223 protein-coding genes, 5 tRNA genes and 1 other RNA gene (1 of these 229 cut by a window edge) are annotated in these 224,299 nt (G+C 56.8%); 123 read left to right on the top strand and 106 right to left on the bottom strand.

The window, feature by feature from the left end; translation table 11 throughout:
- From groL to AC2TCY_RS15400, 4 genes are all read left to right on the top strand, one after another.
- Positions 1–429, top strand: partial view of a chaperonin GroEL gene (gene groL / locus AC2TCY_RS15415; RefSeq protein WP_480848657.1) — the 3' portion only. It extends 1,215 nt beyond the left edge of the window; the window shows 429 of its 1,644 coding nt (coding positions 1,216–1,644); its start codon lies beyond the left edge, outside the window; the stop codon is at positions 427–429.
- Between the two features lie 120 nt (positions 430–549).
- Positions 550–1,392 (top strand): DMT family transporter, encoded by an 843-nt coding sequence (locus AC2TCY_RS15410; protein WP_480848656.1) that lies wholly within the window; start codon positions 550–552, stop codon positions 1,390–1,392.
- Between the two features lie 38 nt (positions 1,393–1,430).
- Positions 1,431–2,204: an alpha/beta fold hydrolase gene (locus tag AC2TCY_RS15405; protein ID WP_480848655.1), complete on the top strand. Its 774-nt coding sequence runs from the start codon at positions 1,431–1,433 to the stop codon at positions 2,202–2,204.
- Positions 2,201–3,352 (top strand): alpha-D-ribose 1-methylphosphonate 5-triphosphate diphosphatase, encoded by a 1,152-nt coding sequence (locus AC2TCY_RS15400; protein ID WP_480848653.1) that lies wholly within the window; start codon positions 2,201–2,203, stop codon positions 3,350–3,352. Before AC2TCY_RS15405 ends, AC2TCY_RS15400 begins: the two co-directional genes overlap by 4 nt.
- Positions 3,353–3,378: 26 nt before the next feature.
- Here the strand turns inward: AC2TCY_RS15400 and AC2TCY_RS15395 are convergent, their stop codons facing one another.
- The 4 genes from AC2TCY_RS15395 to AC2TCY_RS15380 form a co-directional block, all read right to left on the bottom strand.
- A complete protein-coding gene (locus AC2TCY_RS15395; RefSeq protein ID WP_480848652.1) occupies positions 3,379–4,446 on the bottom strand; it encodes a 5-(carboxyamino)imidazole ribonucleotide synthase in 1,068 nt (355 codons plus the stop codon).
- Positions 4,446–5,204: an NAD(P)-binding domain-containing protein gene (locus AC2TCY_RS15390; RefSeq protein ID WP_480848651.1), complete on the bottom strand. Its 759-nt coding sequence runs from the start codon at positions 5,202–5,204 to the stop codon at positions 4,446–4,448. Before AC2TCY_RS15390 ends, AC2TCY_RS15395 begins: the two co-directional genes overlap by 1 nt.
- Positions 5,201–5,686, bottom strand: a complete 486-nt coding sequence (gene purE / locus AC2TCY_RS15385) for a 5-(carboxyamino)imidazole ribonucleotide mutase (protein ID WP_480848649.1) — start codon at positions 5,684–5,686, stop codon at positions 5,201–5,203. The genes AC2TCY_RS15390 and purE overlap by 4 nt, the downstream gene beginning before the upstream one ends.
- A gap of 77 nt (positions 5,687–5,763) precedes the next feature.
- Entirely contained in the window at positions 5,764–5,988 is a 225-nt protein-coding gene (locus AC2TCY_RS15380; protein ID WP_176861378.1) for a YdcH family protein, read from the bottom strand.
- 163 nt (positions 5,989–6,151) lie between these two features.
- On the opposite strand from AC2TCY_RS15380, the gene AC2TCY_RS15375 reads away from it, so the two are divergent.
- The 3 genes from AC2TCY_RS15375 to AC2TCY_RS15365 all read left to right on the top strand — a co-directional run bounded on the left by AC2TCY_RS15375 (position 6,152) and on the right by AC2TCY_RS15365 (position 7,786).
- The gene (locus tag AC2TCY_RS15375; protein WP_480848647.1) at positions 6,152–6,565 is read left to right on the top strand and encodes an Hsp20 family protein; all 414 of its coding nucleotides are present in this window, start codon (positions 6,152–6,154) and stop codon (positions 6,563–6,565) included.
- 5 nt (positions 6,566–6,570) lie between these two features.
- Positions 6,571–6,795 (top strand): DUF1150 family protein, encoded by a 225-nt coding sequence (locus tag AC2TCY_RS15370; RefSeq protein ID WP_480848646.1) that lies wholly within the window; start codon positions 6,571–6,573, stop codon positions 6,793–6,795.
- A gap of 112 nt (positions 6,796–6,907) precedes the next feature.
- Positions 6,908–7,786: a PhzF family phenazine biosynthesis protein gene (locus tag AC2TCY_RS15365; protein ID WP_480848644.1), complete on the top strand. Its 879-nt coding sequence runs from the start codon at positions 6,908–6,910 to the stop codon at positions 7,784–7,786.
- 73 nt (positions 7,787–7,859) lie between these two features.
- Here AC2TCY_RS15365 and AC2TCY_RS15360 read toward each other — a convergent pair whose 3' ends face one another.
- From AC2TCY_RS15360 to trxB, 4 genes are all read right to left on the bottom strand, one after another.
- On the bottom strand, positions 7,860–9,578 hold the full coding sequence (locus AC2TCY_RS15360) for a bifunctional sulfate adenylyltransferase/adenylylsulfate kinase (RefSeq protein ID WP_480848642.1): 1,719 nt from the start codon (positions 9,576–9,578) through the stop codon (positions 7,860–7,862).
- A gap of 192 nt (positions 9,579–9,770) precedes the next feature.
- Positions 9,771–11,465 (bottom strand): adenylate/guanylate cyclase domain-containing protein, encoded by a 1,695-nt coding sequence (locus tag AC2TCY_RS15355; protein ID WP_480848723.1) that lies wholly within the window; start codon positions 11,463–11,465, stop codon positions 9,771–9,773.
- 58 nt (positions 11,466–11,523) lie between these two features.
- Entirely contained in the window at positions 11,524–11,994 is a 471-nt protein-coding gene (locus AC2TCY_RS15350; protein ID WP_480848641.1) for an RES family NAD+ phosphorylase, read from the bottom strand.
- A 4-nt stretch (positions 11,995–11,998) separates the two neighbouring features.
- Positions 11,999–12,940: a thioredoxin-disulfide reductase gene (gene trxB, locus AC2TCY_RS15345; protein ID WP_480848639.1), complete on the bottom strand. Its 942-nt coding sequence runs from the start codon at positions 12,938–12,940 to the stop codon at positions 11,999–12,001.
- A gap of 226 nt (positions 12,941–13,166) precedes the next feature.
- Between trxB and AC2TCY_RS15340 the strand changes: the two genes are divergently transcribed.
- Entirely contained in the window at positions 13,167–13,667 is a 501-nt protein-coding gene (locus tag AC2TCY_RS15340) for an Lrp/AsnC family transcriptional regulator (RefSeq protein ID WP_480848637.1), read from the top strand.
- A 119-nt stretch (positions 13,668–13,786) separates the two neighbouring features.
- On the opposite strand, the gene AC2TCY_RS15335 is transcribed toward AC2TCY_RS15340, so the two are convergent.
- From AC2TCY_RS15335 to lgt, 4 genes are all read right to left on the bottom strand, one after another.
- Positions 13,787–14,569: a Hint domain-containing protein gene (locus AC2TCY_RS15335; protein ID WP_480848635.1), complete on the bottom strand. Its 783-nt coding sequence runs from the start codon at positions 14,567–14,569 to the stop codon at positions 13,787–13,789.
- A gap of 733 nt (positions 14,570–15,302) precedes the next feature.
- Complete coding sequence (pgeF, locus tag AC2TCY_RS15330) at positions 15,303–16,061, bottom strand: peptidoglycan editing factor PgeF (RefSeq protein WP_480848633.1); 759 nt, start codon at positions 16,059–16,061, stop codon at positions 15,303–15,305.
- On the bottom strand, positions 16,058–17,125 hold the full coding sequence (locus AC2TCY_RS15325; RefSeq protein ID WP_480848632.1) for a class I SAM-dependent methyltransferase: 1,068 nt from the start codon (positions 17,123–17,125) through the stop codon (positions 16,058–16,060). Before AC2TCY_RS15325 ends, pgeF begins: the two co-directional genes overlap by 4 nt.
- Complete coding sequence (lgt, locus tag AC2TCY_RS15320) at positions 17,122–18,009, bottom strand: prolipoprotein diacylglyceryl transferase (protein ID WP_480848631.1); 888 nt, start codon at positions 18,007–18,009, stop codon at positions 17,122–17,124. The genes AC2TCY_RS15325 and lgt overlap by 4 nt, the downstream gene beginning before the upstream one ends.
- A gap of 97 nt (positions 18,010–18,106) precedes the next feature.
- On the opposite strand from lgt, the gene AC2TCY_RS15315 reads away from it, so the two are divergent.
- The 5 genes from AC2TCY_RS15315 to AC2TCY_RS15295 all read left to right on the top strand — a co-directional run bounded on the left by AC2TCY_RS15315 (position 18,107) and on the right by AC2TCY_RS15295 (position 21,315).
- Positions 18,107–18,355: an accessory factor UbiK family protein gene (locus AC2TCY_RS15315; RefSeq protein WP_480848629.1), complete on the top strand. Its 249-nt coding sequence runs from the start codon at positions 18,107–18,109 to the stop codon at positions 18,353–18,355.
- A 323-nt stretch (positions 18,356–18,678) separates the two neighbouring features.
- Positions 18,679–19,179, top strand: a complete 501-nt coding sequence (locus AC2TCY_RS15310; protein WP_480848628.1) for a type III secretion system chaperone family protein — start codon at positions 18,679–18,681, stop codon at positions 19,177–19,179.
- 39 nt (positions 19,180–19,218) lie between these two features.
- The gene (gene proC, locus AC2TCY_RS15305) at positions 19,219–20,034 is read left to right on the top strand and encodes a pyrroline-5-carboxylate reductase (protein WP_480848626.1); all 816 of its coding nucleotides are present in this window, start codon (positions 19,219–19,221) and stop codon (positions 20,032–20,034) included.
- Positions 20,027–20,365, top strand: coding sequence for a tRNA-binding protein (locus tag AC2TCY_RS15300; RefSeq protein ID WP_480848624.1), 339 nt, complete (start codon positions 20,027–20,029; stop codon positions 20,363–20,365). The genes proC and AC2TCY_RS15300 overlap by 8 nt, the downstream gene beginning before the upstream one ends.
- Positions 20,365–21,315: a 2-hydroxyacid dehydrogenase gene (locus AC2TCY_RS15295; protein ID WP_480848622.1), complete on the top strand. Its 951-nt coding sequence runs from the start codon at positions 20,365–20,367 to the stop codon at positions 21,313–21,315. The genes AC2TCY_RS15300 and AC2TCY_RS15295 overlap by 1 nt, the downstream gene beginning before the upstream one ends.
- Here AC2TCY_RS15295 and AC2TCY_RS15290 read toward each other — a convergent pair.
- Positions 21,312–21,890: a thymidine kinase gene (locus AC2TCY_RS15290; RefSeq protein ID WP_480848621.1), complete on the bottom strand. Its 579-nt coding sequence runs from the start codon at positions 21,888–21,890 to the stop codon at positions 21,312–21,314. The genes AC2TCY_RS15295 and AC2TCY_RS15290 overlap by 4 nt on opposite strands.
- 355 nt (positions 21,891–22,245) lie before the next feature.
- On the opposite strand from AC2TCY_RS15290, the gene AC2TCY_RS15285 reads away from it, so the two are divergent.
- Complete coding sequence (locus AC2TCY_RS15285; protein WP_480848619.1) at positions 22,246–22,707, top strand: hypothetical protein; 462 nt, start codon at positions 22,246–22,248, stop codon at positions 22,705–22,707.
- Positions 22,708–22,748: 41 nt separating this feature from the next.
- On the opposite strand, the gene AC2TCY_RS15280 is transcribed toward AC2TCY_RS15285, so the two are convergent.
- Together AC2TCY_RS15280 and carB are read right to left on the bottom strand one after the other, a co-directional pair.
- The gene (locus AC2TCY_RS15280) at positions 22,749–23,873 is read right to left on the bottom strand and encodes a beta-ketoacyl-ACP synthase III (RefSeq protein ID WP_480848617.1); all 1,125 of its coding nucleotides are present in this window, start codon (positions 23,871–23,873) and stop codon (positions 22,749–22,751) included.
- Between the two features lie 226 nt (positions 23,874–24,099).
- Positions 24,100–27,516, bottom strand: coding sequence for a carbamoyl-phosphate synthase large subunit (gene carB, locus AC2TCY_RS15275; RefSeq protein ID WP_480848615.1), 3,417 nt, complete (start codon positions 27,514–27,516; stop codon positions 24,100–24,102).
- 177 nt (positions 27,517–27,693) lie between these two features.
- Here carB and AC2TCY_RS15270 point away from each other — a divergent pair, with 177 nt between their 5' ends.
- From AC2TCY_RS15270 to aspS, 4 genes are all read left to right on the top strand, one after another.
- Positions 27,694–28,821, top strand: a complete 1,128-nt coding sequence (locus AC2TCY_RS15270; RefSeq protein ID WP_480848613.1) for an aminodeoxychorismate synthase component I — start codon at positions 27,694–27,696, stop codon at positions 28,819–28,821.
- Positions 28,776–29,423 carry an aminotransferase class IV family protein gene (locus tag AC2TCY_RS15265; RefSeq protein WP_480848612.1) on the top strand — a complete coding sequence of 216 codons (648 nt, stop codon included), beginning with the start codon at positions 28,776–28,778 and terminating at the stop codon, positions 29,421–29,423. Before AC2TCY_RS15270 ends, AC2TCY_RS15265 begins: the two co-directional genes overlap by 46 nt.
- Positions 29,420–30,091, top strand: coding sequence for a CPBP family intramembrane glutamic endopeptidase (locus tag AC2TCY_RS15260; RefSeq protein WP_480848611.1), 672 nt, complete (start codon positions 29,420–29,422; stop codon positions 30,089–30,091). Before AC2TCY_RS15265 ends, AC2TCY_RS15260 begins: the two co-directional genes overlap by 4 nt.
- A 77-nt stretch (positions 30,092–30,168) precedes the next feature.
- Complete coding sequence (aspS, locus tag AC2TCY_RS15255; protein ID WP_480848610.1) at positions 30,169–31,944, top strand: aspartate--tRNA ligase; 1,776 nt, start codon at positions 30,169–30,171, stop codon at positions 31,942–31,944.
- A gap of 252 nt (positions 31,945–32,196) precedes the next feature.
- Here aspS and AC2TCY_RS15250 read toward each other — a convergent pair whose 3' ends face one another.
- Positions 32,197–32,910, bottom strand: coding sequence for a response regulator (locus AC2TCY_RS15250; RefSeq protein ID WP_480848609.1), 714 nt, complete (start codon positions 32,908–32,910; stop codon positions 32,197–32,199).
- Between the two features lie 135 nt (positions 32,911–33,045).
- Between AC2TCY_RS15250 and mce the strand changes: the two genes are divergently transcribed.
- A complete protein-coding gene (mce, locus tag AC2TCY_RS15245; RefSeq protein WP_480848607.1) occupies positions 33,046–33,450 on the top strand; it encodes a methylmalonyl-CoA epimerase in 405 nt (134 codons plus the stop codon).
- Positions 33,451–33,459: 9 nt separating this feature from the next.
- On the top strand, positions 33,460–33,735 hold the full coding sequence (locus tag AC2TCY_RS15240) for a DUF1467 family protein (RefSeq protein ID WP_480848606.1): 276 nt from the start codon (positions 33,460–33,462) through the stop codon (positions 33,733–33,735).
- A gap of 3 nt (positions 33,736–33,738) precedes the next feature.
- Here AC2TCY_RS15240 and AC2TCY_RS15235 read toward each other — a convergent pair whose 3' ends face one another.
- The 3 genes from AC2TCY_RS15235 to AC2TCY_RS15225 all read right to left on the bottom strand — a co-directional run bounded on the left by AC2TCY_RS15235 (position 33,739) and on the right by AC2TCY_RS15225 (position 35,475).
- Positions 33,739–34,437, bottom strand: coding sequence for an EI24 domain-containing protein (locus AC2TCY_RS15235; RefSeq protein WP_480848604.1), 699 nt, complete (start codon positions 34,435–34,437; stop codon positions 33,739–33,741).
- Positions 34,434–35,012, bottom strand: a complete 579-nt coding sequence (locus AC2TCY_RS15230; RefSeq protein WP_480848603.1) for a nitroreductase family protein — start codon at positions 35,010–35,012, stop codon at positions 34,434–34,436. Before AC2TCY_RS15230 ends, AC2TCY_RS15235 begins: the two co-directional genes overlap by 4 nt.
- 220 nt (positions 35,013–35,232) lie before the next feature.
- Positions 35,233–35,475, bottom strand: a complete 243-nt coding sequence (locus tag AC2TCY_RS15225) for a hypothetical protein (protein WP_480848602.1) — start codon at positions 35,473–35,475, stop codon at positions 35,233–35,235.
- Between the two features lie 121 nt (positions 35,476–35,596).
- Between AC2TCY_RS15225 and AC2TCY_RS15220 the strand changes: the two genes are divergently transcribed.
- The 5 genes from AC2TCY_RS15220 to AC2TCY_RS15200 all read left to right on the top strand — a co-directional run bounded on the left by AC2TCY_RS15220 (position 35,597) and on the right by AC2TCY_RS15200 (position 37,529).
- Entirely contained in the window at positions 35,597–36,301 is a 705-nt protein-coding gene (locus tag AC2TCY_RS15220; RefSeq protein WP_480848600.1) for a M48 family metalloprotease, read from the top strand.
- Positions 36,298–36,666, top strand: a complete 369-nt coding sequence (locus AC2TCY_RS15215; protein WP_480848598.1) for a YigZ family protein — start codon at positions 36,298–36,300, stop codon at positions 36,664–36,666. Before AC2TCY_RS15220 ends, AC2TCY_RS15215 begins: the two co-directional genes overlap by 4 nt.
- Positions 36,667–36,735: 69 nt before the next feature.
- Entirely contained in the window at positions 36,736–36,987 is a 252-nt protein-coding gene (locus tag AC2TCY_RS15210; RefSeq protein WP_480848597.1) for a DUF6455 family protein, read from the top strand.
- 15 nt (positions 36,988–37,002) lie between these two features.
- Entirely contained in the window at positions 37,003–37,272 is a 270-nt protein-coding gene (locus tag AC2TCY_RS15205) for a DUF6455 family protein (protein WP_480848595.1), read from the top strand.
- Positions 37,272–37,529, top strand: a complete 258-nt coding sequence (locus tag AC2TCY_RS15200) for a DUF6455 family protein (RefSeq protein ID WP_480848594.1) — start codon at positions 37,272–37,274, stop codon at positions 37,527–37,529. The genes AC2TCY_RS15205 and AC2TCY_RS15200 overlap by 1 nt, the downstream gene beginning before the upstream one ends.
- 6 nt (positions 37,530–37,535) lie before the next feature.
- On the opposite strand, the gene AC2TCY_RS15195 is transcribed toward AC2TCY_RS15200, so the two are convergent.
- A complete protein-coding gene (locus AC2TCY_RS15195; protein WP_480848592.1) occupies positions 37,536–37,778 on the bottom strand; it encodes a CDGSH iron-sulfur domain-containing protein in 243 nt (80 codons plus the stop codon).
- A gap of 214 nt (positions 37,779–37,992) precedes the next feature.
- Here AC2TCY_RS15195 and AC2TCY_RS15190 point away from each other — a divergent pair, with 214 nt between their 5' ends.
- Together AC2TCY_RS15190 and AC2TCY_RS15185 are read left to right on the top strand one after the other, a co-directional pair.
- The gene (locus tag AC2TCY_RS15190) at positions 37,993–38,181 is read left to right on the top strand and encodes a hypothetical protein (RefSeq protein ID WP_480848591.1); all 189 of its coding nucleotides are present in this window, start codon (positions 37,993–37,995) and stop codon (positions 38,179–38,181) included.
- Positions 38,182–38,292: 111 nt separating this feature from the next.
- A complete protein-coding gene (locus AC2TCY_RS15185) occupies positions 38,293–38,649 on the top strand; it encodes a diacylglycerol kinase (protein WP_480848590.1) in 357 nt (118 codons plus the stop codon).
- Between the two features lie 17 nt (positions 38,650–38,666).
- On the opposite strand, the gene rimO is transcribed toward AC2TCY_RS15185, so the two are convergent.
- Positions 38,667–40,064: a 30S ribosomal protein S12 methylthiotransferase RimO gene (rimO, locus tag AC2TCY_RS15180; RefSeq protein ID WP_480848589.1), complete on the bottom strand. Its 1,398-nt coding sequence runs from the start codon at positions 40,062–40,064 to the stop codon at positions 38,667–38,669.
- Positions 40,065–40,163: 99 nt separating this feature from the next.
- On the opposite strand from rimO, the gene AC2TCY_RS15175 reads away from it, so the two are divergent.
- Positions 40,164–42,107: an AsmA family protein gene (locus AC2TCY_RS15175; protein ID WP_480848588.1), complete on the top strand. Its 1,944-nt coding sequence runs from the start codon at positions 40,164–40,166 to the stop codon at positions 42,105–42,107.
- A 40-nt stretch (positions 42,108–42,147) separates the two neighbouring features.
- On the opposite strand, the gene AC2TCY_RS15170 is transcribed toward AC2TCY_RS15175, so the two are convergent.
- The 4 genes from AC2TCY_RS15170 to AC2TCY_RS15155 are packed head-to-tail and all read right to left on the bottom strand — an operon-like array spanning position 42,148 to position 46,713.
- Positions 42,148–43,644, bottom strand: a complete 1,497-nt coding sequence (locus AC2TCY_RS15170) for a phosphomannomutase/phosphoglucomutase (protein ID WP_480848586.1) — start codon at positions 43,642–43,644, stop codon at positions 42,148–42,150.
- Positions 43,645–43,659: 15 nt separating this feature from the next.
- Complete coding sequence (gene kdsA / locus AC2TCY_RS15165) at positions 43,660–44,493, bottom strand: 3-deoxy-8-phosphooctulonate synthase (RefSeq protein ID WP_480848585.1); 834 nt, start codon at positions 44,491–44,493, stop codon at positions 43,660–43,662.
- 5 nt (positions 44,494–44,498) lie between these two features.
- A complete protein-coding gene (locus AC2TCY_RS15160) occupies positions 44,499–46,076 on the bottom strand; it encodes a KpsE/RkpR family capsule polysaccharide export protein (protein WP_480848583.1) in 1,578 nt (525 codons plus the stop codon).
- Positions 46,054–46,713, bottom strand: a complete 660-nt coding sequence (locus AC2TCY_RS15155) for an ABC transporter ATP-binding protein (RefSeq protein ID WP_480848581.1) — start codon at positions 46,711–46,713, stop codon at positions 46,054–46,056. Before AC2TCY_RS15155 ends, AC2TCY_RS15160 begins: the two co-directional genes overlap by 23 nt.
- A 216-nt stretch (positions 46,714–46,929) precedes the next feature.
- Here AC2TCY_RS15155 and AC2TCY_RS15150 point away from each other — a divergent pair, with 216 nt between their 5' ends.
- Positions 46,930–47,517 carry a uracil-DNA glycosylase family protein gene (locus AC2TCY_RS15150; RefSeq protein WP_480848579.1) on the top strand — a complete coding sequence of 196 codons (588 nt, stop codon included), beginning with the start codon at positions 46,930–46,932 and terminating at the stop codon, positions 47,515–47,517.
- A complete protein-coding gene (locus tag AC2TCY_RS15145) occupies positions 47,510–48,298 on the top strand; it encodes an SseB family protein (RefSeq protein WP_480848577.1) in 789 nt (262 codons plus the stop codon). Before AC2TCY_RS15150 ends, AC2TCY_RS15145 begins: the two co-directional genes overlap by 8 nt.
- Positions 48,299–48,311: 13 nt before the next feature.
- On the opposite strand, the gene yghU is transcribed toward AC2TCY_RS15145, so the two are convergent.
- The gene (gene yghU / locus AC2TCY_RS15140) at positions 48,312–49,187 is read right to left on the bottom strand and encodes a glutathione-dependent disulfide-bond oxidoreductase (RefSeq protein ID WP_480848575.1); all 876 of its coding nucleotides are present in this window, start codon (positions 49,185–49,187) and stop codon (positions 48,312–48,314) included.
- Between the two features lie 246 nt (positions 49,188–49,433).
- Between yghU and AC2TCY_RS15135 the strand changes: the two genes are divergently transcribed.
- A complete protein-coding gene (locus tag AC2TCY_RS15135) occupies positions 49,434–49,952 on the top strand; it encodes a YHS domain-containing (seleno)protein (RefSeq protein ID WP_480848573.1) in 519 nt (172 codons plus the stop codon).
- A 68-nt stretch (positions 49,953–50,020) separates the two neighbouring features.
- On the opposite strand, the gene AC2TCY_RS15130 is transcribed toward AC2TCY_RS15135, so the two are convergent.
- The gene (locus tag AC2TCY_RS15130; RefSeq protein ID WP_480848571.1) at positions 50,021–50,692 is read right to left on the bottom strand and encodes a J domain-containing protein; all 672 of its coding nucleotides are present in this window, start codon (positions 50,690–50,692) and stop codon (positions 50,021–50,023) included.
- A gap of 234 nt (positions 50,693–50,926) precedes the next feature.
- Positions 50,927–51,793 carry a methylenetetrahydrofolate reductase [NAD(P)H] gene (gene metF / locus AC2TCY_RS15125; protein ID WP_480848569.1) on the bottom strand — a complete coding sequence of 289 codons (867 nt, stop codon included), beginning with the start codon at positions 51,791–51,793 and terminating at the stop codon, positions 50,927–50,929.
- Positions 51,794–51,889: 96 nt separating this feature from the next.
- Between metF and AC2TCY_RS15120 the strand changes: the two genes are divergently transcribed.
- Positions 51,890–52,795 (top strand): LysR family transcriptional regulator, encoded by a 906-nt coding sequence (locus AC2TCY_RS15120; protein WP_480848567.1) that lies wholly within the window; start codon positions 51,890–51,892, stop codon positions 52,793–52,795.
- 108 nt (positions 52,796–52,903) lie between these two features.
- A complete protein-coding gene (locus AC2TCY_RS15115; RefSeq protein WP_480848566.1) occupies positions 52,904–53,689 on the top strand; it encodes an inositol monophosphatase family protein in 786 nt (261 codons plus the stop codon).
- Between the two features lie 54 nt (positions 53,690–53,743).
- On the opposite strand, the gene bhcD is transcribed toward AC2TCY_RS15115, so the two are convergent.
- The 4 genes from bhcD to bhcA are packed head-to-tail and all read right to left on the bottom strand — an operon-like array spanning position 53,744 to position 58,091.
- Positions 53,744–54,727 (bottom strand): iminosuccinate reductase BhcD, encoded by a 984-nt coding sequence (gene bhcD, locus AC2TCY_RS15110; protein ID WP_480848564.1) that lies wholly within the window; start codon positions 54,725–54,727, stop codon positions 53,744–53,746.
- 15 nt (positions 54,728–54,742) lie between these two features.
- The gene (gene bhcC, locus AC2TCY_RS15105) at positions 54,743–55,906 is read right to left on the bottom strand and encodes a 3-hydroxy-D-aspartate aldolase BhcC (RefSeq protein ID WP_480848562.1); all 1,164 of its coding nucleotides are present in this window, start codon (positions 55,904–55,906) and stop codon (positions 54,743–54,745) included.
- A gap of 11 nt (positions 55,907–55,917) precedes the next feature.
- The gene (gene bhcB, locus AC2TCY_RS15100; RefSeq protein WP_480848560.1) at positions 55,918–56,889 is read right to left on the bottom strand and encodes a beta-hydroxyaspartate dehydratase BhcB; all 972 of its coding nucleotides are present in this window, start codon (positions 56,887–56,889) and stop codon (positions 55,918–55,920) included.
- Positions 56,890–56,900: 11 nt separating this feature from the next.
- The gene (gene bhcA / locus AC2TCY_RS15095; protein ID WP_480848558.1) at positions 56,901–58,091 is read right to left on the bottom strand and encodes an L-aspartate--glyoxylate aminotransferase BhcA; all 1,191 of its coding nucleotides are present in this window, start codon (positions 58,089–58,091) and stop codon (positions 56,901–56,903) included.
- 200 nt (positions 58,092–58,291) lie between these two features.
- On the opposite strand from bhcA, the gene AC2TCY_RS15090 reads away from it, so the two are divergent.
- Positions 58,292–59,110: an IclR family transcriptional regulator gene (locus tag AC2TCY_RS15090; RefSeq protein WP_480848557.1), complete on the top strand. Its 819-nt coding sequence runs from the start codon at positions 58,292–58,294 to the stop codon at positions 59,108–59,110.
- A 5-nt stretch (positions 59,111–59,115) separates the two neighbouring features.
- On the opposite strand, the gene AC2TCY_RS15085 is transcribed toward AC2TCY_RS15090, so the two are convergent.
- A complete protein-coding gene (locus AC2TCY_RS15085) occupies positions 59,116–59,859 on the bottom strand; it encodes a rhomboid family intramembrane serine protease (RefSeq protein WP_480848555.1) in 744 nt (247 codons plus the stop codon).
- Positions 59,860–59,901: 42 nt separating this feature from the next.
- Positions 59,902–63,303 carry a bifunctional proline dehydrogenase/L-glutamate gamma-semialdehyde dehydrogenase PutA gene (gene putA / locus AC2TCY_RS15080; protein ID WP_480848553.1) on the bottom strand — a complete coding sequence of 1,134 codons (3,402 nt, stop codon included), beginning with the start codon at positions 63,301–63,303 and terminating at the stop codon, positions 59,902–59,904.
- A gap of 102 nt (positions 63,304–63,405) precedes the next feature.
- On the opposite strand from putA, the gene AC2TCY_RS15075 reads away from it, so the two are divergent.
- Positions 63,406–63,894, top strand: a complete 489-nt coding sequence (locus AC2TCY_RS15075; RefSeq protein ID WP_480848551.1) for an Lrp/AsnC family transcriptional regulator — start codon at positions 63,406–63,408, stop codon at positions 63,892–63,894.
- 30 nt (positions 63,895–63,924) lie between these two features.
- Positions 63,925–64,491 (top strand): tetratricopeptide repeat protein, encoded by a 567-nt coding sequence (locus AC2TCY_RS15070; RefSeq protein ID WP_480848549.1) that lies wholly within the window; start codon positions 63,925–63,927, stop codon positions 64,489–64,491.
- A 60-nt stretch (positions 64,492–64,551) separates the two neighbouring features.
- Here AC2TCY_RS15070 and AC2TCY_RS15065 read toward each other — a convergent pair whose 3' ends face one another.
- Entirely contained in the window at positions 64,552–66,441 is a 1,890-nt protein-coding gene (locus tag AC2TCY_RS15065) for a PhoX family protein (protein WP_480848547.1), read from the bottom strand.
- Between the two features lie 201 nt (positions 66,442–66,642).
- Positions 66,643–68,286 (bottom strand): hypothetical protein, encoded by a 1,644-nt coding sequence (locus tag AC2TCY_RS15060; protein WP_480848545.1) that lies wholly within the window; start codon positions 68,284–68,286, stop codon positions 66,643–66,645.
- A gap of 195 nt (positions 68,287–68,481) precedes the next feature.
- On the opposite strand from AC2TCY_RS15060, the gene AC2TCY_RS15055 reads away from it, so the two are divergent.
- The 4 genes from AC2TCY_RS15055 (at position 68,482) to AC2TCY_RS15040 (ending at position 73,486) form a co-directional block, all read left to right on the top strand.
- A tRNA-Gly gene (locus AC2TCY_RS15055) sits at positions 68,482–68,555 on the top strand.
- Between the two features lie 128 nt (positions 68,556–68,683).
- Positions 68,684–70,504, top strand: coding sequence for an ABC transporter transmembrane domain-containing protein (locus AC2TCY_RS15050; RefSeq protein ID WP_480848543.1), 1,821 nt, complete (start codon positions 68,684–68,686; stop codon positions 70,502–70,504).
- Positions 70,505–70,660: 156 nt separating this feature from the next.
- Entirely contained in the window at positions 70,661–72,550 is a 1,890-nt protein-coding gene (locus AC2TCY_RS15045; RefSeq protein WP_480848541.1) for an acyl-CoA synthetase, read from the top strand.
- Between the two features lie 12 nt (positions 72,551–72,562).
- Positions 72,563–73,486: an alpha/beta hydrolase gene (locus AC2TCY_RS15040; RefSeq protein ID WP_480848540.1), complete on the top strand. Its 924-nt coding sequence runs from the start codon at positions 72,563–72,565 to the stop codon at positions 73,484–73,486.
- A 9-nt stretch (positions 73,487–73,495) separates the two neighbouring features.
- Here the strand turns inward: AC2TCY_RS15040 and AC2TCY_RS15035 are convergent, their stop codons facing one another.
- The 15 genes from AC2TCY_RS15035 to AC2TCY_RS14965 form a co-directional block, all read right to left on the bottom strand.
- Complete coding sequence (locus tag AC2TCY_RS15035; RefSeq protein ID WP_480848538.1) at positions 73,496–74,332, bottom strand: alkaline phosphatase family protein; 837 nt, start codon at positions 74,330–74,332, stop codon at positions 73,496–73,498.
- A gap of 159 nt (positions 74,333–74,491) precedes the next feature.
- Entirely contained in the window at positions 74,492–76,129 is a 1,638-nt protein-coding gene (locus tag AC2TCY_RS15030; protein ID WP_480848536.1) for an ABC transporter ATP-binding protein, read from the bottom strand.
- Positions 76,126–76,941, bottom strand: a complete 816-nt coding sequence (locus AC2TCY_RS15025; protein ID WP_480848534.1) for an ABC transporter permease — start codon at positions 76,939–76,941, stop codon at positions 76,126–76,128. Before AC2TCY_RS15025 ends, AC2TCY_RS15030 begins: the two co-directional genes overlap by 4 nt.
- On the bottom strand, positions 76,938–77,894 hold the full coding sequence (locus AC2TCY_RS15020; RefSeq protein ID WP_480848533.1) for an ABC transporter permease: 957 nt from the start codon (positions 77,892–77,894) through the stop codon (positions 76,938–76,940). Before AC2TCY_RS15020 ends, AC2TCY_RS15025 begins: the two co-directional genes overlap by 4 nt.
- 16 nt (positions 77,895–77,910) lie before the next feature.
- A complete protein-coding gene (locus tag AC2TCY_RS15015) occupies positions 77,911–79,494 on the bottom strand; it encodes an ABC transporter substrate-binding protein (protein WP_480848531.1) in 1,584 nt (527 codons plus the stop codon).
- A 121-nt stretch (positions 79,495–79,615) separates the two neighbouring features.
- Complete coding sequence (locus tag AC2TCY_RS15010) at positions 79,616–81,610, bottom strand: CocE/NonD family hydrolase (protein WP_480848530.1); 1,995 nt, start codon at positions 81,608–81,610, stop codon at positions 79,616–79,618.
- 51 nt (positions 81,611–81,661) lie between these two features.
- Positions 81,662–82,765: a glycerate kinase type-2 family protein gene (locus tag AC2TCY_RS15005; RefSeq protein ID WP_480848529.1), complete on the bottom strand. Its 1,104-nt coding sequence runs from the start codon at positions 82,763–82,765 to the stop codon at positions 81,662–81,664.
- Positions 82,762–83,202, bottom strand: coding sequence for a D-aminoacyl-tRNA deacylase (gene dtd / locus AC2TCY_RS15000; protein ID WP_480848527.1), 441 nt, complete (start codon positions 83,200–83,202; stop codon positions 82,762–82,764). Before dtd ends, AC2TCY_RS15005 begins: the two co-directional genes overlap by 4 nt.
- 30 nt (positions 83,203–83,232) lie before the next feature.
- Positions 83,233–83,901, bottom strand: coding sequence for a nitroreductase (locus tag AC2TCY_RS14995; RefSeq protein ID WP_480848525.1), 669 nt, complete (start codon positions 83,899–83,901; stop codon positions 83,233–83,235).
- 99 nt (positions 83,902–84,000) lie between these two features.
- The gene (locus tag AC2TCY_RS14990; RefSeq protein WP_480848523.1) at positions 84,001–85,092 is read right to left on the bottom strand and encodes a TFIIB-type zinc finger domain-containing protein; all 1,092 of its coding nucleotides are present in this window, start codon (positions 85,090–85,092) and stop codon (positions 84,001–84,003) included.
- A gap of 41 nt (positions 85,093–85,133) precedes the next feature.
- Positions 85,134–86,282, bottom strand: coding sequence for an SPFH domain-containing protein (locus tag AC2TCY_RS14985; RefSeq protein WP_480848522.1), 1,149 nt, complete (start codon positions 86,280–86,282; stop codon positions 85,134–85,136).
- A gap of 22 nt (positions 86,283–86,304) precedes the next feature.
- Positions 86,305–87,300 carry a DUF2927 domain-containing protein gene (locus AC2TCY_RS14980; RefSeq protein ID WP_480848521.1) on the bottom strand — a complete coding sequence of 332 codons (996 nt, stop codon included), beginning with the start codon at positions 87,298–87,300 and terminating at the stop codon, positions 86,305–86,307.
- On the bottom strand, positions 87,275–88,465 hold the full coding sequence (locus AC2TCY_RS14975; RefSeq protein WP_480848519.1) for a toxic anion resistance protein: 1,191 nt from the start codon (positions 88,463–88,465) through the stop codon (positions 87,275–87,277). The genes AC2TCY_RS14980 and AC2TCY_RS14975 overlap by 26 nt, the downstream gene beginning before the upstream one ends.
- Before the next feature lie 29 nt (positions 88,466–88,494).
- On the bottom strand, positions 88,495–89,409 hold the full coding sequence (locus tag AC2TCY_RS14970) for a 5-bromo-4-chloroindolyl phosphate hydrolysis family protein (protein ID WP_480848517.1): 915 nt from the start codon (positions 89,407–89,409) through the stop codon (positions 88,495–88,497).
- A gap of 176 nt (positions 89,410–89,585) precedes the next feature.
- Entirely contained in the window at positions 89,586–90,464 is an 879-nt protein-coding gene (locus AC2TCY_RS14965) for a pseudouridine synthase (RefSeq protein ID WP_480848515.1), read from the bottom strand.
- Here AC2TCY_RS14965 and AC2TCY_RS14960 point away from each other — a divergent pair.
- Positions 90,463–90,912 (top strand): nucleoside deaminase, encoded by a 450-nt coding sequence (locus tag AC2TCY_RS14960; protein WP_480848513.1) that lies wholly within the window; start codon positions 90,463–90,465, stop codon positions 90,910–90,912. The genes AC2TCY_RS14965 and AC2TCY_RS14960 overlap by 2 nt on opposite strands.
- A 24-nt stretch (positions 90,913–90,936) precedes the next feature.
- Here the strand turns inward: AC2TCY_RS14960 and AC2TCY_RS14955 are convergent, their stop codons facing one another.
- Positions 90,937–91,629 carry a metal-dependent hydrolase gene (locus AC2TCY_RS14955; protein ID WP_480848512.1) on the bottom strand — a complete coding sequence of 231 codons (693 nt, stop codon included), beginning with the start codon at positions 91,627–91,629 and terminating at the stop codon, positions 90,937–90,939.
- A 57-nt stretch (positions 91,630–91,686) separates the two neighbouring features.
- Between AC2TCY_RS14955 and AC2TCY_RS14950 the strand changes: the two genes are divergently transcribed.
- Positions 91,687–92,364 (top strand): ceramidase domain-containing protein, encoded by a 678-nt coding sequence (locus tag AC2TCY_RS14950; protein WP_480848510.1) that lies wholly within the window; start codon positions 91,687–91,689, stop codon positions 92,362–92,364.
- Here AC2TCY_RS14950 and AC2TCY_RS14945 read toward each other — a convergent pair.
- The 3 genes from AC2TCY_RS14945 to AC2TCY_RS14935 all read right to left on the bottom strand — a co-directional run bounded on the left by AC2TCY_RS14945 (position 92,337) and on the right by AC2TCY_RS14935 (position 93,980).
- The gene (locus AC2TCY_RS14945; protein ID WP_480848508.1) at positions 92,337–93,092 is read right to left on the bottom strand and encodes a class I SAM-dependent methyltransferase; all 756 of its coding nucleotides are present in this window, start codon (positions 93,090–93,092) and stop codon (positions 92,337–92,339) included. The genes AC2TCY_RS14950 and AC2TCY_RS14945 overlap by 28 nt on opposite strands.
- A gap of 32 nt (positions 93,093–93,124) precedes the next feature.
- Entirely contained in the window at positions 93,125–93,688 is a 564-nt protein-coding gene (locus AC2TCY_RS14940; RefSeq protein WP_480848506.1) for a DUF4202 domain-containing protein, read from the bottom strand.
- Between the two features lie 136 nt (positions 93,689–93,824).
- Positions 93,825–93,980 carry a hypothetical protein gene (locus tag AC2TCY_RS14935; protein ID WP_480848505.1) on the bottom strand — a complete coding sequence of 52 codons (156 nt, stop codon included), beginning with the start codon at positions 93,978–93,980 and terminating at the stop codon, positions 93,825–93,827.
- Positions 93,981–94,199: 219 nt separating this feature from the next.
- Between AC2TCY_RS14935 and gatC the strand changes: the two genes are divergently transcribed.
- From gatC to rnpB, 5 genes are all read left to right on the top strand, one after another.
- Complete coding sequence (gene gatC, locus AC2TCY_RS14930) at positions 94,200–94,487, top strand: Asp-tRNA(Asn)/Glu-tRNA(Gln) amidotransferase subunit GatC (RefSeq protein WP_170325838.1); 288 nt, start codon at positions 94,200–94,202, stop codon at positions 94,485–94,487.
- Between the two features lie 3 nt (positions 94,488–94,490).
- Complete coding sequence (gatA, locus tag AC2TCY_RS14925; RefSeq protein WP_480848503.1) at positions 94,491–95,978, top strand: Asp-tRNA(Asn)/Glu-tRNA(Gln) amidotransferase subunit GatA; 1,488 nt, start codon at positions 94,491–94,493, stop codon at positions 95,976–95,978.
- A gap of 41 nt (positions 95,979–96,019) precedes the next feature.
- Positions 96,020–96,733 carry a hypothetical protein gene (locus tag AC2TCY_RS14920; protein ID WP_480848501.1) on the top strand — a complete coding sequence of 238 codons (714 nt, stop codon included), beginning with the start codon at positions 96,020–96,022 and terminating at the stop codon, positions 96,731–96,733.
- Positions 96,684–97,403, top strand: a complete 720-nt coding sequence (locus AC2TCY_RS14915; protein WP_480848721.1) for an N-acetylmuramoyl-L-alanine amidase — start codon at positions 96,684–96,686, stop codon at positions 97,401–97,403. Before AC2TCY_RS14920 ends, AC2TCY_RS14915 begins: the two co-directional genes overlap by 50 nt.
- A 45-nt stretch (positions 97,404–97,448) precedes the next feature.
- Positions 97,449–97,846: RNase P RNA component class A (rnpB, locus tag AC2TCY_RS14910), an RNA gene on the top strand.
- A 6-nt stretch (positions 97,847–97,852) separates the two neighbouring features.
- Here rnpB and AC2TCY_RS14905 read toward each other — a convergent pair.
- From AC2TCY_RS14905 to AC2TCY_RS14895, 3 genes are all read right to left on the bottom strand, one after another.
- Positions 97,853–98,185, bottom strand: a complete 333-nt coding sequence (locus AC2TCY_RS14905; RefSeq protein ID WP_480848499.1) for a GYD domain-containing protein — start codon at positions 98,183–98,185, stop codon at positions 97,853–97,855.
- A 70-nt stretch (positions 98,186–98,255) separates the two neighbouring features.
- Complete coding sequence (locus tag AC2TCY_RS14900; RefSeq protein ID WP_480848497.1) at positions 98,256–99,098, bottom strand: DUF2182 domain-containing protein; 843 nt, start codon at positions 99,096–99,098, stop codon at positions 98,256–98,258.
- A 13-nt stretch (positions 99,099–99,111) separates the two neighbouring features.
- Entirely contained in the window at positions 99,112–99,747 is a 636-nt protein-coding gene (locus AC2TCY_RS14895; protein WP_480848496.1) for a DUF1326 domain-containing protein, read from the bottom strand.
- 293 nt (positions 99,748–100,040) lie between these two features.
- Between AC2TCY_RS14895 and rpmG the strand changes: the two genes are divergently transcribed.
- Both rpmG and AC2TCY_RS14885 read left to right on the top strand, forming a co-directional pair.
- Positions 100,041–100,208, top strand: a complete 168-nt coding sequence (gene rpmG, locus AC2TCY_RS14890; RefSeq protein WP_037309480.1) for a 50S ribosomal protein L33 — start codon at positions 100,041–100,043, stop codon at positions 100,206–100,208.
- 103 nt (positions 100,209–100,311) lie between these two features.
- Positions 100,312–100,935: a hypothetical protein gene (locus AC2TCY_RS14885; protein WP_480848494.1), complete on the top strand. Its 624-nt coding sequence runs from the start codon at positions 100,312–100,314 to the stop codon at positions 100,933–100,935.
- A 198-nt stretch (positions 100,936–101,133) separates the two neighbouring features.
- On the opposite strand, the gene AC2TCY_RS14880 is transcribed toward AC2TCY_RS14885, so the two are convergent.
- Both AC2TCY_RS14880 and AC2TCY_RS14875 read right to left on the bottom strand, forming a co-directional pair.
- Positions 101,134–101,871, bottom strand: coding sequence for a Bax inhibitor-1/YccA family protein (locus AC2TCY_RS14880; protein WP_480848492.1), 738 nt, complete (start codon positions 101,869–101,871; stop codon positions 101,134–101,136).
- A 174-nt stretch (positions 101,872–102,045) separates the two neighbouring features.
- Positions 102,046–102,264: a DUF1127 domain-containing protein gene (locus AC2TCY_RS14875; protein WP_480848490.1), complete on the bottom strand. Its 219-nt coding sequence runs from the start codon at positions 102,262–102,264 to the stop codon at positions 102,046–102,048.
- Between the two features lie 127 nt (positions 102,265–102,391).
- On the opposite strand from AC2TCY_RS14875, the gene AC2TCY_RS14870 reads away from it, so the two are divergent.
- On the top strand, positions 102,392–103,273 hold the full coding sequence (locus tag AC2TCY_RS14870; RefSeq protein WP_480848488.1) for a LysR family transcriptional regulator: 882 nt from the start codon (positions 102,392–102,394) through the stop codon (positions 103,271–103,273).
- Between the two features lie 5 nt (positions 103,274–103,278).
- Here AC2TCY_RS14870 and AC2TCY_RS14865 read toward each other — a convergent pair whose 3' ends face one another.
- Entirely contained in the window at positions 103,279–104,235 is a 957-nt protein-coding gene (locus AC2TCY_RS14865) for an NADPH:quinone oxidoreductase family protein (protein ID WP_480848486.1), read from the bottom strand.
- 340 nt (positions 104,236–104,575) lie between these two features.
- Between AC2TCY_RS14865 and AC2TCY_RS14860 the strand changes: the two genes are divergently transcribed.
- From AC2TCY_RS14860 to AC2TCY_RS14850, 3 genes are all read left to right on the top strand, one after another.
- Entirely contained in the window at positions 104,576–104,947 is a 372-nt protein-coding gene (locus tag AC2TCY_RS14860) for a helix-turn-helix domain-containing protein (RefSeq protein WP_480848484.1), read from the top strand.
- A gap of 46 nt (positions 104,948–104,993) precedes the next feature.
- Entirely contained in the window at positions 104,994–105,785 is a 792-nt protein-coding gene (gene hisN / locus AC2TCY_RS14855; protein WP_480848483.1) for a histidinol-phosphatase, read from the top strand.
- 115 nt (positions 105,786–105,900) lie between these two features.
- A complete protein-coding gene (locus AC2TCY_RS14850) occupies positions 105,901–107,235 on the top strand; it encodes an 8-oxoguanine deaminase (protein ID WP_480848481.1) in 1,335 nt (444 codons plus the stop codon).
- A gap of 7 nt (positions 107,236–107,242) precedes the next feature.
- Here the strand turns inward: AC2TCY_RS14850 and guaD are convergent, their stop codons facing one another.
- Complete coding sequence (guaD, locus tag AC2TCY_RS14845; protein ID WP_480848479.1) at positions 107,243–108,532, bottom strand: guanine deaminase; 1,290 nt, start codon at positions 108,530–108,532, stop codon at positions 107,243–107,245.
- A gap of 139 nt (positions 108,533–108,671) precedes the next feature.
- Between guaD and mgtE the strand changes: the two genes are divergently transcribed.
- A complete protein-coding gene (gene mgtE / locus AC2TCY_RS14840) occupies positions 108,672–110,066 on the top strand; it encodes a magnesium transporter (protein WP_480848477.1) in 1,395 nt (464 codons plus the stop codon).
- A complete protein-coding gene (locus AC2TCY_RS14835; RefSeq protein ID WP_480848475.1) occupies positions 110,063–110,635 on the top strand; it encodes a 5-formyltetrahydrofolate cyclo-ligase in 573 nt (190 codons plus the stop codon). Before mgtE ends, AC2TCY_RS14835 begins: the two co-directional genes overlap by 4 nt.
- 13 nt (positions 110,636–110,648) lie before the next feature.
- Here AC2TCY_RS14835 and AC2TCY_RS14830 read toward each other — a convergent pair whose 3' ends face one another.
- Entirely contained in the window at positions 110,649–110,882 is a 234-nt protein-coding gene (locus AC2TCY_RS14830) for a putative hemolysin (protein WP_480848473.1), read from the bottom strand.
- A gap of 89 nt (positions 110,883–110,971) precedes the next feature.
- On the opposite strand from AC2TCY_RS14830, the gene AC2TCY_RS14825 reads away from it, so the two are divergent.
- The 3 genes from AC2TCY_RS14825 (at position 110,972) to AC2TCY_RS14815 (ending at position 114,497) form a co-directional block, all read left to right on the top strand.
- Positions 110,972–111,784: a TIGR00282 family metallophosphoesterase gene (locus tag AC2TCY_RS14825; protein ID WP_480848471.1), complete on the top strand. Its 813-nt coding sequence runs from the start codon at positions 110,972–110,974 to the stop codon at positions 111,782–111,784.
- Between the two features lie 90 nt (positions 111,785–111,874).
- Entirely contained in the window at positions 111,875–113,653 is a 1,779-nt protein-coding gene (locus AC2TCY_RS14820; RefSeq protein WP_480848469.1) for an SLC13 family permease, read from the top strand.
- A 97-nt stretch (positions 113,654–113,750) separates the two neighbouring features.
- Positions 113,751–114,497, top strand: coding sequence for a YbaY family lipoprotein (locus AC2TCY_RS14815; protein WP_480848468.1), 747 nt, complete (start codon positions 113,751–113,753; stop codon positions 114,495–114,497).
- A gap of 10 nt (positions 114,498–114,507) precedes the next feature.
- Here the strand turns inward: AC2TCY_RS14815 and AC2TCY_RS14810 are convergent, their stop codons facing one another.
- The 4 genes from AC2TCY_RS14810 to AC2TCY_RS14795 all read right to left on the bottom strand — a co-directional run bounded on the left by AC2TCY_RS14810 (position 114,508) and on the right by AC2TCY_RS14795 (position 119,634).
- Positions 114,508–116,169, bottom strand: coding sequence for an FAD-binding dehydrogenase (locus tag AC2TCY_RS14810; protein ID WP_480848466.1), 1,662 nt, complete (start codon positions 116,167–116,169; stop codon positions 114,508–114,510).
- A gap of 11 nt (positions 116,170–116,180) precedes the next feature.
- Positions 116,181–117,038, bottom strand: a complete 858-nt coding sequence (locus AC2TCY_RS14805; protein WP_480848464.1) for a bile acid:sodium symporter family protein — start codon at positions 117,036–117,038, stop codon at positions 116,181–116,183.
- Between the two features lie 72 nt (positions 117,039–117,110).
- The gene (locus AC2TCY_RS14800; protein WP_480848462.1) at positions 117,111–117,845 is read right to left on the bottom strand and encodes a glutamine amidotransferase; all 735 of its coding nucleotides are present in this window, start codon (positions 117,843–117,845) and stop codon (positions 117,111–117,113) included.
- Positions 117,846–117,861: 16 nt separating this feature from the next.
- Positions 117,862–119,634 (bottom strand): SLC13 family permease, encoded by a 1,773-nt coding sequence (locus AC2TCY_RS14795; protein ID WP_480848461.1) that lies wholly within the window; start codon positions 119,632–119,634, stop codon positions 117,862–117,864.
- A 110-nt stretch (positions 119,635–119,744) separates the two neighbouring features.
- Between AC2TCY_RS14795 and AC2TCY_RS14790 the strand changes: the two genes are divergently transcribed.
- The gene (locus AC2TCY_RS14790) at positions 119,745–120,485 is read left to right on the top strand and encodes a YebC/PmpR family DNA-binding transcriptional regulator (RefSeq protein ID WP_480848460.1); all 741 of its coding nucleotides are present in this window, start codon (positions 119,745–119,747) and stop codon (positions 120,483–120,485) included.
- Between the two features lie 188 nt (positions 120,486–120,673).
- Positions 120,674–121,948, top strand: a complete 1,275-nt coding sequence (locus tag AC2TCY_RS14785) for a permease (protein WP_480848458.1) — start codon at positions 120,674–120,676, stop codon at positions 121,946–121,948.
- 9 nt (positions 121,949–121,957) lie between these two features.
- On the opposite strand, the gene AC2TCY_RS14780 is transcribed toward AC2TCY_RS14785, so the two are convergent.
- Complete coding sequence (locus tag AC2TCY_RS14780; protein ID WP_480848456.1) at positions 121,958–122,845, bottom strand: LysR family transcriptional regulator ArgP; 888 nt, start codon at positions 122,843–122,845, stop codon at positions 121,958–121,960.
- Positions 122,846–122,930: 85 nt separating this feature from the next.
- Between AC2TCY_RS14780 and AC2TCY_RS14775 the strand changes: the two genes are divergently transcribed.
- The 6 genes from AC2TCY_RS14775 (at position 122,931) to AC2TCY_RS14750 (ending at position 128,755) form a co-directional block, all read left to right on the top strand.
- Positions 122,931–123,530, top strand: a complete 600-nt coding sequence (locus AC2TCY_RS14775) for a LysE/ArgO family amino acid transporter (protein ID WP_480848455.1) — start codon at positions 122,931–122,933, stop codon at positions 123,528–123,530.
- A 40-nt stretch (positions 123,531–123,570) separates the two neighbouring features.
- Positions 123,571–124,479, top strand: coding sequence for a DMT family transporter (locus AC2TCY_RS14770; RefSeq protein ID WP_480848454.1), 909 nt, complete (start codon positions 123,571–123,573; stop codon positions 124,477–124,479).
- A 90-nt stretch (positions 124,480–124,569) separates the two neighbouring features.
- Positions 124,570–125,142, top strand: coding sequence for a choline-binding transcriptional repressor BetI (betI, locus tag AC2TCY_RS14765; RefSeq protein WP_480848452.1), 573 nt, complete (start codon positions 124,570–124,572; stop codon positions 125,140–125,142).
- Positions 125,139–126,647, top strand: a complete 1,509-nt coding sequence (gene betC, locus AC2TCY_RS14760) for a choline-sulfatase (protein WP_480848450.1) — start codon at positions 125,139–125,141, stop codon at positions 126,645–126,647. Before betI ends, betC begins: the two co-directional genes overlap by 4 nt.
- Positions 126,648–126,720: 73 nt before the next feature.
- On the top strand, positions 126,721–128,379 hold the full coding sequence (gene betA / locus AC2TCY_RS14755; protein WP_480848448.1) for a choline dehydrogenase: 1,659 nt from the start codon (positions 126,721–126,723) through the stop codon (positions 128,377–128,379).
- Positions 128,380–128,515: 136 nt separating this feature from the next.
- On the top strand, positions 128,516–128,755 hold the full coding sequence (locus tag AC2TCY_RS14750) for an HP1242/YdcH family protein (protein WP_480848446.1): 240 nt from the start codon (positions 128,516–128,518) through the stop codon (positions 128,753–128,755).
- Between the two features lie 64 nt (positions 128,756–128,819).
- Here AC2TCY_RS14750 and AC2TCY_RS14745 read toward each other — a convergent pair whose 3' ends face one another.
- Complete coding sequence (locus tag AC2TCY_RS14745; RefSeq protein WP_480848444.1) at positions 128,820–130,220, bottom strand: helix-turn-helix domain-containing protein; 1,401 nt, start codon at positions 130,218–130,220, stop codon at positions 128,820–128,822.
- A gap of 63 nt (positions 130,221–130,283) precedes the next feature.
- Positions 130,284–131,489: a multidrug effflux MFS transporter gene (locus tag AC2TCY_RS14740; protein WP_480848442.1), complete on the bottom strand. Its 1,206-nt coding sequence runs from the start codon at positions 131,487–131,489 to the stop codon at positions 130,284–130,286.
- Between the two features lie 182 nt (positions 131,490–131,671).
- Between AC2TCY_RS14740 and AC2TCY_RS14735 the strand changes: the two genes are divergently transcribed.
- From AC2TCY_RS14735 to AC2TCY_RS14725, 3 genes are all read left to right on the top strand, one after another.
- A complete protein-coding gene (locus AC2TCY_RS14735) occupies positions 131,672–133,204 on the top strand; it encodes an acyl-CoA carboxylase subunit beta (RefSeq protein ID WP_480848440.1) in 1,533 nt (510 codons plus the stop codon).
- Positions 133,205–133,278: 74 nt separating this feature from the next.
- Positions 133,279–133,764, top strand: a complete 486-nt coding sequence (locus AC2TCY_RS14730) for a DUF6497 family protein (RefSeq protein WP_480848438.1) — start codon at positions 133,279–133,281, stop codon at positions 133,762–133,764.
- 136 nt (positions 133,765–133,900) lie between these two features.
- Positions 133,901–134,254, top strand: coding sequence for a hypothetical protein (locus AC2TCY_RS14725; RefSeq protein ID WP_480848436.1), 354 nt, complete (start codon positions 133,901–133,903; stop codon positions 134,252–134,254).
- An 86-nt stretch (positions 134,255–134,340) separates the two neighbouring features.
- Here AC2TCY_RS14725 and AC2TCY_RS14720 read toward each other — a convergent pair whose 3' ends face one another.
- Positions 134,341–135,492 (bottom strand): DcaP family trimeric outer membrane transporter, encoded by a 1,152-nt coding sequence (locus AC2TCY_RS14720; RefSeq protein WP_480848435.1) that lies wholly within the window; start codon positions 135,490–135,492, stop codon positions 134,341–134,343.
- A 650-nt stretch (positions 135,493–136,142) separates the two neighbouring features.
- Here AC2TCY_RS14720 and AC2TCY_RS14715 point away from each other — a divergent pair.
- Both AC2TCY_RS14715 and AC2TCY_RS14710 read left to right on the top strand, forming a co-directional pair.
- Positions 136,143–136,346 (top strand): hypothetical protein, encoded by a 204-nt coding sequence (locus tag AC2TCY_RS14715; protein WP_480848433.1) that lies wholly within the window; start codon positions 136,143–136,145, stop codon positions 136,344–136,346.
- 117 nt (positions 136,347–136,463) lie between these two features.
- A complete protein-coding gene (locus tag AC2TCY_RS14710; RefSeq protein ID WP_480848431.1) occupies positions 136,464–138,509 on the top strand; it encodes an acetyl-CoA carboxylase biotin carboxylase subunit in 2,046 nt (681 codons plus the stop codon).
- A 90-nt stretch (positions 138,510–138,599) separates the two neighbouring features.
- On the opposite strand, the gene AC2TCY_RS14705 is transcribed toward AC2TCY_RS14710, so the two are convergent.
- Positions 138,600–139,046: a DUF4174 domain-containing protein gene (locus tag AC2TCY_RS14705; protein ID WP_480848429.1), complete on the bottom strand. Its 447-nt coding sequence runs from the start codon at positions 139,044–139,046 to the stop codon at positions 138,600–138,602.
- 131 nt (positions 139,047–139,177) lie between these two features.
- On the opposite strand from AC2TCY_RS14705, the gene AC2TCY_RS14700 reads away from it, so the two are divergent.
- The 7 genes from AC2TCY_RS14700 to AC2TCY_RS14670 all read left to right on the top strand — a co-directional run bounded on the left by AC2TCY_RS14700 (position 139,178) and on the right by AC2TCY_RS14670 (position 145,486).
- Positions 139,178–139,993 carry a hypothetical protein gene (locus tag AC2TCY_RS14700; RefSeq protein ID WP_480848428.1) on the top strand — a complete coding sequence of 272 codons (816 nt, stop codon included), beginning with the start codon at positions 139,178–139,180 and terminating at the stop codon, positions 139,991–139,993.
- Positions 139,990–142,116: a methylmalonyl-CoA mutase gene (scpA, locus tag AC2TCY_RS14695; RefSeq protein ID WP_480848426.1), complete on the top strand. Its 2,127-nt coding sequence runs from the start codon at positions 139,990–139,992 to the stop codon at positions 142,114–142,116. The genes AC2TCY_RS14700 and scpA overlap by 4 nt, the downstream gene beginning before the upstream one ends.
- Positions 142,117–142,248: 132 nt before the next feature.
- Positions 142,249–142,845, top strand: coding sequence for a VOC family protein (locus AC2TCY_RS14690; RefSeq protein WP_480848424.1), 597 nt, complete (start codon positions 142,249–142,251; stop codon positions 142,843–142,845).
- Complete coding sequence (locus AC2TCY_RS14685) at positions 142,842–143,330, top strand: N-acetyltransferase family protein (protein WP_480848422.1); 489 nt, start codon at positions 142,842–142,844, stop codon at positions 143,328–143,330. The genes AC2TCY_RS14690 and AC2TCY_RS14685 overlap by 4 nt, the downstream gene beginning before the upstream one ends.
- Positions 143,331–143,375: 45 nt before the next feature.
- A complete protein-coding gene (locus tag AC2TCY_RS14680) occupies positions 143,376–144,056 on the top strand; it encodes a TerB family tellurite resistance protein (RefSeq protein ID WP_480848420.1) in 681 nt (226 codons plus the stop codon).
- A 4-nt stretch (positions 144,057–144,060) separates the two neighbouring features.
- Positions 144,061–145,074: an endonuclease/exonuclease/phosphatase family protein gene (locus tag AC2TCY_RS14675; RefSeq protein ID WP_480848418.1), complete on the top strand. Its 1,014-nt coding sequence runs from the start codon at positions 144,061–144,063 to the stop codon at positions 145,072–145,074.
- 37 nt (positions 145,075–145,111) lie between these two features.
- On the top strand, positions 145,112–145,486 hold the full coding sequence (locus AC2TCY_RS14670) for a hypothetical protein (protein WP_480848416.1): 375 nt from the start codon (positions 145,112–145,114) through the stop codon (positions 145,484–145,486).
- 10 nt (positions 145,487–145,496) lie between these two features.
- Here the strand turns inward: AC2TCY_RS14670 and AC2TCY_RS14665 are convergent, their stop codons facing one another.
- The 5 genes from AC2TCY_RS14665 to AC2TCY_RS14645 form a co-directional block, all read right to left on the bottom strand.
- On the bottom strand, positions 145,497–147,041 hold the full coding sequence (locus AC2TCY_RS14665; protein WP_480848414.1) for a Ppx/GppA family phosphatase: 1,545 nt from the start codon (positions 147,039–147,041) through the stop codon (positions 145,497–145,499).
- A gap of 49 nt (positions 147,042–147,090) precedes the next feature.
- Complete coding sequence (locus AC2TCY_RS14660) at positions 147,091–147,780, bottom strand: HdaA/DnaA family protein (protein ID WP_480848412.1); 690 nt, start codon at positions 147,778–147,780, stop codon at positions 147,091–147,093.
- Positions 147,781–147,782: 2 nt separating this feature from the next.
- Complete coding sequence (locus AC2TCY_RS14655) at positions 147,783–148,853, bottom strand: AI-2E family transporter (RefSeq protein ID WP_480848410.1); 1,071 nt, start codon at positions 148,851–148,853, stop codon at positions 147,783–147,785.
- 89 nt (positions 148,854–148,942) lie between these two features.
- Positions 148,943–149,917, bottom strand: a complete 975-nt coding sequence (locus AC2TCY_RS14650; protein WP_480848408.1) for an isopenicillin N synthase family dioxygenase — start codon at positions 149,915–149,917, stop codon at positions 148,943–148,945.
- Positions 149,917–151,281 carry an FAD-dependent oxidoreductase gene (locus tag AC2TCY_RS14645; RefSeq protein WP_480848406.1) on the bottom strand — a complete coding sequence of 455 codons (1,365 nt, stop codon included), beginning with the start codon at positions 151,279–151,281 and terminating at the stop codon, positions 149,917–149,919. Before AC2TCY_RS14645 ends, AC2TCY_RS14650 begins: the two co-directional genes overlap by 1 nt.
- Positions 151,282–151,449: 168 nt before the next feature.
- On the opposite strand from AC2TCY_RS14645, the gene proS reads away from it, so the two are divergent.
- A complete protein-coding gene (proS, locus tag AC2TCY_RS14640; protein ID WP_480848404.1) occupies positions 151,450–152,790 on the top strand; it encodes a proline--tRNA ligase in 1,341 nt (446 codons plus the stop codon).
- A 30-nt stretch (positions 152,791–152,820) separates the two neighbouring features.
- Here proS and AC2TCY_RS14635 read toward each other — a convergent pair whose 3' ends face one another.
- Positions 152,821–153,180 (bottom strand): hypothetical protein, encoded by a 360-nt coding sequence (locus AC2TCY_RS14635; protein WP_480848402.1) that lies wholly within the window; start codon positions 153,178–153,180, stop codon positions 152,821–152,823.
- A 409-nt stretch (positions 153,181–153,589) separates the two neighbouring features.
- Between AC2TCY_RS14635 and AC2TCY_RS14630 the strand changes: the two genes are divergently transcribed.
- The 3 genes from AC2TCY_RS14630 (at position 153,590) to AC2TCY_RS14620 (ending at position 156,556) form a co-directional block, all read left to right on the top strand.
- Positions 153,590–154,510, top strand: a complete 921-nt coding sequence (locus AC2TCY_RS14630) for a DUF6492 family protein (RefSeq protein ID WP_480848400.1) — start codon at positions 153,590–153,592, stop codon at positions 154,508–154,510.
- A gap of 80 nt (positions 154,511–154,590) precedes the next feature.
- Entirely contained in the window at positions 154,591–155,877 is a 1,287-nt protein-coding gene (locus AC2TCY_RS14625) for a lipoprotein-releasing ABC transporter permease subunit (RefSeq protein WP_480848399.1), read from the top strand.
- A complete protein-coding gene (locus AC2TCY_RS14620) occupies positions 155,870–156,556 on the top strand; it encodes an ABC transporter ATP-binding protein (RefSeq protein ID WP_480848397.1) in 687 nt (228 codons plus the stop codon). Before AC2TCY_RS14625 ends, AC2TCY_RS14620 begins: the two co-directional genes overlap by 8 nt.
- On the opposite strand, the gene AC2TCY_RS14615 is transcribed toward AC2TCY_RS14620, so the two are convergent.
- Entirely contained in the window at positions 156,540–156,977 is a 438-nt protein-coding gene (locus AC2TCY_RS14615; protein ID WP_480848395.1) for a DMT family transporter, read from the bottom strand. The genes AC2TCY_RS14620 and AC2TCY_RS14615 overlap by 17 nt on opposite strands.
- A gap of 96 nt (positions 156,978–157,073) precedes the next feature.
- Between AC2TCY_RS14615 and AC2TCY_RS14610 the strand changes: the two genes are divergently transcribed.
- Positions 157,074–157,481, top strand: a complete 408-nt coding sequence (locus AC2TCY_RS14610) for a c-type cytochrome (protein WP_480848393.1) — start codon at positions 157,074–157,076, stop codon at positions 157,479–157,481.
- A 4-nt stretch (positions 157,482–157,485) separates the two neighbouring features.
- Here the strand turns inward: AC2TCY_RS14610 and AC2TCY_RS14605 are convergent, their stop codons facing one another.
- Positions 157,486–158,172 carry a hypothetical protein gene (locus AC2TCY_RS14605; protein WP_480848391.1) on the bottom strand — a complete coding sequence of 229 codons (687 nt, stop codon included), beginning with the start codon at positions 158,170–158,172 and terminating at the stop codon, positions 157,486–157,488.
- 42 nt (positions 158,173–158,214) lie between these two features.
- Positions 158,215–158,877 (bottom strand): DNA-3-methyladenine glycosylase I, encoded by a 663-nt coding sequence (locus tag AC2TCY_RS14600; protein WP_480848389.1) that lies wholly within the window; start codon positions 158,875–158,877, stop codon positions 158,215–158,217.
- A 375-nt stretch (positions 158,878–159,252) separates the two neighbouring features.
- On the opposite strand from AC2TCY_RS14600, the gene AC2TCY_RS14595 reads away from it, so the two are divergent.
- The 5 genes from AC2TCY_RS14595 to AC2TCY_RS14575 all read left to right on the top strand — a co-directional run bounded on the left by AC2TCY_RS14595 (position 159,253) and on the right by AC2TCY_RS14575 (position 164,695).
- Positions 159,253–160,203 carry an ABC transporter substrate-binding protein gene (locus tag AC2TCY_RS14595; protein WP_480848387.1) on the top strand — a complete coding sequence of 317 codons (951 nt, stop codon included), beginning with the start codon at positions 159,253–159,255 and terminating at the stop codon, positions 160,201–160,203.
- Positions 160,204–160,213: 10 nt separating this feature from the next.
- On the top strand, positions 160,214–161,266 hold the full coding sequence (locus tag AC2TCY_RS14590; protein ID WP_480848386.1) for a quaternary amine ABC transporter ATP-binding protein: 1,053 nt from the start codon (positions 160,214–160,216) through the stop codon (positions 161,264–161,266).
- Positions 161,263–163,329: an ABC transporter permease gene (locus AC2TCY_RS14585; RefSeq protein WP_480848384.1), complete on the top strand. Its 2,067-nt coding sequence runs from the start codon at positions 161,263–161,265 to the stop codon at positions 163,327–163,329. The genes AC2TCY_RS14590 and AC2TCY_RS14585 overlap by 4 nt, the downstream gene beginning before the upstream one ends.
- 105 nt (positions 163,330–163,434) lie before the next feature.
- The gene (locus tag AC2TCY_RS14580) at positions 163,435–164,100 is read left to right on the top strand and encodes an NnrU family protein (protein WP_480848382.1); all 666 of its coding nucleotides are present in this window, start codon (positions 163,435–163,437) and stop codon (positions 164,098–164,100) included.
- 73 nt (positions 164,101–164,173) lie between these two features.
- Positions 164,174–164,695, top strand: coding sequence for a DUF2478 domain-containing protein (locus tag AC2TCY_RS14575; RefSeq protein ID WP_480848380.1), 522 nt, complete (start codon positions 164,174–164,176; stop codon positions 164,693–164,695).
- Positions 164,696–164,874: 179 nt separating this feature from the next.
- Here the strand turns inward: AC2TCY_RS14575 and AC2TCY_RS14570 are convergent.
- Positions 164,875–164,958: transfer RNA gene (locus AC2TCY_RS14570), tRNA-Tyr, on the bottom strand.
- A 116-nt stretch (positions 164,959–165,074) separates the two neighbouring features.
- On the opposite strand from AC2TCY_RS14570, the gene rlmB reads away from it, so the two are divergent.
- The 4 genes from rlmB (at position 165,075) to AC2TCY_RS14550 (ending at position 167,354) form a co-directional block, all read left to right on the top strand.
- The gene (gene rlmB, locus AC2TCY_RS14565) at positions 165,075–165,848 is read left to right on the top strand and encodes a 23S rRNA (guanosine(2251)-2'-O)-methyltransferase RlmB (protein WP_480848379.1); all 774 of its coding nucleotides are present in this window, start codon (positions 165,075–165,077) and stop codon (positions 165,846–165,848) included.
- Positions 165,849–165,860: 12 nt separating this feature from the next.
- Positions 165,861–166,127 (top strand): hypothetical protein, encoded by a 267-nt coding sequence (locus AC2TCY_RS14560; protein ID WP_480848720.1) that lies wholly within the window; start codon positions 165,861–165,863, stop codon positions 166,125–166,127.
- A 178-nt stretch (positions 166,128–166,305) separates the two neighbouring features.
- Entirely contained in the window at positions 166,306–166,683 is a 378-nt protein-coding gene (locus AC2TCY_RS14555; protein ID WP_480848377.1) for a YHS domain-containing (seleno)protein, read from the top strand.
- Positions 166,684–166,883: 200 nt separating this feature from the next.
- The gene (locus tag AC2TCY_RS14550; protein WP_480848376.1) at positions 166,884–167,354 is read left to right on the top strand and encodes a CoA-binding protein; all 471 of its coding nucleotides are present in this window, start codon (positions 166,884–166,886) and stop codon (positions 167,352–167,354) included.
- Positions 167,355–167,358: 4 nt separating this feature from the next.
- On the opposite strand, the gene AC2TCY_RS14545 is transcribed toward AC2TCY_RS14550, so the two are convergent.
- The 3 genes from AC2TCY_RS14545 to hisF form a co-directional block, all read right to left on the bottom strand.
- On the bottom strand, positions 167,359–167,934 hold the full coding sequence (locus AC2TCY_RS14545) for a hypothetical protein (protein ID WP_480848374.1): 576 nt from the start codon (positions 167,932–167,934) through the stop codon (positions 167,359–167,361).
- A gap of 79 nt (positions 167,935–168,013) precedes the next feature.
- The gene (locus tag AC2TCY_RS14540) at positions 168,014–168,331 is read right to left on the bottom strand and encodes a phosphoribosyl-ATP diphosphatase (RefSeq protein ID WP_480848372.1); all 318 of its coding nucleotides are present in this window, start codon (positions 168,329–168,331) and stop codon (positions 168,014–168,016) included.
- The gene (gene hisF / locus AC2TCY_RS14535) at positions 168,328–169,089 is read right to left on the bottom strand and encodes an imidazole glycerol phosphate synthase subunit HisF (protein ID WP_480848370.1); all 762 of its coding nucleotides are present in this window, start codon (positions 169,087–169,089) and stop codon (positions 168,328–168,330) included. The genes AC2TCY_RS14540 and hisF overlap by 4 nt, the downstream gene beginning before the upstream one ends.
- Positions 169,090–169,206: 117 nt before the next feature.
- Here hisF and AC2TCY_RS14530 point away from each other — a divergent pair, with 117 nt between their 5' ends.
- Positions 169,207–169,653, top strand: coding sequence for a DUF302 domain-containing protein (locus AC2TCY_RS14530; RefSeq protein WP_480848368.1), 447 nt, complete (start codon positions 169,207–169,209; stop codon positions 169,651–169,653).
- Between the two features lies 1 nt (position 169,654).
- On the opposite strand, the gene hisA is transcribed toward AC2TCY_RS14530, so the two are convergent.
- Complete coding sequence (gene hisA, locus AC2TCY_RS14525) at positions 169,655–170,374, bottom strand: 1-(5-phosphoribosyl)-5-[(5-phosphoribosylamino)methylideneamino]imidazole-4-carboxamide isomerase (RefSeq protein WP_480848366.1); 720 nt, start codon at positions 170,372–170,374, stop codon at positions 169,655–169,657.
- A gap of 134 nt (positions 170,375–170,508) precedes the next feature.
- Between hisA and AC2TCY_RS14520 the strand changes: the two genes are divergently transcribed.
- Positions 170,509–170,910 (top strand): DUF2147 domain-containing protein, encoded by a 402-nt coding sequence (locus AC2TCY_RS14520; protein WP_480848364.1) that lies wholly within the window; start codon positions 170,509–170,511, stop codon positions 170,908–170,910.
- A 4-nt stretch (positions 170,911–170,914) separates the two neighbouring features.
- Here AC2TCY_RS14520 and hisH read toward each other — a convergent pair whose 3' ends face one another.
- Positions 170,915–171,553, bottom strand: coding sequence for an imidazole glycerol phosphate synthase subunit HisH (gene hisH / locus AC2TCY_RS14515; protein ID WP_480848363.1), 639 nt, complete (start codon positions 171,551–171,553; stop codon positions 170,915–170,917).
- Positions 171,554–172,141, bottom strand: a complete 588-nt coding sequence (gene hisB / locus AC2TCY_RS14510) for an imidazoleglycerol-phosphate dehydratase HisB (protein WP_480848361.1) — start codon at positions 172,139–172,141, stop codon at positions 171,554–171,556.
- 153 nt (positions 172,142–172,294) lie between these two features.
- On the opposite strand from hisB, the gene AC2TCY_RS14505 reads away from it, so the two are divergent.
- Complete coding sequence (locus tag AC2TCY_RS14505; RefSeq protein WP_480848360.1) at positions 172,295–172,534, top strand: Lrp/AsnC ligand binding domain-containing protein; 240 nt, start codon at positions 172,295–172,297, stop codon at positions 172,532–172,534.
- Here AC2TCY_RS14505 and AC2TCY_RS14500 read toward each other — a convergent pair.
- From AC2TCY_RS14500 to AC2TCY_RS14490, 3 genes are all read right to left on the bottom strand, one after another.
- The gene (locus tag AC2TCY_RS14500) at positions 172,531–173,391 is read right to left on the bottom strand and encodes a GNAT family N-acetyltransferase (RefSeq protein WP_480848359.1); all 861 of its coding nucleotides are present in this window, start codon (positions 173,389–173,391) and stop codon (positions 172,531–172,533) included. The two genes, AC2TCY_RS14505 and AC2TCY_RS14500, sit on opposite strands and share 4 nt — an antisense overlap.
- Before the next feature lie 81 nt (positions 173,392–173,472).
- Positions 173,473–173,547, bottom strand: a tRNA-Gly gene (locus AC2TCY_RS14495).
- Positions 173,548–173,581: 34 nt separating this feature from the next.
- Positions 173,582–173,656 (bottom strand) — tRNA-Gly (locus AC2TCY_RS14490).
- Between the two features lie 150 nt (positions 173,657–173,806).
- Here AC2TCY_RS14490 and AC2TCY_RS14485 point away from each other — a divergent pair.
- Positions 173,807–173,959 carry a hypothetical protein gene (locus tag AC2TCY_RS14485; RefSeq protein ID WP_480848357.1) on the top strand — a complete coding sequence of 51 codons (153 nt, stop codon included), beginning with the start codon at positions 173,807–173,809 and terminating at the stop codon, positions 173,957–173,959.
- Positions 173,960–173,986: 27 nt separating this feature from the next.
- On the opposite strand, the gene AC2TCY_RS14480 is transcribed toward AC2TCY_RS14485, so the two are convergent.
- Both AC2TCY_RS14480 and AC2TCY_RS14475 read right to left on the bottom strand, forming a co-directional pair.
- Complete coding sequence (locus AC2TCY_RS14480; protein ID WP_480848355.1) at positions 173,987–174,370, bottom strand: MAPEG family protein; 384 nt, start codon at positions 174,368–174,370, stop codon at positions 173,987–173,989.
- Positions 174,371–174,448: 78 nt separating this feature from the next.
- On the bottom strand, positions 174,449–177,886 hold the full coding sequence (locus AC2TCY_RS14475) for a pyruvate carboxylase (RefSeq protein WP_480848354.1): 3,438 nt from the start codon (positions 177,884–177,886) through the stop codon (positions 174,449–174,451).
- A gap of 588 nt (positions 177,887–178,474) precedes the next feature.
- On the opposite strand from AC2TCY_RS14475, the gene AC2TCY_RS14470 reads away from it, so the two are divergent.
- The gene (locus tag AC2TCY_RS14470) at positions 178,475–180,871 is read left to right on the top strand and encodes an ATP-dependent helicase (protein ID WP_480848353.1); all 2,397 of its coding nucleotides are present in this window, start codon (positions 178,475–178,477) and stop codon (positions 180,869–180,871) included.
- 4 nt (positions 180,872–180,875) lie between these two features.
- Here AC2TCY_RS14470 and AC2TCY_RS14465 read toward each other — a convergent pair whose 3' ends face one another.
- Both AC2TCY_RS14465 and AC2TCY_RS14460 read right to left on the bottom strand, forming a co-directional pair.
- Positions 180,876–181,166: a DUF1330 domain-containing protein gene (locus tag AC2TCY_RS14465; protein ID WP_480848351.1), complete on the bottom strand. Its 291-nt coding sequence runs from the start codon at positions 181,164–181,166 to the stop codon at positions 180,876–180,878.
- 371 nt (positions 181,167–181,537) lie between these two features.
- Positions 181,538–181,762: a DUF1127 domain-containing protein gene (locus tag AC2TCY_RS14460; RefSeq protein ID WP_480848350.1), complete on the bottom strand. Its 225-nt coding sequence runs from the start codon at positions 181,760–181,762 to the stop codon at positions 181,538–181,540.
- 912 nt (positions 181,763–182,674) lie between these two features.
- Here AC2TCY_RS14460 and mraZ point away from each other — a divergent pair.
- From mraZ to AC2TCY_RS14415, 9 genes are all read left to right on the top strand, one after another.
- Entirely contained in the window at positions 182,675–183,178 is a 504-nt protein-coding gene (mraZ, locus tag AC2TCY_RS14455; RefSeq protein ID WP_480848348.1) for a division/cell wall cluster transcriptional repressor MraZ, read from the top strand.
- 4 nt (positions 183,179–183,182) lie between these two features.
- Positions 183,183–184,175 carry a 16S rRNA (cytosine(1402)-N(4))-methyltransferase RsmH gene (gene rsmH, locus AC2TCY_RS14450; protein ID WP_480848718.1) on the top strand — a complete coding sequence of 331 codons (993 nt, stop codon included), beginning with the start codon at positions 183,183–183,185 and terminating at the stop codon, positions 184,173–184,175.
- Complete coding sequence (gene ftsL, locus AC2TCY_RS14445; protein ID WP_480848347.1) at positions 184,172–184,540, top strand: cell division protein FtsL; 369 nt, start codon at positions 184,172–184,174, stop codon at positions 184,538–184,540. The genes rsmH and ftsL overlap by 4 nt, the downstream gene beginning before the upstream one ends.
- Positions 184,537–186,324, top strand: coding sequence for a peptidoglycan D,D-transpeptidase FtsI family protein (locus AC2TCY_RS14440; protein ID WP_480848345.1), 1,788 nt, complete (start codon positions 184,537–184,539; stop codon positions 186,322–186,324). The genes ftsL and AC2TCY_RS14440 overlap by 4 nt, the downstream gene beginning before the upstream one ends.
- Before the next feature lie 22 nt (positions 186,325–186,346).
- Positions 186,347–187,828, top strand: coding sequence for a UDP-N-acetylmuramoyl-L-alanyl-D-glutamate--2,6-diaminopimelate ligase (locus tag AC2TCY_RS14435; RefSeq protein ID WP_480848343.1), 1,482 nt, complete (start codon positions 186,347–186,349; stop codon positions 187,826–187,828).
- A complete protein-coding gene (locus AC2TCY_RS14430) occupies positions 187,825–189,219 on the top strand; it encodes a UDP-N-acetylmuramoyl-tripeptide--D-alanyl-D-alanine ligase (RefSeq protein ID WP_480848341.1) in 1,395 nt (464 codons plus the stop codon). The genes AC2TCY_RS14435 and AC2TCY_RS14430 overlap by 4 nt, the downstream gene beginning before the upstream one ends.
- 24 nt (positions 189,220–189,243) lie before the next feature.
- A complete protein-coding gene (mraY, locus tag AC2TCY_RS14425; protein ID WP_480848340.1) occupies positions 189,244–190,326 on the top strand; it encodes a phospho-N-acetylmuramoyl-pentapeptide-transferase in 1,083 nt (360 codons plus the stop codon).
- A gap of 150 nt (positions 190,327–190,476) precedes the next feature.
- A complete protein-coding gene (murD, locus tag AC2TCY_RS14420) occupies positions 190,477–191,892 on the top strand; it encodes a UDP-N-acetylmuramoyl-L-alanine--D-glutamate ligase (protein ID WP_480848338.1) in 1,416 nt (471 codons plus the stop codon).
- A gap of 90 nt (positions 191,893–191,982) precedes the next feature.
- Positions 191,983–192,357, top strand: a complete 375-nt coding sequence (locus AC2TCY_RS14415; protein ID WP_480848336.1) for a glycine zipper family protein — start codon at positions 191,983–191,985, stop codon at positions 192,355–192,357.
- Here the strand turns inward: AC2TCY_RS14415 and AC2TCY_RS14410 are convergent.
- Entirely contained in the window at positions 192,354–193,535 is a 1,182-nt protein-coding gene (locus AC2TCY_RS14410) for a BaiN/RdsA family NAD(P)/FAD-dependent oxidoreductase (RefSeq protein ID WP_480848335.1), read from the bottom strand. The two genes, AC2TCY_RS14415 and AC2TCY_RS14410, sit on opposite strands and share 4 nt — an antisense overlap.
- A 173-nt stretch (positions 193,536–193,708) precedes the next feature.
- Between AC2TCY_RS14410 and AC2TCY_RS14405 the strand changes: the two genes are divergently transcribed.
- Positions 193,709–193,794, top strand: a tRNA-Leu gene (locus tag AC2TCY_RS14405).
- Positions 193,795–194,118: 324 nt separating this feature from the next.
- Here the strand turns inward: AC2TCY_RS14405 and AC2TCY_RS14400 are convergent.
- A complete protein-coding gene (locus AC2TCY_RS14400) occupies positions 194,119–194,997 on the bottom strand; it encodes a LysR substrate-binding domain-containing protein (protein ID WP_480848333.1) in 879 nt (292 codons plus the stop codon).
- Positions 194,998–195,115: 118 nt separating this feature from the next.
- Between AC2TCY_RS14400 and AC2TCY_RS14395 the strand changes: the two genes are divergently transcribed.
- Both AC2TCY_RS14395 and AC2TCY_RS14390 read left to right on the top strand, forming a co-directional pair.
- Positions 195,116–195,865: an SDR family oxidoreductase gene (locus tag AC2TCY_RS14395; RefSeq protein ID WP_480848332.1), complete on the top strand. Its 750-nt coding sequence runs from the start codon at positions 195,116–195,118 to the stop codon at positions 195,863–195,865.
- A gap of 17 nt (positions 195,866–195,882) precedes the next feature.
- Positions 195,883–196,272 carry an ectoine synthase gene (locus AC2TCY_RS14390; protein ID WP_480848330.1) on the top strand — a complete coding sequence of 130 codons (390 nt, stop codon included), beginning with the start codon at positions 195,883–195,885 and terminating at the stop codon, positions 196,270–196,272.
- A gap of 428 nt (positions 196,273–196,700) precedes the next feature.
- On the opposite strand, the gene AC2TCY_RS14385 is transcribed toward AC2TCY_RS14390, so the two are convergent.
- Positions 196,701–198,071 carry an MmgE/PrpD family protein gene (locus AC2TCY_RS14385; RefSeq protein WP_480848329.1) on the bottom strand — a complete coding sequence of 457 codons (1,371 nt, stop codon included), beginning with the start codon at positions 198,069–198,071 and terminating at the stop codon, positions 196,701–196,703.
- Positions 198,072–198,520: 449 nt separating this feature from the next.
- Between AC2TCY_RS14385 and AC2TCY_RS14380 the strand changes: the two genes are divergently transcribed.
- The 4 genes from AC2TCY_RS14380 to AC2TCY_RS14365 all read left to right on the top strand — a co-directional run bounded on the left by AC2TCY_RS14380 (position 198,521) and on the right by AC2TCY_RS14365 (position 202,746).
- Positions 198,521–199,342 carry an MBL fold metallo-hydrolase gene (locus AC2TCY_RS14380; protein WP_480848327.1) on the top strand — a complete coding sequence of 274 codons (822 nt, stop codon included), beginning with the start codon at positions 198,521–198,523 and terminating at the stop codon, positions 199,340–199,342.
- 119 nt (positions 199,343–199,461) lie between these two features.
- The gene (locus AC2TCY_RS14375; protein ID WP_480848325.1) at positions 199,462–199,950 is read left to right on the top strand and encodes a twin-arginine translocation pathway signal; all 489 of its coding nucleotides are present in this window, start codon (positions 199,462–199,464) and stop codon (positions 199,948–199,950) included.
- 19 nt (positions 199,951–199,969) lie between these two features.
- Complete coding sequence (locus AC2TCY_RS14370; RefSeq protein ID WP_480848324.1) at positions 199,970–200,578, top strand: ferric reductase-like transmembrane domain-containing protein; 609 nt, start codon at positions 199,970–199,972, stop codon at positions 200,576–200,578.
- Positions 200,579–201,471: 893 nt separating this feature from the next.
- Positions 201,472–202,746, top strand: a complete 1,275-nt coding sequence (locus tag AC2TCY_RS14365; protein WP_480848322.1) for a phophatidylserine decarboxylase associated domain-containing protein — start codon at positions 201,472–201,474, stop codon at positions 202,744–202,746.
- A 30-nt stretch (positions 202,747–202,776) separates the two neighbouring features.
- Here AC2TCY_RS14365 and AC2TCY_RS14360 read toward each other — a convergent pair whose 3' ends face one another.
- From AC2TCY_RS14360 to AC2TCY_RS14345, 4 genes are all read right to left on the bottom strand, one after another.
- Entirely contained in the window at positions 202,777–204,294 is a 1,518-nt protein-coding gene (locus tag AC2TCY_RS14360; RefSeq protein WP_480848321.1) for a basic amino acid/polyamine antiporter, read from the bottom strand.
- A 370-nt stretch (positions 204,295–204,664) separates the two neighbouring features.
- Positions 204,665–204,967 carry an SH3 domain-containing protein gene (locus AC2TCY_RS14355; protein WP_480848320.1) on the bottom strand — a complete coding sequence of 101 codons (303 nt, stop codon included), beginning with the start codon at positions 204,965–204,967 and terminating at the stop codon, positions 204,665–204,667.
- A 373-nt stretch (positions 204,968–205,340) separates the two neighbouring features.
- Positions 205,341–206,015 carry an ankyrin repeat domain-containing protein gene (locus tag AC2TCY_RS14350; protein ID WP_480848318.1) on the bottom strand — a complete coding sequence of 225 codons (675 nt, stop codon included), beginning with the start codon at positions 206,013–206,015 and terminating at the stop codon, positions 205,341–205,343.
- A gap of 139 nt (positions 206,016–206,154) precedes the next feature.
- Entirely contained in the window at positions 206,155–206,625 is a 471-nt protein-coding gene (locus tag AC2TCY_RS14345) for an aminoacyl-tRNA deacylase (RefSeq protein WP_480848316.1), read from the bottom strand.
- A gap of 714 nt (positions 206,626–207,339) precedes the next feature.
- Here AC2TCY_RS14345 and AC2TCY_RS14340 point away from each other — a divergent pair.
- The gene (locus AC2TCY_RS14340; RefSeq protein WP_480848315.1) at positions 207,340–208,389 is read left to right on the top strand and encodes a GFA family protein; all 1,050 of its coding nucleotides are present in this window, start codon (positions 207,340–207,342) and stop codon (positions 208,387–208,389) included.
- Positions 208,390–208,640: 251 nt separating this feature from the next.
- Here the strand turns inward: AC2TCY_RS14340 and AC2TCY_RS14335 are convergent, their stop codons facing one another.
- Positions 208,641–210,236 carry a winged helix-turn-helix domain-containing tetratricopeptide repeat protein gene (locus AC2TCY_RS14335; protein WP_480848313.1) on the bottom strand — a complete coding sequence of 532 codons (1,596 nt, stop codon included), beginning with the start codon at positions 210,234–210,236 and terminating at the stop codon, positions 208,641–208,643.
- Between the two features lie 134 nt (positions 210,237–210,370).
- On the opposite strand from AC2TCY_RS14335, the gene AC2TCY_RS14330 reads away from it, so the two are divergent.
- Positions 210,371–211,348, top strand: a complete 978-nt coding sequence (locus AC2TCY_RS14330; protein WP_480848312.1) for a homocysteine S-methyltransferase family protein — start codon at positions 210,371–210,373, stop codon at positions 211,346–211,348.
- A 69-nt stretch (positions 211,349–211,417) separates the two neighbouring features.
- On the top strand, positions 211,418–211,960 hold the full coding sequence (locus tag AC2TCY_RS14325; protein ID WP_480848310.1) for a GNAT family N-acetyltransferase: 543 nt from the start codon (positions 211,418–211,420) through the stop codon (positions 211,958–211,960).
- A 506-nt stretch (positions 211,961–212,466) separates the two neighbouring features.
- Here AC2TCY_RS14325 and AC2TCY_RS14320 read toward each other — a convergent pair.
- Positions 212,467–212,964, bottom strand: a complete 498-nt coding sequence (locus AC2TCY_RS14320; RefSeq protein WP_480848309.1) for a hypothetical protein — start codon at positions 212,962–212,964, stop codon at positions 212,467–212,469.
- A complete protein-coding gene (locus AC2TCY_RS14315) occupies positions 212,957–213,697 on the bottom strand; it encodes a helix-turn-helix transcriptional regulator (RefSeq protein ID WP_480848308.1) in 741 nt (246 codons plus the stop codon). Before AC2TCY_RS14315 ends, AC2TCY_RS14320 begins: the two co-directional genes overlap by 8 nt.
- Before the next feature lie 598 nt (positions 213,698–214,295).
- Between AC2TCY_RS14315 and AC2TCY_RS14310 the strand changes: the two genes are divergently transcribed.
- The 6 genes from AC2TCY_RS14310 (at position 214,296) to AC2TCY_RS14285 (ending at position 222,928) form a co-directional block, all read left to right on the top strand.
- Positions 214,296–216,410, top strand: coding sequence for a hypothetical protein (locus AC2TCY_RS14310; RefSeq protein WP_480848306.1), 2,115 nt, complete (start codon positions 214,296–214,298; stop codon positions 216,408–216,410).
- 128 nt (positions 216,411–216,538) lie between these two features.
- The gene (locus AC2TCY_RS14305) at positions 216,539–218,494 is read left to right on the top strand and encodes a type I secretion protein (protein ID WP_480848304.1); all 1,956 of its coding nucleotides are present in this window, start codon (positions 216,539–216,541) and stop codon (positions 218,492–218,494) included.
- 37 nt (positions 218,495–218,531) lie between these two features.
- A complete protein-coding gene (locus tag AC2TCY_RS14300; protein ID WP_480848303.1) occupies positions 218,532–220,829 on the top strand; it encodes a type I secretion system permease/ATPase in 2,298 nt (765 codons plus the stop codon).
- Between the two features lie 9 nt (positions 220,830–220,838).
- Positions 220,839–222,179 (top strand): HlyD family type I secretion periplasmic adaptor subunit, encoded by a 1,341-nt coding sequence (locus AC2TCY_RS14295; protein ID WP_480848301.1) that lies wholly within the window; start codon positions 220,839–220,841, stop codon positions 222,177–222,179.
- A gap of 84 nt (positions 222,180–222,263) precedes the next feature.
- Positions 222,264–222,656, top strand: a complete 393-nt coding sequence (locus AC2TCY_RS14290; RefSeq protein ID WP_480848300.1) for a rhodanese-like domain-containing protein — start codon at positions 222,264–222,266, stop codon at positions 222,654–222,656.
- A gap of 83 nt (positions 222,657–222,739) precedes the next feature.
- Positions 222,740–222,928 (top strand): hypothetical protein, encoded by a 189-nt coding sequence (locus tag AC2TCY_RS14285; RefSeq protein WP_480848298.1) that lies wholly within the window; start codon positions 222,740–222,742, stop codon positions 222,926–222,928.
- On the opposite strand, the gene AC2TCY_RS14280 is transcribed toward AC2TCY_RS14285, so the two are convergent.
- Complete coding sequence (locus tag AC2TCY_RS14280; RefSeq protein WP_480848296.1) at positions 222,929–223,729, bottom strand: alpha/beta fold hydrolase; 801 nt, start codon at positions 223,727–223,729, stop codon at positions 222,929–222,931.
- Between the two features lie 46 nt (positions 223,730–223,775).
- Between AC2TCY_RS14280 and AC2TCY_RS14275 the strand changes: the two genes are divergently transcribed.
- Entirely contained in the window at positions 223,776–224,150 is a 375-nt protein-coding gene (locus tag AC2TCY_RS14275) for a hypothetical protein (protein ID WP_480848294.1), read from the top strand.
- Positions 224,151–224,299 lie beyond the last annotated feature (149 nt).

Raw genomic sequence — 224,299 nt, 5'->3', positions numbered from 1 at the left:
GCCGTTCAGGAAGGCGTTGTTGTTGGCGGTGGTGTTGCTCTGGTTCAGGCCGGCAAAGCACTGGAAACTCTGGAAGGCGCAAACGCTGACCAGAACGCAGGCATCAACATCGTTCGTAAGGCAATCGAAGCGCCGCTGCGCCAGATCGCCGAGAACGCAGGTGTTGACGGTGCGGTTGTCGCGGGCAAAGTCCGTGAATCCGCTGACGCAGCATTCGGCTTCAACGCTCAGACCGAAGAATATGGCGACATGTTCTCGTTCGGCGTGATCGACCCGGCCAAGGTTGTCCGTACCGCTCTGGAAGATGCGGCATCGGTTGCTGGCCTGCTGGTCACCACCGAAGCGATGGTTGCTGACAAGCCCGCCAAAGAAGGTGCACCTGCCGGCGGCGGCATGCCCGACATGGGCGGCATGGGCGGCATGATGTAAGCTGCTTAGGCCTTAGTGCTTGGGAACGGGGTCGCCTTGGGGCGGCCCCGTTTCGTTTGGGTGACCCAGACCGAAGTAAAGTGAGTGTCAAAACCCAAGCCAACGCGCTATGCGGATAATATGAGATTATTCCTGCTGACTGCGCTAACGATGTGCGCCTTTGCGTCAAATTCGATTCTCAATCGCCTTGCGATTGACAGTGGTGCTAGTGACCCCGCCGGGTTTGCCATCTTTCGGGTGTTTTCCGGGGCACTGGTTCTGGCTGCGTTGGTCTATGCGCGTGGAGGCGGCCTGCCGCTCGGCAACAGGAGGCGCGTTATGGGGGCAGGGGCTCTGTCGCTATATATGATCGGCTTCTCGGTGGCTTACTTGACTCTGGATGCGGGGCTGGGAGCCTTGATCTTGTTTGGTGTCGTGCAGATCACAATGTTCGCCACCAGCGCGGTAATCGGGGCGACGCCAACAACCCGACAAATATTGGGCGCAGTCATTGCGCTGTGCGGTCTGGCATATGTTCTTTGGCCTTCAGACGCTGTGCATGTCGATCTCACCGGAGCTGCATTGATGACGGCTGCAGGGATAGGCTGGGCAGCGTATTCTCTGGTTGGCCGGTCCGAACCGGACGCCCTATCAGGCACAGCCGCAAATTTTGTGGTGGCGTTGCCGGTAACCGCTTTGGCTTTGCTGCTAGCCGGAGGAACGTGGCAGATGACCACGTTCGGCTATGTTCTGGCGGCTTTATCCGGCGGCGTCACATCTGGTCTGGGCTACGCGCTTTGGTATCGCGTATTGCCGCAGCTTACTCCAGCGATCGCGGCCGTGGTCCAGCTGAGTGTCCCTGTGATTGCGATTGCGGGTGGAGTTGTCCTGTTGGGCGAAGTGGCGACACTACAGCTTTTGTTGGGTGCAGCTCTGGTTTTGGGCGGTATCGCGCTGGCGGTGGTGCGCATTGGACGTAGCTAGGGGTTCCCTCATTTGGTCATAGCACCTATCTGGCTGGCATGAGATTTTTTGTCGCCCTTCTGTTCCTTCTCACGCCGGTTGCAGCGTCCGCGAAATGCGTTGTGCTATTGCATGGTCTCGCGCGGACCGAAGCGTCGTTTTCAGTCATGGAACAGTTGTTTCGAGCGCATGGTTACATTGTGGTTCGGCCCGGCTACCCGTCCACCGATCTTCCGATCCCCGAGCTGGCCAACCAGACATTACCCAACGCCCTGGCAGAATGTGGAGGGGAGACAACCAATGTGGTTACGCATTCGATGGGGGGTATTCTGTTGCGGTATTGGCTACAGGACAACTCGCCCGAGAATCTGGGCCGTGTTGTCATGTTAGGACCGCCAAACCAGGGCAGCCAGCTAGTAGATGAGCTCGGCGATTGGGAAGTATTTGGTCTGTTGCACGGGCCAGCTGGCCTGGCCTTGGGAACCGGCCCGGAAGGGCTGCCGCGTCGTCTGCCGCCTGTGGATTTTGAACTTGGTGTCATTGCCGGTGAAAACTCGCTGAACCCGGTGTTTTCATCGCTGATTGACGGCCCGGATGACGGCAAGGTCTCGGTTGAAACCACTAAGGTTGAAGGAATGGCGGATCATATCGTTTTGCCGGTGACCCACACATTCATGATGAACAACCCGCGCGTCATGGCGCAGGCGTTACACTTCATCGAGTTCGGCAAGTTCGATCCGCAAATTACTTGGCTTGATGGGGTCACCGACATAATAAACGAGATCTGCATCGGGCAAGATTGCTCGGAACCAGAGTCGGAACCCACGCAATGACATCTCTTGAACTGACATTTACGGGCGCGGATGTCCTGCAGCCCGCAGACGGCGTTGTGCAAGCAGACCTCAGCATCGGCGATGGGCTAGTGCAAGAGGGTCGCATTGCACGGGAAATCGACCTGACGGGGTATATCGTCCTGCCCGGAATCATTGATTTGCACGGCGATGGGTTCGAACGGCATATCGCACCGCGGCGCGGAGCGATGAAACAAATGGCCGAGGGCATTCTCTCGGTCGAGGCAGAACTAGCCGCAAATGGCATTACCACTGCAGTGCTGGCACAATTTCACAGTTGGGAAGGTGGGGTGCGTGGGCCGGAATTCGCAGATCAGGTCTTTGAAGCCATCGCATCGGTAAAAGCCAGCGTTGTTACTGACCTGATCCCCCAGTTGCGGTTTGAAACCCATATGCTGGATGATTACGTCGACCTTCCAAAGCGCATTGCCAATTGGCAGGTGCCCTACGTGGTTTTCAATGACCACCTGCCGCATGACCGCTTGGCCGAGGGCCGCAAACCACCGCGCCTGACCGGGCAGGCGCTAAAAGCCGGTCGCAACCCGGATGCCCATTTTGACTTGCTGATGAATATGCATGCGCGGAGGGCCGAAGTTCCTGCAGCACTCGATGTGCTATGCACAGAATTGCGTCAGCAGGGTGTTCGACTGGGCAGCCATGACGATGCCACTGCAGAAACGCGGGCATGGTGGCGCGAAAAGGGCGTCTCAATCGCAGAGTTCCCTGAAACGCTTATAGCCGCCGAGGCCGCCCGCGCAGCGGGTGACCACATCATTCTAGGGTCGCCCAATGTCGTGCGCGGGGGGTCTCACAAGGGCAATGCCAGTGCGCTGGATCTGATTACGATGGGGCTGTGCGATGCGTTGGCCTCGGATTACCACTATCCCAGCCCGCGCCGAGCTGCACTGATGGTTACAAAAACCGGTTTGCTCGATCTGGCAAGTGCGTGGGCCCTGATTTCGTCAGGGCCCGCCCGTGTATTGGGACTGACCGACCGTGGCACCCTCGCACCCGGCAAGCGCGCTGATCTGGTGGTACTGGATGCCGAGACACAACGCGTTGCGGCAACAATTGCCGCGGGCCGCGTCAGTTACATGTCCGGCGACATCGCTACGCGATTTATCGGCTGACAATGCATAGGAGTACCGGATCAGGTTCAGCGAGCGATCCGGTTGAAATGTCCCATTTTTCGACCAGGTTTGACCTCGGCTTTGCCGTACAGATGCATGGCGACGTCCCGCTCGCGCGCCAAATCGGGCACGCGGTCCATGTCATGCCCAATAAGGTTCTCCATCACCACATCTGAATGACGTTGACCGTCGCCTAAAGGCCAGCCGGTCACGGCGCGGATGTGCTGCTCAAATTGATCAACCGCACATCCGTTCTGTGTCCAGTGCCCCGAATTATGTACACGCGGTGCGATTTCGTTCACGACTAGCCCATCGGATGTCACGAACAACTCAACACCCATGACGCCGACATAATCGAGCGCGTTCAGAATATTGGCAGCCAGCAGAATCGCATCCGTGCGCTGGGCCGGTGACAGGCGGGCAGGGACCGTCGTGGTGTGCAGGATGCCGTCACGGTGCACATTCTCGCCCGGATCGAAACAGGCAACTTGACCGTCCAGCCCGCGGACGGCGATGACGGATACTTCGTGCGAAAAGTTCACGAAGCCTTCCAGAATGGACGGCGCCCCGGCCATTTCCTCCAGCGCCACTTCGGCGTCCTCAGGTGTTCGCAGCCGGGCCTGCCCTTTGCCGTCATAACCAAAGCGACGGGTTTTCAGGATGGCGGGTGCTTGGATCCAATCGATGGCAGTCTTCAAGTCGTTCAGGTCCGAAACATCCGCAAAAGGCGCGGTATTCAAACCAAGATCTTGCAAAAAGGTCTTTTCCGTCAACCGATCCTGACTGACCCGCAATGCTTCACGTCCCGGCCGGATCGGGCGATGAGCTTCTAGTAGGTCCAGTGCCTCGGTGGGGATGTTTTCAAACTCATAGGTGATCACATCCACCGCCTCGGCAAAAGCACGCAGAGCCTCAGCGTTGTCATACGATGCGGTTGTGACACGGTCGGCGACTTGACCCGCCGGCGGGTTGGCTCCGGGCTCAAAAATGTGCGTCTTAAACCCCAGCCGCGCCGCCGCGACCGAGAGCATTCGTCCCAATTGGCCGCCGCCAAGGATCCCGATCGTTGCGCCGGGGTGCAGCATATCCGTCATCATTTGGTCTCCAACCGTTTGCCGATCGCCGTCAGGGCGGCGCGCAATGCTTCATGTGCCCCGTCTGTCTGCAAGGCTTGCGTCATTTGCAGGCTGAGCGTTCCATCTGTCGCCAGTGCATCACGTTCTTCCGCAAGGCGCCCCGCTTGCCCCTTTTCCATCGCGGACAGAAATCCGGAAACGAGCTGAGAGGTGTAATACTCGGCCGCGGTCGCGTCGCCGGTTTCCTTTCCCAGCCAGTCCGCACCTGTTGCCAACATGTCCAGAAGACCCGGCACCATGGCGCAGACTGCAAAATGCGCGTTAAGCGCGGTCTCGGTGGAGACTTTAACGACGGGATTCTCTGGCTCAAGCAATTCAGCCAGCAGATCGTCGTCGCCAAAGGCCGCCATTGGGCACCCACCTTGTTGCAAAAAGCCCAGTGGGATCGTCTGCACGAAGCGCATCGCAGGCGCGCACAGGGTTTTCAGCTGCCTTTCGGACACCGCCGCCATCACAGAAATGATCCGGTGATCGGCACGAAAAGCCAGCGGCTCCAATACTTCGGCAGCCAATTGCGGGCGCAAGCAAAGAAACACAATCTCGGAATTGTCGATTACGGTTTGCGGCTCAGCAACCGTGGCGTTGATATCCGCCTTAAGCGCCGACGAGACCGGCGCGCTGCGTTCCGTCACAAAGATTTGGTGGCCTTTGCTCGCCAGAAAACGCGCGATGGGGTTTGCAATGTGACCGGTGCCGATAAACCCGATCCGGCTCATCCTTCGGGTTCCTCGGGGATTGAGGCGGACAGCGCCGCGCGCCAATCGTCAAGACGTTTGGCCAGGACCTCATCTTGCAGGGCGAGGATACCCGCCGCCATTAGTCCGGCATTTGCGCCGCCTGCAGATCCGATGGCCATCGTCGCCACGGGAAAACCCTTGGGCATCTGAACAATGGAATAGAGGGAATCTACACCCGACAAAGCCCGCGTTTGCACAGGCACGCCGATCACGGGAACTCGCGTTTTCGAAGCCATCATACCCGGCAGGTGGGCAGCGCCACCAGCGCCCGCGATAATAACCTGCAAACCACGGCCAACGGCGGTCTTGCCGTAGTCCCACAGTCGGTCCGGCGTGCGGTGGGCCGACACGATGCGTTTCTCATAAGCCACGCCCAATTCATCCAGAATATCTGCGGCTTCCTTCATCGTTGGCCAATCCGACTGGCTGCCCATGATGATCCCGACTTTGATCTCACCCATCCGCTCGTGTCCCTGCGATCCAGAAAGAGCGCGCACTATAGCCAAATCCGCTTTGGAGGCAATGCGACGCAGGTACTTCAGGCGATGATATCAGGTGTCAGACGGTCTTCGATCAGGCGAATAATATCCTTGAGGCGTAATTTCTGCTTTTTCAACCGCTTCAGCGTAAGTTGATCGGCAGTACCCTTGGCTTGCAGCGCCTCGATCGCTTCGTCCAGGTCGCGATGCTGGCGCCGGAAGACCTCCAGTTCAACCCGCAGAACTTCATCGGTTTTCATGGACAGATCAGTGGGCGCGTTCATTGGCGACTCGATATTGTTGTGGTGCTTTCCACACAAGATAGTGTGTCGGGGTTTATCCGGCCAGACCTTGTGGACATCCTGTTTTCTTCCCATATTCTATATCACGCGGTTGCCGGAACGGGGCCGCATAATGCGTCGCTTTGACAAAAAAGGACGAAAATACGTGTCGAAACTTACTCTTGGCTCATACCCGCATCTTTTGGGGTTTGAGCAGTTGGAACGCCTTCTGGAGCGGTCTGCAAAGGCCGGTAATGAAGGTTACCCGCCTTATAACATCGAACAGACCTCGGATTTTTCCTATCGCATCACCCTAGCCGTGGCCGGGTTTGCCGAAGAAGACCTGTCGATTACCATCGAGGATCGTCAATTGGTGATCCGAGGCCGTCAACGCGACGACAGCGACGGGCGCATCTACCTGCACCGTGGTATCGCGGCGCGTCAGTTTCAGCGCATGTTCGTGCTGGCCGATGGTGTCGAGGTGGGCGAAGCGATCATGGAAAATGGTCTGCTGCACGTGGATCTGACCCGCGCCGTACCCGAAACGGTGGTGCAAACGATAAACATAAGAAAGGGGTAAGAGCTATGAATACACCGGTAGAAATCAACACCGAAGGCGATCGTATCGTCTATGTGAAAACTGTGGATGTGGCAGACCTGCCTCGGGATGTTCGCGATCAGGCAGGCGATCTGGATCATCTATATGCGGTTCACGACTCGGACGGGCAGCAATTGGCGCTTGTGGCTGACCGCAAGCTGGCTTTTGTACTGGCCCGTGAGCACGATCTATCCCCGGTGGCCGTTCACTGAACGGCTCCTGAACTTCCCAAATTGGCGTGACAATTACCGCGATTGTGGCGAAACATACGAACCGACAGGGGCCGCCCTGACGTGATGACTTGACGCGGATAGGAGAATGCGGATGAGCTGGTTCGATTTCGATTGGGTGGACGCATTCAGCGACCGCGCCTTTGGCGGCAACGGATGCGCAGTAGTACACGGCGGAGCCGGGCTCTCGGATGAGGTCTGCAAAGCCTTTGTCCAAGAAACGTCGTTAGTGGAATGCACATTTACGGGCTCATCAGACATTGCGGATATTCGTGTGCGCTATTTCCTGGCCAGCCGGGAAATTCCATTTGCAGGCCACCCAACCGTCGCGACTGTTGCCGCCGCGCGGTCTCGCGACCTTTTCTCGGGAGACGCCCTGACATTGGAGACCGGCGCCGGTGTTGTTTCCGTTCGTCTGAATGGTGATGAGATCGAGATGACACAAGTTGCGCCCGAATTTGGGGTGCATGTCCCTGCCGACCTTGTGGCCGACGCGATAGGCTTGTCGACGGATTCGATTATTTCGCCGCCGCAACTGGTTTCGACGGGGCTGCCATTTTGTATCACAGTATTGCGCGATCACGACGCGCTACGGGCCGCTCGGCTGGCCGAAGGGCCGCTCCGCAAGGTTGCCGAAGCCTCAGGCTACTCTGGCTCGGACATGGCTGAACCATTTCTGGTCACTTTGAAGGGGGCAACCAACGCTGGAGACACATTCTCGCGACTACTGCTGGCGCCGCCCAGCCCACCTGAAGATCCATTTACCGGGTCGGCCACGGGCGCAATGGCGGCCTATCTTTGGAAATATGGCCTGATGGACAAGGACACGTTCATTGCTGAACAGGGGCATGACATGGGCCGTCCCGGTCAGGCGAGAGTATCCCGGGTTGGTGCGGTCGACGCTATGTCCGGTGTTAAGGTTGCGGGCAGAGGGCACGTCCTGATGCGCGGACAGGTCGACTTGCCGCAATAGTTATTGTTGATCAAACGCATTGAAAAAGGCCTCCGGATCTCCGGAGGCCTTTGCTTTTTCGAAAGAAGCCGGATCAGGACCCTGCGATCAAACCCATGCTTTCCAGTTTCAACAGGACTTGGTGGGCGCAGTTGTCCACCTCGACATTCTCGGTCTCTACACTCAGTTCTGGGTTCTGAGGCACATCATAAGGGTCGGAAATCCCAGTGAATTCCTTGATCTTTCCCTCGCGCGCCAACTTGTAGAGGCCCTTGCGGTCACGGCGCTCGCATTCTTCGATGCTGGTGGACACGTGGACCTCGCAAAATGCGCCGAACTGTTCGATCTCTTCCCGCACAGCACGGCGCGTAGAGGCGTAGGGCGCAATCGGAGCGCAGATGGCGATACCGCCATTCTTTGTGATCTCGCTGGCCACGTAGCCGATGCGGCGGATGTTCAGGTCGCGGTGCTCTTTCGAGAAACCCAGCTCTGACGACAGGTTTTTCCGCACAATGTCACCATCCAGCAGCGTCACTGGGCGGTCGCCGGTTTCCATCAGCTTGACCATAAGCGCGTTGGCGATGGTCGACTTGCCGGAACCGGAGAAGCCGGTGAAGAACACGGTGAATCCCTGCTGCGAGCGCGGCGGGAAACGGTTGCGCAGCTCCTGTACTACTTCGGGGAACGAGAACCACTCAGGAATCTCTAACCCTTCGCGCAGGCGGCGGCGCAGTTCGGTGCCCGAGATATTCAGGATAGTGACGTTGTCCTTGTCTTTGATCTCGTCATTGGGCTCATACTGGGCACGTTCCTGTACGTAGACCATGTGTTTGAAGTCGACCATCTCGATGCCGATTTCGTCCTGGAATTTGCGGAACAGGTCCTGCGCGTCGTAGGGGCCGTAAAAATCTTCACCCTGGCTGTTTTTGCCCGGGCCAGCATGGTCGCGGCCAACGATGAAGTGGGTACAGCCGTGGTTGGCGCGGATCAAACCGTGCCAGACTGCCTCACGCGGTCCTGCCATGCGCATCGCGAGGTTCAGCAGCGACATCGACGTGGTCGAGGCCGGGTATTTGTCCAACACCGCCTCATAGCAGCGTACGCGCGTAAAGTGATCTACGTCGCCAGGCTTGGTCAAGCCGACAACGGGGTGGATCAGCAGGTTGGCCTGCGCCTCTTTCGCGGCGCGGAAGGTCAGTTCCTGGTGCGCACGGTGCAACGGGTTTCGGGTCTGGAACGCAACGATCCGGCGCCATCCCAGCTTGCGGAAATAGGCGCGCAGCTCGTTCGGAGTGTCGCGGCGCGCGCGGAAGTCATAGTGAATAGGCTGCTGGATGCCGACTACCGGGCCGCCCAGGTAAACCTTGCCTGCCGCATTATGCAGGTAGTTCACTGCGGGATGCGCGTCGTCGTCCGCGCCAAAGACCTTCTCGGCCTCACGTGACTTGTCCGGCGTCCAGCGGTCGGTCACGGTCATGGTTGCCAGAATGACGCCTTCCTGATCGCGTAGTGCGATGTCCTGACCCAGCTTGATCTTGTCGGCGAATTCTTCACCAACATCCAGGGTGATCGGCATTGGCCAAAGCGTACCGTCAGCCAAACGCATGTTTTCGACCACGTTGTCGTAGTCGGCTTCGCTCAGGAAACCCTTCAGTGGGTTGAACCCGCCATTCATCAGCAGTTCCAAGTCGCAGATCTGGCGCGGGCTCAGATCCCAGCTGGTCAGGTCTGCCGCCTCAACCTTCAGTTTTTGGGCCGATTCATAAGAAACGTAAAGTTCGGGGATCGGAGCCAGATTGCTTAACATCGTCATCAGAATACTCTTGTCGCAGTGTTGATTTGTCAGTGATTCTCGGGCGTTTGCGAGGCGTTTGCCCCGACTCTTGGTCGAAGTCCACTGGGGTCAATGAAACAAAGGACGATATGCGCTGTTTTTTTCCTGATTGGAAGGAATTTCCAGTCGAGTATTCAAAAATGCACTTTGGTTCTGTCAATTGGCAACATTTCACTCAGTCGTGGCATGTGTGTTCTTGTTCCCGGCTTGTTGGTCAATTTCCGATGCACGGCCGACCGGTAGGGCAGGAACAGGATTCGTGACACCGCGAAGTTGAAACAGGCGGATGCAATTGGGGTCGATTTCGATGTCAGCGGCTTGCAACAACTTTTCGGAGACCAGCAGTTCAACGCCCTGCGCCTTGGTCTCGCTTTCCAGGCGGCTGGCGACATTGACGGCATCTCCGATTATTGTGCGAGAGGCGTGTCCGGCCGCACCGATCTCGCCGAGTACAAGATCACCCAGATGAAGCCCCATACCGATGCGAATGCGCGGACTGCCTTCGGCTTCCAACTGTTGATTGAATCCGTCCAACGCATAGCTGATAGCGATTGCTGCGTTTAGGCCTGCGCGGGCCGATCGGGCGGCATCGGGTTTTTCGAACACGGCCAACAGGCCGTCGCCCATGTATTTGTCCACGACCCCACCTTCGTCGGTGATGGACGGAACAATCGCATCGAAAAAGCGGTTTAGCAGAAACACAATATCATAGGGCAATTGCCCCGTGGTACGCGCCGTAAACCCGCGCATGTCCAGAAACAGCACAGCCAGTTGTCGTTCCTGTCCTTGGCTGGCATGCCCCCGGCTGCGCCCGCCATCCGGTCGAAAAACACGAAACACGGTGACCGGTTCGGTCGGGCGTATCTGACAGGCCAGTCGCGTTTGCCCTGTTGCGCCAACTGCGTTCAGGCTACGGGCCTCGACATCGCTGGGCTGGGGCAGGCTGTCGGCTCCGTTTTCGACGATAACCCGACAGGTGGTACACCGCCCTTTGCCGCCGCAAAGAGCAGTGTGCGGAACACCGTTTGCTTGAGAAATTTCCAGCAAGGTCATGCCTTTTTCTGCCACGACTTCTGGGCCGCGGGCATATTTTACGCGCACGGAGTGCCTGCGTCGCCAAAACTTGCGCCCGAGATAGACAAATGCTGTCACACCCAGTGACAGCCAAAACGCCATCAATGCATTGTCCTTGATGTCAAACATTGCTTGAAACGCCTGAGGAGAAGGCCAGTTGTAATGCTCGATATATTGCTCGCGCAGGAACTCATCCGCAAAGTCGCTCCAGATGCGTCTGCCTTCGGTCAGAAGTCCGGCAAATGCAAACGACGGTATAAACACCGCAATTCCGATCAGATAGGGAACTGCCTTGTGCCACCAGCGGGTTAGTCGGAGCCACATATGGAGACCGATACACCCGTGTATCCATACAATCAGCAGCAGGAGGCTTTGCATCCATATGGCCGAGTTGGGCCACATCAGGACGATGATATAGCCCATCTCGTCGTTGACATCGTAGAACTCGTGGGCAACGCGTGTGTGAATGATATGCGTGATAAGCTGAAGCGGTATCAGCAAACCAAGAACAACCTGCAAGGCAGAGCTGAATGGCATGCGCAGGGTTCTGCGCTGGGCAATGGACACCAGGGCTAAACCAGCATGTACGAACAGTGCTACGTAAAGGAGCACACTCATTACGTCGTGTCGCGTGACCGCCTTTCGCCCGTCCTGCATGCCATGCAAATAGTCGGTGTGAAACAGGCCCAGGCCAATATTCAGGAAATGGAAAAATGCGAAGGTGAACAGAACAAGACCACTGCTGATCCTGAGCCGGGTTGCCCACCCACCGCGCCAAAGAGCGTTTTCCAATGATGTCACCCGCGTTCACCTTGCCGTGCCTCGAGTCTGGAGCGACATCGGGCAGCGGTCAAGCTGAAGGAGCAGAGCCCGTTGGCGGCCAAGCAGCAGCTGGGCCGTCCGGAGTGATGAGGGAAGGTTCGTTTCTGAACAGGACCAGGTGGCTCAGATCCGGTCGGGATCGCGAGCTGTACAACATCCCGTCAGCGCCTCGATTGCGTGCGTCGTCGGAAAACGACCAGGTCGGGGCTGCGGCGCCTGTCGCCCGGACGTCCTGCCAGACTACGGAAGCAGGGGTTGTTCCGCGCAAATCCAACAGGCGTGCACGTGATACCCTAAACCGTTGAATGATCCGTGCCGGGTCATCCGTCGAGACATAGCGGCGAATTGCGACTCCGGCCCCACTCATGCTGAGTGACGTATAAAGAGCCATTTGCCCCGCACGATGAAACCGGCCTTCCGGCGCACGGGCGGGGGCCAGTGGTGCATCCGCCTGAGACAGAAACAGAATTCTCCAGACCGGGCCGGAGAACTCTATCAACTGCTTACTCCTGCTCCGCCAGGAACCGCTCAGCGTCCAGTGCAGCCATGCACCCCATGCCGGCGCTGGTGACTGCCTGACGGTAAACATGGTCCGTCAGGTCGCCTGCCGCGAAAACGCCAGGAACGGAGGTTTCAGTTGTTCCGGGCTTGGTCACGACGTATCCGCCCATATGGGTGTCCAATGAGTCCTTGACCAGTTCGTTGGCCGGCGCGTGCCCGATGGCGACAAAAACGCCTTTGCAGGGGATTTCAGTAATCTCACCGGTCTTTACGTTCTTGACGCGGACACCTTCGACGCCCAACGGCGCGTCGGTCCCGATTACTTCGTCCAATTCATGGAACCAGAGCGGCTCGATCTTTTCGTTCTTCAGTAGGCGATCCTGCAAAATCTTTTCCGCGCGCAACTCGTCGCGGCGGTGGATCAGGGTAACCTTGCTGGCGAAGTTTGTCAGGAAAAGAGCCTCTTCGACTGCGGTGTTTCCGCCCCCGATGACTACGATTTCCTGCCCGCGATAGAAGAAACCGTCGCATGTCGCGCAAGCTGAGACACCGAAGCCTTTGAACTTCTCTTCAGAGGGCAGACCCAGCCATTTGGCCCGAGCTCCGGTCGCCAAAATGACCGCATCGGCAGTGTAATTGGTGCCATTGTCGCCTTTGGCTGTGAAGGGGCGCTTGTTCAGATCCAGATCGCTGATGATGTCCCCGATAACCTCGCAGCCCATGGCCTTGACGTGATCTTGCATTCGAACCATCAGATCAGGGCCCTGAACCTCGGTGTCGCCGGGCCAGTTCTCGACCTCGGTCGTAGTGGTCAGTTGGCCGCCGGGTTCGATTCCCTGCACCAGAATAGGCTCCAGCATTGCTCGGCTTGCATAAACGCCTGCGGTATATCCTGCGGGTCCCGATCCGATGATCAGAACTTTGGTGTGTCGTGTTTCAGCCATTGTACCCCCACTCAATCTGCCTCGGCGGACTTTCTGTCCTGCGCGGTTCGATATAGCGTCCAGTGGGCGAGGCTTAAAGCCCCTTCCTTTTGCTGGTCGGATATGCGTTCTTGGCATGGTAATTCTGACTGAAATCCTTTGAGAATAAACGATATTGCGTATCTGCGAAATATTATTGCGCATTTCCGGCCTGCTGTTATAACAACCGAAAAATCAGGAGCATTTTATGGTCACGACTCGGCTGGATGAAATCGACCGCAAAATTCTGGCAGAATTGCAGGCGGACGGTCGCATGACCAATGTGGAACTAGCCAAACGAGTGGGAATTTCAGCTCCGCCCTGCCTAAGACGGGTACGCACGCTGGAAGAGTCGGGCTATATTCGTGGCTACCACGCCGAAGTGAACACCCGCGAACTGGGGTTCGAAGTGCAGGTATTTGCCATGGTGGGTCTGGAAAGCCAGGCCGAATCCGAGCTGAGCGCATTTGAAGACCGGTGCCGTGATTGGCCGCTGGTCCGCGAATGCCACATGCTGAACGGTGAAGTGGATTTTATCCTGAAATGTGTCGCACCGGATCTTAGCAGTTTTCAGCAGTTTCTGACTGGCGAACTACTGACCACGCCAAACGTGGCCAGCGTTAAGACATCTCTGGTTATCCGAGGCGCAAAAGACGAGCCAGGCGTACCATTTGACGTGCTGGAAGACCGGATGAACCGTATGGCCTGAGGCCCGTCGCAGCATTGCTTGCGCAACAAGGTTGAAGAAAAGCGGCAACCGTCAAGGATACCCCCCACCATAAAATTATCTGCATGATGCCCCCACACTTGCAGCAATCGTCAAAGTACTCACGCGGTAATCGCGTCAACCTCGCCATCTCCGGCGCGCGGCAAAAACAACGGGCCGAAATCGTTTAGCGATTCTATATGAGAGAATAGGTTCAGGTAAATAGAACGCAAGGACTGACTGATCATCCGAGCGGCGTTGATGCCGGGATGATAGGTTTCGAATTGCAAACCATCGACTCTGATCACGGAATGGCGCGACAGACAGATGTGAAACAATTCTACCGGTGTGGGTGGAAGTGTTTCGATAACGCTCATGCCATCCTGGAACTCGTACACGGGTGTCAGCACGGGCTGGCCACCATTGAGGTGGCGCAAATGTGCTGGCGTGCCCAGCAGTCGCGCAGCAGGACCGGTGATCACACCTGACATCGGTTTTTGCATCCCGAATGTGTCGGCCATGATCCGCGTAAGGGGACGCGTGCGACCGCGCGAATCTTCTCGCCCTGGAATCAGTGTGACCGAGCCTTTCCAAAGGACAGTCTGCGAGGAACCGTCCTGGGTCAGTACAGTGTCGCCCGGCATCAAATCCTCGATCGCCGTTGGTCCCAGTTCGGTTTCGACAAGCGAGCCACGCGTAAACGCGCAGAACGCATCTTCGAACATCGGTAGGGCTGGCGCGACATGTCGTGTTTGCGAAACATCGCCGTTTTTCAACAGTGTACAGACTTCATAGCGCCGCAGCTGCGCCTTTTGTTGTGTTGCGGGTCTTGGCGCGTCCCGTAACAGGGCCGATGTCTCGACCGCGTTTCTGGCCGCGCGCGCCAGCGAATTTGGAATAGTCATCTATATTCCGTCCCCTCTAAATCTCCGTTTCGGCAGGTTGAACCCCCGTGCATGCCTGCCAAACGGTCTTGTTCTTTGTCTAATTTGAGGGGCAGACGCAGGACGGTCGCCACAAAGGCGCCGAGCCGCGAAAGAAAATCGCAATGTTTTGGTCAATACTCTGACCCCCCAGACAAACTCGTAACCCGCGGGCGAAAATTACCCACGTACACACGCCCCGAATTAAAAACCGCCGCAGAACTCTTCCGCAGCACCACGCACCAGCTCGGAGCAAATGTCCGGTGTGTAGTTTGTCCGTCAGGGGCCGGCAGCTTGGCCCCGCGGGATTGATGCATCAGCGACGTGCGGCCAATCGGCGCGCGACTCTGACGGAATGGCTGGAAACCTGCTTCCAGGGCATTTCAGGTTCCTGTTCCCTGATGGCCGCAACAACGGCGCTGAGAAAGCGCGATTTCGACTTCATTTTAGATCCTGCTCTGTTAGGGGCTTGAGCCCCGATTTCCGGTTATGAACCTAACGTGCCGCCGATTTGAGGCGCAGATAAGGCTGATCCGGGATGAATTCAGGACAAAATGAAGGTTATAGGTACTCCTTTGTTAACCAGATCAGGCAGGCCAAGGTGAAGTACCGGATAACTGCCTGAGGACTAGTAAAAACTTGAAACGATTCTGATCAAAATAAACACAAAGATTGTGGCATAATCTGGGCAAAGCCGCCATATTTCGGTCTAAAATTACAGCTTGATAGCGGAAATCAGACGACCGTAATCGACTTCCTGAGCGTGGGTTGTGCGGCGATAAGAGAAAAATCTGTCCGGGTCTGAATACGTACAATGCCGGGTCCACTCGGCCTGACCAACGCCAGCTTCGCGCAGTCGGTGCAGGCCAAACGCAGGCAGGTCGAATTGCAACCGATCCCCCTGACCATTCGCAAAAAAACGGGCATTCTCGGATGATTCCGACAGGAAATCCTCCAGGAATTCCTGACCGACCTCATAGGCGCGCTGCGAAATTGTTGGCCCGATCACTGCAACAGTGTTTTCCCGCTTTGCCCCCAGCGCCTCCATGGCATCCAGCGTGGCTTCCAGCACGCCGTCTAGCGCGCCGCGCCATCCGGCATGAGCAGCTCCGATCACATTTGCGTCACCATCGGCGAAGAGGACCGGCTGGCAATCAGCGGTCAGAATGGTTAGGGCCAGCCCTGGAGTGGCTGTGACGACAGCATCTGCCTTGGGTTTGTCGCCGTTGATTGGAGCCTCAACCGTCAGAACAGTCGGCGAATGTACCTGATGCACTCCGATCAGAGCCTCGGGCGTCACCTCCATGGCATGCGCCACGCGCCGGCGGTTCAAGGCAACGGCCTCAGTCAGGTCCGAAGACCCATACCCACAGTTTAGACCTGCAAAAATCCCTGAGGAAGCGCCTCCGCGTCGAGTGAAGAACCCGTGGCGAATGGGAGACAACAAATCCGAGGTCAGAATTTCCAGTGTCATCGCTCAAGTCCCGGTGGCGTCGCTGCGGTTGCAGGGAAGAGACCCAGCACCTTGAACAGGTTTCCCATTTCATCGGGATGCGTCAACCGTCGATGTGCTGCAATCAGGGCGTCGAGCGCCGATCCGCTTTGTTGAGCGGCCAGCGCCTGAGCCCGAGCCGTGATACCTAGCCGTTCAAGAAACACACCCTGCGGCGTAAGCCGCGTATGCTTACACCCGACGGCACGGGCAGTAATGGCCAGTGGTTGAAAGTCCACATGAGCCGTAAGGTCCGCATGACCTGGTGCCTCCAGCGGATCGGTGTGTTCATGGGCGCGCAGTGCCTGAAATGTGTCGCCCAACGAGCGCCAGTCGCCATAGTCAATGATCAGAGCTGTTCCACCTGCAGACGCAATATGACTGGCGATTACGGTGAGAACCGGGATTGCCGCAGCGCAGATTTCAACAAGATCTCCATCCTTGGTGTCTTCCAACCGATCCGTCAGCGCGATCTGAGCGGATTGCGGCCCGAGACCAAACGCTAGTTTTTCGCCGTCGGTGCCGATAAGTCTTTCACGCCACCCATCTCCTTCGCGTAGGAACTGTCGGATCGGAAGGGCGTCGAAAAACTCGTTTGCGACCAGAAACAAGGGCAGGTCAGGTAACTCGGTCAGGGTGTCGATCCACCGAGGAGAGTGCCCCTCCAGTGTTTTTGTCTGAATTTCACGCAGGGTTGGTGAAGCTTCGAACAGGACGATCTGTGCCGCATCGTGAAATCCCGGCACAGTCCGGGTGGCGCGCAGGATATCGGCCATCAGCGTACCGCGCCCCGGTCCAAGTTCCGCCAGAACGATCCGTTCTGGCTGGCCTTGATTGATCCAGGACTGCGCCAGACACAGCCCGATCAGTTCGCCGAACATCTGACTGACTTCGGGGGCGGTAACAAAATCACCGCGCGCACCCAATGGATCGCGCGTCATATAGTACCCAAATTCCGGATTCAGCAGACATTCAGACATGTAGTCTGCAACGGTCATGGGGCCATCCAGCCGGATGCGTGTGATCAGGTGATCCTTCAGGGTCATGTCGCGCGCCGCGCTCGCAGGACAAACCAGAGGCCGAGGGCAATCATCGGAAGTGAAAGCAACTGTCCCATGGTCAGGCCATATCCACCTATGTGCCATGCCAGCCCAAGTGGATTGCCCGGAGACACAAATTGGGCATCCGGCTGGCGAAAGAACTCGACAACAAAGCGCGATGCTCCGTAGCCCGCCAAAAAGATTCCCATGATCAGGCCTGGCCTGCGCAATGCTCCGCGCCAGTAGGCCAACCAAATCAACAATGCCCCCAGCAGCAAGCCCTCCAACGCGGCTTCGTACAGTTGCGACGGATGCCTTGCGCAAAGTCCCGCAACAACGCCAGGGCAGTCCTGTGCCGCCATGCCGGGAAAGACAAACGCCCAAGGCAACTCAGTCGGTCGGCCCCACAGCTCGGCATTCACGAAATTCGCCAGCCGTCCCAACAACAGGCCCGGCGGCACCGTATACGCCACCAAATCACCGAGGGATAGAATGGGTACATTGTGGCGCCGCGCATATAAGTAAGAAGCAATCACCACTCCGAGCAGGCCGCCGTGAAAAGCCATGCCGCCCTGCCAGACTTTTACGATTTCCAAAGGGTGCGACAGGTAATAAGCGGGCTGATAGAACAGCACAAAGCCCAGTCGACCGCCCAGAATCACGCCGATAATGATCCAAGTGACCAGATCCTCAAGTTGTTCGGGCTTCATCGGCGGAGAATCGTCCCGCCAAAGGACAGGGCGTCGCAACGCCATCATGGCCATGCGCCACGCAATCAGGATACCCGCAATATAGGCCAGCGCGTACCATCTCAGAGCGAACTCCATCCCGAACAGTGAGATCGAGAATAGTTCGGGCGACAGATCGGGGAATTTCAGAACAGCCTGCATGTGCGTCTCATTGCCCGGGGATTGCGGGGCAAGTCAACCTTGAGCCCGAGCCATTCTTTACCCATATAGAGACCAACCGCGATATCGGAGTAAAGCCATGCAAACCCGCAACAAGATTCTTGACGACGTTTCTCAACTGATGACCAACGCAATGGGCGTGGCCCAGGGTGCGAGGGAAGAGGCAGAGAACGCGATGAAGTCGATGATGGACCGTTGGCTGGCCGACCGCGATTTTGTCACCCGCGAAGAATTCGATGCCGTCCGCGCAATGGCTCAGAAAGCACGTGAAGAAAACGCAGCCCTCGAAGAACGCATTGCCGCGCTCGAGGCCAAGCTGGGCAAATAACGCCAGAGCGTTTCGCTGAAATCAGATTTCCGGGCAAACCCAAATACCGCGCAATCCAGCTTTGGGTTGTGCGGTGCGGTGTATGTTGACGCATCGCAGAATTTAATCAAGACAAAGCTGCATCTCGTGCCAATATTTTGATTGCCGTTGCCGGCTATCCACAACTTATTGCCGTTATCCCCAAGAAATGGGGTTGCCAGAGTCTCTGCCACATCGCACCATATTTAGTACAGGCCAATGGGGGAAGCCCGGCTTGTAGAGCAGTCAACTAGCGCTGGGGCGCTGCCAGCCCCCGAAATGCTAGAGATGAGTGAGGTGGCATTATGGCCCTTTCCGAGCAGTTTCTCGAAGAAGACCTTCATCCAATCGACATTGTTGAGCACCTGGCCGAACACCACGACTGGGATTTTGACCGCATCGGGGATGATCAGATTGCCATGGCCGTTGAAGGCCAGTGGCGTACTTATTCGATCACACTGGCGTGGTCCAACTATGACGAAACGCTGCGGATGGTTTGCTCGTTCGAAATGGAGCCTCCAGCCGATCGTGACCCAGAGCTTTATGAATTGCTCAACAAGATGAACGATCAGTGCTGGGCCGGTGCGTTCACTTATTGGGCCAACCAGAAGCTGATGGTTTATCGGTACGGTCTCGTGCTTGCGGGTGGCCAGATGGCCAGCCCCGAGCAGATTGATACGATGATCAACGCTGCCGTTCTGAGCGCCGAACGTTATTATCCAGCTATCCAGTTGGTAACGTGGGGGAACCGTACCCCCGAGCAAGCGATGCAAGTCGCCATTGCAGAGGCCTACGGCCGCGCGTAAAGCTTTGCCCTGAACCTGAAAGTTAGGGGAGGGGCAATCATGGACATGACACGTGTCGCCGAGCAGGGGCTTGTGCTTCTGGGTTGCGGTAAGATGGGGTCCGCAATGCTGGCGGGTTGGCTGGATCATGGCCTGCCCGCCGCTTCCGTCTGGGTGATCGACCCTTTCCCGTCTGACTGGCTGAAGGCGCAAGGCGTCAACATCAACACTCCGTTGCCAGAGTCGCCGGCCGTCGTTCTCGTCGCGGTCAAACCGCAGATGATGGGTAAGGCTCTGCCTGCCATTCAGGCACTTGGTGGCGGTGGCAGTCTGTTTGTGTCCATCGCTGCAGGTACTTCGCTAGCGACCTTTGAAAATGCATTGGGCGAGGGCACACCGATCATTCGGGCGATGCCCAATACGCCAGCAGCAATTCGCCAGGGAATCACCGCTTTGATCGGGAACGGCAACGCGTCTGACGACGACCTGACTCTGGCGGAAAACCTCCTGTCCGCCATTGGAGATACGGTACGTCTTTCAGACGAAGGGCAGATGGATGCGGTAACCGGGCTCAGCGGATCTGGCCCGGCTTATGTGTTTCACTTGATCGAAACGCTGGCCAAGGCAGGCGAGGCGCACGGTTTGCCGCATGACCTCGCGATGAAGCTCGCGAAGTCTACTGTTGCAGGGGCAGGGGCGCTGGCTATGGCCGCAGAAGAGGACCCATCCGAGCTGCGCGTCAATGTCACGTCGCCCAACGGAACTACCCAAGCCGCATTGGAAGTGTTGATGCACGAAGAGACCGGGTTCCCAGATTTGCTGCACCGGGCTGTCAGAGCAGCAACGACCCGATCCAAGGAGTTGTCGCGTGAGTGAGATAACTTTTGATGAATTCCTCAAAGTTGATATCCGCGTGGGCGAAGTAATCCGCGCCGAGCCGTATCCTGAGGCACGAAATCCCTCGATCAAAATGTGGATCGACTTTGGCGATGAAATTGGTGAACGCAAAACCTCGGCCCAGATCACCGCGCATTACGATCCTTCGACTCTGGTAGGAAAACAGGTGATGGCGGTGGTCAACTTCCCCCCGCGCCAGATCGGCAAGTTTATGTCCGAGGTCTTGGTGCTGGGTCTGCCCGATGACAACGGTGAGATCGTTCTGATCGGACCGGATGGCGAAGTCCCAATCGGTGGAAGGATGCACTGATGAAGGTGTTGATCACCCGCCCGATGCCCTCGGTTGTCGAGGCCCGTGCCCGCGCTGATTTCGATGTCGAGATACGCAGCGACACCCTGCCATTGACGCGTGAGGAAATGCAGCGAGCCCTGACCGAATTTGACATCGTGGTGCCAACTCTGGGCGATCAGTTCTCGGCGCAGGTCTTTGCGGAAGCGCCAAAGCCCCGATGCAGTTTGCTGGCAAATTTCGGCGTGGGCTACAATCATATAGATGTCGCCGCCGCTCGATCCGCGGGCATTGAGGTCACAAACACGCCCGGTGCGGTCACCGATGCAACGGCAGATATTGCGATGACCCTGCTGCTAACAACCGCGCGCAGAGCGGGCGAGGGTGAGCGGATGGTGCGCGCAGGGCGCTGGCAGGGGTGGCACCCGACACAAATGCTGGGTCACCACGTTACAGGCAAGCATGTTGGCATCGTTGGAATGGGGCGTATCGGTCAGGCTATCGCCCGGCGCTGCCATTTCGGATTCGGGATGCAGGTTTCTTACACTGCGCGCAGCACGAAACAGCTCGATTTTCCAGCGACCTACACACAGGACCTTGAGGTTCTGGCCTCCGCGGTCGACTTCCTTGTGCTTGCGGTTCCTGGCGGCGCAGAGACCCGCCACCTGATAAACACCCAGGTGTTGGCAGCGATGAAGCCGACGGCTCTGTTGATCAACATCGCGCGTGGGGAAGTTGTCGATGAATCCGCTCTGATCGCTGCACTGAAAGCTCACCAGATCGCAGGTGCCGGACTAGACGTTTATGAGTTTGAGCCTGCTGTCCCGCAGGCTTTGCGCGATATGGAAAACGTGACACTGCTGCCGCACCTTGGCACTGCCACCGAGGAAGTACGCACTGATATGGGCAATATGGCTTTGGATAATGTCGCCGCCTTCGTGGCCGGACGCGAGCTACCTAACCTGGTCTAAGTTCCAACGGCCTCACGCCAGTGCTTTCGGCAGAGCGAGACGTAGGTCTCGTTTCCGCCGATCTGAACCTGAGCACCTTCAGTGACGGCGCGACCGTTTTCATCCTGACGAATCACCATCGTCGCCTTTCGGCCGCATTTACAGATGGTCCTGACTTCCCGCATCTCATCTGCCAAAGCCAGCAAAGCCGCCGATCCGGGAAACAGCTTGCCTTGAAAATCTACCCGCAAACCGTAGGCAAGTACGGGAATGTTCAGATCATCCACCGCTTGGGCAAGCTGCCAGACCTGATCCTCGGATAGGAACTGAGCTTCATCAATGAACACGCAGGCCGCTGGACCGCGCTTCAGCCGTGTTTCAATCATGGAATACACGTTGTCCTCAGGGCGGAATGTATCCGCCTCTTCCGAGATGCCGATGCGTGATGCGATACGCCCCGCTCCTGCGCGCCCATCAACAGCCGCAGTCATCAGATAGGTATCCATGCCACGCTCGCGGTAGTTGTGCGACGCTTGCAATAGTACGGTCGACTTGCCCGCATTCATTGTGGAGTAGTTGAAGTATAATTTGGCCATATCGCGGGTCTAATTCGCGCCAGCGCTAGGGGCAAGTCAACTGTGCGGTTGACAAAAAGCGCCGCCGCCGTTGCGGTCTTCGGGATTGAGCAGATGCTCTTGGGGATGGATATCCCGAATTCACAACAGCGGCGCACTCGGCCAACATGAGGCCATTAACGGCAGGGCCAGAATCGTGCCCTGTTACCACTCTTTACCGGCTCGAACGGCCGCCACTCACTCACAAAATCCCTGCATATCTGAGGGATAGTCAATTTATGGCATTTCAATTATGTATCGAATATGGGAAATTTCCCCACCCATTCCCCCGTATGGACAAGCGGCGGGCGGGTGCGCAGGTAACAAAGGTAAGAAAATGGCGGATATCGGGGCCTATCTGAAGAAGCATACCGAAGCATTGGTGAAAGACGTCGGAATCGAAGCCGCGTGCGAGATCACGGGGAAATCCAAGGCTACTTTGGGTCGATACTATTCCGACAACGCTGAGCATACCGATCGTTTCATGCCAGTGGACGCGGTCGCGCGGCTGGAGAACGCATCCTCTTTCCCGCACGTGACGTCGGCGCTGGCTGATCTTCGGAATATCACACTGTCCTATGACGGGCGGAATGCAGAAAGTCCTCGCACCGGGGGTGTCAATTCGGACGTCATCGCGCTGAGCCAACGGTTTGCAATGCTGATGACCGAATATCAGGCCGCGATCGAAGACGGAATTATCACCGTGAACGAAGCCAAACGCCTGCTGAAAGAGACCAGCCTCCTTCAACACGTGCTGATCGAAATGAAGCTGCACCTGGAAGAAGAAAGCGTAAGCTGAGCCTGAAACTGCAGCTTGTCACTCGGCTTGATGCGGCCTAGTTAGGTGTGCTTTTTCACGACAACTGACCCAACTGAATAGCCCGCGCCAAACGAACAGATCAGCCCGACATCTCCGTCCTGTAGATCATCAGAGTATTTCGAAAACGCGATGATCGAACCAGCTGAGGATGTGTTTGCGTAGTCCTGCAGGATGTTGGGTTGCTCGCCCTCTTCAGGTTCGCGTCCCAGAACTTTTTTGCCAATGAAGTCATTCATTGTCTTGTTGGCCTGGTGCAACCAAAGACGTTTCAGGTCGCCGCTGCTCAGATCCTCTGCCGCCATATGGTCGGCAATATGCCGGCTGACCATAGGTAGGACTTCTTTGAACACCTTACGGCCGTTCTGCATGAACTGCATATCACGGCGATCAGTTACGCCGTCCGGGCGCGACCGACGTAGAAAACCGTTATTGTTCCTGATGTTGTTGGAAAATTCTGTTGCGCAGCGGGTCGAAACGATTTCGAAATGCGGGCCTGTTGCATCTTCGATGCGTTCGATCAGCGTTGCAGTGGCGACATCTCCAAAGATGAAATGACAATCACGGTCACGCCACTCCAGATGCCCCGAGCAGATTTCCGGGTTCACGACAAGCGCCGCCCGAACTGAGCCCGACCTAACCATGTCTGCTGCCGCCTGAATGCCAAACGTGGCTGATGAACATGCCACGTTCATATCAAACCCAAAGCCTTTGATTCCCAACGCTTGTTGAATCTCTATCGCAATTGCGGGATAGGCGCGTTCGTGGTTTGAGGCCGCGCAGATGACCAGGTCCACGTCTTCCGCAACACGCCCTGCTTGAGCCAGTGCTTTGCGGCAAGCATCTGTCGCCATCTCGGTCATGATCCCCGGCTCATCATCGGTGCGCTGGCGCAGCGATGGGTGCATGATTTTGGGGTCCAGCACACCGGTTTTGTTCATAACATACCGGTTCTCGATACCCGAAGCCTTGAAGATAAAATCCTCCGAGGAATGCTGTATCGGATCCATCTGCCCGGCAGCGATGGCCTCGGCATTTTCGGAGTTCTTGCGGTCCGCATAGGCATTGAACGCCTTAACAAGCTCAGCATTCGTGATGACGTTCTGCGGCGTGAAAACTCCGGTACCTGTGATGGCGGGCGTATACATGAAGGGTCCTGAATGTTTTGATCTGCTCAAAATGCAGTCACTTCAGCGTTTGATCAAGGTATGTTGACCCTAGGGAATTGGCCCGATCGGGTCACATTCAGTGACACATCCTGTAGTAATGCGTGCTTTTCGCGTCGTGGGAACCGGATCAGATAGTTCGGCGCGAATAAAAGCCCCGGTCGTTTGCCGGGGCTTTGCAGTGTGAATTCTCGGTTTGGCTTTGGTCTCAACCCTGCAGCGACTTCACTTCAACGTCTTCTTCGGCCTGCGCCTTGATCGCAAGCGCGGCGGCGTTGGATCCGGCCGCGGTCGTGAAATAGGGAATCTTGTCGTACAAAGCGATGGACCGGATTGCCTTGCTGTCTTCGACAGCCTGCGCGCCTTCGGTGGTATTCATCACCAGTTGCACCTGACCATCTTTCAGCATGTCGACCACATCCGGGCGGCCTTCGTAAACTTTGTTAACCACGTCACAGGTAACGCCCTGTTCTTCAAGCCAGCTTTGAGTGCCGCGAGTGGCGACCAGTGAAAAACCCTGCGCGGTCAGAACCTGTGCCGCCTCGAGCATCGCCTTGCCCTTGTCGGCATCCTTGATTGAGATGAAGGCCCGTCCCGATGGCGGCAATACCATTCCCGCACCCATTTGCGCCTTGAGGAAAGCGCGCGGGAAGTCGCGGTCCCAACCCATGACCTCACCGGTCGAACGCATTTCGGGCCCGAGGATCGTGTCGACACCGGGGAAGCGGGCAAAGGGCATGACCGCCTCTTTGACCGAGAACCACGGCATGTCCGGGTCGGCCAAAGTCATTTGATCGGCGATTTTGGTGTCTTTTCCTTCCTGATAGGGCGGACGCATTGGGAAGTTCGAGAGTTTCTCACCCGCCATCACGCGTGCTGCGATGGATGCAATCGCACTGTCGGTGGCTTTAGCAACGAAAGGCACGGTGCGTGAGGCGCGCGGGTTTACTTCGATCAGGTAGATTTCATCATCCTTGATCGCGAACTGCACATTCATCAAGCCGACGACGTTCAGCGCCTTGGCCAGTTTGAAAGTTTGATCCTTGATCCGACCGATGATCTCTTTCGACAGCGAATAGGGTGGCAGAGAACAAGCCGAGTCGCCCGAGTGGACGCCCGCCTCTTCGATGTGCTGCATGATGCCCGCGACATGCACATCGGTGCCATCGCACAGCGCATCCACGTCCAGTTCGACCGCACCTGCCAGATAGCTGTCCAGCAAAACCGGGCTGTCACCCGAGACCACCACAGCTTCGTTGATGTACCGCTTCAGCTGATCCATATCGCGCACGATTTCCATCGCGCGGCCGCCCAGTACGTAAGAGGGGCGAATTACCAGCGGAAAGCCGATTTCTTCTGCGATTTCCAATGCTTGTTCGTCAGTTGAGGCGATACCGTTCTTCGGTTGCTTCAGGTCCAGCTCGTTGACCAGCGCCTGGAAGCGTTCACGGTCTTCTGCTAGGTCAATTGCGTCAGGAGTGGTGCCGAGGATCGGAATACCTTCGGCCTCCAGCGCGTTGGCCAGTTTCAGCGGCGTCTGACCGCCGAACTGAACGATCACACCGTGCAGAGTGCCATTTTCCTGTTCCTTCGTCAGGATCTCCATCACGTGTTCGAAGGTCAGCGGCTCGAAATACAGACGATCCGAGGTGTCATAGTCCGTCGAGACTGTCTCGGGGTTGCAGTTGACCATGATGGTCTCAAAGCCCGCCTCGGTCAGCGCGAAACAGGCGTGACAGCAGCAATAGTCGAACTCGATACCCTGACCGATCCGGTTCGGGCCACCGCCGAGGATAACCACTTTCTTGCGGTCGGATGGACGCGCTTCGCATTCGACGTCGCCCATCATTGGGGCCTCGTAGGTCGAGTACATGTAAGGCGTTTGCGCTTCGAACTCGGCGGCGCAAGTGTCGATGCGTTTGAACACAGCATTGACGCCGAGATTGCGACGGGCGCGGCGGACATTGTCTTCGTCACGACCGGTCAGGTTGCCCAGACGTGCGTCGGTGAAGCCCAGCATTTTGAGCTTGCGGAGACCTTCTTCGGTGACCGGCAGGCCATCTTCGCGGACTTGACGCTCGGCATCGATAATCTCGCGGATGCGGGCCAAGAACCACGGATCAAACTTGGTGACGCCAAAGATCTCGTCATCGGTCAGACCATGACGCATCGCTTGCGCGATAGTGCGCAGACGGTCGGGAGTTTGTTGGCTGATCGCGCGAATAACAGCAGCTTTGCCAGACGCGTCGAGCAGTGGTCTACCAGACGCGAAAACGTCTTTGCCAGCACTGACGTTTTCGCCTAAGCCAAGGCTTTCGGGAATTACTGCGTCAATATCCACGCCTTCAATTTGGACTTCATCAAAGCCGGTCAGGCCCGATTCCATCGACGCAAGTGCCTTTTGCATCGATTCGTGGATGGTGCGGCCGATAGACATGGCCTCACCCACCGATTTCATCGCGGTGGTCAGGTAGGGTTCAGAGCCCGGGAACTTCTCGAATGCGAATTTCGGGATCTTGGTGACGACATAGTCGATAGTGGGCTCGAACGATGCGGGTGTGACCTTGGTGATGTCATTGTCCAACTCGTCCAGCGTGTAGCCAATGGCCAGTTTGGCCGCGATTTTGGCAATCGGGAAACCCGTTGCTTTCGACGCCAGCGCGGATGAGCGTGACACGCGGGGGTTCATCTCGATCACAACCATCCGGCCATCGTCGGGATTGATCGCCCACTGCACATTTGATCCGCCGGTCTCAACACCGATCTCACGCAGAACAGCGATCGAGCCGTTGCGCATGATCTGGTACTCTTTGTCGGTCAGGGTCAGGGCAGGGGCCACGGTGATCGAGTCACCGGTGTGCACGCCCATCGGATCGACGTTCTCAATCGAACATACGATGATGGCGTTGTCGGCAGTGTCGCGCACAACCTCCATCTCGTATTCTTTCCAGCCCAGCAGGCTTTCATCGACAAGGATCTGGTTCACCGGCGAGGCATCCATGCCCGAACGGCAAAAATGGATATAATCCTCACGGTTATAGGCCACTCCACCGCCCGTACCGCCGAGGGTAAAGGCGGGGCGGATAATAGCGGGCAGGCCGATTTCGTCCAACTCATCCAGGGCCATCTGCACACCAGCATCCAGATCGGTGGAACCGTCTTCACGCTTGGGTGCGGTTACGATGGTCGCCTTGGGGTTCTCCAGACCCAACCGGTCCATCGCCTCGCGGAACAGGGCGCGGTCTTCGGCCATTTCAATTGCGTCGCGCTTGGCGCCGATCATCTCGACGCCGAATTTTTCCAGCACGCCCATCTCTTCCAGCGCCAGCGAGGTATTCAGACCGGTCTGTCCGCCCATGGTGGGCAGCAGCGCGTCAGGGCGTTCTTTCTCGATGATCTTGGCGACAACTTCGGGCGTGATCGGTTCGATATATGTAGCGTCGGCCAGACCGGGGTCAGTCATGATCGTGGCGGGGTTCGAGTTCACCAGAATAACCCGGTAGCCTTCCTCACGCAGCGCTTTGCAAGCCTGAGCGCCGGAATAGTCAAACTCGCAGGCCTGCCCGATGACAATGGGGCCCGCCCCGATGATCATGATCGACTGGATGTCGGTTCTTCTCGGCATGGCCATATTCCTTTGATTGTCCGCGAGTCAGGGCACCGCCCAAGCGCCCAAATTGTCCTGCGTTATAGGGACCGCGCGAAAAGGTGCAAGAGGGATCGGAAACAGGGGCGAAATTGCCGCTTTCCCCCCTTTCCCTTACTGCCGTATTCTCTATATCGCGACGCACAGCAAAAGAGGATGCACTTGCGTATTCGTTTCGATCAGGGGCCGGCCGGGCGAGGAACCCAGTTTGAGCACCCGTCTCATGTGATCCGCGCGGACAAGGCGGAGGATGTGCCCCAAGCTTTGGCGGCGCTGGATGAGGCGCGCGCGAAAGGTGCGTGGTTGGCCGGGTACGCAACCTACGAGCTGGGATATGTTTTGGAGCCGCGACTGGCGGAACGACTTCCCGAAGGGCGTCGATTGCCGTTGTTGTGTTTCGGAGTTTTCGACTCGCCGGATCGAGTGGGGCTGCCCAAGCCGACGGGTGAAATTACTGAATTCACACCACGATGGGACGAAGCCCGATACACACCGGCATTTCGATCCGTTCACGATGCCATCGGGGCAGGGGACATCTATCAGGCCAACCTGACTTTTCCGATCGACCTAAAAGTTACGGGTGACAGCGCAGCGCTCTATGCCTCGCTGACAGCGGGGCAACCTGTAGGTTACGGTGCCATTGTGCAGCAGGAGGGCCTGCCTGATCTGCTCAGCCGCTCGCCGGAGTTATTTTTCCGTACCGATGCCGAGGGACGGATCGAAACACGTCCCATGAAAGGTACGCAGCCCCGCAGCGAAGATCCGGCCGAAGATGCGCGGCGTCGGGCTTTTCTGTCCTCGGACGAAAAGAACCGGGCCGAAAACCTGATGATCGTCGACCTGCTGCGCAACGACATCAGCCGTGTTGCGCTGGCGGGTTCTGTCCGGGTGCCTGAACTGTTCAAGGTCGAAACCTACGCGACGGTGCACCAGATGGTTTCACTTGTTCAGGCCCAGTTGCATCTGGGGGTAGGGCTGTCGGATATCCTGAATGCTTTGTTCCCGTGCGGTTCGATCACAGGTGCACCCAAGATTCGCGCAATGGAAATCTTGTCGGATCTGGAACCCTGGCCCCGGGATATCTATTGTGGCACAATCGGCTGGGCCGCGCCAGACGGGCGATCCGAGTTCAACGTGGCTATTCGGACCTTGATGGTCGACGAAGGAACCGCGATCCTGAATGTAGGCGGCGGTCTTGTCTGGGATAGCACCGCCCCATCGGAATATGAGGAGGCGTTATGGAAATCCCGCTTCGCCCGCCAGTTGAACCTGATTTCCGCCTGATCGAGACTATGGCCTTCAGGCCGAAGCAGGGATTTGTTCGACGGGACCGTCATTTGGAGCGCATGGCCCGCTCGGCTGCGGCATTCTGTATTCCGTTTGACACCAATGCAGCGGTTGAAACACTGGATGCGGTGGCTGGGGTTGCTCCATTACGCTGTCGCCTGACTTTGGATGCGGCAGGCGGATTTGAGATCACGGTCGGGGATCTATTGGCCAACCCAGCGAGATGGAAGCTGACCGTTTCAAACGAACGTCTTGCTGCGTCGGATATCTGGTTGCGTCACAAAACAACGCGCCGCGCGGTGTATGACACAGCGCGCGCATCTCTGACCCAAGGCGTGGACGAATTGCTGTTTCTCAACGAGCGCGGCGAACTTTGCGAAGGCACCATCACTAACCTGTTCCTGACCATGTCCGATGGTCGCTGCCTGACACCTGCACTGTCCAGCGGCTTGCTGCCCGGCATTCTGCGTGAAGAACTGCTGGATAATAAGCGGGTTACCGAGGCTGTGCTGACCTTGGCCGATTTAGAGAATGCGCAAACTATCCACCTCGGCAATTCCCTGAGGGGGCTGATCCAGGCGGAGCTTGTGACACGGTGAGTAAACAAAGCGAATGGGTGGAATCGCCTGCAAATCATCCACGGCTCCGGTTGGAATTCGGGCTGTTCTATATCGCGGTCCCGGTCCTGATCGCCGTGCTCTTCCCACCAGACTGGATGTTCCCGTCGCTGTTTGCCTTTACCGGGTTGGGCATACTCTTACTGCAAGACACGCCGGGATTTTCGTGGCCCGAGTTGCGCTATGGCTGGCGCAACTGGTCCTGGCCCGAGGTTCTGGTGTTCACAACCGCGATGGCGGTACTGTGCTTGGCACTGGTTCTGATCGCGCGGCCGAATGCGGCCTTTGCCCTGCTGTTGCACCGCCCGGAATTGCTGGCCTTTATCTGGATCGGATACCCTTTGCTATCCGCCCTGCCGCAAGAACTGCTGTTCCGCTCACTTTTCTTCCGCCGATATCACGCGATCCTGCCAGATGGTTGGGCCGCTTACCCGTTGAATGCAGCGCTGTTTTCGCTGGCGCATCTGATGTATTGGAGCTGGATTGTCACCATCATGACATTTGCAGGCGGGCTGCTGTTCACCTGGGCCTACCGGGCGCGCGGGTCGTTTTTTTACGCGGTCCTGCTGCACGCAATTGCAGGCAATATCATCTTCGCGGCCGGTCTGGGCATCTATTTCTATTCAGGCAATGTGCAAAGGCCGTTTTGACGGCGCGACCTGCCTTGACTTTCCGGGCCTGACGGGGTGTATCGGCGCGACGAATTCTGCGCCCGAAGGGATATTCCATGCACGCCTATCGCAGCCACACCTGCGCCGCTCTGACCGCCGCCAACGTTGGCGAAACCGTTCGCCTGTCCGGCTGGGTCCATCGGGTACGAGATCACGGCGGCGTGCTGTTCATTGACCTGCGCGACCATTTCGGAGTCACTCAGGTTCTGTGTGACGGCGACAGTGCCGCATTTGCTGAGCTGGAGAAGGTGCGTTCCGAATGGTGCATCCGCATCGACGGCACCGTCAAAGCGCGCGACGCTGAGCTGGTGAACCCGAAACTGCCCACCGGCGAGATCGAAGTTTACGTGCGCGGGCTGGAAGTTCTAGGCGCTGCCGACGAGTTGCCGTTAATGGTGTTCGGCGATCAGGAGTACCCCGAAGAAACTCGCCTGCGCTATCGCTATCTAGACCTGCGTCGCGAAGCGATGCAGCAGAACATGACCCTGCGCTCCGACGTCGTCGCCTCGATGCGTCGCCGCATGTGGGATCAGGGCTTCCGCGAATATCAGACGCCGATCATCACTGCATCCTCGCCCGAAGGCGCACGGGACTTCCTCGTGCCGTCGCGTCTGCATCCCGGCAAATTTTACGCGCTGCCGCAGGCCCCACAGCTGTTCAAACAGCTGATCATGGTGTCGGGCTTCGATAAGTATTTCCAGATCGCGCCCTGCTTCCGTGACGAAGACCCGCGTGCAGACCGTTCGCCAACTGATTTCTATCAGCTAGACCTCGAGATGTCGTTCGTTGAGCAGCAGGATGTTTTCGACACGATCCAGCCTGTTCTGACCGGCGTATTTGAGGAATTCGGCGGTGGCCGCAAGGTCGATCAGGAATGGCCGCAGATCTCGTACAAAGACGCAGCGCTTTGGTACGGCAGCGACAAGCCGGACCTTCGTAACCCGATCAAGATGCAAGTTGTGTCCGAGCATTTCCGTGGCTCGGGTTTTGCGATCTTCGCCAAGCTGTTGGAGCAGGAAGGCACCGAAATCCGCGCCATTCCGGCACCAACTGGCGGTAGCCGCAAGTTCTGCGACCGCATGAATGCCTTTGCTCAGAAAGAAGGTCTGCCGGGTATGGGCTATATCTTCTGGCGCGATCAGGGCGAAGGGATGGAGGCCGCGGGTCCGCTGGCCAAAAACATCGGTCCTGAGCGCACTGAGGCGATCCGCCAGCAGCTGGGCCTGGGTGTCGGCGATGCGGCGTTTTTCCTGGGTGGCAAGCCAAAAGCCTTCGAAAAGGTCGCTGGAAAAGCCCGCGACGTGATCGGGGACGAACTGGGCCTGACAGAAAAAGACCGTTTTGCCTTTGCCTGGATCGTGGACTTCCCGATCTACGAACAGGATGAAGAATCCGGTGCGATCGACTTTGAACACAACCCGTTTTCGATGCCGCAAGGTGGTATGGAAGCTCTGCAGGGTAACCCCTTGGACGTGCGCGGCTATCAGTACGATCTGGCTTGTAACGGCTATGAACTGGTCTCGGGAGCGATCCGGAACCACAAGCCCGAGATCATGCTCAAGGCCTTTGAGCTGGCCGGCTACGGCGCGGATGAGGTCAAGAGCCGTTTTGGTGCGTTGTTCAACGCTTTCCACTATGGCGCCCCGCCACACGGCGGTTGTGCCGCCGGGATCGACCGGATCGTGATGCTGTTGGCCGACGAAGCCAACATTCGTGAAGTCATGATGTTCCCAATGAACCAGCGTGCCGAAGATCTGATGATGGACGCTCCGTCCGATCCGACGTCGGATCAGCTAATGGAACTCGGTCTCCGCATCATTCCGCAGGATTAACCCCAACCGCTCGCCTCAGGCGGGCGGTTTTCGTTTTAGGGTATCGCTTTTGGATCACCCTTCTTGCACCCTTTATATGGCACCAAACATCTGTTTGCGCGGCTGTTTTCACAGTTGGGCTTGTCTGGAAAGCTACCTAAACGGACTGATTAGCCGTTGACGCTTGGTGCGAATTCTCTGTGCTGTCCGTCTGGTATGACGATATGCCCAATAACACAGGAGAGAGGCAGTCACGAAATAGGCCGTCACCACTTATATTGCCTCCTGCCGTTGCAGCCGGTTTTGAACCAGCCCGGCAACCCGTGCCGCCTGAGCGGTGACCGGAGCACCCTGTGCCCGTGATGCAGCTAGTTTTTGAGCCGCTTCCGCTAGTACGGTGTCGTCAGCGTCCCGCGCGACACTGCTCAGAAACTGTACCGCGTAATCCAGCGTGCGATGATCAGTCGGACCGGTCAGAACATCCGCGATATGGGCCATGTCGTCCTGATAAGCCAGCGGATCAGGGCTGATGGTGTCATCCCTAACAGCGCTCATCCCGCCCGGGCGCCGATCCGCAGGCAACAGTTCAAGAATTGCTGTCTGGAAATAAGCCAAAGAGGTCAGCGGTTTGGCCAAGAACCCATCCGCCCCTGCGCGCATCGCCAGTTCTTCGGCCTCATCGTCGCCTGACAAACCCAGAATAACGCTGATCCGAGGGGCGGCGTGCGTCAGTTCGGAGATCAGATCCGCGCCAGAGCCATCAGGCAGGCCCATATCCACGATGATGATCGACGGACGGTAAATCTGCAGATGCCGCCGTGCCGATTTCAGACAATCCGCCCGCCGAATACGCGCGCCGCTGTGCAGGCACATCAAGCGGATGGCGTCACAGGCATACCGGCTGTCCTCGACCACAAGGATGGTCTGTCCCAGCAACGGCCGCAACGCTGTGGCAGAGGGGGCTTCGAATGGTCCCGAATCGTCCATGGCAGAACTCCTAAATAGCAGATGTCTCACGCTAGGAACTTCTGGCTAATACGGGGTTAACGCGCGTTTTGGCGCACTTGCCCTTTAGCTGGGCAACCCCCATAACCGCTGCAACGCAGAAACGAGGAGAGTTCCATGATCGGCCGCCTGAACCACGTCGCCATTGCAGTTCCAGACCTCGAGGCCGCGACGGCGCAATACCGAAACGCGCTGGGCGCCAAGGTCGGTGCACCACAGGACGAACCCGATCACGGTGTTACGGTCGTGTTCATCGAATTGCCGAATACCAAGATCGAACTGCTGTACCCGTTGGGCGAGGACAGTCCGATCAATGGCTTTCTCGAAAAGAACCCTTCGGGCGGAATCCATCATGTCTGTTACGAGGTCGAAGATATCATCGCCGCGCGCGACCACCTGAAAGAAACTGGCGCACGGGTTCTGGGTTCGGGTGAGCCTAAGATCGGCGCGCATGGCAAGCCCGTTCTTTTCTTGCACCCCAAGGATTTCAATGGCTGTCTGGTCGAACTGGAACAGGTCTGAGGCTACCCCATGACAATCACGGCCGCGCTGGTACTGTTCGCCGTCATCTGGTTCCTGACCTTGCTGGTTGTCCTGCCGGTGCGGATCAAGACACAAGGGGATCTGGGCGACATCGTACCAGGCACCCATGCGGGTGCGCCCGAAGTCCATCATTTGAAGAAAAAGATGTGGATCACTACTGGTATTTCTGTGGTCCTGTGGGCGATCATCGCAGGTATTATCCTGTCTGGCGTAATCTCCGTGCGGGATTTCGATTGGCTCAACCAGTTGGAGCCACGTGAATAGGCGTCAGGGTTTGGCTTCCGACAACCCGTGGTAAATATGCGTGAAGGTTGCCGCTCCGATGATCGGGATCACGAGGTTGACCAATGGTACTGACAGCGGGATGGCCATCAAGGTTCCGGCCAGCCAGATTGTTGCCGAGTGTTTGGCCCGCAATTTGCGTGCGCCTTCACGTCCTATCCTCCGCATCGCGGCAAGGGTGAAGTACTCTCGCCCCAACAAAAAACCGTTCATGGCCCAAAAAATGAAGGGCGCAAGCGGCGTGAATATCGCGTAGAGGATCAGCGCCAGCAAGTTTGCCCCGATCAACACACCGAGAAAAGTCATGGTATCCCAAAGAGCATCGCCAAACGGAATACCGGGAACCTTCGGAAGACTTGGAAAGTGCTTGTCTTCGACGGCTTGCGCGACTTCTTCCAAAAACATGGATGTGATGGCCGATGCAACCGGAACCATCAGGAACATCGGCAGGACCAAGACCAAAATGATGCCCGAGTAATTCAGCACATCGTTCAGCCAGGGCACCGCACCGATAATGGGCAATGAAATCTCATTTCCGGACAGCGTGTTTATCAGCCAGATTGCGCCGGCGCAGGCAACAATCAACAGAAGGATCGTGAGGCCGATGCCGCGCCAAAGGACGCCCCTGAATTTGGGGTCACCAATCTGTCCCAGTGCGGCAAAGAAGGCATTCAGGATGATCATTCCGAAAGCCAACTGGTCATAGCCGCGACATCAGGCCGAGGGCGTTCGGGTGGAGAGACGCCTTCCGTGGCGATGTGGATCAGCCCGGCGACTCGCTCATTCTCGGCCAGCCCAAACGCCTGTTCACAGAACCCTCTGTCGTGCGACTGCCAGCCGGACAACCAGTTCGCGCCCCACCCGGCAGCCAGCGCAGCGTTGAGCAGTCCCAGGCAAACGGCGCCTGCAGAATATGTCTGTTCGATCGCCGGAACTTTGTCCGAAGGTTTCTGAACTTCGATCACCGCCACTGCCAATTGACCCATGTCGAATTGGTTGCGTGCCTTGGCAATATCCTCTGGACTTTTTCCCAAGATAGCACCGCGCGTTTCCGTCAGCTCGGCCAAGCGCGGCATCGCGTCCTTTTCGAGAACAATAAACCTCCAAGGCTCCAACTTGCCGTGATCGGGGTTGCGTGCAGCCGCTGTCAGCAACGGCAAAAGCTCGTCCCGTGTCGGGGCTGGGGCCACCAGCGTCTTAGCCGGGCGGGATCGGCGAGTCTGCAGAAATTCAAGCGCGGCGGGGGACTTCAGCGACATATGTTAACTTTCTTTACATGACCCGCTTGTATCTCGGTCGTACGGGGCTCCATTTCAAGGGCAAACTGATGGGATCGCGGTGAGATTTTCAATCGGAAAACGTAAGGAAGCGCGTGTATGACCTAATAAATGACCGACATTTGGCCTGTGCACCAAATCTCCGCTCGCCCTATCGGTCACATGCTAATGCGGTCGTATAATGGGTTCTGGCATGGGCTTTCTAGCCACGACCAGTTTCGCGAACCTGATAAACACCTTCGGGCAAATCCAGTGCCGCGGCCAGGTCGCGTACCTGTTCTGGTGATAGCGTGATCTTTTGGATCTTATCTGTGCGTGGGTCCAGCTGTTCCAGCGTTACACATTCTGCAAAGCTGTTGATGACGACGTCCTCTTGCAAAGGCTTGGGGCCTTCGTCAACCAGAGTTATAACTGTCGAGTCGAATTCATGCTCAATCGAAAACATGATCGCACAGTGCAAGGCCATACCGGCTATTGCAACCCGTGTTGAACCAATTCGATGGTGGCCGAGCTGGAATTGCCGCGTTATGCTTGCCTGCCGGCAGGAGTGACTGGAAGGAAATCGAATGCACCGCCTTGCCCTGATGCTGGTTCTGTCCTTGGCGGCGTGTGGGTTTCCCTCGATCAAGGCCGTGCCGGCCAAAGACTGGCAGCCCAGCTCACCCGACTTACAGATCACTGCTCGAAATTTCGCCGAAGTCAGCCACAAGGTTGCGGACGCTGCCCGGACCGAATGTCGGCGCTACACCCGCGCGGTCAATTGTGATATCGGGATATTGGTCGATCTTAATCCGCGTGCACCTGCCAACGCCTTTCAGACGCTGGATGCGGACGGGCGCCCCGTCATCATCTTTTCGCAGTCCATGATCCGCTCAGCGCACAACTCGGATGAGTTGGCTTTTGTTATGGGACATGAAGCCGCGCATCATATCCTGGGTCATATTGACCGCCAGGCTGAAAATGCCAAGGAAGGCGCGCGCATCTTTGGGGACCTCGCCCGGACCTATGGCGAAGATGACGCTGGTATAGAACGGGCGCAAGAATTGGGTGCCGAAGTTGGGGTGCAGAGCTATTCCAAGGATTTTGAACTCGAAGCCGACCAGCTAGGAACGGTTATCACCTTTTCGTCCGGATATAATCCGCTGATTGGTATGAACTTCTTTCGTAGAATTCCGGACCCGGGTGATCGATTTCTGGCCACACACCCCCCTAATGCCCAACGGGTAGAAGTGGTTCTGGAATCGGCGAAACAGCTGGGACTAATCCAATGACCCGCATGACCTGTTTGGGTGTGATCCTAAGTGATCGAGGGTCAAAATACGCGGTGACGGGTGCACCCGTTTTCTGCCGCCAGGATGTGGACGCGGTACTGGCGCAGCTGAAATCCGACAAGGCTTATGCCAAAGCCACGCACAACACCTGGGCGGCCATATTACCGACGGGTGCGCTCAAGGCGGATGATGGCGAATCCGGTGCCGGGATGGTCATACTACGGATGATGCAGCGTGCCGGGCTTGAGGATCACGTCATTGTGGTGACCCGTTGGTATGGCGGAAAGAAATTGGGCGGAGATCGCTTTCGGCGTGTGCAGGACGCCACTCGAACCTACCTGGATCACCTCGAATCAGAGCATTGACCTGAGTCAAAGGCACGAGTCACTTGATGCAGTACCGTTTACGCAGACGCGAAACGGAAAGGAAACCGCATGCCCCGCCGCGAAACTTTGCGACACCACGCTGGTCTGGTGGATCAGATGGCCACAAAACTGGGCGTGGATCTGGAAGAAGCCGCCATTGGTGGCGCGCTGCGAGTGGATGACATCTCGGAAGCTGTTCTGCGGTGTACCGATTGTCCGAATCCAGGTCATTGCGAGGCTTTTCTGGCGCAGATGCACGCCAATCCCGAAGCGCCGGAGTACTGCCGTAACCGGGATTTGTTGGACCGGCTTGCGCCATAACGGAAAGGGGCCACCATGCCGCAACTCGGAGAAATCATGACCCATCTTCGTCTGGTGCTGCGAATGGGACAGGCCACCGGAACTGACATCGTAGCCGCACACCGCAACGGCCACTTAAGTCAGAAGGAGTGGGCCGAGATGGTTCAGCATTGTCGAGGGTGTGAGTGGGCCAGCGCCTGCCCGGACTGGCTGGATGAAAACGACACCGTCCAGGATGTGCCGTGCAGCTGCCTTAATCAATCCCGGTTTGCTGCGCTGAAAACCAGAACGCCGCAGGTAAGCTGATGCCACAGAATTCGCTGGGTGATATCGAAAAACACTTTTGGCTGACTCGCTCGGTCGCTCGCTGTATGGGTATTTCGCTAAGCGAGGCCATGGCAGAAGGAAAGCTGTCATCCCACGATTATGCCGAGATGATTACCCGATGCCGCGCTGCGGACTGCAGTGAAAACTGTCAGTTTTGGCTGGCGGCACAACAGGCCCGCGCCCGGATCGCGCCTGAATTTTGCGTAAATGCGGAAACTCTGAACGATTTGATCTGAAATCTGTCAGGGGCGCGTATGACTACCGCCACACAGCGGTTGGGTCGCGGTTTGCTTGCAACCGCAGAAGAAAGCTTTCTTGCTTTCCTCTGCCTTGAATTTCACGGGCTCCAAGCCCGTGTCTTTATGTGATCCATCGCAAAACGGCTGTTTTTGTGATTTTCCGCAAGCGCACCAGAAATAGCTTTTGCCCTCAATCACCTCGACGGGAAACGGGGATTTCTGGGCGATGATCGGGGCGTCTGACATGTGGCTGCTCCGTCATTGGCTGGTATCAGCCCCTAGGATTAGGATAATTTCTCAAAATGAACAGCGTGCATCCGAAGACCCCCTGCAGGCGTGGTTTTGCCTTTAATCACAAGGTTGTGATTAACTTAGTTGCCAGAGTGCTGTCTTGGCCGTATTCTGATCTCGGCCCCGAAAAGTTGGGCAATATCAGAAAAGTAATAGAGGATTGAAGGACATGAAGCTGAAATTCGCTGCTATTTGCGCCACGGCCGTTGTATTGGCCGCCTGCTCGCAGCAGGAAGAACCGACCCCTGTTTACGTTCAGCCCGACTATGACAAATACGGCACGCCAAGCTGCTCGGCCGGCTATCAACTGGCCACGACGGAAGCTGGCCAGACCGTATGTAACCCGGTCACACAATAATCGTTTCGCAGGCGGCCCAATTGCGGGCCGTCTGCAAACATACTTTGACAGACCGCCCCCGGGGCGGTTTTTTGTTGTCTTATGTCCGCTATTGGTATTCGGGGGATTCCGTTGAAAAACTTCTTTGTTCGGCTGATTGACCGTACCAAGTGGAGCTGGCAGGGGCTGGTTGCAACGTTTCGCGAAGAATACTCGTTTCGTGTCTGGGTCTGGGCGAACTTGATTTCGGCAGTATTAGCCCTGTTGCTGCCAATTTCAGGCAGTATGCGTGCACTGATTCTGGTGTTGGGACTTCTGGTACTTGTGGCCGAGCTGTTCAATACAGCCATTGAACGCGCGGTGGACCACACCTCGACGGATCACCATAAGTTGGCCGGCCAAGCCAAGGACGCCGCCAGCGCCGCGGTTGCCTTGACGGCGGTTGCTGCCGGGGTCGCCTGGGTTGTAGCGTTGCTTGCGCTTACATGAACACTCGCCGCTAACTCTTAGACCTTCTCAGACAATTTTCCCCACAGGTCATATTCGCCGGCCTCGTCAACCTCGACCGTCACGATGTCACCGCGTTTCAACCTCTCAAACCCTTCATCTATGAACAGGTTGCCATCAATCTCGGGCGCGTCCGCTTTGGTTCGGCAAATTGCGGCCTCTTCATCGACGTCGTCAACGATGACTTCCAAAGTCTTGCCGACCTTTGCCGCCAACTTGGCCTCAGAGATAGACTGCGCCTTTTCCATAAAGCGGTTCCACCGGTCTTGTTTGACCTCGGCAGGGACATGATCGGGCAGATCGTTCGATCTCGCTCCGTCGACATTTTCGTACTGAAAGCAACCGACGCGATCCAGTTTCGCTTCGTCCATCCAATCGAGTAGTGTCTGAAACTCAGCCTCGGTTTCACCGGGATAACCAACGATGAAGGTCGACCTCAGCGTGATGTCCGGGCACACGGACCGCCATGCTGTGATCTCGTCCAGGGTTTTGGCTGCCGCCGCAGGGCGCGCCATGCGTTTCAGTACGTCTGGATGGGCGTGCTGGAAGGGAATATCAAGATAGGGAAGCACATTGCATCCAGCATCGGCCATTAGCGGGATCAGCTCACGCACATGCGGGTAGGGGTAGACGTAATGCAATCGTACCCAGGCTTCGAACTGCCCCAACTCGCGGGCAAGATCGGTGATGTGGCTGCGGACCTCCCGATCCTTCCATGGGTTCGAATCGTATTTCCGATCCAACCCATAGGCCGAGGTATCCTGAGAAATCACGAGCAACTCTCGCACGCCATTGTCGACCAGTTTTTCTGCCTCGCGCAGCACAGCGTGGGCTGGGCGACTGGCTAGCTTGCCGCGCATATCGGGGATGATGCAGAACTTGCACTTGTGGTTACAGCCTTCTGATATCTTTAGATAGCTGTAGTGGCGCGGTGTCAGCTTTACACCCGAAGCGGGCAGCAGGTCCACATATGGATTCGGGTCTGGGGGCACGGCAGAGTGCACGGCATCCAGCACCTGTTCATACTGATGTGGGCCAGTAACAGCGAGAATACGGGGGTGATGCTCGCGGATATAGTCAGGCTCTGCCCCCAGGCACCCGGTCACGATGACTTTGCCATTCTCGACGAGTGCCTCGCCAATGGCGTCCAACGATTCGGCTTTGGCGCTGTCCAAAAATCCGCAGGTATTCACGATCACGGCATCGGCCCCCGCATAATCGGGCGAGATACCGTACCCTTCGGCACGCAGGCGCGTTAGAATGCGCTCGCTGTCTACCAGGGCCTTGGGGCAGCCAAGCGACACCATTCCAAGGGTCGGTTGGCCTTGTCTGGGCGCATCTGAGATCCGGGCGGCAGGCGCCAGGTCGGGGCGGAGGTTTGGCGGGTTCGAACTCATGTCGCGGCATATAGTGGGGAACGCTTCCCCTTGCAAATGTTGCCCGCGCAGGGCTGACTTGCACCAGAGCAGATAAGCCGAAAAGGCAGGTGGCGAAATATGAAGTGGCTGATACGAATCCTATTCATTCTGGTTGCAGTCTTTGGACTGGTTGTGGGGGCCTTGCTTTTGATGCCCGGCGACAAGCTGGGTGCCATCCTGGCCGAGCAGGTCAAAGCGCAGACAGGTCGAGATCTGACCTTGTCCGGTGACGTCAGCCTGTCATTCTGGCCAGTTCTGGGCATGGAAACCGGGCCAGTGACTTTTGGAAATGCGCATTGGGCCGGACCCGAACCGATGCTGAGCGCAGAGAGCCTTGCGGTTGGCGTCGACGCTTCGGCCTTGCTGGCCGGAGACCTGAAGATCAAGCGCGTTGTGGCCGACAACCCGGTTCTGCGCCTGGAACTAAGCGACGGTCGCGGCAATTGGGAACTGAGCGCCCCCGCCACGAACACCGGCTCGGCAACCGGCCGCGGTGCACCAGAGGCATCCAGCGCAGTCACCTTGGATCGTTTGGAGTTGACAGGTGCGCGCCTGATCTATGTCGAAAATGGCCAAACAAGTATGGACTTCGCGAATGTTGATCTGGCCGCGCGCTGGCCAGATGTCTCTGCCCCGATGGAAATGGAGGCCAGTATGCCTGTGCCGGGCGGCACTGTACAGGTGGATCTGAAAATACCGGATCTCCCAACTTTTGCGAGTGGCAGCGTCACTCCGCTGGAGTTAAGCATGACAGCACCGGGGGGCGAATTCGGCTTTTCCGGGCGCGTGAATCTGACCGGTGAAATGGACGGAACGACGACGGTTAAATCCACGAATACACATGCGATGTTGGCGGCTTTCGGTCAGAGTGGTGTCACCGTTCCAATGGGATTGGGCCGGGTCGCCGAAGTGAATGCTCAGATGACATACACCAGTGACGGCCAAATTTCGTTGCGGAACATGACGGCGAAACTGGACAATAACAGGTTGACCGGCGAGGCGGATATTGTAATCGCCGATCCGCCCCAGATCACGGCGCGGCTGAACGCCGGTGATCTGGACCTGACAAAGTCGCTCGCGGGTGGCACTGGGGGCGGTGGATCAGAAAGCTCTGCTGCGGCGCAAGGGTGGTCAAAAACGCCAATAGACGCTTCCGCACTTGCTTTGGCAAACGGCACAATCAGGCTGCAGGCCAGTTCGATCGCCTTGCCTGACCTGACGATTGGTCAGAGCGACCTGACCCTCAGCCTCGACCGTTCGCGTGCAGTTTTGAAAATGCATCCGGCGACGCTGTTTTCCGGGAAATTGAACGGGCAGGTTGTCGCGAACAACAGGCGCGGGTTGTCAGTTGGCGGAAATCTGAAGGCTGATGGCATCGACATTCAGCAGGCGCTGAGTGCCTTGGGTGGAATCGAGCGACTGTCGGGAACTGGGTCAGGCGCACTGGAGTTTCTTGGGGTCGGCCAGACCGAAGATCAGATCATGCGCTCGCTCAGCGGTAAGGGAAACGTCAATGTCGGCAGCGGCGTCATCTCGGGCTTTGATCTCGACCGGCTGATGGGGCGTGGCAAGGGGAAAGGCGGAACGACAGTGTTCAACAGTCTTACTGCCAGTTTCAAGATGGAGGGTGGCAACCTGACCAATAACGACTTGCTGATGCAGTTGGATAACTTCCGCGCTGACGGGGCAGGGCGTGTCGGGTTGGGTGCGCGCGATATCGACTATTTGTTCACACCGGTCGCTTTGCGGGCTAATTCCGGACAGGGGATTTCCGTTCCCGTTCGCATTCAGGGACCGTGGAGCAACCCTTCGATCAAGCCCGACCTTTCCAAGGTCATAGAAGCTGCCGCTGAGGGTAAGATCAAAGGGCTTGAGGATGACGCCAAACAAAAGGTCTTGGACAAAGTGGGTGATGAGTTGAACACCAGCATCACCGACAGCGAACAGATTGAAGACGCCATCAAAAACAAGCTTGAAGACGAAGCTAAGAAAAGCCTGCTAAAGCTGCTGGGCGGCGACTGAGCGGGGCGTCAGCTATTCTGCCCCGCCCCTTGATCTGCGTTCAGATGGTTTGATCGTAGTCGCCCACACCGGGTTCGGTGCGGATAACGGCGTCGATTTCGCCGAAGATCGCACGCATCTCGTCTTCGCTGTCACTGCTTTCGCAGACTACAACAAGATTTGGCGTGTTCGAAGATGCCCGCACCAGACCCCAGCTACCATTATCCAGAATGACGCGTGCACCATTTACCGTGACGACCTCTTTGATCGCACGACCTGCAAAACTGTCACCGGCCTCGCCCTTGGCAACCAGCTTGTCTACCAAACGTTGCAGAATGTCGTATTTCTCGGTGTCGGCAGCGTAAGGAGACATGGTCGGCGTCGACCACGTTTTGGGCAGCGCTTTGCGCAGGTCTGACATGCTTTGATCAGGGTTGCGATCCATCAGCTTGCAGATTTCGACGGCCACGCGCATTCCACAGTCGTAGCCACGCCCGATAGGTTCGGCCAGAAAGTAGTGCCCAGACTTTTCGAACCCGGCCAGCGCGCCGATTTCCTTGACGCGGCGCTTCATGTGGCTGTGACCCGTCTTCCAGTAATCCGCTTTCACACCTAACGCTTGCAACTCGGGATCGCTGGCGAAAAGGCCAGTGGATTTCACATCCGCGACAAAGGTTGAACCGGGATACAGCTTGGCAAGATCGCGGGCCATGATGACACCCACCTTGTCGGCAAAGATCTCTTCGCCTTCGTCATCTACGACGCCGCAGCGGTCGCCATCCCCGTCAAACCCAAGCGCCAGATCGGCGCCGCTGGATTTCACTGAGCCCGCCATGTCATGCAGCATTTCCATGGCTTCGGGGTTGGGGTTGTAGTTGGGGAACGTGTAATCCAGCTCATTATGGCTGGGCACGACTTCGACGCCCATACGTTCAAATAATTCGGGGGCGAAAGCCGATGCGGTGCCGTTACCGGTGGCACAAACCACCTTCAGCGGGCGGGACATTTTGAAGTCACCCACCAGATCGTCAAGATATGCTTCTTTAACGCCGTCAACGAATTCATAAGAGCCGCCATCGCGCGCGACGCCTGCGCCACTGAGCACTATGTCCCGCAATTCGGCCATTTCGTTCGGTCCGTGCGTGAGTGGGCGGTCAAAACCCATCTTTACACCAGTCCAGCCATTGGGGTTGTGGCTGGCGGTCACCATGGCCACAGCGGGCACGTCCAGATGGAACTGCGCAAAATACGCCATCGGGCTGAGCGCTGGCCCAATGTCCTTTACTTGAATTCCCGCCTGCATCAGCCCCACGATGAGGGCGTTCTTGATCGACACGGAATAGTCACGATAATCGTTGCCCACTGCGATCACCGGCGCGATGCCACGTTTGTGCATCTGGGTACCCAGACCTAGACCAAGGGCTGTCATGCCGGGTAGATTGATCTCATCCGGGTATTTCCAGCGCGCGTCATATTCGCGAAAGCCAGTGGGCTTGATCATCGGGTCGCGCAGAAAGCTCCAGGTGTTTGGGGTCACCTCGGGAAGGGGTTTGATCATAACTATTCTCAATCGTTAAATCTTAATCGGATTTTCTTTGGCTAACGCATCTAAGCGCATCAATGTGTCAACAAGTTTTGGCATTTGATCCAGGTAGATCATATTCGGGCCGTCACACGGTGCATTGTCCGGGTCCTGATGGGTTTCCATGAAAACTGCGCCTGCGCCAACAGCTACAGCCGCCCGCGCCATGACTGGGGCGAATTCACGCTGACCGCCCGATGAGCCGCCCTGACCACCTGGCTGCTGCACGGAATGGGTTGCATCCATCACCACCGGGTAGCCGGTTTGGGCCATCTGCGGCAGTGACCGCATGTCGGCAACCAATGTGTTATACCCAAAGGATGTTCCGCGTTCGGTCAGCAGAATATTCTGATTGCCGGTACTTTCGATCTTGGAGACGATGTTGGGCATCTCCCAAGGGGCTAGAAACTGACCTTTTTTTACGTTGATGACCGCGCCGGTGTTGCCCGCCGCCAGCAGCATATCGGTCTGACGGCAAAGAAACGCGGGGATTTGCAATACATCTACGGCCTCGGCCGCGATAGCGCATTGCGCCTCTGTGTGGACATCTGTCAGCACCGGGATTCCCATCGTTTTCCGAATGTCGTCCAGCACTTTGAGGCCCGCATCAATCCCCATGCCACGTTTGCCGGACAAAGAGGTCCGGTTGGCTTTGTCATAAGAAGCTTTGAATACGTATTGCGCGCCAGCAGCCTCGCACGCCTCTTTCATAGTGCCCGCAATCATCTGGGCATGGTCGGCTGTCTCAAGCTGGCAGGGGCCGGCGATGATAGTCAGCGGAAGATCGTTGCCGACGGTCACGTCGGAGATTTTTACATGTTTCATGAGTCTTACGAGGATACCTGTTCACGAAGGACCGACGCAGTAAGCGAGATCATGAGGTAGATACCAGCAAATAACAGGAATGCCAAAATCGTATTTTCGAACTTCCGCGGATAGCTGGGTTCTTCACTGGGAACAGGGTTCACAGACACGGTCAGATAGCGCACCTTGCGGTTGGCCTCGGTGCGGGTCGCTTCCATTTGCTGCATAGCGGTTTGCAGCATCATGTCGCGCGCGGCCAAGTCGGCCTGCGCCATCTGAATTCCTACACTTAACCGCGCAAGCGAGTTTTCGCCGGCAGAGGCGTCCAGCATCTCGGCGTTCAACTCTTCCAAGACCGCCTCAAGCCGGGCAATGTCGCGGCTGACGCCGTCGACTTTGGCCTGGTTTGGGCGAAGGTTGTCCAGAAGTGCTGCCATTTGCAGTTCTTTGTCCTGCAATTCGAATTCAAACTGGTCAATGCGGGCACGCAGGCTGGCAATGACGCTCTGCGGGTCCAGGATTGCGCCCTGCAATTGCAACTCGATCAGGTCTTCTTGTGCCTGCCTGCGGGCTTTTTGCGCGGACTCGAAACTTTCTAATGCGTCACGCATCTGATCTTCACGCTTTTTCTCGGACAGGGCATTCACCCGATCCTCGGCGTAAGAAATCAGTTTTTCAGAGAATACTGTTGCTGTGGCGGCGTCCGGCGCGGCCACTTCCATCCGGATTACGCCTTCGGTTGGGTCATAACCGATGGTGACCTTCCGCTTGTAGAGTTTGTAGGCATCTTCCAGCGTTGCATCCGTAGCAAGCCGCTGTACCGGGTCGATCCAGTCCTGCTTGAACACATCCGAAAACCCTGCATCACGATCCAGAGACAGAAGCGCCTCCTTTGATTCAAGGAAAGACTGGACCGAGATCGAATCCTGCGTCGTTGCAAACTGCGTGCCTGCCAATAGCCCGCCGATCGACCCCGGGCCACCATCCGCCTGAAGGATCAGAAACTCTGAATCACTGGCATACATCGGGGTCGCCACACGGTAGAAATAGAAACCGACAATCAGCGTCGGCAGCATTACAAATGCCGCCAGCCTTGCAAAAAGGCCAAAAAGCTTGCGCCGCCTGCGCCGGGCGATGTCTTTCTGAATCTGTCCGATTTCGTACTCGCGGCGCTGTGCCGGGCTAAGCTCCGGACCGGGCAGGTTTTCAGGTTTACTGGGGATCGTTTGTGGCAGCTGAACTTTTACTTTGTCCTGTGCCTCGGACGCGGGCTGGTCATTGGCCGCAAGGTTCAAAAGGTTCATACGCTGAAACGGATCGATCCCATTTTCGCGTAGCAGGCGCACCGCGTCATAGTCCGACGTGGCGGCCAGTCCGTTTTTCTGCGCCAATCGCCGCGCTACCCGCAATTGGCGACCGGTCAACCCTTCGCGCTTGATGGCGTCCAGATCTGTCGAAGGTTTCGCATTTTCAGCCGCCTCTTGCGCCTGTCCCTGAGTCGCGCGCCGAATCCGAGAGATGGCGTCAGAGCGCGCGTCTGCGGTTCCTTTGCCTTGCGGCTTAGGGTTTGGGTTGTATTTCCTAGCCTTGGGTTTGGTAGTCATATAACTGTTTTGCCTCTTCCAAGGTTTCAAACATGTAAAGCTGTCCGTCCACCAGAACGGCAGCCTGCCGGGCGAACTTCTCCAGAACCGCAGGGTTGTGGGATACAATCACCAGCGTCGTCGTGCGCAGCCGGTCACGCAGAATGTCGCCTGCCTTCTTGTTGAACTCGACATCCGTGGTCGCGGGCATCCCTTCGTCGATCAGGTACATGTCGAAATCCAACGCCAACATCAGCGCAAAGGTGAACCGGGCCTTCATACCAGCGGAATAAGTGCCCAGAGGTTGATTGAAGTATTCCCCTAGATTGCACAGCCAGTTGCAATATGCTTCGACATAGTCGGGGTCCATACCGTAGATTTTCGCAATGTACCGGGCGTTTTCCAATGCGGACAGGCGTTTGGATACCCCGCCGGTGAACCCCATCGGGAACGATACACGGCAGTCGCGGCGGATTACGCCTTCGTCGGGTTTTTCCAGCCCGGCCATCATGTTGATAAGCGTGGTTTTACCCGTCCCGTTCGGGGCCAGAATACCAATGGATTTGCCCAGCTCGACACGAAAAGACACCTGATCCAGGATCACCTTGCGGCGCGTCCCGGTCCAGAAGGATTTGCTGACATTTTCGAATTCCAGCATTTGTGACCTGCTCAGTCTTTCGTCTTGCGTCGGCTGAAATGCATGAGTGCTACCGATCCATATTGGCGACATTATGTCGAATTATGAAACAAATGATCAATGCATCCGCTGACGTTATCACGCAATGTGTGATGTTGAAGGCAAATAGCAGGTGTTGGACACATTGCCGAACATGCCTATCTTTTCTGGAAATTCAATAAAACGTCGAAGGATCGGATGAATTCACTGCACCGGGAAATTGAGGCCTGCCAACTGTGCGCCGACAGGTTTGCGAAAACTGCGACCGCGCATCAGCCGCGACCCGTTGTCTGGTTCCGCTCAGGGGCACGCATCCTGATCGCGGGTCAGGCGCCCGGTGCGCGGGTGCACGAGTCCGGACGACCTTTTACCGACCCCTCGGGCGACCGATTACGGGCGTGGCTTGGGCTGGACGAGGCCGGGTTCTATGACCGGTCGGTGGTCTCGATCGTGCCAATGGCGTTTTGCTTCCCTGGCTACAATGAACGCAATGCGGATCTGCCACCCCCGTCTTTGTGCCGTCGCACCTGGCACAACCGAGTGATGGAGGAATTGGGGGATGTGCCGCTGACCGTGCTGGTCGGCGGGCACGCGCACAAATACCATCTTTGTGTGAAAACACCGGTTACGGAAACGGTTCGGAATTGGCGGGACCATGCGCCGCGGGTCTTTGCCTTGCCTCATCCGTCTTGGAGGAATACGGCTTGGCTAAAGAAAAACCCATGGTTCGAGGCCGAATTGGTGCCGGTTCTGCGTGCCCGGGTGCAAGAGGTGCTGAATGACTGATGCCACGGCCCTGGATGCCGCACACGCCGCAATGCAGGCGGATCCACAAGATGATGCGGCCCGATTGCGTTTTTTTGAGCGTCTGGCCGACAGTGAATTGTTCCTGATGCTCGCCGAAGAGGCGCAGGATGAAAACATCACGCCCGAGTTGTTCGATGTCGCCGATGGCCGTTTTGTTCTGGCCTTCGACCTTGAGGAACGACTGGCTCAATTCGCCGGTCGTCCGGTTCCTTACGTGGCCCTCTCCGGGCGGGTTCTGTCGTCAATGCTATCCGGGCAGGGCGTCGGCTTAGGCTTGAATCTGGATGCGGCGCCGTCGTCGATGTTGATCCCTGCCGAGGCTTTGGGCTGGCTGTCGGATACATTGCAGCATGGGCCCGAGGAAATACGACAGCGCGTTGCAGAATTCCTGTCACCGGCGGGCTTGCCCGACAATCTGCTGTCGGCATTGGACGTCAAACTCGCAACGGCCGCAGGTCTGGCGACCGCTGCCTTTCTTGTCGGTACAAAATCCGAAGACGGCGGCCACGGCCATTTGCTTGGGTTTGTTTCAGCCGTGGAAGGCGCAAAACCGGCACTAGCCCAGGCGGTGTCCGAGGCCGTGACATTTTCGGGAATCGAGGCCGGAGCGCTGGATGTCGGTTTCTTCGAGCCCGAAGATCTGACGACTGCAGCGTTGGCAAAAGTGGGCCTGCGGTTTGACTTGCCGCAGCCCCAGGCGCCAAATGTAGAAAGGGCCGCCCCAGGCAGTGATCCGGAACGGCCCCCAGTTCTCAGGTAGTCAACTCTGCTGTTCAGTCAGCCGGTTCAAGCTTGTCCTGAGTGCGGGTTTCAAAATCGCTGGCGTCATGGCGTTCATGCAATTGCGTGTGGGGTTCGCCAAAGGAACGGTTGACCATACGACCGCGCTGAACGGCGGGACGGGCGTCGACCTCTTTGGCCCAGCGCACAACATTCTTGTAGGAATCGACATCCAGGAACTCTGCCGCGTCGTAAAGACGGCCAAGTGCCAGCTGCCCATACCAAGGCCAGATCGCCATATCGGCAATGGAGTAATCTTCGCCCGCGATAAAGGTCTTTTCGGCCAGCTCTCGATCCAGCACGTCCAGCTGACGCTTTGCTTCCATCGCGAAACGGTCAATTGGATACTGCCATTTTTCGGGCGCATAGGCGTAGAAATGACCAAATCCACCGCCCAGATAGGGCGCGCTGCCCATCTGCCAGAAAACCCAGTTCATCACCTCTGTGCGCTTGGGGCCATCCTTAGGCAGGAACGCATCGAACTTTTCGGCAAGATGAAACAGGATCGAAGCGCTTTCGAACACGCGAACCGGTTTCTCACCCGACCGGTCCCAAAGGGCCGGGATTTTGGAGTTGGGATTGGCGCCCACAAAACCCGATCCGAACTGATCGCCGTCGCCGATATTGATTAGCCAGGCGTTGTACTCGGCGTCCTTATGCCCAAGGGCCAGCAGCTCTTCCAGCATGACCGTCACCTTGACGCCGTTGGGTGTCGCGAGCGAGTACAATTGCAGAGGGTGCTGACCGACAGGCAAGTCCTTGTCATGAGTGGCGCCTGCAATGGGCCGGTTGATATTGGCAAAGCGCCCGCCGCTTTCGCTGTCCCAAGTCCAGACCTTCGGGGGAGTATAGGTGGATTGTTCGCTCATCTTCTGCCTTTCGTATCAGTGCCGAACCATGCGGCGGCTGCATGCACAGCTAATATTGCAAAAGATAAAGTCCAACCCCGGATGGGGAACTGATTTTGTAACAATACCGGGCACAGGCCTCACGTTTCTTCGTGGGATGTCACACCACCGCGAGCGGTACTACGAAGTGATCCAAAATCGCATATTGTCTTGCCAGTCCCGCCACAACGGCGCCCCAGACACAGTTGAGACAAAAGGATCGACCACATGAAACGATTTGCCCTGACCTTTGCGGCGGCTCTGGCCCTAGCCGTTCCTGCCTTTGCCGGAGATCAATACATCGACGGCACGGGCTTTGCCGTATCAGGCTATGATGTTGTCGCTTATCGCGGCCTTGATCAGGTGGCAGTCGGCCAGACGCAGCCTGCTCCAGTCCGTGGTCATTCCAATATCACCGCAGATTACAATGGTGCCACCTGGGCTTTTGCGACTGAAGAAAACCGAGACAAATTCTTGGAAAATCCTGCGTACTACGCTCCGCAATATGACGGCCATTGCGCCTATGGCGTTTCGCGCGGCGGTAAAGTCCCAGCCAACCCGAACCTGTGGCGGATCGTTGATGACAAGTTGTACCTGAACATTACCGACGTGGTGGTGGGGTTCTGGGAGGAAGACGTCCCAGGCAACATCAATCTGGCTGAAGGAAACTGGCCGGGGATCGAACCTGATGCTGCTTCGACCAGCGTAATCCCGAAATTCACCTCGGAAGGCCCAATCGCCAACTAACGCGATGCCAGACAAAAAAGCCCGGCTGAATTCAGCCGGGCCTTAGCGGCAGATGGGCACAACCCCCTTCAACTGGCAAGCCAGTAGTCATCTCGCATCTGCTGGTTCGCTTTGAATTTGATTTTAACGCTGCGAGCACCGGGAAATTTCCGTTCCCGGATCGTATCCGGAACAACAACTTCGCCTTGCCCCGAGTTCTTTGATTCAAACGTCAGAATTTCTGCCCCTGTCTTTCGCGAATCTGCCAGAACCGAGGTCGGCAACGCCACGCGATTGGGACCCGTGCAGACAGGTGTCTTTACAAAATAAGTCAGATCCCGGCCGAAACAGCCAACTGCGTCAGGCACGTGATCCGCGACCGGATCAGTGTCTGAGCTGTTAGAATCATCTGTCGCACCGCCCAGCGTTGAATGATCCAACAGCGCGTGATCCGGGTTCAATAGATCCCGGCACGCCTCGAGAACGTCGTCCGTCAACTCGACCACTCGTTTTCGCAATTTCGGACGGCGCGGCTTTGCGGTCCCGGAACGGTTTTTGCCCGCCAGGCCCTCTTGTCGCAGAAAATCATATGCAGATTTCGCGCGCGAAAATCCGGAATAGTCGCCTCCGGTGTGATCAGGGTGGGCATGAAAGGCCACATTTCGCCATGCCTCACGAATATCGTCGGCACTGGCGCTTTGGTTGAGGCCCAGCTCTTGCAACGCTTCGGCCCGAGCCCTGATCCTGTTTACTGGCTCCATACTCACAAAACTCGTTAAAAACTACACTCACTCCACTTTGCGAACAGTCACTTTTTTGTCAAATTTTTCTGGGTATTAGCGTGTTTTGAGTTAACAGTCCGGCAAGGCGATCCGAAATTGTTGCCCAGTATCCTTGCACCGATGAGGATTCAGTTCCGCCACATTCCGCACTGAAAACGCCCCGATCAAAACAAGATTGAGCGGGGCGTCGAGTATTGGAGGCCGGAATTCGGGTCAGGCCACGTTCTGCAAATCAGCCCGCGGAGTGATCCCCAGCGCAAAACACACATCGCGCGTCAGTTCGGGGCGATTGAGCGTGTAGAAATGCAGCTTGTCGACGCCGCCTTCAATCAGATCCGAACACAGCTCGGTGCATATCGCAGTGGCCAATAGGTCTTCACGGTCATCTCGCACGGCTTTTTCGAATGCCTGGTCCACCCAAGTCGGAATACGCGTGCCGCAGCGTTCTGCAAACTTGCGCGCGCCCTTCCAGTTTTCGATCGGCAGAATGCCCGGCACGATGGGTTTGTCGATTCCGGCTTTGGCACAGGCATCACGGAACCGAAAAAACGTCTCGGCCTCGAAGAAGAACTGCGTCAATGCCTCGTCTGCACCTGCATCCAGCTTAGCCTTCAGCCAATCAATGTCGGTGCGCGAGTTTTGGGCCTCGGGGTGAATATCGGGATAGGCGCCGACCCGAATGCTGAACATTTCGGTTTCAGCCAACGCGGAAATCAGTTCGACCGAGTTTGAAAATCCTTCAGGATGCGGCTCAAAGCGATCCTGCCCTGATGGCGGATCACCTCGCAGAGCGACGATATCCTGAACGCCAGCTCGAGCGAACGTATCGGCGATTTCCAGCGTTTCCTGACGCGAGGCGTCGACGCAGGTCAGATGGGCCGCGACTGGCAATCCCGAGGATTTATGGAGCGTGGCGACTGCGTCTCGTGTCAGTTCGCGCGTTGTACCACCTGCGCCGTAGGTCACGGAAACAAACCGGGGCTCTAACGGGGCAAGCGTTTGAACCGTATCCCAAAGGCGGAATGACGCCTCCAGCGACTTGGGCGGGAAGAACTCGAAGGAAATTTCGGGCTTAGTCATCGGTGCCTCTTCAACAACAGAACTATTCCCTTGTGACACTCTATGCATTGTGAGACAAACTCATATTATTCAAGAACAACATGAGCTACGTGAGAAATGCATATCGAATTCCGCCACCTTCGTACCATCAAAGCTATCCACGAATGTGGCGGTTTGGCCCGTGCAGCGGACCAGCTGAACATAACGCAATCGGCATTGAGCCATCAGATCAAAGGCTTGGAAGATCAGGCCGGAGTCGAGCTGTTCCTGCGCAGGTCCAAGCCGATGAAACTGTCCGCTGCCGGTTTGCGCCTTTTGCGACTGGCCGAACAGATTCTACCTCAGGTCGAAGCGATGCAGGATGAGTTTTCGTCACTTCGTGATGGGCGGACAGGGCGGATGCATATCGCCATTGAATGTCATGCCTGTTTCGAGTGGCTGTTCCCGGTGCTGGAATCGTTCCGCAAATCCTGGTCCGACGTGGATGTCGACATTCGCCCCGGCTTGGCGTTTGACGCCTTGCCCGCGCTTCAGAAGGAAGAAGTGGATCTGGTCGTCTCATCGGACCCTGAGGATTTACCCGGTGTCGAGTTTGTCGAGCTTTTTGACTATAACGCCGTGTTCGTGGCCGCTTCGACTCATCCGCTGGCCGATAAATCCTTTATCGAGGCCGAGGACTTCCGAGGTCAAACACTGATCACCTATCCGGTTGAGCGGACACGTCTGGATGTGTTCAGCCAGTTGTTGATCCCCGCTCGCGTCGAGCCCGCGTCAATCCGGCAGGTTGAGTTGACCGCAGTGATCTTGCTGCTTGTTGCTTCGAACAGGGGGATCTCGGTCCTCCCGGATTGGGTCGTGCGAGAAGTCAAATACAGCTCGGACTATGTCACCCGCCCGCTTACAAAAGAGGGAATTACCCGCAGGTTGTACGCCGCCGTCCGGACCGAAGACCTTGAAAAACCCTTTGTGCAAGAGCTGGTAAAACTGGCCCGATCCGAGGCGCGCAAGCTGCAGGCGCAATAGGATCAGGGCAGGGCGCTATACGCGGGGCTGTTATGCACATCATTCCTCTTGGCAAGGGCGCAATGCACCAGTATACGCGCGGTTTGACCGGACAGGAGCCTTTTGACAATGGTTGGCAGTGCAAATCTCAACATCATGATGAAAGCCGCGCGTAAAGCGGGGCGGTCTTTGGTCAAGGACTTCCGTGAAGTCGAGAACCTGCAGGTGTCGATGAAAGGTGCCGGTGACTTTGTTTCCAAGGCCGATATTGCAGCCGAGAATATCCTGAAAGAGGAACTGCTGGGTGCCCGTCCGACCTATGGTTGGCTTGGCGAAGAAGGTGGTGGTCAGGACGGCGAAGACCCGACCCGCCGCTGGATCGTAGACCCGCTGGACGGAACCACGAACTTCCTGCACGGCCTTCCGCATTGGGCGGTTTCAATTGCGCTGGAGCACAAGGGCAAGATCGTCGCCGGTGTGATTTATGACCCGGCCAAGGACGAGATGTTCTTTGCTGAAAAGGGCGAGGGCGCGTGGATGAACGACATGCGTATCCGGGTTTCTGGCCGTCACCGCATGATCGAGTCCATTTTCTCGACGGGTTTGCCGTTTGGCGGCCGGGCCGACCTGCCAGCTACGCTGCAGGATCTGGCGCGCCTGATGCCTGCATGTGCAGGGGTGCGCCGGTGGGGTGCTGCTGCTTTGGACATGGCTTATGTCGCTGCGGGTCGTTACGAAGGCTTCTGGGAACGCCGTTTGAATGCCTGGGACTTGGCCGCCGGTATCATAATTGTCAAAGAGGCGGGTGGTTTCGTGCAACCGCTCAACCCCGAAGGCAGCGTGTTGGAAGACGGCGAGGTGATCTGCGCCAACGAGCCGATTTTTGACACCTTTGCCAAAGTCATCCGGGGCTGACATCCAGATACACGTAATGAACAAGCGCGCCCCAACGAGGCGCGCTTTTTAGTTTCAGAGGGTCGCGCGTTGCGCCAGCCCCGCCTCATCCGCCAGTTGGGCGGCCACGGACGCAACGGCAAGGTCTTGAAGGCCCACACCGGTCCCATCAAACAATGTGACCTCTGTTTCACTGGTGCGCCCAGCATGATCTCCATTGATGACAGCGCCAATTGAAGTGATCTCGTCCGCAGAAAGATCGCCTGAGCCCACCGCGTGTTGCGCCTCACCAATGGTGACGGATTGCGCTACCTCGTCGGTGAACACAGTGGCCGCGGCGACAAGGGCTGGGTCGACCTCCATCTTGCCTTTGGTGTCTGTGCCCATGCAGGCCAGATGCGTGCCGGGTTTGATCCAATCTTTCATCAAAAGCGGCTCAAACGCCGATGTGATTGTGATGATCACATCGGCCTGCGCGCCCAGTTCCTGCTGGCTCACGGCTTCGAATTCTAGACCGATCTCTTCGGCGACCGCCGCCAGTCGGGGAAGCATGTCAGGATGCGGGTTCCAGGCCACGACTTTCTCGAACGTGCGCTGCTCGGCAGCGGCCCGCAGTTGGAACGTAGATTGGTGCCCGGCTCCGACCATGCCCAGCACCTTGGCGTCTTTGCGAGCCAGATGCGCAATCGAAACCGCCGAAGAAGCCGCCGTGCGTAAAGCGGTCAGGTAGTTTCCGCCGACCAGAGCGGACAATTGGCCCGTGTCCGGATCAAACAGAAACACCGTGGATTGATGGTTTGTCAGCCCCTTGTCGGCATTTCCGGGCCAGTACCCGCCGGATTTCACACCCAGAATCTGACCGTCGCGGTCAAACCCGGACTTGAAGCCGTAAAGGGCATCTGCATAACCTAGTGCCTCGCGGACGACCGGAAAGTTGCGCGCCCCGCCGCTGGCCATAGCGCCAAAGACGGATTGCACGGCATCAAAAGCTTGTTCCCGACCGACCAGCTGTTGGCAGAGGTCTTCGCCCACAATCAGCAGGCCATCTTGGGTGTTCATGGCATCCCTCATCTCTCAATATGCCTTTCCGCGTGCCGAGACAGGCCACAGGGCTTCGACCTTCCCGTTCCGGACGCCCACATACCAGTCGTGGACATTGCAGGTGGGATCACAGTGCCCCGGCACCAGCCGCAGCTTGTCATTCACCTTGAGCACACCGTCAGGATCGCCGATCACGCCGTGCTCATCGGAACATTTGAGGTATTCCACATCATCGCGCCCGTAGATGAACGGCAGCCCGCTATCGACCGATTGCGCCTTGAGGCCTGCATCGCAGATGGCCTTATCGGCCTTGGCATGGCTCATGACGCTGGTCAGGATAAACAGCGCATTTTCCCATTCGCCCTGATCGATGCGATTGCCGTCTTTATCCAGAATGCGACCATAGTCAGCGTCCATGAAGGCGTAGGATCCGCATTGCAATTCATTGTAAACGCCCGAGTTGCTTTCGAAATAATACGACCCGGTGCCGCCGCCGGATACCAGCTCGCAATCGATGCCTTCGGCTTTCAGGCCATCAACGGCGTCTTTAACCATCGCAATGGCGGTATCCAGTTTTTCCTTGCGCGCCTCGTAGGTGTCGAGATGCTGCATCGCGCCCTGATAGGCTTGGATTCCGGTGAATTTCAGATTTGGCGCAGCCTCTACCGCTTTGGCGATCGCGACTACATCGGGGGTCGTCGTGACGCCGCACCGACCCGCACCGCAATCAATCTCGATGAATACCTCCAACTCGGTCCCGTGGTTTTGCGCTGCCGCTGACAGGTCCTCTACATTCTCTATGTCGTCGACACAGACAATCGTGCGGGCGCCCAGCTTGGGCAGGCGTGCAAGGCGGTCGATCTTGGCCGGGTCGCGCACCTGGTTCGACACGAGGATGTCCTTGATGCCACCGCGAGCAAATACCTCGGCTTCGGACACTTTCTGACAGCAAACGCCGACAGAGCCGCCCAGTTCTTCCTGAAGTTTGGCCACATCCACGGATTTGTGCATCTTGCCATGAACGCGATGACGCATTCCGTGCGCTTTGGCGTAGTCGCCCATCTTCTTAATGTTGCGCTCCAGCGCGTCCAGATCGAGGATCAGGCAGGGCGTCTGAATTTCGGACTCATCCATGCCGATTGCAGCAGGGATATCAAAGCCGACTTCCAATTGATCAATGTTCACAGGTTTGTTCATCCTAATCCTCCTTACCCTTTCAGCCAGGGTAGTTTGTCCAGATCCACATTGCCGCCGGTGACGATTACGCCGACGCGCTTTCCCCGAAACACGTCGGGGTTTTTGAGAATTGTTGCCAACGGTACCGCCGAAGATGGCTCCATCACCACCCGCAGGTACTTCCAGGTCAGTTTCATCGCTTCGATGATCTCGGCGTCGGACGCCGTGAAGATATCGGTCACATGGTTCGAAACGAAATGCCAGGTGTTTTCCTTGAGCGGAACCAACAGCCCGTCTGCAATCGTCTTGGGCGCATCATCTGCGATGATATGGCCTGCTTTGAACGAGCGATAGGCATCGTCAGCCTGTTCCGGTTCAGCCGCATATATCGCAGTTTGCGGTGCCAGATTGGAGACCGTCAGGCAGGTGCCTGACGCCATGCCGCCGCCGCCAATCGGCGCGATTACTGCGTCGATACCGTCGGTTTGTTCCAGCAGCTCTGCCGAACAGGTGGCCTGACCGGCTATCACGCGGAGATCATTGTAGGGGTGCACGAACTCGCCGCCGGTGCGCGCCTGTACTTCGGCAAAGGTCGCTTCACGGGACGATGTTGAGGGTTCACATTCGGTTATCGTTCCGCCATAGCGGCGCACGGCGTCTTTCTTTGCCTGTGGTGCCGTGCGTGGCATGACCACGTTGCACGGAATGCCGCGACGGCCTGCGGCGTAAGACAGAGATAGAGCGTGGTTGCCGCTGGAGTGCGTGCAGACGCCTTTTTCCATCATGTCTTCGGGCAAACCGAACACCGCATTACAGGCTCCGCGTACTTTGAACGCGCCTGCCTCCTGAAAGTTCTCACATTTGAAGAACAACTGAGCGCCGGTCAGATCGTTGAGATAATCCGACGTCATAACCGGCGTTCGACGGATATAGGGTTTGATCCGCTCATGCGCCGTGCGCATGTCGTCAATTGTCAGGTCGGCGGCTGTGATTTGATCCAACATCCATGCCCTCCTTATGCGGCTGCCTGAGCGCGACCGGACGACCCGGTGCGGAAATAGTCCTGCGCCGCCGCGACGCCGCTGCCCAGTTTGATGGGATAGTCATGGTCAGCCATCGCCATCTCGATGGTTGCCAGCCCGGAAAGAACCATCACGTCCGTCAGGCTGCCTAAATGGCCAATGCGGAAGGCCTTGCCATTCAGCTGTCCCAACCCGATGCCGAAAGAAACACCATATGCATTGAATACGTGTTCCGTCAGGGCGTTGCTATCGAACCCTTCGGGCACATAGATTGCGCTGACGGTGTCCGAATAGAGGTCGGGTGACTGTGCGACCAGTTGCAGACCCCAAGCGTCAACCGCCCGGCGCACACCTTCGGCGAGGCGGAAGTGGCGGGCATAAACGTTGTCGAGGCCTTCCTCGAACAGCATCTTCAGGCTCTCGCGCATGCCATAAATCAGTTGCAGCGGCGGGGTGTAGGGGAACCCTCCGGAGGCATTGGCTGCCATCATGTCCTTGAAATCAAAGAATGTGCGGGACAGTTTGGCTGTCTTTGTTGCCTCCAGCGCCTTAGGGCTGACGCACAGGATCGCCATACCAGTCGCCAACATGAACCCTTTTTGCGAACCCGATACGGCTATGTCGACGCCCCAGCGATCAAACTCAAACGGCATTGATGCCAGAGAGCTGACGCAGTCCACATACATCATCGCGGGGTGATCTGCGGCATCCATGGCTTGCCGAACAGCACCGATATCTGACCGCACGCCCGTTGCCGTTTCGTTATGAGTCACCAGAACGGCGCGGATCGTGTGGGCCGTATCGGCGGCCAGAATTTCCTGAAACTTGTCGGCTGGTGCACCGCTGCCCCACGGGCAATCAATGATCTGCACGTCCAGACCATGCCGCTGGCAAAGATCGATCCAGCGATGGCTGAAAACGCCATAGCGGCCGACAAGAACCTTGTCGCCAGGGCTGAGCGTATTGGTTACGGCTGCTTCCCATCCACCGGTCCCGCTAGCGGGGAAGGTCACGATCTGGCCTTTGGTTGTGCCAAACACCTTCTTGGTGTCTTCAAGCACCGGCGCAAAGGTTTCTACAAAGTCCGGCGCACGGTGATCCTGCGTTTGGACCTGCATGGCAAGGCGCAGTCGGTCGGGAATGTTAGTAGGGCCTGGAATAAAGACCGGGTTCTGGTTTGACATCATCATGTCCTCCGCTTTGGACATAAGTGTCGCTCGTCTTCACCTTTAGTGCAATTTTCTTGAAAAATATTTTCATTTATGAGATTAAATAAGTAAGGCACTGAAAAATAACCGAATTCAGTTTCTCAGTTTAGCATGTGAAAAACACTGGTCTAATGAGCCTGAAGCAGGGCGGGCCGAATACGTCAGGAAGTATCATTATGGAGACTCAGAAAAGACCGCGCGGCAGACCCAAGTCTTTGTTCAAGGAAAGTTCGGCCGGGACGATGCAATCGCTGGACAGGGCATTAGGCGTGCTCACGTCGATTGCCCGGCTTGAAAGGGCGACACTCAGCGATCTGGCGCGCGAAATAGGCGTGCCAACAGCCACCACGCATCGCATCCTCGTGACGCTGCAAAAGCACGGGTTTGTAACCTTTGACGAAGAACGGCAGGAGTGGCTGATTGGGATCGAGGCGTACCGAACCGGCGCAACATTTCTGCGCCGCAGTAGCGTTTTGGAGATCGGCCGGCCAATTCTGCGCAGGTTAATGCAGGACAGCGGAGAGACGGCCAATCTGGCCGTACCGGACGGGGCCGAGGTCGTCTTTGTCGGGCAGGTCGAAACCCTCAACCCGATCCGGGCATTCTTTCCGCCTGGTGCAAGGACGCCAATGTACGCCTCGGGTACGGGCAAAGCGATTCTGGCCGCAATGAGCGAGGCTGCTTTGGCCAAGGTTCTGAAAGCAATGGATCCGATTGCCTTTACCGAACACACACGATTGCCAGATTCAGGTTTATTGGATGATCTTTCGTCAACCCGAAAACGTGGTTGGTCTCATGACCGGGAAGAGCGGTATGAGGGTATGTCATGCATTGGTGCCGCGATCTACAACAGTCGGTCGGAACCGTGCGCGGGTGTATCTGTGTCCGGCCCGACCGTTCGGTTCAATGAAGCGCGGGCGCCAGAACTGGCCGCTCTGGTCATGCAGGCCGCGCAGGAAATCACCCACCTCAGTGGTGGGCAAAGCCCGGATTAAACACCTTACCGACGCGGCACTTTAGGGATACGCGACGCCGAGAGTTTGTACTTATGCTCTGGATGCGGCGGGTGGCCGTGGGTGCGGTTCCAGAACCTTATCCCTCCGCGTTTCAGCCAAAGCGGAATGCACAGGATCAGGCCGACCACGAAACCGCCTGTGTGCGCCCAATAAGCCACACCACCTTCGTCCGGGTTGCTGGCCAGGCTGCCCAGAAACTGAAATCCCAGCCAGACGCCCAACATGACAAAGGCCGGTATCGTGAAGACACGGAAATACACGATCAAAATCAGCAGAATGTCCACACGGGCGCGCGGGAACAGCAGCAAGTACCCTCCCATGATACCAGCGATTGCACCGGAGGCGCCGATTGTGGGCACACCCGAGCCCGGAGCGGTCACTACATGGATCAAACCTGCGCCGACACCGGCAACTAGATAAAACAATAAAAAGGGCAGGTGGCCCATCTCGTCTTCCAGATTGTCGCCGAAAATCCACAAAAACAGCATGTTCCCGGCAAGGTGCATCCAGCCGCCGTGAAGGAACATCGATGTGACCAGCGTCTCGAGTGCGAACCCGTCGGAAATCCGCGCAGGAATGATCGCGTAGTCGAAATAGAGGCGATTGATCAGTTGCGCGTCGTCCATGATCCCCACGTAGCTGAGGAAGATCAGGATATTCGCCGCCATCAACGCGTAGACGACAAAAGGTGTACGCCCCGAAGGGTTATGATCGCGGATTGGAAACATGGCGCGACGCTGGGCTTTTCATGGCCCAGCGTCAAGGTCAGGTTATGCCGCACCTCCCAAAAGTGCAGCATTGCCGCCCGCAGCCGTAGTGTCGACACAGACGTGGCGCTCTCCCAATACACGTGCACGGTCCGGTTTGCCGGGGATTAGCGGAAGAATGGGACCGTCCCGGCGAGCCAGATGCTGTTCAATTTCACGCGCGGTGTCTTCGTCACCCCACCACAGGACGCCGGATATTCCATCCAGGTTCTCTAACCGATGCAGGTCAAGATTTCCGGTTGCGAGAAGGGTTGTTCCACCCAAAGCTTTCACTGCATCCGCCTGCGCTCGAGCGGCGTCTTCCCCCGGCCCCATACATAGAAGGGGCAGTCGAGGAAACTCACTCAGGCGATTTGACTCACCGGTCGGGCCGGGCAGGGATTGGGTCCGGACAGCAGCTGCTTGACCTTCGGGCACGGGAAGCGCAGCCATCGTACCGCTCCACTGGTCCTTGGCCGCCTGCCGGTCAGGAGCACAGAAGCGATTCATGTAGTTCGGTCCGCCAGCTTTAGGGCCTGTTCCAGAAAGCCCTTCACCTCCAAAGGGTTGCGATCCGACGATTGCGCCGATCTGGTTGCGGTTCACATAAATATTGCCCGCGTGAATCGCCTCGGTCACATGCTGAACACGATCGTCGATCCGAGTGTGCAGGCCAAAGGTTAGCCCATAGCCAGTGGCATTGATATCGGCGATAACCTGATCGATATGCTGTGCCTTGAATCGGGCGACATGCAGGACTGGGCCGAATATCTCACGCTCGAGGGCTGCAATGCCGGGAACCTCGATCAGTGTCGGGGCGACAAAGGTGCCTTCGGGTGGTAGAGGTTGCTCTTTGAGCACCCGGCCCTCGGCCCGCGCCCGGGCAACGTGGTCCGAAATGCCCTGACGAGCCTGTTCGTCGATAACCGGTCCGCAATCGGTCGAAATCAGCCACGGGTTCCCAACCTGAAACGCGTCCATCGCGCCCTTCAGCATGGTCAGGACGTCATCGGCAATGTCTTCCTGCAGGTAGAGGCACCGCAAGGCAGAACAGCGTTGCCCTGCAGATTGAAACGCACTTTCCATGACCGCTTGAACGGCTTGTTCTGGCAGGGCTGTGCTGTCCACGATCATTGCGTTCAGGCCGCCGGTTTCCGCGATCAGCGGCGTGCCTGGGCGGAGGTTTTCGGCCATGGTCGCGCGGATTTTCAATGCTGTCGCGGTCGAGCCGGTAAAGGCGACACCGGACACGCGGGGATCCGAAGTCAGAGCGGCGCCCACCGATGGGCCGCCGGGTAGCAATTGTAGCACGTCACGTGGCACGCCAGCCTCGTGAAGCAATTGCACGGCTCGATGCGCGATCAGCGGGGTCTGAGGCGCTGGCTTGGCCAACACCGCATTTCCAGTTGCCAGAGCCGCCGAAATCTGACCCGTGAAGATAGCCAGTGGGAAGTTCCACGGACTGATACAGGTAAAAACCCCTGCTGGCTTGGCATCAGGAATGTTGGCAGCGTAATAGCGCAGGAAATCGACGGCCTCGCGCAGTTCGGCAACCGCATCGGGTAACGACTTGCCGGCCTCACGGGCCAAAAGGGCGAACAACTCGCCAAAATGCGCCTCGTAAAGGTCGGCCGCAACGTTCAGAGCATGCGCGCGATCTTGCGCCGAAGCCTGCCATGGGTTCGCAGTTGCCAAAGCCAGTTCGACATCTTCAGCACTGGCCGGCGCGACAGAGCCGGGGTGGTCTTGCGGTTGCGCCGGATTGATCACCTGCTGGTCTTTTTCCGGCCTGGCGGTCTCGGACAGCAGTGGTTGAGCGTACCAGTGATGCGCCCTGAACGCGTCCCGAGCCGCTTCGATGCGGTCCAGGGTCGGCGTGTGCTGCAGGTCGAACCCTTTTGAGTTCGGACGCACAGGAGCGAACAGTTCGGGACCGGTGGGCAGTGGTGCCGCGGGGTTTTGAATTGCCAGGAACGGGTCTGCTGCGACTTCTTCCGGGGGAACGTCCTCATCGACGATTTGGTTGACGAAAGACGAATTAGCGCCGTTTTCCAACAGGCGCCGAACCAGATAGGCCAGCAGATCGCGATGTGCACCGACGGGCGCGTAGATGCGGCAGCGGGTGTTTTGTTGATCCTTGACGATCTGGTGCAGCGTCTCACCCATCCCGTGCAGGCGCTGAAACTCGAAAGGCTGATCGTCGGCCATGTGCAGAATGGCGCTAACCGTGTGTGCATTGTGGGTGGCGAATTGCGGATAGATTCGGTCCGTCATACCCAGCAGTTTGCGCGCGTTGGCGATATACGAGACGTCTGTCGCGGCTTTTTGCGTGAAGACCGGAAAGCCATCAACGCCCTCGACCTGAGCCCGCTTGATCTCGGTATCCCAATATGCGCCCTTGACCAGACGGACCATCAGCTTGCGGTCGTGACGCTGGGCCATGTCGTAAAGCGTATCCAGCACCAAACTGGCGCGAGGGCCGTAAGCTTGTACCACGATACCGAGCCCATCCCATCCCCCCAGAGCGGGTTCGGCCATAACGGCCTCTATGACTTGCAGAGACAACGACAGACGGTCGGCTTCTTCCGCGTCGATGTTCAGCCCCATCCCGGCGGATTTGGCAAGCAGGGCCAGAGAGCGTAGACGCGGAACCAGTTCCTCCATAACGCGCTGTTCCTGCGCCAATTCATAGCGCGGGTGCAGTGCGGACAGTTTGACCGAAATGCCAGGGTTTGCGCGAATGTCATTATGCGTGCAGGCCTCGGCAATGGCGGCGATGGCTCGGGAATAAGACAGGTGATAGCGCGCGGCGTCGGCATCGGTTCGGGCGGCCTCGCCCAGCATATCGTAGGAATAGGTGTAGCCTTTGGCCTCCATCCCGCTGGCGCGCGATATGGCGGCCTGAATGGTTTCGCCCAGAACGAATTGGCGGCCCATCTCTTTCATCGCACGGCCCACCGCTGTGCGGATCACAGGTTCGCCCAACCGTTTGATCGCTCCGCGTAGCGCGCCAACCGGTGAAGACTTGTCTTCGTCCAGAACACGCCCTGTTAGCATCAGAGCCCATGTCGAAGCGTTGACCAGGGAGGATGAAGACTGCCCCAAGTGTTTGCCCCAGTCCGAAGGGGCGATCTTGTCCTCGATCAGAGCGTCGATCGTGTCGGCATCCGGGACGCGTAGCAGCGCCTCGGCCAAGCACATCAGGGCCACACCTTCATCAGTGGACAGGCCGTATTCCGCTAAAAACACTTCCATCAAGCCAGGAGAGGTGCTGGATCGGATGTCGCGCACCAGCTTGGCCGCCACTGTGCAGATAGACTGGCGATCGCTGGGCTCCAGCGCAGCCTGAGTAATGAGATCCTCCAGTGCGGCAGGCTGATCGGCATAGGTCTGGTTGTCGATAAGGGTGCGCAAAGAATGAGACATGTATCCTCCAGATTTTTGAAGAGTATACATGTGAATTTTCAGGACAATCGTTCATAATCTTATGTTACACAGTTCAATGAACCGAATTTTGCAGGAATCGAAATGCGAAAAGACTTTCCCGGGCTCGATCGGTTTGATCAAGCCCTGCTGACGATTCTAGCCGAGGATGGCCGGATATCCGTGGCCGATCTGGCCCGACGGATCGGGTTGTCGAAATCACCGACTCAGGCGCGATTGAAGCGGCTCGAGTCTGACGGCGTCATCACCGGTTATCGTGCCATGCTGGACCCGATCCGGCTGGGGTTGGATCACGTCGCCTTTGTTGAAGTGCGTCTGTCAGACACTCGCGAAAAGGCATTGGGAGAGTTCAATGCTGCGGTGCGCCGAATAGCCGAGATCGAGCAAGCCCATATGATTGCGTCGAATTTCGACTATCTGCTCAAGGTGCGAACAGGGTCGATGTCGGAATACCGGGCAGTGTTGGCCGAAAAGATCTCGGGTCTTCCGCATGTTGCGAACACATCGACGTTCGTCGCGATGGAAGCGGTAAAGGAAACAGGTCTGCTGAGTGCGATTGAGCCCGAGGGTTGACGGTTTCGAATTCCGCTCCATCATTGGCGCATGAAGTGGATTGCTTTTGCCTCAGTGGTGTTCTTGGTCTTGCCCGTTATCGCGAATTCCGAAGGATGCCCGGCGTCCCCGGACCATCGGGCGGATATTGATGCGCTTATCGCCCAGACACAGGCGGCGACGTCGCAGGCCGACGCTCAGGTGATTTCAAGCAGGATGTGGGAGCTGTGGACTGATGCACCGGATGCGCGGGCTCAGATGCTGTTGGATCGTGGAATGGGGATGCGCGAAGGGTGGAACCTGACCGGCGCGTTGAACGAGCTGAATGCCTTGGTTGAATACTGTCCGAACTATGCCGAGGGTTACAATCAGCGTGCCTTCGTCAATTATCTCAGACAGGATTACGCATCGGCGTTGCAAGACCTTGACGTGGCGATTGAGCTGTCTCCGAACCACGTTGGTGCGCTAAGCGGGCGGGCGTTGTCGTTGCTGGGCCTGAAACGTCTGGATGAGGCCCGGTCTGCATTGAGCTATGCACTTCGGTTGAACCCATGGTTGTCAGAGCGCGCTTTACTGGAAGCGGGCGGGTTGCTGGACCCTCCGGGTGAAGATATCTGACATTCGCCCTGGGAACGCCCCCGAGACCGGGTCTCAGGGGCATCATCTTTGCTACAATATTTAGCCGACCAAACCGTTGTCTTCCCGTTTGATGGCAATCACGGATGACCGCGGGGTGCCGCCATCCGGCCAGTTGCTGCCGGGATGCTGGATGCCGACAAACATGGTGCGGCGGTCAGTGGACCAGGCCAGACCGGTGACTTCGCTGCCGTTCGGGCCCGTCATGAAGCGCACGATGTCACCGGTTACCGGATCGCCAACCAGCATTTGGTTGTTGCCGTTGCCTGCAAAGTCTTCTTCGTTGTCGTCATTGCCGTCTGTCTGAATCCAGACCAGCCCGGTCGAGTCGATAGCCATGCCGTCTGGCGAGTTGAACAGGTTGCCCTCATTCACATTGGGCGAACCGGCGCGGTCATCGGAATGCACGGTCGGGTTGCCTGCCATGACGTAGAGATCCCAGTCGAACCTATCTGCGGCGTGATCCTCGTTTACCGGACGCCAGCGCACGATTTGGCCGTACTTGTTGGCATCGCGCGGGTTGGGGCCATTGGCCGAAGTGTCATCGCCGCCTGCATTCGGCTTGACGCCACGGTTCTTGTTGTTGGTCAGGCAGCAATAAGCCTCGACCGCAACGGGGCTCGACGCCACCCATTCCGGGCGGTCCATGGTGGTGCCGCCTGCAGCCGATGCGGCCATACGCGTGAAGATCAGGATTTCGACCGACTCCATGCCAGTGGTTTCAGGCGTCAGAGGCAGCCACTGACCGGTCATGTCGTCGTTGAATTTGGCGACATAAAGCGTGCCATCATTCAACAGGCCCTCTGTCTCAACGCCCGGTTGGTAGCTGCCGTTCGAGACGAACTTGTACAGGTATTCGCCCCGCTCATCGTCGCCCATGTAAACAACCACGCGACCATCTGTTGCCAGAGCCACTTCGGCGTTTTCGTGCTTGAAGCGACCCAGACCAGTGTGCTTGACAGGAGTGCTGTCCGGTTTGGTCGGGTCGATTTCAACGATCCAGCCTGCCCGGTGCGGCTCGTTCGGGTTTTTTGAGGTGTCAAAGCGGGGGTCGAACAGTTCGTAACCGTTCCAGCTTTCGGCTTTGATGCCGTAACGTTTCATGCCATCCGCGACTTTCTGATCGTAGCTGGCACTCTCGTCAGTAGAACCGAAGTACCCATTGAAGTTCTCTTCGCAGGTCAGATAGGTGCCCCAAGGTGTTTTACCGGCGCCACAATTATTCATTGTGCCCAAGGACGAAGCACCAGTCGGATCTGCATTGGTTTTCAGCAGGTCGTGACCGGCTGCAGGGCCAACAATCTTCATTGGTGTGTTGTGATGAATACGGCGGTTGAAAGGGCTGTCTTTGACAACCGACCAGCCTTCAGCGCCTTCCTTGATCTCCATCACAGTCACGCCCTGAATGTTCTGCAGCTTGAGGACATCGTCAGCGCTGGCAGGGACACCTTCCTGTGCGGCAGGCAGGTTGATTTTGCGGTTCGGGTATTCGTGGTTGATCGCGATCAGTTCGTGACCTTGGAACGGAAAGGTCTCCATCCCGTCGGTGTTTTCACCAAATACTTTGTCAGAATTCTCGATCTGACCGCCGTCAGTAATGTCATAGCCCGCGGCGTCCGAGAACAGCGGATCGCCCCAGCGCATCAGCATCTTCCACTCGTATCCTTCTGGCACGTGCACGGTGCCGTCGGTCTGAGCAGCAATCGGAGTGAAGGCAAAACGAGAATTCGTCACGGCTTGCGCCGCTGTCGATCCCATCAGACCCGCACCCATTGCCGCAGCGCCGGATCCAAAGGCCAGAACACCGCCAAGGAAACCACGGCGGGAAATCGCACTTTCCACGACGTGGTCAAAGTCATTTTCTTCGGGGCGGGGAAAGTGCAGCTCGTCCCAATCGTCTGCGGACAGGGAGGTAGGATCTACGTCTTGCATGGATGGCTCCTGATAGTCTGAACAAAGATTCGTCCCGCGGGTGTAGGGCGCAGATATGACAGGAAAATAACATCCGAAGTAAAGTTCAACTTCGGCGTTCCCGCGTGCAGAGTTTTGCCGATCAGCAGGAACAACTGACCATACACAGGGCATAGGTTCGCTTGCGCTTTTGTATCTTCAGCCTGATCAATGCGTGCGAATTCAAGCCGCCTTGGCTTTACGTCGGCAGTAACAGGACGCATGGATTGGCACAGTCGCACGTGCTGCGGCTTTGTCGAGTTGCAGCTTGATATGTCGCGCCTCGGTTTCTTCGCCGCGTCGTACCAGGCATTCGTGCAGGCCGTGAAGGCTCCAGATGTTTCCTGGGTGTTGGCAGGCCCGGGCAAGGGTGTTGTCCAGACCAAGATCGGCACGATAGACCGCTTCGGCTTCGTCAAGCCGCTGATCTTCCATCAAAAGAGCACCGAGTGCGTGTCTGGTTGGCTGCATCCAGCCCCAAGGTTCATCATAAACAAGGTTGTCGTCCAGTTCGACCGAGCGGCGCAGATGAGCCAGCCCGCCCTCGCGGTCACCGGATTTGAAGGCAATTTCGCCATCCATCATTGCCTCGCCGATCATCAGAACATCCTCGGCGGTGTTATTGAAAACCAGACGACTTTCCGGCACGTCCGTGCGGGCTTGGACGGCCAACTCACGCGCCTTTTGTGCGGCGTCCATCTGTCCCAGATTAGCCAGAGCCACGGCACGAGCCTGATGAATTGCGGCTGTGGTGTAGCTATAAAGCTCGGCATCCTGCGGCATAGGCTCGTCCAGAATCTCCTGCCACATGCCAAAGCGGACCATGACGTGGATTTTCTTGCCGTAGAAAGATTCGAACAGGTCAGGGAAGTACCGGATCACGTTGTCGGGTAGCATCCGCATTAGTTCTTCCGAGGCGGCCAGAGCCTTTTCGGGTTGCCCAAGAAACATAGCGCCGTAAGCCTCGAAATGTACATTGTGGACGCGGTAAACGGTGTAAAAGTTTTCGCCACCTGCCATGGCCTCGTATTTCTTGTCCACTTGGGCTGCGCGGTGATTGCGCCAGACTACATTCTGATAGTCGCCGCACAAAACGTCGATATGCGTGGCCATGTGCACCAGATGGCCGCTTTCTGGCACCAGATCGACCAGCCTGTCGCCGTGCCGCAGCGCCTTTTCCGGTGTAGGCGACATCTCCATGAGGTGAATATACATATGCAGTAAACCTGGATGGTCCCAGGCGCCGGGCAGGGTATCAAACGCCGTCTCAAGAACTGTTAGCGCCTCAACGGTTGAGGCACCTTCGGCAGGGACGCCCTGTTTTAGATCCCAGAGTTGCCACGGAGTGCGATTCATCAACGACTCGGCAAAAATCGCTGCCACGTCCAGATCATCCGAGAATTCAGCGTAAACATTGCGCATCGAATCCGAAAACGCGTCGTTCCACGGGCCGTAATCTTCGATTTCAGGATCGGTTGGAAAACGGTGTGACAAAGCCTCGATCAGCGCGGCCTCCAATGGAGTAACTGCTTCGCGCAGAGCCATTGCATCCTGAATGGCCCGATGTGCCCGTTTCAGTGTTTCCACTTTTTCGTCGGGTTCAAAGAACTCCCAAGGTTTGTTGTAATTAGGGCCAATTGCATGAGCGACGCCCCAATACGCAAGGCCGCATTGCGGGTCTCGTGTAATCGCCTGATCGAAACAGGCCGCCGCGGCTTCGTGGTTGTAACCATAGAGCCAGATAAGCCCCTGATCGAATATCTCCTGTGCTTTGGGCGAAGATGTCGTGATTTTTCGGCTATATACACCCAGATCGAAGTCAGTCATTTTTGAAATCCCCCGTGAGAATACTGCCCGCATCCAAATCAGGCCCAGACTGGGCGGATCGCGAACCGCCTCAAGATAACACAAATTCGTGATCTCTGCTTCGGGGTGCGGGTCAGTTGGTTTGGAAAAGCGGGTTGAGCGGTGATTTCGCTTCTTGACGACCGCAAGCGCATGGACTACTCAGCCCAGACCTGAGCGGGTATAGCTTAATGGTAAAGCCCCTGCCTTCCAAGCAGGCTATGTCGGTTCGATTCCGTCTACCCGCTCCAGTTCAGCTCTGAATTCTCTGCGTCAAATGGCCCTTTAAACCTGCCAAATTGTGTGTGCAGCTTGACCCCGGATGCCTCTGCGGCCAAGAAGCGTTCACTTAGGACCGTTCAGGAAACAAGGGCCCGACATGGCTAGAAAAACAGCTGCCAGTCCAGCAACCGCACCCGCACCGGGGGCCAGCGAAGAAAGAGCGGGCTCTAAGAAAGTGGGCGTATTGGCCTCGCTTTGGCCATTCATGAAGCCCTACAGGTTGTTGATGATGGGCGCGACTTTTGCGCTGATTCTGACTGCCAGCATGACTTTGACCCTGCCTTTGGCCGTGCGTCGCGTGGTCGATAATTTCCGAATTCAGGATGGTGAGCTGCTGGATTGGTATTTTCTGGCAGCGCTTGTGATTGCGGGTATCCTGGCTGTGGGTACAGGTATCCGTTATGCGCTGGTGACCCGGTTGGGCGAACGCGTGGTTGCCGATATCCGCAAGGCTGTTTTCGACCGCGTGATCGGCATGAGCCCGGAATTCTACGAACGTATCATGACAGGTGAGGTGCTGAGCCGGATTACCACGGATACAACCTTGATTCAGTCGGTGCTGGGTTCATCCGTATCCATCGCACTTCGCAACATGCTTCTGTTCGTCGGTGGTCTGGTTCTGATGCTTCTGACATCGGCCAAGTTGACCGGTCTTGTCTTGTTGCTGATTCCGGTGGTGATTGTACCGATTCTGGTCCTGGGGCGCCGTTTGCGTGGAATCAGTCGCGAGAATCAGGATTGGATTGCGGCATCTTCAGGAAATGCAGGCGAGGCGCTGGGCGCAGTGCAGACCGTACAGGCCTTTACACATGAGGAAGCCAGCCGAAAGCAGTTTGGCGAAATGACCGAGACATCCTATGTGGTGTCGCTGCGGCGTATCCAGACACGGGCTGTGTTGACGGTAATCGTGATCTTTTTGGTCTTCTCCGGTATCGTCGGGGTGCTGTGGATGGGGGCCAATGACGTTCGCAACGGCGTCATGACAGAAGGCGTTCTGATCCAGTTCGTGATCTATTCGATTATCATGGCTGGTTCCGTGGCCGCTCTGTCCGAGATCTGGAGCGAGCTTCAGCGCGCGGCTGGCGCGACGGAACGGTTGATCGAATTGCTGAACGCTGAAGACACAGTGTCCGACCCGGCAGGGGCGCAAGCACTGCCGCAACCTGTTCGCGGTGAAATCCGGTTCGATGATGTCACGTTCCGATATCCGGCACGTCCTGATGTGGTTGCGTTGGACCAACTCTCGCTGACAGTCGAACCGGGTGAAACCGTAGCGTTTGTAGGCCCGTCAGGCGCAGGTAAAACGACGGTCATCCAGATGATCCAACGTTTCTATGACCCGGATGCGGGGTACGTCAGCCTGGATGGGATCAATCTGCGTGACCTCGACCGATCGGACTTCCGGCAGCATATGGCGCTGGTTCCACAGGACCCGGTGATCTTTGCGTCCTCGGCCCGTGAAAACATCCGTTTTGGCCGTTTGGACGCGACCGATGCCGAGGTCGAAGCCGCAGCGCGCGCTGCAGCGGCCCATGACTTTATCGCCGCTTTACCAGAAGGGTACGACAGTTTCGTGGGCGAGCGCGGCGTGATGTTATCCGGTGGCCAGAAGCAGCGAATTGCTATTGCGCGTGCAATTCTGCGCGACGCGCCGGTTCTGTTGCTGGACGAGGCGACCTCGGCACTGGATGCTGAAAGCGAACGCGCGGTGCAGGGTGCGGTTGACAAGATGCGCGCTGGGCGCACGACGCTGATTGTGGCACACAGGTTGGCGACTGTGAAAAAGGCGGACCGCATCGTGGTGATGGAGAACGGGAGCGTTGTCGCTCAGGGAACGCATGATGACCTGGTGTCTCAGGACGGTCTTTATGCGCGTCTGGCACGCCTGCAGTTCACCGACGGTGTTGCTGCGGAATAAAGTGACGCTCCGGCACATCACTTTCCGCCGCAGCGTCATTCTACATTTTCTCTGACCCGAGAGCTAAGCCGTTGCTTGCACGAGCTTGCTTTTGCTTCCATCTTGGGGGCAAGCAACAGCCCGTGCGCGACACGGGAGAAAAAGGGGAGGAGCCGTATGGCCTTTGCGGGATTCGAAGACAGGGCGCGTATCGAACAGGAGATGCCGTGGGAGGATCGAGACGTCGCCGTCACCTTCCATCAATTGCTGTCGCGCACGGCGGGCAAATTCCCGAACCACAAGGCCATGAGTTTTCAGCTGCTGTCCGGTCCGACGGATAAAGCCGAGACGCTGACCTGGTCTGAACTGCTGGGCAAAGTTAACCAGGCTGCCAATCTGTTTCGGTCGTTAGGGATAGGGGAAAAGGACGTGGTGGCCTATGTCCTGCCCAACTGTAACGAGACACTGATCACGATGATGGGTGGTGCGGTGGCCGGGATCGTTAACCCGATCAACCCGCTGCTGGAGCCGGAACAGATCGCAGCCATTTTGCGGGAAACCAACGCCAAGGTGGTGGTGACCCTGAAGTCATTCCCCAAAGCAGATGTGGCCCAAAAAGTCGAGGAAGCAGTGCGCCACGCGCCCAAGGTTAACACCATCTTGGAAATTGACCTGAACCGGTACCTGACACCGCCCAAGTCGTGGCTTGTGCCGCTACTGCGCCCCAAAATGGGCGACAAGGAACACCTGGCTCATGCGGACTACAAGAACTTCAACAAAGAACTGGCCAAGCAGCCCACGACACTGACCTTCGAGGACAGTCAGGAAGACCGTGTTGCCTGTTACTTCCATACCGGAGGTACCACCGGTATGCCGAAGGTGGCGCAACACAGGTATTCCGGACTGATTTACAATGGCTGGCTGGGCAACACCCTGCTGTTTGACGAAAACGATGTCATCATGTGCCCGCTGCCAATGTTTCATGTTTTTGCGGTACATGTGATCGTGATGGCTGCGGTATCCTCAGGTGCGCATGTGATCTTCCCGACACCGGCCGGCTATCGCGGCGACGGCGTGTTTGACAACTTCTGGAAGCTGATCGAACGCTGGAAGGTCTCGTTTATCATTACAGTTCCGACCGCTATTTCCGCCAAGATGCAGCGCCCGGTGGATGCGGATATTTCATCCGTGAAAACCGCGTTTTCGGGCTCGGCCCCGTTGCCGGTTGAATTGTTCCGCCGGTTCGAAGAGGCCACTGGAGTGACCATCGTCGAGGGCTATGGCCTGACCGAGGCAACATGTTTAGTCTCGTGTAACCCGGTGGACGGTGAAAAGAAAATCGGCTCGATTGGCATTCCGTTTCCTTATACGGACGTCAAAATCCTGCAAGATAGCCCTGATGGTCCGAAAGAATGCGAGAAGGACGAGATCGGTGAGATATGCATCTCGAACCCGGGCGTCTATGCGGGCAACACGTATACCGAAGCGGACAAGAACGTGAACCTTTATCATTTCGATAAATACTTGCGGACCGGTGACCTGGGTCGCTTTGACGAGGATGGCTATCTCTGGATCACGGGCCGCGCCAAGGACCTGATCATCCGCGGTGGGCACAATATCGACCCGGCCGAAATTGAAGAAGCGCTGTTGGGGCATGACGCAGTCGCCTTTGCGGGTGCAATTGGTCAACCGGATGCGCATTCGGGCGAGGTGCCTTGTGCCTTTGTTGAATTGGTAGACGGTGCATCAGCTACCGAAAAAGAATTGATGGAATACTGCAAAGTCCACGTTCACGAGCGCGCTGCACAGCCCAAGCATATGACGATCTTGCCCGAGCTGCCGAAAACTGCCGTTGGAAAAGTGTTCAAGCCGGAGCTGCGCAAACAGGCGATCACACGCATCTATAATGGCGCGCTGGAAACCGCAGGGGTGGCCGCACGGGTTGTGTCTGTGATCGACGATAAGAAACGTGGACTCGTTGCGCAGCTTGACGCGAACGGTTCCTCCGACGACGATGTTTCCAAGGTGCTGGGTGCGTTTACCCGGCCTTGGGAGTGGTCTGAATAATTCGGAGGGACAATGGACTATGAACGTCTGATCGACGAGGAAACCTGGGCGTTCATAAGGCGCACGGCTGAAAGCTATCCTGACGATGCAGTTGACCTGACGATCGCAGATCAACGTCGGGTTTATGACGAAATGAGCGAAGATTTTCGTCAACCCCGTCCACCGGGAGTGGAAGCAACGGACAGGTCCGCTGATGGAGTGCCTGTCCGCGTCTACTCTGCCGGAGATCCCACACGGACTGTTGTCTATTACCATGGCGGCGGTTTTGTCGTCGGTGGCCTGAACAGCCACGACGACGTTTGTGCCGAGATCTGTGTCCAGACAGGATACCGGGTTGTGGCCGTTGATTACCGTCTGTGTCCGGAACATACACACCCGGCTCAATTCAACGACAGTTGGACCGCAACTAACTGGTCTGTTCAACAGTTCGGTGAGCCCGTCGTTTTGGCTGGCGACAGTGCAGGCGGCAATCTGGCGGCTGCCGTCGCGCAGTACTCTCGGGGCCGGTTGGACAACGTTTTGGGCCAAGTCCTGATATATCCAGGCCTTGGAGGTGATGCATCAAAGGGATCGTATATCGAGCATGCGCACGCTCCGCTGCTGACCCTTGATGAAATCCAGTTCTACGAAAAAGTCCGGTGCGGCAATGTCGTGCCCCAGGATGATCCTACCTTTGCGCCGCTTCACGACTCTGATTTTTCGGGTCTGCCGCCAACAGTGGTTTTTACAGCCGATTGCGATCCGCTGCGCGACGACGGACCGGCCTATTGCGAGAAAATCGCCGCCGCAGGGGGGCGGTCGCATTGGATAAACGAGCCAGGGTTGATTCACGGATATCTGCGGGCCCGTACTTCGGTCAAACGGGCCGCAGACAGTTTTGAGAGGATCTCGGTTGCAATCGAGGCATTAGGGCAAGGCATCTGGCCTTATGACTGACGCTTGACGTCAGCTCAGGAACGAAGCGGCCTTCATTGTATCCGCTACCGGTGCTCCTGTGCGTTTCAGGATCGTGGGGGCCAGTTGCAACTGGTCAATCACGGTGTCGGCGTCAGGACCTTGCGCATCACCAAAATAATACAGTGCAGTTTCCTGTTGCAGTGGGCCACGCCCGCCATGGTGTCCGCGCTCGTCCTGTCCGTGATCGGCGGTTACGATCACCTCGTACCCCAACTCCTGCCACCGTGGGATGAAGGGGGCCAGCATTTCGTCCATGACGAAACAGGCGTGGTCCATCTCTTGGCAATCGTGGTAAAAACGGTGCCCCATGCTGTCTAGCGTGCAGGTGTGCAGGATGCCGTAATCAAGTCCAAACCGCAGGCACATGTTAGTCAGCGTGGCAAACAGGTCCACGTCGCTGGGTGTCATCTGATTGTCTTTGCCGTAGCCGGTCATGCTGTGGAACCGGCCATGGTTGATGGTTTTGCTGTCCGGCTCGTCGTATTCGATGTCACGCACGTAATCGAATGGATGGCGGTTGAAGAACTGCGACCAATAGCTGTGTGTGACAGCACCCGTCACACCACCCGCTTCGCGAACTTGGCTGAACACGTCCTTGTGGCTCAGACGAAATACATTGCCGTTTCCTGTACAACCGTGTTCCTGCGGCGTGACCCCGGTATGAATCGAGGCATAACAACTGGCAGAGGTAGATGGCATCACAGCCCGTAGTTTCCAGACCTGCGCTTCTCCGCTGTCGACCCAGCCTTCGAGATTGCCGAACAGGCGTCGAAAGTTGCGCCAGGGGACACCGTCCAGAATGATGAGAAGTAGTTTACGGTCCATGTGATGACCCTTTTGACAGTATTTGCTTTCAGCCGATCCTAGGGGATTCGCATTCTCAAGGCCGCCAGTTCGCGCCCTGAATAGTAGAATCCCGACGCGTGTCTGCAGACAATGCGCCGGGATTTCAGTGTTCTATCAGCTTTTCGCGAAAAGACCGGATTAGTTCCCGGCACTCTCCATTTTGCGATGTGCCACAACTTCTTCCAGCCAGCCCAGATGCATTTCCGGAACCGAGCTGAGCAGCAGGTCGGTATAGTCGTCAAACGGCGGACTCAGCACCTGCGACTTGGAACCATAGCGAACCACGCGGCCCTGATACATTACGGCAATCGAGTCAGAGATCGCCCTGACCGTTGCCAGATCGTGGGTAATGAACAGGTACGCCACATCCTCGATCTTCTGCAGGTCCAACAGCAGTTTGAGAATTCCGTCTGCCACCAGCGGGTCGAGCGCTGAGGTGACCTCGTCACAGATGATCATCTTGGGCTTGGCTGCCAGTGACCGCGCAATACAGACACGCTGCTTTTGACCGCCAGACAGTTCCGCCGGATATCGATCCATGAACTTTTCGCCCAGTTCGATCTCGTCCAGAAGTTCGATGATCCGCTTGCGCTTTTCGCCACCGCGCATGTTGAAGTAGAACTCCAACGGGCGGCCGATGATCGTTCCAACTGTCTGGCGCGGATTCATCGCCACGTCAGCCATCTGATAGATCATCTGCAACTCGCGCAGGTCTTCGCGGGATCGGCCCTTCAGGTCGCCACTGAGCTTGCGCCCGGCAAAGGTGATCTCACCATCACGCGGTGGCAGCAGGCCGGTGATGACCCGTGCCAGCGTCGACTTGCCCGAGCCGGATTCGCCCACAACCGCCAGCGTCTGCCCCGGGTGAAGCTCGACATTGACGTTGTGCAGCACGTCGAAGTTCAACCCCTTGTAGCGTGCCGTGATGCCGTCGACGCTCAGCACCGGTTCCGGCGTCGGCTGTTTCTCTTCGTGTTCGATCGAACGGACTGAGACCAGCGCTTGCGTGTACTCTTCTTGCGGGTTGTTGATGATCTGATCGGTGCTGCCGTATTCGACCGTGTTCCCCATCCGCAGAACCATGATGTCGTCGCTCACCTGCGCTACAACCGCAAGGTCGTGCGTAATGTAAAGCGCGGCAACTCCGGTATCGGCAATGGCCTCCTTGATCGCCATCAGAACATCGATCTGAGTGGTCACGTCCAGGGCTGTAGTCGGTTCGTCAAATACCACCAGATCAGGCTCAGGGCACAGCGCCAGCGCGGTCATGCAGCGTTGTAGCTGACCACCTGAGACCTGGTGTGGATAGCGATCACCGATATTATCCGGATCGGGCAAACCTAATTTGGCGAAAAGCTGTCGCGCGCGGCCCTCGGCCTCTTTACGGCTGAACTTTTTCTGCTCGACGGCCGCTTCGACAACCTGATCCATGATCTTCTTGGCCGGGTTGAACGACGCCGCGGCGGATTGCGAGACGTAAGTCACCTCACCGCCGCGCAGTTTGCGGATATCGCCGTGGGACGTTTTCAGAATGTCCCGTCCATTGACCCAGACCTCACCACCGGTGATTTCCACGCCACCGCGGCCATAGGCCATCGAGGCCAGACCGATGGTGGATTTACCGGCACCGGATTCTCCGATCAGCCCCAGCACCTTGCCGCGCTCAAGGTCAAAGCTGACCCCGTGCACGATTTCGATGTCATGGGGTTTCTCACCCGGCGGATAGACGGTCGCGCCGATTTTGAGGTCGCGGACCTTGAGAAGGGTATCACTCATCCCCGGCCTCCTTTCAGCGATGTGGTACGGTTCAGGACCCAGTCAGCCACAAGGTTGACCGAGATGGCGAGTGTCGCAATGGCGACAGCAGGGTACAGGGCCGCGCCGATGCCATAGACGATGCCATCCTTGTTTTCCTTCACAATGCCACCCCAATCAGCCAGTGGCGGCTGAACGCCCAGGCCCAGGAACGACAGGGTCGAGACAAACAAAACCATGAAGATGAACCGAAGGCCCAGTTCAGCGACAAGTGGCGACAGGGCATTAGGCAGGATCTCACGGAAGATGATCCAGACTTGGCCTTCACCCCGCAGCTTTGCGGCTTCGACATAGTCCATTACGGCGATATCCACTGCGACGGCGCGGGCCAGGCGATAAACGCGCGTGGCGTCCAGCAGGCCCATGACGATGATCAGTACAGGAATGGTAACCGGTACCATAGCAAGCACGACAAGAGCAGTGATCAGAGACGGGATCGACATGATCAGATCGACGGTTCGCGACATGACCTGATCAGCCCAGCCACCCAGAACGGCGGCCAGAAAGCCAAGGATCGAACCGGTCACAAAACTGAGAATCGTGGCAGCCGTCGCGATGAAGATCGTAGTGCGCCCGCCATAGATCATTCGGCTCAGCAGGTCACGGCCGATATTGTCTGTACCCAGCCAGAATTGCGAACTGGAGGGTTCCCACACATCGCCTACGACTTCGGCCATTCCATAGGGGGCCAGCAGAGGTGCGAAGATCGCGATGAAGAAGTACAGGGCTGTGAAGGCCAGCCCGATCATTGCAGAGATTGGGATGTTCTTCATTTCGGATGCCTCAGCCTTGGGTTGGCCAGAATGGCAACGATGTCTGCAACCATGTTCAATCCGATATAGATAGCGGCGAAGATCACACCACAGGCCAGAACGACGGGAACGTCACGTTTGGTCACATGGTCCACAAGATACTGCCCCATGCCTGGATAGACGAAGACCACCTCGACCACGACGACGCCGACGACCAGATATGCCAGGTTCAGCATCACCACATTTACGATGGGTGCGATTGCGTTCGGAAAAGCATGGCGATAAATGACCTTGAAGTTTGTCAGACCCTTCAGTTCGGCTGTTTCCACATAGGCAGACTGCATCACGTTCAAAATCGCCGCACGTGTCATTCGCATCATATGCGCCAGAACAACCATGGTCAGAACGATGACGGGCAGGGCAATCGCATTCAGTTTTTGACCAAGCGACATGCTGTCATTGATCATGGCCAGCGGAGAAAACATTCCCAACTTCACCGCGATGAAATAGACTAGGACGTAGCCGATCAGGAATTCCGGGATTGAGATTGTTGTCAGAGTTATTGCCGAGATCAACTTGTCCGGCCAGCGATTGCGGTAACGCACGGCCAGCAGGCCCAGAAAGATAGCCAGTGGAACCGACACGATAGCGGCCCAGAATGCCAAAAACAGAGTATTGCCCAGACGGCTGCCGACGGAGTCTGCAATGTCCAGTTTGTTGGTCAGAGATTGGCCGAGATCACCCTGAACGATACCTGCCAGCCATTCGAAGTAGCGGGTCAGAGCCGGGCGATTCAGTCCCATTTCCTCTCGAAGGTTTGCCAGGGCCTCTGGGGTGGCGGACTGGCCCAGGACGGCTTGCGCGGCGTCTCCGGGCAGGGCTTCGGTGAGGCCGAATATCAGGGCCGAAGCGCCAAACAGCAACAGGAATCCCAGCGCAAGGCGCTGGGAAACCAATTTGATAATAGGGTGCATAAATCCGTGATCCGTATCAGACGAACCACAGTTTGCGCGAAACCTGACCGTTCATCAGTTCGCCATTCGGATCGGTCTCCCAACCGTCCAGCGTATTGCTGGATGCATCGACGAAGTTGTTGAACATCGGGCAGATCAGGCCGCCTTGATCGCGGACCATTTGACCCATCTGGCTGTAGATACCTTTGCGTTTCTCGGGATCCAGCTCGGCACGAGCCGAGAACAGCAGATCGTCAAACGCCTGAATCTTGAACCGGGTGTCGTTCCAGTCCGCGGTCGACAGATAGGCAGTCGCGTACATCTGATCCTGTACCGGACGGCCACCCCAGTAGGACGCGCAGAAGGGCTGCACATTCCAGACTTCGGACCAGTAGCCATCATTGGGTTCACGCTTGATTTCCAGCGGGATTCCAGCCTGAGCTGCGGTTTGCTGGAACAGAGCCGCCGCATCCACGGCACCGGGGAAGGCACCATCTGATACGCGCAGAATGATCGGTGAACCATCGTGGCCAGACTTCTTGTAGTGCTCTGCTGCTTTCTCGAGGCTGAATTCACGTTGCGCGATGGTTTCATCAAACAACGGATAAGCTGCGTTGACCGGCATATCGTTTCCGACCGAGCCATAGCCGCGAAGGACTTTGTCCACCAGTTCCTGGCGGTTGACCGCGTATTTCAGTGCGGTCCGCAGTTCGTTGCTGTCGAACGGCGCTGTGTCGCAATGCATGATGAAAACATAGTGGCCCCGGCCAGGAGTCGACTGAACCGTAATGTTTGGCGCACGACCCAGCAGATCAGCGACCTTGGGTTCGATACGGTTTGCCAGCTGAACTTGCCCACCCTGCAGTGCTGCCGTACGGGCAGTTGCATCGTTGATCACAACGTTCTCGACTGTGTCGAAATGGGCGTCGTCATTCCAGTAATTCGCGAATTTGGTGAACAGGTGGCGTACGCCGGGCTCATCGACTTCGACCTGGTAGGGTCCGGTACTGATACCGGCTGCCGGGTTGTCCATGCCGCCGTCCGGCTGGATCACCAGGTGATAATCTGACATCAGATAGGGCAAGTCGGCGTTTGCTTCGCTCAGGGTCACCTGGAAGGTGTCACCGTCTGCCTTCATCGACTCGATTCCCTTCATGATGCCAAGGGCACCTGACTTGGAATCTTCGTTCGAGTGGCGCTCCATGGTTTTCAGAACGTCTTCACTGGTCAAGGATTTACCGTTGTGGAATTCGACGCCCTGACGCAGTTTGAATGTCCAGACCTTGGCATCCGCGCTGCCTTCAACACTTTCTGCCAGGCGGGGTTCGATTGTTCCATCGGGCGCAACCTCAACCAGCGTATCGCCAAAATGGCGGCCATTCATATAGGGTACCGAGCTGGCATAAGTCGCCGGGTCCAACGAGTTGGTGGATTCACCGCCATAGAGGCCCAGTTTCAGATCACCACCCTTTTTCGGACCAGCCGCGCGCGCCGCGTCGGCAAACATGGTGCTGGCCATGGCGGCTGAGACACCCAAGGCCGCTGCCTTGCCCATGAACTCGCGACGAGTCAGCTTGCCGGCTGTCACCTGTTTGGTCATGTGAGTGAGTTGTTCGTTCATCCAAAATCTCCCAGTTGATTGGATCAGCCCTTCGCGGACTTTTTGTTGACGCATGAGTCAACGTTGGCGCATTTCAGTCCACCGGGCAATACCTATTGTCCGGATTTGGAACGTGCGATTTTCACATTTGATTGCGCGAAACAGTGTCATCGAAATCCTTGGTAAAGACCAAGATATCGTTTTCAAACGCTTTTATGCTGGCCATCAGAAAAAAACTCTTATCATCCGAGAACATTTCACAGCGCGTTTCCGTACGTAATTCGCAGCCCGGACGTTCCAGTTCCTGTGTCCATTCGCAGACGCCGCGGGCAGACAGGGGGTCATCATGGTGAATCGACCACGTCTCGCACGCCGTACCGCCACTGATCAGACCGTGCTGATCGTCTTGAGTTTTCCCGAAGTCATCCTCGACAATCAGATGTACGGTGCCAGTGTTCATGTCAGTCTCAAGCCGACGGGCATTGGAAGCCTCGCGGAGGATGGTGGCCTGGTGCGGCTCTTCCGCGTCTGGCAGGGCAAAGTTGCATTCATCGTCGGTTCCTGAAGTTCGAGATGGTATGGAAATCTGCCCTGAAGTCAGATGCAGTTCGGCCGTTTCGGGCGAGGGCCAGATCAAGGGCCAATAGGCGCTGGAAATCGCCACACGCAGGCAGTGCCCCTTGGGAACCCGGTAGGCGATGTGGTCCAGATCCAGCTCAACCTCATACGGTTCGCCTGGGCGCAGATCTGAAGGCTCGGCATGGCAGTCGCGATGGCTGAGGTTCAATACACCATAAGTGATTCTGGTCGAGGCGCCGTCGGGATGGACGTGATTCAGGCGAACGGCCATCTGCGCCTGCGGTTTGTCGGAGCTGACAGTCAGTCGAATGCGCGGGGCGCCCACGATGTCCAGATCGGCCTCTAGCGGGTCTCCATCGAAACATGCTGACAAGGCGTCATCCGCGCGCTGATCCCCTGGCATATCGGGGCCCAGCCAGATGGCGCAGTACTCACCGCCTTCCAAACCGCAGTGGTGGGGTGATCGAATGCGGGCGTCCAACGGCCCTGAGCGCCCCAAACCGGCATCACTCAATTCAAGGTCCAGTTTGTTCAGGTGTGAGGTTGCCCCTATGGCTTCCGTAATCCAGCGCCCGGGCCTTTCACTGTACCACCGCGCCGGGCGAACGCCGTCCATAAGGTAGGCGCGGAAATCGGGGTCATCTACTACGCCAGTATCCTGCCCTTTGAGCCAGCGATCCCACCAGCGAAGTGCCTCCTGCAGGAATCCGATCCGGGGTTCCGGCACGGCGAAATGAGGATACTTGTGGACCCATGGCCCAACGATGCCTTTGACTGGTGCGTCCAGATTCTCAACCAGCCTAGGTACAGTGTTTTTGTAAGCATCGCCCCACCCACCAACCGCGAGAGTTGCGGCTTGTATTGCGCCAAAATCTTCACAGATGGACCCGTGTCGCCAATACGCATCACGAGTTTGGTGCCGCAGCCAGGTCGACGGCAGGAAAGGTTCGTTCTCTAACCGTTCGATCCATAACTCGCGCCAGTTAGAACGCAACTGTGGATCGGGTGCACGCGATGAATAGGACAGCATCGTTGCGCCCCATCCGAGGTTTTCATTCAACAAACATCCGCCCTTGTAGTGAATGTCGTCCGCGTAACGATCCGCGGTTGAACACAGGGTGATAATCGCCTTGAGCGGATCGGGACGCAGGGCAGCGACTTGAAGCGCATTAAAGCCACCCCAACTGATCCCCATCATACCGACCGAACCGCTGCACCAAGGCTGATCGGCCAGCCAATGGATCACCTCGACGGCATCGTCCAGCTCTTGCTGAGTATATTCATCCTCCATCACCCCTTCGCTGTCACCGTTCCCACGCATATCGACGCGAATGCAGGCATAGCCGCGCTTGGCGAACCAAGGATGAGTTAACGCGTCCCGTGCAGTAGTGCCGTCGCGCTTGCGATAGGGCAGGTATTCCAGAATGGCCGGGACAGGATTCTGGACGGCATCCGTTGGTCGCCAAACCCGCGCCGACAAACGGCAGCCATCCGACAGCCGTATGCCCAGGTCCGGGATATCTTCGATGTCGCAGAGAGAATTGAGAATGCGCGTCATTTGTTCACTCTCAGTCTCTTCGCGGCATTAGAGAAGGGCAAAAGCGCCAATCTAACTCCTTATTGCGACAATGAGATCCATGACGTTTGTGCCAGTTGGGCCTGTGATCAGCAGCGCACCCGCGTTATTCAGAAATGTGCCGCTGTCCGCACTGGCCAGATACTGTTCAGCGTCGTCTCGCCAAGTATCACCGTTCACAACGGCACCCGCCGCCAGTGTCGGGCCATCGGTTCCGTCTGTTCCACCGACAACGACAGTAAGCCCTTCGCATCCAGCGATCTCACGCGCCAGCGCCAGGGCCAGGGCCTGATTGCGTCCACCGCGGCCGGGGCTTTCGGGCAGCACTACGGTGGGTTCTCCACCAAAAACCATGGTACCGCTTTCCATCTGTCTCAGGCGCGGGCCAAGCTGTGACGCGACACGAAGGTAGTCATCATGGAGGCATTCCTGATTGCTCAGAACCTTTTGCCCTGCCGCCAACGCCGCCGCCTCGGCGGCAGTGCGCGCATGCGCGTTTGATGCAATTATCCTGGTTGTCGCCTGAAAGTCATGGTGTTCGGGCAGGGCGCCAATGCCCGACCCGATGATGCCCAAAGCGTCGCCCGGAACATCCGAGATCGCCAGAACTGTCGCCAGTTGACCTTTAAAATGGGACAGCAATCCGCCCCCTTTGATGCGCGACAGTTTGCGCCGCTCGGCATTCATCGCACCAATATCCAATCCCCTGGACAGCAGCTGGCGGTTTAGCCGCTCCAAATCTGCCAGAGTCTTGCCGGGCATCAAATCCTCGGCCAGTGAAGACGCCCCACCGGAGACCAGCAAAAGCAGATGAGAGCCTTGTGCCATCTCCTTAACCACATTGCGCAAGGCAGCGCCGCCTTTCAGGCTGCGATCATCGGGGACAGGGTGAGAGGCCTCGATCACTTCTACATGGTCAGGCAAGTCACGACCGTGATCATCTTTTGTGACGACAAGAGTTGGAACCGCTCCGAATTGATCCAAAGCTGCGCGGGCCATGGACGCCGCAGGTTTACCCACCGCTAGAATGTGATCGGGCCTAGGGACATCGGATAGCGCCTTCTGCGTTGCCGTATAGCCGCCCACTGCGTCGACCCCGGCTTGCCAGATGTTGATAGCCAATTCTGTTTGTTTCACTGGTTTTCCACCCAAATTGTAACCGGCCCGTCATTGACCAATTCAACGGCCATATCGGCGCCGAAGCGGCCTGTTTCGACTGCGATGCCCTGTTCCTTTAACTGCTGCGCAAAAAACTCGTACAGGTATTCGCCTTGTTCCGGGGCGGCTGCATTCGAAAACCCTGGCCGGTTCCCGCGAGATGTGTCCGCCGCAAGCGTGAACTGACTTACGACAAGGGCCGATCCTCCGATGTCCAGAATTGATCGGTTCATTTTGCCTGCGTCGTCCTTGAATATCCGCAGCTTGGCGATTTTTGCCGCCAAATTGCTTGCCTGTTTCTCACCGTCGTCCTGCATGGCGCAGACAAGGACCATCAGCCCCGGTCCCGTTTGCCCGATGATAGCACCGTCGACCGACACCTGTGCACGTGAAACTCTTTGTAATAGGGCGCGCAATTCTTTCTCCCATCATGCAATTCGGCAGATTTAGCCGTGCCAGTGAACAATTTCGTCCAGCCCGGCGCGATCTGTTCGAAACGCGTTCGCGGGGTGTTGCTTGTCCGGATAGCCGAACGATATTGCACATAAGATCAACCGATCTTCGGGGATCTCAAAATAGCGCCGCAGGAATGGGCTGTACGATGCCACGGCTGCTTGCGGAATGCTCGCGATACCCGACGCCTGTGCCGCCAGCGTAAAGGCTGTGACAAACCCGCCGCAATCCATCGCTCCATAGGATCCCAGCTCGGCCGGGCTGGAGACGATTGCGCAATGCGGCGCACCAAAGAGTGAGAAGTTTTCCATCATCTGCTGGGCCGAGCCCGCGCGATCGCCTTTTTGGACACCCACGGCTTCATACAGTGCCCAGCCACAGGCGCGGCGGCGAGCTTGATAGACACCGCTGTACGAGCTTGGGAATGGCAGGTCAGGGGCCGGTGCGCCTGATTGCGCTTCTTGTTGCAGCGCCTGACGAAATTTATCCGTTTCTGCGCCACTGGTGACATGGACAAACCACGGCTGCGCATTGCACCAGCTGGGAACTTGCGTCGCGCTGGTCAGAATTTGTGCAATTTGTTTTTTTGGAACGGAATCGGGCAGGAATGCGCGGCACGAGTACCGGTTGTCGAGCAAGTTGTTCAGCACATCCAATGTCAACTCGGCCTCTCCCCACCCGGACGACGCGCAGGATGGCCTCAGACTACCCGAGTTTCAAGGCCCGGCGTAGTGGATTTACTACAGATATTTAGTGCTCGCCTATTGTTGGCCTGTCGCAATCAGATAGCCGACTGCTGCCGCGACTAGCAGGCCCAATACGACGGCGATAGTGATCTTGATAGCCGACCACGGCCGTTCCCCCTGTACACGCCCTGTCCGCCCGTTCACCACAAACCGATAAGTATCACCACGGTATTTGTAGGCCGCCAACCAGACAGGCAGAAGGATGTGTTTGAACGTCACATCCCTTACTTCAGTGTCGACATCATGGATGCGCTGGCGGTCACCGCCAATATCAAAGCGTACGTCGCGCTCGATCACCCGCGACATGTACTCGCGCGCCTCGGTAAACCCTTCCTTCAGCTCAATCGTATAGGCTTCGGCTCTGAACCCTGCCAGATATTCAGGTTGGTAGGGTTCCAGCGCGGGCAGGTCCCAGGGCTCTAGTGCATCGGTGTAAGATTTCGGCAGCGAGCGAGAGGCCAGAACAAGCACATCGTCGAAAAAACGCGCAACGCGTCCCGATTTCGGTGTCCAGCGCACTTTGGCGACCTGTTGCTGAACACGTTTGCCATCGCGCATAACGGTGCGCGTTTCATAATAAACCACGCCGCGTTCGCCGCGATAACTGGATTTGGTGTCGGCGTCAAAAGTCCAATAGGGTACGTAGATCCCCTGCATCTTGCGCCCTTTGCGCGCGTAGTCCTTCAACCCGTTCGGCGCGAACCACAGCCGCCCCAGCCAGTCGCCCATCGCTTTATGTGCAGCCCTTTCATCCAAGGCAAAGGGCAACACTCCGCGTGGCTTGATATGGCGGCTGACGCCCGTGTCTGTCACGACGGGAGTGGCGCAGAACGGACATTCGGCGGCATGTGTATTCGGATCGAACTCGACCTGAGCAGCACAGTTTGGGCAGGACAGAACGCGGGTTTCCTCGATTTCCGCTTCCGGTAACTTGTCAGCGATGGCAGCGTCGAAATCCAGTTCACGCAGATTGGCGCCACCCCACGGGCCGGCACCGATTGCTTCAGAGTGACCACAGTGGTCGCATGTCAGCGTGCCCTTGCTGGGATCGAACCTGTAATCGGCGCCGCATTGGTCGCAAGGAAAGCGATGTTCATCTGTGGTCATTGCCTGGCCTACCTAGTTTGCCGATCTCGAAGTGGTTGCATTCAGGCTCCGGGCGGTGGCGGTGGCAGGATCGTGAACAGCTGAGCCAGCTCCTGCACATCTCCGGCTTTTTTCCAACCGTCCTGTCCGGCAGTCCAGACATGTGTGTCGCGCGTGATTTCACCCTCTGTCGCCATGCGCCCCATCTTGGCTTTCGAAAATGGACCGCTGGTTTGACCATCCATTGCAATGTGCCAGACATGTTCGACAGGCGGAGGGGGCGGCGGTGCCACTTGCGCAGGCGGTTGCGGGGCAGCGGGGGCGGAACCACCCCATGGCCCCGAGGGTTGACCCGCTGCCATGTTGGACATCTGCTGTGCCATGGCCATTCCCATACCCATTCCAAGACCTGCGCCCATGCCACCGCCCTGGCTAGGGTTGGTCGCGGCAGCGGTCATCGCTTCGGCAGCCGAATACTGGGTAAATTTACCCAGGTCACCCGCAAGCCCCATTGAGGTCCGCTTGTCCAGCGCCGCCTCAACCGCGGGCGGCAACGAGATGTTTTCTATGTAGAATTCAGGCATCTCCAGACCGTATCCTTCAAGAACCGGAGAAACCTCGGCGGCGATCAGTTTACCCAGATCGGCGGTGTTTGCGGCCATGTCCAGAACTGGAATACCCGATCCAGCGATGACCCGACTGAATTCCTGCACGATAATGTTGCGGATCTGAAAGCTGATCTCGTCCATGGTGAATTCGCCATCGGTGCCGACGATTTCGACCAGGAATTTTGCCGGATCCTTGACACGCACCGTATAGGTGCCAAAAGCCCGAATTCTGGTGGGACCGAACTCGGGATCCCGCAGCATGATCGGGTTTTTCGTTCCCCATTTCAGGTTGTTGAATCGGGTGGTGTTGACAAAGTAAATTTCGGATTTGAACGGCGACTGAAACCCGTGGTCCCAATGCTGCAGCGTCGTCAAAATCGGCATGTTATTGGTCTCGAGCATATAGAGACCCGGGGTGAACACATCGGCCAGCTGGCCTTCATGCACGAACACGGCAGCCTGTCCTTCGCGGACTGTCAGCTTGGCGCCGTATTTGATCTCGTGGCCCTCGCGCTCGAACCGCCAGACCATGGTGTCGCGGGTGTCATCCACCCAATGAATGACATCAATGAACTCTCCGGTCAGAAAATCGAAAATTCCCATTTGGGTTCTCCTGTCCTAGGGGTCAGAGTGACTGACCCATCAATTCGCGAGCGATGATCCGTACCACGGGCCGGGCGTCTTCGACCGTCACACCGGGTTCAAGGCGCGGATCATAAAGCATCGTCAGCAATTTCTCGTCATGGCTTGTCAGCAATGCGAACTCGTCATCGTCGTTGAAGATCGACGGTCGCGCGGCAGGGCTGTCATTCGACAAGCCCAGTCCCTGTGCAATCTCTTCGTGAATGCAGCTGAGCCTGACTAGATCGGGCAGTTCAGCCCGGATCAGGGTCACGGCACGCACGTATTTATGCGGTGCAGCGCGGGTTGCAGAAGCAAAGACAAAACAGTCGAAATTTGCACGCGGGTTTGCAACCAGATCCAAAGAAGACTGGCTGATATTCGGGATCAGTTCTTTTAGGCGTGAAACCACGTAACTGCTGTCGTCTTTGCCGGCGAAAAAGACATGAAAGTTCGCCTTGCGGCTTACCGTCGTTACGGAATGGTCTGTCAGCTTGGCTAAGCGATTGACGAAGGCATCGACTTTGGTCGTATCCTGTGTTCGCACATCCGGCGCAACCGAAGGGCCAAACTCGGTTTGAATACGCACTGGCCCCGCCCAGCGGCTAAGCTGCCCGTCGGTCTGACGCGACCCGATCGAGATCGCGTGATCGGGATATTCACTGTAGAAAGCGATGGCTTCGAAATTTCGGGCCAAATCGTCGGCATCATAGGGCGTGTCCGGGCCACCGCCATCCGTGCGCAATAGCCCGCGCGTCAGAAGATCGCGCTCGACGCGGTCATAAAATCGGGCCAGATCCTGGCTTGCGGCTGACGGCGGGACATAGGCATTTGCCGCAGGTTCCGGCTGTAAAGGCGGAACCTGCAAGGCGACTGAGTTCGTCAACGTTTCATCACAATTGGCAAGCGCCAGCAATGACGTCAACACCAGTGCTAGTTTCAGATGTCCAATTGGCGCCACGCCCAGCCCGCCTTTAGCCCGAAACAGCCGTTCCGGCATTGTCGCCGATTCCGTCTCGCCTAGCCTTTGCGGCGGCCAGAGTATCGCGCAGTTCGGCCTCCATATTCTTCAGTTCCACCTCGGCGGCGGCGCGTTTGGCCTTGCCTTCATCCGCAATAGCCAGGCTTTCATTGATAGTACCAATCAGATCCGCATTGGCTTGTTTGACGGCTTCGATATCGAATACACCGCGCTCCATCTCTTCCCGGATCATCTTGTTTGACTGACGCAGATTGGCTGCGTTCGAGGTCAGCAGTTCGTTGGTCAGATCATTGGCACCGCGCACAGCCGCGGCGGCTTCGGCGCTGCGCTGGATGGTCACGGCCTGTGCCAGTTGCGTTTCCCACAGTGGCACCGTGTTGACCAAAGTGGAATTGATCTTGGTCACCAGCGATTTGTCGTTTTCCTGAACCAGCCGAATGGACGGCAGTGATTGCATTGTGACCTGACGCGTCAGCTTCAGGTCATGCACACGGCGCTCTAGGTCGTCGCGCGCTGCACGCAGATCGCGCAGCTCCTGCGCTTTCATGACCTGATGATCCTCGGGTGCGGCCTGAACCTCAGCTTCTTTTTCAGGGATTTCCTGGCTGTCCAATTCAGTCAGCTTTTCCTCGCCCGCTGCAATATAAAGGGCAAGCTCGTCGTAAAATTCCAATGTCTTCTCATAGAGCATGTCGAGCGATTTGATGTCTTTCAACAGCGTGTGCTCGTGCCCCAGCAAATCGTCGGTGATGCGGTCGATCTGGTTTTGCACCTCTTCATATTGCGCCGTGAACTTGGCGAAAGGCGCGGCTTTTCCAAGCAGTTTTTCCCACCAGCTGCGTTCGCGCCGCACGTCCAGTTCACTGACCGAAAATCCGCGGATTGTCGTGACGATGTTGCGCAGACTGTCGCCCGCAGGGCCAACGTCCTTGTTGCGCACATCGGCCAGCATGGCCTGGCTGATCTCTTGCAGTTCAGCCTGCGCGGATGATCCGAAGGATACGATCGAGTTGGTGTTGTCCATGTCGATCTCGTTCATCCGCTTGCGGATTTCGGCGCCGACGGGTTCTTCTGCTTCTTCCAGCGGGACAACTTCGGCCTGTGGGTCGGGCAGGGTGACGGCAGTGATCTCCCGAACCAGAGTTTCGGCCTCGACCGCTTTGTTCTTGATGGTATCGGACATGGGGATAATCCTCGCTCAAAAATGGCCGGTCAGTCCAACCGGACGCCTTCGCGCTGCAGCCTTTCGCGCAGCACATCAATTTCCACTGTCAAATCGCTGCGGTCATCCAGCAGCATCTTACGGGTACGCGCGGCAAAATTCTGTTCCAGATCATCCAGAAGCGCCGAGAAATCCGCCAACGCCTGTGCATCGCGCGTACGCGCGTAAACATCGGCGAACTTGATCGTAGCATCGCGTGCACCTTGCAAATAAACCGTCAGGTATTTTCGGGCTCCGGCCAGATCGCGCGGGTCTTCCTCGACCGTGCGGAACAGATCACGGGCAGTGTCCTGAAACCGTTCGACCCGCGCCTCGATCTTGCGGTCGCCAGCTCGCTTGATGGCGTCGGTCATTTCAGTCAGATGCGTTTCCGCATCCTCGACAACCCGGGCCACGCGATCTTGCTGAAAGGTATCGACACCTTCCATCCCTTTGTCTTTCAACGGATCGAGCCCAAAGGACACCGAATGCAGAACTGTAGCTGCAATACCGAACAAAACAGGAGCAAGAAGGCTGGCCTGCGTGGCGGTTTCAGTATCCAGAAACTCGGTCCGGTAGGCCGCTAAAGCAGCGCCAAGGCCGGTCAGAACACTGGCAAAAATCTTGCGCGGAAATGCGGGGCGGCGGGCCGTGCGGCGCGCGTTGTATGCAGCCTCGGCGCGAAGGCCTTCTCGCAACAGGAACGCGGCGGCCGTAAGTAGCCCGGCCGCGACCAGACCCATCGTCATGCCAATGGCACCATCATTCAGGGACAGAAAGACCAGAGGGATCGCGGGCAGGAACAGCAAATTAGCCCGGGCTCCAGCGGGTTCTACACGTGCGCCGTCGAACTGACCGCGTGGACGTGGATCGTCGCGATCGGGCTCGCCATCGGGGCTGAATTTTCCGCCATATCGCTTAGCCATGGCTCTACAGGCCCCCTAGCAGGCCGGTGCAGACACCGAACAGCAACGCCAGAAGCACTGCGTAGGCCAGTTTTTGCACTCCGGTACCAGACAAGTTGTTTCCCCCACTAAGCCTTCCAGTGAAAATTTAGGGGATGTCAGGTCTTTGCGCTAGGGGGAAGGTAATGTAACTTGTGTCACTTGCGAGGTTTCTTGCCGACGGGCGGTCGCTTTCTTTGCGGTCGTGCAGGGCGTTTGGTGTTAGGTTCTGGTTTGGCCTCGCCCTCAAGCCCAAGTTGGTCACGCAGAACACGGCGGCGGATTTCTTCGACTTCGCCCGGTTTCAGACTGCCCAGTTGGAATGGCCCGTACGAGACGCGCAACAGCCGGTTTACCACATAGCCGATATCTTCGATCGCGCGCCGGATCTCGCGGTTTTTTCCCTCACGTAACCCGATGGTCAACCAGGCGTTTGCACCCTGTTGGCGGTCCAGCGTAACCGTCATGGGTTGAAACCGTTCTCCTTCGATGACCAGTCCTTTGCGCAGCGGTTCAAAGTCTTCGTCCTTGGGGCGGCCATTGACACGCACGCGGTATTTTCGCAGCCACCCCGTCGCGGGTAGCTCAAGCTTGCGTTTGATGCCGCCGTCATTGGTCAGCAGCAGCAACCCTTCAGAATTGAGATCCAGCCGCCCGACGCTCATGACGCGGGGCATGTCATCTGGCAGCTTGTCGAAAATCGTCGCGCGCCCCTTTTCGTCGCGTGCGGTCGTCACCAGCCCCGTGGGTTTGTAATACAGCCAAAGGCGCGATGGTTCGGGTTCCGAAACGGGCTTGCCGTCCACGGTAATCCTGTCTTTGGCTGTCACGTTCAGCGCAGGGCTGTCGATCGCCTTGCCATTCACGGTCACACGACCGGCTTCGATCATGCGTTCTGCCTCGCGACGCGAGGCGACACCGGCGCGGGCCAGTACTTTGGCGATCCGGTCGCCGGGAGGAGGGGTGTTGCTCATCCCCCGGCCATAACCCATCTGCGCGACTTGCGAAAGGCAGGTTTCTGAGGCAGTCAGGGGCATGACCTTCAAATCGCATATGAAACAGGCGTTGGACGAGGCGCGCGCCGCGGCGGATCGGGGCGAAGTGCCTGTAGGTGCGGTGATTGTCGCCCCGGATGGCAGCGTTGTGGCAGCGGCGGGCAACCGGACGCGCGAGTTGAGCGACCCTACGGCCCACGCCGAGATTTTGGCGTTGCGTGCCGCGTGTGCGGCCGCCGGGTCCGAGCGGCTGCCGGGTCATGATCTGTATGTCACACTCGAACCGTGCGCCATGTGCGCGGCGGCCATGGCGGCGGCGCGTGTAACACGGGTGTATTACGGCGCGCCTGACCCTAAATCAGGTGGCGTGACCCACGGCGCGCGGGTGTTTTCCCATCCGCAGGCCCACCACTCACCCGAGGTTTACGACGGCATCGGCGAAGATGAGGCTGCCGAGCTGTTGAAAACCTTTTTCGCATCTCGGCGTTAGCCTCCGCCGGGCTGGCATTCCCGGTTAAAGCGTGATGGTTTTCATGACTTCCGGGTCGATGACATCAACACCGGGCAGCCCGTCTGCAAGCGCCTGAGCCGATTGTTCGAGGATTGGAAAAGTCTTGTGGTGGCAGGGGATTACGGTCTTGAAATTAAAGTAGCGTTTTGCCGCATAGGTCGCGCCCTTCATATCCATGGTGAAATGACCGCCTGCAGACAGGATGCCGATATCGGGTTGGTAATAATCACCCATCCATTCCATATCCGCCATGATGTCGGTATCGCCCGAGACATAGACCACGCGCCCTTCAGAACTGATCATGAAGCCGACCTCGGTTCCACCGGTCCGCAGCCCATCAGGCGTGGAAAAGGTCGAGCTGTGAGAGGCAGGCACCATGCTGACTTTCACTCCGTTCAGGTTCACAGTCCCGCCTTTATTGAAGCCAACAGTCTCGATACCTTCGGATTCGGCCCAATACCCCATAAGGTCATATTGCCCGACGACGGGCACACCCAAATGTTTGGCCAGCGGCAGAACGTCAACCACGTGATCGAAATGGGTGTGGGTCAACAGGATATGCGTCGCGCCTTCGACGGCTGCGTCGTGCTGAGTTTCCGGCAGGACCGGGTTGCCGGTCAGCCATGGGTCAATCAGCAGAACCTGATCTCCGGTTTCGATACGAAAGCTGCCGTGGCCCAGCCAAATGATATTCATGAACAATTCCTCCAAAATGGGCTTGGACACAGCCTAGCATCCGTTATGTAAAAATCTATGGACTGGACACGTCAAATTGACAGCTATTGCGAACGGGTGTCGCCCGCCTATTGGGCTGAACCGATCAATGCGGTGACAAACGCTGCATTCCTGATCGCTGCGTTTGTCATGTGGCAAAGGTTGCGCGGGCAGAAGGCGCCTCTGGCCTATCTGCTGGTGATGGTTCTCGCGATCATTGGGGTCGGCAGTTACCTGTTCCACACTCACGCCCAGGTCTGGGCGGCGATAGCGGATACCACGCCCATCCTGTTGTTCATTCTTGTCTATATTTTTGGCGTGAACCGAGACGTCTGGGGGCTGGGCAAATGGCCATCACTGGGCCTTACCTTGTTGTTTTTTCCCTACGCGGCTTTGACCGTACCGGTTTTTCAGCTGATTCCCGGGCTTGGTAGCTCGGCTGGATATGCATCTGTGCCCCTGTTGATTCTGGTCTATTCCTTGCTGTTGCGCCGTCGTGAACCGCAGGTTGCGCGAGGGCTGATGATCGGGGCGGTAATCTTGATTATCTCAATCACGTTTCGTGCACTGGACGCGCCGATATGTGGGCGGTTCCCCTTGGGGACGCATTTTATGTGGCACATTCTAAACGCCGTCATGTTGGGCTGGATGATCGAAGTCTATCGCAGAGCCCTGATCAACTCACACGATCAATCCGGCAGCTTCCGAGCAATATAAAATCCATAGCTGACATAGTTCGCATACCGCTCATAGAGAGAGATCTCGGCCTGTTCCGCCTCGACCAAAGCACGCGCCTGATCCGAATGTCCGTGCCGCTCCAGAAATTTACTGAATCTTTGCTGCATTGGGCGGTAATACGTGTCTAGCCAACAGTCTGTCGAAAGTGGGAAATACCCCAGCAACGCATACCCATTTGCCTCGAGCTGCGCGATCTTTGTCGAGGCAAGGGCAACCTCGGGATATTCGCGGTGCCAGTGCTCAGTCAGTTCGTCCGGCCGATTCTGCGTAAGCCAGGTCAACTCAGACACGGCTAGAACGCCACCCGGCTTCAGGAACTGTCGCCAGGCCTGAATCCCGGTTTCAAATCCTATGTTGTAGATAGCCCCCTCGGACCAGATCACGTCCAACTCGGCGTCCTGAAACGGCAGCGCCTCCATCGAGATGGCAAGTGTTCGGATGCGATGGGCAACGCCCGCAGCAGCTGCCCGGTTCTCCAGTTCAGCCAGGAAATCGGGCAGGAAATCCACGGCCAGAATCTCGGCGTCCAAATCCTTTGCGAGAATCAGGCTTGCCGCGCCGGTGCCGCAACCGATATCGGCGATTCTGAGGTTTCTCTGATCTGTAAGCCCGGCAAGATCCATTGCGCGCCGAGTCGTAGCCGCGTTGCCCGGGCCTTGACGGGCGCCGCCTAAATGCAAGTCCAATAAAAGCTGCAGATCGTCCATCAAAACTCCCCTTAAGACACCACGCCCGGATTTTAAGACTGAAAAGCTGCTGCCAAGGGATCAGGCAGGTCGAATTCCCTCAAAACTCGCGAACGGCCTTCATCAGACATTTTGAGGGCTGTCTTTTCCACGATGCGCTGAATTTTTTCAGCGGAGTGTTTTTCGGCGAATGGTTGGAAATACCATTTCAGGAAGACGAAGCAGATCACGTCCTCCAACGCTTGAACGTCAGGGTCTCGCTTGATCCCTTGCTTGCGCAACATGCGTCCGACAGCATCGATCTGATTTTCGCCATAACCCGTCTGTTTCATCAGGCCCATGGCAACTTCTGCGTGATAGACACCCTGTGCTTTGCGCCAGGCCAGATACCCCGCGCGTCCTTCCGGGTATTCGGTGCGCTTTAATTTCCACCGCTCAACATGTTGCGCGCGCGCAGCGATTTGCAGTTCCTCCGAGGCATCAGGAAAAAGACGGTTCAGTTCAGCGCTCATTCTTTGACCGTAGAGCAGGGCCTCTGGTTGACCGTCTTCCTGATTGGGGTCCTGTACGTTGGCTGCGTCGATTGCGTCCAATACCGTTTGCTTATGTGTGCTCATGTCCTGCTCCACTGGCTAGCCCACTTTGGGCGAGACTGGTGAGTTCATCCTAGCGGCTTGCAAGGGCAAGTGCAGCACTCAATTGCAGAAATTCCGGGTCGGGGAGGGGGGGACCCGACCCGGATGAAGGACAAGTTTACTTGTCCAGGGGGGATCGGTTTTTCGTCGGTGTTCCAGGGGTCTGGTCGGGAAAAGTAAGATCCGGGATCAAAGTGTTGGTTGTGCCAAAGGCATATGCCGGGGTGCTCAGGGCGACGACGGACAGAGTAACGGCTGCGATGAAGGTTTTCATGTTCACTCTCCGGTTTGCATTGTTTTGCAATACTTGAAATGAACAGTTCAGTTTAGAAAATCAAGGGGCAAAGTGAACTATTTAGTTTATTTTTTGCGAAGCCTGGTTTCGGGCAATGCCGGCCATTTCCAAACCGGGCAGAGCAAGACAGTCGCGCAGCGGTCTTGCAGCTGTTGCAGCAGACGGGTAAATGCCCCCTAACGCATATGAGGGAAGCCGATGTCGATTGACCAAAGCACCGCCGCCAAGGTGGCCAAACTGGCCCGGATCAAGGTCGAGGATGACGCGCTACCGGCGCTGGCATCCGAGTTTAACACCATACTTGGGTTCATCGAGCAACTGAACGAAGTCGATGTTGAAGGCGTCGAGCCGATGGTCTCGGTCGAACCCATGCGCCTGAAGCGGCGTGAGGATGTGGTCACTGACGGCAACCAGCAGGACAAGGTTCTGGCCAACGCGCCCGACGCCCGCGAAGGGTTTTTCGCAGTCCCCAAAGTGGTGGAGTAAGACATGAGCGATCTGAACAAACTGGGCCTGGCCGAGGCCCGAGATGCGCTGCGCAAGGGCGATGTGACATCGGTCGAACTGACCGAGTCCTGTCTGAAGGCGATTGATGAAGCCGACGCACTGAACGCCTTTGTCCACAAAACGCCCGAGATCGCATTGGAACGCGCCAAAGCTGCGGACATTCGGATTAAGGGCGGCGAGGCGCCGTCGATGTGTGGTCTGCCGATCGGCATCAAGGATTTGTTCTGCACTAAGGGCGTGCCGTCGCAAGCCGCTTCAAAGATTCTGGAAGGCTTCAAGCCGGAATATGAATCCACAGTGTCTCAGCAACTGGCCGATGCAGGCGCAGTGATGCTGGGCAAGCTGAACATGGACGAATTCGCCATGGGGAGCAGCAACGAGACCTCGGTCTACGGCAATGCTGTCAGCCCTTGGCGGCGCGGTAATGACGATGCTCAACTGACGCCGGGCGGTTCGTCGGGCGGATCGGCTTCTGCAGTGTCCGCTGATCTATGCCTTGCCGCAACCGGCACCGATACCGGCGGCTCGATCCGTCAACCGGCTGCATTTACCGGCATTACCGGCATCAAGCCGACCTATGGCCGCTGCTCGCGCTGGGGCATCGTCGCGTTTGCGTCTTCTCTGGATCAGGCCGGTCCGATGACCAAGAACGTGCGCGACGCGGCCATCATGCTCGAAGCCATGTGTGGGCACGATCCCAAGGATTCGACCAGCACTGAACTGGCTGTTCCAAACTTCGAGGCAATGCTGACCGGCGATATTAAAGGCAAGAAGATCGGAATCCCGAAAGAGTACCGCATGGATGGTATGCCCGCCGAGATCGAAAAGCTCTGGTCCGATGGTGCCGAGATGCTGAAAGCTGCTGGCGCTGAGATCGTCGACATCTCGCTGCCGCACACGAAATACGCCCTGCCTGCGTACTATGTGATTGCTCCGGCCGAAGCGTCCTCGAACCTCGCCCGCTATGACGGTGTGCGCTACGGTCGCCGCGCCCAGCTGGCGCAGGGCGATGGCATAACTGAGATGTACGAAAAGACACGCGCTGAAGGGTTCGGCCACGAAGTCCAGCGCCGCGTTATGATCGGCACCTACGTGCTGTCGGCAGGCTTCTATGATGCTTATTATAACCGTGCGCGCCGGGTGCGGACTCTGATCAAGAAAGACTTTGAAGATGTGTTCGCGACAGGAGTGGACGCCATCCTGACCCCCGCAACACCTTCTGCGTCCTTTGGCTTGGGTGAAATGACCGAAGCGGACCCGGTTCAGATGTATCTGAACGACGTGTTCACCGTGACCGTCAATCTTGCAGGCCTGCCAGGAATTTCGGTACCGGCGGGGCTGGACGCTCAGGGCCTGCCTCTGGGGCTGCAACTGATTGGTCGTCCGTGGGATGAAGGTGATCTGCTCAACACCGCCTATGCTTTGGAAAGCGCCGCCGGGTTTGTGGCCAAGCCCGGTAAATGGTGGTAAGCCTCGGGCAGGCAAGACAACAAGAAAACGGAGCAGCGAAAATGCGCAGAATGCTTCTGATCCCGACCATTGGGTTAATTGCGGCATGTGATACGGTGACGCCTGTTTCGAGCACCGGATTTAACACGCCCGATTATCAGGCTCAGCGTGAGGCGCAGTTGACGGGGCAGGGCTTAACGGGCAACCCGCTGGCACCGCCCCCCGTTATTTCAGAGGAACCGCTATCGGCACAGGGCTCGGGCGGGGCAGTGACGCCTCTGACCGGTGACGATGCAACCGACATCGCCAACCAGACGGCCGCCGCGCTGGCCGGCACCTCAGGTCAGGCGGTGCCCGTAGCCAACGCGTCAGCAGTTAACAGCGCTGGGATTTCGGACGAACAGGATTTCGCCGCTGTCTCGAACCGTCGCACAATTGAATCCGATGCGGCCCGCATTGAACAGAACCGCCAGACCTATGAGGTGGTTGCCCCTACCGCCGTGCCGCAACGGGGTGCCGAGGGTCAGCCAAACATCGTGCAATACGCGCTTAGCACCTCAAACCCGGTTGGCACGCAGCTATACAGCCGTGCGGGATTTAACCTGCAAGCCAAGGCTCAACGGAACTGTGCAAAGTTTGCGTCTCCTGATCAGGCTCAGATCGAGTTCCTGTCAAATGGTGGCCCACAGCGTGACCGAAAAGGGTTGGACCCGGACGGTGATGGGTATGCCTGCGGCTGGGACCCCACCCCCTTCAGAAGCGCTGTCGGCAACTAACCCGTTGCAACCGATCTGGCACCCATCTCCAAATTTCGGCTCGCGCCGTGATGGGCTGACCCCGACCCTCATCGTGCTGCACTACACAGCCATGGACAGCGCCGACGAGGCTCTGGATCGTCTATGCGATCCCACAGCCGAAGTGTCTGCTCACTACCTGATCGGAACTGACGGTACCTTATGGCAATTGGTCAGGGAACAAGACCGGGCCTGGCACGCTGGCGCGGGAGAGTGGCATGGCCAGCGCGACATCAATTCGCGCTCGATCGGCATAGAGCTGGACAACCGAGGCGATCATCCCTTTTCGGCCCCGCAGATGGCGGTTCTGGAAACCCTGCTGAGGGAAGCCATGGCGCGCTGGGCGATAGGCCCGGACGGTGTCATTGGCCATTCCGACATGGCTCCGGGTCGCAAGTCTGACCCCGGTCCACGTTTTGACTGGCAACGGCTGGAACGCCAGAATCTGGCAAAATTGCGGGGAGATGACGAAGGCCAGCAAGATGCGCACTTGGATGAGTTCCGTGTTTTGGCACGCGAGGCTGGATTCACCGCCGAAGTCGATGACGACGCCCTTCTCGGCGCAGTGCGTCTCAGGTATCGCCCGTGGGGAAGCGGGCCGCTGGCACCCGCTGATTTCTCGCCCCTTCGCCGTGCAGGCGTATCAGCCTGATCTACTCTTGACGCCGTTCGACCCAAGGCATACCCACGACCCCGCGCGGAGGGCCGGATGGCCGCTGGGGCACATGCCCGAGAGGAAAGTCCGGACTCCACAAGACAACGGTGCCGGGTAACGCCCGGGCGGGGAAACCCGACGGAAAGCGCCACAGAAATCAGACCGCCCCGGGCTTCGGTCCGAGGTAAGGGTGAAACGGTGGGGTAAGAGCCCACCGCGTCCCTGGCAACAGGGACGGCACGGCAAGCCCCACCGGGAGCAATGCCGAATAGGGTCCCCGCGCGGGCCGGTCGGCGTAAGCCGATACCGCCGCTAGGCACGTCTTGGCCGAGAGGGACCGGGTTGGCAGCTTGAGCCGCGCAGTAATGCGCGGCCTAGAGGAATGGTCATCGAAGGGGGCAACCCCGGAACAGGATCCGGCTTACAGGCCCTCCGCGCATATCCTATTATCCACCTGGCGGCGTGTATGCACCTGTCAGTGCCGCGGCTTTCTCGGTGATGGACACAAATTCTGATGCTGTCCATGCGCGCACGGTTTCGATTTTGGATACCGCACCCGAGGCCGCGACTGCCATCCCCACGGCAACCGCATCGGTGCCGTCCGGTGCTTCGCTGATGACAACAACGTCATTGCTTCCAGTCGTGATATAAAACGCCAATAGCTTTCCGCCGACCCCTTCAAGTAGCGCCTTGACCGGACCAGTTCGATCTTCGGGTTTCTTCAGCATCCCCTTGACACCAGTGTGCGAATAAGACGCGTATGTAATGAAAACAGGCATTTCCAACTCCTTTTAAGAAGGTTCAATCGGGGCCCGAAATTCGGCCGACCCCGCGGCCGGAATGGGTGCTTCAGCCGGTTGCAAAAATCGCCTGTGCGATCAGCCAGACACCCATGACAGTCAGTGCCGCGCCAGTGACAGGGGCCAACCAACCCGCCCTCGGCAACAGTTTTTCCACCGCAACGTAAATCGCTATCCCTGCAATCCAATAGAGGTTCATGACACCGCCCACGAACAGCAGCAGCATCAACGCCCAGCAACACCCCAGGCAAAACACACCGTGCGAGGCTCCAACGCGAAATGCGCCCATCGGTCCATGGCTGTTGTGTTCTGCAAGGAATTGAGCAGGGCTTCGGCAGTGACGCAGGCAAGCTGACTTCAGACTGGACAGTTGATAAAACCCGGCCGCCAGCAACAAAAAGCCAGCAAACCCCTTTGATCGAATCGTCATCATCGGGCCATCTGAAAGGCCGGAGTGCTCCAGCCCCCATTGCGCGACCGTGGCGAAAGCGCTGAACACAGCCCAGGCGACCAGATAGCCGGACAGAAAGAGCAAACTGTAGAATGCCGTGCGATCTTTTTCGGGGCCCATCCGCTTGAGCGCAACGTAAAGCAACACCATTGGTGCGGCACTGGGGGTCATCATGGCGATCATCATGATCCACCACATGAGGAATAAAAGGACGGCATAGCCCGCGTCCCAGGAAATACCATCCTCCATCTGCATCGGGTGTCCGATCGGGCCAGCCATCCGGGTCATCTCGACTGCGGACATGTTCATGCCGATACCGGTGATCGTGTACCATGATGCGGCCAGAACGATCAGTAGAACGCAGCCTAGTACTATGGCGCTGTCCTGACGCAACAACCGTTCGACCGCCCCGGGACGGGGAGAAGCAGGGTGATGGATCATCGGATCATTCCGATCAAGCGCCGAGCACGCCGTGGCCAGATATGTTCAGATGGGCCAGATGAGCGTGGGTCGCGTCAAAGGTCAGGCTGATCGCGCCACCGGTAGTCTTCGCCGTTCCTGAGGCCGACTCGGCATGGCGATACTCAAACCCGTTTGGCAGTTGAATTGAAGCCCGATGCGGCGCGCCCGAGACGATGTGCGCGATTGGATTGACCTCGAGGTCGAAAACACCTGGAACTTTGGCGAAGCCTGAGCGCTCCTCCCGACTCCAGTTCAATTCGATGGGCAAATAGAGTGTTTCGTGCTTGGTCGGGGCCATTGCGCTGTAGACGTACCACATGGTCGCCATTTCATCGGTGTCCTCGCCAGTCATGATGGCTTGCAAGGCGGCTCTTTGGTCTTTGGTGGCGCTTTCATCGATGATCAACTGCATCTCGCCGTTGCCTTCGTGAATTGGGCCAGGCCAATAGTAGACTCCGGCCGCGCGCAGGCCGGCCAGATCCGTGTCTCCGTATTTTCCGCTTTCAATGTCAAAAACCACAACCGCTTCGCAGTTGCCATGTGTAGGAAGTACGCTGAATTGGCACGGGCACCCGTAATTGCAATTGCAATTCGCCAACTCTTCGCCCTGAATCGTCCATTCTGTCATGAGATCCCCCCGGAAATGTCGTGCAATGAATTCCTGCTAAGACAGGGTATTGCCTGTTTCCGGTGCCTCTTGCGTCGAGCCTGGCTTTAGCTTCTTTGTGTCGTGACTGCGTGGCAAGCTATCACAAACCCGTGATCATTCCAAATCCCATCCGGGACGCGCCGGAACGGGGGCGGGGATTTATGATCCGGTGCGGCGGATTCCTGTTGACTCGGCTGCGCGAGAGGGTAAAAGCGCACGCTCATAGGAATTCAACCGAAAGGCCCCTGCCTTTTCGGACGCAGGAGATAACCATGGCGAAGCCGACGACAATCAAGATCCGTCTGAACTCGACCGCGGGCACGGGCCACTTCTACGTGACCAAGAAAAACGCTCGCACCATGACCGAGAAAATGACCATTCGTAAGTACGACCCGGTCGTTCGGAAACATGTCGAGTACAAGGAAGGCAAGATTAAGTAATCTGCCGTACAGCTTGGACAAATTCAAAAGGACTCTGCCCAAGGCAGGGTCCTTTTTACGTGCGCTGATCAAGTGCACGATCATCTGAAGAATAAACTCCGCGTTGATCCAGCCGTTGCAGAGGCGCATCAGCCATTCGGGTAATCTGAACAAGGGCGGCTTGCTTTTTCGTGTGGCGTACCGCTACGCTTCAGCTAACCGTTCCAAAATGTTGACCGTCATGAAAAAAATCTTATTGCCCACACTGGCCATACTGACCCTTGCCGCATGTGAAGACCCGTACAATCGCGAAGGTATCGGTTTCACTGGAATTGACGGCGAGCCGCGTACTATTTCCGATGTTAAAGGTGCGGCGGCGTTTGTCCCCGAGGCTACCAACGTGCCAGCGGAACTTGCCGAATTGCCCACCATTCAGATTGCATCCGACCAGGTTGAGAAGGAAAAACTGGCTGGAGTTGCCATTAACAACGGTGGTCAATCCGTAGCCAATGCAGTGCAATTGACCGGGAGTGATACGGAATTGTATCTGAGCACGGTCAGCGTGAACGGGACGCTGTACGGAGTGCTACGCACAAAAAATAACAGCACCAAGATCGACAATTCCATTGGTTCGATCTTTGGGTCTGAAACGGAGCGTTTCACCGGGTGCCTGCCCGCAGGGGATGTATATGGCAAAGGATCGTCTTCGCGCAGTGCGGGCTTTGCAGTGCCGCTGAATTGCAGCTGAAGAATAATACCGATACGTAAAGGTTAACCCCCGTCGCTTTGGCGGGGGTTTCTTTTTTGACGACAATCAGTGGCTGAGCTTAGCGGTCGATGCCAGCAACCTTTATAATCGATGGTACCGTTCGCGGCAGTTCGAGACGTAACAAAAAAGGGCGGGCCACACTGGGCCCGCCCTTTAAAGACCAAAAGTTGATCCGCGTTATTCGCGGTTGCCCAACAGTTGCAGCAAGAACATGAACATGTTGATGAAGTCCAGATACAGGTTCAGCGCTCCCATGATGGCAGCTTTACCCAGCCACTCCTGATCGCCCGCATGGGCCATCTGCAGATAGGTCGTCTTGATCTTCTGCGTGTCATAAGCGGTCAGACCGGCAAAGATCAGAACGCCCAGAATGGACACGGCAAACATGATCGCAGGCGACTGCAGGAACAGGTTGATGACCATCGCGACGATCAGACCGATCACACCCATCATCAGGAACGTGCCCATACCGGACAGGTCCTTCTTGGTGACGTAACCGTATAGCGACAGACCAGCGAACGCGATCGAAGTGACCAGGAACACCTGCGCGATCGAAATGCCAGTGAAGGCCACGAAAATCCAGCTCATGGACAAGCCCATGACAGCCGCGAACGCGTAGAAGAACAGTTGCGCACCGGCAGCCGAAAGACGGTTAATCGCGGCGCCGAAACCGAACACCATAGCCAGAGGAGCGAACATCACGATCCATCCCAGAATGTTGGGGCTCAGCGTGATGGGGTCACGAAACACTGACAACAGCTGATCGTTGCTGCCCACGGCCCAGGCCACGGCAAAAGTAATCAGCATGCCGACGGACATTGTGCCGTAGACTTTGTTCATATGGGCGCGCAGGCCCTCATCAATCTCGGCAGCGCGCGCGCCGGCCGCCGTCCGGATCGTGTCAAATTGTGCCATATAAGGGTCTCCCTTCAATTTCCTTTGCTCAGCCCGCGAAAGCAGGCCAGCTTCCCAGCAAATATCGGAGAGAGTGGCCTGTCTTTCAAGGGTTTTAGGCCCAATTCTCAGCAAAACTGTCAACAAATCTGGCGGCTTTTTTGATCAAGCCGCCAAATCGATGCCCAACGTCAATCAATACAGGTGCTTGCACCAATGTTTTGGTGCGTCCCAGATTGGTCGTGCGGCCTCAACATTCGCTTCGGCGCGGGTGATGCCGATATCTTCGAGTGCGCGATCATCGAGCCTAGACAGTGTACGGCGTTGTTTGGCCAGGCTCAGCAGACGCCAGATTTTGCTACCTTGACCAGACCGTGACAGTCCGAGTGGATTTGTGATTGCAATTTGGGTCATAATCTTTGCCCTTTCGTGGTTATGTGATGAAGTTGGTGGTTAAGATCAAACTTCTTGATCTATATGGCGCATCATGACATATTTGAAAAATGAATGTTTATGAAGACTCCCATAAGGAATCTTGAAGATGCGAAACTTGGATATCACCACCTTACGATCGTTTGTGGCCGTCGCGGATCATGGCGGTGTCACGCGCGCTGCCGGTTTCCTTCATCTGACCCAGTCGGCGGTTTCGATGCAGCTCAAGCGGTTGGAGGAACTGTTGGACCTTGATTTGTTGGACCGCAGTGGCCGGACTATTGCGCTGACCGCATCAGGAGAGCAGTTGCTGGCCTATGCTCGGCGAATGATCGCACTGAACGATGAGGTGATTTCCAAACTGACGGATCAGGCGTTTGAAGGTGAGGTCGTTTTGGGAGTGCCCCACGACATCGTCTATCCGGCAATTCCGCGCGTGTTGCAGCGGTTCAATGCGGATTTCCCACGCGTTCGCGTGCAGCTGGTGTCCTCGTATTCCTTGCAGCTGAAAGACATGTTCAAGCGTGGTGAATGCGACTTGATTCTCACGACCGAAGCATCAGGCGGAGAGGGTGCGGAGACCGTAGCCGAATTGCCCCTGAGATGGATCGGTGCTCCGGGAGGGTCCGCGTGGCGCAAGCGCCCGATCCCACTGGCATTGGGGCGCCGGTGCCTGTTTCGACCGCAGGTGATATCCGCGCTGGATGAGGCTGGTATCCCGTGGGAGCTGTCTGTTGAAACCGAAAACGATAGAACGATTGAGGCAACGGTCAGTGCTGATCTAGCCGTCCACGCTATGCTGGATGGAACAGAGGCGGCTCATCTGGAACAGATCGACTCGGGCGGGACTCTGCCCGAGCTACCTGCGCATATGATTAATTTGTATGGTGCCGACAAAGCGCGAGATTCAGTGGTCGACGCGCTGGCGTCTCTGGTTCGGCAGAACTTCCGATTGGTGGGGAGAACCCCACTCAAAGCTGTCGTCGGCTGAAACGGTCAGGGCGCAATTACGATCTTGCCGGTCGATTTGCGCTCTTTCAACAATTGCATGCCCTGTTCGACTTCACGCAAAGGCAGAAGATGGCTGATATGCGGTTTGATCCGCCCTTCGACGCGCCAGCGGAATAGGGTGGCAAAGCTGTCGTGAATGACCTTTGGTCTGAATTTCAGGTAGCCACCGAAATAAACGCCAATCACAGTCAGATTTTTGACCAGCAGATGGTTTGCCGGGATCTGCGGAACGTCCCCACCGGCAAAGCCGATCGGCAGCAGACGCCCTTCCGGGTTCGTGGCACGGAAGGCCGCCTTGAAGACATCCCCGCCAATTGCATCGTAGACCACATCGGCCCCTCCCAGCGCGAGCACGCGCTCGCGCAAGTCCTCACTGGCGTCGACAAGATAATCGGCGCCCGCTTTTTGGGCGACAGCCAGTTTCTCTGGCCCGCGTGCCTGTGCGATGACTGTCGCGCCCATCAGTTTTCCCAGCTCTACCGCAGTCAGCCCGACACCACCTGCGGCACCTGTCACCAAGAGGGTTTCGCCGGGCTGCAGTTGCGCACGATGGTGCAGGGCAATGTGGCCGGTGCCATAGGCGATTTGAATCGCGGCGGCGTCTTCATAACTCACAGAGTCGGGCAGCGGAAAAACCCGGTCAGTGTCAAAGACGCCAAATTCGGCCAATCCGCCTTGTCCTGAGAAGACCCCGACCCTGTCTCCGGGTTTCAAGCCTTCAACGCCGCTTCCGACCACATCAATAATTCCTGCGATTTCCATGCCGAGGGTGAACGGAGGCTCGGGCGTTTCCTGATACGTGCCCTTCTGCATCAGCAAATCTGCAAAGTTCAGGCCGCAGGCCCGAATAGCCACCCGGACCTGTCCTTCGGCTGGATCGGGTACTTTTGTGTCGCAAAGCTCTGCTTTGGATCCCTTGGAATTTACGCGATAGGCCAGCATGTTCGCTCTCCGGTTTTTGGCGCATTGACGGGGGCGAACAAGTGATTGTCAATTGCTAACGTAAGTGTTGTGAAGCAGGCTGCTGTAAACATCCATCTCAGTTTCATCAATTGCAACAACTGAAACTGGTTTTGGTGGGCTACAACCGGAAACAACTATTCGTGGTTTTGAATTCAACCCGCTTGAAAAAAAATCTGAAAGCGGCAATATTGGTGCGTAGTGCCGTTCGGGGGGTACATTCCGGATTAGGAAGTTCTTAAGCAGCGACCCGCTAGTTTCGCGGTGATAGCTGCTGTCGGTTTTTTCCGAACGGTTGTTTGAGTTATAGAGGAGAATACCAATGACCCATCACGTCGATGTCCATGTGGGCAAGCGCGTCCGGCATCGCCGCTGGCTGATTGGCATGACCCAGCAGCAGCTGGCGCAGCAAGTTGGTATCAAATTTCAACAAATTCAAAAGTATGAAACGGGTGCCAACCGTATCAGCGCTTCACGTCTTTGGGACATTGCCGAGGCATTGGAAGTTCCTGTCAGCTTTTTCTTTGAAGGACTTGAAGAGGTTCAGAAGGACGATGCTGAAAAGACATCGGTGCCTGCTGACTTGATGGGGGATAAAGAGGCATTGGATCTGGTACGTTCCTATTACTCGATCCCGGAGAACCAGCGCCGCCGTCTTTTCGAACTGGCTCGTGTTCTGAGTGAAGTCGCCTGAAACGACTGTCTTGACATTGGGGGTGATGCCGTCGCACGGGTAGCGCATGCGACACACTCCTCTTAGCGATTTAGAAGTTGCCGAAGAAATGGCCGACGCGGCGCGTGCGGCCATTCTTCCCTATTTCCGTCAATCTGGCCTGAAAGCCGACAACAAATTGGACGCGGGATTCGATCCCGTCACCATCGCCGACCGCGACGCTGAAAAGGCGATGCGTGCGGTCTTGGCCAAGCACCGGCCCGAAGACGGCATTTTGGGCGAAGAATTCGGTCAGACCGAGGGCACCAGCGGCCGGACGTGGGTGCTTGATCCGATTGACGGAACTCGTGGTTTTATCAGTGGCACACCAACCTGGGGTGTTCTTATTGCTTTGGGAGCGGAAAACGGCCCCTTTTTGGGTGTAATTGACCAACCGTATATCGCCGAACGATTTGTCGGTTTTGACGGACAGGCTTTTGTCAACGGCCCGATGGGTAAGGCCAGCCTGAAGACCCGCGCGACACGGTCTTTGGATCAGGCGATTATATTCACCACCTTTCCCGAAGTGGGCACTACGGCTGAGGGCGAAGCGTTTCGAGCCGTATCGAGGCACACCAAGCTTACGCGATATGGGATGGATTGCTATGCCTACGCACTACTGGCGGCTGGGCAGGTCGATCTGGTGATCGAAGCGGGATTGAACGCTTATGACGTCCAGGCACCTATCGCGGTCATCCATGCTGCCGGAGGGATCGTGACCGACTGGCAGGGTAATCCGGCCCATGACGGTGGAAGGGTCTTGGCCGCAGCCAACCCCCAGATTCACGCCGCAGCTTTGGAGATTTTGCGCACCTATTGACCCCGGTTGCCGCGCAAGGCGGCAACGTTTATCATCGCTACGGCTGGTTCTTGAGCCCGTTTTCCACCAGTCGACACTCCTTTGCATGAGGCGGGCAAATGCAGGAGTGCATGATATGCCTGAAATTTTGATCCGAAACGCCGACTCGATTTTGACGATGGACGATGCCCGGCAAGAATTGGGCGGCGCAGACCTTTTGATTCGCGATGGTCAAATTGCGCAGCTCGGCCATGGGCTGGCGACCGAAGGCGAGGTCCACGATGCCTCTGGATGTATCGTCACACCAGGGTTGGTCAACACCCATCACCATCTCTATCAGACCCTGACCCGAGCGGTCCCGGGCGGGCAGGATGCCTTGCTGTTCGGTTGGCTCAAAACGCTCTACCCGATCTGGTCTCGGTTCGGGCCCGAGGAAATGTTCATCTCGGCACAGATCGGCCTGGCCGAGCTGGCCCTGTCGGGGTGCACGCTCAGTTCTGACCATCTGTACCTGTATCCCAACGGCGCGCGCCTTGACGACACGATTGCTGCAGCGGCAGAATTAGGGCTGCGGTTTCATCCCACACGTGGCGCGATGAGCATTGGAGAAAGCAACGGAGGATTGCCGCCGGACAGCTTGGTCGAGGCCGAAGGCGCCATCATCGAAGACATGATCCGGGTCGTTGATACCTTTCATGACCCGTCTGAGGGCGCAATGTGTCGGGTGGGCCTTGCGCCGTGCTCTCCGTTCTCTGTCACTCGCGATTTGATGCGGGAAGCGGCCTTGTTGGCGCGGGACAAGGGCGTCATGTTGCACACGCATCTGGCGGAAAATGACGAGGACATAGCCTATTCTCAGGCGCAGTTTGGTTGTCGCCCAGGTCAATACGCCGAGGAATTGGGATGGACCGGGGACGACGTTTGGCATGCCCATTGCGTGAAACTGGACGGGGCCGAGATTGACTTGTTTGCCAGAACAGGCACGGGCGTGGCCCATTGCCCCTGCTCGAATTGTCGCCTCGGATCCGGGATCGCCCCGGTTCGGGCAATGCGCGACGCGGGCGTGACGGTTGGTTTGGGGGTTGACGGATCTGCCAGCAACGACACCGGCAATTTGATGGCCGAGGCGCGTCAGACCATGTTGTTGCAGCGTGTCGAAAATGGTGCGGATGCTATGTCCGCCCGCGAGGCGCTTGAAATCGCAACCCGAGGTGGCGCGGACGTTCTGAACCGGTCCGATTGCGGACGCCTAATGCCGGGGAAACGAGCAGATATCGCAATCTGGGAAACAATTGGCATCGAAAGCGCAGGCAGTTGGGACCCAGCCGCACTGTTGCTGGCTGGGCCGTCTCGGGTCAAACACCTGTTTGTTGATGGTCGCCAAATCGTTCGCGATGGTCAGATATCGACGCTTGATCTGCCGCGCGTGATCGAACGGCAAAATCAACTGGCGCGAGCGTTGCAGGAGTAAAGGAGCTTCAGCGCGTGGTCGATTTTCCCGCGATCCACACATCGGCGACGGCTCGGTCGTCGCCCATCATGATGGTAGGGAAGATCGCTTCCCAAAGGTCGTCTGCATTGGCCTCGCGCTGAGCAATGGCTGGTGTGGACGCAAGGTCCAATACGACCAGGTCTGCTTCCATCCCTTGCGCCAAATTGCCGATGCACTCATCCATCCGTAGCGTTCTGGCCGATCCGACTGTCGCCAGCCACAGCAATTGTGCCGGGTGCAGCGGGTGGCCGCGCAACTGGCCGATCTCGTAGGCTGCCGCCATTGTGCGCAACATCGAAAAGCTCGACCCGCCGCCTGTGTCGGTGGCCAAACCAACCCGATGCCCGTCCCGGACCAGGCCGTTCATGTCAAACAGGCCCGAACCAATGAAGGTATTCGATGTCGGGCAATGGATCAGCGCGGCGTCCACCTCGCGCAGCCGGTCCCGTTCGCGTGGCTCCAGATGGATACTGTGGCCGTAAAGACCGCGCCCGCCCAACAGGCCGAAGGTTTCATATGTATCAAGATAATCCCGCGCATCCGGGAACAGGGACTTAGCCCATTCGATTTCATCGGTCTGCTCGCTCAGGTGAGTTTGCATCAGGCATTCAGGGTTTTCAGCCCACAATGCGCCCATGGCTTCCAGCTGTTCTGGTGTGGAAGTGGGTGAAAACCGCGGCGTGATCGCGTAAGAAATCCGATCGATCCCATGCCACTTGTGTAGCAGCGCCTTGGATTGATCATAACCAGTCTGTGCGGTGTCCCGAAGCCCTTCAGGCGCGTTGCGGTCCATACAGGTTTTTCCTGCCACCACACGTTGGCCACGGTTTTGGGCAGCCGTGAAAAAGGCATCCACACTTTCGGGATGGATGGTGCAGAAACTGCACATAGTTGTTGTGCCATACGCGGTTGTCAGGTCCAGGTAACGGTTGGCAATCTCTGATGCGTATTCCGGCGCGCTAAATTTCATCTCTTCCGGGAAAGTGTAGGTGTTCAGCCAGTCAATAAGGCGCTTTCCCCAGCTGGCGATCATGGCTGTCTGCGGATAGTGGACATGCGGGTCGATGAACCCGGCCATGATCAGGTGGTCGCCATAATCCTTTACATGTGCTTCCGGATGCGCCGCGAATAGGTCCGCAGCCGAGCCCAAAGCCGCAATTTGCGCGTCCTCGATCAGGACCGCTTCGTGAATTCTGGTTGCGTCAATTGGCTCACCTTCAAATGGTGATCCGGTGAAAGTCAGCACGCGACCTTTCAACAGCGTCTTTTGCGCCATGTGTCCTGTTCTCCGCCCTTTTTGAAACGTCCTTCAGCATAAGGGGGCGAAAGATGTGGGTAAATCGTAGCATTGTCATTGTTTTCCGGTAGCAGCTTCTTCTATTTAGGGCCCAATCGCCGTGAAAAGGGGGCAGCGCATGACGACAGGCAGTGACGAGGTCAAACCCGATCAGCCCCGGGACGAAGACGCCTATGCGCTGAATCCGAGGACGGTTGCAGGGATTCACTACGCAGTGGACGTGGAAGATCGCGACAAGCTGATCGAGCTGATGGAGCCGCTACACGCTGCGGACATTGCCGACCTTTTGGAGCAGATGAATTCCTATGATCGGACTCGCCTGATCCGCCTGTACGACAGGGAATTTGACGGTGATATCTTATCAGAGCTGGATGAAGCCGTGCGCGAAGAGGTCATCAATGTCCTCAAGCCGGATGTTTTGGCCGAAGCGGTCCGGGACATGGAAAGCGACGATGTCGTTGACCTGTTGGAAGACCTGGAAGAACCACAGCAGGAGACCATTCTGGATGCGCTCGAAGACTCCGAGCGTGTTGCGGCCGAACAGGCGCTGTCTTACCCGGAAAACTCTGCCGGTCGTCTCATGCAGCGCGAAGTGGTCATGGCGCCCGAACATTGGACGGTGGGGCAAGCCATTGATTTCATGCGGGCCAATGACGACCTCCCTGAGCAATTCTACTTTGTCATTCTGGTTGATCCGCGGCTTAAGCCTGTAGCGCAAATCTCTTTGGGCAAGCTGATGGCCACACGGCGCGAGGCGCCGCTGAAAGATATTGCCGATGAGGAACTGCACATCATTCCCGTCGATCAGGACGAAGAAGACGTGGCCTACGCTTTCAACCAATACCATTTGATCTCGGCCCCTGTGGTGGATGCAGACGGTCGATTGGTGGGTGTCATCACAATCGATGACGCGATGGTCGTTTTGGATGAAGAATATGAAGAGGATATGCTGCGTCTGGCTGGTGTTAGTGATGAAAGCTCACTATCCGACAGTGTGGCCGCGACAAGCAGGCGGCGCCTACCTTGGCTGGCGGTAAACCTGTGCGCGGCGATTTGTGCGTCGTTAGTGATCTCGCAGTTCGAGGCAGCAATCGATCAACTGGTAGCCCTTGCCATTTTGATGCCGATTGTCGCGTCGATGGGCGGAAATGCCGGAACACAGTCCCTGACAGTTGCCGTTCGCGCGTTGGCAACGCGCGACCTCACAGGTTCAAACGTGGCACGAGTGATCCGGCGGGAGCTTTTGGTCGGGATGCTCAACGGGCTGTGTTTCGCAATCGTGTTGGGAACCGTGGGAATGCTGTGGTTTGACTCGCCGTTATTGGGTGTCGTGATTGGATCTGCTCTGGTCGTGAACATGATCATCGCAGGCTTTGCAGGTACGGTAGTACCGGTGGTGCTGGACCGTTTGGGCGTTGACCCGGCGCTGGCATCGGGAACCTTTGTGACAACAACGACGGATGTCATGGGGTTCTTCATATTCCTTGGCCTTGCCAGCGTGGTGCTTTTGTGACCGAAACGACCGACCTGACCGAAATCAAAGCAGCTGCGCGAAAGGCTGCATTTATCCGCCGCAAGGTCGCATTTGATACACGACTGCCGGGAGCCGCGGGGCGATTGTCTGAAGTTCTGGCAGGCCATAGGGGAGTACCCTTGTCCGGCTACATGCCAATCCGAACCGAAATTGACCCGCTACCCGCGATGGCCGAGGCCGCAGCATACGGCCCGGTCGGTGTGCCGGTGATTCAAGCCGCTGGTCAACCGCTGCGTTTTTCCCGCTGGACACCCGAGGGCGTGCTGAAGGACGGGCCATTTGGGGCAAAAGTTCCCGAGGTTGACGACTATTTCGATCCGGAAATCCTGATTGTTCCGCTGGTCGCCTTTGACGCAAAAGGTGGCAGGCTGGGTTATGGCGGCGGGTTTTATGACCGTACATTGGAAGGTTTGCGCGCAAAGCGCCCGACATTTGCCATCGGTTTCGCCTTTGACGCGCAAGAAGCCGAAGGGTTGCCACTGGAGCCGACAGATCAGCCGTTGGATATGGTGATTACTGAAAGCCGGGTTCTGACGTTCCGCGCGTGATCGTCAGCTTGGGTCAACCTGTGTGGTTCTCACGGAAATAGTCCCAACCATCAACCTCGCGTCCTTCCGACAGAATGCAGATACCTGTCTGACCATCTGCGCCATCGCGGATCTCATAACGAGCGCCGCTTTCAATGCAGTACGTCGCCGCCGGATTCGCCAGCTGCGCGGCACCGTCGGAAGTCGAGGCTTTTTCGCAAGCGGCGAGCGTCGCGAAAACGGCGGTGGTCAGAAGAATACGACGCATCAAAATCCTCCGTAAGAATTTGTCTAATCAGGTTATGTCCGCAGCTTAACCGCTTGTGCTTGTCAAACACCACACTTAGGACAGTTCGAATGAGAATACTTTTTCTGGGTGACGTCATGGGGCGCGCTGGCCGCGCCGCGATTCAGCAACACCTGCCACGTCTGCGCGACGAATGGCGGCTGGATTTTGTTGTGGTCAATGGCGAGAATGCCTCGAACGGGATGGGCTTGAGCGGGGATCATGCCAAACTGTTGCTCGATGCCGGAGCCGATTGTGTAACCCTGGGCGACCATGCGTTCGACCAGAAAGACATGCTGCAATTCATCGAGAGCGAGCCTCGTATCGTTCGCCCGGTGAATTTTGCCAAAGGTGCTCCGGGGCGGGGGCATCGCCTGTACACAGCACCTGGTGGACGCAAAGTCCTGGTGGTGCAGGTGCTTGGCCAAGTGTTCATGAAACGGCCGTTTGACGACCCGTTCTCGGCCATCGAACCGATCCTGAAATCTCATCCGCGCGGCGGGCAGGCCGACGCCATCATCGTCGATATGCACTGCGAGGCGACCTCTGAAAAGATGGCGATGGGGCATTATTGTGATAAGCGCGTAAGCCTTGTGGTTGGAACACACACCCACGTTCCAACGGCGGATACGCAAATTCTTCCTGGCGGCGCCGCGTACATGACCGATGCCGGCATGTGCGGCGATTATGACTCGGTCATCGGTATGGACAAGTTGGAGCCAATGCGTCGCTTCATCACTGGCATGCCCAAGGCGCGGTTCACACCCGCCAATGGCGAAGCGACGCTGAGCGGTGTGTTCGTCGAAACGGATGATCGCGATGGGCAGGCCAAGTCTGTCCATATGGTCCGTGTAGGTGGCCGGTTGCAGCAGGCAGGCCCCTGAATGCAAGTCAGGCTTGCTCTACCCTTGTCAATGCGAGAAACTGACCGCCAGGCGCGTTGGCCAGGTTAGGGTTCGGACAGAATACCACGAATGCAATTCCTTCAACTTACAGATATGGGCAGTGCAATTCTGGCGCTGGTGATTGTTGCGGGCATGTTTGTCATGTTTCTGCGCGAAGTTTACCCGACTGAAGTGGTGGCGATAGGCGGCGTGGCCCTGATGCTGGTCACTGGTATATTACCTTATCAAAGTGCACTGGCCGTCTTGTCCAACCCCGCCCCTTGGACGATTGCGGCGATGTTCATCATCATGGGCGCCTTGGTTCGCACCGGCGCACTGGACGCGTTTACGTCGACCGCACAGAAACAGGCGCAGGTGAACCCGCGATTTGCCATCGGCTTGCTGATGGCTTTTGTCGTAATCGCTTCGGCCGTGGTATCGAACACGCCGGTGGTGGTCGTCATGATCCCGGTCTTTGTTCAGATCGCGCGCACGTTGAATATACCGGCTTCAAAACTGCTGATCCCGCTCAGCTACGCAGCCATCCTTGGCGGCACACTGACCCTGATCGGAACTTCGACCAACCTGTTGGTGGATGGGGTTGCGCGGTCTCAGGGGATGCCCGCGTTCACGATCTTTGAGGTCACCCCTCTGGGCATTGCGCTGGTGATCTACGGGATGATCTACCTTCGTTTCATTGCGCCGCGCCTTTTGCCGGACCGGGACAGCATGGCCTCGATGCTCAGCGACCGATCCAAAATGAAGTTCTTTACCGAGGCGGTGATCCCCCCCGAAAGCAACTTGATCGATCGCGAGGTGACGGGTGTCCAATTGTTCAAACGTCCCGGTGTGCGTCTGATTGACGTTATCAGGGGTGATGAATCGCTGCGACGCAATCTTAAGGGCGTCACGTTGAATGTGGGTGACCGCGTTGTCTTGCGTACCGAGATGACCGAATTGCTGAGTCTGCAAACCAACAAGGAGCTGAAACGCGTCGATCAGGTCTCGGCGGTCGAGACAAAGACGGTTGAGGTGCTGATCACCCCGGGGTGCCGCATGGTCGGACGAACGCTGGGCGCGATGCGCCTGCGCCGCCGCTATGGTGTTTATGTTCTGGCCGTGCATCGCCGGAACCAGAATATCGGTCGGCAACTTGATGATCTGGTGGTCCGGGTTGGCGACACGCTGCTGTTGGAAGGTTCTCCGGCGGATATCAAGAAACTGGCCGCCGACATGGATATGGTTGATGTCACGCAACCCTCGGCGCGCGCCTTCCGGCGCAGCCATGCACCGATTGCGATCGGCGCGCTGACCGGTATCGTGGTTTTGGCCGCGCTGGGAGTGGCCCCGATCCTGTTGCTGTCTATCCTTGCGGTCGCGGTGGTTCTGTTGACCCGCTGCATTGATGCGGATGAGGCGTTTTCCTTTGTCGAAGGCCGCCTGTTGGCTCTGATTTTTTCGATGTTGGCCATCGGCGCCGCACTGGACGCCTCGGGGGCGGTCTCTCTGATCGTTGAGGCGGTGGCGCCTGGTCTGGGAATGCTGCCACCGTTCCTGATCATCTGGGCGGTCTATCTGCTGACATCCGTGTTGACGGAACTTGTTTCTAACAACGCGGTTGCGGTTGTGGTCACGCCCATTGCCATTGGACTGGCACAGGCGGTCGGTATTGACCCTCGCCCATTGGTGGTGGCGGTGATGGTCGCGGCCTCTGCTTCGTTCGCGACACCTATCGGGTATCAGACCAACATGATGGTCTACGGTCCGGGCGGGTACAGGTTTACTGATTTCCTGAAGGTCGGTGTGCCTTTGAACATCACAGTCGGGTTGCTTGCCTCGCTGTTAATTCCATTGATCTGGCCTTTGTGATACCGGCGCAGAACCGCCGATATTTGGGCGCCGGTCTTGTAAACACTTATCCAGACCCGATCTTTTCTTCAAAGCATCTGATAAAAAGGACACGCCCATGTCTTTTCCAAAGATCGGTCAAACCATTGTGGCCAGTGCAGTTGTAGTGGCCTTGCTGAGCAGCGAAAGCTCGGCTGGTACCGTGAGTGGAAGCGCCACTTACCGCGAACGGATTGCTCTTCCACCCGAAGCGACGCTGTATGTGGAATTGCAGGATATTTCGCGCGCTGATGCAGCAGCGGTTACTCTGGCTGCGCAGCGTTACGCGTTGGACGGAGTGCCAGCGGATTTCGAACTGGCCTATGACGATGCGCTGATTCAGGACGGGATGCGCTACGCGGTGCGAGGGTCGATTTACCGCGGAGAAGAACTGCTGTTCACAACGGACACGGTCTATCCGGTTCTGACCAACGGCGAGGGCAATTCGTCTGATCTGGTACTGGTGCAGGCAAGCGGGCAGGGGGCCGCGATGCTCGAAAACACGAAATGGACCGCGATCGGGCTGAATGGTGACGCGCTTAACAGTGAGCGTCTTCCAGAGATCTCTTTTGAGACGGGCGGGACCTTCGGCGGAAGCGGTGGCTGTAATCGCTTTACCGGACAAGCCGAGATTTCCGGCAGTAGTTTGGATTTCCCGGATAATATTGCTGCGACATTGATGGCATGCCCGCCTGAATTGGAAAAGGTTGAGAGAGCGTTCTTCGACGCGCTGCAAAACGTGGCAACGTATGCAGTAGCAGGTGATAACCTGGTGATGCTGGATAGTGCAGGCGAACCGATACTGAAATTCGTCCGCGCGCAATAGGGCAGAGAGCTTAGGCTACCGCTCGGGATCGTCCTGCATTGCGGCCGGAGAATATACAACCGCCCAGAAACGTGCCTTCCAGTGCGTTGTAGCCGTGATAGCCACCTCCGCCAAATCCTGCGACTTCGCCGGCGGCAAACAGGCCGGGGACGACCTGTCCGTTTGCGCCGATCATCTGGCTGTCCAAATTGGTTTGAAGACCCCCGAGGGTCTTTCGGGTCAACACATGTAGTTTAACCGCAATCAGCGGGCCGTTTGACGGATCAAGGAACTTATGCGGCTTGGCGGTGCGGATCAGCTTGTCTCCGCGGTAATTTCGAGCCGCAAGGATCGCCATAATCTGCGCATCTTTCGAAAACGGATTGTCCACCTGTGAATCCCGCGCCTCGATTTGGGCGCGAAGATGTGCTTCGTCAATCAGACCGTCGCCCAGATGGTTCATGCCGCTAACCAGCTCAGTCAAGGTATTGGCGACGACGAAGTCCTCGCCCTTTTCCTTGAAAGCTTCGACCGGCGCTGTCGCCTTTGTGCCCGAAAGGATGCGTTGACGGATCACCTCTTTCCAGCTGCCAGAGGTGAAGTCGGGGTTTTGTTCCGAACCGGAAAGCGCGAATTCTTTCTTGATCACTTTCTGCGTCAGGACGAACCAGCTGTATTCATATCCGGTTTTCAGGATCTCTCGCAATGTGCTCAGAGTGTCGAAGCCCGGCAAGCAGGGGGGTGCCAGCCGGTTGCCTTCCGCATCGAACCACATCGAACTTGGCCCGGGCAGAATGCGGATGCCATGCGAGGGCCAGATCGGGTTCCAATTTCGAACGCCTTCTGTGTAATGCCACATCCGGTCACCGTTGATGACATGGCCGCCCGCTTTTTCGCTGATTGGGATCATCCGTCCATCAACGTGAAACGGCACTCCGGCCACCATGTCGTTGGGTGGCTGTCCTAACCGATCATGTGGCCAGTTCTTCCGCACCATCTCAAAATTCCCCCCAATCCCACCCGAGGTGACAATGACGGAAGGCGCATAGACTTCAAATTCGCCCACCTCATCCCGATTGGTCTTGCCGCCACGCTGGGCGATGTCGTCGGCCAATACCTCGCCCGAAACGCCTTTGGCGCCACCGTTCTGCATGATGATGTGACTGACCTGATGGCGGAATTTAAATTGGATTAGCCCAGAGTTGACGTGATCACGTACGCGGCGGACGAAGTGTTCCAGTACACCCGGCCCGGTGCCCCAGGTTATGTGAAATCGCGGGACCGAATTGCCGTGCCCATCCGCATAAGATCCGCCGCGTTCCGCCCATCCCACAACCGGGAACCAACGCAGACCCATTGCATGTAGCCATGGGCGCATTTCTCCGGCGGCGAATTCGACATAGGCCTCTGCCCATTTGCGAGGCCATGTGTCTTCGTCCCGATCGAACTGGGCACTGCCCATCCAGTCACGCAGGGCAAGGTTCTGGCTGTCGCGAATTCCCATCCGGCGTTGTTCCGGCGTGTCGACCATGAATAACCCACCAAGGCTCCAGAACGCTTGGCCGCCAAGGAAGTGTTCTGGCTCCTGGTCCAGGACAATCACTTTTTTACCGCGGTCTCCCAATTCAGCGGCAGCGGCCAACCCGGCCAGGCCGCCACCGACGACAATCGCATCTGCAGTGTTGTTGGTCATAAGGCGTCCTTTCAGCGGTTGCGGAACCAGACGAGAAACGGCAGGACCACGATATGCATCGTGATACCATATACAACGGAAGGTAGGGACAGCGGGCTGAAACCGTTTTCGGTTCCGGTAATTATAGCCGCCAGTGTGATCCCCATGGCTGCGTTCTGAATACCGGTTTCGATCGAGATCGTCTTGCTCTCATCCCACGACAGACCTGCCGCGCGGGCTAGTCCCAGTCCGGCCAGTAGCAAAGCGACGTTTAACGAGATCAGGCCAGCGCCCATGGCGCCAAGATTGTCGACAAACAGTTGCAAGTTCCCAGCCAACGCGGTCAGGACAATCAGAACGAATAAAACCATTACGGCTTTGGACAATGGGCCATCCACTCGATCGGCGAATCCGCGCGCGAAATGTCGTAAGCTGACGCCGATCGCAACGGGCAAGGTAGTGATCAGGAACAGCGCTGTAGCGAGCCCGCTGATGGACACATTCGGGGCAGCTTCGCCCATGAAGTAGGAAATGGACCATGCTGCGAGGATCGGGACGGTCAGGATCGACAGCAGGCTGATAACAGCCGTCAAGCTGACAGAAAGGGCCACATCGCCTTTGGCCAACTTTGCCAGGATGTTACTGGTCACTCCACCTGGGCAAAAACTGAGCAGCATGAAACCTACAGCAAATTCTGGAGGTAGAGAGATGACAACGACCGTGACAAAGGCTGCTAAGGGTAACACCACCACCTGACATAGCGTGCCGATGGCAAAGGCCCGGTTGCGGATCAGCACGCGCCGGAAATCGGCTACTTTAAGCCCGATCCCCAGCGACAGCATGATAACAGCCAGCGACAGCGGCAGGCCCACGTTGATTAGCAGATCCAAGAACAACTCCTCTTAAAGCCGCTCAGATCAACCTATGCGAGACGTAACAGATCAGGCAACCGCGCCGTTGGGTCACCCGTATCGCTGGGCAAAACAGCGCAGAATTTCTCCGGGCTGCGTCACGTCGGCGGCGTGGCAGGTATCGATCAGACTTTGGGCATCCGCGGGTGGGAAATAGCCGTGATCTTTGTAGATGTTGATGCGCTGCTCAAAATCTTTCGCGTCCGCTTCGGGGTGGAACTGCGTGGCATAGACATTCTGACCCCAACGGATCATCTGGAACGGGCAGGGGTCCGAAGCCACAAGATGGACGCACCCGTCAGGCAGTGCTTGCACTGCTTCCTTGTGCCCCACGAAAGCGTCGAACCTGGGCTGTAGATTAGCAGTTAACGGGTCGCGCGCGCCTTCCTCGGTCAGGTGGCAGGTCGAAGGGCCGACGGGTTCGCCAAACTGTTCCTTGCTGACCTCTCCTCCCAGATGGGCCACAAGTATCCCCAAACCATAACAGCAACCCATAAAGGGATGATCGTGCGCCGTGATCTGAGGCATCAACCCCATGATGGCCTTTTCGATCCGCGCGTCCATCGGCGACTTCGTTGCCGGATCGTCACTGACGCATCCCGGTCCACCACCAACGATGACTCCGGCGTAGTCGGTCACGTCCAGCCCCTCGGGCAAGTCTTCGCAGTCTAACCTGATGCGGTGGGTCTGGTCGGGCATCAGGCCGCTTCGATTTAAGATCGACGCGAACTCGGCATCCGAAGCATCGGTTTCCGGGCGCAATTGCAGGGTCAAAAAGCGTTTCATGAGGTGCCTTTACCCGTCAAAGCGGCCAAAAGACAAGGATGGAGGGAATGGACACCGCGATGATCAGAACCTCGAGCGGTAATCCCATACGCCAGTAGTCACCGAACCGGTACCCGCCAGGACCCAATACCAGTGTGTTGTTCTTGTGCCCGATGGGTGTCAGGAACGCCGCGGAAGCGGCAACGGCTACGGTCATTAGAAACGGGTCAGGCGAGACTTCGAGCGTACGAGCCATCTGAATCCCGACAGGTGCGGCTACGATGGCAGTTGCGGTATTGTTCAGCACGTCAGACAACGTCATGGTGACTACCATCAAAACGGTCAGGATAGCCCAGGCAGGCAGGCCATTTGTCAGCTGGATCAGCGCATTGGCGATCAGTTCCGTGCCGCCCGAACTATCCAGCGCACTGCCCAGCGGAATCATTGACCCCAGCAGTACTACTACTGGCCATTCAATGTGATTGTAGATGTCTGCGATTGGCATGATCTTTGTCAGCACATAGGCGACCACCACCAATCCCAACGCAATCGGCAGATAAAGCAGCCCAACACTTGCCGCCAACACGGCAGTTGCGAACAAGCCAATGGCCAGCCACGCTTTATCGTTAGCCGTGACATTCAACCCGCGTTCTGCCAGCGGCAGACAGCCCAGCCACTCGGTCACATCCGCCCCGCGATCACGGGGGCACAACAATAGCAGGATGTCACCGGGCTCTACTTCTGTTTTGCGCACCTGTTCGGAGATGCGGCGACCTTGGCGCGAGATACCCATCAATACCGTGCTTTGACGCCAGGCAAGGCCAACGCCCTGCGCGGTACGGCCGGTGATGCGGGCGCTTTCGGGAACTACGACCTCGATTACTTCAAGACCGTCACCGCCGGCAGTCAGCAATTCCTGCCGGCGCGTGTCAGAGAAATCCAGGTTCAGGGCAGCACGAAACTCATCCAACGCTTCGGGCCGTGCTTCAAGCACCAGCGCGTCGCCCTCGTGCAGCGTTGCATGGGCAGATCGGCCATAGCGTCGTTTGCCGTCGCGGATCAGTCCGATGATGGCCACGTCTGATTTTTCAGCAACCTCGTATAACTCGCTGACCCGCTTGCCTATATGTGCCGAGTCCGAAGGAACGGTCAGTTCGGCAATGTACTCGGCCAAAGCCTCCGAAGTTTCTTCGTGCGGGCCGCGATTGGGGATCAATCGCCATCCCACCAGCGCGACGAATGCAAGACCAGCAATAGCGGCCAAACCACCGACGGGGGCAAAATCGAACATGTGAAACGGCTCGCCCAATGTCTCGGCCCGGATTGAGGCAATAATGATATTGGGCGGAGTTCCGATCAGGGTGGCCATACCGCCGAGAATGGTGGCAAAACTCAGAGGCATCAGGCTCAGGCCTACGGAGCGTCCCGCTTTACGGGCGGTTTGGATGTCGACCGGCATCAGCAAGGCCAGCGCGGCCACATTGTTCATGAATGCGGACAATACTGCCCCGATCCCGCCCATCAGCGCGATATGGGCGCCAAGGCCGCGCGAAGAGTCGACCAACGTGCGCGTGATCAGGAAAACGGCACCAGACCGGACCAGTCCCGCGGAAACAACCAGAACCAGTGCCACGATGATGGTCGCGGGATGTCCGAACCCGGCAAAGGCATCGTCCACTGGCACCACACCAAGGACAACGCTGATCATGAGAGCCGTAAACGCCACAAGATCGTAGCGAAATCTGCCCCATAGCAGCATTCCAAAAACAGCAATGAAAAGGGCGAAAAGAATAATCTGATCCGTCGTCATGCCGTCACCATACCCGTTGGCGGGGCCTGAGCAAGCCGCTCTCTTGATCCTGCCCCCCGCTAACGTCTATATGAGCGCCAAATACACAATTACGATGACGAGGACGCAACATGGCAGGCCACTCAAAATGGGCCAACATCCAGCACCGCAAGGGGCGTCAGGACGCCGCGCGGTCCAAACTTTTTTCTAAACTGTCTAAAGAGATCACTGTCGCCGCGAAGATGGGCGACCCTGATCCCGACAAGAACCCGCGCCTGCGTCTGGCGGTAAAAGAGGCCAAGTCGAACTCGGTCCCCAAGGACGTGATCGACCGCGCGATCAAGAAATCGCAGGCGGGCGAGGGCGACGATTATGAAGAAATCCGGTATGAGGGCTATGGCCCCAACGGTGTGGCTGTGATCGTCGAAACGATGACTGACAACCGCAACCGCACTGCGTCTACCGTGCGTTCGACCTTCTCCAAGAACGGCGGCAACCTGGGCGAGACCGGGTCGGTGGGGTTCATGTTCGAGCGCAAGGGCGAGGTCGTATATCCTGCGTCCGCGAGCGATGCCGACACCATTTTCGAAGCCGCGATTGAAGCGGGTGCGGAGGATGTCGAAAGCTCGGAAGACGGGCACATCATCTGGTGCGCCGATACCGATCTGAACGAGGTTTCGAACGCGCTGGAAGCGGCGCTGGGCGAATCCGAGTCCACCAAGCTGGTGTGGAAACCTTCCACAACGACCGAGTTGGGCTTGGAGGATATGCAGCGCCTGATGAAATTGGTCGATGCGTTGGAAGATGATGACGACGTTCAGCGCGTCACAACCAACTTCGAAGCCACCGATGAAGTCATGGCGCAGCTCTGACCGGCAGCGACTTCGCGTCATTTCAAATCCCGGCCTGGAAAGGCCGGGTTTTTTGATTCCACGGGATCTTAACTGAGTTCTTGGCCGCAGCGGTGCGAGTTTATACACTTGGAAAAGCGCGGTGGATGACCAACGGCAATCGGGCATGTCCGCGTCCTGAGGTGCGGAGCTACGTGGGCGACCGGTGAATGGTGAACAAAACCTCTGATCCGTCAAAGCGCAATGTGCCGGTCTTGGCCGGCCAGAGTATCCTGTCGCAAGTGGCATGGACCTTGGGTAGTCCCTCGGTCGTTTTGTCTTTTCTGGCGGTGTCGCTTGATCTGCCGATGTTCTTGGCTGGCGCGCTGGTCTCTGTACGTATGGTGGGCAACATGATCTCGGACATTTTTCTGGCGCGTCCCATCGCGGCGCAACAGAGGAAGAAGCGCGGGATCGCCATAACCGAGCTCGGCATTGGCGCCTGTCTGTTGATGGCTTTGCTGATCGCGGCCACTGGTAGCGTGCCATTGACGGCGGTTGCCTTTGTAGCGGCGTTTTTTGCGATCGGGCTGATCGAAGAAACCCAGTCGCTGATGCTGTCTGACCTGTTTGGAGATCAACTGAAATCGAAATCTCGTATGGTCATTCGCTATCTTCAGTTGGGTGCGGGGGGGCTCGGTGCAATAGGTCTGGTGTTGCTTATTCACGAGGTTACTAAACAAAATCCGCCATTTTCCCGCCATTCTGCTGTTATTGCGGCCTCAGTTACCTTTTTTCTGTTTTCCGCCCTGTGCATTCTGGCGATGGCTGAAAAGGCGCCGGATAAAAAACCCGATGTTAAAGGTCCGCACTTTCCTCGCCAGTCGTTGCGCGAGATCGTTTCAGGCATTCGTGACATGTTCGATCAGGCCTGGTTTCGCCGTTATCTGGTCATGCGTCTGCCATTGGTCGTGGTGTCATTGTCGGTGCCCTTTTTTGCGCTCATCGCCGCAGAGGCTCATCACCACTCGGCCAAAGGGCTGACAGCCATGATCGTTTCATCGGCGTCCGGCTATCTGGTATCGGCGCCCCTTTGGCAGCTGGTGAACATGAAATCTCATCGAGCGGTGATGGTCACAGGCGCGCTTTTGGTGGCAGTAACTGGTATTGTGTTGCTGGCATTTCATTACATGCATATCGACCACGACGTTCAACTGCACGCGATTGCCTTGTTTGTCGTTTCTGTCGCCGTTACGGGAATAAGCAGCGCCAAAGGGCTGTATTTTCTGGATGTCGCTCCCAAAGACCAGCGCGTTCGGGGAGCGGCCGCCATAAAGGCTATCTGCCGGTTGGCCGGAGTTGTTTTCTCGGTTACTTTGGCAGCCGTTGCCCACATGCATGAGGTCGCTGCGGCTATTGTGTTCATAGTCCTGGTCAGCCTGTGGTCGGCTTTTTCATGTTATCGCATTGCTGCGCCGAAAAAGGGTAAGGCGATGCAGACCTGACTTCGATCCTTAGGAAGGACGCAGCAAACTGCGAGCCGCAACGTCTCGCACAGCGCGGGTCAGGGGCGCAAGGGCAGGGGCAAGTATGCGCCCGACCTGCCAGCTTAATGCCACGTCCAGAGGAGCGTTGGGCACAATCGCGCATAAGCGCCCGTCGTCCAAAGCAGGGCGAGCAAGGTTTTCAGGGTTCATACCCCAGCCGAGCCCGGCAGCAGCAGCTTCGACGAACCCTTGCGAAGATGGCAGGAAATGAGATGGAGGAGAAATCCGAACGCCCGTTTGTTGAATAATCCAAGCCTGTTGCAGGTTATCCTTGAGGTTAAATGTCAGGCACGGCGCGAGTTGCAGCGATTCGGCGGAAACGCCAGTGCTGAACCAGGTTCGCACAAAGGCAGGGCTGGCGGTCGGCAGGTATCGCAGCGTTCCCAATTCGGTCGCGTCGCAGCCGGTTACGGTCGAACCGCCGACTGTGACGGCAGCACTGACCTCACCGCGCCTCAACCATTCTGCTGAGTGATCTTGATCGTCAACCACAAGATCGAACAGCATGCCATCGACTTGTGACAAGGCCTCGATGAACCAGGTGGCCAGGCTGTCCGCAGGCACTGCGATCCTGACGCAGGCAGGGCTCGTCTCTTGGTCCAGAGCCAGCTCTCGGTTTAACTGAGCTTCCAATAATCCGATATCAGCAGCGTGTTGGGCGATCCGCAACCCCGCCGGAGTTCCAGTGCAGGGCGTACCGCGCTGGATCAGAGATACTCCAACGCGATCTTCTAATGCCTTGATCCTTTGCGAAATGGCCGAGGGTGTAACAGACAAGTCGGCGGCGGCTGCGTCGAAACTGCCGTGGCGTAAGATGGCTGCCAACGCGGAGAGGTGATGTGGATCTAGTGACATTAGCCAAACTTAATCAAGGTAAATCTCTTTAATTTGTTAAAGGTGCCAGTGCCATGTAGTCAACCAGCCAACAATTGGAGGCTTCATGTCCACATCGCTTATCGCCGGGTTTGTCCTTGGGTTCAGTCTGATACTTGCTATCGGTGCGCAGAACGCCTTTGTGTTACGGCAAGGCCTGCGGCGCGAGCATGTTTTTGCGCTGTGTCTGACCTGCGCACTGTCCGATGCAATACTGATCGGAGCCGGGGTCGCCGGTTTCGGTACTCTGGCGCAAGCCGCGCCGTGGTTTGAAACAGTGATGCGCTATGGTGGCGCGATTTTCCTGACGTGGTACGGGATGCGCAGTTTTTGGTCAGCGTGGCAGGGCGGGGCGGCAATAAAGGTTGGCGAGGGGCAGCGGACCACACGGCGGGCTGCCTTGCTGACGGTGCTGGCGTTCACCTGGCTGAATCCGCATGTCTATTTGGACACTGTGGTACTGATCGGATCCATCTCGGCCCAATACGAAGACCGGATGGGATTCGCCGTAGGTGCTATGACTTCAAGTTTTGTGTTCTTCTTTTCGCTGGGCTACGGAGCTCGGGTTCTGACCCCCTATTTTACGCGGCCTCGCGCATGGCAGGTTCTGGACGTTGTGATCGGTGTCGTAATGTTGGGTATCGCTTTGAAACTTGTTGCCATGTGAAGGGTTGTGGCGCGGCTGTTTTCGGTGTTCAACCAACGCCATGACTTTTCCTTCCGCCTCGTCCCGCCATGTTGCCGGTATGCTTTGGATGCTAGCTGCCGGGCTATCCTTTGTCGGGATGAACGCATTGGTGAAATCGCTTGGTTCATCCATGGACCCTATTCAGGCGGCGTTCCTGCGGTACGTTCTTGGGCTGGTTTTCCTGCTTCCGGCGATGCGCGCGATCGTGACGACCCGACTGACAACCCGTCAACTGCAGCTGTTCGGGCTAAGGGGTGTCATCCACGCCGTGGCCGTCATGCTTTGGTTTTATGCCATGACGACCATTCCGCTGGCCGAAGTCACCGCCATGAATTACCTGACGCCGATATACGTCACCATAGGTGCTGCCCTGTTTTTAGGCGAAAAGCTGGCCTTTCGCAGGATCGCGGCCATCGGTGTTGCTCTGATCGGTGTAACTATCATTCTCCGCCCGGGCTTTCGTGAAGTATCACCGGGGCATCTCGCCATGCTGGGAACTTCTTTGTCTTTGGGCGGCTCGTATTTACTGGCCAAGTTGCTTGTACGCGATATCCCTCCTTCAGTGGTGGTTGCCCATCTGTCGATCTGGGTCACGATCGCTTTGATTCCATTTGCCGTCGCTGTCTGGGAACCTCCCACTTTGCGGGACATCTTTGTGCTGTTCCTGATTGCAAGCTTTGCCACGGCGGGTCATTATTTCATGACGCTTGCCCTTCAGGCGGCTCCTGTTGCTGTGACCCAGCCGGTGACATTCCTTCAGCTTATATGGGCCACATTGCTGGGGGTGCTGGTGTTCCACGAGGGCATCGACATCTGGGTTGTCAGCGGCGGAACGCTGATTCTGGCTGCGGTCAGCTTTATCTCCTGGCGAGAGGCAGTGCTGAACCGGAAAGCAATCACTCCGCCTGACGTTGGTACAAAATTCTAGATGCCTGAGGTTCCGGGAATGGTTATTGATTGACGAGTCAATAAAAACCCCCTAGCGTTTAGGTTCAGGGCCTGAGCCAGGGGTGTATCAATGCCAAAACTCGGAATGGAACCGATCCGCCGCGACGCGATCATCAAAGCGACGATTGCTGAGCTGGGCGTTCAGAAATCGCTCGACGTGACGGTCAGTCAGATCGCCAAACGGGCAGGGATGTCGAGCGCTTTGGCGCATCACTATTTCGGCGGCAAGGAGCAGATTTTTCTGGCAGCCATGCGCCGCATCCTGTCGGATTTCGGCGCGGAAGCCCGGGGCGAGCTTAATAAAGCCAAACCGAATGAGCGCGCACAGGCCATCATCCGGGCTTGTTTCGCCCAATCGTGCTTTACGCCGGATGTGATCGCTGCCTGGATGACTTTCTACGTGCTGGCGCAAACCAATGACGATGCCCTTCGCCTTTGGCGGATTTATCAGGCGCGTATTCGATCGAACCTGATCTACGCCCTGCGCCCGTTAATGAATGAACCGGTCGAAGCAGCCGAGAACATGATTGCTCTGATCGATGGTCTGTACATTCGCGCCGCTCTCAGCGCGCCGGAAGAGCCGCAGCTGGCCGTGATCCACGCTCAGCGCGTCCTGAGAACACTGCTCGAGGCTGAAAAATGACAAAACCGAATATTTTGATCCTGATGGTGGATCAATTGAACGGAACCCTCTTTCCTGATGGTCCGGCGGACTGGCTGCACGCTCCGAACCTCAAGAAGCTGGCTGCCCGGTCGACGCGGTTTGCCAACACCTATACTGCGTCACCCTTGTGTGCACCTGGGCGCGCCAGCTTTATGTCCGGGCAACTGCCGTCTCGCACGGGTGTCTATGACAACGCGGCTGAGTTTCGCAGCGATATCCCAACCTATGCCCATCATCTACGCCGCGCGGGGTATTACACGTGCCTCTCTGGCAAGATGCACTTTGTCGGCCCCGACCAGCTGCACGGGTTCGAAGATCGTTTGACGACCGACATCTACCCGGCCGATTTCGGCTGGACCCCGGATTACCGCAAGCCGGGTGAGCGGATTGACTGGTGGTATCACAATATGGGCTCGGTCACGGGTGCGGGTATTGCCGAGATATCGAACCAGATGGAGTACGACGACGAGGTCGCCTACAACGCCAAAGCAAAACTCTACGATCTGGCGCGCGGAAACGACGAACGCCCGTGGTGCGTGACCGTCAGCTTTACGCACCCACATGATCCTTATGTGGCCCGTCGGAAGTACTGGGATCTGTACGAAGATTGCGAGCATCTGCTGCCTGAAGTTTCCGATCTGGGCTACGACAATCAGGACCCACATTCTAAACGTATCTTTGACGCCAACGACTGGCGCAGTTTTGACATCACCGAAGAGGATGTCCGCAAGTCACGCCGCGCTTACTTCGCCAATATTTCCTATCTGGACGACAAAATCGGCGAAATCATGGAGGTGCTGGAAACCACTCGACAGGACGCCATCGTCATGTTCGTCTCGGACCACGGCGACATGCTTGGCGAGCGCGGCCTGTGGTTCAAAATGAACTTCTATGAAGGTTCTGCACGCGTGCCGCTGATGATTTCCGCGCCCGACATGCCAGTCGGCCGCATTGATACCCCGGTTTCAACGATCGACGTCACGCCGACCCTTGGGGCACTGGCAGGTGTCGATATGGCCGAGATCGCTCCGTGGACCGATGGCGAAGATCTCGTGCCGCTTGCCAACGGCTCTGAGCGAACGGCTCCGGTGAAGATGGAATATGCCGCCGAAGCCTCTTACGCGCCGCTGGTTTCGCTGCGCTATGGCAAGTGGAAGTATAACCGCTGCGCACTGGACCCGGATCAGCTGTATGATGTCGAGGCTGATCCGAATGAACTGCACAATTTGGCCGACGATCCGGAGCACGCGGGAACGCTACAGACTCTGCGTGCTAAATCCGAGGTGCGTTGGGATCTAGACCGCTTTGATGCTGAAGTACGCGCCAGCCAGGCTCGGCGCTGGGTGGTCTACGAAGCGCTGCGCCAGGGTGGCTACTACCCGTGGGATTACCAGCCGCTGCAGAGGGCGTCCGAACGGTACATGCGCAACCACATGGATCTGAATAACGTCGAGGAAAATGCGCGGTTCCCGCGCGGAGAATGACCTCTTCATCTTTCTGGAAATACTCTCGCCGAAGGCCTCATAACTTGGATCGGCGGGGCAAGGAGTCGTGAATATGGAAGCAGACTTTGTCATCGTTGGTGCAGGATCCGCTGGCTGTGCGATGGCCTATCGCCTGAGCGAGGCTGGCGCCTCGGTTCTGGTAATCGAGCACGGCGGAACCGATGCCGGGCCGTTTATCCAGATGCCGGCGGCGCTCAGCTATCCGATGAACATGTCGCGCTATGATTGGGGTTACCAATCCGAGCCCGAGCCGCATCTGAACAATCGCCGTCTGGCCTGTCCGCGTGGCAAGGTGATCGGCGGGTCTTCATCGATCAATGGTATGGTTTATGTGCGCGGACACGCACGTGATTTCGATACGTGGGACACGATGGGTGCCGATGGCTGGTCCTATGCAGACGTATTGCCGTATTACAAGCGGATGGAAACTTGGCATGACGGTGGCCACGGCGGTGACAGCACTTGGCGGGGAACGGATGGCCCGCTGCACGTCTCGCGAGGTCCACGCGAGAATCCGTTGTTCAAAGCCTTTGTGGATGCGGGGCAACAGGCAGGTTACGAAGTCACCGGGGATTACAACGGGGAAAAGCAGGAAGGCTTTGGCCCGATGGAGCAAACCGTCTGGAAAGGGCGGCGCTGGTCGGCGGCGAATGCATATCTGAGACCCGCGCTCAAACGCGAGAATTGCGATATCATTCGGGGGCTCGCCTCTCGCATTGTCATCGAGAATGGGCGCGCGACAGGGATCGAGCTGACGCGTGGTGGCAAGAAAGAGATCATCCGCGCCCGGCGTGAAGTGGTTATAGCTGCTTCGTCAATAAACTCGCCCAAGCTACTGATGCTGTCCGGCATTGGGTCGGCTTCTCATCTGGCCGAGCATGGCATCGATGTTGTGGCGGATCGCCCGGGCGTTGGTGCGAACCTGCAGGACCACCTGGAGCTTTATATCCAGAAAGCTTCTCTGCAACCGATCACGCTCTACAAACACTGGAACCTGATCAGCAAGGGGCTGATCGGTGCACGATGGTTGTTTACCAAGACCGGCCTTGGTGCGTCGAACCAGTTTGAAAGTGCCGCATTCATCCGTTCGAAGCCCGGCATTGAATACCCGGACATCCAGTACCATTTCCTGCCGATTGCCGTGCGGTATGATGGGAAAGCCGCCGCCGAGGGGCATGGGTTCCAGGCTCATGTCGGCCCGATGCGTTCGCCGTCACGTGGCGCGGTGACCCTGCGTTCGGCCAAGCCTGAGGATGCCCCCGTAATCCGTTTCAACTACATGAGCCATGAAGAGGACTGGGAGGACTTCCGCACCTGTATTCGCCTGACCCGCGAATTGTTCGGTCAGGATGCGTTCAAGCCCTATGCCGGCAAGGAAATTCAGCCGGGCGCATCAGTTCAGACAGACGAAGAGCTGAACGCCTTCATCGCCGAACATGCGGAGAGCGCTTATCATCCTTGCGGGACCTGCCGCATGGGTCGGGCGGATGACAAACAGGCTGTTGTCGATCCGCAAGGTCGCGTGATCGGTGTCGAAGCGTTGCGCGTTGCCGACAGCTCGATTTTCCCGCAGATCACCAATGGCAACCTGAATGCGCCCTCGATCATGGTTGGCGAAAAGGTGTCGGACCACATGCTGGGGCGTGATCCGCTGCCCAAATCCAATGATCGGCCATGGATACACCCTGGTTGGGCCACCGCGCAGCGATAAGCTGCGCGGCGATTGCCGGTGAAGCGTAAGCTACCGAATTGTTGCGATGTGCGGACTGAATTTGATCCGCGTCAATGCGGTACCTTACAGGTATCTTTAGCATTGAGACGTAACGCTAAACAAAGGAGCGAACAGGATGTCTCACACCCCGCATGAGCTGGCCGAGGAGTTCCCCGATAAGGTCGAAATGATGAGCCAGCTCAAGCAGACAGATGCGCATTTCGCACGGCTGTCGGATGAGTATCACGAGGTCAACCGTACGGTTCACAGGGCAGAAACCAACGTAACCCCGATGGAAGAGTTGGCAGAAGTCGAGCTGCGCAAGAAACGTGCGGCACTTAAAGATGAGATCTGGGCGATTTTGACCAAAAGCTGAGATCGCAGGTGGGGGTTCTGCCCCCGCCGCAATTCGCCACCCCAAGCATTTTAGTTGGGAAATATCAGGTCACTTCATAGGGTAGTGTGCCGCGTTTGTGCGCGTCGATTGTCAGGCGCCGTTCCAGCGGCGGAACTGAGCGTTGGTGGCATGTCTGGCGCTCGCAGATGCGGCAGGAAATACCAATCGGTTCGAAGGCGCTGGCGTTGTTGATGTCGAGATTGTCGGCATAGACCAATGCTTCGGCGTGGCGTACTTCACATCCCAGAGCAATCGCGTAGCGGCGGACGGGGGCACCGAACGAACCTCCGGATTTGGATACGTCGCATGCCAAAGAGATGTAGCGAACCCCATCCGGTGTTTCGGCCAGCTGTCGCAGGAAATGCCCCGGTGTCTCGAAGGCACGGTGAACATTCCACAATGGGCATGCGCCGCCAAACCGTGCGAATTGCAGGCGCGTAGCGGAATGGCGTTTTGTGATTGTTCCGGCTTGGTCGACACGCACAAAGAAGAACGGGATACCTTTGGCCCCGGGCCGTTGCAGCGTCGACAGGCGGTGCGCCACCTGTTCGATTGAGGCCCCGAAACGGTTGCTGAGCAGTTCCAGATCGTGTCGGTCTTCTTGGGCTGCGGTCAAAAACGGGCCGTAAGGCATCAACGAGGCGCCGGCGAAATAGTTGGCCAGCCCAATTTTAGCAATGGCGCGGGCCTCGTCGCTTTGGAAGCGTGCAAAGTCCAGCGTTGCCTCTAGCAGTTTGTCCTGACTGATCAGGGCTACCTGCAACAGCAGTTGAAACACCTGCGTTTGTGGGGCCGCGCGGGAAGACAGTCGCAGAGCCTTTCCGGCCGCATCATAGCTGCGCAACGTTTCTGTATCAGCAAAGGTAACCTGTATGCCCCGCTCGGACAGGCTAGTGAGTGCGGCCTGACGAATACCGCCCGGTGCTTCGGCGTGTGAGGCAAAGCGCTCGGCTGCGCGGTCGACAGCATCGATATAGTTGTCGCAGTAATGGAAGAAATCGCGCACCTCCTCCCAAGGGCTGGCCTGCGTACGCGCGTCTTCGCGCCCCAAGGCCTCGTCCAAGGATGCCAACCGTTCGTGAGTTTGGCGATACGTGCGGTGTAGTTCGATAAAGGCACGCGCTAGCGCCGGGGCGTTCGAAGCGGTCAGCCGAAGATCGGCAAGAGGCGGCACAGTGTCGGCAAAAACCGGGTCGGCCAGCACTTCGCGCATATCTGACACCAGCCGTTCGCTGTCGCCGGTGCTGAGTTCGGTCACGTCCATGCCGAATTCTTGTGCCAGCGCAAGAACAACAGTAGTCGAAATCGGACGGTTGTTGTTCTCCATTTGGTTCAAATAGGGCAGTGAGACGCCCAACTTGGCGGCGAATTCCTTTTGTGTCAGGGTCAGACGTGTGCGCATTTCGCGCAATTTCGCGCCAGCGTAGAGTTTTTGAGTGGCCATGGCGTGTCTTTGCAGATTTTCTGAATGCTTAGGCTAACTTTGCAAAACTAACTGTGCAAGCCGCTACATGCCCAGTTGTCTTTCGCGCCAGATAACGCTGCTGATGGCAAAAATAGCCAGAACCGAAGTCGCCAGCATCAGCCACAACAGCGGCATTGCACCGGTTTCGCGGGTCAGTAGTGCGCCGGCCCACGCGCTGAGAGCTGCACCGCCTCCCAGCATAATGGCACCGCTCAGCCCCGAGGCCGTTGCTGCCAAATGCGGTCGAACTGAAAGCGCGCCGGCTGTGGCATTCGGGATGGACATGCCGTTGCCCAGACCGACAAAGGTCATTAGCCCAAAAAAGCTGAGGGCTGTGCCCATTCCCATAAGAAACAACGCTGCCGACAGCGCGACACCAATCGCGTTCAACCAGCAACCCCAGCGCACCATGCGATTGACGCCATAGCGTGTTGAATAGCGCCCGCTGATGAAGTTGCCGAAAAAGTACCCAAGAGCAGGGGCGCCGAAATACACGCCTACTTCGGCTGCAGTCATCCCAAACACTTCGGTTCCGATGAAAGGTGCCCCGCCGAGATAGGCAAAGAATGCACCGGACGATAGCGCCGATGACAGCGAATAGCCCCAGAACCGTGGAGAAGTCAGTAGCTCAGGGTATTCTCGAAACTGTTGCATCAGTGTCTTGCCGCTAGCCGCGGCCGTTTCCCCAAAATCGCGATAAGTCAGCAGCAATGCCAACGCTGCCAGTCCAAATGGCATCCAAAAGTTGGCCTTCCAGCCGAAAGCTTCTTCAAGTAATCCGCCGACTGCCGGACCGATCATAGGCACAACTGCCATACCCATGGTCACATATCCGATCATTGAGGCCGCCTGATCCTGTTCGTACATGTCGCGCACGGCTGCCCGACTGAGAACGATTCCCACAACAATCACGGCCTGAAACATTCGGAAAGCCAGGAAAATTTCAATGTTTGGCGCGTAGATGCACCCCAAAGTGGCCAGCAGGAACAAGCCCAGACCCCACAAAAGAACGGGTCTGCGCCCAGCCTTGTCTGCAATTGGCCCAATCAGAATTTGCAGTACTGCATTGACTAGAAGATACAGCGCAATGGACAGCTGCATTGTCTTGTAGTCAGTCTGAAAATAGGTGGCCATGAATGGCAGGCTTGGCAGATACAGATTCATGCTCAGTGCCGACAGACCGGACAACAAAACGAGTGTTGCAATCGTCGGGGGCGTGCGGCTGATAGGGGTTGTGCTGAACTGCATGGTTCACCTTTAGAGCTTCGGAATTGGAAATACCATCGGGCTCTCCAAATTGTTTTGTTAATTAGCAAATTTTCAATTATCATTGCTAGGGTTGTCAAAGTTTTGCAAATTTGCCGAATATAGCTTTGGTCAAGGACCATGTCCCGGTATTGTCCTGCAAAATTTCATAGGGGAATACCGGCATGAAAGATATCCTTTCCGAGCTTGAAGATCGCCGCAACGATGCACGGCTGGGCGGTGGGCAAAGGCGGATTGATGCACAGCACGCGCGAGGTAAGCTGACTGCGCGCGAACGGATTGAGCTGCTTGTAGATGAGGGCAGTTTCGAGGAATTCGACATGTTCGTAAGCCACCGGTGCACCGATTTCGGGATGGAAAAACAAAAGCCTGCGGGGGATGGTGTCGTAACTGGCTGGGGCACCATCAATGGTCGCATGGTCTATGTCTTCAGTCAGGACTTCACGGTTTTCGGAGGGTCGTTGTCTGAAACGCATGCCCAGAAGATCTGCAAGATCATGGATATGGCGATGCAGAATGGTGCACCTGTGATCGGCATCAACGACTCGGGTGGTGCGCGAATCCAGGAAGGCGTTGCTTCGTTGGCAGGCTATGCCGAGGTGTTTCAGCGCAACATTATGGCCTCGGGCGTGGTTCCGCAGATCAGTGTGATCATGGGACCCTGCGCCGGTGGTGCGGTCTACAGCCCCGCGATGACCGACTTTATCTTCATGGTTAAAGATACCTCCTACATGTTTGTGACCGGGCCTGATGTGGTGAAGACCGTGACCAACGAGGTTGTCACGGCCGAGGAGTTGGGCGGAGCGTCGACGCACACCAAGAAATCTTCGGTTGCGGATGGCGCATTTGAGAATGATGTCGAGGCGCTGGCCGAGGTGCGTCGTCTGGTGGATTTCCTGCCACTCAACAACCGTGAAAAGCCTCCTGTCCGCCCGTTTTTTGACGAACCCAACCGTGTTGAAACTTCACTGGATACGTTGATCCCTGAAAACCCGAACTCCCCCTATGACATGAAGGAGCTCATCACCAAAATTGCCGATGAGGGTGATTTCTATGAGATTCAGGAAGATTTCGCCAAGAACATCATCACCGGGTTTATCCGGCTTGAGGGGCAGACCGTAGGGGTCGTGGCCAACCAGCCGATGGTTTTGGCGGGATGCCTGGATATCGACAGCTCGCGCAAAGCAGCGCGGTTCGTTCGATTCTGCGATTGTTTTGAAATTCCGATCCTGACGCTGGTGGACGTGCCTGGCTTTTTGCCGGGGACTTCGCAGGAATATGGCGGCGTGATCAAGCACGGTGCCAAACTGCTGTTCGCCTACGGTGAAGCGACGGTGCCGAAGGTAACCGTGATCACCCGTAAAGCTTATGGTGGTGCCTATGACGTGATGGCGTCCAAGCACCTGCGCGGTGATTTCAATTATGCGTGGCCTACGGCTGAGATCGCGGTGATGGGTGCAAAAGGCGCGACCGAAATCATTCATCGCGCTGATCTGGGCGATGCGGAAAAGATCGCGAAGCATACGCAGGACTACGAAAACCGGTTCGCCAATCCCTTCGTTGCGGCTGAGCGTGGTTTCATCGACGAAGTCATCATGCCGCAATCGACCCGTCGCCGCGTGTCCAAGGCTTTTGCCAGCCTACGGAACAAGCAGCTGAAGAATCCTTGGAAAAAGCACGACAACATACCGTTGTAATCAGATCGGGCGGGGTGTTCCGCCTGATTCAACCCAAAGAAAAGCCAAGCCAAAGAGCATTTTGCAGCTATCAGATGAAGCATCCGACACGACATAGTTTTGCGCAGAGCCGCGGTTCCGCGCGCGCGACCCCGGGTGGAGGAGACCGGCACCGGTGGTTCTGGGGTCGCGTCGGTATTAGTGTCATTATGGCGGTTCTGACTGCAGCATCAGCTCATGCCGGCAACCTGTTGCCGGTTCCTTCGGGGCAGCCCGTTGAGCTCAATAATGTATTGCTGGACGACAATCCCGGCGAGCTCTGGGTTCGTTTCCGCTTTGTCGCGCCCAGAATCGGGTCGACTGCCGGACGTATCACTTATGATGTGGCTGTCGTCGACATGGCGCATTTGTGTGAAACACTGGCTGTTCCCTATGTGGCGCGGCATGAACTGGAACCTGCACGTGTCGTTATTTCGTTCTCTGACCGTGCGCTGGATTTCGGCGATAGGGCGCCTGACGCCACACAATTTTTCGAGGCCTACCGGTTGGAAGAGTCCCGGTGTATCTGGGAGGGGCTCTGACCATGAATGCCAGATTTCATGACCTCAGCGCGTCTTGTCCCAGTGTCGCACCTTCGGAGGTATACATGACTTTTCAGCTCCGGTTTATGAGCCGGTTTTGCCGTATTCTCAACCGCTTGTCCGAGGAGGCTAAGGTATGTTGAAACACCGTGGCTTTCCCGGTCGCCTGCCCGGAACCGATTTCCAGTTCATCATTCGACGTGCCAATCCCAAGGGCGCGACGCCTTTGGTGAAACGTGAGCGGTTCCGCGATCGCAAGCCGGCGGACCGCCGGGCCGACGCGGCCTTTTTACAGGCGTTGCTGGATCACTTCGGCGATCAACCTTTTGAGCGGGGCAATCTGGATGCCGGGCGGCTCAGCTGGCTGTTTGGGCGTGAGGTTGTCGCGGCGGAGGATCCCTTTGTTCCCGACAGCTATGAGGCGTTGCTTGTGATTGATCTGGATGCAGTTCGCCAATCTTTTCCCGACATTCTCGACGGGGCACGCTGATTGTGAGCGGTTTGGCGCAAAACAAGAATGGGTGCGGCGTAGCCCGTGCAACCCCGCCCTGTGTCGGGCGGGGCCCGTGTGATGCGTCAGAAGTTCAGCTGCGCCGCCAACTGAACACGGTTGCCGTCGAAAGTCTGACCGGAATTGACGTCGTTCCGCTCGCCATAGATGTATTCGGCGCTCAGTGTCAGATTATCGGTTGCCTTGTAGAAGGCGTTGACGTGGATCGTTTCCAGCTCGGTGAAGGCCAGAGTCCCGGTCGAGGTCGGCAGGTCATAGTCTTCTCGGCCATAGGCGATCCCTACGTTCCACTTCGGAGCAATATCTTGACGGAATTCGACGGTATAGCCGTCGACGTCATTGGCCTGACCGTTGACGATTGGGTCACCCAGACCGATCAAGTAAGGGCCCAGGGCCTCGCCGTTGACATAGTTGACCTGAAACAGGCCGCCATCCCACGGACGAACAGAGCCGGACAGCGTAAAGCCCGTCTGATCGACCTCGATGCTACCGGACTGCGCTTTGCCATAAAGTGCGGAAGCCCGGGCAATGTACGTGCCGTCGTTGTATTCGGCAGAAGCGGTCAGGACCGGGTCATCCGAGTTGGATCCGCTGACGTTTTCTTCGACCGAGGCTGCAAAGGTCGTGTATTCCCCAAACTTGTTTGTGTAACGCACCTGTGGAACCCGGGCGAAGGGGATGCCAACAGGGCCATTGAATTCAACCGAGGTCGGGTATGTGTCGAGCGGTTGGAAATTGGTCCAATACTGACCGATCAACCAGGCGTCTCCGATTCTGATATTGGCGTGACGCAGCCGCAGCTCAGCCGTTCCGTTCGATGCGAAAAGGTCCAGTTCCAACTGCCCGCTGATGTCGCCAATAGCCGAGGGCGTGTTGGTTCTCAGGCCGATCCTGGATTGCCGGACCGTGGCGCCGAAGGTGCCATCCGTCGCGGCCGAAGGCTCGCCGATCACGTTAACAAAGGCCGTGTCGCCCTGATCGTATTCGAAGTCGTAGAAGAAGTCGGCTTTGATGTATCCGTAGACGTCAAGTGTGGTGTTTCCGATTCGCAGATCACCCGTTCCCGAGCCGGGATTGGCGGACTCCAATGCTTCGACCCGGGCGCGAAGCGCATCCAGTTCAGCCTGTGTCTGAGCATCTTGCGCAAAAGCTTGCGTAGAGGTCGCGCAAAGCGCGCTGGCAGCAAGCAAGCAAGCGGTTTTACTCTTTATTTTCATGGGGATAAATCCTTGTGTGCGAGTGTGCGCCGCCACCGTTCCACGCATGCAAAGATGATGGAAATCACTAAAAAGGGAGAAGAAAATCGGATTCTCTCAAGCAATCGTGTCGCGGGCCGCTCAGTTTTTCACACAGGTGTGAAACGCGTTCACAAGCGCCCAAACATACGCAGAAATTTTTGTCAGACACGCGCTATTGGCCGTGAAGGAAACCGGTGTCGTTCAGAGGTTTCGAAGGCGTTCTGTAACGGCAATGTGACGGCCGGAAGACGCACTGCGATGCAGGTTGCACGGCGGGACGTCGGCGCAAATCTGCGCGCGTTTTTGCCCGATTGGCGGGTTTCAGCCGGAAATCAAAAGAGAAGAAATGTCTGGTTGGCGGCAGAAATTGAACTGTGCAAGGTGAGTAGGCCGTGCGGCTCTACTTTGCCTGCGTCGCACAAGCACCTACTATTCCGTACCCCTTCCTTCCGCGGGCAGGCTTGTGATCCCCACAATGACCTGTCCGCGTTTTTCTTTGCGCAGAACTTGTGGGTAAACTGGCGAAAAACTGCGCAAATCGCGAATTTTGCTGCTTTGTTATTGAATAACAACGCGTGTTTCCGACATCTGCCTCAAAAGACACCAAGAAACCTAATGGGGCAGAAAACATGCGATTCTCACGACTTTTCTATGTATTGGCGGCCTGTGCCGGGCTGGCAGCCTGTGGCGACACCACAGGCGAGCAGGCGGTACTTGGCGGTGGAGCCGGTGCAATCGGTGCGGCGGTCCTTAGCGCCGACCCACTGTTCGGTGCTGCGGTCGGTGCCGCGGGCAACGTTTTGTACTGCAAGACGCAGAACAACTGTAACTAACAATAATTCTTCGGGGCGTGCGTCGCCCAGACCGTCATCGCGCAACACGCCGTTGCGGGGCTTTTGCCCTGCAGCGGCGTTTTTGCGTTTCCAGAACATCAAGACAAAGGACGTTCCATGTTCAACAAGATCCTGATCGCCAACCGGGGCGAAATCGCCTGCCGGGTCATCAAGACCGCGCGCAAGATGGGAATCGGCACAGTCGCCATTTACTCGGATGCCGACAAGAACGCTCTGCATGTCTCGATGGCAGATGAGGCAGTGCACATCGGTCCGCCGCCTGCAAACCAGTCGTATATCCTGATCGACAAAGTCATGGATGCCGTCCGTCAGAGCGGCGCTCAGGCGGTTCACCCTGGCTATGGCTTCTTGTCGGAAAACTCCAAATTTGCCGAAGCGCTGGATGCTGAGGGTGTAGCCTTTGTTGGCCCGCCGGTGGGTGCGATCGAAAGCATGGGTGATAAGATCACGTCCAAGAAAATTGCGCAGGACGCGAACGTTTCCACGGTGCCAGGCTACATGGGCTTGATTGAAGACGCCGATGAAGCGGTGAAAATCTCGAACGAAATCGGATACCCGGTGATGATCAAGGCCAGCGCTGGTGGCGGTGGCAAGGGTATGCGGATCGCGTGGAACGACGAGGAAGCGCGCGAAGGTTTTCAATCCTCCAAGAACGAAGCGGCGAACTCCTTCGGAGATGACCGGATTTTTATCGAGAAATTCGTGACCCAACCACGCCATATCGAGATTCAGGTGCTTTGTGACAGCCACGGCAACGGCATTTATCTGGGTGAGCGTGAATGCTCGATCCAGCGTCGGAACCAGAAAGTGGTGGAAGAGGCGCCGTCGCCGTTCCTTGATCCCGAAACCCGCAAGGCAATGGGTGAACAGGCGGTGGCATTGGCCAAGGCTGTGAACTATGCCAGCGCTGGTACGGTGGAATTCATCGTCGACGGCGACAAGAACTTCTACTTCCTTGAAATGAACACGCGATTGCAGGTGGAACACCCGGTGACCGAACTGATCACCGGCGTTGACCTGGTGGAACAGATGATCCGAGTGGCTGCGGGTGAGAAACTCTCGATCACGCAGGACGACGTGACGCTGACCGGTTGGGCCATCGAAAACCGCCTTTATGCCGAGGATCCGTATCGCGGCTTTTTGCCGTCCATTGGCCGTCTCAGCCGCTACCGTCCTCCGGCAGAAGTCGCCTCGGGGCCATTGCTGGACAATGAAAAATGGCAAGGAGATGCACCCGAAGGGGAAACGGCGGTGCGCAACGATACCGGCGTCTATGAAGGCGGCGAGATCAGCATGTATTATGACCCGATGATCGCCAAGCTCTGCACATGGGCCCCGACCCGCGATCAGGCCATCGAGGCGATGCGCGTGGCGCTCGACAGTTTCGAGGTCGAAGGTATCGGTCACAACCTGCCTTTCCTATCGGCGGTGATGGATCACCCGATATTTGTCAGCGGAGACATGACGACCGCGTTCATTGCCGAAGAGTACCCGGACGGGTTCGAAGGTGTTGAGCTGCCCGAGGCCGACCTGAAGCGTATCGCGGCGTCCTGCGCCGCCATGCACCGTGTCGCCGAAATCCGGCGCACGCGTGTGTCGGGTCGAATGGACAATCATGAGCGTAAGGTCGGCACAGACTGGGTTGTTACACTGCAAGGGCATGGTTTTGAGGTAACGATCGACGCCGATAAAGATGGATCGTCGGTCACGTTCTCGGACGGTACCACAATGCGTGTCACCTCGGATTGGACGCCAGGCGATCAACTTGCTGTTCTGGACGTCGATGGCAGCCCGTTAGTGCTGAAAGTTGGTAAAGTGTCCGGCGGCTTCCGCATCCGTAACCGAGGGGCAGACCTGAAAGTGCATGTTCGCACCCCGCGTCAGGCGGAATTGGCCAAGCTGATGCCCGAGAAACTGCCGCCCGACACGTCGAAAATGCTGCTCTGCCCGATGCCAGGGTTAATCGTGAAGATCGACGTGGAAGTGGGGCAGGAAGTACAGGAAGGTCAGGCATTGTGCACCGTCGAAGCAATGAAGATGGAAAACATCCTGCGCGCCGAGAAGAAAGGCACCGTTGCCAAAATTAATGCCGGTCCGGGCGATAGCCTGGCGGTGGACGATGTGATTATCGAGTTCGAGTGATCCAGCCATGCTCGCAGTGAGGCCACATAACCAGATGGAGCCAGCGCCGTGCGCGGGAACCGGGTGGTGTGGCTTCAGTTGGGTGCCGGTTCAGCCGCCCTCGCGCCGTTCGCGAATCTCGCGTTCGCGCAAGGGTGTTTTGTCGATGGAGCGGCCAATTTCCCGCACGCTCCATGGCGACGGCTTACGAAGTTTGACCACACCGTCCTTATCGACAAAAACCATCTGGAATCCGCGCGGGCGCAATTGCGACCGGATCGGGGACCGTGACGCGGGATCTGTATCCGTGAGAACCACTACATCGCGGTCTCGCATCGCGTCTTCGCCTTCCAGCAACATGTCTATCTGTTGTTGGAAGCGTGGGTCAGCGGGTGTGTCTGCAAAGACGACGATGGGGCGGTTGACCCATAGAAATTCAGTTAACTCGCTGTCGCCAGCCGGACGGACAAACGCGTCGTCCGCAGGTGCAGACCCGTCCGCGGCCAATGCCGCCAGCGGGATTAGTGCCGAAAAAACAAGGGCAAGCGTTCGTGTCATAGGGCCTCCTGTTCTGATGAATATAGCTGCTGCGCTGGCGAATGCGACTATAGGAATGCAGGTGATGGTCAAAAAAGTGTTCAAAATGCCTTTGCATCGCAAAACGCAAAGCTGCGTGGTGGGCTAGGCGCATGGAAATCACCTTGCATTTTGGTGCGCACCGCTGTGCGACTACCAGTTTTCAGGAATACATGCGCCGCAACGCCATGGCGCTTGCGCAAAAAAGAGTTGCGTTCTGGGGACCAGAAACCACGCGTGAAACGGATCTGCGTGCGCTGAAGTCCATGACAACAGCGTCACATGCCGCACTGCATCGTGAACTGGACCGGTGTCAGGCGCGCGGCGTTGAGCAACTGTTGATAAGCGAAGAAAATTTCCTGGGTATGATGCAGCAGAACCTCAACAAGGGTGAGCTCTATCCCGAAGCCGGATTGCGGGCGCAGCTGGTGGCTGAAGCGTTCGAAGGTCGTGTAACCAGAATCGCTCTGAATATCCGGGCACTGAACACCTATTGGTCCTCGGTCGCAGGGTACGCGGTTCGGAACAAGAAAGATTTTGGGGCACATGTGAGATGGGCGAAAATTTCGCAGCATCATCGCGGTTGGCAGGAAGTAGTCACCGATCTGTCCCAAGCCTTCCCGCAGACATCATTGAGTGTTTTGCCGTTCGAGGAATTCGCCGGCCACCCGGATGTGCAGTTGGACACGCTGCTGAGATGCAAAGCGCCGAGTCAGGAGGCGAATTTGTGGCTTAACAAGGACATAGACGAAGAACCGCAGTGTCCTAACAGCGGGCAGGAAATGAAGCTGATGGCAAAGTTTGCGGATGATTTGTCGTGGCTGGCATCGGGTGCCGACGGTTTGGCCCAGCTGTGTCTGCTGCAGGAAACAGTATCGGGCGACACGGCGCCTGCTTACGAACGAATTGACGAGAGGAATTCGAAATGACCGACACAAAGGACTGGAAAGCGCTGGCAGAAAAAGAACTGCGCGGACGGCCGTTGGACGATCTGACCAAAGAGACGCTGGAAGGTATCGACGTCAAACCGCTCTATACGCAGGAAGATACTGCTGATCTGCCGCATATGAAGTCACTGCCCGGTTTCGGCCCGTTCACCCGCGGTGTTAAGGCGACGATGTATGCTGGGCGCCCCTGGACCATCCGGCAGTATGCAGGTTTCTCGACTGCCGAGGAATCGAACGCCTTTTACCGTCGGAACCTCGCCGCGGGTCAGCAAGGGGTTTCGGTCGCCTTCGATCTGGCGACGCATCGGGGTTATGACAGCGACCACCCTCGCGTGGTCGGAGACGTGGGCAAGGCGGGCGTAGCCATCGACAGCGTCGAGGATATGAAGATCCTGTTTGACGGCATTCCGTTGGATAAAGTCTCGGTTTCGATGACGATGAACGGCGCGGTCATTCCGGTTCTCGCAAGCTTCATCGTCGCCGGGGAAGAGCAGGGGCACGACAAGTCCGTGCTGTCAGGCACCATTCAGAATGACATTCTGAAAGAGTTCATGGTGCGCAACACCTACATCTACCCGCCGAATCCGTCGATGCGGATCATTTCGGACATTATCGAATTCACCTCGAACGAAATGCCAAAGTTCAACTCGATCTCGATCTCGGGTTACCACATGCAGGAGGCCGGGGCGAACCTCGTGCAGGAGCTGGCTTACACGCTGGCCGACGGTCGCGAGTATGTACGTGCCGCGACCGAAGCCGGTATGGACGTGGACAAGTTCGCGGGTCGCTTGTCGTTCTTCTTTGCCATCGGCATGAACTTCTTCATGGAGATCGCCAAACTGCGCGCCGCCCGGACGCTGTGGCATCGGGTCATGACAGAATTTGGCGCGAAGTCCGAACGCTCCAAAATGCTGCGGACGCACTGCCAGACGTCGGGAGTTTCCCTGCAGGAGCAGGACCCATATAACAACGTGATCCGCACGGCCTATGAGGCTATGAGCGCTGTTCTCGGCGGAACTCAGTCGCTGCACACCAACGCCTTGGACGAGGCCATTGCTCTTCCCACTGATTTCTCGGCCCGCATCGCGCGGAACACGCAGCTGGTGCTGCAGGAGGAGACCGGCGTGACCGATGTGGTCGATCCGTTGGCCGGGTCTTACTACGTGGAAAGCCTGACCAATGAGCTGGTCGAAAAGGCGTGGGCTCTGATGCAAGAGGTCGAGGAAATGGGCGGAATGACCAAAGCGGTTACCTCAGGCATGCCCAAGCTTCGCATTGAAGAAAGTGCTGCTCGCCGTCAGGCCATGATCGATCGTGGCGACGAGGTCATCGTCGGCGTCAACAAGTACCGTAAGGAAAAGGAAGACCCAATCGACATCCTCGACGTCGACAACGTCGCCGTGCGCGAGGCGCAGGTGGCGCGGCTGGAACGTATTCGCGCCACGCGCGATGAGGCCGCGTGCCAGTCGGCGTTGGACGCATTGACCACCACTGCACGCGAGGGCGGAAACCTGTTGGCTGCTGCCGTTGAAGCCGCTCGCGCCCGCGCATCCGTAGGAGAGATCAGCATGGCAATGGAAAAAGAATTCGGCCGTCACCGCGCCGAAGTTAAGACCCTCGCCGGTGTTTATGGCGCGGCCTACGAGGGTGACGAGGGCTTCGCCGCTATTCAAAAATCCATCGAAGACTTCGCCGAGGCCGAGGGCCGCCGCCCGCGTCTTCTGGTCGTAAAGATGGGGCAGGATGGACACGACAGGGGGGCAAAGGTGATCGCCACTGCATTTGCTGACATCGGTTTTGACGTTGATGTTGGCCCTCTGTTCCAGACCCCCGCCGAAGCTGCGCAGGATGCCGTCGATAACGACGTGCACGTCGTGGGAATTTCGTCTCAGGCCGCTGGACACAAGACGCTGGCACCGCAATTGGTCGAGGAACTGAAAAAAGCAGGGGCAGAGGATATCATCGTGATCTGCGGCGGAGTAATTCCACAGCAGGATTACCAGTTCCTGTACGATCATGGCGTCAAAGCGATCTTTGGCCCGGGCACCAACATCCCCGAGGCAGCACAGGATATCTTGCGTCTAATTGGCGAAGCGCGCGGCTAGGACCTTCCAGCGCTCTGTGCAGGAACAGGTTTTTTCACAGAAAAATCTTGTGGTACAAAGCCTTCGACGACTCTGCCATCTAAAGCAGCGCGTTTTCGCGCTGCTTTTCTGCTCGAATTACAGGAGTGTGCGATGCAGCTGGACCATATAGCCGTTTCAGGCGAAACACTAGATGCAGCAACTGCCCATGTTGAGCAAGCCCTCGGTGTCCAGCTTCAGCAGGGCGGTAAGCATGCGAAGTTTGGCACTTACAACCGTTTGCTCGGGTTGGATAACGGTCTGTATCTGGAAGCGATTGCCATTGATCCTGACGCGCCTGCTCCTGACCAGCCACGATGGTTCGATCTGGATCGGTTCGAGGGAGACGCGCGTCTGACCAACTGGATTTGTCGAGTGGCGGATATCGAAACCGTCGCCATGCCTGATGGTCCGGTTACGCCAATCGATCTGGATCGGGGGGCACTACGCTGGCGGATGGCCGTGCCTTCGTCCGGGCGCTTGCCATTCGACAACCTCTATCCGGCCCTCATCCAGTGGAAGGGGGGGCTGCATCCCGCTCAGATGCTGCGGGCCAGCGGGTGCAAGTTGCGCCGGTTGGTCGTCTATCATCCCGATGCTCTGGATCTTGCCCGCATTCTGGGGCCTTTGGAGCTGGTAGAATTCGATTCCGGCCCTGCCGCGATGCAGGCTGAATTTGATACGCCTCACGGGACTCGTGTGCTGGAATGATCGTTCGTCCTGCCCGGATTGGGGATGCAGATTCGATCGCTGCGATCACCAACGCGATCATCCGGGACACGTTGGTCACTTTTACGACCAAAACTCGCACCACGGACAGCATTGCTGCCGACATTGCATCACGTTCGGGGCACTATCTGGTTGCGCAGTTGGATGAACAGGTCGTGGGTTTTGCCACTTATAGCCCGTTTCGTGGCGGGCCGGGATACGCGAACACTCGCGAACACACGATCCAACTGGCCCCGGAAGCGCGTGGTCGGGGTATCGGGCGTTCACTGATGGCTGCTCTAGAGGAGGCAGCCCGCTTGGATGGCGTGCATGTTTTGGTGGCAGGCATTTCATCGGCCAACCCGGATGCAGTGACCTTTCACACGGCCCTGGGTTTTGTCGAGGTCGGGCGGATGCCGGAAGTGGGCCGCAAATGGGAGCGCTGGTTGGATCTGGTTCTGATGCAAAAAATACTTTCCCCGCAGTGATCTGTCGCACCTGACAGTCGCAACATGGCGCGCTAGTGTGCGCTCATGTCGATCTGGACCCGCATATCCGACGCGCTGAGTGCGCTCGCCCAAGGTGAAAGCCTGACCGCTGTTTTCGAGAAACTGCGCACGCCACCGGAGCGTTCTATCGCTTTCGCCATCGCGGTGATCGCACTGGGTGCCAAGATGGCCAAGGCTGATGGACAAGTGACGCGGGACGAGGTGACGGCCTTTCGCGAGGTCTTTCAGATCGCCCGCGATGACGAAGAAGGAGCTGCGCGGGTCTTTGACATGGCGCGCACGGATGTGGCCGGTTATCAGGATTACGCCCGCAAAATTGCAAGAATGTTCGCCGAGGACAACACCACACTGTGCGACCTTATGGAAGGTTTGTTCCACATTGCAATGGCGGACGGGTTCTACCATCCCAATGAAAACGAATTTCTGGAAGAGGTCAGCCGTATATTCGGTCAGACCGAAACTCAGTTCATGGCCTTGCGCGCGCGGTTTGTTCCAGATGCGCCGAATGACCCATATACAGTGCTTGGCGTGCCCCGCGATATGCCCTTGCAGGAAATCCGCAAGATCTGGCGGCAATTGGTCCGCGATACCCACCCCGACGCGATGATGGCCCGCGGAGTGCCGGAAGAGGCGGTGCGCCTGGCGGAAAAGAAGATGATCGACATCAATCGCGCCTGGGACGAGATAAACGGGGCCAAGGTCTGAGCTGATGCGGCTGGCGACCTACAATATCGAATGGTTCGCCAATCTGTTTGATCGAAATGATGCTTTGATCGTTGATGACAGCTGGTCGGGCCGACATGATGTGACGAAAGCCCGGCAGATCGAAGCCATCGCCAAGGTTCTGACTGCGTTGGACGCCGACGCGATATTGATCGTCGAGGCACCTAATACCGGAAAGTCTCAAAACACGGTGCGCGCCCTGCAGCAGTTTGCCGAGGTTTTCGATCTCAGGACAACGCACGCGGTTATGGGGTTTGCCAATGACACGCATCAGGAACTGGGGCTGCTCTTTGATCCTGCTATCCTGCATGCTCGGCATGATCCGGTTGGAAGCCCAACGAACGAAGATGGCAGTACGGATACTCCGCGATTTGACGGAGTTTTCCGCATTGATCTGGACGTGGACGCAACCGAAGATCTGGTCAGATTTTCGAAGCCGCCGATGGAGCTGGCCGTCGAATTGGCCAACGGTGCGGCTTTTCGTTTGATTGGTGCGCACCTCAAGTCCAAAGCGCCCCACGGCGCAGAAACCAAGGACGAGGCGATCCGCATCTCGATTGCCAATCGCCGGAAACAATTGGCGCAGGCAATATGGCTGGCCCGGAGGGTTGAGACGCATCTGGCCAAAGGTGAGCCTGTTATCCTTCTGGGTGATCTCAACGACGGCCCGGGCCTGGATGAATTCGAAAACTTGTTCGGGCGGTCTTCGGTCGAAATACTGCTGGAATCCGGTCTTTACGATCCGCATGCCGCGCGGGCATATGGCCCGCGTCCCGGATCGGTTTCATCTACCGCGCGTTTTGCGCGACCAGATGAGGGGCGATACCTTGAGGCACTTCTGGATTACATCATGATCAGCCACGATCTGCGCGACCGACATCCGGAATGGCGCATCTGGCACCCGTTTCAGGATGCTGCCTGTTGGTCTAACCCTGAACTAAGGGACGCCTTGCTGACCGCTTCGGATCACTTCCCGGTCTCGCTGGATATCGACCTGTAACCTTTCAACCTGAACGACCATCCCCTATATTTTGTTCATGCAACGTATCGCGATGATCTGCGCAGCCTGTGCTGCCACGGTTCTTCCGGCCAGTGCCCAGGAAGATGACAGCCAATCTCTTATGGAGCAGGGGGCAGAGCTGTTTTTGGAAGGATTGCGGAAGGAAATGGAACCGGCACTTGATGAATTGCTGGGGCTTGCGGACCAGTTTGGTCCAGCCGTGCATTCATTTGTTCAGGAGATGGGACCAGCCTTGGCAGAACTTGCAGCCCAGATCGAGGATTGGAGCGTGTATGAGGCGCCCGAGTTTCTACCCAATGGCGACATTATTATCCGGAAAAAGCCACAACAGGATAACGAACACCCACCCGAACCAGTGGATCCGCCGTCCGATGGATTCACCGACATCTGATCAAACAGGATCAACGCCGCATGATTACTCGGCTGTTGGACTCCAAGGCGTCAGCAAGCGAATTGAGCCGTGCTTCGGCCACTTCGTTGTATAGCGCTGCGGCAGATTTTGGCAGGATCAGTTCCAGCTCGTGCTTCTTCGGGTAATAGCGCAGCTTACCCATCGCCGCGTCATTCTGCATCCAGAGCATGGCACCGAACCGCATGGCCTTGCCAAGAATTTCCGCCTGTTTCTGGCCCGCCTCATCCAAAAGCTCGTAGAGCGGAGTAAATCGATTGCCTTCGCGTTTATTGCGATAGCGGTGTTGCAAGGCCAGCCCAATGAATACGCGCTCGGAATGCTTCAAACCGCTCATGTTGGCCCGGGTCACGTATTCGAAGCAAACTTCGGCGCGATAATCAGGATGGGCGCGCCAGCTGACATCGTGCAGCAGGCAGGCCGCCTTGATCAGCCGCACCTTTTGCGGCGGGGCCGAACGAAACAGCGGCATGACAAAATCATAAAGATGGCGGCCAAAGCCTGGTAGACGCGCATCCTTGGCCTCGGAAAAGCGGCTGGCCTCGATCAAGGGGTCCCGGTCACGTAGGTGTTGCGGCATCTGCTGGTACAGTAATCCTTCGCGGATGCCATAGCTCGAGATCGCGATATCCTTGGGCTTGAACGCACGGATCAACCGGGCGAGAACATCCATCGCGTAGGGTATCAATGCCATGCGAGAGCTGGAAACCCCCGCTTTGGTGCGCAGCTTATCCGGGTCGTTCTTTTCGATGAACTTGATGGTTTCGCGGACCTGCTTGTGGGTCATACGGTATTCGTGCAGCACGTTAAGCGGATAGCCCCGTCGCAGCATGTCCAAACGTGCAAAGGCACGCCAGCTGCCGCCCACCAGAAACAAGCGGTCACGCTGAGGACCCATCTGATCACGCATGTCTTCCAGCGTTTTCTTGATATGAGCCTTGCGGGCACGGCGTCCGCCTTTGATGTCGCGCAACTTTAGTGGACCAAGTGGCGACGTCATACGGCTACCGACTTCACCGTCACCGATCTCGGCCAGCTCGACTGACGAGCCACCGATATCGCAAATCAGACCATAGGCGCCGGGCCATCCAAGTAACACACCCTGGGCCGACAGGCGGGCTTCTTCCTCACCGTTGACGACGTTGATCGTCAGGCCTGTCTTTTCTTTTACTTCTTCACAAAACTCAGACCCGTCTTTGGCTTCGCGTACGGCGGCAGTTGCAACGGCATGCAAGGCGGGCAGGCCCAAATCTTTGGCCAAGTGTTGAAACCGTTGCAGCGCTGACAGCGCCCGAACGCGCCCAAGGGGGTTCAGACGCCCCGTTTCCGACAATCCTGCGCCCAATTCGCACATGACCTTTTCATTGTAAAAGTAGGCAGGCGACCGGGCCGCGCCGTCAAAGATGACCATTCTGACCGAGTTCGAACCGACATCCACAACCCCCACTCGCGACAGTGCTCTGGCACCGGGATCGTCAAACAAAGGCTTTCCAAACGGCCCGTAATCCGGGGTTTCAGCTACGGCAGTCTGTTCCATGGGTTCCCCAACAGTTCCGGTCACAGGATGCGAAATCGTTGTTGTTCGGTCAATCGTCGGCTGTGGGCGAAATGGCCGCAGTACTTAATACACGTACGGCCAGAGCACGGGTGATTTCACGCTTTTCGCTGAGCGCCAGAGTATCCAGTTGTTCAACGACATCCGCCGCAGTTTCAAAACTTCGATCCATGTGTTTGACCAAATACGAGATAACATCAGGGCCCGGGTTCAGTTGCCGATCCGTAAACAGCTTGGCCAACACCGCCCCCAATAGCGCATCATCCGGGCTTTCAAGTGCAACGTGGTGTGCCCCTTCAACGCGGCTCTGCAAGTCAGCCAGCGGCAGGTGCCACAGTTTTGGCGCGTCCCGCCCGGTCATAAGCAATGCATGCCCCTCGGCCAGAACGAGGTTGTGCAAGTGAAACAACGTCTTTTGCTGCTCGAGGTCCGATGCAATTGAGGGGACATCTTCGACAGCGACGGGCGTACGGGCCAGATTGGGTACGTCTTCATGGCGCAATTTGGAAGCCTGAACGATGCGCCCTCCGGTTTCGCCAGCCCAGACATGCGCCAGATGGGTTTTGCCCGATCCAGGCGGGCCGCTCAGGACCAGTTTGCTACCCGGCCAGGATGTGGCCGAAATCATTGCTACCGCCAGAGCGTTTGCAGGTGAAACAAAGAAATCCTCACGCCCCAGTGCTGTCTTGGAGGGCAGGTCGAAACTCAGCTGGGTGGCCATTGTTAGTCGTCCTGCTCAAGCCTGTCGCGACCGGAATAGAGGCGGCTGTTGAGATACTGATCGGTCGCAAACCGCGCAAGCACGCCAAGGGCTGCGGCTACGGGAACGGCGATCAGCATTCCGACAAAACCAAACAATGCGCCGAATACCGACAACGCCAGGAGCAGCCAGACGGGATGCAGGCCAACCGAACTGCCGACCAGTTTGGGGGTCAGGAAATTGCCTTCGGTCACTTGGCCAAGGGCAAAGATGCCAGCCACCAGCCCGATCTGCGTCCAGTCGCCCCAGAACTGAAACAGAGCCAGTCCAATCGCCAATGTGCCGCCGATCAGTGCGCCGAGATAAGGAATAAACGTAACCAACCCGGCGATGAACCCAACGATCAGGCCGAATTGCAGACCGACGACCATCAGGGCGACAGCGTAATATGTACCAAGGATCAGACAGACGGTGCCCATCCCCCGGACGAAGGACGCCAGAACTGCATCGATCTCGGTGGCCAATCGCTTGATGGTTGGCGCGTGGTCTCGTGGCAGCAGATCGCCGATACGGGCGATCATGCGATCCCAGTCCATCAACAGATAGACTGCAACTACGGGAACAATAACCAGCAGAACCACAACGTTGATTGCCGACCCGAGCGAGGACAGAACGGTTTGCAGTACATCGCCGGTCTTTGATTTCAGAGTCTCGCCAAAGGAAACCAACATCTGATGCGTATTGGATTCCTGATCCAGCAACGACGGAAACTGTTTCTCAATGAAGGCGCGCAATTCTTTGAAAAGGCTGGGAAGAGTGTCGACAAGGTCCAGCAACTGAGTGATTAGCGCCGGCGCAACCATCAGGATCATCAGGACAAACCCCAGCACGCCGACCACGGTAATAATGCCAGTTGCGGCTATGCGGGATAGGCCAAGCGTTTCCAGCCGATCTGCCACAGGATCAAGGAAATAGGCGATTGCCCCTCCGATGACGAAAGGAAGCAAAACGTCGCCCAGTAGATACAAAACCACGACGAACACCGCAGTAGCGACGCCCCAATACCTGAGCTGATCTTTAACCGGCAAAGCCATGGCGCTTCCCTGTTTGCGGCGCTTTGCAATGTTCTTGGCGCATGAAGGCGCGCGATGCAAGCGGTTCATGGCTCAGGCGTTTTTGCCGATCAGTCGTGTAGTGTCCCCAGCTCAGGTGTGTCTTCGTCAGCGGTTTCGTCAGGCCAGTTGGTCCTCCAGATCTCGGCCGACCAATGGCCGCAATGCACCGCGGGGCGGTTAAAGCTGGGGAGGGGTGGCAGCAACGGTTCCACAGTGACGTCATGGCGCGGTACGGCAAAGTATGGGAAGGAATACCGCTCCTGACCTGATCTGTTGACGACCCGATGCGGGGTCGATTTCAGACGTCCGCCTGACCAAAGTTCCAGCATGTCGCCGATGTTGACCACAAAACCGCCCGCGGGGCAGTCAGGTGTGATCCAGCCGCCATCCCGGGTCTGGACCTCCAGGCCACCAACCGGATCGGGTGCGATGATCGTAAGTGCATCCGTGTCCTTGTGCGGGTGAATGCCGTAACCGCCTTCCTCCGGCGCCTGAGGGGGGTAATGCAGAAGTGTCATATTGGTCAGAGGGTCCTTGAAGGCGCAGCGCAGAATGCCGGGTTTCAGGTCCAGCCCGCTTTCCAGCGCGCCCAACAGTTGATCTGCGACACCGTCCAGCAGTTGCCAGTATCCGAGAATTACGCTCTGAGCGTGCGGAACCTCCTTTGGCCAGAGGTTCGGACCATAAAGCGAACAGTCCTGCCGAATTGGGGCGTCCTCGGCAATTTCGTGATGCAGTTTGTAGCCCTCATATTTGTCTGCCTTGCCCGAGCCGTCATTGGGCGTGAAAAAACCCATCGGGATGAAGCCGCGATAATTGTGCCTGGTAATGGCCTGATCCCACTTGCTTTGTTCATGAACGTCAAAGATTTCGCGGGCGCAGGTGCGTACCTGGTTCACTTTCTCCAGTGGAATCCCTGTTCCTGTGATCGATAGAAAGCCAATGCTGGTACAGGCATCGATTATCTGTTCGACCGTTGCAGCGTATTGCGGGTGTGCTGGGTCTTTCAGAGGAGAGATATCTATCGTTGGAATGCTGTCCATCAGTTGATCCTGACCCCCTGTCGTTTCAATTCCTGATGTACGGGCGCTAGATTTAGTCGATCCAATTCCTGATTGCTCTTAAGCGACAGCGCCGCTGCAATACCTGCGCCCTGACCCATGACCGCGCAGCATGCCATGTTACGAGTTGCGGCATGGGCTACGCGGTCGGCGCCATGCGAACGTCCTGCGACGAGCAAGCCTTTCACTCCTTTGGGCAGCATCGAGCGATAGGGGATCTGCATGTACCGGCCGGTTGTTGGCAGGATCAGAATGCCATACCCATCGATGAACTCAGGGTAGATGCCGATCGTATCTTCAAACCGGCCCTGATGGCGCGCATCATTTTCGGTCATATTGTAGACCGCATCGATCTTGCGCGTATCGCGAATGCCGATGGTCATGCCAAAGTTCCGCAACCGTGCATTCTCGCAACCGGGCATGAAGCGACGCAGCGCTTCGATGGCCAGCATGGATTGCCGCCGCCCCTCGATCTCACCTCGTGTCAGGCTGTCAGGGTCGGTGCCGTCGATTTCTGCAAGGTGGATAAGGTTCATGTAGGTCAGTTCGCCGGTATCGTGCATCGCGCCCCATGTGCCGGCGATAGTGTTCAGGTGTGGGGGGATCAACCCCTCGTCAATTGCCTGTTGGAACGGTTTGTGCACAAAGGGCGAAAACATGTCGTCCTCTTTGCCCGAGGTTTCAATGTTCCATTCACCACCGCCACCCCAGTCCTTGTAGGTTTGCGGGTCTGCTTTAACGCCCTCCATGAATGCGCGTTTGTCGACACCGGCCAGATGGAACATGACAGACGCTGCCATCATGTCCTCTCGCGGGGTTTTATGAGTCGGAGCGCCCGCGCGATGGGCCACGTCGGCGTCACCGGTGGCATCGATCACGACCTTGGCCTGTATCGCCTCACGCCCGGCCTTGGATTCGGTGATGATGCCGGTGATCCGGTCGCCATCCATAATCGGAGCCACAAATTGGCGGTGCAGCATGGCATGCACGCCAGCCTCTTCGACCAGCTTGTCAGCGACTAACTTGAATCCTTCACTGTCCAGCTCGTAACTGAGCGACTGGCTCTCGGGTACGGCTGCGCCCATATCCTTGGCGCGGGTCTCGAATTCCATGCCGATACCACCAGCTTCGATCGTTTGCTCGTGGCGATACCAAGCGAATCCTTCGACGCCCACGGCCGTAATATTACCGCCCATACAGCCATAGCGGTCGACCAGTGAAACCTCGGCACCCGCACGTGCTGCCGCCAGCGCCGCAGCCAGCCCAGCTGGGCCCGAACCGACGACCAGAATTTCTGTTTTGTGCACAACTGGTATTTCGCGTGCGGGTTCCTGAATGGTCAGCATTTGCGCCTCTGTATTTCGTGTTTGCGATACCATCCCGGCGCCTGACTAACGGGTCAATCAAAAATCCGACTGGTCCGAGGTCGCAAATTAACCAATGCCCGATTGCCCCCGGCGGGGCTTTGTCATAAGCAGCTTTGAAGTCGAATTCTCACCTTTGAAGGTCAAACTATGCGCCTCAGCCGTTACTTTCTGCCCGTTCTCAAGGAAAACCCGTCCGAGGCCCAGATCGTCAGCCACCGGTTGATGCTACGCGCCGGGATGATCAAACAGGCTGCTGCCGGCATCTATTCCTGGCTGCCGCTGGGCTTCAAAGTGCTGCGCAAGCTGGAAAACATCGTCCACGAAGAGCAGGCGCGGGCCGGACACATCGCCATCCAAATGCCGATCCTGCAATCGGCGGACCTGTGGCGCGAATCCGGTCGTTATGACGACTACGGTCAGGAAATGCTGCGTATGCAGGACCGGCACGGGCGCGACATGCTATACACGCCGACTGCCGAGGAACTGGTGACCGACATCTTCCGGGGCCACGTCAGCAGTTACAAGGACCTGCCGCTGACGCTTTACCAAATCCAGTGGAAATTCCGCGACGAAATCCGTCCGCGTTTCGGCGTGATGCGGGGCCGCGAGTTCTATATGAAAGACGGCTACAATTTCGATCTCACCAAAGAGGACGCGCTGCACGCCTATAACCGCCATCTGGTCAGCTATCTGCGCACTTATGAGCGTATGGGGCTGCAAGCGATCCCGATGCGCGCCGACTCTGGGCCCATCGGCGGCGATGACACGCACGAATTCCTGGTTCTGGCCGACACCGGTGAATCCGAAGTCTTCTATGACAGCGCGGTCACCGATCTGACCTTCGGCGACCGCGAGATCGACTTTGATAGTCGGGAACAGTGTCAGGCGATTCTGGAAGAGTTCACTTCAAAATACGCCCGCACCGACGAAACCCATGACGAGGCGCTGTTCAATCAGGTCCCCGAAGATCGCCGCCGCGTGGCGCGTGGCATCGAGGTCGGTCAGATCTTCTATTTCGGCACCAAGTATTCCGAGGCTATGGGGGCAACTGTTCAAGGACCCGATGGGAAGCCGGTTCCGGTCCACATGGGCAGCCACGGTATCGGTGTTAGCCGCCTGATCGGTGCGATTATTGAGGCCAGCCATGATGACAAAGGCATTATTTGGCCCGAGGGCGTAACACCGTTCCACTGTGGGATTGTCAACTTGAAGCAGGGTGACGAAGAGGCCGATGCTGCTTGTGAGAAGATCTACAAAGCGCTGACCGCGTTGGGTCTGGAGCCGCTTTATGATGATCGCAAGGAACGGGCAGGCGGCAAGTTCGCGACTATGGATCTAATCGGTTTGCCGTGGCGTATTACTGTTGGGCCGCGTGGTTTGAAAAATGGTGTAGTTGAACTCACCAGCCGCCGTACCGGCGAAAGCGAAGAACTAAGCCCTGAGGCGGCCGTTACCAAGATAGCGGAAATCTACGAGCACACCGCCTGAAAAGGGCGGAGGCTTCCGCGGAATTGAACCCTAGGACGCGGCGGGTGTTGGCCGTACGGCCAACACGTCGCCATCGGCATGACTGCCGCGGGCGACGACAATTGGGCGGCCCATACGCCGCACCAACTCCCGAAATTCCAGACCAAGAAAATGCATACCGCAGATCCGCTCGTCGGTAGCGCGGTCCGTGATGCAAAGCCGTCCCTCGCGAAACGCCAGACGATAGCCTTTTTCTTTCAGGATGTCCGTCAAATTGCCCCAATTCGCCGCGCTGGCGAATAACGGTCGGATGGCGGCGCGTAGAAGTGCCGCGCTTTCGCAGTCCAATTCTGTTGATGCCGTGCGGGTCAAATTCGACCCCGTTTTTTCAATGTCACTTTCAAAATTCATGAGCGACCCCCGCTCTGATAATGTGTTCCCCCACTTGTAGGGTGTCAAAATTTCCCAAAGTAAGCAAAAAGCGAAATAATATTACTCGATAAATGTTGCATTTTGAATTCAGTTTTGGGCGCTGTGTTCACATTGACTTCATAACCGAAACAATAACGCTCTGTCTGTGAAGAGCGTCACAACTGCGGGTTTAGTCGTTTTGGTGTGCATCTATTTTCGGAAGATTGTCCAACGGCAGTGTGGCCAAGTGATTCGCGGTTTCCACGGTGGAATAACTGAATTGCGCACCGTGAGACGAAGCTGCTAGGTGTGCCCGAACAAGGTTACTGAGTCAGGTCTTGCAGTGTTAAGCTTTGCAACAATTGTCTATTCAAGAGACTTTCCGCTGCTTAGGCTTCAGGCTCTTTCAATGGCGCAATTTGTCGATGCTGGCGACGTGGCATCAATCCATGTCATTCTGAACGACGCAAATGAGAAGAGACTGACGGCACAAGTTGCCGAAATCCTGGATGCTTATGGGCCGCTGAAATCCAAAGTTCATGTCGTAAGCGGCGACGCAGCCCTTTTAACCGCACATCCGTCCCTCAGGCGCTCAGTTCTGGACCGCGCATTTATCGAAAACCGATTTCGATTTCCGTTCATTCGCAAAGGAGGATGGCGGGGAAACAACGGGTATCGCATGCAGCAGGCCCTAAAACTTGGTGCGGCCCGCGTTGCAAAGACCGAGAACATGGTCATCCTGGACACGAAGAATATATTTCTGAAACCAGTCTCACCTTCGGATTTTTTTGCACGAAGCGGTGCCGCCAAGATCCCGTTTCTTGAAGTGAACAGGGACAATCACCGTAACTGGCTGCGGCATAGTCTGGAAGCGTTGGGGATGACGGGCTCGAATCCCTTACCGTCGCGCACCACGACCTTCACCACACCCTATCCTGTTCGCAGGTCGCTGCTTCTGGCTTTGTTAGAGGAAGTCAACGCGCGTCACCGATCTGTTCAGGCATTGTTTGCCTCGCGTCGCCGTCCGTCCGAGTTCATGTTGATCAATGCGTTCTGCCTCAGCTCCTCATCCGGTTATGCGCCGTGGTTTGAAGAGGCGCAGGGGCACGCCTTAGGTATGTGGCCGACCTATTCAGCACAAAAGGTCAAGGAACTGATTTCCGGATTGGATCATTCTGAGGTCCGATGCCTGGGTCTGCATAATCGTATGATTTCCATGATGCCGCCCGAGTTGCTTGAACAATTGTGCCGGTTATTTGAACGCCGAGGTATCTGTGACCAGCAAACAGCCAGAACTGTTTTGCAAGCAACGGCCGTCCAATCGGTTTGACGTTGGTTTAATCCCACAACCGACTTGACCATCCACCGAAATGCCGAAAGGGTCGCGGCAAAACAATCGTCGGAGCAGGAATGGCCAAAACACCGCCTCCTTTCGCCCCTTTTGAATGGAAAATAGCTTGGCGTTACCTGCGTGCCCGTCGCGCCGAGGGGGGCGTCAGCGTGATGACGTGGATCTCGTTGATTGGGATCACGTTGGCTGTGTTCGCGCTGATTGCCACGCTTGCGGTGCGGTCTGGGTTCAGGTCCGAATTCGTAGGCACTATTTTGGGGGCGAATGCCCATGTCACCGTCTACTCGGCAGGTGAGGTTGACTCACAAGGCCGCGTTGATCGCACCATCGCCGACTATGACGATATGGCTACGAAGATCGCAGAAGTGCCGGGCGTGGAAAGGGCTGCGCCACTTGTCAAAGGACAGGTTCTGCTGACGAACCGTGACCGCAGCACTGGGGTCGAAGTTTTTGGTATCCGGCCAGACGACCTGTACAGCTTACCAGGAATTGCCGAAAGCGAGCAGGCTTATGGCGATCTGAACCGGTTCGAGGACGGAATTGCCATCGGTTCGGGTGTTGCGCGGGCCATTGGGGCGAGCGTAGGCGATACGGTCAAAGTGACTTCACCCAACGGGGTCAAGACGGCCTTCGGCACATCGCCACGGGTCAACGCCTACGAGGTCGTCTATGTGTTTTCTGCCGGCCGTTATGACATTGACCGAACCCGCGTTTACATGCCTTTTGCCGAGGCGCAGAGCTTTTTCAATCGTGACGGCGTTGCCGATGAGATCGAGGTTATGGTCGAGCAGCCTGAGAATCTGAACCCAATTCTGGTTCCGATCCTCGAAGCTGCGGGTGGCCGACCGCAGCTATGGACGTGGCAGGATGCTTCGGGCGGTTTTCTGCGCGCGCTCGAGGTCGAGGACAATGTGATGTTCATCATCTTGTCGATCCTGGTTCTGATTGCTGCGATGAATATCGTCTCGGGCCTGATCATGCTGGTTAAGAACAAAGGCCGCGATATCGGTATCCTGCGTACAATCGGGCTGAGCGAAGGGTCTGTTCTGCGCGTGTTTTTCATATGCGGGGCGTTTACAGGGATTATCGGTACTGCGATGGGCGTCATTCTTGGTTGCTTGTTTGCGCTTTACATCGACCCGATCTTTTCCTTTGTGAACTATGTCATGGGGGGCGGTGTGTGGGATCCTTCGATCCGCGGCATCTATGCATTGCCGGCCGAATTGCATCTGTCCGATGTGCTCAAGGCTGTTGGCCTGTCTTTAGGGCTGTCCTTTCTTGTCACCTATTTTCCGGCCCGCCGCGCGGCGCGGCTGAACCCGGTCGAGGCGTTGCGCTATGAGTGATGTGGCGCTGCGGTTGAACGGCTTAACCAAGACCTATCTGCAAGGTACGCCGGGTGAGGTGCAGGTACTGCGCGGCGTTGATCTGGAGCTGCGCGCAGGTGAGGCAGTGGCGCTGGTTGCACCTTCGGGAGCCGGTAAATCTACCCTGTTGCATATCGCGGGCCTGCTGGACACGCCGGACACCGGTACGGTTGAGATCACAGGGCAGGCGGCCTCGGGCAAGGGGGATCGTACCCGCACCGCGATCCGGCGTCGGGACGTTGGGTTCGTCTATCAGTTCCATCACCTGCTGCCCGAATTCACTGCGCTTGAGAACATCGTGTTACCGCAACTGGCCAACGGTATGCCCGAAAGGGTCGCGCGGGATAGGGCGATGTTGCTGCTGGGTCGTGTCGGTGTTGATGCAAGATCGGATCACCGCCCAGCTGCCTTGTCAGGGGGGGAGCAACAGCGTGTAGCTTTCTGCCGGGCCCTGGCGAATGAGCCGCGCGTTCTTCTGGCAGATGAGCCGACAGGAAACCTGGACCCTGAGACCTCGGATCAGGTCTTTGGCGCGTTGATGACACTTGTACGCGAGGCCGGTTTGTCGGCTCTGATCGCCACGCACAACCTGGACCTGGCAGCCCGAATGGATCGGATGGTTCGTCTTGACGGAGGCGTGCTCAAGCCAGTTGAGTGATCGCGACACCGATAGCCATTACTGTAATTCCTCCGGCCCTCATTAGCGTCAGCGGGGTGATCTGAGCGCCAAACAGGCCAAAGTGGTCTATCGCGGCAGTACTGACCAACTGTCCCAGTAATACAAAGAACACCGCATTCCCAACTCCGAAATGGGGGGCGACATGGGTGATGGACAGCACATAAAACGCGATCAGCACCCCGGCCAAAAACAGATGTTTGGGGGCTTCGGCGGCTTTGGCGAAAGCCTGACCGCCTGGCAGCAGGAGCAAGGCCAGCACCGATGCGACAAACGCGATGGCAAATAGGATTACGGCGGCCGTGTTGGGCGATCCGATCAACTTGCCAAGGGCTGCGTTCAGCGCTGCGAGGACTGGAATGCCAATTCCGGCAGCCAGCATGATCGCCGCATATTGTGTCATGAATTGCCCCTTCAAGTTGAACCTGTTGATCTGGATCATTGCGCCATGGCGGTCTGCGGGCAAGCCTGTAAATGTTTGATTGCAGTGGAGGAAGCGATGATCAGGTGGCTATTCACGACAAGTTCTATCGCATTTCTTGCGACGATGTCTCAGGGCGTCTTGGCCCAGGATGCTGAAGTGGGGGCCGAACTGTATCAGCATTACTGTGCAACCTGCCACGGTTTGGATGCGACCGGACACGGACCAATGGCCGGTGTCCTGATTATTCAGCCGACCAACCTGAAAACACTGTCTGACGATGATGGCGTATTCCCAACGGCCCGCGTTGTGGCGCGCATCGACGGACGGGATCCTTTGGTCAGCCACGGCAGCCCGATGCCAGTCTATGGGCCATATTTCGAAGGACAGGATACACCAATTAAGACCCCTGCGGGTCAGCCGATTTTGACCAGCAAACCCATTGTCGATTTGGTTGCCTATCTGAAAACGTTGCAGGGCAACTAAAGGCTCAGCTGCATATCCCCTGAACCTTAGCGCCGTCCCAAGGAAGCAGCACGTCGTTCTCTCGGCGAGTGCCCGGCAGCGTCGACAAGTCGAAGTGCGGGCTAAGCATATTGTGCAGGCGTTTCGTACGGGGCGCGTTCGGGTCCAGCGCACGGCAGCACACATATTCCTCGACGATCGAACCCTGCTGTTCATACCCATAGGCCAGAAAATCCGGAGACGAATCGAGGTCGAACAGATACGGATCACTCTCTCCGCCATGCTCAGCGGCCGCGCGGAGCGGGTGGTACCCGGTAGTCCGGCGGTTCTGCCATTGCCAGACATGCGTCAGCTCATGAGCCAGCAGCATTGCTGCAATCAGGCTCACCTGATCCGGGTACTGACTCATGTAGTCATCCAGATACCAGTCTTTGGTGAAGTAAACATGGTTGAACAGGGCGACGGCTGCCGGCTTCCCGGTGACGGTTTCCTCTTTGACCGGCGGTAGGACGCGTTCCCGGCAAGCTAGCCTCGGGCGCACCTTGCGTGTGTAGGTAATTGCGGTGACCGGTGCGCCCTCGACCAGCCGCACCCGGTCGAGATCCAGCGTTTCGCCATGAATATTACCGGCAAAGGCGCGTTCTTGCTCGGTCAGGGGGCGACCGCAGGCTGAAAACAGGATCAGAATACTAATCAGCAAGGGGCGAACCATGGCGATAAGCCTAATGTGCTCTGCCCACTCTGCAAGCTGTTTTCACAGACTCATCGCCAGAACGCGGCTGATCTCGGTCAAAGAACGCCCCGATTGCTCCATCCAGGTGTTGAAAGCTTCCTGTACAGCTGCCATTGCCTTTTTAGACGTCGCGGGTTTGTCGATCACACCTTCAGCGATCAGGCGGGCGGTGACGTCGCGCGACAGGATGAAACTGTCCCGCCCTGCAAAACGCATCGCATATTGCGCCGAAGCCCCGCCCAATCGCGAGCCGCGCTTTGCCAGCATCGCCAGCAACCCGATGTAGTCAGTTGGGGGCCAGCCACCAAGTACCTGTCCGGCACCACCTTCTTTGCGCAGTTCCAGCAGAAATGCTGCGTTGTCGCGCACGGATTCGATCTTGGTACCGTTCCGCACGATCCGCGTGTCCTGAAGCAAGGCATCAAACTTTTCGTCGTCCATGAAAGCGCAACGTCCAACGTCAAAGCCGTCAAATGCGATTTCAAACCCGTCCCATTTGGCCTCAATAACCTTCCAGTTGAAGCCAGCTTGAAAAACGGTCTTGCTTATAATTGACAGCCAGCGATCATCGGGCATTTCGGTCAGTTCAGATTTGGATTTTGGTTTGGCCAGTTTGCCTTCCAACGTATCCGGCCCACCGTGACGATCGGCAGCCAAACTATAGATTTCTTCAAAATTGCGCATGTCGAGCCCCCTCCATGCCGGCGAGTGTTGTCCCTTTGTTCTGGACTGGCAAGAGAGAAAACTAGGCTGAAGAGTGGGATGAGTGGCGCGAGCAGGCCATCAAAATCTATTTTGGGATATTTATAATTGACTAGTCAATCAATTTCCCGCAGCCTACGACAACGGAGACACCAGATGCGTGCAAATTGATGCATACGGGGTGGGGAAGGTAAGGTTGGTTTGACGGGTCGGGTAATTCGACCTGTAAGCCAACTGTTCTCTTTTCTTTTCCGACAGAATTTGTGCATGCTGCGACATAGTTTCGTAATCCGAAAAAACCTTGGTCAGGGTGTGCCTGTCGCAAGGGGCCAAAAAGGAAAACAGGGAGTTAAACTTATGAAAAAACTGGGTGTAAGCCTTCTGGCGATGACCGTGGCAGGTGCTGCAAGTGCGGCTGATATGGGTGCTGTGGACGAGCCGATAAAACTGGCGATCAACGAATGGACCGGTCAGCACGTGACGACGCATGTGGCCGGAGAGATGCTGAAAGCAGCAGGGTACAACGTTGAGTTCGTAACCGCTGGGATGATGAACCAGTTCCAGGCATTGGCCGACGGCGATATCGACGCGACGTTGGAGATCTGGTCTTCGAACGTATCGGATGAATATGCGAAGAAAATTGCCGAAGGGTCTGTTGTGGAAATCGGCGATCTGGGTCTGGACGCCAAGGAAGGCATCGCATACCCCGCGCACGTTGCGGATTTGTGCCCGGGCCTGCCTGCTTGGGAAGCTCTGAAAGACTGTGCGCAAGTATTCGCAACGGCTGAAACGTTGCCCGGTGGGCGCCTGGTTGATTATCCCGCCGATTGGGGTACGCCTGGGGCTGATCGCATGACCGGGCTGGAGCTGCCGTTCAAGGCTGTCCCAGCTGGGTCCGAAGGTGCCTTGATCGCTGAATTGCGCGCTTCGACCGAGCGTAAGTCGCCTCTGCTGATTACTTTCTGGCAGCCGCATTGGGCGATGTCGGCTTATGACGTGCAGTTCGTCGACCTGCCTGCCGGTGAAGAAGCGTGCTTCACTGATCCGGCTTGGGGTCCCAACCCCAACGCGGTAAATGATTGTGACTTCTCGCCGTCTCGTATTTTCAAAGCCGGTTGGAGCGGTATGGAAGAAAAGTGGCCTGCCGCTTATGAGATCCTGACCAATTACCAGCTTGCTGTAGAAGACCAGCAGCCGATGATGGGAGCCATCGACGTGGACGGCGGTTCGGTCGAGGAAGTTGTCGCCGCATGGATGGCCGAAAACGAAGGCAAGTGGCGTCCGGTTGTTGACGCGGCAACACAGTGAGCTGACATCGGTGACTGATATGACGACGCCTGCCATCGCCTGCCGGAATCTCTGGCAGGTGTTCGGCCCCGGCGCAGAAAAAGCCCTGACCGACGCGCTGTCTCGGTCAGGGAATGACGCCGACAAAGCCGCCGCCGACCTGCGTGAAAGCGGGTTTATTCCAGCAGTTCAGGATGCCAATTTCGAGGTCAAGGAAGGCGAGCTGTTCGTCATCATGGGTCTATCGGGATCAGGCAAATCCACCCTGATCCGCTGTATCTCGCAATTGCTACCGGGTACCGGTGGTGAGATTCGGGTGGACGATGAGAATGTGGTTGGCGCCTCCAAGAAGGCCCTGACCGAGTTGCGTCGCAAAAAGCTGGGTATGGTGTTCCAGCATTTTGGCCTTTTTCCCCATATGACAGTGGCCGAGAATGTCGCCTATCCGCTGCGTGTTCAGGGCGTGAGCCGCAAAGAGCGGCTGGCTCGTGCACAAGAAGTGATCTCGCTGGTGGGTCTTGAAGGCCGCGAAGATAGCTTCCCGCGCCAGCTTTCGGGTGGTCAGCGGCAACGGGTCGGGATCGCGCGGTCTTTGGCCGTGAATCCCGATATCTGGTTTCTGGACGAGCCGTTCTCGGCCCTTGACCCACTAATTCGCCGTCAGTTGCAGGATGAGTTCCTGCGCATTCAGGCGACGCTGAAGAAATCAATTGTGTTCATCACGCACGACATCGCCGAGGCGCTGAAACTGGCGGACCGTATCGCCATCATGCGCGACGGCAAGATCGTTCAGATCGGCACGCCCACCAACATCGTGCTGCGTCCGGTCGACAATTATGTGCGCGAATTCTCGAAGGATGTTGCCAAAGGACAGCACGCCAAAGTTGCTTCAGTCATGCGGGACGCAGATGGTGATCGCGGACCCGACGACCCGGGCCTGACGACGTCGATGACGTTGGATGCGGCTCTGGCGCATTGCATGGAGCTGTACGAGCCGGTGCCTGTACGGGATGCTTCCGGCACCATCGTTGGCACGGTCCACCCGTCTGATCTGGCTGCAGCCTTGCAGGTGGACGAAGCATGACCGCTTTCACCGATGTTTCGGCGCAGAATTACGTACGAATGACAGCGGGGGCACAGGCCGCCCTGATCACTTTGGTGGTTGGCGCGATTTGTCTCGCGCTTGAGGGCGTTGCACCTTGGCTGATTAAGTGGCCCACCTCGCTGGAATTGCCCGCAACGGATTGGGTCGGGTCTTTTCTGGTCTGGTTTTTGAACGGTATCAAACCGGCCGCACGATTGTTTTCCGATGTCATGGCTTATCCCATGGACTGGGCCAACTTCGTACTGGGTAATACACCCTGGCCGATACTGATCGGATTGGTCACTGCGCTCGGGTGGTTTCTGGGCGGGTTGCCGATGGCGGCGCTGGGTTTTTTCGGGCTCTGTTTTGTTCTGGCCTCCGGCTATTGGGTCGAAAGCATGAACACGCTTGCGCTGGTCGCGGTATCAGTTCCGGTGGCGTTGATTGTGGGCGGAGCAATAGGCATCCTTGCCAACGAAGTACCACGCGTCAAATCTGCGGTGCAGGCGGTGTTGGATATTATGCAGACGGTTCCAACCTTTGCATACCTAACGCCGCTGTTGCTTCTGTTCGGTTTTGGGCCGGTTGTGGGCTTGATCGCCTCGGCCATTTATGCGGCCCCACCAATGGCACGCAATGTGATGCTGGGCCTGGAGCGTGTAGAACCTGAAATCAAAGAGGCTGCCATCATGTCCGGCGGCACACGGTTCCAGCAACTGTTTCAGGTCGAAATCCCCTCGGCCGCTACGCAGATCATGGTGGGCGTGAACCAATGTCTTATGGCCGCGTTGTCCATGGTGATCATCGCTGCCGTTATTGGCGGGTTCAATGATATCGGCTGGGAAGTGCTGCTGACCATGCGCAAGGCGCAATTTGGTGAATCGTTGCTGGCCGGCCTGGTTATCGTGGTCTTTGCCGTTGTAATCGACCGCATGAGCGGGACTTTGGCCACGGAAAGAAAGCGATACGACCAGCGCGTTGTCTGGGCCATGCTGGGCTTTACCGTCCTGTTCACGGCTGCTTTCTGGGCCTGGCTTCCGAACCCTTCGGACTTGACCTTACTGGACCCACTGGCCGGAGCTGTGGACAGTGGCCTGACTGCCTTCACACAAAGTAACGGCCCGTGGTTGGACGCATTGAAGAACAACTCGATGTTCTATGTGCTTCTGCCGTTGCGGATTGGCCTTGATCAGGCAGTGTTGCCATTCACCTGGGGCTTCCAGTGGACCTCGGCAATGAGCTACGGCCTCTTTGCAGCCGGTGCTCTGGTTGCCTTACTGATGGCTTGGCGCGGGCGCTTGACCGGCGGGTTGATCGTCCTGATCTTGATCGGAATGCTGGAAACCGGCATTTCGAACCTTCCCTGGCCATTTGTCCTGACTGGAGCTGCTGCTCTTGGGTGGGTCGCAGGCGGCTGGCGCCTGGCCGCGCTATCGGTTGGGCTGCTGTGCACCATCCTCGTTTCTGGCCTCTGGGAGCGGGCGCTGCTTTCGCTCTACCTCAGTGGCGCAGCGGTGTTTTCTTGCGCCGTTGTGGGTGGCCTGATCGGTCTGGCCAGTGCAGTTTGGAGCCCGGTCTGGAAAGTGGTTCGTCCGATCTGCGATATGCTGCAGACAATTCCTTTGTTCGTGTTTCTGATCCCCGTACTGATGGTGTTTCAGATCGGTGAGTTCTCGGCCTTTCTGGCGATTTGCGCCTACGCGATCGTGCCGATGATCCGCTATACAAGACACGGGTTGGTGAATACACCGGACGAGATGATGGAGGCCGCAATTTCAAGCGGCGCGACCGAATGGCAGATTCTGCGGGACGTACGCGCGCCTTACGCGGCACCGACCATCCTGTTGGGCCTGAACCAAACCATCCTCTATGCCTTTGCCATGCTGGTAATCGCGGCGCTGATCGGAACGACTGGTCTGGGCCAGTCGATCTACCTGGCGCTTGGTCAGGCGGACGTTGGTCTTGGTATATCGGCGGGGGCGGCGATGGCCATCCTTGCGCTGATTGCGGATCGGATGGTGCAGGGCTTTGCCGAAGAACGGCGCAAGGCGCTAGGCCTCTAGAAGCGGGCAGGGGCGGCAAGGCTGCCCCTTTCCTCCACTTGACTTCGGACAAAGACCGGTTGCCCTTCGGCGTCTAATCCAAATGCAACACGTTCGGAGACGGCCATGACCGGTTGGGCACAATTCCTTGCAGCTCTTGCCACTTTTCTTCTCAGCCACATGATCCCGGCTCGCCCGGCTGTTCGCGGCTGGCTGATCGGTACACTGGGGAAGACAGGTTATTTCGCCGCGTATTCAGGCCTCTCGCTGCTGGTGCTGGTCTGGCTGGTCGTTGCCGCCGCCAGTGCACCCTATGTCGAGGTCATCCCGCCCCTTGCGGCCCTGCGCTGGGTGCCGGTCCTGATCATGCCCGTGGTCTGCTGGCTGGCGGTCGCTGGACTGTCCATACAAAACCCGTTCTCCTTCGGTGGGCTTGGGCGTGCACCTTTTGATCCTGAGCGTCCGGGCATCCTGCGTACTACCCGTCATCCGATTCTTGTGGCCTTGATGCTGTGGGCTGTCGCCCATCTACTGGCAAATGGAAGCTTGGCGCATGTGATCCTGTTTGGTCTGTTTGCCGCCTTCGCAGGCCTTGGTATGGTTTTGATTGACCGCCGCAAGGCCCGGGACATGGGACCTGACTGGCCCCGCCTGTCTCACAATACTGCGCGACTGTCTCTGCGCGCGCCCCGTCCATGGCCACGCCTTTGGGTTTGGCTGATTGCTGTTGCTGCTTACGCAGCGCTTCTTCACCTGCACGCACCTGTGATCGGCCTCTCCGCTCTGCCATAGCGGCGCAGAGTGGCCGAAGACGCTCTTGCGTGCTATCTGGAACGTAACACTTTTATTTTCTGAGGGTTTCCCAATGAACCTGGCCTATGTCACCACCACCGATCGCGGCGCCACGGACCGACTGTTGAGCATGGTTGCTGAACGCCTGCTGGCTATGGACGCCCGGTTGTCCGGCGTCGTGCAGACCAACACGGAATGTGCGGATAATACGAAATGCGATATGGACCTGCGTGTCCTGCCCGATGGTGAGACAATTCGGATTTCTCAATCGCTGGGTGCGATGTCGCGCGGCTGCCGTTTGGATCCTGCCGCATTGGAACAAGCGGTGGGCTATGTGACTGCGTCGCTCGGTGATGCGCCACAACTGCTGATCATCAATAAGTTCGGCAAGCACGAAGCTGACGGCCGCGGTTTCCGCCCGGTGATTGGCGAAGCTCTGTCGCTGGACATCCCCGTGCTGGTCGGCGTGAAAAGCTTGAACGAAGAAAAATTCCAGGACTTCGCGGACGGCGCTGCGGAAGTGTTGGAGCCGGATGTAGATGCGATTCTGGCATGGTTCGAAAAGATCGATGCGCGGCGTACAGCAGCGGCCTGACGACCTAATTTCAATCTGAACACAGAAGTTAGGCGCGCTAGTTCAGTGCGCCTTTTTTGGTTGCTTTGGCTGACCGATACGAGGTTGGCCTATGGCGCGCGCTGAGTTCGAAGCAACATAGCCACGGTGCCTTATGTGTCAGCAGTAAACTAGGTCTGTCATGCGAGGATAAAAGAAAGTGGTGGGCGACCCTGGAATCGAACCAGGCGTGCGTCTCCGCGAGGGAGTTACAGTCCCCTGCCACACCTTGCGGCCTGTCGCCCACTGTCAGGCGTTGCACCTGACGTGGAGGCGTGATTACTAGCGCACCAAAGGAGCGTCAACAGGAAAATTCCGCTTTGGCGCAGGAAACGTATTCCCCGGCCCGGAGGCCCATGAAATGAAGAAACCCAAGTGGGTCGTCGAAAAGGAACAGGCGCGAAAAGCTGCTGCCGCGGAAACCGTTTGGCTGTTCGGACTGCACGCTGTTCGCGATGCGCTGATGAACCCGGATCGGCAAAAACTGCGCCTGATCGTAACCCGGAACGCGCGGGATAAACTGGCGGAAGCTATTGAATTTGCAGGCATCGAGGCCGAAATGGTGGATCCGCGCAAATTCACGGCCCCCATTGATCCTGGGTCAGTGCATCAGGGTGCAGCCCTTGAAGTGAAGCCGCTGGAGTGGGGCGGCCTGGCAGAAAACTGCATCGGGCGCGAGAATCCTCGTGTCCTGCTTCTGGACCGAGTCACGGACCCGCATAACGTGGGGGCGATTCTCCGTTCAGCCGAAGTTCTTGGGGCGAGCGCCGTTATTGGAACGCGTCATCATTCCGCTCCGGAAACGGGCGCATTGGCAAAAACAGCAAGTGGTGCGCTGGAGCGACAACCTTACCTGCGGGTTCGCAACCTGGCTGATGCGATTGTCGAGCTTCAGGGGATGGGGTTCCTGGTCCTTGGCCTGGACGGCGAGGCTGAGGAGACGATCGAATCCTTCCTTGGCGACAAACGTGACCGTCCGGTGGCTCTGGTGCTGGGGGCCGAAGGCCCCGGATTAAGACAGAAGACCAAAGAGACAGTGGATCAGCTGGTCAAGATTGACGCGGCTGGAGGATTTGGGTCACTGAATGTCTCAAATGCTGCCGCAATCGCCCTATATGCATCGGGTCGCAAATAGCAGGAGGTTCCAATTTCCACTCCGCATAAAATCGCAACGTGCTGCTATTGCGGCACCCGGGCGGCGCTGGTTTTGAAAGGCCAGCGGCAGCACGAGCTGAGTTGCGCAAGCTGTGGTGCGCCGCTGCATAACCTAAAGATGGTGCCCAAGGCCAAACTGGCAGACAGAAAGCCGAAGCGTTCTTCAAAGTACGAAAAGCCGAAAAAGAAGAAGAAAAAGGGGCTGTTCTCGCGGGTTCTTGATGAAGCCTGGGATGTAATCGAGGACGTTTTCGACTGAGGGGTACACTCGTGGCACGTCCGTTCACATCACCGTCATAGGGGGTTTCTACTGGTGTACGAAACATGCATGTTTAAACCTTCAATTTGATACCGATGAATCGCCCATGCTGTCTCGACGTAGTTTTCTCACCGCTCTAACCTGCTCCGCTTTGGCGCCTATGGCCCAGGCGCAGACGATGCCTATGTTCTATGCGGCCGGTGGAGCGGCCATTTCCGGCTATGATGTTGTGTCCTACTTTAAAACAAGTGGGCCTGCTACGGGGCAGTCGGACATATCCCTGATGTGGAAGGGTGCAGTCTGGCGCTTCGTATCTGAGGAAAACCGGGATCGGTTCGAGCGCAATCCTCGCGCCTTTGCCCCTCAGTACGGTGGGTATTGTGCTTTTGCGATGGCGAAAGGGCAGCTTATCAGCTCGGACCCGCAGGCCTGGAGGATAGTCGAAGGAAAACTGTACCTGACCCACTCAGTAGCAATCGAGCGGATTTGGCAGCGAAACGTGGGTAAGTACATCCGTGAAGCCGACAAGAACTGGCCGGGTATTCTTTATCTTTGATCGGCAATTTTCCGCTTTTCGTGATCTGTCATCACAAAAATGCGTTCCCCCTCTTTTTTTCTCCGAAGTCATGCTTAAATGTCACAGTGACCGCGGAACGGAACTGCCGCGGGTCATTTCACTGTCCCTCGTTCCAACAACTGGCGCCCAGGCTTTCCTGGGCGCTTTTTTCTTTTGGTTGGGATGGTTAGGGTGCCGCCATGCATGATTATTCCGACGACTGCCTGAAATCCATTCTGCGACGTACCAAGGTTGTCGCAGTCGTGGGTGTGTCCCTGAACCCGGTGCGGCCTAGCTACTATGTTGCAAGATACCTGTCACTCAAAGGGTATTCGGTGATTCCGGTCAACCCGGGGCATGCTGGTAAGCAGCTTTTTGGGCAGACGGTACGAGCGTCCCTTTCTGAAATAACCGAGCCTGTCGATATGGTGGATATTTTTCGCCGGTCCGAATCTGTGCCTCCGATTGTTGACCAAGCTTTGAGTACTTTCGCCGGCTTACGGACGGTCTGGATGCAAATAGGTGTCGAGAATAAGGAAGCCGCGGCAAGTGCGCAGGCGCAGGGCGTTGACGTGATCATGAACCGTTGCCCCAAGATTGAATATCAACGCCTGTTTGGCGAGTTGCGAATGGGCGGATTTGCAACCGGGATGATTTCGTCGAAACTTTGAAGGATCAGTTGTTTGGAAGCGGCTGCAGGCGTGCCACCTGTTCCTTGCGACGTTTTTCCAACACCACGTCGCGCGGAACCCATTCATAGCGCGTGTCCTCGGACAACGGAGCCCAGTACAGGATTCCGCCGTAACGCCAGGGGTCCAGAATCACCCCGTCATACATAGATTCGCCTCGACGGCTGACAATGGCTGTGCTGTGATCGATCCGGAAAGGGTTGTCCGCGTTGGCTATTGCGCGGTGTAGCGTCAGGGTTTTAAAGCCTTCTTGATTCAACCGTCGTTCGATATCTTCGGCCCAATGCCAGCACAGTCCACGGGGGCGCAAGCCCTTGTTTACCTTGGCATTATGGATCAGAGGCGGATCGGTGATCTGATACTCCTGCGCCAGCTGTGCTGTGTAGGAATAGGCAATGCGGGCGGCCCGGTTCGCTTCGTTGGGGTCGATATCCGGCCCGAGGCTTTGAATTTGGGTCGCGAGCCGCTGAACATCATCGTCGTTTGCTGGGGGCGGTGTTGTGCAAGCGCTAAGCGTCACAACAGCAAGCAGTGCCAGCGCATATGCCAAAGGTCTGATCAATCCCGCACCCTTTGAGTTCCGCGCCAGCGCGCATCGACCTGACTATAATCGTGAAAACACGACAGCGGAACCCGTTGGGTCAGTTGTCTGAACGGGCAGCCTTTTCCGCGATGCCGCTGACACCCTGACGCTGGGCCAGCTCTTGCAGAACCGCGTCCAAAGGTATGTCCCGCGCGGCCAACATGACCAATAGATGGTAGAGGACATCAGCGGCCTCGGCAGTCAGCTTGTCAGCGTCACCCTTTACGGCTTCGATTATGGCTTCGACAGCTTCTTCACCGAATTTCTCGGCGCACTTCTCGGGCCCTTTAGCCAGCAGTTTTGCTGTCCAGCTTGACTCCGGGTCCGCGTTTTTGCGTGCTTCGATGGTTGCCGCAAGTTCGTGTAGAATGCTCATGTCAACCTCACCGGGATACCTGCGGAGGCCATGTGTTCCTTGGCCTCGCGGATCGTGTATTCGCCGAAATGAAAAATCGAGGCCGCCAGTACAGCGCTGGCCCCACCTTCTGTAACGCCCTCGACCAGATGGTCTAGATTACCCACGCCGCCCGATGCGATCACGGGCACGTTCACCGCGTCCGAGATTGCGCGTGTAAGCGGCAGGTTGAACCCCGCCTTGGTCCCGTCGCGGTCCATCGAGGTCAGCAGAATCTCGCCCGCACCTTTGGCGACAACCGTCTTGGCAAATTCCACAGCGTCGATGCCGGTGGGTTTGCGTCCGCCGTGAGTGAAAATCTCCCACTTTCCGGGGTTGACGGTTTTTGCGTCGATGGCACAGACGATGCACTGGCCACCGAATTGGTCCGCTGCTTCGGCTACAACGTCTGGGTTCGCAACAGCGGCAGAGTTGAAGCTGACTTTGTCCGCGCCGGCCAATAACAGGGCGCGAACGTCATCCTTTGTACGAACGCCACCACCGACGGTCAGAGGAACAAAACACTGTTCAGCCGTGCGCCGCACCACATCGAACATAGTGCCGCGGTTTTCATGAGTGGCGTGAATGTCCAGAAAACAAATCTCGTCCGCCCCGGCGGCGTCATAGGCCTTTGCCGATTCAACCGGATCACCTGCGTCGCGCAGGCCTGCAAAGTTCACACCTTTGACCACGCGGCCGTCGGCGACATCAAGGCAGGGAATGATCCGGGTTTTCAGCATAGCGCATCCTTTGTTGCCGCACCTCTACCGGCAAAGCCCCGCCGATGCCAGAGTTGTGATTGTCACTCCTCTTAAAGCCGTGAAAAATGCCCCTTATTTCATCAGGAGATCAATGAGATGCGTAAACTCTTTTTGGCAACCACATTCATTTTTGGAGGCGCTGTCGCCGCTATGGCAGATGATATCATCAAGGTTAACACCACTAAATCGGTGACCGAGGCGATGGACGCCCTTGAAGCTGCCGTCGGTAACGCTGGCGCGACTGTATTTGCCCGCGTGGATCATGCGGCGGGTGCCGAGAAGGTTGGCATGACAATCCCGGCCAATCAGGTTCTGATCTTCGGCAATCCTGCTCTGGGCACGCCTGCGATGCAGATCGACCCGCGGGCGGGTCTGTACCTGCCTCTCAAGGTGCAGGCCTATGAGGATGAAAACGGTCAGGTCTGGCTGGCCTACGAAGACCCGAAAGAAACCATGGATGAGCTTGACGCGGTGGAAAACTCCCCGGTTGTGGAGAAAATGCGCGGCGCATTGGCTAAGTTGACCTCGGTCGCCGCACAATAATTCAGTTCAGGGCGCGAATGGCCTCGGCAAGGTCGATCGCGCCATCATAGAGAGCCCGGCCCGAGATCGCGCCGTTCAGATCGACACCGCAATCGCGCAATGCGATCAGGTCGTTCAGGGAGCTGACGCCGCCCGAGGCGATGACCGGGATCGATACCGCGCGGGCCAGAGCCGCCGTTGCTTCGACATTCGGACCCTGCATTGCGCCGTCGCGGTTGATGTCTGTGTAGATGATTGCGGCCACGCCAGCGTCCTCAAAACTACGTGCAAGATCGGTGACTTGCACATCGGTTTCTTCGGCCCAGCCTTTGGTGGCGACCAACCCGTTGCGGGCATCAATGCCCACGGCAACTTTTCCGGGAAACGCGCGGGCCGCTTCGCGGACCAAACCCGGGTTTTCAACCGCCACGGTACCCAGGATGACTCGTGCCAACCCCTTTTCGATCCAGGTTTCTATTGTAGCCATGTCACGGATTCCTCCGCCCAGCTGGGCGGGTACTTTGCAAGCCTTGAGAATCGCTTCGACAGGGGCGGCGTTGACCGGTTCGCCCGCGAAGGCACCGTTCAGGTCGACAAGGTGCAGCCATTCGCACCCTGCATCGACGAAGGCGCGCGCCTGCGCGGCAGGGTCTTCGTTGAAGACGGTTGCCTTGTCCATTTCACCGCGAAGCAGGCGCACGGCCTGGCCGTCTTTGAGGTCGATGGCGGGGTAGAGGATCATTTTGCGCGGCCCTATATTTCAGTTACACGCGCGGGATATCGCATAAGCAGGGTAGGGGATGCAACGCGACGCAAAGTCAGTCTTGCCCGATGGCTGTCAGGGGGTCAGACTGGCTGAAAAACAGGGAGTATATTATGAAGACATTTACAATCGCGGCTTCTTTCGCTGCCTTGGCGACCAGTGCGTTCGCAGCCGATCCAGTTGATGGTCTCTGGAAAACGCAACCGGGTGATACCGGGGGGTACCTGCATGTCACAATAGGCTCGTGCGGCAGTGCCATTTGCGGCACCATCGATACCGCGTTTGATAAAGACGGCAATGAGCAGCTGGAATACGAGAACCTCGGCAAGCAAATCATCTGGGACATGATTCCCGAGGGGGATGGCAAGTATGATGACGGCAAGATCTGGGCGCCGGACCGGGACAAGACCTATAGCTCGAAAATGACGCTGGACGAGCAGAATACTCTGACAGTGAAGGGCTGTGTTGCTGGCGGTCTGGTTTGCCGCGGGCAAACCTGGACGCGCGTTCAATAGCCCGTTACGGAGCCCAGGTCAGGAAATTCCCGATCATGCGTAGGCCCACATCCTGACTTTTCTCAGGATGGAACTGCATCCCTATCATTGTGTCGCGGCCGATCATGGCCGTGACCTCTTGCCCATAGTCGACAAATGCCAGACGTTCTGCCGGGTCGTTGACCAAGAAGTGGTATGAGTGCACAAAATAGACGTGGTCCCCGGATTTGACCCCGTCAAATACCGGGTGTGCGCTTTCAAGGACCAGATTGTTCCAGCCCATATGAGGCACTTTCAGAGCGCGGTCTGACGGTTCGATCCGCACAACATCGCCTGCAATCCAATCCAGACCATCGGTTTTGGTGTATTCATGGCCCTTGGAGGCCATGAGTTGCATACCGACGCAGATGCCCAGAAAGGGGCGCCCTTTCTGTTCGACGGCCTCGACCATCGCGTCATAAATGCCTTTGTGCCCACGCAGCTCGGTCGCGCAGGCTGGAAATGCGCCATCTCCCGGCAATACCAGCCGGTCAGCCCGCGCAACGACATCTGCGTCCGAGGTTACGACGACCTCACCCGCATCCATCTCACGTGCCATACGCTGGAACGCCTTTTCTGCGGAGTGCAGGTTGCCGCTTTCGTAGTCGATAATGGCAGTGAGCATTTACAAGGCGCCCTTGGTCGACGGAATCGCATCTGCCTTGCGCGGGTCGGTCTCAACTGCCAGGCGCAGCGCGCGGGCGACCGCTTTAAAGGCGGCTTCGGCGATGTGGTGACTGTTAAAGCCGTGCAGCTGGTCGACGTGCAGGGTGATGCCTCCATGGGTGCTGAGCGCCTGAAAGAACTCGCGCACCAATTCGGTGTCGAACGCGCCGATCTTGGGGGTCGGCAGGTCCACGTTCCAGATCAGGTACGGACGTCCCGACAGGTCCAAAGCACAGCGCACCTGCGCGTCATCCATGGGCAGATGGCACTCGCCATAGCGGCGGATGCCCTTCTTGTCGCCCAACGCCTGCGTCAGCGCCTGACCCAGCGCGATACCGGTGTCTTCGACCGTATGGTGATCGTCGATGTGATAGTCGCCTTTGGCTCGGATCGTCATGTCGATCAGCGAATGGCGCGCCAGCTGGTCCAGCATGTGATCGAAGAATCCGACGCCGGTCTGATTGTCATAAATACCGGTCCCGTCAAGATTGACCTCGACCGAGATATCCGTCTCGGCTGTCTTGCGGCTGATCGAAGCGGTGCGCATGGGCGAGTTCCTTTTGCTACAGGCGCGCTTATAGACGGGGTGGGGCGGATTGATCCAGACCAAGCGTTGCAATCGCTTCAATCTGTTGCAGGGGATTGCACCTACCCGCCCGTCATGCCAGCCTGCCGGCAACTCAACTAACAGGGCCGCACCATGTCCACCTGCGTTTTCATTCAAATTCGTTGCAAGCCGGGCACCACCTATAAGGTTGCCGAAGACATCGCGCTGAGGGAAATCCACTCAGAGCTCTATTCGACCAGCGGCGAGTATGATCTGCTGTTGAAACTCTATATCCCCGAAACCGAGGATGTGGGGCATTACATCAATGAAAACCTGTTGGTGATTCCGAATATCGAACGATCACTGACGACGATGACGTTTAAGGCGTTCTAGCCCAGTTCGAAGGTGGTGACGCCAAAGATGCGGCTCAAGTCGATGTCCGGTTGATGGCTGGAATACATCCGGGCCGTTTCGAAAAACTTCTCCAACCCAAGCTTTGCGGCCAAATCAAAGGCGGCCTGATTGGGCTGGGGCATGTCGATAAAGACATCTTGCGCGCTTTGATCTTCTGGCAACGTTTCCAGCAAGCTGGACAGCAAGGTTTCGGCAATGTCTGGGCGATCAGCGAACAGCGGTCCAACCTTGTAGCCAGTCCTGCACGGGCGCAGTGTGGCATATCCTTTGATCTTTCCGTCCTCGGAATACACACGGGAAATATGGCTGGGCGCCCTGATCCAGCCCTCCAGGAAAGTGTCACGCGGGGTTGGGAAGAGCTGACGGTCATACGCCCTCAACTCATTTGAAACAGCGGTCAGAGGGTCGGTGCCGGCCGACGGCGCCAATGCCTGTCGAATTTCCGCTACGCTTCCCGTGAAACGGTAATTGTTGTACGCAAAGGCAAAACCCGATTTGCTATAATTGTGCTGCTGATCGACGACCCCATCCAGCCCGACGTTGCGCGCGGTGCAATTGGACAATGCACGCTGCCAAAGCTTCAGCCCATGTCCAGCGCCGCGAAACTCGGGGTGAACGATGTAGAATCCAAGGAAAGCAAACCCATCGTCGTAATGTACCACCGAGATTGAGGCGATCATCTCACCATCCAAAAATCCGCCCAGAAACCCGTCAGTGTCCGTGCTGTGAAAACAGGCGGCATCATGATGGCCCGGATTCCACCCCTCGTGTGCGGCCCAATCCACGGCCTGCTGCAACTCGTCAGCGGTGAGAGGGCGGATAACGTATTCAGACATGAGTAAACCCTGTGTTGCGCAGCGCAACCAGAATGACGCAATGCGCCACGAAGAACCAGCATGTTCGGAGAGTTCGGTATCTGGAGCGGGCGAGGCGATTCGAACGCCCGACCCTAACCTTGGCAAGGTTATGCTCTACCCCTGAGCTACGCCCGCATCAGATACATATGTTGGTCCGAAGACCCCTCAATGGAGCGGGCGAGGCGATTCGAACGCCCGACCCTAACCTTGGCAAGGTTATGCTCTACCCCTGAGCTACGCCCGCGCCGTTGAGTGAGCCGTGAAGTATAAATTCTGGCGCAAAGCTGCAAGAGGAAAAACGCAAAAACACCGAAAAATCTTTTGCGACGGAAATTGCGACGTCGTGCGGTCAAGACCCAGAGAATTGTAAAACAATAATAGTGGAGGGATATACATGGCGCGGTTCGAGAGTATAAAAATGGCGGTCCTGACCGCTATGATTTTGCTGGCCATGGCTGTTTGCGAAGTCCGCAAGGATCAGGTGGGCGAAGTCGATCCGGTTCTGAGAACTGCGCCCGAAGTCGAAACGCGAATATTGAACGGGTAGGGCGGGTCCGCAGTTTTCAGGGATCTGTCAAATTGCCAGTGCAAGGTTTGCCAGAGCCGCGAGCAGAATTGCCGAAAAGGTCAAGAGCATCCCGATTTGTCGCAGAATCACGATCTGAGGCGTGCGCCCAAACCCGAAAGCGTGAAGCAGGCGTCCCGCCAACAGCATCAGACCCAGCAGGTTCAGCAACAGGCTGCCAGCGCCCTGTAGCTCGACCAACGCAATCAACAGCAGGGCAAATGGGGCATATTCAGCGCAATTGGCCTGGGTGCGCATCGCCTTGATCATTCTCTTGTCGCCGTGATCGCCTACCGAGATCTTGCCGCTCCGGCGGTGCAGGATGACATTGACGCTCAGCGCGACATAGAGAAATGCGATCAGGGCCGCGTAGATTGGTGTGATGGTTAACATAAGAGACCTTTCAAAGGGCAACACAAAAGGACCGCGCAGTTACCTGCGCGGCCGGAATAGTCTAACCCGATCTGCGGTTTATTCCAGTTCGACGAGCAAATCTTTTGCGTCGATCTGGCCACCCGGCTGGACGTGTACGGCTTTGACGACCGCGTCGCGCTCGGCGTGAATGCCGGTTTCCATCTTCATCGCTTCGATGGTCAGCAGCATATCGCCTTCCTTGACCTCTTGTCCGGTTGTGACGGCGACTGTCGCGACGACGCCGGGCATGGGCGCTCCAATATGGTTGGCATTGCCGACTTCGGCTTTGGGGCGCTGTGCGGTTGTAGCTTTGACAAGACGGTTCGGTACCCGGATCACGCGCGGCTGGCCGTTGAGTTCAAAGAACACTTTGACTTCGCCTTTTTCATCTGTCTCGCTAACAGCCTGACACCGGATTTCCAGAATCTTGCCAGGGTCGATTTCAGCCGTGATCTCTTCGCCCGGCTCCATGCCGTAGAAGAAGGTGCGCGTGGGCAAGGTGCGAACCGGGCCATAGGTCCGGTGGCGGCCCATGTAGTCCAGGAAAACCTTGGGATACATCAGATACCCGTTCAGGTCCTCATCATCGATTTCCTTGCCTTCCAATTGCTTGGACAGGTCAGCACGGGTGGCCTCAAGATCGACCGCTTCGACATGCTTGCCGGGGCGCTCGGTATTCGGAGCCTCGCCCTTCAGTGCCTTTTCGATGATTGCGTCAGGGAAACCGCCCGGAGGCTGACCCAGATTGCCGCGCATCATATCGATGACGGAATCCGGGAAGGCCACATCCGTGTTCGGATCTTCAACCTCTTCGCGGGTCAGGCCCTGGCTGACCATCATCAGAGCCATGTCGCCCACAACCTTCGATGACGGTGTCACCTTCACGATATCGCCGAACATCTGGTTCACGTCGGCATACATCTGAGCCACCTCGTGCCAGCGTTCTTCCAGCCCCAGTGAACGCGCCTGCGCCTTGAGGTTGGTAAACTGACCGCCCGGCATTTCGTGCAGGTAAACTTCGGATGCCGGAGCCTGCAGGCTGGATTCGAAGGCCGCGTACTGGCCGCGAACAGCTTCGAAATAATCGCTGATCTCGCGAATGGCTTTGATGTCCAGCCCGGTGTCGCGATCTGTATGGCGCAGCGCCTCGACCACAGTGCCCAGCGTGGCCTGGGACGTGTTGCCCGAGAAACTGTCCATGGCACAATCGACTGCGTCTACACCGGCCTCAGAGGCGGCAAGGATAGTTGCACTGGCAATGCCTGCGGTATCGTGTGTATGGAAGTGGATTGGCAGTCCAACTTCTTCTTTCAGCGCCCGGATCAGGATCTTGGCCGAGGCCGGTTTTAGCAGACCCGCCATGTCTTTCAGGCCCAGAACATGCGCGCCCGCGTCGCGCAGCTCTTTCGCCATGCCGACATAGTATTTCAGGTCATATTTGGCGCGATCCGGGTCCAGAATATCGCCGGTATAGCAGACGGTGCCCTCGCAGATCTTGTTGTTCTCGATCACCGCATCCATGGCGACGCGCATGTTTTCGACCCAGTTGAGGGAATCGAACACGCGGAACACGTCAATACCGGTCGCGGCCTGACGCACGAACTCCTGCACGACGTTGTCGGGATAGTTGGTATAGCCAACTCCGTTAGCGCCGCGCAGCAGCATCTGGGTCATCAGATTCGGCATCGCCTCGCGCAGGTCGCGCAGGCGCTGCCATGGGCATTCCTGCAAGAAGCGATAGGCCACGTCGAAAGTCGCTCCGCCCCAGCATTCAACCGAGAATAGCTGCGGCAGGTTGGCTGCATAGGTTGGCGCTACCTTGATCATGTCGATCGAGCGCATCCGCGTCGCCAGCAGCGACTGGTGACCGTCCCGCATGGTGGTGTCGGTGATCAAAAGCTGCCGCTGTGCTTTCATCCAGTCAGCGACCGCTTGTGGACCCTTTTGTTCAAGCAGATTGCGTGTGCCCATCTGCGGCTCAGCCTTCGACGCCGGTGCCTTGGCCTCTTTCAGGTCAGAACGAGGCATCGGGCGATCTTTTGTCTCGGGGTGTCCGTTGACAGAGATATCCGCGATGTAGGTCAGCACCTTGGTGCCGCGGTCGCGACGCTTTTTGAACTGGAACAGGTCCGGCGTCTCGTCGATGAACTTCGTCGTGTACTCATTCGACAGGAAAGTCGGGTGTTTCAGCAGATTCTCGACAAATGCAATATTGGTGCTGACTCCGCGCACACGGAACTCACGCAGCGCGCGATCCATCCGTGCGATCGCCTTTTCGGGCGTCGGCGCCCATGCGGTGACTTTGGTCAACAGCGAGTCGTAATAGCGGGTGATTACGCCACCCGCATATGCCGTGCCGCCATCCAGTCGAATCCCCATCCCGGTCGCGGAACGATAGGCGGTGATGCGGCCATAATCGGGTATGAAGTTGTTGAGCGGATCTTCAGTCGTGACACGCGTTTGCAGCGCGTGGCCGTTCAGACGGATCTCGTCCTGGCTGGTTTTGCCGGTGGCCTCAGACAGCGACTTGCCCTCAGCAATCAGAATCTGGGCCTGAACGATGTCGATACCAGTCACTTCCTCGGTGACGGTGTGCTCCACCTGCACTCGGGGGTTCACCTCGATGAAGTAGAATTTGCCCGTCTCCATATCCATCAGGAATTCGACAGTGCCCGCACATTCGTAATTTACATGGGCGCAGATCTTGCGACCCAGTTCACAAATCTCGGCGCGCTGTTCTTCGGTCAGATACGGGGCAGGGGCGCGTTCGACCACTTTCTGGTTCCGGCGCTGGACCGAGCAGTCGCGTTCGTACAGGTGGTAAATCTCACCATGCTTGTCGCCCAGAATCTGAACCTCGACGTGGCGGGCGCGGATGATCATCTTTTCCAGATAGCCTTCGCCATTGCCAAAGGCCGCTTCAGCCTCGCGTCGGCCTTCGAGCACTTTTTCTTCCAGCTCATCTTCGGACGCGATCGGGCGCATGCCGCGACCGCCACCGCCCCACGAAGCCTTGAGCATCAACGGATAGCCGATGTCAGCAGCTTCTTTGCGGATCGCATCCATGTCATCGCCCAGAACCTCGGTCGCCGGGATCACCGGCACGTCGGCCTGGATAGCCACGCGCCGCGCGCTGGCCTTGTCGCCCAAGGCTCGCATGGTTTCAGCCTTGGGACCAATAAAGGTGATGCCATTCTTGACACAGGCATCGACAAAGTCCGGGTTTTCCGACAGCAGGCCATAGCCGGGGTGAATCGCATCTGCGCCACACTCCTTCGCAACGCGAATGATCTCATCAATCGACAGATATGCGGCCACTGGCCCCATCCCTTCACCAATGCGATAAGCTTCATCCGCTTTGAAGCGATGCAGGCCCAGCTTGTCCTCTTCGGCAAAGACGGCAACAGTGCGCTTGCCCATTTCATTGGCTGCGCGCATCACGCGAATGGCAATCTCGCCGCGGTTGGCGATCAGGATTTTCTTGAAGTCGGTCATTTCGGGTCCCGGTCTTTTTGGTGTGGCCGTGTTGATAAAGCGAGATTATGCGCAGGGGTATCAGTTCTTCTGGGTAGAACCGGCATGTTAACGCTCGCAAACGCCACTTGTTCGCGTAGACCTTCTAACGATGCGGCAGTGCAGCATCAATCATTTGAGTGAATCGGGTTCAGTTTTTTTGTTTTGAGGCACGAAATCGGCGCATTTAAGTGCCTCCGCGGTTATTTCAGAACTGGATAGGGCAGCGCTATCGCGAAGGTTTCGGATGTGATTCGCGCTTTTCGCGGGTATCCACGAGCTCAATCTTCGTTCCCAGAGCCTCCGGTAAGAATGGTGCCAGAATGCCATTTGGGCTTGTCTAAGGAGGGGGCCATTCGCTGCGCTGTGGATGCTGGCGCGCAACGTCTCTCCAGATACGCCCACATCCGAAAGCCCAGCATCACGAACAGGGTATGACGGAGGGTTAACGCGGTCATCTCAGCGCATGGGAAGGTTGTAACAATTGACCTTGTTGCGGGGCGCGCTTTTCAGTGAACAAGCCGTGAACAAACTCTTTCCCTCGGCGCATATCCGGCGTAGTTTGGGCGCATGAGCAGTTTTGACGAAACAGACGCCTTTGAGGGCGCATCGCTGTCCGCACGGGCAATGGCCGCACGCCCTGCACCTTATCTGGATGAATTGAACACTGCGCAGCGTGAAGCGGTTGAGCGTCTGGACGGTCCGGTCCTGATGTTGGCAGGGGCAGGGACCGGAAAGACCAAGGCGCTGACTGCACGGATTGCGCATCTGCTGTCCACCGGACGGGCGCGTCCCAATGAAATTCTGTCTGTGACTTTCACCAACAAAGCTGCGCGCGAGATGAAGGATCGGGTCGGCCGGTTATTGGGGCAGCCGGCAGAAGGTATGCCTTGGCTTGGCACCTTCCACTCGATCTGCGTCAAGTTGTTGCGTCGCCACGCGGAACTGGTGGAGTTGAAATCCAACTTCACCATTCTTGATACGGATGACCAGTTGCGGCTGCTCAAGCAATTGGTACAGGCGGCAAATATTGACGACAAACGCTGGCCCGCGCGAATGCTGGCAGGCATAATCGACGACTGGAAAAACCGTGCGCTGACTCCCGGCAAAGTGCCGGCTGCTGACGCGGGAGCCTATAACAACAAGGGAATCGAGCTCTACGCCCAATACCAAACCCGCCTGCGCGAGTTGAACGCCGTGGATTTCGGTGACCTGTTGCTGCATATGGTCACGATCTTCCAGACCCACTCGGATATTCTGGAGCAATACCAGCGTTGGTTCCGCTATATCCTTGTGGACGAATATCAGGACACAAACGTTGCCCAATACCTTTGGTTGCGTTTGCTGGCTGGCGCGCATAAGAACATCTGCTGCGTGGGCGACGATGACCAGTCGATCTATGGCTGGCGCGGGGCCGAGGTAGGTAACATCCTGAGGTTCGAAAAGGACTTCCCCGGCGCTTATGTGGTGCGGCTCGAGCAGAATTATCGCTCGACCCCTCATATTCTGGCTGCGGCGTCGAATGTCATTCGCGGCAACGAAAGCCGTCTGGGCAAAGAGCTTTGGACTGATGCGCAGGACGGTGAAAAGGTGCGCCTGATCGGCCATTGGGATGGCGAGGAAGAAGCGCGCTGGATCGGGGAAGAGATTGACGCCATGCAGGGAGGTACACGGGGGGTACGACCAGTAAACCTTGATGAAATTGCCATCCTCGTGCGTGCCAGCCATCAGATGCGTGCATTCGAAGATCGGTTTCTGACCATCGGATTGCCTTACAAGGTGATAGGTGGACCTCGGTTCTACGAGCGGATGGAAATCCGCGATGCCATGGCCTATTTCCGGCTGGTCGTCAGCCCCGAAGATGATCTGGCGTTCGAGCGGATTGTGAATACGCCGAAACGCGGCCTCGGCGACAAGGCACAGCAAACGATCCAAAGGACTGCGCGGGAAAACGGTGTGTCGCTGGTCGATGGCGCACGGATCGCAGTGGATAATGGGCTGATCAAAGGGAAGGGCGGCACTGCGCTGCGGCAGTTGATCGATGGTTTGGCGCGGTGGAATGCGATGACTCGTGGTCCGCGGATCGAGATCGACGACGATTCGGTGATTGATGACGGCACGGCGCCGATGCGGTTTGGTGAACCCGAACACACTCATATTGAACTGGCGCAGATCGTGTTGGATGAATCCGGCTATACTGCGCATTGGCAGAACGAAAAAACACCCGAGGCACCCGGACGGCTGGAAAACCTTAAGGAACTGGTGAACCAGCTGGACAATTTCGAGAATCTGCAAGGGTTCCTTGAGCATGTCAGCCTGGTCATGGACAACGAGCAGGAATCGGACGGCGCCAAGGTTTCGATCATGACCCTGCACGCAGCAAAAGGGTTGGAATTTCCCGCTGTGTTTCTGCCGGGGTGGGAAGACGGGCTGTTCCCGTCCCAGCGATCCATGGACGAATCCGGAATCAAGGGTCTCGAAGAGGAACGCCGGCTGGCCTATGTCGGAATCACCCGTGCCGAAGAGGTGTGCACGATTTCGTTTGCCGCCAACCGGCGGGTGTTTGGGCAATGGCAGAACTCCATGCCATCCCGGTTCATTGATGAACTGCCCGAAGATCACGTCGAAGTGCTGACACCGCCGGGTCTTTATGGTGGAGGGCAGACAACGGCCAGCATCGAAACCCGTGCGGCCGAAGCAAATGTCTACAATTCACCCGGTTGGAAACGGATGCAGGCGCGGCAGGGGCAGTACGGAATGTCTCAACCGCGTGAAAGCCGCAACACTGTGATCGACGCGACCGCGATGGCGAGCTTTACTTTGGGCGAGCGCGTTTTTCACCAGAAGTTCGGGTATGGGGCGGTGATCGGCATCGAAGGCGACAAGGTCGAGGTCGACTTTGACAAGGCGGGCACCAAGAAAGTCGTGTCACGCTTCTTGTCGGCCAAGGACGACGTGCCCTTCTAGGTGGTTACAGACCTTCGACCAGTACCATGTTCGTTGTCGCAGTATTGTGCCTGAACTTAGCCAGTTCGATGTAATCTGGATCGTCTTTCCATGCCTGGGCGGCGGCCAGGTTTGGAAACTCCATCAGGACAATACCGTCTTCGGGCCATGTTCCCTCGATCAATTCCACCGGTTTGGATGACACTGTCAGCAGGCGGCCGCCGTGGCGGTCAAATATCGGCATGAACCCTTCAAGGTATCGCTGGTACCCTTCGGGGTCGTGAATGGAAATCTGTGCGATGAAATAGGCGGCCATTGGAAGCTCCGTTAGATCCGTGCTGCGCCTCATTCTACATCTTATCGGGAAAACGAAAAACGGCGGTTCCCAGGGAGGAGGAGAGGGAACCGCCGTTCTTTTCTACATCCGGGCAGGGAGGAGGAGAGCCCCGATGTATTCGAACCCGGGTTTCAGCCCGGTATGAGGAAGACGCGGCGACGTCAGGGAGGAGGAGGACGTCGCCGCGCGCTTTCAACATCGGGAAAGGGAGGAGGAGTACCCGATGTGTCTGCGTCCGGCGCTCAGAGCCGGTATTTACTGCGGCAACGTCAGGGAGGAGGAGAGACGTTGCCGCTGAAATACAGACCCAAAGGGAGGAGCTGGGCCTGATCTCGGTGTTCGTTTCGCGCTTAGCGCGCGATATGATCTTCGGTTGCCTGCATGGCTACGCGGCGGATCATCGAGCGGTGCAGGCCCAGATCGGCCAGTTCGCGATTTGACAGCGCCGAAAGCTCGTTCACAGTCTTGCGGTAAACGCGGTAGCCGACGAAGCGGTTCTTCGCAGCTTCGATCAGTGCGGTCAGACCGTTTGTTTGGGCGCCTTTCAGGGCGGTAAGGTTGCTTGCTACTGCCATCGTCTTAATCCGGTATATCGTGTTTGGTGCCGGTGTGTCCGGCGTTTGCTTGAGACTGAAAATAGGCAATTGCTGCGATTGCACAATACCGGACGTCGTCAATGCTGCTATGCAGCAAATGCATAGATATCATCATGTTGCCGACAGGCAGTTTGAGCTCCTTTGAAAACAAGGAACTTGGACTAGCCTTGTCATTCTGTAATGTCCCGAGTGCGGGTTGGAAGCGCTGTGGCGTGCAATCTGTTTAGGCGGTTGTGGCTGAAAACCAGGCGGAGCGAAAACCCTAGGGTTGGGTCAAGAGCCGTGCCCGGCGCGTTTCATGCGCTTTATGGGAATTCATGGGCAGTCATCTGTATTGAGGCGACAAGTCGAATGATTCAAGAACTTGATAAGTGATTCGACTGCTGTTGTGCGCGAGATCAGGCCATCAACGGCAGTTGAGAGGGAAAACTCGAAAAAATGTGGGAAATTATGGGAGGAACCCGATTCCTTGCTGACTTCATATATATAGTGTTCAAAGTCAACACATGACCAATTTGTGGTATAAATAGCCCCTTTATCCCTCATGTCCGCAAGATTGGAATCAGTGCTATAGGGTAAATTCCCCAAAATGACTATTGATTTCCATGAATTCCCATGGCATCCCTTGTACATCCGATGAGGACGAGGCACATGGGGCACCAAACGACCCCGAACCAAAAATACTAATCAGGTTTCATACAGGCATCTCGCTTTCATCAATCAAGAGATCCGGCGCGCGGGCGAGCAGACATCCCCCCAGGTGGCGCGCGCAGCTGGACATCCCGCAAAGCGGGTCAATGCGGCGGGTTGATCAGTGGCAGCAGATCAACCCGCCGTTTTACATCCGGGGGAACAGTTTTTGGTGGGGCGCAAGCGAAAGGGACAGTCGTCTTGGCGCGCAGGTTTAGAGGCGAAAGCCAACACAAGGTGGATGCGAAGGGCAGGGTGTCGATCCCGGCCTCGTTTCGCCGTGTGCTTGAAGCGTCCGACCCCAACTGGCAGCCAGGCGACAACCCGGAACTTGTGATTGTCTATGGCGACCACCGCCGCAAATACCTTGAATGCTATACGATGCAGGCGATCGACGAGGTTGATGCCAAGATTGATGCCCTTCCACGCGGTTCGATGCAGCGTAAGATGCTTCAGCGCATGTTCCACGGTCAGTCCTTTCCGACCAATGTCGATGAAACCGGGCGATTGGTTCTGCCAGCCAAGCTGCGCACCAAGGTTGATCTTGAGGGCGAGGCCTTCTTCATAGCTGCTGGTGATACCTTTCAGATTTGGAAACCCGAGACCTACGAGGCCGAAGAATTGGCTGCAGCCGAAGAATGGCTGGACGATCTGCCGGACGATTTCGATCCGATGCAGTTCCTCGACGGAACCGGGGATGCGTGACGGCATGGCCGGCGCTGAGACCCCTTCGGACAAACCTCACATCCCCGTTTTACTGCGCCCGCTATTGGCGGCAGTCGCACCGGTTTCTGGTGTGTGGCTTGATGGCACCTTTGGTGCGGGTGGATATACACGCGGATTGCTCGAGGCAGGGGCTGACAAAGTTATCGGGGTTGACCGGGATCCTTTGGCGTTTGAAATGGCTGCCCCTTGGGCCGCGGAATATGGCGACCGCCTGCTGATGCAGCCTGGTGTTTTCTCGCGTATGGATGAATACGCGGACGGCTTGGACGGCGTCGTATTGGACCTTGGTGTTTCCTCGATGCAGCTGGATCAGGCCGAACGCGGTTTTTCTTTCATGAAGGACGGCCCGTTGGACATGCGGATGAGTCAGGAGGGCGAAAGTGCCGCCGATCTGGTTAACTCCGCTACCGAGGCGCAACTGGCTGATATTCTGTTTCACTACGGCGAAGAAAGAGCCAGTCGCCGCATTGCCAAGGCTATCGTGAAGGCACGTGCCGAGGAGCCGATCACTACGACTCTGCGTTTGGTGGGGATCATTGAATCCTGCCTGCCCCGACCCAAGCCGGGCCAGTCCCATCCTGCGACGCGCAGCTTCCAAGGGCTGCGTATTGCCGTGAACGCGGAATATGAAGAGCTGTTTCAGGGGCTTATGGCTGCCGAGCGTGCGTTGAAACCCGGAGGACAGTTGGCCGTTGTCACCTTCCATTCCATCGAGGACCGGATGGTAAAACGGTTCTTCCAGTCCCGTGCGGGGAAGACCGGTCGAGCAAACCGATACGCGCCGGAATTGGAGCAGGAGCTACCTCAATTCACCCTCAAAACCCGCAAGGCCGTTGGGCCAGACGAGCGGGAACTGCAAGAGAATCCGCGCTCACGATCGTCCAAGCTACGTGTGGCAATCCGGACCGAGGCGCCGGCAGGGGAAATTGACGCCCGCGCAATTGGGATGCCTCAGCTTGGGGGAAGGGCAAGATGAAGAGTGTACTTTATGTGTTGACTGCTCTGTCCGTGTTCGGCCTGGCGTTGTGGGCCTATCAAGAGAACTATCGGACCCAACAGGTACTGAAAGAGACTCAGTCGTTGCAGCGCCAGATTGGCGTCGCACAGGCGCGGTTGGCCGTTCTGAATGCCGAATGGGCCTATCTGAACCGCCCCGACCGCCTGCGCGAACTGGCTGATCTGAATTTTGAGCGTCTGGGGCTTTTGCCTTTGCGCTCCGAACAATTCGGGCGCGCAGACCTAATCGCTTATGGCGAAGACCCCGATCTGCCCTCTGTCGATCCCATTGAACTGCAGGCAATCACCGAGGTTCAGGCCCTGATCGAGGTGCAGGTTCCATGACCCGTAAACCTCTGCGCCCCCTTGCCCGTATTCTCGAAGCCCGCGCACGCGGCGAGAACCCCAAGGTAATCGAGCGTGAGAATATCCGCCAGCGTCACGAAGACATGAAGGACCGCGCCCGTGCCAGGGCTGAGGGCCGTCTGCTGGTACTGGGCCTGTTTTTCTTCTGCGCCTTTTCCGTAGTTGGGTTTCGCATGGGGGTGCTGGCGACTTCGGAGGCACACGAACCACTTGCCAGCGCACCGGGCGCATCCATCGCTATGCAGCGCGCCAATATCGTGGACCGCGAAGGGCGTATTCTGGCGACTAATCTGGATACTTATTCCGTTTATGCTCAACCGCCTTTGATGATCGATCCTGCTGCCGCAGCCGAGCAGCTGGTGGCCATTTTCCCGGATCTGGACAAGGATCAGTTGGTCAAGGACTTCACAGGCAAACGAAAGTTTCTTTGGATCAAGAAACGCATTTCGCCTGAGCAGAAACAGGCGGTGCATGACATCGGTGATCCTGGCATCCTGTTCGGCCCGCGCGAAATGCGCCTGTATCCAAACGGCAGGCTGGCCGCCCATGTCCTTGGTGGTTCCGGCTTTGGTCGCGAAGGCGTCAGTGCCGCCGAAGTGATTGGTGTCGCCGGTGTCGAAAAACAATTCGACAATTATCTGCGCGACCCGGCGAACGGCAACAAACCGTTGCAGTTGTCACTGGATCTGACTGTTCAGGCAGCGGTCGAGCAAGTTCTCTACGGTGGCATGAAAATCATGAACGCCAAGGGCGCTTCGGCTGTACTGATGAACGCGCATACAGGCGAGGTGATCTCGGCGGCCTCGCTGCCATCGTTCGATCCCAACGACCGGCCGCGCCCGCCGACCTCAGGCTTTGACCCGTCGGACAGCCCCCTGTTCAACCGCTATGTGCAAGGTGTTTACGAGCTGGGTTCGGTTTTCAAAATCTTCACTGCCGCACAGGCAATACAGCTGGGCTTGGTGAATTCCGAGACGATCATCGACACCTCTGGACCGATGAAGATTGGCCGGTTCCCGATCGGCGAATTCAATGGCAAGAATTATGGCGAGATCAGCGTTGCGGACGTAATCGTGCACAGTTCGAACAGGGGCACAGGTCGGCTGGCCTTGCAGATCGGAGCGCAGCGCCAGCAGGATTTTCTGCAGGCACTCGGTATGTTCGAACCGACGCCGTTCGAAATTGTTGAGGCCAAGGGCGGTGTTCCTCTTAAGCCCCGAAAGTGGGGTGAGCTGAGTACTGTGACCATCTCATACGGCCACGGCCTTTCTACCAGCCCGATGCATTTGGCGGCAGGATACGCTGCGATTGCCAATGGGGGGCACTATGTCAGCCCCACGATCCTGCGCAAGAATGGTCCGCAATATGGCCCCCGGGTCATGTCACAGGGCGCTGCGCGACAGGCGCAGAAAATGCTGCGCAAGGTGGTAACCGATGGCACGGCCAGTTTTGGCGACGTACCCGGGTATTCAGTGGCGGGCAAGACCGGAACGGCGGACAAGCCCAAACCACGGGGTGGGTATTATGACGACAAGGTCATCGCCACTTTTGCCACGTTGTTTCCCGCGGATAACCCGCAGTACGTGCTGATCGTCACGCTGGATGAGCCTTCGATCGTCGCATATGGCGAAAAGCGTCGTACAGCCGGTTGGACAGCGGTGCCGGTAGCCGCGGAATTGATCGGCCGGATCGCCCCATTGCTGGGTCTGCGCCCCCGGCTTGAGCCTGAAGCGGGCGCTGCTATAACGCTGACTTCGAATTAGGCAGTCCGGCAAGAGGTGGGTCATGGGCGCAAGGTCAAAGAAACTAAGCCAACTGGCCCTGACTGCGCGGGGGGGCGTGAATCCTCTTGTCACCGGGCTGGCTGTTGATAGCCGAGAGGTCAAGGACGGATACCTGTTTGCGGCGCTGCCGGGCACGCGCGTACACGGCGGTGAATTCATCCAATATGCCTTGCGCATGGGGGCTGCTGCGATCCTGACAGATGCCGAAGGCGCAGAGATTGCCGCCGAAGACTTGGCCGGATCTGACGCCGCGCTGGTTGTGGTTGAAGACCCGCGGCAGGCACTGGCTGGCTCAGCTGCTCTTTGGTTTGGTGCGCAGCCCCAGACAATCGTGGCCGTCACGGGAACCAATGGCAAAACTTCGGTTTCCAGCTTCGTGCGCCAGATTTGGTCCGAGCTTGGTCATGCTGCTGTTAACCTTGGAACAACAGGGGTCGAGGGTGCTTGGACGAGCCCGTTGGCGCATACCACTCCCGAACCTATTACATTGCATCGCTGTCTTGCTCAGGCGGCGGAAAATGGTGTGACGCACGCGGCCATGGAAGCTTCGTCCCACGGTCTGGAACAGCGCCGCCTGGATGGCGTGCAACTGGCGGCTGCGGGGTTCTCGAATTTCACACAAGATCACCTGGATTATCACGAGACATTCGAAGCCTACTTCAATGCCAAGACCGGATTGTTCGATCGGGTTCTTCCGCAGGACGGAATAGCGGTTGTCAATCTGAGCGACCCGAAGGGTGCACAGGTTCGCCGTATCGCGGAAAGCCGTGGTCAGTCGGTACTGACAGTTGGACTGGGATCGGCCGATCTGTGTCTGATCAATCAGCGATTTGATGCGACCGGGCAGGATTTGCGGTTTTCCTGGAAAGGGAAGGTTTTTCAGACCCGTTTGAACCTGATTGGAGGGTTTCAAGCTGAGAATGTTCTGTTGGCCTGTGGATTGGTCATCGCCGCCGGGGATGACCCTGAACTCGTATTCGAGACACTGCCGCATCTGACCACCGTCCGTGGTCGCATGCAACTGGCCGCGACGCGTGAGAACGGCGCAACGGTCTTTGTTGATTATGCCCATACGCCGGATGCGGTGGCCACTGCGCTCAAGGCCATGCGACCGCATGTGATGGGACGGCTGATCGCTATCGTAGGTGCAGGTGGCGACCGTGATGACACCAAACGCCCTCTGATGGGGCAGGCTGCAGCGGCAAATGCCGACATTGTCTTTATCACGGACGACAACCCCCGCAGCGAAGACGCCGCTGCGATCCGAACCGCCGTCATGCTGGGAGCACCTGAGGCTACTGAGGTTGGCGACAGGGCTGAGGCAATATTGCGCGGCGTTGACGCTCTGCAACCGGGTGACGCCCTTTTGATTGCAGGCAAGGGACACGAGACCGGGCAGATTGTGGGTGACCAGGTCTTGCCATTCGATGACGTGGAGCAAGCAAGCATTGCAGTGGCTGCTTTGGATGGGCGGGTCGCATGACGCTCTGGACTGCGCAGGAGGCCGCGGAGGCCACGGGTGGCCGGGCGAGCTGCGATTGGTCGGTGAATGGCGTTTCTATCGATACCCGTACAATACAACCTGGTGATCTGTTCGTTGCATTGAAAGCGGCGCGGGATGGGCATGACTTTGTCGCGCAGGCGCTGGAAAAAGGTGCAGGGGCCGCATTGGTTTCGCACGTCCCCGAAAACGTGTCGCCGGACGCACCTTTGCTGGTTGTTGATGATGTATTGGAGGGGCTCGAAGCACTGGGGCAGGCGGCTAGGTCGCGATCCACCGCGCGCGTAGTCGGGGTGACAGGTAGCGTCGGGAAGACTTCTACCAAAGAGATGCTGGCCACGATATTGGAAACGCAGGGCAAAACCCATGCCAGTGTTGCCAGCTACAATAATCACTGGGGCGTACCACTGACGCTGGCCCGGATGCCGCGGGACACGGAATTTGCAGTCATCGAGATTGGCATGAACCATCCGGGAGAAATTGCCCCTCTGGCCCGTCAGGCGCGTCCGCACGTGGCTTTGATCACGACTGTCGCGGCAGTCCACCTTGAAGCCTTCGATTCTGTTGCGGAAATCGCTCATGAAAAAGGCGCTATTTTCGAGGGGTTGGAAGAGAACGGCGTAGCCATCGTGAATGCGGATGTTGATCACACGGATATCCTTCGGCAAATCGCCAGAGCCCAGGGGGCAAGGATAGTCGAGTTTGGTCGCAATGCAGCAGATTACATACTGGCAGATGTGGCCCAATCCGCGAACACCGTCCGTGCGCAGGTGTCGATTGATGGACAGACTGTGGACTTCATGGTTCGGTCGGCAGGCACGCATTTCGCCATGAACGCCTTGGGGGCCTTGGCTGCGTGTGTCGAAATGGGCGTGGACTTGGATCAGGCAATTTCAGGCCTCAGCTACTGGTCTCCTGTAACCGGGCGTGGGGTGCGGGAAACTCTGCCGCTGGCAGGTGGAGGGCGGATCGATCTGCTTGACGACAGCTACAACGCCAACCCGACTTCGATGGAGGCTGCGTTGGACGTCCTGGCCGCATCAAAAGGTGGGCGGCGTATCGCGTTCTTGGGCGATATGAAAGAGCTGGGGCCTCAAGAGAAGGCTATGCACGCTGCAATGGCTGACCTCGAGGCGATGACACGTGTTGACCAGGTTCATTGCATTGGGCCTCTGATGCAGGCGATGCATCAGGCATTGCCAGAGAGCAAGCGCGGTTTGTGGTTCGACAGCAGCGATCGGATGGCTGCGTATCTGCCCGAACTGATACGCGATGGTGACGTTGTACTGGCCAAAGGCTCGCTGAGCATGGCGCTGGCGCGGATTGTTGACGGTCTGCGGAAAATGGGGCATGGGAGCGCGCTTGACCCATGACCGACGCGTGAGAGAGGTTTTGTAATGCTGTATTGGTTGACCGCATTGTCGGACGGAGGGGATTTTTGGAACCTCTTCCGCTATATCACCTTCCGCGCAGGTGGTGCCTTTCTCACTGCGCTGGTGTTTGGTTTCCTGTTCGGCAAACCGTTGATCAACGTGTTGCGTCGCAAACAGGGCAAAGGTCAACCGATCCGTGATGACGGCCCCGAGGGCCATTTCAGCAAAGCCGGAACGCCGACCATGGGCGGATTGCTGATCGTGGGCGCACTGGTCACATCGACGCTGATTTGGGCACGGTGGGACAATCCTTATGTTTGGATGGTGCTATTTGTGACATTGGCCTATGCCGCGATTGGGTTTGCGGATGATTATGCCAAAGTGTCGAAACAGAACACCAAGGGCGTATCCGGCAAGATGCGACTGGCACTGGGCGTTCTCATTGCGGTCCTGGCGGCGCTCTGGGCCACGTTGCACCATCCCGAGGGATTGCAGAACCAGTTGGCGTTGCCAATTTTCAAAGACACTCTGGTCAATTTGGGCATCTTCTATATTCCGTTCGCAATTGTCGTGATCGTTGGGGCCGCAAATGCGGTTAACCTTACGGATGGCCTGGACGGTCTGGCGATCATGCCCGCAATGATTGCGGCTTCGACACTGGGCGTTATCGCTTATGCAGTGGGGCGGGTGGACTTTACCGAATACCTTGATGTGCACTACGTGCCCGGTACGGGAGAAATATTCATTTTCACCTCGGCGCTGTTCGGCGCGGGGCTTGGCTTTCTCTGGTACAATGCCCCACCGGCTGCGGTCTTCATGGGTGACACTGGATCGCTTGCCTTGGGGGGCGCGCTGGGCGCAATCGCCGTGGCGACAAAACACGAGCTGGTGCTGGCTGTCGTTGGTGGATTGTTCGTGGTCGAGGCGTTGAGTGTGATCATTCAGGTGCTTTATTTCAAACGCACGGGAAAGCGCGTGTTTCTGATGGCACCGATCCATCACCACTACGAGAAAAAAGGATGGGCAGAACCCACCATCGTTATTCGATTTTGGATCATCTCTCTGATTCTTGCGATGATCGGGCTGGCAACACTGAAGGTCCGGTAAAACTCCCGCCAGGTTCGGCTGGCCTGCAGCCTGCCTGCCACCTGTTGGGCCCGGCTCGCGCATATACGCGAGCCTGAACACGCCCTTGCCATTCGGAATTTCTTCAGTGCAGTGTGGCGGCGCATCAAAAGTTCTGTGAAGGTAGGCAGCATGATCCCGGTCAAAGGGTTTTCCGGACAAAAAGTTGCGGTGTTGGGGTTGGGTCGGTCTGGTCTTGCGTCGGCCAGAGCTCTGCGCGCTGGAGGAGCTGACGCGATATGTTGGGATGACAATCCGGCCGCACGTGAAAAGGCCGAGGCCGAAGGATTCCTTTGTTTTGATTTGCGCCGCAACGGTGCGTTTGAAGGCATCGCGACACTAATCGTTTCGCCCGGTATTCCGCATCTTTACCCAGACCCCAACCCGGTTGTGGCAGCAGCGTTGGAAGAGGGTGTGCCGGTGGATAACGATATCGGTCTATTCTTCCGCTCATTCGCAGGACCGGATTGGAACAATTTTGATACGCCCCCACGTGTGATTGCGGTGACGGGATCGAATGGGAAATCCACAACCGCCGCTCTCATTCACCACATCATCTCGGAAGCCGGGCGTGACTCGCAACTGGCGGGCAATATTGGGCGTGGCGTACTGGATATTGACCCCGGCGGCGATGGGTCAGTCGTTGTTCTGGAGCTGAGCAGCTATCAGACTGAGTTGGCGCGCGCGCTGACACCGGATATTGCGGTGTTTACCAACCTTTCACCGGATCATTTGGATCGACACGGCGGTATGGGAGGGTATTTTGCTGCCAAGAGGCGCCTGTTTTCTGAAGGCGGACCCGATCGGGCCATAATTGGTGTTGATGAAACCGAAGGTGCCTTTCTGGCTGGGCAATTGTCCGAAGGGCCCGCAGATGATCGGGTGATCCGGATTTCGGTCGCGCGCAAGCTGAACGGCCCGGGGTGGCAGGTTTTTGCGCGCAAAGGGTTTTTATCAGAGTACCGGAAAGGTCGTCAGGCGGGTTCGATCGACCTGCGCGGCATCAAGGGCTTACCCGGAACGCACAACCATCAAAACGCCTGCGCTGCTTACGCGGCCTGTCGTACGCTGGGTCTTGCGCCGCGCGTGATCGAGGATGCGATGCACTCATTCCCAGGTCTGCCGCACCGCAGTCAGATCATTGCCGAGGACAACGGGGTTACTTTTGTCAATGATTCCAAGGCTACAAACGTCGACAGCGCCCTGAAGGCATTGAGTGCCTTCCAGCGGATCCGCTGGATCTGTGGGGGGGTCGAAAAAGAAGGAGGGGTCACCGGGTTGAATGTGGCTAGAGACCAAGTTCTCAAGGCATATGTAATTGGGCGAGAGGCTGCGTCGTTTGCCATGCAGCTGGATGTGGAAGCCGCTGTTTGCACCGACATGGCTTCGGCCGTGGATCTAGCCATTGCAGATGCACAGTCGGGTGACACGGTTCTGCTTGCGCCTGCCGCTGCAAGTTTCGATCAGTATGACAATTTCGAACAGCGTGGCGAAGATTTCACAACCCGGGTCAAAACGCGTCTGAAGGAAGCTGCCGGTTGCAATTGATTGCCAGTTCGGCAAAGCTCTGACGCTATCGACTTGACGCGCCTTGATTATTGGTTTTGCCTTTCGAAAATTCAACACGAGGTCATGGATATGCCAAACCGTAAAACTCTTCTAATTGTTCCCGCATTTCTGCTGGCGGGAGCCTGCTCGAATGTCGGAGCGAACTACCAGCCTGTCATCGACGGTCCGGTCAGCCCAAACTACAACGCGGATCTGGCCCAATGCCAGGCGCTGGCAAGATCGCAGCCTACAGTAGATAGCAGAACTGCTGGTGCCGCCGCGATCGGTGCTGCAGGTGCTGCAGGCACCAAGGCCATCATTGATGACAGTGCCAGCGATCTTGGTCGGGCTGCAGTCGCAGGTGCTTTGGTCGGTGCCGGGGCGAGTGCAATTCAGAACACCCAGAACCAGGAAGTGATCGTGCGCAACTGCATGCGCGGACGTGGCTATAACGTGGTCGGCTAACCCCGACCCGAGATGGCTGTTCCAGCGGCGTAGCCTGAGGACCAGGCCCACTGAAAATTGTAGCCGCCCAACCAACCGGTTACATCCACTGCTTCACCAATCGCATAGAGGCCAGGAACTTTCCTGGCCTCCATCGTTTTTGAAGAAAGCTCCTGGGTGTCGATCCCGCCCAGGGTAACTTCGGCCGTGCGGTATCCTTCGGTTCCGGAGGGCAACAACTGCCAATTTGAAAGCGCTGCGATCAAATCAGCCAGAGCGGCGTCGGATTGATCCGCCAAATTGCCTGCCATCGGAATCTGCTGGCTAAGATGGTCAATCAATCGCGCGGGCATATGGCGTGCGAGTTCTGTTTTCAGCGCCTTGCGGCCCGCCAGTTGTCGTTGTTCGCGCAAGAGGTCGAACAAGGGCATGTCTGGTATCAGGTCGGCGGAAATCGCCTCACCTTCACGCCAGTAAGACGACAGTTGTAGCACGGCGGGGCCGCTTAAGCCGCGATGTGTGAACAGCAGCGCCTCGTCAAAGCTGGCGCGCGCGTTGGTCAGCCGGGCAGGCAGGGAAACCCCCGACAGGTCTTTGAACCGGTTATCGGAAAACGTGAACGGCACCAGCGCGGCCCGCGTTTCAGTGACGGAAAGGCTGAATTGGCGCGCGATATCGTATGCCAGCCCAGTCGCCCCCATCTTTGGGATCGATTTGCCACCTGTGGCCAGCACCAGATTTCGGCAGTTCACAGAATGCCGCTGCCCGTCGCGGTCCAGGTCCAGTACAAATCCGTCTTCGGTTTTTACCACACTTTGCGCAGTGGTTTGCAGCCACAGCTCTGCGCCAGCTTGCCGCATCTCCGACAGCAGCATTGCGACAATCTGCTTGGACGAGCCGTCGCAGAAAAGCTGTCCCAACGTCTTTTCATGCCACGCAATGTCGTGGCGGTTCACCAGATCAAGGAAATCCCATTGTGTATACCGCGCCAGAGCGGACTTGCAGAAATGTGGGTTGCCGGACAGAAAGTTCTCGGGTCCAGCATGCAGGTTGGTGAAATTGCATCGCCCGCCACCCGAGATGCGGATTTTCTCGCCCGGTGCCTTTGCATGATCGATCACCAGAACACGCCCACTGCAATGAGTCGCGCACATCATGCCAGCGGCTCCGGCGCCCAGAATGATCGTGTCATAAGTCATTCCGAGCCCTTGGCTGGAATTTTGCGCAATGACAAGGGGGTATGGGTTGCAAAGGCCCCGAGGCAGGTTATTCAGACTGAGCGGAAAATCCTAGTTTGGGATTAGTGAAACGCATTGAATTCACTGGCGAGTGGCCTTACTGCTTTTTTCAGGCTCTCTGAGCCCTGCGCCGTGCGGGCGTGATGGAATGGTAGACATATCAGACTTAAAATCTGAAGGGCGTATGCCCGTGTGGGTTCGAGTCCCACCGCCCGCACCAGTATATTTAAGAAATTGATTTCAAATAGAAAAATAATATGCTGAGTTAATCGAACCCACTTCAAAAGAGCTGTCTATTGTGGCTTTTCTCATTGTTTACGAAAAATTTTCGCGCGTTATGCACAAATTACGCATCAGGAGACGCTTCGGGTTTGCGTGTCGATTTAAAAAATTTCGACCTTATAAGGTTAGGTTGACCACAGAGTTGCCGTTCGCTGTCGGCACATAATCAAAAGCTCACAATGGCAGTTCTGCGCAACAAAGCAGACTTAATCAGAGAACGAGCGGTGACCGCATTCGTGGGGTTTCAATTGGAACCCAAAGCTTAAATCGACATAAGCCATTTTTTGAAAATTCTCACCGTGACCCGCTCCTGATCGCCGGGGCGGCAGACGAAGTGTAGCCCACGATCCAATGGAACATGACTTTCATCGAGACGGATCAGTCGACCAAATTCCAAGTCTCTTGCTGCCAAAAGATGTCTCGCCAACGCCACGCCTTGTCCGTCAATTGCGGCCTCCAACAGAACAGCACTATCAACGTACTTGATGCTCTGCGAGTTGATCCGATCAGCGCTCAACCCAACTTGCGCAGCCCAGCTTTCCCATCCGACGTTGAAAGCATCGTGCAATAGTGGGAGATCAGCCACGTCATCCGCGCGCATTGGCAGGTGTGCTTTCTCAACAAGGGATGGCGCGGCCACGACAACCAGCTCTTCTTGTCTTATTTGCTCATGATATAGCCCTTCCCAACCGGGTTCGCCAAACCGCAGGGCCACATCCACCTCAGTCGTATCGAAATCTGCGTAGGCATCATTTGTGTCCAGCAGCAATGCGATACCCGGGTGCTTTTGCTGAAACGAACTGAGTAATGGCACAAGCCATTTGAGCGCCAGAGATGTGGACAAAGACACTGTAATCGACTGGCGGTGATGTAATCGCTTCACCTCTGATACGCCCAGCTGCAATGCAGAAAACGCCCCGCGTGTTGATTGATATAAGCGTTCCCCGGCTTTGGTCAGTTCAACACCTTTGGGGCGGCGATGAAACAGCGTCACGCCAAGGTGCAGTTCCAGCAACTTGATTTGCCGACTGATCGCCCCGTGGGTGACGTTCAGCACATCCGCTGCCTTAGTTAGGCTGGAGTGGGTTGCGGTTTCGTCAAAGGCCTGAAGCGCCCGAAGGTGTCTGAGGTTTTCCAACATGTGAGAAAACCTAACAGCAACGTCCAAAAAACTCGATAGACCTATCAAATTCTAAGGAGATACACTGGCTTCAACTCAATAATTCTCACACACTATGCACCTAAAGAAAGGGGATACCATGCCCGATACCAAAGTCGCACTGATGACAGGTACAGGACAAGGCATTGGCCGGGGCTGCGCCATTGAAATGGCAAAGGCAGGCTACAAGGTCTCGCTAATGTCCCCGTCCAATCGCTCAGTTGAACTGGCGGCGGAGCTTGGGGGCATTGGCCGCCGTGGCTCGGTCTTAGATGTAGATGATCTGCAAGCGATGATCGACGACACCATGAGCAAGTATGGACGGATCGATGCAATCGTCAGCAACATGGGTCACGGTGGATCGGTGCCAGAAGCCATCAAGACGGTCGGCTTCGATCCTGATTTTGATGGACCGCTTTTGGAACTCAGCGACGAGTTGTGGCACGAAAGCTTGGACATGTATGTGCTGAACGTGGTCAAAATCGCCCGTATCGTCACGCCAATCCTGATCGAACAAGGCGGAGGCGCTTTCGTAAACATCTCATCCATGAACACAATCGAGCCGCGTGCGCCCTATCCCATGAGCATGCTCCGTGGCGCCCTGCACAGTTTTTCAAAGCTCTACGGGGACCGTTACGCTCGGTATAACATTCGCATGAACAACCTGCTGCCCGGGTTCTGCGAGAATGTGAACCTGTCCGAACAAGCCCGTCGGGAAATCCCCGCTCAGCGGCCCGCGACGTTCGAAGAAATTGGACACGCTTGCGTGTTTCTCGCCAGCGAAGGAGCCCGTTATATTAACGGTCAGAGTATACTGTCCGATGGCGGGATGAACCGCGCAGTACGATAGCAAAGAGGCGGGGAAGTATGATTGTTACAGCACTTAAAGATATCCTTGGAACAGATCGGGACGTCTCTGGTCCGGGGTGGAACAGCAGAAGGTTACTGCTTGCCTCTGATAGAATGGGGTTTTCCCTGACCGATACGATCATCAAAAAGGGTGCAGTGCTTGAGCTTGAATATACCCACCATTTAGAGGCGTGTTACTGTATAGAGGGCAAGGGTCAGATCAGGGCGGTTGACGATAAAACCTGGCATTCCCTTGAACCCTTTACTCTTTATGCACTGGATCAACATGACCGGCATGTGGTGCAGGCCACAGACGCTGATCTGCGGCTTGTCTGCGTCTTCACCCCGCCGCTCAGCGGGCGCGAAGTGCACCGCGAAGACGGAAGCTATGCCCCAAGTGGATCCTGACGAAGACGGCACTATCAGGCAAAACTGCCAATTACGTAATGCTCAGTGCCGGTCGAAATGGGTTCACAGCGGCCCAGTGCATCCTCAGTATCCAGTTCTCATGGTAACGGCAGATCGGGGCTCATACCTGCGGCTAAAAACATCGTATAGGCGGAGAGTTTTTGAAGCCTTTCCCCAACGCGGCTTCTGGTGCGCTTGCGGCAAACTCCATATGCGCCTCCTTGCAAACACCTAAATCCACAACAACCTGCACTTCGCGCAAATGGCCGTGTTAGAGATACAGGTCTTGGGCGGTCGAAGGTCCAGTATGGGCCGTCAGCGCCCTTGGGGATCAATACTGCATCAGTGCTGGCTTCGCATTCTAGATTAAACTGGGCTCAATCTGCCAATTCCCCAAAATGTGTAAACGTCACGAAAAACGCTATTCCTTACGCAGTTAACAGGGTTTGGCTCGTCGTCGCTCGCTCGGTGCATAAGTCCATTAAACGGCTGAAGTCCTTTACAGACAGCCTATCGAATTGGCTGGTCAAAGCCTCGATCTCATCGGCGCGTGATTGACCAAGAACAGGGGCGGCCAATGACTGAAACTTCGCTGAGATTTCCTTGTCAGACAAAGGCATATCCGCGTCTCCGCGCGGTGTGCGCGGGGCGCTCGCGAACTGACGACCATCTTTCAAAACCAATGAAACCTGTGCCCAGCGTTTATCTGTGCTGATCCGCGTCATCTCGTCGTCATCTATCAGGTTTGTAACCCGGCTGATGCGCAATATGTCCGGGTCATTCAGCGCCTCTTGCGCTAACTCTGGAACACCGACTTGCCCACGCACGATCATCGCGGCAACCGGAAATGCGATGGAATACGCAAACTCATCCTGCGACATGGGCTCATGGCCTGCTAACCGCGTCGCGTAGTGGAATGTTCGAATGTTCACGGCTTCGATCATGTCGTGGGTAAGCGCGTTTTCTTTCATCAGGTCATGTGCAGCGTCGAGTGACGGGTGAGACCATCGACAGCACGGGTAGGCCTTGTAGTGGGTATGATCGATCAGACGCCAGCCTTGTCCCAAATCGGTCCAGAAATCACGCCCTTCGGCACCCTCGCATGTCAATGCTGGAGCGCCTGTGAACCCTTGCATGGCTAGGTACGCGGCAGTGACGCCTGACGGTGCTCCCCATCCAACACCATCACGCACCATTGTTGGATGGTCTATACATCGCATCATTTGGCTGCGGGGGCCGTGATATTCGCCTATCCCTGCCGCTTGCCTGATCTGTTCGCTGCCGCCGCCCAATAGCTTTGCACCGGCGGCCGCCACGCCAACGGCAGTCCAGGCCCCGGAGGTATGGTAGTCTGGGCAAGTCGCGTGTTGAACCAGGCCTGCGCGGTACGAAACTTCGTAAGCCACTGCCAAAATCTCAGCAAACCGCTTGCCGTCGATTGCTTGCTCTGTTGCTTGAGCCATGGCCATCATTGCCGGAAACACAGCAGACCCCGCGTGGCCTTTGCAGGGCGTCGTCCCATCATGGGCGTCAATGCTGTCAATCGTGAAAGCTCCGGCCATCGCCGCGCCCACGGGGCTAACGGCCGTGCCTTCCATTAGGATTCGCGCCGCACCAGCTGGACCCTGCCCGAAAATCGCTGGAGCAACGCGTCGGGCAATTTTGGACAACGGAGTTGTTGACCCAACAGCTGCGACACCCATCGTGTCCGTAAAACTTCTACGCAGAATGGCCAAAACATCAGCTGGCAAAGCCTCATATGTTAGCTCATCTGCAAAGGTTTCAAATGGTATGGCCATTGACTGAGTGCCCTCCCCAGGCATGTTTCTTGAAGCGCCGTGGTCAAGGAAACTCTAACCTTGTCGGCCCGAACCGATCAATGAGCGTGCCTTCGATTTAGCGTGAATTATCAATCAGGCGTACTTTGTTTCTGTTACAGAGGCTGCCGCAGATTGAAGCTGCATCCGTGACCAAAATTATCTCGATGAGCGCAATTTTCGACGAGGGAACGGCAGGTTTGGTGAAGTCGCACGACTGTAAGGAGAATGATCTCTAACGTTTCCTGTGGGCCGTCCTTGATACGATTGGTGAGGTTTCGCGAGCGGCCGTTAAGCGAGTCTAGTGCTCATAGTGCCGGTTGCATACGCGAGCGTTTGCCACCCAACAGACTCACGGAATTGTGAGGGCCCGGATTTGGTGGTTTGCCGCATAATTCCGCCATTACATTCTTTGATTTTGGGAGGTCTCGATGAAACTGATTACGGGTCTGCTGTTGGCAGTTTTGGCCACTCCGACGTTTGCGCAAGACGTGAAGCGCAGCATCGAACCAGTGGCAGGCGACATCTATTTGATGAGAAACAACTTTCACAACTCCCTTCTTGTGGTGACAGATGAAGGGGTTGTCCGGGTTGATCCTATCAATGCCGAAGCCGGGGTCTGGCTGAACTCTAACCTCGATCAAATCGGGCAGGATCGGGTCAGCCATCTGATATATTCGCACAGCCATGGCGACCACGCTTCAGGTGGCAGCGCCCATGAAGGTGCAATGGTAATCGCGCATGAGGATGCCCCCGATGCGATCGACGGTGTCACCCCGGATTTGCGCGTGGGCGACACGCATACGCTGGAGGTCGGCGGCAAGACGATAGAGCTGACGAACCTTGGCGCTGGTCACGACAACCATATGCTGGTCACCATTGTCCGTCCCGAAAACGTCGCTTTTATCGTTGACGTTGCGGCTCCCAAACGGCTTCCGTTCCGCGATTTTGCTCGCTCTGATATCGGCGGGTGGTTCAAGCAGCTTGAAACCGCCCAGACGCTGGATTTCGAGATTTTTGCCCCCGGGCACGGGGCCGTGGGAACGAAAGCCGATCTTGATGACGCATATACTTACATGGTCGAGTTGCAGGCCGCGGTGCTTGACGGTCTGAAAGCAGGCAAATCCGTCGAGCAACTGAAAGCCGAGGTTATGATGGAGGACTACAAGGACTGGGGACAATATGCTGCGTGGCGCGAGGAAAACATCGAAGGAATGGCGCGCTACCTCAAGGCGTCCGGGCAAGCGGACTGATTCCTGCCCCGGCTCCTGCCAAGGTGTTTTTGGATGCCGATCACGCTGTTGAATTATTGATGGGTCCGGCTACGTGTTATGCTGTTGTTTGACTGGCTATCCTGATAGGAGAAATCCAGATGCAGAACCGAGCGTTCAAACGTCGAACCGTTCTTGCCGCGGGCGCGTCCTTCGCGATCACCGGGCCGTCCGGGCTTTGGCTTCCTGCGCATGCCAAGAGCCTTGACCCGACACCATCAATGCGCGGTGGATCAAACAACTACATTCCCGGTGCGCCTATCGTCGAAAGGATCGGAGGCGGCGGCTTTTGGATGACGGGCACGGTGCGTCGCGCAGTCGATGGTGTCCCGCTGGCCGGCCAGCGCATCCAAATCTGGGCGCATACGACCGAAGGTCATGAGCGTGACCCGCACAGTCACGGCGCCACACTGACCGACGCCAATGGTAAGTTTCGCCTGGAGATGCCGCAGATTGTCCCTGCATTTGGCCAACCACACGGCCACCTTGCCTATGACAGCGGAGAATTCGAAACTGTCTTCCTGCGCCCAGTGATGTCGAGCGCAAAGGATACAAGCCTTGAGGCGCATTTCGTCCTTCAACCGGTTTGATTGGGTCGGGTCGAATTAGATGAGCCAGGCGCGCAAGGTATTGATCTGGAGTGCGCTTGCCATTGTGGTGCTCCTGCCAGTCGCGCTCGCGGGTTCGAGCCCGCTTCTCGCCTGGCGTCAACCTGTCTACATACTGGCCGGATTTGCCGGCGTCTTCGCCATGGCCATTCTGCTCATCCAACCCCTGTTGGTGGCGGGATATCTGCCGGGCTTGCCGGGTCCGCGCGGGCGCCGTGTTCACCGTTGGGTCGGCATTGGGTTGGTAGCTACGGTGATCGTCCATGTCGTGGGCCTCTGGATAACCAGTCCGCCAGATGTGATCGACGCACTACTCTTCACATCCCCGACGCCATTTTCCGCCTGGGGCGTTATCGCAATGTGGGCTGTATTTGGCGCCGCGCTGCTTGGCGTGTTTCGTCGCCGACTGCATCTGCCACCACGCAAGTTTCGTCGCAGCCATACGACTCTGGCGATGATTGTCGTGGTCGGAAGCGTGATCCATGCATTGCTGATTGAGGGAACGATGGAGGGGGTGTCGAAGGCGCTGCTTTGTGCCCTTGTCCTTGCAGCCACCGTGAAGGTCGTGTTTGACCTTCGGGTCTGGGTTGCACGGCCACCATCAAGCTGATCTGAAGAAATAAGGCGATTGCATCGGACTTTACGAAGGACGCGCAAGTTGGTGTCGCGTCAAAAGCTTTTGTCGACTTTGTTCCGCGATTGCAGACCCTGATGACTGACCAAATTCTGTGGTATGCGGCAATCTCCAGATATGGAAGCATTGTTGGTTGGAAATGCATGGCCTCGAATGGTGCCAGAGCACGCTGATGATTTGGTATTGGAGTGGTATCTAGGCGAATAAATGCCGCGCACGTAGCGGGTTTCCGCTACGTAAACATGCCCTCACTTTGCGAACCGGCAGAGTTACTCTATGTCGTTCAGAGCGTTTTGATGGGGGTCAAAATGAAGTTCAGTGCCTTAGAAGTTTTTTGTATTGCTTTAGCAAGCGCGGTTGCGGTGGCAGGGTTTGTGTCTGCCGCAAGTGCACTAATTTCTGCCATTTGAGGTTAGCAAGCAGAAAAACCTGCTGGCATTGCAACGCCAGGCACTAAAACGCCCGCGTTTAGCGAAGACAAAAGTCGAGAAAAGCATAGGCAGTTCAGATTGGACTGCTGGTCTTGGCTGGTGTTCTTTGCGCTGTTCCGAGCAGGTCAGTTGAGCTGCCCGTTGTGCTTCGAAACCTGTGCTATCCCAAGGCTGAGCAGCCGAAGCCGTCACTACAACCGGTTTGCTATCCTTCTTATCCAAATACTGAAAGCCAGGGTTCAGCATGATTAAGGAGTTTTTCAGACTTCAGGTCAGAGATTTAGCCAGACTGGTTGGCGGTGAACGACCGGTCTGGCAAAGCTGAGCTGCGCTTGAAGAGGTTGGAAGGTCTGGAATGGACCGATCTGCGACAGATCTGGCAGGTTGTGCTAGCCTTGCCTCAACGCGCAGTTCAACCACAGCAGAAAGGTCAATCTGATGTCCTCACGCGATACTTCGGTCAATGTGCATTACAAAGTCGGTAAGTGGTTGCCTTCGGATCAAGACGTTTTGGATGCCTGGTCTACAAAGATCGCAAGAAAAGCTGAATTGGACACCAGCCCACTTTTGCCCGCGGTCCAGAACCTCAAGACACTGATCGAAACGGACGCTAAAGCGTATATGTTCTTTACGCAGATGTTCCAAGAAGTACCCGAGGGCGAACAAGTCTCACCTTCAGGCAAACCGCAGGTTCGCGACTATGAGCACATGCTGCGTCTCTTCAACACGATTATGACCCATGCGCCTGAATTCAACGAAAGCGGGTTGGTGGGTTTCCCCTTTAACGCAATTCTCGATTGGTCGATGGCCAATATCGGAGGTTGGTCCGGCTTTCTGGACGACAAAATCGACGCCCATCTTCGGGCGATGCTGAATGAATGGGCAGTGTTTTTACAATCTCCGGAAAGCACCTCGGTCCTTAACGATGATCCCAAATCAGGTTGGTTCGGCGCCGATGCGAAGAAAGCCATGCCGACATTTGTTGAAGACTTTATCTGCGACCCGTCGCTGCCACATTATGGTTTCAAATCCTGGGACGATTTTTTTACTCGCCGTTTCCGCGAAGGTGTGCGCCCCATCGCTGGGCAAGGCGATGATGCGATCGTTGTGAGCGCTTGTGAATCTGCCCCATATCGCGTGGCGCGAGACGTAAAAATGCACGACAGGTTTTGGATCAAGGCGCAACATTATGCGCTGCAATTCATGCTCGACAACGACTCTTATGCAAGCCGCTTTGAAGGCGGAACGGTGTATCAGGCGTTTCTAAGCGCATTAAGCTATCATCGCTGGCATGCTCCGGTCTCCGGTCGTATCGTCAAGACGCGGTTGATCGAGGGCACGTATTACTCCGAAATCATGGCAGAAGGGCTGGACCCGGCGGGACCTAATGCTTCGCAGGGGTATATCGCCGAAGTCGCGACGCGCGCGCTCATTTTCATTGAGGCCGACAATCCCGATATCGGGCTGATGTGTTTCGTGGCGATCGGTATGGCCGAGGTATCTACATGTGATGTTACAGTCTATGAGGGTCAGCACGTTACAAAGGGTGACGAGATCGGCATGTTCCATTTCGGTGGATCCACGCATTGTCTGGTATTCGAACAGGATGTCGATATCGAGTTCGATTTGCATGGGCAATCCCCGGGACTGGACAGTACCAATATCCTTGTCAACGAACGCATCGCCAGGGTTGGTCCTCGAAAGGCATCTTGATCGGTGTGGCGGTCATCGCAGCCTTATGTCCTAAGCTGCATAGACCTGCGGTAACCGTCCGTCGATCAACATCCAGATTGCGGCTACAGCCAGCAGAAACAACGCAATTGCCGCAACCGCCTCGGGCCTGGTAAAGGCGCGCTCTTTCGGCGTGCCCGACCGTCGGGCCCAGTAGAAAACAGGGATACCTGCGGCATATATCACCGCTCCGGCCAGCATGAATTGAACGCCTGCGGCATAAACCAGCCACAGCCCAAAACCCGTCGCAAGCAGGCTGATGATCAATGCTGGCGTCTTGCCTATCTTCGCCGTTGACGGATACGAGCCGGATCCTATGAGCTTCCACAGAAAGGCTGCCGATCCGATATAGGCGGGCAAAATAACCACGCCGGTAATTGACAGCATCAGGTTCCAGGCGTTGTCAGAGAAATACACCAGAATGATTGCAGCCTGCATGATGGCGGTGGACACGATCAGCGATACCGACGCGATTCCAGCCGCGTTGGTCTTTGCGAACATCTTTGGAAAGGTTCCATCCTTGGCGCAGGCCCAAGGCAATTCTGCCACCAGTAACGTCCAAACCAGCCAGGAACTGAGTAATGCAATGATGACACCGACGTTAATCAACATCTCTCCCCACAAACCCACCAACGACCCGAGAATCGCTGACGTCGAGGGGGGCGCAAGGACCGACAACTCACCTTGCGACATGACCCCAAATGGTAGGACAGAAACCAATACAAACAGCACGGTTACGATAAAGTATCCCAGCAACGTTGCCCGGCTCACCGTTTTGGCATCCGAACGGTTGGACATGACCACCGCGCTTTCGATTCCGATATACATCCACAGGGTGACCAACATTGTCCCCTTGATCTGCTCGGCCACATTGCCCAGTGGTTTGTCCTGCCGTGCTTGATCAGAGACATTACCCCAGAAATCAGAGGTGAAGAGATTCTGGCTGAACGAGAAATAGAGGACCACGAGTAGGAACAGAGTAACAGGAACGAACTTGGCCACCGTTCCGATGTTGTTCAACACCGAAGCCCCCTTTACGCCCCGCAGCACAAGAAAGCACAGCCCCCAAATAATCGCCGAAGACCCCAACGTTGCCTGCCAGGTGTTGCCGCCTGCGAAATAAGGTGGAAAGAAATAGTTCAATGCGTCCATCAGCAGGATCGCATAGCCTACGTTGCCGAACGCCACTGACAGCCAGTATCCCCAGGCGATCAAAAACCCAGCCAGCTTTCCGAACCCTGCGCGTGCATACATGTAGATGCCGGAAGTCATTTCCGGGCGGATATCGGCCAGAACCTGAAAACTGCGCGCTAGAAAGAAGATGCCCAGGCCCGAGATTACCCACGCAATCAAGATCGCCCCTAGTGCCGCCGACTGCGCCATATTCTGCGGGATATTGAAGACACCGCCACCGAACATGGCACTGACCACCAGCAGCGTCATCGCAAAAAGGCCGAGCTTCTTGGGACCTGAGCTATTAGCACTATCGCCAGAAGTGGGTGGCGTGCGGGATGCGTTCTCGGTTGGCATCAACTCTGTCCTAAAGCTTAGCAGGTGACGGCGATTGGCCTGCCCGTGCATTTTCAGGGAAAATCAGGTTCTTCAGCCTTACTCTAAGGTTTTGCAGCTGTTGCGGAAAGCGTTCTTCGCGGGGTCCGCAATCAGCTCCATCGGACGTAGCGCCACGTGATCACTAATTTGCAGAAATTCGATTGGCGCGCGGTGTCATCAAAATGCTGTACCTGTGTCGCCAATTTCCATGGAGTTTAACGGGCCAATTCTTCGGTGGCCCGCAGGTCAGTTTTGTACACATGTTGAAAGATGCCATTAAAACAGAGAGTGCGTTCTCAGTCGGCCTTTCACAGGTACCGCTAAGAAGATAACGCGGATCACCGCTGCATCATAGTTTTCGCAAATACGCCCAAGAGACATACCCTTTGAGCCCACGTGCACGCTCCAAAGAAACGCGGCACCACCGTGTGCCGCCGGTCTGTTCGCAACTGTGAACACGCAAGGCGGTTCCGTTAGGAAGACCAACGATCACAATGAAGCCTGTTCCAGGCCCGCCACGCATTTTCAGCATGTCACCGTCTTCCACGCCAAAAACCTCGTATCGCCCAAGCGAAGCTGCCGCTGCAGGTTCAGCTTCGATCATGGCCCCTAGTAATAGTGCAGCAAGGGGTAAGAAGATTGCTCTGCGCATCGCGTTGTCCTGTTTGTTGCCTCAAATACAATCGTAGCGTTTCAGATCACCAAGAGGAACAATGCCATGACAAATCTGCGCGAAAATGCCAGAGCCTCAAAGCAATGATTGTCGCATCCGTCGACTATTACCGAGGTGAATGAAATGCGGCGCGATCGAACAAGATCCGGTTCGACCGGCTGCACAGCAGCATGCGACTGTTAGATGAATGTCGAATTGGGGCCGACCTAGAGCGAAGATAATTGCGTGAGACCCCGGCGAGACGCTCGTGATGGTACCCTTTCTAAGAACGTGAACTTGAATTGCACACGAACTCGGAAGTTTGTCATGCGAGCAGTACTGCCATTGGTTGCTTGGTCCCGTGGAGCCACATTCAGTTTTGTTGCCTTAGCCGCTCTGCCATCTCAGCAAACCCGCGGCTTTCAGCGTGATGGAGAGGCGTGACACCTTCCCGGTCGGTCAGCGTTCGGTCAGCCCCTGCCGCGAGTAGAGCGTTGAGCACGGCTTGGTGGTCTTCTCCCCCGTCGCCCAGAACCACGGCCTCCATCACCGCAGTCCAATGCAGATTGTTGACATGGTCGAGCGGCGCGCCGGCATCTATCAATCGTTGGACAACTTCGACATGGCCCAGATGCGCTGCTGCGATGAGCGCTGTACCGTCATATGGGCTGGTAGTCAGGCCAGGATCATTGCCAAGTTCGATCGCGAGCGACATCAGTTCTGGGTCGTCGGCCACTGCAGCAATCGTAACAACATCGTAAGCCTGTCCATCAAGTGCGTTCATGTCGGCCCCAGCTACAGCCAGTGCGCGAAGGGCTTTATCTTCCGAAGCGAAGGCTGCCACGTGTGCCGGGGTGCGGCCGTGGGAATCACGGGCATTGAGGTTGGCACCGTCTGCAGCCAGGTGCCGAATCGTGGTGACATCACCCTCCTGCGCGGCTTTGAAGAGCCCCTCATAGGCCGAGATTTCGTGAACCGTGGGCGCCATTTGCGCTGTCCCAGCAGTGGCGAGGCCGATCAGAAATGCAGTGACCGTGAGGCGAGCCATGGTGAATTTCTCCTTCTGGGTGATGCAGGTCCGCTCGTCGGTCGCGCGAACCGGATCGTAACCGCAAAGATAATGCAGGTTCGAGCTATGACCTGTCCTAAAAGGTCTGACACCAGACGGTTTGGTGTTTCCCCGGTGCTTAGTGCATGCAGCAGAAAGCGCCGTGTTTGACATCTTTCATCAACGTATCGAAATCCTTGCCGCGCATCTCAACCAAGGTTTTGTGGTCGCCTGCTTCGAACCAGATTTTGTCAAGTCCGGTGAGGCTGTTGTCCACGATGGTAGGCAGGTTATAGGCTTCGCCTACAGGTGGTACCGCACCGAGGGCGCAATCATCAAATAGATCACGCATTTCAGATTCCGGTGCCAAACCGAGACGGCGGTCCATCATCGATTGCAGGGCGGTGAGGTCAACCTGATGGTTGCTGGGAAGAACCGCGAGCATTGGGCCTTCCTCCATATGGATGAGGACGGATTTGGCAAGGTGATCACCAGGTACATGTGCCGCTTCGGCACATTCGCTGGCGGTTGCAGCATAGGGATGTGGGACAATGTCAAAGGGAATTCCTTGAGCGTCCAGATGGTGTTTCAGGCGAGTTGCAATAGTCATGGTGCCCTCCGGATCATCGAAGGCGCCCCGGCCGCGAGACGTGTCACAGTGCGCACCCAGGGCGCAATTTGGTGTGTGAGATCATATTGTGCGCTTAATGGGCGGGTCGGGCAAGAGGGCAAGGCTTGTTGTGCAATGGAAAGGGCTGGGGCGGGCTAGAGTTTTGCGATGAAAAGTAGAGCACGCGGTGCAGTTGCTTTATACGCCCAGCCCGTTGTGCCGATTTGTTGGTAATCCGTGATCGGCGTAAGGTACGTGAAAACCGTTGTTGTTTTTGTGGTGCGGGTACACAACCCCAAAAACCCTGGGTTGGGCTTCCAAAGTCTAATTCGGGGAACGGCAACGCACAAAGCAACACATCGCTCGATGACCGGTTTGGGTCATCTGCGAGGACCTATTATCCGCGCGTGCTTCAGCAAAAAAGGATCTTTCCCGTCTGCCTACGCGACCTGCGCTCTAGGCCGTGCGGCACGGGCAATTGGTCAGGAAATTGGCGACATGCACGGTGGTTTCTCAACACGACTACACCCGCCTCGACACCAACCCGACATTGACAGCTTTTTGTGCCAAAGGATGCCGCGGCGCATCCGAGGCCTGCAGTGTGTCCAAAGAGAGCATGCCTGATGAATTAGGCACCCAATTCCTATGCGGAGCTTTAGCTGATAAACTCTGCATTAGAACTCCAGCACACCGACTGATCAGATGGAAGCGAAGATGGAACGCAAGCTAGCAGCTATTATGGCCATTGACGTCGTGGGATTTGCCGGGCTGGTATCGCGGGATGAGGCCGGAACTCTCAAAAGGCTTGAAAGCCTTCGGCGCAACGTAATTGGCATGCAAGTTGAGGCTAACCGAGGCCGCGTCTTCAAGTCACTTGGAGATGGATTTTTGGCGGAGTTCTCCAGCACCTTAGAAGCGGTAAATTGTGCTGTCGGCATTCAGAAAATGTCTTCGCTTGAAGCCCGGCAACCTAACGAAGCCCAGCCGCTTTTGCTTCGAATTGGTGTGTCTTTGGGGGACGTTGTGATACAGGATGATGATCTCGTGGGGGAGGGTGTCAATGACGCCGCACGACTGGAGGCAATGGCCGAACCAGGAGGCATCGCCGTATCCAGCGAAGTTATGAATCAGATCAAAAATAAGGTGGAGCTTCCCCTTGAGGATTGTGGGCACAAACGCTTGAAAGACTCTGATGCTCCAATTCATGTGTACATGACGCAAGCAAAGCCTGGGGTACAGGGCGGTTTTTTTGATTTCGATGAAGATGACATTGCAAAAACGCTTATAACAGGAGGCTGCCTTTGCGGTTCCGTCCGCTACGAGATAAATGCGCCACCGATCAGCGCCGGTTATTGCCATTGCAGTATTTGTCAGAAGTTTTCGGGATCAGCGATGAGCACGTGGACCGCATTTCCCGCGTCAGCCTTGAGCTTCGTAAATGAAGAGCCGCGCTATTTTGCGTCATCTCCGATAGCGGAACGCGGGTTCTGTTCTACGTGCGGCGCGAGCTTGACCTACAAACTCGTGCGGCCACGCTCAGCCGCATACATTGTTGTCTTCACTTCAAGCCTGGATAACCCGAGAAGTCACGCGCCTGCAGCTCATAACGGGATTGAAAGCCAGATGCCCTGGATTGAAATCTTGGATGACCTGCCGCGCACCCAGTCCTCGGAATCCAGAGTGTTGCAAGAAGCATGGTCGAGTGTTGGCTTGCCAGATCCAGTCACATGGGGGCCACTGGCAAAGCCATCGAAAGTCTTCTGAGATACAGTTCAGTTGTCAGCTATCTCCATATGTGTTTGGCAGTCGGAGGATCGCTTGGCCTTCTGACACCGCTGTTTCATCATTCGTGCCGCGGTTCCCTAAAGCGAATTGATGTCAGCCTGGTTCGCAAAATGCCAAGTCTTTTTCTGCATCGCGCTACCGGCTTTGGGGGCCAGCACACCACGTTCGGTTTCGCCTTTCAGCCATTCGGTGAAAGGAAGAGATAGGGTATTCTAGGTCCATGTAAAAACTCAGATATCCAGCGCTGTTAGGGCTTCTACCAACACCTGCCGGAAACGGAGACTTGAAGCTGGAACCAGCGCTAAAACGTGTTCTTTCCGAAGGTCAGGGTTTCTGCGACGGGCTTCAGTTACCCACCAATGTGCTTTCTCAGGGTTGTCGTTCAACCAATGGCTCATGGCTGTAAAAAAGGCCATGCCGGCATGCGCCCATGGTGTGCGTGCCGCGATCTCTGCCCATTTCACGGCGGACTCATAGTCCTCCTGCGCTATGTACACCCACATTTTGTTACCGGTCATGCCAGGGCGAAACGGGTCAATCGGGCTCAGATCGATTGCTTTGTTGGCGTTTCCCATTGCGCTGTTGAAATCGTCCGTGAAAACACTCGCCCAACTGGCCCCATAAAAACCCCATGTGTAATTGGGACAGGCCTGAATCGACTGAGAAAACCACTGTTTGCTGCCTTCGGGATCGTGGTCAAGCCAGTGACATCGTCCCATCATGAAATTTGCAAATGGATCCCGTGGTTGCAGCGACAGGCTTTGTTCCGCAAATCTGCGTGCGCTGTCTGCCTCAGCCGAATATTCCGGAGTGTAGCGCATGAACGCGTTCTGAAAGCGAACGAATGCCATCCCTGCGCTGGCACGTGCCAACCGCGGATCCAGATCGATTGCTCGACCTAGCATCACCTGTGCCATCTCATTGCCTTTGCGGCTGAACTGGCTCATGTAGTGAAACCCTAAATGCATAGCGGACCATGCATCCAGGTTCTCGGCGTCTACGGGTCCGAGCGACGTGGTTTCATACTGCGGGATCTCAAGTTCCGCTACCATAATCACATTGGCTGCGATTTCGGCGCGCAGCGCGTGGATGTCGTCGATATTTGCGCTTTTTCTCAGCGCCCAAATGACTTCGGAACTGCGTGTATCCGATAGCTCCGTGTCGATTGTTATCTGGTTTCCTGTCAGTTCAACGACGCCCGTCAGGCAGTAACGTGCGTTCAATATATTATTGACCTGTGCCAGATCGACCTGTTTCCCGCGGAACTTAAACGCTGAGCCATGCGAGACGACTTTGATCCAGCGCAGGCTGGCCAGCGTCATAATCAGTTCCCGAGGGATCGCTTCCTCGATGGCTTCAAACCTGTCCAGGTCGCCATTTCTTTGAAAGGGCAGCACGGCGATCGACGGTTGGACGTCAAGACCGACCGGGTCCTCTTCGACGGCATGATTCTCACCCGAATTTGGTTCCGGCCGAGATTCACTGCGGGGCGCGGCCTCGGCGCGAAGAATGACATCTCCGGCAAATCGAAAACCGTGACCACGCAAAGTACGAACCAGGTTTGGGTCTTGTCCGGTTTCTGTAAGGACGCGCCGAAGATCCCTGATCCGACTGGAGATGGCGTCTTCGGATACGATGCGCCCCTTCCAGACTTTCTCCACGATCTCATCGCGGCTGACGACGCGATGTGCGTTTTCGACCAGCAGACTCAGTAGGTCGAATACCTGGGGTTGCAAGTGAACAGGCTGCCCGTCGCACAGTAATTCACGGCGCGATACATCAAGAAGAAAAGGGTCGAACGAGTAATTCACGGCGGTAGCCCGCATTAAGAATTCTGTCTCTCAAGCATAGTGGGATAAAGAATCCTCGCAATATCCCGGAAATCTCCAGCTTGGCTCCCAGCAACGTAACCGCATCCACACTAGTGCTGACGGATCGAAACTTGCCGAGGGAGGCAACTATGCCCGATCACGTTACAAGCCCCACCCATCCGGTTCTGCCACTGTCCGGTGAAGGCTACTTTCTGACAGATGGCGGCATCGAAACTACGCTCATTTTTCATGACGAAATTGATCTTCCGCTTTTCGCATCATTCGTTCTGCTGGAAACGGAAGAAGGGCGAAATGCTCTGATCAACTATTTCGAACGTCACATCGCGGTCGCTCAGGCTCATAAGCTCGGCTTTGTTCTGGAAAGCCCAACATGGCGTTCCAGCCGGGACTGGGGGCAGAAACTGGGCTACAGCGCTGACGATCTCGACAGGATCAACGCTGATGCGATCTATTTGATGCGCACTTTGCGCAATCGGCACGAAAATTCCGTGTCCCAGTTGGTGATCAGCGGGTGTGTCGGGCCGCGTGGAGACGGTTACGTGCCGGGAGAGCTGATGGCGGCCACCGAGGCCAAGGATTACCACGCGCCTCAAATCGCGGCCATGTCCAAGGCCGGAGCAGACATGGTTACTGCAATCACAATGAACAACACGCCTGAAGCGACAGGCATCGCACTGGCTGCAAAAGAGCAGGGCGTGCCAGTAGTCATCGCATTCACTGTAGAAACGGACGGCGCGCTTGCAACCGGCCAATCTCTGGCCGATGCAATCCGCGAGGTGGACGAAGTCACCGGAGGCTACCCGATCTACTTCATGGTCAACTGCGCGCATCCTGATCACTTTGAACATGTTCTGCGCGAAGGGGGGGATTGGCTGCACCGTATCGGCGGCATCCGAGCGAACGCCTCTCGCATGTCGCATGCGGAACTTGATGAAAGCGAAGTTCTCGACGACGGGAACCCGGCAGAACTGGGCGAAGATTATCGCAGGTTAATGGAGATTTTGCCGAACCTGCGGGTGCTGGGCGGGTGCTGCGGTACTGATCATCGCCACGTTGATGCCATGGGTCGGGCTTGTACGCACGCTCATCACGTTGCTGCGCAATAGCATTCCATAGAACCGAAGTGATCCGGGCACATGCCCGGATCAAACAGTATTGCAAAAGGAAATCCCAAAATGAATTTCTCGATCCGCCCAGTTTCTTCAGAAGATACCAAGTCTTTGGCAAAGGTCCTTTCGGACCCAACGGTTATGCTTGGAACGATGCGGTTGCCCTTTGTTTCTGAAACGCTTGTTGCAGAACGCACTGCCGCCGTGCCGGGAATCTACCGGCTGGTCGCAGAGACGGAAAAAGAGGTTGTCGCATACTGCCAGATGAGCACTTTCCCCGATGTTCCGCGCCACAACCATGTTGGTGAGATCGATTTGATCGCTGTACGCAGCGATTTTCAGGGGCATGGCATCGGAAAGGCGATGATGAATGCATTGCTTGACCTAGCCGATAACTGGCTGCAACTGGAGCGTACAGGGTTGCTTGTCTGGTCTGACAACGCTCGGGCAATTGCATTGTACAGTGCTTTTGGTTTCGAGGTTGAAGGCACATTGCGGCGATATGCCAGACGTCCTGGAGGGTTCGCCGACGCACACACAATGGCCCGGTTGACAGATAGCCGTGAGAGCGCAGATTTGGAGTTCAGCGAGAATCTGGAACGCGCCTGATGCACCTTGTCAAAGCTTATCGGCATCTTCGACGCGAGAAGTGCAGAGATTGCCGATACGCCTGACAATGTCTCAGCTACTTCTTACTCGCGGAGAACGGTGTCTATTTGCAATCACTACCTAATTTTTCCCGAAAGGGGCCGAGGTGCAGGTCAGCAATTAGACCAACAATACGTTTGACCAGGTCCCCGTGTTACTTGCAGGGCGGACCGAGTTTAATGGCACCGTATTCTGATACAATCCCGCCATCGGAGGCTTTGGAATAGCAAAAGAGAAACGGACTAATTGCTGGACTTATCTGCTAGGAAGGTCGAGGCAATTATCAGCGTCCGTTTAAAAAAGTGCGCGGTAAGCTCGACCTGCCCGCACAAGAGTTTGTACGACAGAATGGTGGTACTCCACGCCTGATCAACGGCTAAGTGAAGCTTATTGTATCTAGCCTCAGGACCCATTGATTTCCGGAGCGCGCAACGCGCGCGTATTATCTTCAATTGATCAAAGCATAGTCAGACAGGGTAGCCTAAATTTCGGATCAACTGCCAGATGTCGCGATTGGCGGCGGACAGTTGATCGACCACATCTTCGATTTCCTTCATCGCCTTGTCATCAACGGTATCTTCGCGCCCCAGTTTGATATCGGTCTTGCGATCGGCAATGCGCATCAGAATGGTCTTGGGGTTTCCACTTTCGGGATCGAAAGAATATATACAATGATTGTATTTGTTCCGAATAGCAGACAGGCGGGCGAGACGTTGAGTGTGTTCCAGAATGGGATCCCTCACGTCAGATGACCGCCCTTCCATCTTGGCGAGGCGTTCGACCAAATCAATTCGCGCACGCGTCGTGTTAAGGGTCAGAAAAATGATGACAGCTACGTCCTTGTTTGCTCCGGTCAGGCCCGCAATCAGGTGGATCAGCAAACTTTCGGTATTGGTCCACATGTAATTGAGCCGACCAACCAGAAGGATCAGCCGGTCGAACCGAGTTTCGAATGTGTCAGCCACGTAACTGCTCGTTCGGTGAAACCTCGAAGTAGAAATGCGCTGCCGCAGTTCGGTTGCCTACCCCGATTTTGCCCGAGACATTGTGGAGGTGCAGTTTTACGGTGTGTTCGGTAATGCCCAGTTTCGCGGCAATCATCTTGTTGCTTATGCCTTGTGAAACCAGCTTCAAAACCTGTTTCTCCCGAGGCGTCAGTGTGGAATACAGCCGTATCTTTTTGGTTTCTGTTTTACGCAAAGGGGTTTGTTCAGGCTGCGGACCCGGTGCATGCGATACGCAATCGGCCATAAAGCTGGGCAGGTGCAGTTCTTCATGCATCAACAGGCGCAGAATGGCACGCCAGACATCCGGCGCGACATTCATCGGCAGATACCCAATGTCGCCGAAATGCTGCCTGTCCCAATGTTCAAACAGAAACTGGGCCGAGCTTTTCTTGCGATACGCAAATGCCAAGCATCCCGCCGCCGCTACTTTTGTATAGTCTGAGGGGCGAGCCAGCAGATCTTCAAGCAACATCTGATCGACGACGATTATACTTTCGACTGGGCTTTGCTTGCCATTCTCTGAACGAAGTGTGTCCAGGCTGTCATACCGAGATGACAGAACACCGAATTCGCTTTGCACACTTCTCAGTGTTTGATTGGAAAAAAACAGCTCTTTTCCAATAAAAATAACGGACAATTCCGCAGGATAGCCATTGTGATTGCGGGCGTCGTTATTCAATGAATCAATCATTGCTTCCTTCCCCACTAACAAACGTTCCCTTGGTCAACAAAAGGGAGATATTTAACCGGTGCAGGATGTTCAAAGAGTTCCTAAAATGCGCGTGCATTATAGCTGAATGTGCAGAAATCGGCAACAAACCGTAATGGTTTTTTGTCGTGTTTTAGAACTATTGGCTAGGGCAAAACTTTCTCAGGAATTGTAACCCAAGGATAAGTTTGAATTAATTCCGATATCTGGCCAAATCTCTCGAAACTAGCCTGAATGACCCATGCTGACCGGGGCGTGGTTAAAAAAGTTAATCAATTTAGATGGTTGGTGAGATTTATGCTTTTGGTCAGCTAGTCATGATGCCGCGTCACTGCAACGATGAACCGGCTTCAATTTTGGAAGCGTCCTTGAACCTGACCGGTGAACAGACCGCCAATTTCGCGGATTCTTAAGAGGTCACGGAATCGGCTTGGCCGAGAAAGGGGGGTGCAGACAGAGAAAAACTTCAACGGCAATCGCGCATTAATTGATGTGCGGCTGCATTTCATTTTGTTCAATCGCGCTTGTTATCGCTTTGTAGATGAATGGCGGTCTGGCGCTCGAAAGATGGAAATTTATTATGAGACGCAATACTAATAATACAAATGTCACGACCGTCGACGAAGTAAATGTCGAAAATCTGGATGCTGCGTTTGAGACCGACGTTGAGATCGCAGAGGCCACGATTGAGGCTGACCTGACCGCACAACAGCAACAGCAGGATCAGGCCGTAGAAAACACCAACAACAATCAGGATGAGCAGAACCAGGCTCAGGCCCAGTCGACCGAAGTTGGCAATGAACAGGGTCAGGACCAGAACCAGGCTCAAGCACAGAACCAGGCTCAGAATCAATCCAACGTGAATGGTGGCGATGACAGTAACGACAACTCGAACTCCAATTCGGTCAACATTGATTTTGGTGGTGGCGAGTGGATTCCGCGAGACGACGACAAGGTCGACGTGGACGTAAGCAAAGGTGGCTATGTCGGTGGTGATGTCATTACTGCCGGTGATGCTCTGGACTACGACCCTGGCGACGACCTCAATCTAGACATCTCACTCAACGGTCGTGGCAATGATATGTCTTCGATCAACAAGCAGTTGGCTAATCTGAGTGATGATGACACGTTGTCAAGCGCGTCAGTGTCAAACAACTCCGGCTTCTACCAGTATGGTGACGCCAATGGTGGCACTGCCAAAGCTCAAGAAGGCATTAAGACCTCTTCTGAAGGCGGCAATTCCGGTAGTGGCGGCAGTACTTCCGGTGGTTCGGCGTCGACGAATACCTATGGCAGCCATGCGCTGGGCTTTGGCGGCAATACCGGTGATGCGGGTGCAAGTTCGCAAGGCGGCGCCGGTGGCGCGTCAGGAAATGCGACCAACTTGAGCGTGGGCCTGGGATTGTCCGGTGCGGGCGCAGACGGTGACAGCACCGGCGGTAAAGGTGGCGATTCCACAGGAACATCCAACGCGAACAATTCCGGCACCTCGGGCGTCGATGCTGACGGTACCGGCGGCACTGGCGGAAGCGCGGATTCGTTTGGCCTTGGTCTAGGCCTTGGTCTTTCGGGATCGAACGCGAACGGTGATGCAGACGGTGGAGACAACGGATCCAGCTCGGGCGCGTCGGGATATGGCTCTGCTGGCAATTACTCTCCAGCTAAGGGCGCGAATGGTGGTGATGCCGCCGATACCACGACGGGTTCGACAGCGAACTCCAGCGACGCGGACACCGAGGCCAATAACGCCACGGCTGGCGACAACACGGCGGCTGGCACAGCCAGCAGTCCAACCAGCAGCACTGCCGATGGTGAAGGTGGATTCTCGGCCTTGGTCGAAGAAGCCATCATGGCGCTGCAAGAAGAAGTTGGGCTGATAGACGGCGGTGACGGAACCGGCGGTACGTCATCTGCAGAATCTACGGCGCAAGGTGTTGGTGATCAATCGACCAGCGGCCCGGACATCAGCCAAAGTCCGGGTGATGTGAATGGTACAGCCAGCAACGCTCAAACGACAGATACGGATGGCGGCGCAGGTGGTTCCAACTCATCGAACGGTACTGCGACCGGTACAGGTTCCGGGACGTCGATGGCCGACGGTGTCGCAGGTGCAGGTGGCACGACCACACCGACCTCGACCTCGACCGGCAGCGGCGCGGGATCGGCCGATGCGGCCAATACCGCGGGAGCAGGTGGTGCAGCTGACGTTATGGGCGATTCTGCGACGACTGGCACAGCAGATAGTCTTGCTGAAGCCATCGCCGGTTACGGCGGATCCGCCAACAGCGACAATGACGCCACGTCGACCGGATCGGGTAGCGCAACTGGCGCAGCAAGTTCAGGTGCAGGCGGAGCTGGAGGTATGTCCGCGTCAACCGGTGGCACCAGTGGGTCCTCCACAGGGACCGGCACGTCGGGTGACACCTATGGTGGCCAAGTTACTGGCGGCTTTGCGGCTGGCGCCTTTTCGGGCGACGGTGGAGCTGGCGGACACAGCGGAGCTTGGGGATCTAACAACGGCGGTGACGGTATCGTGACCGGCGAGTCCTACGCCTCGGCGGCGGCTGTGGTCGACACTTCGGCCTTTAACCAGACGATCGTTATGGGCGCTAACGTGCTCGGCAACTCGGTCGATACGACTATGGTTGGCGGTTCGATGACTTCGTCTTACGCAAGCGACGATACCGACGTCTAAGACCAGTTTCGGGGGCCGCATTCTCGGCCTCCGTTTTAACAAGAACGCCGGGGCCGTCTTGTCGGCCCCGGCACAACAAACCCAGATCCGGAAATTTCTGGCCGGTGACGGAGATAGGGATCATTGACATGTCTCTCGACAGTGTTACCGAAACGATTGCTCATTTTGTTGGAACTTTTAATCTCACGATTGAACAAGCCCGCTTGAGGGATCAATACGAAGAATTCACGGCGCTCCGGCGTAAAGTAGAGCTTGAAGAGCTGGAAGATCCAACGGTTATCAAGATCGGAGCAAATCTTGACCCCGATCCAGGTCATTATGATCCGCTTCCATATCGTTTCCAGCCTCCTCCAGCCGATCAGGAATTACCTTCTCCATCAGAGGGTCTCTATACCGAGGCTTCCATTTCAATCGGTTTTCCATTCCTCCCAGAGATTCAGTTGCCTGATAGCGAACTGATCTCGTCTGGCGAGTTTGGTGTAGTTATTCAGCAGCCGCAGATCGTAGTAGAGGTGATCGGGTCGGCAGTTACGTACACGTTCCAGACATTGTTCCTGAGCGACAATGATACGCTCGGGTCAGGCGATTTTCGCGACGCGGAAACACTGATGGCGCAGGCTGAGGCAATGTTGGACGTGGCAATGTCTTTGCACGGGATATCCGCGCCGTCATTTGCGATTTCGGATTACCTATCAGCCGACTTTGTCAAATCGCTGGCCGAGGAAATGCTGTCTCCTGTTACGGCTGAGGTCGAAGGGGTTACCATCTACCAGTTCCACGGCGACGACGCAGTTGGCATCATTGTCAACGGGCAACGTGTCGATGAGGCTCCGGAATGGAGCGATCTTCTTCCCGCATATCATCAGCCCGATGAACCGGAAGACGAAGATTCTGCACCAGATATGACTCCAGCGGAGTGGGATCAGGGTGATGACCCGGAATTTGTCGACGGTCATACCGTTGTCACCGGCGGAAACCTCGCAATCAACGAAGTGGCCGCGACAATTGCGTGGGTGGATGCTCCGTTTATCGCGGTTGGTGGGCAAGCGATCAATCTGACTATGATCAGTCAGGTCGCGGTCGTCTCGGATTACGATCAGGGCAATCCCGGCAGCGGATCGGGTACCAATATCGTTCAATCTTCACAAATCAAGACCGAGGCGAAGGCAGCATCCTGGTTGGACACGACCGCAAATCCTGGCGGTCAGCCTTCTAAGATTCAAATCGATTGGATTCAGACCGATCTGATCGTGTCGAATTTTATCCAGCAGACAATTGACGCCACCGATATCGACCACATTCAAACTGAAATCACTGCCGCCTCGACTATGTACACAATGGGCGCCAACCAATTGGTGAATGTGACTGATATCGTGCAGCTGGGCAGCTATTATGACCTCATCATGATCGGCGGAGACATGGTTTCGGTCGACATGCTGTTCCAGACTCTCGTGTTGATGGATGACGACGTGGTGACCGGGGGAATGCCAGGACCTGCGGGCGGCGCCGATGACAATTTGCTGATGAATCAGGCATCTTTGACAACGCTTGGAAAGGATACCGAGGCTGCTGTTCAGAAAGACATGGCTGACGCGATGGCTATCGCCAACGCGGACCTTAAGGCACTTGAGGACGCTCTGCTGAACGATCCTATGTTCGCGGGTATGGAACAGATGCGAGTGCTCAAGATCGACGGGGATCTGTTGCAGTTGAATATCGTTGATCAGGTTACGATGCTGGCAGATCAGGATGATATTCACCTGACCGGGCCAAATTCAGCCCAGACCCAAGTCATAGCGGGCAGCAATGCGATGTTGAACGCAGCCAATATTACCAAATCCGGAGTGGATTCCACGGTAATGGCAGCGAACGGAACATATTCGGATCTATTGCTTCATCAGGCCAGCCTGATCGACGCGCCTCAGACTGACACTGGCTCGGACTTGGCCAACGAAGCGGTTGCCTTCCTGATAGACGATACAAACCCGATGGGGGCTCAGGCAGATGTTAATCAGACCGGCCCCGTTCTGACACCGTCCGAAGCGACAAGCTCTGCTGATGGCCTGCAAACCATGCTCGCCTGACTTTCCCAATTGTTACGAGTGACTCAAAGGTTTTTCCATGTCGATTTGTTTTTCGTCGCGCCGCACCCGTTACGCCAGTCCGCTGGACCGCCATGGGGGTGCGCAGGCAAACACGTTGAAGTCTCAGCTAGAAGGGCAATCCACAAAGCAGGAGGACACGCCGGCTGATAAATTGAACCTGCGATTGACCAAAGAGATGCGTGTACCAGCCACCGAGCAAAGCTCTTTGAAACCTGCCCAAGCACGCGCAGATGTCAACACCGTACAATCCAATGAGGCCGAACAGGCCGAGCAGTCCCCGAGACCGAAACGCATTGATCCGGCGGACACAAAGCAGGTGCCGCCAAAGACTTCAGAACAACAGATGCACGCTGGCTCTCCCCAGCAGCGTGTACAGCCGCAACCTGCCACCGACGATTCCTGTGCGGGCCGCGGCAATGGGGTGGCCGGTGCCGAGACCTCGGATCGTGATACCACCGACCAATCGACCGCGCGCATGACCCCCTCTGCGCCGTCCGAAGGCGGAGATCGCATGGGCACCACGATCGAGGCCAAGGCGAACGAACCGTTGTTGCGTCCGGGATCGGGCGGCGGTGACGGTAACGGGCCACCCCAAACTTTCCATAAACGCACCCCGCCTGAGGATTTTCAGAAGACGCTGCGCACGTCACTGCGAGCGATCTGGCGCAATCTTGCTTTTGTGTTGGTGCTGACTTGCGCCACGAATATTCTAATCCTCGCTATCCCGATTTATCTGTTCCAGATCAGCGATCGCGTGCTGACCAGCCGTTCGCTGGACACCCTGATCATGCTGACGGCAATTGTCGCCGGGGCGGTGATCTTTCAATCTGCCTTTGACGCAGTGCGCCGTTTCATGTTGATGCGCACAGCGGTCGAAGTCGCCGCCCGGTTGGGCGCACCGGTCCTGAGCGCGGCGGCACATGCCTCATTACATGGGAACGGGCGCGAGTATCAGACATTGGGTGACTTGCAGCAGGTGAGAGGGTTTCTGGTTTCAGGTACGCTGATCTCGTTTCTGGATGTCCCGTTCGCACCATTGTTCATCCTGATGATCTTTCTGGTGCATCCGCAACTTGGGATGATCGTTGTGGTGACCGCGCTACTGCTGATGATCATCGCGGTGGTTAACCAGAAAACGACGGCAAAACCCTTTGCCAAGGCCAATCGGGCGCAATCCATGGCAAACCAGCACCTGGATTCCATGTCGCGCAACAGCCAGATCATCAACGCGTTGGCGATGATCCCTGAGGCAGTGCGTATCTGGGGACGCGACACCGCGCAGTCCCTGACCTGGCAGGTGCGCGCGCAGGATCGCAACGTCATTTTTGCTGCTATTTCGCGTGGTGTGCGTCTATTGACACAGATCGGAATCCTGGGATGGGGGGCGTTTCTGGCTTTGCAAGGTGAAATCACCGGCGGCATGGTCATCGCTGCCTCGATCATAGCGGGCCGCGCATTTGCGCCCATTGAAGGGTCCATCGAAGGGTGGAATACTTTCTTGCTGACGCGCGGGGCTTTTGGCCGGATCAAGGCGTTGCTGTCGAATTCAGCCCTGCAATTCGAAAAGTTGCGTCTGCCGCGCCCTGAAGGCCGGTTGGATGTGGAACGCCTGCTTTATGTACCCGGCGGCACCAAAAGAGTGGTTTTGAACGGAATCAACTTCTCTCTCAGTCCCGGAGAATCTCTGGCTATCATCGGCAACTCAGGTGCAGGTAAGACCACGCTGGGCAAAGCGCTGGTTGGTTCGGTTCTTCCGACGTCGGGCAGCGTGCGGCTGGACCTGATGGATATCCGCAACTGGGACTCACGCCAATTTGGGGAAAGCATCGGCTACCTGCCGCAAGACGTGCAGCTGTTCCCCGGATCTATCAAGGACAATATTGGTCGCATGCGCGCCGATGTCACCGACGAACAAATACACGATGCGGCGGTATTGGCCGATGTCCACAACATGATCGCCACGCTGCCAGAGGGATACGAAACCGTAGTCGCCGCAGACGGCGCACCGCTGTCAGGCGGACAAAAGCAGCGCATCGCATTGGCGCGGGCCTTCTTTGGTAATCCCCAGATGGTTGTTCTGGACGAACCGAACTCGAACCTTGATGTGGCGGGGGACAAGGCACTGTCACGCGCGATCAATCAGGCCCGGGCAAGCAAGATCACCGTGGTCGTGATCACGCAGAAACCAACACTTCTGAACGTGGTGGACAAGATCATGCTGCTGACGGACGGACGCGTTGCGCTGTTCGGTCAGCGCGATCAAGTGCTGCAGGAACTCAGCGGTCAACGGCGTAAGCCCGAGTTGCAGGGGTAGGGGGAGAAGATGAACGAACTAGTACGAACCGATCAACCGAACCTTTGGTACTCTGAGGTCCCGCGCTCGATTAACAAACTCATTGTCGTCGGAATTCTATTGTTGGTCCTGTGTTTCGGGGGCTTTGGCGTGTGGTCTTTTAGTGCACCGCTGGCCGCTGCGGTCATTGCACAGGGCAGTTTTGTCGCCACAGGCCGCAACAAGATCGTACAGCACCTGGAAGGCGGCATTATTGAAGACATTTTGGTAGCAGAAGGCGAGGCAGTCGAGGTCGGTCAGGTCTTGATGACGCTGGACCAGACTTCGGCTCAGGCCAATGAGCGGGAGTTGTTCATCCGCAAGATCCGATTGCAGGCCATGACCGAACGGCTGTTGGCCGAGCATAGCGAACAGGAGCAACTGGCTTTCTCGTCTGCTCTGATCGAAGCCTCAAAGGATGTCGAAGTGATGACAATTCTCGACAGCCAGAAGCTCAGCTTTAATGTGTCGCGCAAGACTTTGCTAAACGACATTGCCTTGCTGGAACGCAACATGGAGGCGCTCAGAATTCGCGCTTCCGGTTTCGAGGCGCAATTGTCCAGCATGAAACGTCGTTCGGAAATCTTGCAGGAAGAATTTGATACGAAGAAATCATTATTCGAAAAAGGGTTAGTGCGCAAAGGTGATGTGAATACCATCCGGCGCGTTCAGGCCGAGGCCGAGGGACAGTTGGCACGCCTAAGTGCTGAATCGGCCGAAGTCAGTCAGATGCTATTGAAATATCAGGAACAGATTTTGCGTACCCGGTCTGCTTACCGCGAGGCCGCGCTGGACGAGCTTGGCGTGATCGAAGCTGATCTGGAAAGTGTACGAGAAAAGGCGCGTCAAGCTCGTAGCGTGCTGGATCGCGCGGTAGTGCGTGCGCCGGTGACCGGAACGGTTGTTCGATTACATCACCACACTCCGGGTGGCGTTATTGAAACCGGTGAGCAAATAGCTGAAATTTTACCAGCCGACGCGCCGCTGATCATCGAGGCCCAGATTCCACGTACAGATATCGACAGCGTTGTCACCGGGCAATCCGCAACAGTGCGTCTGGTGGCGCTCAATCAGCGCACGACACCGGTGCTGAGTGGCGAGGTCTTTTACGTCTCGGCCGACGCGTTGCTTGAGGATTCGGCTGGTGTCCCGCAAGAGGTTTACTTGGCGCGAATATCCCTGTCGCCCGACGAAATGGAACGCGTGCGAGGTTTTATTCCGACACCCGGAATGCCCGCCGAAATCATGATTCAGACAGAGGAAAGGACGTTTGCGGCCTATATCGCCAAGCCGATAGTCGACAGCATGTCCCGCGCTTTTCGGGAGCACTAATGTGAGAACCAATTGGCCAAAACGGCTACATCTTCCATTAATTGCATGTTAGTTTCCCGCCAGATCAGAACTGGGGGAGTGCACATGCCGCTGACGGTCAAAACTATGCTCGAGGCAGCCAACGCCGTGGTCGAACGCATCGACGTAGGTCGGGCGAAAAACCTGCTGGAGCAGGGTGCACTGCTTCTGGACGTGCGGGATGCGCCTGAGTTGGAACGGGCCGGTCGAGCCGTCGGCGCACATCACATCCCACGCGGGATGTTGGAGTTTCGGGCGGACCCTGATTTGCCCTCCTACGACGCGGAGCTGCGTAAGGATCGACCGATAATCCTGCATTGTGCCTCGGGAGGACGGGCTGCGCTTGCGGGTAAGCTGCTCAAGGAGATGGGGTATGAACAGGTCTATAACCTTGGCGGATTCGCGGACTGGGTAAATGGCGGCGGCAAGGTAGTCGGCCCGATAGATGCAGGGATGTAACCCTTTGATCTGACAGAGATCAAAGAAGAAGTATTCAGCTGTCGTTATGTGATTCCCGAGTGTCACAAAACAGGACGTCGGACATGTTACGCCTTGCTGCTATGCTGTATTCTTTGATTGCCACTGCTGTGGCAGGGACGGCTGTGATCGCGGTCTTGTCGGCAGGAATGGTGTCAGCTGTCGCCATTCTGGCGGCCGCCGGGGCAGGGGCCGTAGTGGCCGCGCCAGCATCCTGGCTGGTGGCAAAACGCCTGTATCAGGGTTCCGCGTAATCAGGCATTCAGGAAAGCCCTGACTGCGGCCTCAAACTCTCTCGGTTTCTCGGCGTGAAGCCAATGCCCCGCGCCCGGGATTTTGGCGAACTTGGCAGCGGGAAACAGGCTGCGAATGCGGTCTCTGTGCTCGGGCAGCACATAATCAGATGCTGCCCCGGACAAAAACAGCGCCGGGCCATCCCATGTGGACGTTATGTCCGGAAAGCCCATGATCTTGGGCATTTGTTCGGCCAGAACATCCAAATTCAGGCGCCATTTCTTTTCTTCGGTATCCAGTGATTGGGTGAAAAAGCTCTGCAGTGCTTTCTCGACGCCCAACTCGGACAACTGTTCCTGAGCGTCCGAACGTCTCTCAACACGTGACATATCAACGGCACGCATCGCTTCGATAAACTGAATCTGGCTGTGACCATAGGAAACGGGTGCGATGTCAGCAACGACAAGCTTGCGCACCATATCCCCATGTCGAAGCGCCAATACCATTGCGGATTTGCCACCCATGGAATGTCCGACCACGTCAGCTTGACCGCCAACACTGTCGATCACCTCGGCCAAATCGTTCGCCAAACGAGGGTAATCGTGGTCATCGTTCCAAAAACTGTAGGCGTGATTGCGCATGTCCACTGCAATCACCTGCCGCTCGTCCGAGAGCCTGCGGGCAATAACGCCCCAGTTTCGAGCGGAGCCATAAAGCCCGTGGGCAATCAGCAAAGGGGGGTTCTGTGTCGGTGTTCCATGAATGATCGTGTTCAGCATAACGCCGTGATACCTTTCGCCGCCTAGAACAACCAGCCCCATTGTCGACGGTCCCGCTCGCAGCTACATTGCCCCTTCAGGAGGACCAATGTCGCAGGATACCGATATTCAATCCCGGATCTCTGAGACGATCCAGTTGCTGCGCAAAAAGCTTGGCGTGCGGGACAAGACATTGGCCGCGTCGGTCCGCCGTGCGAAACGTCGGCTGCCGCGTGCTGTGTACAAGCAAGCTCAGATTCTGGCGCGGGCTGAACCGATGATGGACCATCCAAGGTTGCGATTGGTACTCGACACGCCTGCTCTGCAAAAAGCGTCGGACGATGTACAGGCCCATCTGAAATCCATTGATCTCAAAGATCGTCGCTGGGGCTGGTTTCTGAGTGTTGTCGGTTCGATGGCGTTCGGGTTTTTGGTTCTTGCAGCGCTTGCGCTAGTGGTCATGCGATGGCGTGGATTTATCTGAAGAAACAGCCGAGGGTTGCACTGCAAGCCGATGTTATAAAATGAAAACAGCGCCCGATACGGGCGCTGATATTGTTTCGGATTTTTCGAACCAATTACAGGTTCGGATACAGGGGGAATCGTGCGCAGAGGTCTGCGACTTCGGCTTTG

Source organism: Ruegeria sp. HKCCD7181 (assembly GCF_057221055.1).
The sequence above is the reverse complement of the archived record's forward strand: the minus strand, read 5'-3'. Positions and strand labels throughout refer to the sequence as shown.

Bases quoted from the DNA above. Each gene is read 5' to 3' on its own strand.
- AC2TCY_RS15410 (WP_480848656.1), top strand. From the start codon at position 550: ATGAGATTATTCCTGCTGACTGCGCTAACGATGTGCGCCTTTGCGTCA.
- AC2TCY_RS15405 (WP_480848655.1), top strand. From the start codon at position 1,431: ATGAGATTTTTTGTCGCCCTTCTGTTCCTTCTCACGCCGGTTGCAGCG.
- AC2TCY_RS15400 (WP_480848653.1), top strand. From the start codon at position 2,201: ATGACATCTCTTGAACTGACATTTACGGGCGCGGATGTCCTGCAGCCC.
- AC2TCY_RS15395 (WP_480848652.1), bottom strand. From the start codon at position 4,446: ATGACGGATATGCTGCACCCCGGCGCAACGATCGGGATCCTTGGCGGC.
- AC2TCY_RS15390 (WP_480848651.1), bottom strand. From the start codon at position 5,204: ATGAGCCGGATCGGGTTTATCGGCACCGGTCACATTGCAAACCCCATC.
- purE (WP_480848649.1), bottom strand. From the start codon at position 5,686: ATGGGTGAGATCAAAGTCGGGATCATCATGGGCAGCCAGTCGGATTGG.
- AC2TCY_RS15380 (WP_176861378.1), bottom strand. From the start codon at position 5,988: ATGAACGCGCCCACTGATCTGTCCATGAAAACCGATGAAGTTCTGCGG.
- AC2TCY_RS15370 (WP_480848646.1), top strand. From the start codon at position 6,571: ATGAATACACCGGTAGAAATCAACACCGAAGGCGATCGTATCGTCTAT.
- AC2TCY_RS15365 (WP_480848644.1), top strand. From the start codon at position 6,908: ATGAGCTGGTTCGATTTCGATTGGGTGGACGCATTCAGCGACCGCGCC.
- AC2TCY_RS15360 (WP_480848642.1), bottom strand. From the start codon at position 9,578: ATGACGATGTTAAGCAATCTGGCTCCGATCCCCGAACTTTACGTTTCT.
- trxB (WP_480848639.1), bottom strand. From the start codon at position 12,940: ATGGCTGAAACACGACACACCAAAGTTCTGATCATCGGATCGGGACCC.
- AC2TCY_RS15340 (WP_480848637.1), top strand. From the start codon at position 13,167: ATGGTCACGACTCGGCTGGATGAAATCGACCGCAAAATTCTGGCAGAA.
- AC2TCY_RS15335 (WP_480848635.1), bottom strand. From the start codon at position 14,569: ATGACTATTCCAAATTCGCTGGCGCGCGCGGCCAGAAACGCGGTCGAG.
- pgeF (WP_480848633.1), bottom strand. From the start codon at position 16,061: ATGACACTGGAAATTCTGACCTCGGATTTGTTGTCTCCCATTCGCCAC.
- AC2TCY_RS15325 (WP_480848632.1), bottom strand. From the start codon at position 17,125: ATGACCCTGAAGGATCACCTGATCACACGCATCCGGCTGGATGGCCCC.
- lgt (WP_480848631.1), bottom strand. From the start codon at position 18,009: ATGCAGGCTGTTCTGAAATTCCCCGATCTGTCGCCCGAACTATTCTCG.
- AC2TCY_RS15315 (WP_480848629.1), top strand. From the start codon at position 18,107: ATGCAAACCCGCAACAAGATTCTTGACGACGTTTCTCAACTGATGACC.
- AC2TCY_RS15310 (WP_480848628.1), top strand. From the start codon at position 18,679: ATGGCCCTTTCCGAGCAGTTTCTCGAAGAAGACCTTCATCCAATCGAC.
- proC (WP_480848626.1), top strand. From the start codon at position 19,219: ATGGACATGACACGTGTCGCCGAGCAGGGGCTTGTGCTTCTGGGTTGC.
- AC2TCY_RS15295 (WP_480848622.1), top strand. From the start codon at position 20,365: ATGAAGGTGTTGATCACCCGCCCGATGCCCTCGGTTGTCGAGGCCCGT.
- AC2TCY_RS15290 (WP_480848621.1), bottom strand. From the start codon at position 21,890: ATGGCCAAATTATACTTCAACTACTCCACAATGAATGCGGGCAAGTCG.
- AC2TCY_RS15285 (WP_480848619.1), top strand. From the start codon at position 22,246: ATGGCGGATATCGGGGCCTATCTGAAGAAGCATACCGAAGCATTGGTG.
- AC2TCY_RS15280 (WP_480848617.1), bottom strand. From the start codon at position 23,873: ATGTATACGCCCGCCATCACAGGTACCGGAGTTTTCACGCCGCAGAAC.
- carB (WP_480848615.1), bottom strand. From the start codon at position 27,516: ATGCCGAGAAGAACCGACATCCAGTCGATCATGATCATCGGGGCGGGC.
- AC2TCY_RS15270 (WP_480848613.1), top strand. From the start codon at position 27,694: ATGCACTTGCGTATTCGTTTCGATCAGGGGCCGGCCGGGCGAGGAACC.
- AC2TCY_RS15265 (WP_480848612.1), top strand. From the start codon at position 28,776: ATGGAAATCCCGCTTCGCCCGCCAGTTGAACCTGATTTCCGCCTGATC.
- aspS (WP_480848610.1), top strand. From the start codon at position 30,169: ATGCACGCCTATCGCAGCCACACCTGCGCCGCTCTGACCGCCGCCAAC.
- AC2TCY_RS15250 (WP_480848609.1), bottom strand. From the start codon at position 32,910: ATGGACGATTCGGGACCATTCGAAGCCCCCTCTGCCACAGCGTTGCGG.
- mce (WP_480848607.1), top strand. From the start codon at position 33,046: ATGATCGGCCGCCTGAACCACGTCGCCATTGCAGTTCCAGACCTCGAG.
- AC2TCY_RS15240 (WP_480848606.1), top strand. From the start codon at position 33,460: ATGACAATCACGGCCGCGCTGGTACTGTTCGCCGTCATCTGGTTCCTG.
- AC2TCY_RS15235 (WP_480848604.1), bottom strand. From the start codon at position 34,437: ATGATCATCCTGAATGCCTTCTTTGCCGCACTGGGACAGATTGGTGAC.
- AC2TCY_RS15230 (WP_480848603.1), bottom strand. From the start codon at position 35,012: ATGTCGCTGAAGTCCCCCGCCGCGCTTGAATTTCTGCAGACTCGCCGA.
- AC2TCY_RS15225 (WP_480848602.1), bottom strand. From the start codon at position 35,475: ATGTTTTCGATTGAGCATGAATTCGACTCGACAGTTATAACTCTGGTT.
- AC2TCY_RS15220 (WP_480848600.1), top strand. From the start codon at position 35,597: ATGCACCGCCTTGCCCTGATGCTGGTTCTGTCCTTGGCGGCGTGTGGG.
- AC2TCY_RS15215 (WP_480848598.1), top strand. From the start codon at position 36,298: ATGACCCGCATGACCTGTTTGGGTGTGATCCTAAGTGATCGAGGGTCA.
- AC2TCY_RS15210 (WP_480848597.1), top strand. From the start codon at position 36,736: ATGCCCCGCCGCGAAACTTTGCGACACCACGCTGGTCTGGTGGATCAG.
- AC2TCY_RS15205 (WP_480848595.1), top strand. From the start codon at position 37,003: ATGCCGCAACTCGGAGAAATCATGACCCATCTTCGTCTGGTGCTGCGA.
- AC2TCY_RS15200 (WP_480848594.1), top strand. From the start codon at position 37,272: ATGCCACAGAATTCGCTGGGTGATATCGAAAAACACTTTTGGCTGACT.
- AC2TCY_RS15195 (WP_480848592.1), bottom strand. From the start codon at position 37,778: ATGTCAGACGCCCCGATCATCGCCCAGAAATCCCCGTTTCCCGTCGAG.
- AC2TCY_RS15190 (WP_480848591.1), top strand. From the start codon at position 37,993: ATGAAGCTGAAATTCGCTGCTATTTGCGCCACGGCCGTTGTATTGGCC.
- rimO (WP_480848589.1), bottom strand. From the start codon at position 40,064: ATGAGTTCGAACCCGCCAAACCTCCGCCCCGACCTGGCGCCTGCCGCC.
- AC2TCY_RS15175 (WP_480848588.1), top strand. From the start codon at position 40,164: ATGAAGTGGCTGATACGAATCCTATTCATTCTGGTTGCAGTCTTTGGA.
- AC2TCY_RS15170 (WP_480848586.1), bottom strand. From the start codon at position 43,644: ATGATCAAACCCCTTCCCGAGGTGACCCCAAACACCTGGAGCTTTCTG.
- kdsA (WP_480848585.1), bottom strand. From the start codon at position 44,493: ATGAAACATGTAAAAATCTCCGACGTGACCGTCGGCAACGATCTTCCG.
- AC2TCY_RS15160 (WP_480848583.1), bottom strand. From the start codon at position 46,076: ATGACTACCAAACCCAAGGCTAGGAAATACAACCCAAACCCTAAGCCG.
- AC2TCY_RS15155 (WP_480848581.1), bottom strand. From the start codon at position 46,713: ATGCTGGAATTCGAAAATGTCAGCAAATCCTTCTGGACCGGGACGCGC.
- AC2TCY_RS15150 (WP_480848579.1), top strand. From the start codon at position 46,930: ATGAATTCACTGCACCGGGAAATTGAGGCCTGCCAACTGTGCGCCGAC.
- AC2TCY_RS15145 (WP_480848577.1), top strand. From the start codon at position 47,510: ATGACTGATGCCACGGCCCTGGATGCCGCACACGCCGCAATGCAGGCG.
- yghU (WP_480848575.1), bottom strand. From the start codon at position 49,187: ATGAGCGAACAATCCACCTATACTCCCCCGAAGGTCTGGACTTGGGAC.
- AC2TCY_RS15135 (WP_480848573.1), top strand. From the start codon at position 49,434: ATGAAACGATTTGCCCTGACCTTTGCGGCGGCTCTGGCCCTAGCCGTT.
- AC2TCY_RS15130 (WP_480848571.1), bottom strand. From the start codon at position 50,692: ATGGAGCCAGTAAACAGGATCAGGGCTCGGGCCGAAGCGTTGCAAGAG.
- metF (WP_480848569.1), bottom strand. From the start codon at position 51,793: ATGACTAAGCCCGAAATTTCCTTCGAGTTCTTCCCGCCCAAGTCGCTG.
- AC2TCY_RS15120 (WP_480848567.1), top strand. From the start codon at position 51,890: ATGCATATCGAATTCCGCCACCTTCGTACCATCAAAGCTATCCACGAA.
- AC2TCY_RS15115 (WP_480848566.1), top strand. From the start codon at position 52,904: ATGGTTGGCAGTGCAAATCTCAACATCATGATGAAAGCCGCGCGTAAA.
- bhcD (WP_480848564.1), bottom strand. From the start codon at position 54,727: ATGAACACCCAAGATGGCCTGCTGATTGTGGGCGAAGACCTCTGCCAA.
- bhcC (WP_480848562.1), bottom strand. From the start codon at position 55,906: ATGAACAAACCTGTGAACATTGATCAATTGGAAGTCGGCTTTGATATC.
- bhcB (WP_480848560.1), bottom strand. From the start codon at position 56,889: ATGTTGGATCAAATCACAGCCGCCGACCTGACAATTGACGACATGCGC.
- bhcA (WP_480848558.1), bottom strand. From the start codon at position 58,091: ATGTCAAACCAGAACCCGGTCTTTATTCCAGGCCCTACTAACATTCCC.
- AC2TCY_RS15090 (WP_480848557.1), top strand. From the start codon at position 58,292: ATGGAGACTCAGAAAAGACCGCGCGGCAGACCCAAGTCTTTGTTCAAG.
- AC2TCY_RS15085 (WP_480848555.1), bottom strand. From the start codon at position 59,859: ATGTTTCCAATCCGCGATCATAACCCTTCGGGGCGTACACCTTTTGTC.
- putA (WP_480848553.1), bottom strand. From the start codon at position 63,303: ATGTCTCATTCTTTGCGCACCCTTATCGACAACCAGACCTATGCCGAT.
- AC2TCY_RS15075 (WP_480848551.1), top strand. From the start codon at position 63,406: ATGCGAAAAGACTTTCCCGGGCTCGATCGGTTTGATCAAGCCCTGCTG.
- AC2TCY_RS15070 (WP_480848549.1), top strand. From the start codon at position 63,925: ATGAAGTGGATTGCTTTTGCCTCAGTGGTGTTCTTGGTCTTGCCCGTT.
- AC2TCY_RS15065 (WP_480848547.1), bottom strand. From the start codon at position 66,441: ATGCAAGACGTAGATCCTACCTCCCTGTCCGCAGACGATTGGGACGAG.
- AC2TCY_RS15060 (WP_480848545.1), bottom strand. From the start codon at position 68,286: ATGACTGACTTCGATCTGGGTGTATATAGCCGAAAAATCACGACATCT.
- AC2TCY_RS15050 (WP_480848543.1), top strand. From the start codon at position 68,684: ATGGCTAGAAAAACAGCTGCCAGTCCAGCAACCGCACCCGCACCGGGG.
- AC2TCY_RS15045 (WP_480848541.1), top strand. From the start codon at position 70,661: ATGGCCTTTGCGGGATTCGAAGACAGGGCGCGTATCGAACAGGAGATG.
- AC2TCY_RS15040 (WP_480848540.1), top strand. From the start codon at position 72,563: ATGGACTATGAACGTCTGATCGACGAGGAAACCTGGGCGTTCATAAGG.
- AC2TCY_RS15035 (WP_480848538.1), bottom strand. From the start codon at position 74,332: ATGGACCGTAAACTACTTCTCATCATTCTGGACGGTGTCCCCTGGCGC.
- AC2TCY_RS15030 (WP_480848536.1), bottom strand. From the start codon at position 76,129: ATGAGTGATACCCTTCTCAAGGTCCGCGACCTCAAAATCGGCGCGACC.
- AC2TCY_RS15025 (WP_480848534.1), bottom strand. From the start codon at position 76,941: ATGAAGAACATCCCAATCTCTGCAATGATCGGGCTGGCCTTCACAGCC.
- AC2TCY_RS15020 (WP_480848533.1), bottom strand. From the start codon at position 77,894: ATGCACCCTATTATCAAATTGGTTTCCCAGCGCCTTGCGCTGGGATTC.
- AC2TCY_RS15015 (WP_480848531.1), bottom strand. From the start codon at position 79,494: ATGAACGAACAACTCACTCACATGACCAAACAGGTGACAGCCGGCAAG.
- AC2TCY_RS15010 (WP_480848530.1), bottom strand. From the start codon at position 81,610: ATGACGCGCATTCTCAATTCTCTCTGCGACATCGAAGATATCCCGGAC.
- AC2TCY_RS14990 (WP_480848523.1), bottom strand. From the start codon at position 85,092: ATGACCACAGATGAACATCGCTTTCCTTGCGACCAATGCGGCGCCGAT.
- AC2TCY_RS14985 (WP_480848522.1), bottom strand. From the start codon at position 86,282: ATGGGAATTTTCGATTTTCTGACCGGAGAGTTCATTGATGTCATTCAT.
- AC2TCY_RS14980 (WP_480848521.1), bottom strand. From the start codon at position 87,300: ATGCCGGAACGGCTGTTTCGGGCTAAAGGCGGGCTGGGCGTGGCGCCA.
- AC2TCY_RS14975 (WP_480848519.1), bottom strand. From the start codon at position 88,465: ATGTCCGATACCATCAAGAACAAAGCGGTCGAGGCCGAAACTCTGGTT.
- AC2TCY_RS14970 (WP_480848517.1), bottom strand. From the start codon at position 89,409: ATGGCTAAGCGATATGGCGGAAAATTCAGCCCCGATGGCGAGCCCGAT.
- AC2TCY_RS14960 (WP_480848513.1), top strand. From the start codon at position 90,463: ATGACCTTCAAATCGCATATGAAACAGGCGTTGGACGAGGCGCGCGCC.
- AC2TCY_RS14965 (WP_480848515.1), bottom strand. From the start codon at position 90,464: ATGCCCCTGACTGCCTCAGAAACCTGCCTTTCGCAAGTCGCGCAGATG.
- AC2TCY_RS14955 (WP_480848512.1), bottom strand. From the start codon at position 91,629: ATGAATATCATTTGGCTGGGCCACGGCAGCTTTCGTATCGAAACCGGA.
- AC2TCY_RS14950 (WP_480848510.1), top strand. From the start codon at position 91,687: ATGGACTGGACACGTCAAATTGACAGCTATTGCGAACGGGTGTCGCCC.
- AC2TCY_RS14945 (WP_480848508.1), bottom strand. From the start codon at position 93,092: ATGGACGATCTGCAGCTTTTATTGGACTTGCATTTAGGCGGCGCCCGT.
- AC2TCY_RS14940 (WP_480848506.1), bottom strand. From the start codon at position 93,688: ATGAGCACACATAAGCAAACGGTATTGGACGCAATCGACGCAGCCAAC.
- AC2TCY_RS14935 (WP_480848505.1), bottom strand. From the start codon at position 93,980: ATGAAAACCTTCATCGCAGCCGTTACTCTGTCCGTCGTCGCCCTGAGC.
- gatC (WP_170325838.1), top strand. From the start codon at position 94,200: ATGTCGATTGACCAAAGCACCGCCGCCAAGGTGGCCAAACTGGCCCGG.
- gatA (WP_480848503.1), top strand. From the start codon at position 94,491: ATGAGCGATCTGAACAAACTGGGCCTGGCCGAGGCCCGAGATGCGCTG.
- AC2TCY_RS14920 (WP_480848501.1), top strand. From the start codon at position 96,020: ATGCGCAGAATGCTTCTGATCCCGACCATTGGGTTAATTGCGGCATGT.
- AC2TCY_RS14915 (WP_480848721.1), top strand. From the start codon at position 96,684: ATGCCTGCGGCTGGGACCCCACCCCCTTCAGAAGCGCTGTCGGCAACT.
- AC2TCY_RS14905 (WP_480848499.1), bottom strand. From the start codon at position 98,185: ATGCCTGTTTTCATTACATACGCGTCTTATTCGCACACTGGTGTCAAG.
- AC2TCY_RS14900 (WP_480848497.1), bottom strand. From the start codon at position 99,098: ATGATCCATCACCCTGCTTCTCCCCGTCCCGGGGCGGTCGAACGGTTG.
- AC2TCY_RS14895 (WP_480848496.1), bottom strand. From the start codon at position 99,747: ATGACAGAATGGACGATTCAGGGCGAAGAGTTGGCGAATTGCAATTGC.
- rpmG (WP_037309480.1), top strand. From the start codon at position 100,041: ATGGCGAAGCCGACGACAATCAAGATCCGTCTGAACTCGACCGCGGGC.
- AC2TCY_RS14880 (WP_480848492.1), bottom strand. From the start codon at position 101,871: ATGGCACAATTTGACACGATCCGGACGGCGGCCGGCGCGCGCGCTGCC.
- AC2TCY_RS14875 (WP_480848490.1), bottom strand. From the start codon at position 102,264: ATGACCCAAATTGCAATCACAAATCCACTCGGACTGTCACGGTCTGGT.
- AC2TCY_RS14870 (WP_480848488.1), top strand. From the start codon at position 102,392: ATGCGAAACTTGGATATCACCACCTTACGATCGTTTGTGGCCGTCGCG.
- AC2TCY_RS14865 (WP_480848486.1), bottom strand. From the start codon at position 104,235: ATGCTGGCCTATCGCGTAAATTCCAAGGGATCCAAAGCAGAGCTTTGC.
- AC2TCY_RS14860 (WP_480848484.1), top strand. From the start codon at position 104,576: ATGACCCATCACGTCGATGTCCATGTGGGCAAGCGCGTCCGGCATCGC.
- hisN (WP_480848483.1), top strand. From the start codon at position 104,994: ATGCGACACACTCCTCTTAGCGATTTAGAAGTTGCCGAAGAAATGGCC.
- AC2TCY_RS14850 (WP_480848481.1), top strand. From the start codon at position 105,901: ATGCCTGAAATTTTGATCCGAAACGCCGACTCGATTTTGACGATGGAC.
- guaD (WP_480848479.1), bottom strand. From the start codon at position 108,532: ATGGCGCAAAAGACGCTGTTGAAAGGTCGCGTGCTGACTTTCACCGGA.
- mgtE (WP_480848477.1), top strand. From the start codon at position 108,672: ATGACGACAGGCAGTGACGAGGTCAAACCCGATCAGCCCCGGGACGAA.
- AC2TCY_RS14830 (WP_480848473.1), bottom strand. From the start codon at position 110,882: ATGCGTCGTATTCTTCTGACCACCGCCGTTTTCGCGACGCTCGCCGCT.
- AC2TCY_RS14825 (WP_480848471.1), top strand. From the start codon at position 110,972: ATGAGAATACTTTTTCTGGGTGACGTCATGGGGCGCGCTGGCCGCGCC.
- AC2TCY_RS14820 (WP_480848469.1), top strand. From the start codon at position 111,875: ATGCAATTCCTTCAACTTACAGATATGGGCAGTGCAATTCTGGCGCTG.
- AC2TCY_RS14815 (WP_480848468.1), top strand. From the start codon at position 113,751: ATGTCTTTTCCAAAGATCGGTCAAACCATTGTGGCCAGTGCAGTTGTA.
- AC2TCY_RS14810 (WP_480848466.1), bottom strand. From the start codon at position 116,169: ATGACCAACAACACTGCAGATGCGATTGTCGTCGGTGGCGGCCTGGCC.
- AC2TCY_RS14800 (WP_480848462.1), bottom strand. From the start codon at position 117,845: ATGAAACGCTTTTTGACCCTGCAATTGCGCCCGGAAACCGATGCTTCG.
- AC2TCY_RS14795 (WP_480848461.1), bottom strand. From the start codon at position 119,634: ATGACGACGGATCAGATTATTCTTTTCGCCCTTTTCATTGCTGTTTTT.
- AC2TCY_RS14790 (WP_480848460.1), top strand. From the start codon at position 119,745: ATGGCAGGCCACTCAAAATGGGCCAACATCCAGCACCGCAAGGGGCGT.
- AC2TCY_RS14785 (WP_480848458.1), top strand. From the start codon at position 120,674: ATGGTGAACAAAACCTCTGATCCGTCAAAGCGCAATGTGCCGGTCTTG.
- AC2TCY_RS14780 (WP_480848456.1), bottom strand. From the start codon at position 122,845: ATGTCACTAGATCCACATCACCTCTCCGCGTTGGCAGCCATCTTACGC.
- AC2TCY_RS14775 (WP_480848455.1), top strand. From the start codon at position 122,931: ATGTCCACATCGCTTATCGCCGGGTTTGTCCTTGGGTTCAGTCTGATA.
- AC2TCY_RS14770 (WP_480848454.1), top strand. From the start codon at position 123,571: ATGACTTTTCCTTCCGCCTCGTCCCGCCATGTTGCCGGTATGCTTTGG.
- betI (WP_480848452.1), top strand. From the start codon at position 124,570: ATGCCAAAACTCGGAATGGAACCGATCCGCCGCGACGCGATCATCAAA.
- betC (WP_480848450.1), top strand. From the start codon at position 125,139: ATGACAAAACCGAATATTTTGATCCTGATGGTGGATCAATTGAACGGA.
- betA (WP_480848448.1), top strand. From the start codon at position 126,721: ATGGAAGCAGACTTTGTCATCGTTGGTGCAGGATCCGCTGGCTGTGCG.
- AC2TCY_RS14750 (WP_480848446.1), top strand. From the start codon at position 128,516: ATGTCTCACACCCCGCATGAGCTGGCCGAGGAGTTCCCCGATAAGGTC.
- AC2TCY_RS14745 (WP_480848444.1), bottom strand. From the start codon at position 130,220: ATGGCCACTCAAAAACTCTACGCTGGCGCGAAATTGCGCGAAATGCGC.
- AC2TCY_RS14740 (WP_480848442.1), bottom strand. From the start codon at position 131,489: ATGCAGTTCAGCACAACCCCTATCAGCCGCACGCCCCCGACGATTGCA.
- AC2TCY_RS14735 (WP_480848440.1), top strand. From the start codon at position 131,672: ATGAAAGATATCCTTTCCGAGCTTGAAGATCGCCGCAACGATGCACGG.
- AC2TCY_RS14730 (WP_480848438.1), top strand. From the start codon at position 133,279: ATGAAGCATCCGACACGACATAGTTTTGCGCAGAGCCGCGGTTCCGCG.
- AC2TCY_RS14725 (WP_480848436.1), top strand. From the start codon at position 133,901: ATGTTGAAACACCGTGGCTTTCCCGGTCGCCTGCCCGGAACCGATTTC.
- AC2TCY_RS14720 (WP_480848435.1), bottom strand. From the start codon at position 135,492: ATGAAAATAAAGAGTAAAACCGCTTGCTTGCTTGCTGCCAGCGCGCTT.
- AC2TCY_RS14715 (WP_480848433.1), top strand. From the start codon at position 136,143: ATGCGATTCTCACGACTTTTCTATGTATTGGCGGCCTGTGCCGGGCTG.
- AC2TCY_RS14710 (WP_480848431.1), top strand. From the start codon at position 136,464: ATGTTCAACAAGATCCTGATCGCCAACCGGGGCGAAATCGCCTGCCGG.
- AC2TCY_RS14705 (WP_480848429.1), bottom strand. From the start codon at position 139,046: ATGACACGAACGCTTGCCCTTGTTTTTTCGGCACTAATCCCGCTGGCG.
- AC2TCY_RS14700 (WP_480848428.1), top strand. From the start codon at position 139,178: ATGGAAATCACCTTGCATTTTGGTGCGCACCGCTGTGCGACTACCAGT.
- scpA (WP_480848426.1), top strand. From the start codon at position 139,990: ATGACCGACACAAAGGACTGGAAAGCGCTGGCAGAAAAAGAACTGCGC.
- AC2TCY_RS14690 (WP_480848424.1), top strand. From the start codon at position 142,249: ATGCAGCTGGACCATATAGCCGTTTCAGGCGAAACACTAGATGCAGCA.
- AC2TCY_RS14685 (WP_480848422.1), top strand. From the start codon at position 142,842: ATGATCGTTCGTCCTGCCCGGATTGGGGATGCAGATTCGATCGCTGCG.
- AC2TCY_RS14680 (WP_480848420.1), top strand. From the start codon at position 143,376: ATGTCGATCTGGACCCGCATATCCGACGCGCTGAGTGCGCTCGCCCAA.
- AC2TCY_RS14675 (WP_480848418.1), top strand. From the start codon at position 144,061: ATGCGGCTGGCGACCTACAATATCGAATGGTTCGCCAATCTGTTTGAT.
- AC2TCY_RS14670 (WP_480848416.1), top strand. From the start codon at position 145,112: ATGCAACGTATCGCGATGATCTGCGCAGCCTGTGCTGCCACGGTTCTT.
- AC2TCY_RS14665 (WP_480848414.1), bottom strand. From the start codon at position 147,041: ATGGAACAGACTGCCGTAGCTGAAACCCCGGATTACGGGCCGTTTGGA.
- AC2TCY_RS14660 (WP_480848412.1), bottom strand. From the start codon at position 147,780: ATGGCCACCCAGCTGAGTTTCGACCTGCCCTCCAAGACAGCACTGGGG.
- AC2TCY_RS14655 (WP_480848410.1), bottom strand. From the start codon at position 148,853: ATGGCTTTGCCGGTTAAAGATCAGCTCAGGTATTGGGGCGTCGCTACT.
- AC2TCY_RS14650 (WP_480848408.1), bottom strand. From the start codon at position 149,917: ATGGACAGCATTCCAACGATAGATATCTCTCCTCTGAAAGACCCAGCA.
- AC2TCY_RS14645 (WP_480848406.1), bottom strand. From the start codon at position 151,281: ATGCTGACCATTCAGGAACCCGCACGCGAAATACCAGTTGTGCACAAA.
- proS (WP_480848404.1), top strand. From the start codon at position 151,450: ATGCGCCTCAGCCGTTACTTTCTGCCCGTTCTCAAGGAAAACCCGTCC.
- AC2TCY_RS14635 (WP_480848402.1), bottom strand. From the start codon at position 153,180: ATGAATTTTGAAAGTGACATTGAAAAAACGGGGTCGAATTTGACCCGC.
- AC2TCY_RS14630 (WP_480848400.1), top strand. From the start codon at position 153,590: ATGGCGCAATTTGTCGATGCTGGCGACGTGGCATCAATCCATGTCATT.
- AC2TCY_RS14625 (WP_480848399.1), top strand. From the start codon at position 154,591: ATGGCCAAAACACCGCCTCCTTTCGCCCCTTTTGAATGGAAAATAGCT.
- AC2TCY_RS14620 (WP_480848397.1), top strand. From the start codon at position 155,870: ATGAGTGATGTGGCGCTGCGGTTGAACGGCTTAACCAAGACCTATCTG.
- AC2TCY_RS14615 (WP_480848395.1), bottom strand. From the start codon at position 156,977: ATGACACAATATGCGGCGATCATGCTGGCTGCCGGAATTGGCATTCCA.
- AC2TCY_RS14610 (WP_480848393.1), top strand. From the start codon at position 157,074: ATGATCAGGTGGCTATTCACGACAAGTTCTATCGCATTTCTTGCGACG.
- AC2TCY_RS14605 (WP_480848391.1), bottom strand. From the start codon at position 158,172: ATGGTTCGCCCCTTGCTGATTAGTATTCTGATCCTGTTTTCAGCCTGC.
- AC2TCY_RS14600 (WP_480848389.1), bottom strand. From the start codon at position 158,877: ATGCGCAATTTTGAAGAAATCTATAGTTTGGCTGCCGATCGTCACGGT.
- AC2TCY_RS14595 (WP_480848387.1), top strand. From the start codon at position 159,253: ATGAAAAAACTGGGTGTAAGCCTTCTGGCGATGACCGTGGCAGGTGCT.
- AC2TCY_RS14585 (WP_480848384.1), top strand. From the start codon at position 161,263: ATGACCGCTTTCACCGATGTTTCGGCGCAGAATTACGTACGAATGACA.
- AC2TCY_RS14580 (WP_480848382.1), top strand. From the start codon at position 163,435: ATGACCGGTTGGGCACAATTCCTTGCAGCTCTTGCCACTTTTCTTCTC.
- AC2TCY_RS14575 (WP_480848380.1), top strand. From the start codon at position 164,174: ATGAACCTGGCCTATGTCACCACCACCGATCGCGGCGCCACGGACCGA.
- rlmB (WP_480848379.1), top strand. From the start codon at position 165,075: ATGAAGAAACCCAAGTGGGTCGTCGAAAAGGAACAGGCGCGAAAAGCT.
- AC2TCY_RS14555 (WP_480848377.1), top strand. From the start codon at position 166,306: ATGCCTATGTTCTATGCGGCCGGTGGAGCGGCCATTTCCGGCTATGAT.
- AC2TCY_RS14550 (WP_480848376.1), top strand. From the start codon at position 166,884: ATGCATGATTATTCCGACGACTGCCTGAAATCCATTCTGCGACGTACC.
- AC2TCY_RS14540 (WP_480848372.1), bottom strand. From the start codon at position 168,331: ATGAGCATTCTACACGAACTTGCGGCAACCATCGAAGCACGCAAAAAC.
- hisF (WP_480848370.1), bottom strand. From the start codon at position 169,089: ATGCTGAAAACCCGGATCATTCCCTGCCTTGATGTCGCCGACGGCCGC.
- AC2TCY_RS14530 (WP_480848368.1), top strand. From the start codon at position 169,207: ATGCGTAAACTCTTTTTGGCAACCACATTCATTTTTGGAGGCGCTGTC.
- hisA (WP_480848366.1), bottom strand. From the start codon at position 170,374: ATGATCCTCTACCCCGCCATCGACCTCAAAGACGGCCAGGCCGTGCGC.
- AC2TCY_RS14520 (WP_480848364.1), top strand. From the start codon at position 170,509: ATGAAGACATTTACAATCGCGGCTTCTTTCGCTGCCTTGGCGACCAGT.
- hisH (WP_480848363.1), bottom strand. From the start codon at position 171,553: ATGCTCACTGCCATTATCGACTACGAAAGCGGCAACCTGCACTCCGCA.
- hisB (WP_480848361.1), bottom strand. From the start codon at position 172,141: ATGCGCACCGCTTCGATCAGCCGCAAGACAGCCGAGACGGATATCTCG.
- AC2TCY_RS14505 (WP_480848360.1), top strand. From the start codon at position 172,295: ATGTCCACCTGCGTTTTCATTCAAATTCGTTGCAAGCCGGGCACCACC.
- AC2TCY_RS14500 (WP_480848359.1), bottom strand. From the start codon at position 173,391: ATGTCTGAATACGTTATCCGCCCTCTCACCGCTGACGAGTTGCAGCAG.
- AC2TCY_RS14485 (WP_480848357.1), top strand. From the start codon at position 173,807: ATGGCGCGGTTCGAGAGTATAAAAATGGCGGTCCTGACCGCTATGATT.
- AC2TCY_RS14480 (WP_480848355.1), bottom strand. From the start codon at position 174,370: ATGTTAACCATCACACCAATCTACGCGGCCCTGATCGCATTTCTCTAT.
- AC2TCY_RS14475 (WP_480848354.1), bottom strand. From the start codon at position 177,886: ATGACCGACTTCAAGAAAATCCTGATCGCCAACCGCGGCGAGATTGCC.
- AC2TCY_RS14470 (WP_480848353.1), top strand. From the start codon at position 178,475: ATGAGCAGTTTTGACGAAACAGACGCCTTTGAGGGCGCATCGCTGTCC.
- AC2TCY_RS14465 (WP_480848351.1), bottom strand. From the start codon at position 181,166: ATGGCCGCCTATTTCATCGCACAGATTTCCATTCACGACCCCGAAGGG.
- AC2TCY_RS14460 (WP_480848350.1), bottom strand. From the start codon at position 181,762: ATGGCAGTAGCAAGCAACCTTACCGCCCTGAAAGGCGCCCAAACAAAC.
- rsmH (WP_480848718.1), top strand. From the start codon at position 183,183: ATGGCCGGCGCTGAGACCCCTTCGGACAAACCTCACATCCCCGTTTTA.
- ftsL (WP_480848347.1), top strand. From the start codon at position 184,172: ATGAAGAGTGTACTTTATGTGTTGACTGCTCTGTCCGTGTTCGGCCTG.
- AC2TCY_RS14440 (WP_480848345.1), top strand. From the start codon at position 184,537: ATGACCCGTAAACCTCTGCGCCCCCTTGCCCGTATTCTCGAAGCCCGC.
- AC2TCY_RS14435 (WP_480848343.1), top strand. From the start codon at position 186,347: ATGGGCGCAAGGTCAAAGAAACTAAGCCAACTGGCCCTGACTGCGCGG.
- AC2TCY_RS14430 (WP_480848341.1), top strand. From the start codon at position 187,825: ATGACGCTCTGGACTGCGCAGGAGGCCGCGGAGGCCACGGGTGGCCGG.
- mraY (WP_480848340.1), top strand. From the start codon at position 189,244: ATGCTGTATTGGTTGACCGCATTGTCGGACGGAGGGGATTTTTGGAAC.
- murD (WP_480848338.1), top strand. From the start codon at position 190,477: ATGATCCCGGTCAAAGGGTTTTCCGGACAAAAAGTTGCGGTGTTGGGG.
- AC2TCY_RS14415 (WP_480848336.1), top strand. From the start codon at position 191,983: ATGCCAAACCGTAAAACTCTTCTAATTGTTCCCGCATTTCTGCTGGCG.
- AC2TCY_RS14410 (WP_480848335.1), bottom strand. From the start codon at position 193,535: ATGACTTATGACACGATCATTCTGGGCGCCGGAGCCGCTGGCATGATG.
- AC2TCY_RS14400 (WP_480848333.1), bottom strand. From the start codon at position 194,997: ATGTTGGAAAACCTCAGACACCTTCGGGCGCTTCAGGCCTTTGACGAA.
- AC2TCY_RS14395 (WP_480848332.1), top strand. From the start codon at position 195,116: ATGCCCGATACCAAAGTCGCACTGATGACAGGTACAGGACAAGGCATT.
- AC2TCY_RS14390 (WP_480848330.1), top strand. From the start codon at position 195,883: ATGATTGTTACAGCACTTAAAGATATCCTTGGAACAGATCGGGACGTC.
- AC2TCY_RS14385 (WP_480848329.1), bottom strand. From the start codon at position 198,071: ATGGCCATACCATTTGAAACCTTTGCAGATGAGCTAACATATGAGGCT.
- AC2TCY_RS14380 (WP_480848327.1), top strand. From the start codon at position 198,521: ATGAAACTGATTACGGGTCTGCTGTTGGCAGTTTTGGCCACTCCGACG.
- AC2TCY_RS14375 (WP_480848325.1), top strand. From the start codon at position 199,462: ATGCAGAACCGAGCGTTCAAACGTCGAACCGTTCTTGCCGCGGGCGCG.
- AC2TCY_RS14370 (WP_480848324.1), top strand. From the start codon at position 199,970: ATGAGCCAGGCGCGCAAGGTATTGATCTGGAGTGCGCTTGCCATTGTG.
- AC2TCY_RS14365 (WP_480848322.1), top strand. From the start codon at position 201,472: ATGTCCTCACGCGATACTTCGGTCAATGTGCATTACAAAGTCGGTAAG.
- AC2TCY_RS14360 (WP_480848321.1), bottom strand. From the start codon at position 204,294: ATGCCAACCGAGAACGCATCCCGCACGCCACCCACTTCTGGCGATAGT.
- AC2TCY_RS14355 (WP_480848320.1), bottom strand. From the start codon at position 204,967: ATGCGCAGAGCAATCTTCTTACCCCTTGCTGCACTATTACTAGGGGCC.
- AC2TCY_RS14350 (WP_480848318.1), bottom strand. From the start codon at position 206,015: ATGGCTCGCCTCACGGTCACTGCATTTCTGATCGGCCTCGCCACTGCT.
- AC2TCY_RS14345 (WP_480848316.1), bottom strand. From the start codon at position 206,625: ATGACTATTGCAACTCGCCTGAAACACCATCTGGACGCTCAAGGAATT.
- AC2TCY_RS14340 (WP_480848315.1), top strand. From the start codon at position 207,340: ATGGAACGCAAGCTAGCAGCTATTATGGCCATTGACGTCGTGGGATTT.
- AC2TCY_RS14335 (WP_480848313.1), bottom strand. From the start codon at position 210,236: ATGCGGGCTACCGCCGTGAATTACTCGTTCGACCCTTTTCTTCTTGAT.
- AC2TCY_RS14330 (WP_480848312.1), top strand. From the start codon at position 210,371: ATGCCCGATCACGTTACAAGCCCCACCCATCCGGTTCTGCCACTGTCC.
- AC2TCY_RS14325 (WP_480848310.1), top strand. From the start codon at position 211,418: ATGAATTTCTCGATCCGCCCAGTTTCTTCAGAAGATACCAAGTCTTTG.
- AC2TCY_RS14315 (WP_480848308.1), bottom strand. From the start codon at position 213,697: ATGATTGATTCATTGAATAACGACGCCCGCAATCACAATGGCTATCCT.
- AC2TCY_RS14310 (WP_480848306.1), top strand. From the start codon at position 214,296: ATGAGACGCAATACTAATAATACAAATGTCACGACCGTCGACGAAGTA.
- AC2TCY_RS14305 (WP_480848304.1), top strand. From the start codon at position 216,539: ATGTCTCTCGACAGTGTTACCGAAACGATTGCTCATTTTGTTGGAACT.
- AC2TCY_RS14300 (WP_480848303.1), top strand. From the start codon at position 218,532: ATGTCGATTTGTTTTTCGTCGCGCCGCACCCGTTACGCCAGTCCGCTG.
- AC2TCY_RS14295 (WP_480848301.1), top strand. From the start codon at position 220,839: ATGAACGAACTAGTACGAACCGATCAACCGAACCTTTGGTACTCTGAG.
- AC2TCY_RS14290 (WP_480848300.1), top strand. From the start codon at position 222,264: ATGCCGCTGACGGTCAAAACTATGCTCGAGGCAGCCAACGCCGTGGTC.
- AC2TCY_RS14285 (WP_480848298.1), top strand. From the start codon at position 222,740: ATGTTACGCCTTGCTGCTATGCTGTATTCTTTGATTGCCACTGCTGTG.
- AC2TCY_RS14280 (WP_480848296.1), bottom strand. From the start codon at position 223,729: ATGGGGCTGGTTGTTCTAGGCGGCGAAAGGTATCACGGCGTTATGCTG.
- AC2TCY_RS14275 (WP_480848294.1), top strand. From the start codon at position 223,776: ATGTCGCAGGATACCGATATTCAATCCCGGATCTCTGAGACGATCCAG.